This is a genomic window from Micromonospora sp. NBC_01638 (assembly GCF_045209745.1).
Lineage (GTDB): Bacteria > Actinomycetota > Actinomycetes > Mycobacteriales > Micromonosporaceae > Micromonospora.
Genome location: NZ_CP109273.1, coordinates 4,983,368 through 5,214,053, shown reverse-complemented (window position 1 = coordinate 5,214,053; position 230,686 = coordinate 4,983,368). Strand labels below are relative to the sequence as shown.

Genomic DNA, 230,686 nt, shown 5'->3' with positions numbered 1-230,686 from the left:
CGGAGGCTTCGGCGGCTTGCTTGAGGTGTGCGGGGGTGGCGGTGACGGTCCAGCTGCCGTCGCCGGGGCGGCCACGGCCGCCCTTGGTGGCCACCAGGACGCCGGAGGTGTCACCGCCGTAGCGGGCCAGGGCGCGGGCGATCAGGAGCTCGTTGTGGCCCACCTCGCCGGCGTGCCAGTGGTAGCTGTCGGCAGTGTCGATGAGCGTGACGCCGGCGTCGAGGGCGGCGTGGATGGTGGCGATCGCCCGCGTCTCGTCCGGGCGGTGCTCGATGGACAGCGGCATGGCACCGAGGCCGATGGCGCTGACGGCGGTATGGGCAATGGTGCGGTACTGCATGGTGGTTCAAGCTCCTTAGGCGGCGGTGGGTGACGGCTCGGTGGTGAGAGCTTCGGCAACGGCGCCGGGCAACCAGTCGGTGGTGTGAGAGAAGGGGAACCCCAGCTTCTTCGCGCGGGCGTTGCTCATGGCGTAGTGGCGGTCGAAGGAGAACGCCGAAGCTTTCTCGCCCGCCGGGACGATCCGGTAGACGGGCTCCCGGCCTACCTGCGTGGCGATGATCGCGGCGAGGTCGTGCACATCGAGCGGGCCGTCGGAGCTGGCGTTGACCGGGCCGGTGAAGTCGGCCGTGGTCGCCCACAGCAGCAGCTCTGCCAGCTCCTCGTAGTGGATGAAAACCGTGGGCAGCGCGTTCGCGTGCACAGTGAGCTCTTCACCCTGGGTGATGCGCTTGGCGTAGTGTGCCAGCCTGCCGGTGAACTCCTGCGCGCCACCGCCGAGCACATGGGCGCTGCGCACGCTGGCGAACTCGAAGCCGTCGGCGCGGGCGAAGACGGCCTCCGCCTGGCGCTTGCCCTCGGCGTAGTGCGCCTCCAGGTACGCGTCGTCGTGCCAGGGAAGGTCCATGGCCACCAGCCAGGTGGCCGGGTCGACGATCTCCTCCGGTACCGGCGTCCCTGCGGGCACGGCCGGCAGGGCGGCGGTCGCGGGGTCGTAGACCTCGATCGTGGAGGTCATGACGTAGCGCCGGGTGTCGCCGGCAAAGACGCGGGCGGCGATTGCGGCCTGCACCGGGGTGTAGCAAACCTGGTCCACCACAACATCGAAGGTGCGAGAGCCGAGCGCGGCCGTCAGGGCGGCCTCGTCGTTTCGGTCGACAACGAGGTGCTGGACGCCGGCGGGCGGCGAGGTGGAGCCACGATTGATCACAGTGACCTCGTGACCAGCGGCCTGCAGGTGCTTCACCAGGAGCTTTCCGAAGTACCGGCTTCCGCCGATGACGCAGATCTTTTGCATGCCCCCATCCTGGAGACCTATTGTCATCAGCGGAAGTGTCGACCTACTGGATAGGCATTAAGGAAAACTGTTGATCGATGTGCAGCGGCTCCGCGTCCTGCGGGCGGTGGCGGAACACGGCAGCTTCAACCAGGCGGCCACGGCTCTCCGCCTCACCCCCTCGGCCGTCTCCCAGCAGGTGGCCGCCCTGGAGCGCAGCCTCGGCACCCAGGTCGTCGCCCGCAGCACCCGCGGCGTCACCCTCACACAGGCCGGCCACATCATGGTCGGCGCCGCCGAATCCGTCGCCGCAGAGCTCGAACACGCCCAACAACAGGTCGCGCAGCTCAGCACCGGCCGCACTCAACTCACCGTCGCCACCTTCACCAGCGGCGGCAGACTGCTGCTGCCCGCCGCTCTCAGCCGACTCACGGCAGTCCACCCCCGCACCGTGCTCCACATCAGGGAGGGCGAACCCGAGGACACCCTGCCGCTCGTCCGCCAGGGCGCCGTGGACCTCGCCCTCGCCTACCACTTCGACGGCCCGTTACCCGTTGGGCCGGGCCCGAGCTCCAACCTGGAATGGACGCCGCTCCTGGAAGACCCCCTGCACGTCGTCCTGCCACAAGGGCACCGACTCGCCAACTGCGACGCGCTCGACCTCGCCGAGCTGGCATCCGAACCCTGGGTGCTCGGCTGCCTGAAGACCGAGGCATACCTGCGCCGCTACGCCGAACGCGCCGGCTTCGACCCGGAAGTGCGCGGGACCACGACCGACTACTTCTTCGCCCGCTCACTGGTCGCCGCAGGCATGGGAATCTCCCTGATCCCCTCCATCGCGCTCGCCCCGGAGATCCCTGGCCTCTGCACCGTCCCGATCACGTCGCCGTGGCCGATCCGGCACATCGGTGTCGCCGCGATCAGCCGCAGCGACCGACCCCACGTCACGACGCTCATCCACGCCCTTCGCGAACAGGCGATGCAGCACAACGGGCATTGATCCGCCACGGGTCCCCGGCCAAACGCCGACGGGCCCAGCTCAGGCCGGCGGACCAAGCTGGGCCAGGATCGTCGGGTCGGCAATCTTTTCGTCCTCATTGAGCAGAAGCACCCTGCTGAGGATGATGTTGGTCATCCGGTCCTCGTCGGCGAACGGCAGGAACAGGCTCGGATGGGCCGTGCCACCGAACGAGGCTGGGACCACGCACAGGTAGCCGCCGGGCTCGACGTGAACGCTACCGCTGTCCAGGTGCACGCGATAGGTGGCCCGCGAGCCACGGACCACGGCCGCCGTGCCGTCGATGGTCACTCGAGCCAGCCCGAGATCATCGATCAGGCTGGCCAGCAACTCGATCCGGCTCGCCACGTGTAGCGGAGAGGCGTACCCCGCCGGGTCAATCCCGGCCACCGACACGACGAGGTCCAGGTCCCGCATGACCTCGGAGAACGCTACCGGCGGCACGTCGGCCAGGGGGACTACCGATCCGGCGGTCAGGAAACGCAGCTCGCCGACGACCACCTCTCCCCCGCCGAAGTAGCCCTGCAGGTCGCAGACCAGCGCGGCCGTGATCTCGGTGGTAACCGGCCGTGTTGCCTGATGCTTGTCATATTGGCCATGGGTCGACCAGCCGCGCCCGGACAGCAGCTGACCCGACACCTTGCCGTCGACCGTGTGTCCAGCAAACCGTCGCGACACGTCAACAGCGTCGCGTTCCGCCGAAGTCAACCGGTACAGCTCGCGGAAAGCCTGCTTCACCGGTTGTCGGATCCGGTGCTGGACAACCTTCGCCTGCCAGCGGGCGAGCAGGCCCCGCTCGTACATCAGCATCGGATGCACCACCGTGACCGGACCGTCGAGGTCGACCTCGTCGAGCAAGCCGATCATGCCGGCCTGGTCCTGCCAGATCAACGCAGGGAGCATCACCGCGCCGGCTGGCAGGCTCCGCAGGCGGGCGAGCTCATCGGGGGCGAGGGTGCCGCCAGTGGCGACGAGTCGCTCGATCAACCCGGTACGCATGCGACGGGCCTGGTCCTGTAGCCGTTCCCGGTGTTCGCGGATCTCGATGTACAACGGGTCGGCGCGTACGGCGGCCGGCACCGACTTCAGCTGCTTGCCTGCCTTGCTGACCGTGATGAGCGGCTCGGCACCGGACAGCCGCAGCGCAACCGTGTAGTCGCCGAGGTGCCAGTCGCCGGGCGTCGGAGCGACGATACGAGCCTCGCAGTCCCACTCAAGGCGACCGGCGTCCGGGACAGCGGCCACCTGGGCGAGATGGTCGAGGGAGACAGCGACTGCGGCGGCGTGGCTGTGCCTGCGGTTCGGACCCAACTTCGGACCCCGCTTCGCCACCTCCCGCAGTGCCAGGTAGCGGTCGAGCACCGTCTCGTCGTCGGCGAGCGGCAACAGGCCGAAAGCGGCGATGCCCGCCAACGCGTTTTGTTTGACTCGCTTGGAGACGGCTGCGCGGTTCCAGCCCAGAGCGGCAGAGACGATCTCGCTCGGGCAGAGCTGCAGCAGCCGGCGCGCACCGTCGTCGCCGGCCTGTCGCACAGCGGCGAGGATGGCGCTCCGATCCTGCCGCATCGCCTCCGTTGTGGGGGCCGCCTGCACCAGCCGCAGCAACGGCGCCGCGTCGGGCAGCCCGAGCAGTGGCAGCAGCACCTCGGCGTCACCCGCCGGCAGTCGTAGCTCGAATGCGTACCGCCGCTGCTCAACTGGGCGGTTCCGCAGGTGTTCCACCAGCGCCGTCCGCTCACCATCGGTCAACTCGGCGGCGCCGAGGCGCGCGGCCATCTGGCGATCCGTTCGTCGCTCCAAGGCCCGGAGCACGAACCGCAGGCCTCGTGGCACCAGCACCTCGGGTAGCGCGGCCCACTCGGGCTCGGATGGCGAGGTCAGGCGCCAGGCCAACTCGTCAAAGTAGTCGCCCACGGCGGGCGCACAGGCTGCGGGGCTGTCCGCCGGGGAGCGTCCGACTATGGCGTGTCCCAGGTACTCGTCGTCGGTGAACGCCCGCTCGATGATCTCGACATCGAGCGCCTCCACCTCGTGCAGGGCGTCCAGGACCCGCACCACGGTCTCCCGACGCGCGCGGCCCAGCGGAGTGAGGACCAGCAGGCGCAGCAGGTGCACATCGGCGGCGGCGATTGCCCGGTCCGCCAGGGGCTCGAGCGGCGGCGTCGGCCAACCCGGATGGTCCACAATGGATGCGAGCAGGGCTCTGCGGCTGGCGGTCGGCCATGGGGCATCCAGGACGTCCGCCGGATCGTTGGGGCTCTGCACGGGAAGTGCGGCGTCGTAGATGTCATCCAGCGCCGCGTAGATGTCACCGGCGTTCGAGTCCAGATGCCCACCGGTGCGGTCAATGCTATTGCCGGCCTCCAGCGCACGCCGGATCTCGTTGGCGTGGGACCGCAGACCTGGCAGGTCACCGGCCCTCGCCAAGGCCGAAGCCTCGTCGACCATTCGCCACAGGGCGTCTCGCTGGTGACGGACCTCGTCGGCATACATCTCCGGAACATCCACCACGGGTCACCCACCAACCAGAGCAGTCAGCCGCAGGAACACGACAGGCTGGCCGGGCCGGAGCACGGTCTCCTCGGCGAGCCAGTCCACCTGGCGTCCTCCCACGAACAACACGTTGGTCTCCTCCACCGCCTGCAGTTCCCATGCCCACCGCTTGCCACCACCCCGCAAACGCAACGGTTCGAACGTGAGGATGCCGCATTTCCACTGTGACGATCGCCCGGGGCTGACCGGCGGTGGGGTGCGGGGCGGTCAACGCCGGGCACCCCACCCCACCGTTGTCAGCCGGTCGGCGTCAGCGGCATATCGCGTCCCGCGTGCGAGGAGTCGGCGTCTTCGATGCCGACGGTGGCGCCGTCCACCACGCCCATCGGGGCGACCACCGTGATGTCGTTGACCGCGTCGCCACCGATGATCGTCGGCAGGTAGAGCCGCCCGTCACGCTGGCAGCCGGTGACGTTCGCATAGACGTACGTGGCCACATCGGACTCGGGGACCTTGGTGAACCGGTACACCCCGTCCGCTGCGGTGGTCATCCGCACCGTCGGCAGCTTGCGGTGCGCGAGCCACACCTCGGCGCCCCGCACCGGCTGTCCGAGTGAGTCCCGGATGACGCCGCTGACCGTGCGCTCGTTGAGTGACAGCCGCACGTCGCGGCGTATCCGCGCGCCGCTGGTGCCGAGCACGATGGTGGAACCGGGCTCCGGTCGCCTCACGGCCGCGTGCACGGGCGGCGGTGCATGCTGTGGAGGCCTACTGCCGCAGGCGCAGTGGGCCGACCGCAACGCAGTAGGGAGCGGGCGAGATCAATCGATCTCGCCCGCTCCTTTTTGTGGCTCATCTCAGCACGCCTCGGGGTGCCTCCGAGTCCGCGTGCTTTTATGCTGGCTACCGCACCGTCAACTTCTGGTAGTTGGCGGCGTAGGGCTGGTAGGTCGGGTTGCCGGAGTAGGCAACGTGGACTGTGTAGTTTCCGCGCGGCAGATCGGCAGTCTGCAGTGTGACGATGGCCTTGCCGTCCGTCAGTGGCACGACCTGCACGGTGCCGCCGAAGGTGACGGTGACCTCGCCGGTCGGGGTCGGAGCTTTCTGCTTCTGCCCGCCCGCTGGCCCAACAGTGACGTTCAGCTTGAACGTGTCCCCGCGGACAACCGACGCCGGCGCGGTTTTCGCCTGGACCTTGACGGCGGCCGGGCCGGTGGGCACCTTGAACGACGCCGTGCCTTCCGACGCCTCCAGGTAGTCGAAGCCGAGGTACTCGGCCTTGACCGTCCGGGCACCCGCAGGCAGACCCGTCGGCAGCGTGACCGTGGCCGCGCCGTCGTTCAGGTGGGCGAGCTTCGACCACGAGCCGATACTGAACCGCACCTGACCGCCGGTCTCGAACCCGTCAGCTGCCTTGACCGTGGCGGTGGCCGTGGTCGTCTGGGCCCCGCTCGCGTACGGCTCGACAGCCACCTCAGTGGTGGTCGTGACGTCGCTGTTCGGGATCTTGCGGATGTCGTTCCACTCGCGGACGGTGAGCGGGATCACGGTGCCGTGACGCGGACGGACGACACCCGCGTTGGTCATCGTGATCGCCTTGGCGTTCCAGGTCGGGGCCTCGATGTTCTCGTGGCACGCGGCCTGGTATCCACCGCCGTTCGTGTACCGGTCACCCCAGAGGTAGAACTGGCCCGGGCAGGAGGTGTCACCAGGGTTGGCCTTGAAGACGACCGGCCCCTCGTAACCCTGGTTGGCGACCCACGTCGTGCGCCCCAGAGCCGGAGCGAGCAACGTCCAGTTGTCGACGTTGCTGTCCAGGAAGTCGGTGTGCTTCTCCGAGAAGATATCGGAGCCCTGGTTGCCAGCCTCGTTCTTGGTCACGCGGTAGTAGTAGTCACCGACCCGGATCGCGGTCGTGTCGATCCGCGACTTGGGGGTCGGGTTCTGCCAAACCTTGGGACCGGAGAACGTCTGGAAGTCGCGCGTCGTGGTGTACCACATCTGCGCGTTTCCCTGACCGGTGCGGTTCACGGGGTCGTTCCACAGCGACTGTGCCCAGAACACGACGTAGGCGCCGATCTCCTCGACCCACAGCGACTCGGGTGCGAAGGCGTTGCCCGCGTTGTCGGGCGCGACCTTCACGTGCCGCTGAGGAGTCCAGTGCACGAGGTCGTGCGACTCGAACACCTCGATGTACTGGGTGTCGTTGATGGCGTATCCGCCCTGGTCGTACCAGTTCAGGTCGGTGGCGATCATGTAGTACGTGTCGCCGTCGGGTGAGCGGACGATGTGCGGGTCACGAAGGCCCTGGTCGCCCAGCTGGGAGACGAGCGACGGCCAGCCTCCGGTCAGACCGGTCCAGTCCAGAGCGGTGTTTCCGTTGGACGTTGCGAACATGATCTGCTCGCCGTCGGCGATTCCCTCGCCCTTGAAGTACCCCATGAAGTACCGCTCGTACTCCTCGGAGCGCGGCATGGCGGTGATGGTCACCGGGAACGACTTCGTCTGCGAGGCCGAACCCTTGGTGATGGTCGCCGTCAGGGTGGCGGCAACATCCGCACGGCCGAAGGCCGGGCGGGTCACCTCACCGGTCGGGGTGACGAGGTCGGTGGTCGACTTCCAGGTGATCTTGGATCCGAACTCGCCGTTGGCCGGGAGGTCGATGTTTCCGCGCACGTCGTCGGTGGCGTACAGGGTCAGGTCGAACCTGTCACGGTCGACCGCCTGCGCGTCATCGAACCCGGCCTTCACCACAATGGGGATCTCCCGCGTGGTGACCTCATTGGCGCCCTTGCGGACAGTCGCCGTGAGCGTGGCTGTCGCGTCCGGCTGCCCCTGCGCGGGTCGGGTGATCCTGCCGGTCACCGCAACCTTGCGTGCGCTGGCGACGGCTGGCGGGGTGTAGACCTCGACGACCGACGGGTCCGAACTCGTCCACGTGATGGCCGAGCCCGCCACGGAGCCCACCTTGGGCAGAGTGATGTCGCGTACGATCGCACTGGTCAGGCCGAGGTCGATGGCGTCTGCATCGGCGTGAACGCCAGTGGAGACGGTCCTTTCCGCCAGGGCGAGTGTCTCGTCGAGGCTCACTGCCCGGTCGTAAACCCGGAAGTCCCGGATCGTTCCGCGGAATGAGTAGTGGCCCGACGTCTGCGAGCGAGCGAGGAAGTTGCAGTTGGTCCCCGCAGCGTTCACCGACGGCGGCGTGGTCAGGTTCGTCGACGTCGCGTGCAGCACGCCGTCGACGTAAAGCCTGCCGGTCCAGCTCGTACCGTTCGCGTTCAGTGACTGGGCGTAGGTGACGTGCGTCCACGCTCCCTCGGGCATGCGGACCCGGGTCTGTTGGAGGTTCGCCGAACCCACCGCTACGCGGAACCGCTGGGTGTTCGACGCGAAGATGGAGCCCTGGGCGCCGGTGTCGGCATCGCACGAGCCGGACTTCGCGCCGAAGCCCCACATCTGGTGCTCGCCGACGTTCGCCGGGTCAACCCACACGTCATAGTCGACGGTGAGGTTCGACATGCCGGCGGTGATGTCTTTCGGCAGCGCCACGTACGCACCGTCGAGGGCGCTCCCGTAGGAGTCGGGGTTGAACTTGACTCCCTTCCCGGTCAAGGTCGCCTTTTCCGGATGCACGAGCGTGGCGTTCGCCGCCGAGCCCGCGCTACCCGAGTTGACCAGCGTCGTCCCACTGGTCTCGTCGAGGGCGAAGTGGTGCACCAGACCCTCGTTGAGCTTCTCCTCGGCAGCGTGCGAGGGCGTCGCTGCGAACGAGACCGAGAGAAGCGCACCCAGTGCCAGGCCCGCGACACCTCTACTCGTCCGACTCAGCCTGGAATGTGACCTATGCTGTCGCAAACTCAATTGATTCTCCTTGATGGGTGCCAGACTCCATCTGAAGTGGATGAGCGTAGTTAACGCTAACAATTGCGCTATTACAAGGTCAACGAGACGCCTGGGCCCGTGCAGACTGGACCATCGAGAACAGCGTGCACTGGATCAGAGACGCGACTTTCGGCGAGGACGCCAGCCAGGTCCGCACCCCTGTCCACGCGTGGTGGGTGGGTTCACAGGCGAGCTGGAGCAGTTGGGCGCCCGCCACGGTCGAATTGTTCTTGATGCCGACGCACAGGGTGCTGTGCACTGGTCGCAACCGGTCACCTGGCACGGGGAGTTGATCGACGCGGCCCTGGAATTCATCACCGCCGACAACGCGAGCCTCGCTCAGGCTGGCGTCGAGAGCAGAAACGCGCAGACTGTGGGATGACGCCGGGCCGGTCGGGCTGACCCTGGTGAGGCAGGACGACCCGGTCGGGAATCACCCAGGGCCTCAGCCAAGTCGCAGCGACTGTCCGGCTTGGGCGGGTTGGTGCAGACGCAGGGCCCCGCCATTGCCGTGGGGGCCCGGCTTGATGGTTGGTGTAGACGCACCCTTGCTGGTGTCAGCAGACCCCGGACGTGGTGGACGCGGTTCTCGACATGCCACTCGCGGCGGGCCCGGTCCTGCAGTTCAGTTCCGGATGACCGCCTTGGTACGCATGAGGAACTCGCCGAGGTAGCTGTCGTGCGGCACGCCCGGCTCGATCCAGTAGGTCGGGTGGTCGCCCAGGTAAATGTTGCTGATCGTGGGTTCGTCCAGCAGCTCGTCGATCAGCGACTCGTTCCGGGTGATCGCGGTCAGCACCAGGGTGTTGCGTAGCGGTCCGGTGCCGGCCTCCGGTGTCCACGGAGCGACCCACACGCAGGGGAACGGCAGCTCGATGCCAGCCTGCCGAGCGTCCGGACGGTCGACCTGGTAGACGGCGGGGCGCAGAGCGGCGCTACCGTCGCCCAAATCGTCGACGATTCCGGTGCCGCCGAGCCACGGCACTGCGTCGCCGGCCTGTGCGTGCAGGTAGTGCTCCATGGCCCGGGCGGCTGCCAATGGCTGCACCGGCAGCGCCGCCTTGGGATCCTCCGGTGCCAGGGTGGGCAGGGCGGCCAGGCGCTCGGCGATCGCTCGGGCCAGCGGCGCGGGGTCCCCCTCGACGAAGACCGCGGTGGTGTTGATGCAGGCGACGCCGGCTTCGTGGCTGACCGAGTCCACGATCGTGTCGAGGTGCTCCCGCCAGTCCGCGTCGGCGGTGAGGAGGATCTTGGATCGGCCGGGGCCCTGCGGGAGGACCCGCGGATCGCCGGAGTACTTGCGCACCACGTCGTCCCCGCCGTAAACCAGGCCGAGGTCCGCGCTGGCGAGGATCTCGTCGGCCGCGTCGTACTCGGTGGGCAGCAGGACCACGTGATCAGCGCCGAATCCGGCGGAGCGCAGTGCGGTGACCAGCCGATGCGGCGTGAACGGCTCCCGGCGCGACGGGCGTACCGCGACCCGGTACCCGAGCGCCAACGCCTCAGGCCACAGCGAGTGCGGGCCCGGGTGGTTGCCGGCCGCGTGGACGGCGAAAACAGAGCCACGCCGGGTCCATACCGCGCAACCGGCCCGGGTGGCCGGGTCCCGCCAACCAGCCACCGCGCCCACCGGCTGCGCCTGGTGGGCGCTGGTGTGCGCCTTGGCGGTGGCGTCCACGATCGCCGCGGTCGCCGAACGCACCACCGTCAGCGGCACCCCGGAGACCCGGCTGACCATACGCTCGTACTCGGCAAACGTCAGCCCGTCGATGGTCTCTCCGGCGAAGATCTCCCCGGCCCGGGCGAGGGCCGCCGACCGTTCCGGGGGTGCCAGGCTCCGGGCACGGCGCAGCGCGGACATCGCACGGACGACGTACAGCTTCGGCACCATGCTGAGCTCGGCCACCGGCGTCCCGGCGACGTCCGGGACGGTGATGCGCCGGCGGGCCTGGTACGCCCCGCCCGGCCCTAGTGCGTCCAACACGATGAGGCGCGGTGGGGCGGCTGCGGCCGGGCCCATCAGTAAACACCTTCCACGACGGTCTGGTTGTCGAACGTGGCCACCGGGGCCACGTCCGCGACGGAGTCGCCGACCCGGCCGTCCAGTGGTGCGATCCGGGTAGCGTAGTCGCGCTCCAGATTGTTCGGCAGGAACAGGCTTTTGCTGACGTGGTTCATCACCACTTGGCCGCGCTCGCCGTAAGGTACGGTCCAGCCGGTCTCGGGATCGATGGTTCGGAACGTTATGTACGGCGAGAACGAGTCGTAGACGCACGGCTCGTCATCGGTCAGCCCGGGCCGTTCGCTGGCGTTGCCGAGGATCATCGTGTTGCCAAAGCCGCCGTAGAGCGTGACGCTCGGAAAGATCTCGGTGCGGTACAGGTGCCGGGTGTCCGGATCCATCTGGGTGCCGACCCAGTTGATCGCCCGGACCTTGTCGTTGACCAGCTTCACCAGGTCGTCGCGGCGGGCGAGTCGCTCCAAGACGGGGGGAGTGATCACCAACACCCCGACGTCTTGCGTCTGCAGGACACAGGCGAGCTGCTCGACCAGGTGCTCTCCGTACCCGCCGGCCTGGGCGGACTGGCCATCCGCGATCAGCTTTTTCACCCAGCGCGGGTCCAGGTCGATGTGGAACGCCAGCCCGCCCCGGTACGCAGTCTGCCGGGCGATGACCGTCCCGACCATGTGCGGCCCGGACGGAATGCCGCACAACCAGTTCACCCCTCGTGGTACTCCGTGCGTGTCCAGTTGGGCGCTGCTCCAGGCCACGAGCCGGTCCAGCCAGTCCCGCAGCAGCACCACGCGCTTGGGCGCTCCGGTGGTGCCGCCGCTCTCATACACCCCGACGACGTCGGGGCGCGTGCCGTAGCCGCGCGGGATCAGGTCCTCAACCCGGGCGAAGCGCAGCCTGCTGGCGACGTTGGGAAAGCGAGCGAGGTCGTCGAAAGTACGGACGTTGGTGAGCGGGTCAAAGTCGAGGCTGCGGGCGCACTCAAGCCAGAACGGGGACCCGGTCTCCGGCGAAAAGTGCCAGCGCATCGCGGCGCGGAGGAACTCGTCTGGGTCGAGCTGGGCGTCGAAGGGCAGATCAAGCAGCGGGTCGGCAGCGGACATGGTGGTCCTTCCGGTCGAAAAAGTGGTCCCGCGGCCGGCCCAGGCGACCAGCCCCACGACCGAGACCGCGAACGGCAGTTGGGACCAGAGGAACATCTGGGCGGCGGCCGACGCGCCCGCACGTGCGTCGGCGATCGTGGCGAGCTACTGTGCCCGGTCATCGGGCAGCTCAGGCTGCATCGTCAAGAAGCCGTTGCTGAGCGAAGCAAACGCGAGGAAGCAGACCGTTACGAGAAGTCAAAGGTGTCGTGTCATGTGCGACAGTCAAGTCTGGCCGGCCCGTCGCTGTAGTCGGCCGAAAGGGGTCAGCACATGTCATCTCCGGACTGATGTCTTCGACATCCCGTCGCCTACGGTTGACCCCCCATGGACGTGTGGTGGCGCCGGACCGTTCGCGGCTGGACCAGGTGGACCAACATCCGGCGCATCGAGTGACGTCGGCTTTACTCATCGGCCTGCGTCAGCCGGGATCGCGTGCGATGCGGGACGATCAAGAGGTTTCCGTGCGGTCAAGGCACCGAACGCCACCGTGAGCAGGGCGAACATCGGGATGCCACTGAGCTGTTCGGGCGTGACGAAGTCGAGGAACAGGGCGATCGCGATGACCGCGCCGATCCAGGCGGGGGCACGACCAGTTCGCCAGAGGACGATGCCGGTGCCGATCATCCCGATGACGGTGGCCAGCATCATCGGGATGAGCAGCCCCAGGAACACCGGACCCGCGAAGATCTGGTCTGCGAGCTCGGCCATCTCGGCACGCGCAGTGGACGAGGCGAGCTCGGACATCACGGCGTTGACCGCGATCACCGCCGTGTGGAGCAACCACCCGACGGAGCCGAGGAACAGCAGCACGCTTGCCCGACGATGGCCACCACGGGCCAGCTCGCCTCCCAGCAGCGCGAAGCCGACCGCGAGCAGGATCGCCGAGACAAACGTCAGCGCCGACGCTGTGAGGAACCGCCCCGAGTGCGCCTCGATCACCTCGAGGTTCTCGACCTGGGAGCCGACCAGCCGGGGCATGAGGACGACGCCGGCGAGCCCGAGGGCGGCACCGGCGGTGAGACAGATCGCCGGGCGAGACGTGGAGCTGGACATCGAGACCTCCGTGAGCGGGGTGGAACGGACCTTCCGACCGTAGGGACCTGCCCACGGCTCGCGCGTCGCCCTCACGGCGTCAGGAACGCGCCGACGGGAGCGGGCCGCATACCCCTCGCGACGTAGGCTCATCCACCGTGAGGGCGACGTGTTCCCCTACCCCTCTGTCCTAGCCTTGCGATCGTGAGAGCGGACCGGCACGCCGTCGGCCAGGACGTGGCACTGGCACTCGGCCTCCTTGCGCTCGGCGCCCTCCAGGTTGGCCTGCAGCGCAGCGGATGGGTCGCGCTGGTGGGAGTTGCGTGCGTGGCCCTTCCGGTGGCGGCGCGCCGGAGCCATCCGCTCCCGGCCGTGGCACTCGGTTGGGGTGTCCTGCTCGTGAGCGACGGCCTGGAGCACGACGTCACGAGTGAGGGCTATGCCGCGATCCTGGCCCTGGTCCTCACCGTCTACTCCGTCGCGAGGCACGGGCATCGATGGGAGCAACTCGCCGGCCTTGCCCTGGCGCTCGCCTTCACGTGGGTGGGCGTGCTCATCAACGATCCGACGGACGTGCCGAGCCTGCTGCTCACGACCGTTATCGTGGGGGCGCCATGGGCTGCGGGGTATACCGTCCGCGCCAGTCTCGAACGTCGCGACCATGTCGTTGCGGAAAACCTTCGGCTCATCAACGAACGCGAGCGGCACACCCGCGAGGCAATCGCCTCGAGCCGCACCGAGATCGCTCGGGATCTGCACGACGTGCTCGGTCACTCGCTCGCCGTCATGGTGATGCAGCTGGGCGCCGCGGACCACGCGTTCACCCGCGACCCGACTCGGGCACGTCTGGCCCTCCGGGCCGCGCGGTCGACGGGCAAGGAGGCCATGGACGAGTTGCGCACTCTCGTCACGCTGTTCCGCGAGGAACCCGGCACCCTCGGCACGGGACCGACACCACGCCTGGTGGACGTCGCCGGCCTCGTCGACGAGCTCACCTCGGCAGGACTGGACGTGCGTCTGGACGGAGACGACCAACTGCCAGCTCTCGGCCCCGCCGAGGATCTGGCCGCGTACCGCATCGTCCAGGAGTCCCTGACGAACGCCGTCCGTCACGGATCGGGAGACGTGCGGGTGCGGCTCGAGTCCAAGGCCGGCCTCGTGCACATCATCATCGACAACCGGGTGGACGACGCCGGGGCGAGTGACCGCCGCGAGCAGGGTTCGCGTGATCTAGGATTCGGCCTCATCGGGATGGAAGAGCGGGCACGTTCATGTGGTGGGTGGTTGCGGACGACGCGGCCGCCGGGTCGCTTCCGCCTCGAAGCCGCAGTGCCCATCAAGGTGACCGCATGAACCACGCAACTGGCGGGCATGCAGGATCGGGCTCTGGGAACGGCAGGCCCGTGCGGGTGGTGATTGCCGACGACCAGTCCCTCATCGTCACCGGGCTGCGGCTGATCCTCGACTCCGAGCCGGGCATCGAGGTCGTGGGCGAGGCAAGCAACGGACTTCAGGCGGTGACTGTCGTCGACCGCGAGCACCCCGACGTCATCCTCATGGACATCCGCATGCCCGAGGTCGATGGCATCGAGGGGACCCGACGCATCGTCGAGGGCGGGTCCGCGACCCGCGTGCTCGTGCTCACGACGTTCGGCGAGGACGAGCTGGTGTTCTCTGCGATGCGGGCAGGGGCGAGTGGCTTCCTGCTCAAGGACATCGACCCTCCCGACCTCATCCACGCGATCAGGGTCACCGCGAGGGGGGACTCCGTCCTCGCGCCGGAGCTCGTGCGACGCCTTGTCGAGCGCTTCACCGCCCCCTCGGCCGAGTCGCTGGCAGCGATCAGCTCGCTCACGGAACGCGAGCGGGAGATCTTCTGGCACTTGGCCCGTGGCCGCACCAACGACGAGATCGGGACCCATCTGTTCATCAGCCCGGCAACCGTGAAGACGCATGTGAGCAGGGTGCTCGCCAAGCTCGGACTCCGAGACCGGACGCAGGCCGTCGTGCTCGGGTACGAGTCCGGCGTCGTGGTTCCCGGGCGGAGGGACTGACTGCTCCTCGGTCCTGCGCCGCTGCACGACCCCGTCCCATCCCCCGGCGACTCGGGTCGCGGCTTGCAGGGCGATCAGCCGCAACTGTTCCATGACCCCCAACTCGATCCACTCGTCGCGGCGGCGGCGCAGTGTGGTCGCCGAGCACTGCGGGGTCGACAACATCGCCCTACCCCTCTGACGCCGGCCGCGCCAGGAGCTGGTGCCGGCGCGCGTCCGGCGACGGTCAGGGCGTCCATCGCACCCCCGGGTTCACCCGCCCGGACCAGTCGAAGACGGCCATGTTGTCCCACTGGTTTCCGGTGCCGTTGATGTTGGCCGGGTCCCAGCCGTTGCCACTGACGGCGTACCAGGTCGGTTCCCAGTAGAAGACACCGATGGCCCCCGCGTTGCGGGCCGTGTTCTGGACCCAGTCGAACTCCTGGGCCTGCCCGGACCAGGTCGCGCTGATGCCGTCACAGGTCGCGTCGCCGATGGCGTTCGGCTCGCCGTCCGCGTTGTTCCGGGTGAAGGGGTACGCGGTCTCCACGATCACCACCGGCTTGCCGTAGCGAGCGCGTAGGTCCACGATGTTGTTGTAGAGGTTCGACAGAGTGCCGTGCCACACGCAGTAGTACGACAGGGCCGTGATGTCCCACTGCACACCCTGGGCGCGGATGCCATCGTAGAACCATCGGGCGTTGGCGTTGCTGTCTGCGTCTGCGGTGTGGATCATCACTGGGATGCCGCTGCCGCACGCCTTGGTCGCGTTGTAGCCCTGCTTCAACAGGCCGGCCAGCGGGGCGAAGTCATTGTTGACGACCTTGCCCTCGTTCCACAGCATCCCGACGTTGATCTCGTTGCCGATCTGCACACTGTCCGGTGGGGTGCCCTGCCCCCTGAGGCTGGAGCACACGTCGTAGGTGAAGGTGTACACGTCGGTACGCAGTTGGCTCAGGCTGTGGCCGGCCCAGGCGGCCGGCTTGTACTGCTTGCCGGGGTCGGCCCAGGTGTCGGAGTAGTGGAAGTCGATGAGCACCTTGAGGCCCTTCGCCCTGGCCGCCCTCGCCTGGGCCAACACCCTGCTCTTATTGTTGTAGCCGCTGATCGGGTTGTTCCAGATGCGCAGTCGGACGTAGTTGACGCCGACGGACTTCAGGATGTCCAGTGGGCCGCGGACGACACCGCCGGCGTCGTAGTACTTGGCGCCCAGATCCAGGCTGCGCTGCAACGAGGAGACATCGGCGCCCCGCATACTGAGCGTGTTCGCGGCGGAGGCGGGCGCGGGCGTGCCGCCGAGCGTGGTGGAGACGGCGAGAATGCCGGCGGTGGCAGCCCCAATCAGGGCCCTGCGGCGGCGGTGGGGTGTTGCCCACATTGTGCTCACGAGACTCCTTCTCACAGGGGGACGGGTCGAGCCAGATCAAATCCCTCGCTGACCCCGCCCGCGGACTACCGGACCGTCGTCGCCCCCCGGGCGGCGGTCGCGACGAAGTCCCGCGCCGGGACGCGGCCGGCGCCCCTCAGACCGCGCTCAGCCCACCGTGCAGGGAGCACCGTTCAGCGAGAAGCCGGTCGGCGGCGCGTCGCTGGCGCTCCACCGCCCCTGGACGCCGAAGGTCGCAGAGCCGTTTGGGGCGAGGACGCGGTTCCAGTCGACGTTACGGGCGGTCACGCTGGCACCGGTCTGGCCGATCGTGGCGTTCCACCCCGAGATGACCTGCTGGTCTCCCGGGAAGCTGAAGGTGACGATCCAGCCGTCGATCGGTGCCGCCCCGACGTTCTGGACCGTCACTGTGGCCACAAAACCGCCCTGCCACTCGGACTGGTTCCGGTAGGTCACCCGGCAGGTCGAGGGCGGCGGGGTCGGCGGAGTGGACGTGGTGGGCAGGGCGACCGTGTTGGACGCGATCGACACGTTGCCCACCGCGTCCCGAGCCCGTACGTAGTACAAGTTCCGCAGCGGCAGCGACGGGGGCAGCGACGTCGTGTACGTCGTTCCCGGCACGGTGGCGATCAGCGTCGAGGTGAACAAGCCATCGAACTTGTAGACGTTGTACCCGAGCACGCCGACGTTGTCCGTCGACGGCGACCAGGACAGCGTGGCGGTCGAGGCGGTCACCTCGCCGACGGTCAGGTTCTGCGGGGCGCTCGGCGGGGTGGTGTCCGGGCCGGTGTCCGTCACCGGGGTGACCACGGTCAGTGTGTCCGCCGAGGACGAGCGGTGTCCGAGGCTGTCCCGGGCGGACATCCGGAACGAGTACTGCTTGCCCGGGCGGAGGTAGTCGGTGATCGTGGTGGTGGTGACGGTCCCGACGCTGGCGCTGTAGATGAGGTCGTCGAACGCCTGGTAGTACGCGATGTCGTAGCCGACGATGGCGCAACAGCCGGGCGTAGCGGCCGTCCAGGTGAGGGTGACCGACCCGGTCCTGACCTCGCTGGCGGTCAGGTTCGTGGGTGCACTCGGCGGAAAGGGCGAGGTGCTCGGCGTGCTGGGCGCCGTGGTCGGTGTCGGCGGCGCGGTTCCGGTCGGCGGCGCCGCGGCGGACACCGCAGCCCCACCGGGCGCCGGGGCGACCCCCGGATACGCGGCAGGCGCCGCGGTTCCGGCGTCGGCCGCCGGTGCGGCGCTCAAAGCGGTTCCGAGCACCGCCGTCAACAGCACGACGGCGGCCAGCAGACCCGGCCGCAGACGGCGGAACAGCGAGGATGAGGAGTCGCCTGCCATAAAACGACGATGCAGGAATAAATCGATGATCGCCAACGCATCTCACACGTCGGTCGGCGACCGGCCCGACTCACAATGGACCGTCACCGCGCTTCCCCTCCTGCGCCAGCAGCCACTCCCCTACCTACTACCGCCGAGACGACATCGACGGGACACGGTCCAGCGCCCACCTGTGGTGGGGGCCCGGCCAGGTCGTCGTACCGGGCGTTCGTGACCACGAGCGCCCGGCGCGGCCCGGTCGTGGGCCGGCCGGGTTGAGCCAGGGGCGAGGCCACGATCGGCGCGAAGTCGGTGTCGGCCCCGGCCCCCACGACGCGGGCCGGGCCCGATCAGGCTGTCCGCGCTGGCGACAGGGCTGCCGCGAGGGCCTCGGCGTTCTTCTTGTCCACCCGGGGAAAGGTCAGGGTGACGCCGTCCCCCGCACCGTCGAAGGCGATGCGCAGCAGGCTCACGACGCCGATCTTCGCCTCGGCGAGCGCGACGTGTTCCCGGGACACGTCGCCGAGAACACCTGTACCGGGCCCGCCGAAGAAGGTCTGCGGCAGAAAGATCAGTCGCCGGTCGGTGAGCACGAGGAACTGCTTCCTGGTCCGCGCCAGCGCGGCGCCCGTCGCTCCGGCAGCCGCCTGGATCAGCCCATGCGTGACGGCCGTTCCGAACCGACTGGCCGAGAAGCTCCCGACCAACGCCCGGGTCGCGGTGATCGGCTGCTCCCCCGGCTGAAGGGTCGGCGCCACCCGCTCGAACGCGCGGGCCTGGAGCTTCTGGTTCATGGTGTCCTCCGTCTTTGACCGTGATCGCCGCTGATGTTACGGAGCAGGCCACCGCGGGCTATCCGTCGATCAGACGCATGATCATGACGGTCGGCCATGATCGGCATCGGGCCATCCAGGACAAATGTCCTAGCCAACCGTGTGCCGGCACCGCCCCTCTACCTCAGTAATCACGGAACGCGCGTCTGCCGCAGGGATAATCGGGAGCGCCCCAGTCCGAGCAGGAGGTCCGCATGCGCGTCGTCCGCGTTCTCGCCAACCTTGCGGTGGCTGACATCAGCGCCGCAAAGGGTTTCTACACCGACTATCTCGGGCTGAGCACCGAGGAGTTCAACCTGGGCTGGGTGGCCCGCTACACCTCGCCCGACACCGGCGCGAACGTGCAGCTCGTCTCCGGCGACGCGTCCGCACCCGAGGATTCGGTCATCTCGGTGCAGGTGGACGATGTGGACGGCGCCTACGCGGAGGCACAGCGGCTCGACTACGAGATCGTGCACCCGCTAACCACGGAGCAATGGGGAGTGCGCCGGTTCTTCGTCCGCGCGCCGGACGGCAACGTCATCAACGTGGCAGCCCACCGATCCTGAATCACTCGGCGGCGGCCCGGCGACCCGGTGGGCGTGTCAGCGGTTGAGGTAGACAGCCAGCCGCTGGGAGCGATACCAGCCGGGGCAAAACTCAACCCTCCCGATCGCTACACTCGCCGCAACGCCGGCACCGCCCGCAGACCTCAGCCTGCGCTCAAGCCCAATCGAATGGAGACGCCTGTGACCCGCGACAAGGCGGCACCCCCCGGCATCGACCCCCGCATACCCAGCGTGGCCCGGGTCTATGACTTCTTCTTGGGGGGCAAGGACAACTTCGAGGCCGACCGAAAGGTCGCCGAGCAGGCCCTGCGGATCACACCGGACGGGCCGGCAGCCGGCCAGGCGAACCGGGCCTTTCTGCGTCGAGTGATTCGCTTCCTTGTCGCCGAGGCGGGCATCGACCAGTTCCTCGACATCGGATCAGGGCTGCCCACCCAGGGCAACGTGCACGAGGTCGCCACCGAGCAAAACCCGAAGGCTCAGGTGGTGTATGTGGACAATGATCCGATCGTTCTGGCACACGGACGGGCCCTGCTCGCCGCGGAGGGCACCGCGACGGTGATCCAGGCGGACGTTCGGGCACCGCAGGAAATCCTCAACCATCCGGACGTACGCCGGTTCCTCGATTTCGACCGGCCGATCGGATTGTTGCTCTTCGCGATCCTGCACCACCTTGGTGACGACGAGGATCCGCGAGCGGTGGCGGCGGCGTTGATCGACGCGCTGCCCTCCGGCAGCTACGTGGCGATCTCGCACTTCCGCGACCCGGCCGAGCGCGACCCAGAGGGCTCCCGCAAGGCCCGCGAGGTCGAGCGGGTCTTCAACGAGTCATTGGGCACCGGCCGCTGGCGTACCGACGAAGAGATCCTCTCGTTTGCCGATGGGCTGACGCTGCTGGATCCGGGGCTGGTGCCGCTGGCCGAGTGGCGTCCAGAGCCGGGTACGCCCGCTCCGAAGCAGACCGACACCTATCACACCTTTGTCGGGCTCCTCGCCCGCAAACCGTAGGCTCCGTCTTCCGGTGAGGTCCGTCGGCGAGAGCGCGCCCCGCCGACGGACCTCACCGGATGACCCGGGCGAGAACATGCCCCGCCGGTCCCCCGTACGCGGTGCTGCCAGACATATCCCGGCGGCTGCCTGACCGGGCACCCGGTTGGCGCATCGGATTGCGGCGTCGGTGTCTCAGATGACGTTGATTCGGATGATGCGCCGGATGCCCGACCCGCCGGCGGTGCTTGGGTTGGCTGCAGCCCGGTGAACAGGCAAATCCACTTCGTGTGGGCTGCGGTGATCACCTGCACTCAGAGGGCGTTTCAACCGGCCGAGCAAGCCGTACCACGACGTACCGCGGGTGCCGCCGGCCGAGGCCGAGGCCGAGCAGTTGTTCGGTGACTCCCCGGTTGGGACGCAACCGTTCCCTGCCTCCGGCATGACCCCCAGGAAGCCCGGTGCCATCGCCCGACGGCGCCGCAAATGCCGCGTCTGCCAGAGCGCTCCGGCAGCGATGGCCGCCGTCGAGTTCTGCTTCGCGCGCTCGCCCGCAGGGCAGGGACTCAAGTCGATCTGCTGGCTGCTCAAGGGCCGCAAGGTGTTGTTCACCGACCCCACCGCTCGCGTCAAGATCGCATTTCTCCGAGCCCCGACAGCTCGCGGAAACGCTCGGAGCCCTGACCCAGGTCCAGCTCCGCCGCGAAGAAACTCGCCGTGGTACGCGAACGCGCCGCGTCACGATCTGAGCCGCCGGAGCCGCGCTGGCGGGAGCCACTCCCGCCGGCGCGGCGCCTTTCGGACTCGCGGCGTTACCGGACCGGTTCGTCTCCGACGACAGTCAGCCCGATCAGGAAGAACGTCGGGTGGTATCCCGAACCGTTGTCCACGATGGCGTGTATTCAGTCTGTCGTCGTCGTCCGCATGCCGCGCGTCCAGTGACCGGCGCAGCGCGTGCAGGTTCTCACCCTTGTTGACTTACCGGGCGATGCGCTGCTGGTGGGTCTCGTCGGCCAGGTAGCGGGCCGCGTAGATGGTGCGAAGCGCCCAGTACTCCTTGGTCAGCGTGTCTGCTGTCGCTTGGACGAGCACACCTTTCCGACCACCAGGGCTGCCCGGCCTGCGACTGGGCAGCCACGTCCGGCTCGAAATATTTAGGTTCATCGAGGTGACGGACAAGTGGAGAGCACCTGCCAGGCGGCTACGCAATCACCCTGGGCCGGCCCAAACCCGCCCCGCGCTGTGGCCTGACTTTGGGTTCCGTACGACATTCAGATGATCCAACTTTCTCTCCTAACCGAGGAACTCGGTGATCCCTTGTGGCTGGTCAGTGGGGTGGGGCGTGCCCAGGCTGACTCGACACCGATGGTGTCCTGGCGCTCCTGGCTGGCGCCTGAGTAGCGAATACTCAGAGTTGTGTGGCGTGAGTCACATTCAGCTGGTGCGGGTGGTGGGCAGACGAACGGTCGAGCGGATCCGGGCTTAGGGCCCGCTCGGCAGCTCGTCGCTGTCAGATACGCTGGCCGCGCCCGCCCTGATGGCCGGCAACTACTTGCCTGAGCACGGCTGGAGGTCCGGTGGTCTGGGTCTTCGACGAAGCCATGAACGGCTGACGTCCTGATGGCCAATACAGCAGCACCGGGCCGATGGTCGCTCATCAACCAGCCGGCGCCACCGGGAAGCCAGACGCACCCTGATCGTGCTGCGACGATCGCCGCCCATCACGTTCGGCGACGCTGGCCGTTGACCGGTCGGGACACCGACGTGGAGGCGACAGTCCGGCAACTACTGGCGGATGGCCTGCATGGCGTGCTGCTCACCGGTGACGCCGGGGTGGGTAAGAGTCGCCTCGTCGAGGCGGTGCTCAACCGGTGCGCCGCCAGCTCATGCCATGCCGTGCGGATTATGAGCACGCCGGCGGATCGCGACGTCCCGTTCGGGGCGGTCCACCACCTCTTGCCGGAGACGAGCAGGTCACTCGCGGGCTCCACTGAGATCCCGCAGGCCGTCGCGCGGACGTTACTCAAGGTCGCGGAGGGACGGACGATCGTCCTCGGCGTCGATGACGCGAGCTGGCTGGATGAGCCGTCCGCCGCAGTGGTTCGACACCTGGTCATTCACGCCGGAGCCCGGGTGCTGTTCGCCACCCGGACGGAGGCGGTCGGAAAGCTACCAGTCGAGGTGCTACGCCGGTGGAGCCGGCTCGCTCGGATCGATCTCGCCCCGCTCGCCTGGTCGCAGACGAAGCAACTGGTCAAGGCCGCCCTGGGGGCGCCTCCAGACGGTCTCACCCTGGACGGATTGTGGCGGGCCACGGGCGGCAACCCGCTCTTCCTGCGCGAGGTGCTGTGCGGTGCGGTGGACAACGGCGCCCTGACGGTCCACGAGGGCATCGTGACCTGGCGCCACGAAATACCAAGCGACGCCTACCTCAGCGACACGGCGGCGGCGTCACTGGAAACGCTCTCGCCGGAGGAGTTGGACGCGCTGCGGTATGTCGCCCACGGCGATCCGGTTCCGGTCGAGGTGATCGAGCGACTGGTCCCGGTGCCCGTGCTCGAACGGCTGGAGGAGCACCGGTTCATCCAGCTCGACCAGCCGGCACGCTCCCCGCAGGTCACAGTGACCCACCCGTTGCACGCCCACGCGGTACGTGCCCGCACCGGAGCGCTGCGGGCACGACGGATCCGGACCGAACTAGCCACGGCGGTCATGGCCGCCCGGCCCGATGATCGGATCCGCGCGGTCCGGTGGCGTCTGGACGCCCAGTTGGACGTACCCGACGATGAGGTGCTGGCGGCGGCCGACGAGGCGCTGCTCCGCCAGGACATGGCCGTGGCGGAACAACTCGCCCGCCAGGTCCGTACGCCCGCCGGGGCCTGGCGGCTGGGCCGTGCACTGGTCGCCCGCGGCGAGTACGCCGAGGCGGAGCGATGGCTGGCCGACGTGTACCGGGACCTGACCGATCCGACGCAGCGGACGAACGTGGCCGCACTCCGCGCGGTCAACCTCTTCTGGGGTTTCCGGGAGCCGCAGAAAGCACTCGACGTCATCGCCGAGGCCAAGGCCACGTTACCGGTGGACACGTCCAGTGACCTGCTGGCCGCCGAGGCGCTGGTCGTGGTCTTTGACGGCCGGACGGATGAGGCGGTCGAGATGGTGGCCCGCCTGCTGCGCCACCCGCCCCATGATCCGCTCCTGGCCACCGCGATCGCGTCACTACGGCCGCAGCTCCTGCTCTTCATCGGTCGGCCGGCGCAGGCGATCGTGGAACTCACCGCGGATCAGGCCGGGCTGCCCGGGGCTTGGCCGACGATGCGGGCGATGACCCACGCCTGCCACGTACAGGCGCTGATCATGACCGGTGAGATCCGACAGGCGGCCGAGGCGGTGCAGCGCTACTACCGTGACGCTGTCGAGCACGGTTCACCGGCCGCAGTGGGCATCCTCGCCCTGGCGGGTGGGATCTGCGCCTACTACCAGGGCCGGACCGAACAGGCCGCGCAGTGGCTGCGGGAGGCCCGTGCGTTGACTGACGACCACCCCAGATTCCGGTTCCGGGAGATGACCCTGGCGATCGGCGCCGGCGTCGCGGCGCAGCTCGGCCTCGTCGATGAGGCCCGTGAGCTGCTGGGCCGGCTCGCTCAGGCCGACAACGCCCCGTCGGCGGCCGACTACGGTGCTTTCGGCGAGGTGTGGTCGCTGGTCATATCGGGTGACCGCAGCGGCGCCAGTGCGGTGCTGCGTCGACGGGCGGCAGAGGCGGCGGCGATCGGCAATCTCCTGATGGCGACGGAGTTCCTGCACGTCGACATGCGACTCAACCCATCTGCGGCGACAGCCGCCCGGCTGCAGCAGATCGCGGCGGGCACGGACGGGAAGCTTTATACGCTCCTCGCTGGTCACGCCACCGCGTTGGCCCGCCGGGACGTTCGCGAAATGAACCGGGTCAGCGCCGCGTTCGAGGAGTTGGGGTATCGCGGTTTCGCATTGGAGGCCGCCGCCACCGGGGCGATGTTCCGCGGCGGCCGGGAAACGAACGCGTTGGCCCGCCGCGCCCAACGGTTGTTCGGCGAGCATCAGGGCACGTGGCCGGAATGGCTGCCCGAGCCGAAGTCCGCGCCGGTGTTGACTCGCCGGGAGCAGCAGGTCAGCGAGCTGGCTGCGAACGGGATGGACACCGTGGCGATCGCGCAGGCGTTGACGGTGTCCACCCGGACGGTGGAAAACCATCTGCAGCGGGCGTACGGCAAGCTCGGCATCCACGGCCGCGCGGAGCTGGCGTCGGTGCTCGCCGAGGACGGTTTTTTCATACACCGGTAACCGCAGGGTTGCGCTGGTCCTGCTGTTCGCGTACGAGCGGATGGCTCCGGCGCGCCGCGACACTTCCCCAACGAACAAGCAGCCCTCAAGTGCGTATACATGGCTTTGATGTGCCTCGACCTGACCGGCGCGGGCCGCCGCCGATGGACCATGCGCTGGAAGGCACCGCTGAACGCCGTCCAGATCGCCTTCGAGGGCCGGCTCACCCCGGCCAACGACTGACCACCTCAACAACCAAGATCAGCCGTTAACTTGACCCCGCGAGACGCTGGGATGGGCCACCCCAACCCAACGCCTCGCGGAACTCATCGCGCCTTAACGATTGCACTCAAACCTTGACCCCAAGCCCCGAAGACCGGCGACATCGTCAAGATCACCAAGTTGAGCAGCTGGGCCGACAAGATCGCGGCGATCCGTCGTATCGGATTCGAGGCTCTCGTAATTTATGACCGCGGTCAGCGATGGAGGATCTCGACCTGGATCGCACCGCCGAGCACGCCGGCGGGACAGATCGCCACCAGGGCTGTTAACACGGCAAGGACGACCCTGGGCCCACGCTCCAGATGCGGGTTGAGCCGGTAGACCGCCGTCGCCATGAGCAGCAACCCGGGAAGCATCATCAGGAAGGAGCGTCCGCCTTCGGCAGCGCTGGTCGCCACGACCATAAGCACGAACGCGGTCGCAAGCAGCCACAGGTCGCCGGAGCGAGGCGGCGCGACCTTCAGGTCGGTGACTCTGATCTTGAGTGCGTCGGCGAGTTCGCCGCGAGTTCGGGCGGCCTGGACGGCGACCGTCACATCCGCCATCTCGTCCGGCGCCATCTGACCTGCCGCGACTTGCGCGGCAATCGTCGCCAAGACATGCTCCTTATCCCGTTCGGTGATCAACCTTTGAGCGATCGCAGCGGCACGCCTGGCGTCCTCGACGACTGTGGGTTCGCACGTGTTTCTGTCGAAATAGGACATCTGCTGCGCCCGCACGAAGACAAGGTCGCCCGCTCGCAGGGGCAACAGCTCCGAGACTGTCCACGAGGTCCTCGTCCAGCCCCGTTGAGCGGCTGGAGGGTGAACCGCGGCTGGCCGTCCTCGATCGTGATGTCCTTGACCGCGTAGGGCTTCCATCGACGATCGCGCAACTCGCCCGGCCTCTGCGCGATGCTGAAGTCACGGAGGCTCGGCGCCTGGCGACCGCCCACCGTGGTCACGTGCCGCGCGGGGTGGTCGGTGCACGGATGCTTGGGCCACGGCGGTCCCACATCATCAAAGAAGACGCGGCTGCCATGCTCATTGGCGTAGAAGTAGACCGACGCGCCGCAGAGGGGGCAGCGGGCGTTCGGGGCGATCCACCCCACCGCACTGCGGGGCGGCGTTGGAGGTGATGGCGATCTCGCATAGCTCCGCCGAGGCGGCGCGGAAGCCCTGGCAGAAGAACGACTCACGTTGTGGGTGACCACCCAGTGCCGCTTACCGCCCGAAGTTGTTCGCCAATGCCCGCGACGTCGGTACGTCGTCACCAGATCACCGCAAGGCGTTGCGTCAGCATCGCTGCAGGATAGCCACCGTCACCGACGAAGCCGCTAGCGGCAGGCGCATGGTGGTGCGTGGCTCGAAGGGTGGCTATGACAGACGAGACCGGCTCCACTGGGACGGCCATGACCGGCCCCACCACGGGCCGGTCTCGCCAATAGTCAAGTGACGCTGTGTAACGACTACGACTCCTGGTGCTGCCACCGACAGTGCGCGGATCTGTCGAAAGTAGCGCGCTCGGCCCGGCTAGCTGACCCGGCGCTGGATACGCCACAGGCCGAGGGCGGCGAGGAGCGCGCTGAGACCGAGATACAGGGCTAATTCGATCAATTGGAAGGGCCAGAAGCGACGGTTGGGCTGGTAGGCCATGTCGACGTAGAGGTCGAGTTTGCCGAGGCACACCGCGGTGTCACCGAACCTGCCGGTGGCGCCGGTCTTCGGGGCGTTGCTGAAACATTCGTTGAAGGCGGCGTCGGACAGTTGCCGGCCATCAGGTGTCAGGAGCTTGCTGGTGTTCGTGACCCAGGCGTCCGGTATCTCCAGCCCTCCGACGACCGGACTGCCGGTGATGCTTCCCAAGCTCCGAGCCTGGTTGATGGCGTCGGCACTCATCGGTACGGTGAACTGCTCGGCCGGCATGAAATGCGGTCGCAGGAGGTTCGGTACGGCGAACTGCACGGCGATCACGGCCAGGAACACCAACGCCATCGCCGGCAGGGTACGCCGTACCAGGAGCCCGGTGACGGCGCCGAAGGTGAAGCCGAAGGCGGCGTACCCGATGGGCGCGATACCGCGTGCGCCGAACAGGATCGCACTGAACCGGTCGCCGGCTGCCTGGTCGACCGGGGCCGCCGCCCAGGTCAGCAGCGCGCTGAGCGTACCGACGACGGCCATGCTGGCAAGGCCGAGAACCGCCAGCTCGACCGCGAGCCAGCGGCGGCGGGGCACGCTTTGGTTCCACACTAGTCGATGTGTGCCGGACTCCAGTTCCCGGGCGATGAGCGGCGCGCCCCAGAACGCCCCGATCAGCGCGGGTACCAGGCCGAAACCGGTGGCGAGAAACAGCATCGCCTGCCCGTACTGGCCCGGAAGCTGGGATGCGTCGCGCGCGGCACGGATGTCGCTGCCGAGATGAATCAGGCCCTGGCCGGGTGCGGTCAACAGGCAAATGTGGCACTGGCCGACGCGCGGCGCCTACGAGAAGTAGGCGCCGCGCCGGGCGGATCCGCCGTGGCACGTGCCTCCCGCCAGAGCGGATATCGACAGTGATTTTGGCAGGTCAGGTTCGGTGGAACGGGTCAGGAAAACGCCGCTGGCCAAGCGGGAACCGCCGGGTCCAGCTCACCGGCTTCATCACCCCCGGACCCAACGGACAACCCATCCTCGCCCGCATGATCCTGTCCTGCTGCGCCGCCGACGGCCGACCCGCCAAGCTCGGGATGGCCGGCAACGCGCCCACCGGTCTGGCCAACGACACCTGGATCCAGGTCACCGGCCGCTACACCGACCGCGTCACCCGTGACCCCAGCAACGACAAAGAGATCCCCTATATTGACGTCGATTCCTGGCGACAGGTGACCGCCCCCCCAAGGACCCGTACGAGTAGTCCTCCGCAGCGTCGAGCACAACCCGGGTCGAGTACGGCCTCCGGAGCGCCGCAGACACCGCGCGATCCGGTGAGAAACCCGACGAGCACATGCAAGCGGGTGCGTTTTCCTACCGGCGCTCAGAGAGCGGCCGAACCTTCGCTCGCCGGCAATCCCTGGTTGCGCAAACTTCAGACGAGCGCGCACATTCTCGCCACGACGCCGACTGTGCGCGCGGTGGAATCGTTGCCCGTCGAGCATGGTTGCAGCGTCAAGGCCCGGACCGGGCGATGGCGCAGCCACGCGGCCCGCTAGGTTGCAGGGCGCGGGCGATCCGTCACCCGCCCGAGCCTTCTGCCGCGCCGTCGGAGGTGAAGGCGCCGCCGCCGGGACTGGTGTCCAGGTAGACATGTTGATGGCCTTGGCCGGCATCAATGTTGACCTGATCGAGCTGGGTGGCCGCGACGGACCAGGAGGCCGCCGCTTGGACTGCCTGTCGCTTCGCCAGTTCCGTCAGAGCGGTTCGTTGGGTGGGCGGCCCGGTGACGGCGAGGAGATACGACTCGACCGCCAGGGACGCCTGCTCCACGGCGCTGCGCAGCCCACCGCGCGCGACGTTGGTCGCGGTAGTGCCCGACGGAGGATTGGCGAACGGCTCCGCCGCTCGCAGCATGGTCTGTTGCCACTGGCGGGCCTGTTCGGGGCCCGGTTGCCCACTGGTTGGCGTGTCCGCGCGCAGGGCGGTGAGAATGGGAGAGATCTCCTCACCAAGGCGGCGGGCCGTTGCCGTCAACTCGACTATCTGCTGGCTGTCGCGCTTCGCCTCGGCCTCGCGTATGTCAGCGACAGCCGACTCGACGCCGTCCGGTCGATTGGCCGTGTAACCGGCGGCGCCTCCCACCAGAACACCCGCGAGCCCAATCGTCGCGACGACGACAGCGACGCGTGCCTTACGGCGGCGGCGCGTGTCAGGCGCGGACAGCTGATAGGAGGGCTTACCGGTACGGCGCGACACGACATCCCCCTGCGTCGATGGAAGCCTGGACGCAGCCTAGCCGTTCCGCCCGAGCCAGTCGATACCCAGCATGGGTTGTGCAAGCGGTGCCCGCGGCACAAGGCGGCCGGAAGAGATGTCGGGGTGTCGGGCCCAGACGAAGGCGGCTGAACTCGAACTGGCGCTGACGCGCACCCCGCCGAGCGTGGAGGCGCAGCGCGAGGGCGCCGCCGCGCCGGCAGGCAGTCTCGGTGTGCAGGCGCAGCAGCAGGGCGTCGAGCACGATGTCGTTGCCGCCGCCGCGAGCGGCGGCGTTGATGTCGGATAGTTCGTCGGGGGTGAGGATTAGTCCTGTCGATTCGGCGAACGTCGGGTCCACGGGCGGGGCGGCTTCCGGAGCTCGCGTCCGCCCGTGGCGCTGCTCAGCCGATGGGCGGCGATAGGTAGGTGACGGCCGTGCCGCAGTAGCTGGGCGGCAGGGTGATGATCGGGCTGCGGCAGACCTGGATCACGACGCGGCTGATGCTGGCGGTGTGGGTCGAGTTGCCGAGGGTGAACTCGAAGCTGACGGTGCCGTTGTTGGCCGTGCGGGTCTGCCGGGCGACCTCGACGCTGCCGGAGTAGGCGACGAAGGTGGCGCTGCTGTTGTAGTGGTCGTCGAAGCAGACGATGGTCGAGTCGGCCGGCAGCGGCCGGTCGGTGAGCTTGCCCTTGACGGCGACGGCGGTGACGGGCAGGGGTGAGGTGGTGGGGCCGAACTGCCAGCCGAGCGTGCCGTCGGTGGCGCCGTAGCGGCAGGCGTCGCCGGAGTCGGCGTGGAACGGCGTGGTGATGGTGGCCGCTTGGGCGGCACCAGGCGATGCCACGATGGCGAGGGCGGCCACCGCGGCCACCGCAAAGCGTGTTGCTCTCATCGGTTTCCCTTTCGTCGGGAGGGGAGGTGTCGCGTCCGGAAAGACGACAGTGAGGGTCGCCAATATGTTAGGAGCCTTTCCCCTTACAACCAAGGGCGTCGATTCCTCGCTGCCCGGCGGCGCGCTTGGTCGCCCTATCGCTATGCCCTCGGCGGGTTCGGCTTGAGCCGGAACGAGTCGGCCATCTTCTGCCGGTAGATCTGCTGCGTCTGGGCGTCCCACGGGATGCACCACCGTCCGGCCCGTACCAGGGCGGGGCACCTGCTCGTGGCGCAGCCAGTTGTAGATCGCGTCCGCCGGGATGCCCAGCAGTCGCCCGGCCTGTGACGCTGATCTCCCCGTCCTGCACGGCCACGGCCCGCAGGGTGAAGATCTTGTAGACGCCGCGGACCCCGGCGACGTGCCGGGGTGTGAAGCGCAGGTTCTTGCCCGTCCGCAAGCCGACGTCGTTGAGCATCTTCGCGATCTGCATGTTGCTGTGGGTCGCGCCGTGCTCGCGCACGATCGCGAGGGCTTCGGGCGGTGTGCGGCCGGGGCCGCGCCGTTCGACGGTGAGCTCGTCGCTGGCTCCGGTGTGCCAGCGCACCCCGATGCGCACCGCCTCGACGTCGTGCTCCGGTAGCAGGGTTGCGGGGTCATGGTTCGCAGGAACAGGTCCGCGACCGCGTCGTCGATGGTGTCAGCGGTGACCGTCCGGCACCGCGCCGTGGGTTCGGCGCACTTGTAGGTCACCTTGCGGTCCTTGCGGCTGTAGCGGGTACCGATCCGCCCGCCGCAGGCCCCGGTCGCACCGGAAGCCCGCCAGCCCGCCCTGGACTACACGATCTTCGATCTCGCCTCGGTGACGAGGCTGTTCACCACGACCGTCCTGCTCACCCTGGTGGAGAAGGGTCGACTTGGCCTCGACGCGCCGGCGAGCGGCGCCGTATCACCCCACGCCACCTGCTCACCCACACCTCCGGGCTGCCGGCGTTGCTGCAGCTGTGGACTGACTGGCCGGACCGCGAATCCCGGGTACGGGCGTTGCTGCACGCCCCGCTGGTCGACCGACCCGCGGCATCACCTTTGAATACTCCTGCGTGGGATTCATGGTCGCCGGGCTGCTGGCCGAACGTGTCACCGGCCGACGGCTCCCCGATCTGGTGCAGGAGCGGATCTGTTGGCCCCTCATGTTGCGTGGCAGCGTCCACGACGAGAACTCGTGGTCCCTGGGCGGAACGGCGCCACGACCGATGTCGGGCTGGTGTTCGGTGGCCGCGGCCCGGGCCGCGCGGACGGGGTCGGGCCGGAAGCCGGTGCCGGTCAGGCCGGGCAACGCCGGCCTGTTCGGCACGGCCGCCGACGTCGCCCGGTTCGGCGAGATGCTGCGGCAGGGCGGAGCCGTCGACAGGGTCCGCGTCCTCCGGCCGGACACCGTGGCGGAGATGACCCGCGATCAGCTGCCCGCAGGCATCGACCCGGGCTTCCGCCACGGCCTCGGCGTTCGCATCGGTGACCCGCACTGGATGGGCCCGTTGGCGGCGGGCGGCGCCTTCGGCCACACCGGTTTCACCGGCACGTCGCTCCTGGTGGACCCCGGCCGGGATCTGGTGCTGGTCCTGCTCACCAACCGGGTACACCCCAGATCCGATTCACCGCCGCCGGCGCGCATTTTGCCTGGCGCGTCAAAAACGGCGCCAAGAGCCTGCCCCGCCTGCCCGACACCATCGCCCGCAGTAAATCGGCCGGCCGGCGTGGTGCCGGGGTCAGGCACCGCGCGTCGGCGCGCGGCGCAGCGAGCTGGTCGCGTTCACCCCGGCGTTGTCACTCACCCCGATGCCCAGCCGCTCGACCAGTTCCCCGCCCAGCCAGGCAGTCATCACGGCCAGGATGATGCCCGCGAAGCTCAGGACCAGCGCGGCGGCGTTCGGTTCCCAGTTCTTTCCGGACAGACGCACCAGCCAGCTCACCGCGAACAGGATCACGACAACCAAGTTGCCGGTGCCGTGCACCGCGCCGATCCGCTTGGCCCGGGTGCCGGATGGGATGGCCCTCCAGTCGATGAAGCCGAAGAGGGCGGCGACCACGCCGCCGATGACACCCCCCGCGATGGTGTACGCGGCGGAGATCTGGAATCCCACTCGGTCGGTGATCAAATAAAGGATGTCGAAGATGACCGACGTAGCAAGGAGCCCGAGCGGGAACACGATCAGCATGGGATGAATCGCGTGACCCATCGCCTTGGCTCGACTTTCCACCGTAACCTCCTGTCGGGGCGACAACCGCGCCCGTATACCCGGACCGGACGCCGATACACCCGGCGGACGGTCCGGTTCATGGTGAAGTCACGGTGCCGGGCCATCTCGACGCCTTGGTCCCAGGTCAGAGAGGCCCGTAACCGCTGCGGTAGCCAGTTCATCGCCGCGCTCAACTGGGACACGACGTGTTCGGAGACCTTGCCCTCGGGCAACCCGACCAGGATCACGAACCCGGGTGGCGCGTTCCACCAGGGTCGCGATCGCCGAATAACCGCGTGCACCCCGACGGACGCCCTCGAGCAGGTCACCTGCCCAATGCCCGGGCGCCGCCCGGTCAGCGACCTCGGCCGGCCGGTCAGCGATCCACGGTCGGGCCGAACGCACCGCCCCGGCTGGCACCGCCCTGGCACGACGAGCGGCCCGTCCCGACCGCAACGCCACCTGCCGAGTCAACTCGGCACGCAGGTTACCCCGCGCCTGCAGATAAATCGCCTGTAGATCGTCTCGTGCGACACCCACATCTCCGGCGTGTCCGGGAACTGCACCGGCAGCCGAGCACCGATCTGCTGCGGCGAGCGACGTCGTCGCAGCATATCCAGCACCGTCTCACGTTGATCGGCATTCACGTCGCCGTACACCCCTGGTACGCCGACCGTCCCGCCCGGTCCGGTCAACGACCGGCGGGCGGCGTGGCACGGCGGATCCGGGCGGCCGTCATTTGCCACGCGTGCGCCTCGTCGACCAGGCAGCCGGCGAGCAGCTCGCGGCCCCGGGCGAGGACCGCGAGGGCGTCGGGGTGGCCCGGCAGCCACTGCTCGGCGTCCCCGACGGTCAACTCGGCGCGCCGGCCGGGCAGCGGCGTCGCCCCGGGTGGCAGGCCGCCGAGCCGGTCGAGGTGCCCGGCGGAGAGGATCTGATACCACATGGCGTCGGGGATGAGCGCGTCGGCGAGCATCTCCACCCCGGGCCGCCGGGTCACCGGTTTTCCGTCGCTCGGGAGCCGCTGCGACCACTCTGGCGTGGTCACCCGACGGCTGTCCGGCTCGGCGTTCACTCCGGCCCAGGCCAGCAATCCGCTGTGCGCGTGCAGCTTGTCGCGCAGCCGGTGCATCGGCCCGGCCAGGTCGCCAGCGTCGGCTGGGTCGGCGCTCGGCGGCGCGACGGTGAACGCCGCCGCCGGTAGCACGTCGTGGTAGCCGCCGACGGTCGCGGCCACCAGCCGGTTGGTGAGGTCGCCGGCGAGCAGGGTCACCGCGATGGCTGTGGGCAGGGTGGACAGCACGGCGGCGGTGGCCGCGCCGGCCGCCTCGGCGGTGAGCGGAACCCGCACGCCGAGCACGACCGCGCTCAGCTCGTCCGCGGGTCCGCGCTCGGCGTGCAACCAGTCGAGCGCCACGTTCAGCAGGGGCGGGGGCAGTTGGCACGGGACGTCGCCGAACGGCGCGCCGAGTGGCCCGCGCAGGTAGGCCCGGGCGGATATGCCGAACTCCTCGATGTCGTGGCTCGGGCCGCGCCGGGCCACCGAGACCAGAGCGTCGCGCACACCGGCAGCGCGCAGTTGCCGGGCCAGCAGCTCCGGTATGGCGAGGACAAGCTCGGCGGGGAGCGGGCCGAAGTCGATCACGAGGAGCTGCGCGCCGGGCAAGGCGATCGGTGACGAGACGGCGGCCGGGCCCACCGGCTCCCCGCCGGCTCCCGTCGCTTCGAGCCGGAGCAGAGCCTGCCGGAGCGCGGCCACCGCGACGGGCACACCGGCGTCGTCCGAGCGGACTTCGATTGTCAGGCTGTGCTGCTCGCGCAGAGTTTCATCGATATCGAGCACTACGACGACGGCCATGTGTCCCCCAATAGTGGCGCATCCTCACTCTGCGGCAGCCCCATTCCTGAACTCCGCTTCGCACGCCGCCCGGAATGGAGGAGAAAATATTTGCGTATGTCTATTGACAGTGGAAGGGGGCTGTCGGGGAGCATATTGCCGTCGCCGTTTTCCGGGAGCCCCGCCAGGCGCGCAGCGCTCCAAACTGGCCAATCTGTCTCATTAGCGCGAATAAGCGCAGCATGAAATAGCGCGGCCCAGATCCCGCGATGTAACACAATCGAAGAGGTCAACGCTATTTGCGAATCCCAACGACTATCGCCGCACTTTCCAACCTTCCGGTAACGGCCGAGGCCCGTGATTCGATCGCCGTACGGGGTCCGGCCGTCTCGGTACCGTCACCCGCAGCCGCCCCGCAGCCGGGTGGCGGCCCGCCGGTCCGGTGCGAGGGGTGAGCGTCGTGGCCGGCTCGGGTGAATCTCGGGGCGTGGTGGTCGGCGTCGCCATCGGCACCACCAGCACCAAGGCTGTCGCCTACGACACACGGGGCCGCCTCAAGTGGCGCGTTCCGGGTCATGATTTACCGGCTTGTCACGGGCGGGAACCCAGGGGCAAAGCAAAGTCGGTTGATCATGTCCGGGATGCGGCGAGTAGGGGCAGGATCAGGAGTTTGTTGCCGTGGAGCCGTTCCAGGATTTCCTTGATTTTGGTGTGGCCTGCGAGGCGGATCAGTCCGATGGCGAGGTTGCGGAACAGGGCCATGGTGTGGGCGACGGTGCCGAGCCAGGCGTGATGGTGGTCTTCGGCGAAGAGGACGTCCCGGACCCAGTGGATCTTGTTTTCGATTCCCCAGTGTCGGCGGGTGTAGTCGGCGACGTCGGCGGGTGTGGCGGCCTGGGCGGTCAGGTTGGTGATGCCGTGGACGATGTCTTTGCGCAGGCGTTGGCCGGTCAGGTCGTAGGTGTCGCGGCGGATCCGGAAGACCTGCGCGGCGGCGGGGAAATCGATGCCGGCGGCGTCGGCGGTCCAGATCCTTCGTTCGATGATGAGTCCCGAGTGGTGTTCGCGGTGGGTGTGGGCGGCGGTGTCGCTGGTCGCGGCGGGTAGGCGCTGCCAGATCGCGGCGAGGAGGGTGGGTCTGTTGCCCTTGACGGTGAACACGTAACCGGCGCCGCGTTGGTGCAGGTAGTCGGCGGTCTCGGTCGAGGGGTGCGCGGCGTCGGCGGTGATCACCGTGCCGGCGATCTCGACCGGGTCGAGCAACGTCTGAACCTGGGTGACCTCGGTGGTGTCATCGGGCACCCGGAGTTGGGCGATCACGACGGCGGTGTCGTGATCGCATCGCGGAGAACAGTTTCACGTTGTCGGCGGGGTCGCCGTCGTGGGAGGCCCGTACGGTCTTGCCGTCCAGGGCCAGGCCGGGTCGCCCGCCGTCGGTGGGTGGAATGCGGGTGGCTATCCACTGACACAGCAGCGGGTCCGTGGCGGCAGCGTCGATCGACTCGGCCAGCCGGCGCAGGGTGTCACGGCTGGGCGGCATCCGCCTGCCGAGACGGGGGTCCAGGCGAGCACCCGCGGCGGCCAGCAGCAGCGTGGGCAGTTCAGCCACCCGGTCAGCGGCCTGACGGAAGTTGCGGGCCCCGCAGAGCACCGCCAACGCCAACATGGTCAACACCGCCGGGAGTCCGTGACGCACTCCCCGAGGCTTCCGTGGATCGCTGACCTGGCAGAACACCTCGTACAACGCGGTCACGTCCGAGACGTCGATGTCGGCGCCACCGTCGGCGACGGCGACGGTCAGGGCATGGGAGACTGCCACGAGCGGCCTTTCTTTGCAGACGATGCTGGCGTAGAGAACCTTCATCATCCACTTAGGAAGGCCGCGACCATGCGCCGGCCTCATACAGCGAACCCACCGCTGAACAGCACGTCTACATGATCACCTGACTTTGCTTTGCCCCTGGCCCCACCCCCGAGGAGCGGATGGCGGCGGCGTGCAACTGCGGCGGGTCCCGGCAACGGATTCCCGCGACCGTCTGATGGCGGCCCGAGCCGTCGTGATCCGGCGCGCGGTGGCGATCGTCATCCTGACGGTGGCCGTCGGCGTGCTGGCCGCTCCCCTGTTCCGTGCCCCCGCCCGCATCGACGTCGCCACCTGGCCGGCCGACGGCGCGTCGATGTCGGCCGGGCCGGCTGTGGTGCGGCTGAGCGCCCCCGCCCCGGTCCGGCCCGGCGAGGTCCACGTCACCGTGGTGAACGCCGACGGCCAGGTCATGTCCGTGGGCGCGCCGCGGGTCGCGGGGGCCGAGGTGTCGCAGCCGATAGGCATGTTGCCGACCGGCAGTTACCGCGTCGCGTACCACCTCGAGCTGGAGAATCTCACCCAGGTCTCCGGCAGCACCGCGTTCGGTGTCGGAATGGCGGCGCAGCCGGCCGGGTGGGACGAGGCGGAGGCCCGCGAACAGTCCGGGGCGCCTGAGGCGGGCGGTCACCAGCACGTCGCCGGCGGCCTCGACCCGCTCACCGCGGTGGCGCTCGGGGCGAACGTGATCGTCCTGGCGGGCATCGCGGTCCTCGAGGTCCGCCGCCGCCGCGCGCGGTGACCGCCGTCAGTACCGAACCGCGGGTAGGGCCACGTCAGGCCCAGCCCGCGTCGCCGGGCATCGGGCCGCGCGCCGATCGGCCGCCGGCCCGGAGCACGGCCGCCGCCACGGCCGGACGCAGCAGCCGGGCCGGCTCGTCGACCAGGTTCAGCACCCGGAGGAAAGCGTTTCCCAGCGCCGGATCGGTACGGGCAGCGGCGTGCAGCCGGGGCACGTACGCGTTCACAAACCGCACCTTGGCCGTCCGCCGCCCAGCACGCCGCTGAACCGGAGGTCGGTCCCCGCCGAGATCGACCACGGCCCGTCGATGATCCGGGCGGCCTTCCGGAAGAAGCGCCGCCAGTCCGGGTCGCCGCCAGAACGGAACAGGTCGCGCAGCATCAGGCCCTGCAGAACGGCCACCGTGATGCCCTGGCCGTAGACAGGATTGAAGCTGCACAACGCGTCGCCGGTCACCAGGAATCCCCGAGGGAACCGGCCGAGCCTCTCGTAGCGGCGGCGGACGCTCTCCGGATAGCGCATCCGCACCGGCTCGGTCACCGGGACCGCCGCCCGGATCATCTCGGTGAGCTCCGGCACGCCGAGCGACTCGGCGAACCGGGCGTAGCCCTCGTCGTCGCCGGGCGGCTGCTCACCGAGCACCCCGCTGAGCGCCACCGCGAAACGCCCGTTCTCCTGGACGGCGACGATCCCCGTACGCGGGCGACCGGGCACCGCGTTGATCAGCAGGCCGGACAGACCGCCGAGGTGGCCGGAGTTCCGTTCGTAGAAACGGCTGACGTAAGTGACGTCCACCGGCACCCGCTCCTCGCGCGCGATCGGACAGCCGAGCCCGGCGAGCCAGACCGGGGTCCGGGTCGCCCGCCCGCATGCGTCGACCACCAGGTCCGCCGGGAGATCCGACACCGTTTCCGAGCCGTACGGCGTCACCGTCACGCCCCGGACGCGGTTCCCGTCGGCCTCGGTCAGCAGGCCGGTCGCGACGATGCCCGGGCACAGCTCGACGTTGGGGAGCTGCCGCACCCGGGCGCGCATGGCGTGCTCGATCAACGGGCGGCTGGCGCCGACGCCGACCAGGTCGGAGGGCGCCCGGCGCATCCGGTAGCCGTCGTTGAACCAGTGCACCTCCTCGTTGAGGTCGACCAGCGGGGCGCCAGCGCCGGTGAGGTCGCCCGAGAACCCGGCGAAGATCTCGTCGAGCGCCAGGCGCCCGCGGGCCAACAGAACGTGCAGCTGCCGGGATTGCGGCACGCCGCGGCGGGGCAGCGCGGCGTCCGGCGGGGTGTCCCGGTCGATGACCGTCACGGTGTCGTAGCGGTCGCTGAGGACCTGGGCGGTGATCAGGCCGGCGACGCTGCCGCCCAGGACCACGGCGGTTCGGGCGTGCGCCATGGCCTGACCGTAACGGTGCGGTGACGCCTGATGTTCTCGCAACGTGCGGTGCCTGCGCCGGGCTCAGCCCACCGGTCGTACGTCACCCGAGCGCCTGTAGCCGAACTCGACGATCTGGTGGGCCATCGGGGTGTAGGCGTCCCGGTCCTCCGGCGCGAACGTGCCGAGCCCGTCGACGTAGCGGTTGAACATGCAGAACGCCGCGGCGATCAGCACCGTGTCGTGGATCTCCACTTCGGTGGCGCCCTCCGCGCGGGCGGCGGCGATCATGTCGGTGGTGACCTCCCGGCCGCTGATCTGCACCGCCCCCGCGATCCGCAGCAGGGCCCGCAGCTTGGCCGGGACCGGGGCGGTCTCGAGATCGGCCCGGACCTGGTCGACCAGGGTCATGCCGCCGTCGAGCTGGACGGCGGCGAACGCCGAGTGCGACGAGCAGCAGAAGGTGCACTCGTTGCGCCCGGACACGTACGCGGCGATCAGCTCCCGCTCACCCGGCGGCAGCGAGTGGGGCGCGCGCAGCAGCACCTCGGCCAGCTCGTTCAGCGGCGCCGCAGTCTCCGGGCGGTAGTGCATCGGTCCGGTGATGCCGGGAAACTCTTTCTCGTCGAGTCCGAGATCGATGTGCGCCATGGCGATCATCCCTCCACCTGAATACCCGCACGGGGCGGCGTGACAGACGCCGCACGGCCAACCTCCCACCCCCGCCGTCGTCCGCACGTCTCTTCCCGTGCGGTGCGGGGTTACGCCGATCGCGGCACACATCAAGCCGCCGCTCCTCCGCTGCGGAGAGAAGCGGCGCCCATGTGCTGCCCGGAGAGTGGACTTCGGTGATTCAGCGCGCGCGGCGGTAGTGCATGGACATCACGCCGTTGCTCAGCGGCTCGGCCGAGAGCAGCTCGAGCCGGCGGGTGGCCGGCAGCCCGCCCTGATACATCGTCGGGCCGTGGCCTGCGATCATGGGATGAACAAGCAGCTTGTACTCGTCGATCAGGTCCAGCCGGTCGAGCTCGGTCGCGAGCTTGCCGCTTCCGATCAGCACCCCGTCCGGGGTCGCGTCCTTGAGCTTCTGCACGCCCTCGCGCAGATCGCCGGTGATGTGGTGGCTGTTGGTCCACGGGAAGTCCGTGCGCGTCGACGACACCACGTACTTGGGTTGAGCCTCCAGCTTGGCCGCCCACTCACGCATGGCCGGCGGCGCCTCCACGTCACCGCGGGCGACTGCCGGCCAGTAGCCCTCCATCATCTCGTAGGTGACGCGGCCCCACAGCATCGCCCCGCTCTCGTCCAAGAGACGGGTGAAGAAGGCGTGCGTCTCGTCGTCGGCGATCCCTTCCTGGTGGTCGACGCAGCCGTCCACAGTGACGTTGATGTTGAAGGTGAGTAGTCCCATGGCCGGGGAGTCTAGCGCCACTACGACGTCGAGGCCTACCCTCCGTAGCCTCTCCGCTGCACTTGACAGAGCGACAAGACCGAACATCACACGGTGGGGTGACAAGCGTTTTTCGGCTACGGGCCGTCAGACCAGTTCCGGAATCACCTTGTTGGCGAACAGGTCGATGCTGGTCCGGTCGTAGGCCGCGTCGACGAATCGGACGATCAGATAACCGAGGCCGGACTGGCTGGCCTTCGCCAGCCGCTCGACGATCTGTTCGGGCGTGCCGACCAGGCCGTCCGCGAAGTAACGCATGAGGGGCTCGAGCTCCTCGGCCGGCAGCAGCGGCTCGTAGTGGGCCCGGGTCCAGGCCACCTTGTCGGCGACTTCCTTCTCGGTCTCACCGATTGTCACGTTGAGGGTGATTGACCGGACGATCGCGTCGAAGTCGGTGCCCACATCCTTGCAGTGCTCGGCCAGGACCTGGGACTTGTGTGCGAACTCGTCCAGCAACACGCCGAAGTGCGTGTACTGCGCGTACTTGGCCGCGATCCGCAGCGTCTTCTTCTCGCCGCCGCCCCCGATCCACAACGGGATCCCGCCCTCCTGCGCCGGCAGCGGCCGGCAGAACGCACCGTCGACCTGGTAGTGCTTTCCCATGAGGGTGGCCGTGCCGGTCGTCCACATCTGCCGCATGATCTGCACCCCCTCGTCGAGCATGCCGAGCCGATCGGCGACACTGGGGAAGTCGTAGCCGTAAGTACGCCATTCGTGCTCGAACCAGCCGGCGCCGCGCCTGCATCTCGCCTGCATCTCGACGCGGCCGTATCGAGCCGAACGCGTGCTCGCGGTACGGTCCCGAGCTCGTACTCGCCGAAGCCGTTGAGCAGCGCGCAACGCCGGGGCCGGCCCTTTGGGACCCGCTTCGGGAAAAGGCCGAGGAAGATCACCACGGAGGCGTCGCCGCGGGTCCACGCGTTGCCGTAGACACGGTGAAATAGAACTTGCTGAGCATCGCCGAACGGGCGAGATCGCCACAGTCAATGCCTCGCCAAGGTTGTCCAGAGAGCATCCGCCCCGGTCGGCGACGCGTGGCAAACTCGGAGAGGTCGCCCGTCGTGCTTATGGCGTAGACCTCATGCCGTGCGTGTTTTCGATCTGATCGTGCGAGAGCGGCGTCGCATGGCCGAGTTGCTTCGCGGCCTCGACTCGGACCAGTTGCGCCGCCCCAGTCTGTGCGGTGGGTGGACCGTCCGGGATGTGGCCGCCCACCTGACCACGTACCTCCGTTTCGGTCAGGCGAAGATCTACCTGGCGATTGTCGCCACCGGGGCCGACTTCGACCGCTGGAACGTGATGCTCACCCGCCGGGCGGCCCGGGCGTCGACCAGCGAGATCATCGCCGCGCTGGCCGAACGCGCGGAATCGCGGACCACGATTCCCCGCTCCGGCTACGACCCGGTGCTGACGGATGTCGTCCTGCACGATCTCGACATCCGCCTGCCGCTGGGAATCGGCCGGGACGTCGACGAGCCCCACCTGCGGGTCGCGTTCCGGCACCTCGCGGATCGGCCCTCACCCGGTTACGCGGTGGGTTCGCGGTTGCACGGGCTGCGACTCGTGGCGCCGGACGCCGACTGGGACCACGGCACGGGCCGGCTGGTGCGTGGCCCGGCCGAGCAACTGCTGCTGGCCATGGCCGGCCGACCGAGCGCCCTGAGCGCCCTCGACGGTGACGGTGTGCCGCTGCTGCGGCATCGGCTGCACAACACGCCGCGTCGTGGAGTGCTCGAGCGGTGCGCGGCCCCGCTCCAGGTCCTGCTGAACCCACCACCGCTCGAACGCCGCTCGCGCCAGGCACTCGTGCCCGACCGCTGAACTCCACCGGGAGATCCGTTCTGAGCTGCGCGTGGCCGGTCTGCTCGCGCAAACTCGGCATCACCTCGCGCCAACAGCTGTCCGAGACGCCACGCGCCCGTGGCGAGCCCAGCTCTCGCTGATCATCTTCCGGGCTCCCTCTGCCGGGCCACCTCGGGAGGTGGCGATGGGGGCCGAATGGACGTTCTGGCCTTGCCAGCCACGAGCCAGTTGCAACGCGGTCATCCCGTCGAGGCTGACGGGGTCGATCGCGGCGCCGGCCAGCAGCAGAGCCGCGATGACCCGTTGCACGTTGCGTTTCGATCGCGTGCATCAACGCCGTCCGCCCTTCCCCGTCGCGGGCGTCCACGTCGGCGCCCGCCTGCAGGAGCACATCGACTGCGGCATGATCCCCGCGTCGCGCTGCCAAACGGAATGGTGATGACCAGGACGAAGCAGATCAGCGCGGCGAAGCCATACCCGACAGCCAGCACGATGCCACCGCCGAAGATGAGCCACAGCACTTTCAGTACGAAACGAATCACCCCTCAGACATGAGCGACGCTCGCCACCGGCGACTCGATCGGGCGTGGCGCGGACCGCGGTCGGTGCGGTGACGATGCTCTGCTGATGTCTCGACTGCCCAAGCTGCATCTCGTCACCTTCCTTGCGGACGAAGAGGAGATGCCCGCCGATGAGGCTCATCGTCACGCGCCGGCCCCCACCCGCCCATCGGCGGCAGCCGGGCCTCGTCCTCGGTGAGGATGGCCTGGCGCAGGTCCCGCAGCCGCCGGCTCGGCTCCAGGCCGAGTTCACGGCGCAGCGACGAGCGCAGCCGGTCGAAGGAGGCCAGCGCGTCGGCACCCCGCCCGCTGCCGTAGAGCGCGACCATGAAGGCCGCCTGCAGGCGGTCACGGCCGGGATGAGTCCGGGCCAGCGCGGTGAGTTCCGGTACGGCCCGTGCGTGCCGGCCCAGACTCAGCTCGACCTCCAGCCGTTCCTCGATCACCTGCAGCCGCGACTCCTCCAGGCTCATGGCCTCCGGCTCCAGCATGCCATCGGCGAGACCGGCGATAGCGGGTCCGCGCCACAGGTTCTCGGCCCGCAGGAAGGACCCGACGGCCTCCGCCGCGCGACCCGCGGCCAGCGCCCGCCGAGCCCGGTGGGCCTCGTCGTCGAACCGGGTCCGGTCCAGCGCGCCGGGCTCCACCGTCAGCAGGTAACCGCCCGGCCGGCGTACCAGCGAGCGCTCGGGCAGGCCGCCGGCGATGAGCTGGCGGCGCAGGGCCGCGGCGCAGTTGCGGATCTGACTAGCCGCGGTGGCCGGCGGCCGCAGCGGCCACAGGCAGTCGACCAGTCTGTCGGCCGGGACCACCCGGCCGGCCCGCAGCAGCAGCACGGCCAGGATCCGCTGCTGCCGGCGTCCGCCGAGCGGCAGGGGCGTTCCTTCGACGGACGCTTCCAGCGGGCCGAGGATCCGGAACTCCATGCGATGACCTCCATGCCGACCGCACCCCGCGCACGGCCTGGTCATCAGGTTGCCCAGCACGGGTTGGCGTTTCCTTGGCAGCGCCGTACGCCGTGGCAACCAAACGAAGCGTCCCCGACTTCGCGGGGCTGAGAACACCCATCAGGAGGCACGGTGGAAATCACCAGACGGGCCCGCAGAGGCCTGGCCGCCGCGGCGGTCGCGGGAGCGGCGGCGTCGCTGCTGGTCGCGTCCCCGGCGCTGGCGACGAGCGACTACTGCTCGGTGAGCGGATTGTCGACCAGTTGCCGGACGTACTACATCCCGTCCAGCTACATCGGGCACTTCATCGACTACACGGTCTGCGGTGGCACGATCGGCGCCAGTTTCCGCGTCCGTGACTACCAGAACGGCGCGGTCGTCAAGAGCGGGAGCATCGGCCCGGCGAACTGCACCTCGGGCCGGGTGTCCGGCCTCTTTTCGAGCTACCGGTTGGAACTGCACGCGACGGCCCTGGGCGCCGATGGCTCGATCGACAACGTTTGACATCCTCGCCGTCCTAAAGGACGGAGATTCCCTCCACGCTGCGCGTGGAACACGCGGCGTCCGGGTGGGTTACCGCTTCGCCGCGCGGTGCCAGCACGGATGCTGGGATTGCTTGCCGGTTGTCCTTGCGGGACCGGAACCGCGGCGGTGCCACCTTGCGGCCCTTGCGCTTGCCGGTGACCGAGGAGAAAAAGTTACGGTACGCCACGTTCAGATCCGCGAGTGCCTGCTGCAAGACCACGGCGGACACCTGACCCAACCACGCCCGTTCCAGGGTGTCCTTGGCCTGGGTGATGACCCGCTTGGACAGGTCGGCGTCCGAGACGTACTCCTCGCCAGCCTCGCGTGCCTGCTGACGCAGACGCAGCCCGTCGTTGAACACCACCCGGGCACACCCGAACGCTCTCGCCAACGCGGTGCGCTGAACGGCGTCCGGATAGACCCGGAAGTTGTAACGAAGCTGCACGAGACCGAGTGTCCCATGTTGGTCTATGGCAGATCTTGAAGGCATCCGCACTGGTAGACGAGTCGGCGGACGCGCCAGGAATTCCCCGACCTCGCGCGTCACTACTACCGGGCCAACAAGCTCTGGTCAGGCGCGTACTCCGCGGGCTCCATGGGGGCGGAGCACCGCTGAGCACCGTGCGTCAGTACATCGAGCAGCAGAACCACCCGGTCTAAGGCACTACTCGGGCCTTGGCGGCCCTCCCAGCACGGACCTTCACCCCCGCCCTGAAAGGCGGAGCACCAGCCCGCGACCCGGTAGCACCCGCCTCGGTCCGGAGGGGTCGCGCGCTGCGACCCCTCCGGACCTCGGTGTGTGGTGCCCGTCCGGGCACCACACCCCCCGAAGTGGCGCAGGGCTCAGAGGTCAGCCCACGCGGTGCACGTCCAGCCCCCGCCGTCGACCGAGTAGCAGGCGTGATGCTGGTCCAGGTTGCCGGAGCTGGCCGGGTAGCCGTCCACCGTGGCGGTGTCGTAGTAGTCCGGGCGACCCCAGAGCATGGTCCTGGACCTGGAATCGGTGATCATCCAGCCGTACGAGGTGTAGACCTGACGCTCGATCTTGAAGCTCCAGGTGCCGCCCGCGCCGTAGTTCGGGTTGGCCGACGAGATGGTGAACCGCGCGTAGTAGGTGCAGGACGTGGTCCGCCGCACCTGGAGGCTGAACGCGCCCCACAGCGCGGCCGGACTACCTGACGAACACGAGCCGGATGCCTGTGCCGGCACCGCCGGGAGCCCGGTGAGCAGTGCCACACCGGCGGTCACGGCCACAGCCGCGCGCTTCAATCTGTTGGTGCCCATTCGCATGTCGTTGGTCCTCTCGCCGCCTGGACTGACATCTCAATGCTCGGCGTGCCGGACATCGCCGACGCATCGCGCGCCCATCGCGGCGGCGGCAACGCCCACGCGGTAGACGACACGGGTCCCGCCCCCGACGAACGGGGACGGGATCCGTGCGGGCGCGGTGTTACCAGGTGTAGCCGATCGGTAGGAGACGGTTGGACACCGCCCGTCCGTACGCCACGAAGCCGGCGACGTTGGGATGCCCGGAGTGCGGACTGTCCTTCGACGTCGGCGGCTCGCCGTCCTCGTCGTCCGCGCCCTGCTGGGTGTAGTACTCACTCACCGGAGACCCAGAGCGAGTTGAAGTAGGACTCGCTCAGCAGCGGCCCGCCGAGTTCGTGGTCGGCCCAGTCACCCCGTACGTCCACGTAGTTGGTCTTCACCGCCAGGTCGAACGTCGACCCGATCGTGATCACCAGCTTCCCGGCCATCTCGGTGAGGAAGGCGGCCTCGTCTGCGCTGAACCCGACGCCCCCGATGTCCGGCAGCGGCTGGTAGTTCGGCACCTGGTGCTGGCTGCCGGTGGTGAAGACCTGCGGATATCCGGCCAGCAGGATCACGGCGTTGGCCGCCTTCGAGCGGATCTCTTGGATCACCCGCGCCGTGTCCGTCTCCTCCGAGCCGTTGATCCGGTCCGTGATCATGTCACGGAGCGGCTTCGGATCACCCTGGCGGACAAACCCCGGCGAGGCGCAGTTGCTCGCCGCCGCGCAGGCGATCAGCGCGTCGGTCCACTTCAGGTCGCTGCCGCGGATGGTGAGCACGACAAGCGTGGTGTTCTCGTCGAGCCAACCCTGGTCGAGCTGGGTCAGCTCACCGAACTGCCATCACCCGGGCACCGGTCCCGCCCCCGAAGGAAGGTCGGCTATCCGGCCGCGACGCCGACCGGACGGCCGTCGTGCCGCTCCAGCAGGGCCCGGACGATGTCCGCCTCGGGAGTGCCGAGCGGATCCAGGATGCTCAGCGCCTCCTGCCAGGCCCGCGAGGAGTCCTCCAGGTGACCCAGGGTGATCAGCGCGCGGGCGCGTACCAGGGGTGCCCCGATCGCCTCCGCGCGATGTGCCGCCTCGCCGGCGAGCCGGGCCGCCTGCACGGGGTCGCCGTGCCTCCGGGCGACCTCGCCCAACGCCGCCAGCGCGTCGATCTCGATCACCGCGGCGCCGGACTGTCGGGCCAACGTGACCGCCCGCTCCAGGGAGGAGCTGGCCAACAGCGGCGTCCGCTCCGCGACGGATGCGGCGAGGCCGACCAGGGCCTCGGCCTCCGTCGCCAACGTGCGCGCCGACCTGGCCCACTCGGCGGCCCGGGTGTACCGGGCCGCCGCGCGGGTGGGGTCGCCGGTCAGCCGGAGCAGGCACCCCTCGGCGATGTCGATCGACGCCTTGCAGTGCCAGTCGTCAGTACGGTCGGCGAGACGCTGCGCGGCGGCGAGCGCCGACCTCGCCTCCGGCACGTCGCCGCGTAGCGTGTGAATCTGGCCGATCCCCGCCAGCGCATTCGCCTCGATCGACGCCATGTCGACCTCGCGGGCCGTCCGCACCGCTGCGTGGAGATCGCCCAGGGCGGCCGGGTACTCACCCCGGCTGATGCGCACGAGGCCGAGGTTGGTGAGGACGACCGCCTCGTTGGGTCGTCCGCCGTCCTCCCGGTGGATGACGATGGCGGCGGTGAGTCGCTCGACCGCCAGCCGCAGTCGACCCGCCATAGCGTAGATCGTCCCGAGGTTGCTCGACATCACCGCGATGCCGTAACGGTGGCGGATCCGCTCGTTGAGCCGCAACGCGTGCTCGAAGCAGGCCGCCGCCGTCGCCAGTTGCCCGAGGTCGCCGAAGACCGCGCCGAGCGAGCCGGCCGCGGCGGCCTGGCCCTGCGCGTGTCCGGCGCTGCGGAACAGGTGACCCGCCCGTCGTTGGTGCGCGATCGCGACCAGCTGGTTGCCCGTGAGGTGGTACACGTTGCCCAGACTCATGTGTGCCGACGCCCGCAGGGCCGGGTACGCGTCCCCACCCGACGCGTGCAGCGCCGCCTGCGCCACGAGCAGCCAGTTCAGTGAATTGCGGGTGACCCAGAAGTACGTTCGTAGCTGGTCGGCGAGCAGGGCGGCAGCGGCCCTCGACGTGCCGTCTGCGCCCGCCCTGATCAGCGCCACCATGTTCGACTCCTCGGCCTCGAGCCAGGCCAGTGCCGCGTCACGGTCCGGGAGGCCGGCGTCACCGGCCGCCAGGCCCGCCGGCAGCTCCAGGCGGACCCGCCCCGGCGCCAACAGGTCACCGGCAGCCTGCGCGCGGACCAGGTACCACGCGAACAGGCGGGCGAGGACGGTCTGCGCCTCCGGCCGGCCGGCCTGCCGCGCACTGTGCTGGCCCGCGTAGCGCCCCAGCAGGTCGTGCAGCGCGACGCGATCGTCGTCGAACTCCAGCAGGTGCGCCGAGAAGAGTCGGGCCAGCGTCCGACGGGCCGCGTCCAGGGTTGTCTGCGCCAGGTGCGCGACCGCGTCGACCGACAGCCTGAGCCCCGGAACGGTGCCGAGGAGGCGGAACATCCGCTGGGCCTCGCCGGGAAGCCGGGTGTAGGAGAGGTCGAACGCCGTCTGCACGGCGACGCTCGGGTCGTCGTCGATCGCCAGGGCGGCGATGCTCCGCTGCCGCAACTGCCGCACGTACGCCGATACCGCGAGGTCAGGCTCGTCGTGCAGCAGCGCCGCCGCGATCCGCAGGGCCAGCGGGAGCCGACCGCAGACCTGGGCGAGGTCCCGGATCGCGTCGCGTTCGGCGGCTCGCGGGTCGGCACCGAGCAGGACGGTGAGCAGCTCGATCGCGTCCGGTTCCGGGAGCAGTCCGATGGTCAGGCGGTGGGCGTCCTGCTGGGCCACGAGCCCGGTCAGGCGGTCACGGCTGGTGACCACCACCAGGCTGTCCGCGGACCCGGGCAGCAACGGCCGCACCTGCTCGGCGTCGAGGGCGTTGTCCAGCACGATCAGCAGCCGGCGATCGGCGACGACGGTGCGGTAGAGCGCCGATGCCTCCTCCGGATCGGCCGGAATGCGGGCCGCCGGCACGCCCAGACCCCGCAGCAGCGCGCCGAGCGCCTCCGCCGAGCGCATGGGCCGGCCGGCAGAGTAACCCCGCAGGTTGAGGAAGAGCTGCCCGTCCGGGAAGCGGTCCCGGACGCTGTGCGCCCACCGGATGGCGGTCGCCGTCTTTCCGACACCCGCCGTGCCGACGACCGCGGAGAGGATCAGGACCTGCGGCGCTGCCGCGTTGGCGAGCAGGCGGTCGAGCTGACGCGACTCGGCGCCGCGGCCGACGAAGTGCCCCGGCGGCAGCGGTAGCTGCGCCGGCCCGCCGGGAGAGGTCGGCGCGGCGTCCGAGGGTGCGGTGGCGCGTGACAGCGCCCGGTAGGTCGCCTGGATCTGCTCTCCGGGAGCGACACCGAGGTCGGTGGCGAGCCGATCGGTGAGGGTGGCGTAGGCCGCGATGGCCTCGGTGCGACGACCGATCCCGCTCAGGGCCAGCATCAGCAGCTCGACCGGGCGCTCGCGTGTCGGCGCCTCACTGATCAGCTCGTGCAGCGGTGCCAGCATCTCCCGGTGCTGGCCGGCGTCGAGGCGCGCGTCGAGCAGCTCTTCCCGCGCGGTCAGTCGTGCCTCGTCGAGATCCGGGAAGAGCCGGCCCCGCTGGGCGTCGTCGAAGACGTCGGCCAGGGCGGCGCCCCGCCACAGACCGAGCGCGGTGCTGAGCATCGCGATGCGCTGATCGGCGTCGGTGACGCCCCTGCTCTCGGCCACCAGGGCGGTGAACCGGTGCACGTCGACCCGCTCTGCCCGGATCTCTAGTGCGTAGCTGTTGGGTCGGGCGAGCAACGCGGGCTCCATCGATCGGCCCAGCTCCAGCGTGGACCGCAGGTGCGAGATCATGGCCTGCAGGCCCGCTCGTGCCTGGGCCGGAGGCCGATCTTCCCAGAGCAGGTCGATGAGTCGCTCCGCGGAGTGGAACTGGCCCGGTCGCATCGAGAGGATGGCGAGCAGCCGTCGCTCCTGACGGCGTCGGACGGGCACGACCCGTCCGTCGATGACAGCCTCGACGGGGCCAAGTAGGCGCAGCTCCACAGCCGCAGGCTAACAAGACAAACCGACGTCGATCGAGGGCCATACGTCTATGTGGGACGCACCCGGCGGCCGGCTTCCCGGTTGGCGCTCGGCATGACCGCCACGGCGGGGAATGATGACCGGATGCCTCTCGAGCCGCCCCGTCGCGACCTCGATTCCCGCGATGTCCAGGTGGTCGCTGTCGGCATCGACAGATGCGCAGCCGGGGCCGATTGGAGCCTCGTCGGGCCTGTCCACGACGCCATCCGGTTCGCCCGCTGGTTCGTCGCCGGTGGAGTGCCGCCGGAGCAGGTGACCCTGCTGCTCGCCCCCGACCCCGGTCCGGCCGCCGTGCCGCCGGGAGTCACTTGCGCAGCGTCTCGGCTGATCCGATCCCGAGCTTCGCCGCGATCGACCCGATCGCCTCCCACTCGGTGCCGCAATCGTCGCGATGCTCACGAACCAGACGCACTGCACGATCCCGAGGCCTCTACCAGCACCGGGGCGGTTCAGCTGCGAGGCGGGCGAGGCCGCAGTTCCCCCGGGTCGACATCCAGCTGGCCGGATGACGGATCTCAGGGCCCCCGCGCCGCCGGGGGACCCTGACGTCCGCCTGCTGTTCAGCTGATCCAGGGGGTGCAGGTCCAGGCGCCGCCCAGGAAGTTGAAGCAGGCCTGGTGCTCGTCCCAGGAGTCGAGATCCTCGAGCATGTTGGTCCACACCCCGCCGTTGGTGGAGGGGAACTGCTTGCTGAGGCTGCCCGCGTACCAGTAGCCGTAGGACGACCACACCCGGCGCTCGATGCGCACGGTGAACGTCCCACCGTTGTAGCGGAGGTACTGGTCGTTTTGCAGGCGTGCCCAGGCCGCTCTGCAGCCGGACGACTTCACGACGACGATGCCGAGTCCGCTGTCGTAGCCGCCGCCGGTCCAGCCGTACCGGGTGCCGCTGCACTGGCCGTCGGGATTGACGTTGTGACAGCCGGCGCCCGAACACGCGGCCAGCGCCGGCGACGCCGGTACCGCCGCGGTGACCACGCCGAGTCCCATGAACGCCACCAGGGCGATCAGCGTCCGCACCAGGCGATGCTTCCGGACCTTCTCTACCTTCATGCTGTCCTCCTCAGTCGGGCTGCATGTCGTGGGGGTGATCCTTCGGCGTCGCCGCACTGCGGCCGCATCGTCAGGTCATCCGCGCGGTGTCATGCCGCCATCGCCATCGCCATCGGCGTGGGCACCGCAGACCGCCAGGCGAGGAACGAGCGGACCGACTGGAGCTGCCGCGACTCGGTGAGGATCTGCTGGCGCAACAGCCGGAGTTCTCGGCTGAGTCCGAGTCCGAACTGCTCGACGAACATCCGGTGCGCCCGGTCGAGCGCCTCGAGGGCGGCGGCCACGCGCCCGTCGCGGTACAGCGCGAATGCCAGCTCGCCGTGCAGCCGGTCCCCCGGGGGGTACGCCTGCGCCAGCGCGGCCAGGTCGGGCAGGACAGCGACGTGGTTGCCGCGTTCGAGCTCGAGCGTCATCCGGCTCTCGACGCCGGTCACGCGCAGCTCCTCCAGCCGGGTCACCGAGATGCTGAGCGAGCCCTGCGCGATGCCGGCCAGCGCCGGGCCACGCCAGAGCCGCTCGGCGGCCTCGAGCGCGACGATCGCCGCGTCGATCGCGCGGCGCCGGCTCTCCTCGCGCGCGACCGTCAGGAGCCGCTCGAAGCACGTTTCGTGATGCCCCCTTGGCCGTGCCGTGACGCCGGCGCGGTACGCCCACGATGACATCGTGATGCGCCGACGGTGAGCGCGGTTCCGACACTGCATCGACCCCAAGCCATCCTGGAGGAACCGCAGTGTCAGCATCACCGCCCCGCCCCGCGCTGCCGCGCGGGCTCAGTCCCGGCGCCGCCCGTCGCAACGCCACCGTCGCGCTCGCCGCCGCCTCGATCGTCGCCAGCGGTCTCGTGGCGCTCCCCGCGCCGGCCGCCGCGGCGCCGGACCCGCCCCCGAAGGATGTGGCGTCCACCACGATACCGCCCGCTCAGCGGGACTCGACCCTCAAGCAGGGCTGGCGGACGTCGCAGGACCGGGCCTGGACCCTCTCCGGCGACATGACCGGCCTGCACGTGCTCGTGGCGTCGGCGGCCTCCGGTTACAGCTGGACGACCGCGGCCACGCTGAGCGAGCCGGGGCTGGAGACCGACCAGTGGATCGGCAACGGTTGCCTCACCGAGTCGGGCCGGCGGCTGGTCGTCACGTACGCGCCGCGCGCCTACACCAACAAGCCCGACCTGTTCGACCGCGGCGCCTTCGTGGCGGTCGTGGACCTCAAGGACCAGTCCGTCCGGAAGGTGGCCGCGCACGCGTCCCTCGCGTACTTCAGCCCCGGCTGCGGTACCGGTGAGAACGTCGTGCTGAGTACGTTCACCGGCGGCGACACCGGCTCGGGCAAGACCCGCCTGACGCAGCTCGACGCCGCGACCGGCACCGTGGCCGCGCCGATCCAGGTGGCGGGCCAGCTCACCTCGGCGCTACCGGTCAAGGACGAGATCATCGCCGCCGACAACGGCGCGCTGGTCAAGGTCGACGGCAAGGGTCGCCGGTCGGCCGTCGCGAGGACCACCGGGGTGCCGTTCCGGCTGGCGGCCAACGGCGACGCCGTCGTGTACATGGATGCCGACAGCAAGGCCGGCCGGGTCAAGCGGACCGTCGTGAAGTCCGGCGCGACGGCCACGCTGGCCGAGGGCGGCACGACCGACATGAACGTGGTCAAGGGCGCGGGCGGTCGGGTCGGCATCACCGGTACCCCCGGCAAGGTGCACAAGCTACCCACGGGTGTCACAAAGCTCGACGCGACCTTGCAGGCGGAGATGTCTAGCGAGGGTGACCTGCTGCTGGACGACATCAAGTGGACGACCGACCCGCGGGCGGCGCAGGCCGCGGACGGCCGCCGCCAACGGTCGCTCACCATGAAGGCCAAGGTGCCGGCGACCGGTCGCAGCGTAAACTTCGCGGTCGCGCCAACCATGCCGACGTCGGGCGACGCCGGCGCTCGGGCGAACCCGAAGACGCCGGGGCGGGCCCGGTCGGCACCGGGTGCCACGACGCTGGCGACACCGCTGCACGACCCGGTCGACACGGCCGCCTGGTGCGCGATCCCTCGCAACGACGTGCGGGTACAGGTGTACCAGCCGCGCGCCCGGGAGATCGAGTGGGTCGTCGACATGGCGGTGCAGGACGCGCTGATCCTCAACCGGGGCAACAACTTCAACCAGTCCGGCCTGCCCGGCTACAACGTCGAACAGTGGTTCCCGATGCGGCCGCTCAACGGCGGCGGCCACGTGCCCGCACAGATCATGCTCGGCATCCTCGCCCAGGAGTCGAACCTGTGGCAGGCCTCGCCGCACGTCCTGCCCGGCGAGTTCGGCAACCCGCTCATCGGCAACTACTACGGGCTGGACATCTACGACGCCGACACGAGCGACGACTGGACGATCCGCTGGGACAAGTCCGACTGCGGCTACGGCGTCGGGCAGGTCACCGACGGCATGCGCAAGCCCGGGTTTCAGAAGCCCAACGAGGTCCCGCTGCCGTACGACCATCAGCTGGCCATCACCGTGGACTTCGCCGCGAACATCTCCCAGTCGCTGCGGATCCTGCAGGACAAGTGGAACCAGGTCCACGCGTACAACATGAAGGTCAACGGCGGCGACCCGCAGTACATCGAGAGCTGGTTCTTCGCGGTGTGGGCCTACAACACCGGGTTCTACGCGCCGCAGGGCAGCACGGACGGGCCGTGGGGCGTCGGCTGGGCGAACAACCCGGCCAACCCGCGGTACCCGGCGAACCGCAAGGCGTTCCTGGAGTTCACCTACGACGACGCGCGGCACCCGAGCCACTGGCCGTACCCGGAGAAGATCATGGGTTGGGCCGGACACCCGCTCAACGCGATCGAGAAGCCGGACACCTACACCGACGGCTACCGGTACGCGTGGTGGAGCACGAACGACGGGCGCGCGCGGGTGAAGCCGCACCTCCAGACGTTCTGCGACCAGTCCAATGACTGCTACTACGGCAACAACCTCCCGCCGACGGCGCCCGATGTGATCGACGAGCCGGCCGGCCCGTGCCACCACGTGAACGTCATCGGCGAACGGGACCTCAAGTGCTGGTACAACAAATCCGCGGACTGGAAACCGGGCTGTCTGGACTGTGGTAACGCCGCCATCAGGTACGACCCCGGCTGGGCGTATCCGGCCGCCGGGGTGAGCTACTACCCGAAGTGCGGCACCGACCTGCCGGCGAACGCGCTCGTGGTCGACGACGTGATCAACGAGGTCGTCAGCCCACGCCGTGACGAGGCCGGTTGGTTCTGCACCCGACGAACGAACAGCGGCACGTTCACGCACGGGTTCGCCGGCGAGACGCAGAACGGCACGCTCCAGTACCCGGGCAAGATCGACCTGCACCAGGTCGGCGGCGGGTACGGCGCGCACTACTGGTTCACGCACACCCGCCAGCCGGGCAGCAACCTCTACGTCAGTGGGACGTGGACGCTGGACCGGACGGTGAACGGCTGGATGCGGGTCATGGTCCACATCCCCGATCACCTCGGTACCACGCAGCAGGCGGCGTACAAGATCACGACAAAGAACGGCGTGGTCAGGACCCGCATGGTCCAGCAGCGCGGGTACGCGAACCGCTGGGTGGCGCTCGGCGTGTTCGAGTTCAACAACGTCCCGAAGGTGGAGCTGACCAACATGGTGTCGGACCTGACACCGGAGGAGCTGGCGCAGCTGCGGGACGACGTGCCGACCAGCGGGCAGGGCGACCTGGCCCTGGGCCGGCCGCAGGAGAACGTGGCCTTCGACGCGGCGGCGTTCATCCCGCTGCCGGGCAAGCCGCAGCACCAGGTGGTGGCGCTCGGCGACTCGTTCTCGTCGGGCGAGGGCGCCTCGCCGGTGAACGGCTCGGACTACTACCGAGAGACGGACAACAACAGCAACAACGCCTTCCGCAACGGCTGCCACCGCTCGAAGAACGCGTGGTCGCGCAAGGCGGTGCTGCCCGGGTCGTCCACGCCGATCGGGCCGCGGGCGGACATCACGAGCCAGCAGCACGACGTCAACATGGACTACCACCTGATCGCCTGCTCGGGCGCGGAGACGGAGAACATCCTGCCGCTGCGTACCGTCAGCAACGAGCCCCGCAACGCCGACAATGAACGGGGCAAGGGCCAGTACCTGGAGGTGTCCCAGCTCGACAAGGGCTACCTGGACGAGAACACCACGCTCGTCACGATCTCGATCGGCGGCAACGACGCGAAGTTCGGCCCGGTGATCAGGGAGTGCGTCTTCATGGCCGGCCCGCTGGACTGCTTCAAGGCGAAGCTGTCGGGCGAGACGGACACCGTGGACGTGTCGACCAGGCGCCGCATCACCGACACGGTTCCCCGGTCGAACACGAAGGTGCTGGAGGAGATCCGCAAGAAGGCGCCGAACGCCAAGATCATGCTCATGGGGTACCCGAAGCTCGTCGAGATCGGCGGCGACCCGCTCTGCGCCCTCAAGCTCGTCCTCAGCGACGAGGAACGGGTGTGGCTCACCGAGATGAGCGTGCTGCTGCGTGACGAGCAGTTGGACGTCGTCCGCGACTTCAACAGCGCGCACGGCGCGACGATCGCGTACTACTCCGACCCGATCGACGAGTTCGCGGGCAAGGCGGCCTGCGGCTCGCCGGCGGGCATCCACGGCATCGTGACGGACAAGTCGCCGGGTGACACCCCGGACGGCCCGGCGTCGCAGCAGTCCTTCCACCCCAACAGCCCGACCGGTGTCAGCCTCTTTGCTCAATCGATGAATTTCACCGTCACGCAGATGTACCCGTGACGAACGCATCACGATCCGGGAGCCCGGGCGGCCGTCGGCTGCTCGGGCTCCCGGCCCCGCTCGTACACGTCGGCCGTGGCACGGCTCTGCGGCAGCCTCACCGGACGCAAGGGCCGCGACGCCACGGCCGAGCTCCGACAGCCCGCAGCAAGACGCCCGCGAACCCGACCCGGACTGGGACGGCACCAGCGTCAAGACCGTCTCACCGAACGACGAGAGCCCCGAGGTTTTTCGGCGTGATCGAATTCTGGCGGTGCGCCTCCGTCCGCCTCGGCGCACCCAACGACGAAGCCGGAAAATCGTTCCGACACCCGTTGCATCGCCGGCTCCTGGTAATGGGCGTACCACGGCGCCGACCGCGCGTGCTCGTCAAGCCGCACCACCAGCCCCGGTAGCCCAGCGACCAACGCCAACGCCGACCGCGCCACCACCTCATTGCCCACGGAATCGACCTCGATCAGCACCTCGACCAGACGGTTCAACGCCTCCCACCGGCCATCGCACGCCTCGTGGACCGCGACCCGCACCGCGCCGAGCAACCCACCCTCCCCCGCCACCGAGGTACCTACGCAGCCCATCACCGGCCACCCTGAACAATCCATCAAACCTCTGGGCCAGGGCAGCAGGTCGGTTGGCGATACCGGGTTGCCCGCGTCCACGCCCGCCGAATTGTTTCGGATCATGGATCCGGCGCGGGAGGCAGAGGCTGGCCGCCTCTTCGTGTCGGATAAGCAGCGCATAAACGCAGAGGGGATCCGAACAGGTTAACCTCCCGAAAGACCTGCAGGCACAGTCAGTTCTCGCTGCCGAGTCGAGACCGGAGGCCCGGCATGGCCGCCACCCATGGATCGCGCACCGCTGTCGCCGTCGGGCATGCCAGCGCAGCGCCGCGGGACCCCGCCGTGACGTTCGAACAGCGGCTCGGCTTCCGCCTCCGGCACGTTCCAGTCGTGGTGCTGCTCGGCATGCTGTTCCTGATCGCTACCCTGCCGGAGTTCTTCGTCGTGCTGGCCGGCATCGACACGCACTGGCAGCCGGGCGACCGTGCCCTGGACCACGTCGCCACTTTCGCCAACACGGTGGTGAAGCCACCGCTGGAAGGCCAGACCGTCAGCACGGTGGAGCGCTACCTGTCAATGGTCGCGTTCTACGCGGCGCCGGTGGTGCTGGCCGCCGCGCTGGTGTGCTGTATGAGGGTCGGGCGGTGGCGGCCGTTTACCGTGAGCGTGTCGGCGCTTGCGCTGGGGCTGCTGGCGATTCCTGGGCTTACCTGGGCGTTAGAGGCGCTGGTGGGGCTGGTCCGGCTCGGCGTCTGGCTGTACCGGCTCGTAGTCCGGGTCATCGACTGGCTAATCCCGTTCCTCGCCGCAATGCTCATGATCGGCGCCGGCATCGCAGTCCTCGTCGGACTGTACCTGCTCGTTGAGAAGCTGCGGGCTAGGCGTTGGCTCACTGCGAGTGCGTGGGTTGGTACCGTAATGCTGCTGGTGCTGGCCTATGTGTATGGCGTCTTTGCGTTCATCGGTGCGGTGATGGCGCGGTACGTCGCGCCGGTCCTCGGCGTCATCATCGTCGTGTTCGCGGTCGTCATGCTGGTCCTGCTGATAGCAGGCCTGGTGATTGGGTTCTTCGGCCACCTCGGCCGGCTGATCGTGGTGTCGGCGAAAGGCGCCGGCAGCGCCGGCCGGGACCAGGCCAGCTGCGCGGACGCCGCCGCTGGCCTGGGCGTGGCGCTTTCGACGGTCCTGACCGCAGCGGCAGTCGACGCGCCCTACGGCCACCAACTCACGCTGACCTGGAACGCAGCACCGTATCTGAGCACAGTGCCGGATCCGGTCGCGGCGTACGAGTTGCTGATGCGCGACTGGGGTGAGCGGTTCCTGGCGCCTGGCTTCGCCGGGTTCAACCCGACCGTGGACCTGACAATCGCCGCAGCCGTCGCTTTCGTGATGGTCCTCGCACTACTGTTCAACAATCGACGCTGGGTAACCGTCCGCACGCCCGGCATGGCAAGCCTGGTGATGATCCGGGTTGGCCTAACCGTCGCCTTCGCGATCCCCGCGTTGCTGGTCACGACGGCGGCGAAACACCTGACGGCAGACAGCGACAGCTGAGAGAGAGCCGGTCTCATACTGGTTGGACTCACTGCGCCGCCCTGATTTCGGTTACGCCGCCCCGCGTCGCCGTACGCACGGCGGTGGCTCAATGGCCGCGGAACGACTCCTCCAGCCACCATGAGCCGCGCGCGTCGCAGACCTTGGCGTCGACCACCAGCGGCCGGGTACGGGGACCAGCGAGCCAGCGGCGTACCGGTGTTACGCGACTATGAGGACCACTTCGACCGGCACCGGCCGCACCAGAGCCTGGACCAGCATCCACCCGACTACGACCCCGGCGTGGTCGTCGCGATCGACAAGCCGATCCGGCGACGCCGCATCCTGGGCGGCGTGATCAACGAGTACCACCGGGCAGCTTGAACTACTCGCAAATTCGCAGCTCACAAGCCTGAAACAGAGATTTGGCACCGTACAAGGGTTGTCCGACGCCGAAATGAAACCATCAGCAACTTCGGCCTCCGCGAGCATTCCGCCGAGCCACAAGTGCGTCTTGACGTACTCCGCCAACTGCTCGATCTCCGACGGCGTCGGCTCGTCCAGCCTGCGCTGTCCCCAGTGCTCCACCACACGATTCCAGTAGCTCCCTTGACCCGGACCGGGAGGGTGACCGGGGCCTGCACGATCGGGCCGTGGTCGCGCCACCGCGGCTCCGGGCCGTCCGGCTCCAGCCGCGGGCACCGAAGGCTCGGCCATTGCCGGCTCCGGCGCCTCCGTGCGACCATGCATTGATACATGTGGAACTCTTGCGTCGCAGCAGATCCCGCCTACTGCTGACCATGGCAGCGGCTGCCATGGTCATCGCATCCCTGGGCTTCGCCGCACCGGCGTCCGCCGCGGTTTCCGACGGTCACTACTGTGGGTGGATCACGCCGGACAACCCACCGGGCAAGGATGACTCTAAGACCGTTATCTACAGCGCAAAGGTCCAGTGCGACGGCCCAGTGCGTCGCGTCGACCTCACCGTGGAGTTGCTTTACCACGGGCTGGTCGGCGGCCCCGGCCAAACAGTGAACGGCCGTACAAAGGTTTGGCAGAACAACGGAACCCTGTTCACTCTTGGCGTCACCAACCCGGGCACGCTCTGCGAGTCGGGCTACTACTCGGGTCGAGCGACCGCCACCATCCAATACCTTTCGGGGACTCCGGAGTTCATCACCAGAACGACAGGGTCTCAGCCGGTATCGCTGACGTGCCCGCCACCGGATATTCCCATACCCCCGCCGAGCGGGGCGGTGACGGTCACCAACCCGGGCACCCAAAGCATGCTAAAACTGGACACCGTGGCGCTGCAGATGCAGGCCACCGGCGGGAGCGGGCCGTACACCTGGTCGGCGACCGGCTTGCCTCCTGGGCTGGCCATCAGCCCCTCGACCGGCCTGATCAGCGGCACACTCAGCACCATAGGCGGCTACACCGTCACGGTCACGGCCGTTGGAGGCGGACAGGGCAGTACCACCTTCAGCTGGAGCGTCAGAAAAGACTCCGCCTGCACGCGCTGCTGACCAGCTGCCCCCACGCGAAAGCTCTGGCGGAAAGAGACGGCGCGCATCGTCTGCGGTTCCGGCCCAGTCCTCCTCTCCAACCCGTTACCTAATGAGTCCCGAACGGCCCGCCGTGGTCCACGGGATGCCTGCCCGTTACCTGGCCTCTGAAGGTCTCCAAAAAGATCGGCAGCGTGGGCTCGGCGAGCCGTTCGTGTGGTGGTCCGGCTCGTCGAGGACATGCCCGCACACCTCTGGACCGCTTCAGGTCTCGTGCAAGACCGGCGGATCTCGGCAATGCCGGACCACCTCATGACCTTGGCAAGATGTTGATCGTGGTTGCAGCCCGCCCGCACGGCGAACACCTCGCATACCGGGAGCCGACGAGCTCTGACTGCGAAGACCGGGACCGTGCGGGTCGCTGGGATCGCGAACGGCTCATCGGAGGGTAGGCCACAGAGCCTCGTCATTAGGGCGCCGCGCGTTTCCGTCAGGGTTGTGCAACTGACCAGGCAGGTGGGGAGGAGTACGAGTTGACGGTGTACTGCGGCATCGATTGGGCGGAACGGCATCACGACATCGCTTTGATCGACGAGCGTGGCCAGCTGGTTGCCAAGGCGCGTATCGGTGACGACGTGGACGGATACACCACGCTGGTGGAGATGCTGGCTGCTGCCGGCGACAGCGCCGACCAGTCGATCCCGGTGGCGATCGAGACCCCACGCGGGCTGCTGGTCGCGGCGCTGCGTGCGAGCGGACGTCGGGTGTACTCGATCAACCCGATGGCGGTGGCGCGCTACCGGGAGCGGTATTCGGTGTCGCGCAAGAAGTCCGACCACGCCGACGCGGTGGTGCTGGCCAACATTTTGCGCACCGACGCGCACGCCCACCGGTCGCTGCCGAACGACAGCGAACTCGTTCAGGCGGTTGCCGTGCTGGCCCGGGCTCACCAGGATGCCACCTGGCGACGGACCCGGGCATCGAACGAACTGCGGTCGCTGCTGCGGGAGTACTTCCCGACGTTCCTTGCCGCGTTCAACGGCAGGAAGGGCAACCTGACCAGTGCAGGCGCCCGGGCTGTGCTGGCCATCGCACCCACGCCGGCAGCTGCTGCGAAATCGTCCATGACTCGGATCGCGGCCGCGCTGCGCCGCAGCGGCCGCCAACGCGGCGTCGAGGACCTGGCCGCCGAGCTGCAGCAGGCGCTGCGTCGTCCGCAATTGCGCCAGCCGACCGTCGTGGAGGAGGCGATGGGCACCCAGGCGCTGGCACTGCTGGCGACGTTGAACGTCGAGTGCGCCAGTGTCGACCAGCTTGCCGAGGCGGTCAGCGAAGCGTTCCGCCAGCACCCCGACCATGCGATCGTGACCAGTTTTCCCGGCCTGGCCGACCGGACCGGCGCCCGCGTTCTGGCCGAGATCGGCGACGACCGCGCCCGGTTCGCTGACGCCCGCGCCTTGAAGGCTTATGCCGGCGCGGCTCCGGTCACCCGCGCGTCTGGTCGCAGCATCTCCATCACCCACCGCAAGGTGAAGAATGACCGGCTCGCCGCTGCCGGATTTCTGTGGGCCTTCGTCGCCGCCAACCACGCCGAACCTGCCAAGCAGCACTACCAACGCCGACGCGACCACGGCGACCGGCACCCCGCCGCGTTACGCAACCTGTTCAACCGGCTCCTTGGCTGCCTGCATCACTGCCTGGTAACCGGCCAGCGATACGACCCTGCCAAGGCATTCGCAGCGCGGCAGGTCACCGCCGCCGCGTGAATCACGACCAGCCCTATGCCTTTTTCCAGGTCACGTACTCATCGAAGATCTTGGCCAGGCCGCCATGCTCTGTTCGTCGCTGCAGATACTCGTCAAGCAGCCGAAATAGCGCTTTGACAGCCACCCGGTTGAGCTCAGCATCCGCCTCAAGCTGCTCGCGTTGCGGCGGCCCGTCCGGGAACGCCTGGTGCAACACCAGCGCCTCCCAGATCAGGTTGTCGCCGTGCCCACAGCAGGTAACCAGCCACTCACGGAAGCCTGCGAGCAGCTGCCAGTCGTTGCCGGCCTCACAGCCCCGGACGAAGACCGTGAAGTCGTGAAACGAGCCGTCCAGCGTGAACATCCCCGGCCGTCGATGCACGTCCGCGAAGAGCTTTCGGTAGTCCATTCCGCCATCCAACCAACCCCGCCACTTGACCGTTGAGGAGATCGGAGGTCTTTTTGATCGTCCCCAGCCGGGGACCCCTCGGTCGCTCGGCCCGGTATGACTTTCTGCCCCTGTCGTGTGGATGATCCGGGGGTGTTGTCGCCGGGTCGGGTGGCGTCGGCGGACCGCTGATAGGGACACGGCTACCCGTGTTGGGGTAGGTCTCTTCGTAACGTGGCTGCCGGCAGTCCGACGCCTGGACCAGCGGCCGAGGCCACGGAACGATACGTGCAGGCGGGTGCGGTGCGCGACGGATACGGCGTTTTTCTCGGCTTGGACGTCGGCAAGGGCGATCATCATGCGGTCGGATTGGCTCCGGACGGCAAGCGGCTGCACGACGCGCCGCTGCCGAACACCGAGGCCCGACTGCGCACTGTTCGACGAACTCTCCCGCCACAGTCAGGTCCTGGTCGTGGTTGACCAGCCCGCCTCGATCGGCGCCCTGCCAGTCGTGGTCGCTCGGGCGTGTGGGCATCAGGTGGCCTACCTGCCCGGCCTGGCGATGCGCCGCATCGCCGACCTGCACCCCGGCAACGCGAAGACCGACGCCCGCGACGCCTACGTCATCGCTGACGCCGCCCGCACCCTGCCCCACACGCTGCGCCGGGTCGACACCGGCGACGATGCCTTGGCCGAGCTGGAAGTCCTGGTCGGCTTCGACGACGACCTCGCCGGCGAAACCACCCGGGTGTCCAACCGCATACGTGGCCTACTGACGCAGATCCGCCCTGGAACGCGTCCTCGGCCCCAAGGTGCACCACGATCACCGGCCGCATCGTTCACTGGATTAGCGGCCACCGAACCCTTCGCCGCATGTCCTTGACCTGAACGGTGCCCGCGTCCAATGACAACCGATCCGCAGCGGATTGATCAACGAGTATTCGCAGGCAGCGTAGCCGAACCGACTTCACGAGCCCTACCGGCAGCGCATATCGGATTTGATGGGCCTTTTTGATCTTGCAGTCTCGCTCAGACAGGCTGTCGTACGCGATGTGGCTGACTATGCGCCCCAGCCTCGGTCGCCGGCCTGGACGAGGCCTGACTCGTAGGCGAGGACTGCGAGTTGCACGCGGTCGCGGAGGTTCAGCTTGGTCAGCAGGCGGGAGACGTAGGTCTTGACCGTGGCCTCGCTGAGGAACAGTGCGCTGGCGATCTCGGTGTTCGATCGACCTCGTGCGACCTGTCGCAGCACGGCCGCTTCTCGTTCGGTCACGTTGGGCAGCGGAGCTGGCCTGGTGGAAGGCGCGGCGGCGAACCGGTCGAGTAACCGGCGGGTGAGTCCGGGAGCGAGCATCGCCTCGCCCCGGGCCACGACGCGCACCGCGTGCACCAGGTCATCGGGAGGGACGTCTTTGAGGAGGAAGCCGCTGGCGCCCGCCCGCACCGCGCCGTACACGTACTCGTCGAGATCGAAGGTGGTCAGCGCCATCACGCGGACGTCGGGCTGCTGCGCCACGATCCGCCGGGTCGCTTCGATGCCGTCCAGCCGGGGCATCCGTACGTCCATGAGGACGACGTCGGGTCGGTGCTCGGCGCAGGCGGTGACCGCCTCGATTCCGTCTCTGGCCTCGGCGACCACCTCCATGCCGCTTCGTTCGAGGATGAGGCGGAAACCCTCCCGCAGCAGCGCCTGGTCATCGACGATCATCACACGGGTCATGCCAGCTCCAGGGGAAGAACGGCGGCGACGGCGAACCCGCGGTCGGGTAGTGGCGCGGCTTGCAGCGTCCCGCCGTACAGCGCCGCACGTTCTCGCATTCCGATCAGGCCGTGTCCGGGCCCAGCGGTGCCCGGACGCCCGCAGCCGTCGTCACGTACGTCGATGCGCAGCTCGTCGATGCTGAATGTCACCCCCACGCTGACCTCGGTGGCGGCGTTGGCGTGACGGCGCGCGTTGGTCAGCGCCTCCTGCACGATCCGGAAGGCCGCGAGGTCGAGGCCGGCGGGCAGTGCCCGCGGCGCGCCGGTCACGGCGAACTCCACGGGGAGCCCGGATTTCCGAGCGTCGTCGACCAGTGTCTGCAGGCCCGACAGCCCCGGCTGGGGTGAGAGCAGGCCGACCTCGTCGGTGTCGCGAAGCATGGTGACCACCCGTCGCATTTCAGCGAGGGCGCCGTTGCCGGTGCGTCGGATAGTGGCGAGAGTACTGCGTACCCGGTCGGGGTCGTCGGTGACCACCTGTTCGGCCGCGCCTGCCTGTACCACCATCACGCTCATCGCGTGTGCGACGATATCGTGCAGTTCGCGGGCGATGCGGGTGCGTTCCTCGATGACGGCCTGTGCCGCCTGTTCGGCTGCGGCGACCTCGGCCGCCACCGCCCGCCGCTGCGACGACTGGGCGCGGCGGGCCATGATGGACTGCCAGCGCCCGAAGGCGAAGCAGACGCTCACAACACCCCAGTGGTACAGCATTTCGTTGAGCCCGCCGAGCAGCTCAATGAACAGGTCGGCGTAGATGAGGGCCGCGGCGACCATAGCCGCACCGATCCACGGTTCGCGTCCCTTGCCATAGCGCGCCACCGAGAAGACAGCGATCAGGACCGGCACGAACTGCCCGAAGAACAGCAGGAACCCAAACTGGCCCGAGACGCACAGCCCGGCGAGCGTCACGGCGGTCGTCGGGATCGGGTGGGAGCGCCGCCACCACAGCGAAGCCGCGACGATCAGCACCTGCACGCTCGTCGCGAGCGGATCCCCGTCGCCCTGCCGCGATTCGAGCGGAAGCCACACCTCGGCGATGCCCGTGACCAGCACGGCCAGACACAGGCCGGCATCGACTGTCCGGCGCCACCACACGTCCATGGGGGTCAACCGTAGGGGACGGCGATGTCGAAGACATCAGTCCGGAGTTGACATGTGCCGACCACTTTCGGCCGACTACAGCGACGGGTCGGTCAGACTTGACTGTCGCCCATGACACGACACCTTCGGCTTCTCGTAGCGGTCTGCCTCCTCGCGTTTGCCCTGCTCAGCGTCGGCTTCATGGCCTTGCAGCCCGAGCTGCCCGATGACCGGGCGCAGTGGCTCGCCACGATCGCTGACGCACGTGCGGGCGCGTCGGCCGCCGCCCAGATGTTCCTCTGGTCCCAACTGCCGTTCGCGGTCTCGATCGTGGGGCTGGTCGCCTGGCTGCGGCCGAGGTTCCCGCGGCTCACGATCATCGGTGGCGTGTTCGGGGTGCTCGGCGCGTTCGGCCACACCGTCGCCGGCAGTTGGACGATCACCCAGCTCGTGATGGCCGACGAGCCTGCCCATCGTGACGCCTACTCCCAACTGATCGCCGCACAGGAGCAGTCGGCCCTGATCGTCCCGTTCCTCGTGATCGGTGTGGTCGGCACCGTGGTGGGCATCCTGCTGCTGTCGATCGCCCACTTCCGTTCGCACGTGCATCCGCGATGGGTCGGCCCGGTGCTGTGGGTGTGGCTCGTGGTGGAGTTCGTCGGCAGCGGCATCAGCCCGTGGGCGACGTACCTGTCCGGCCTGCTGCTCCTTACCGGTTGCGGCGGGCTCGCGGCCGGCCTGCTCGCCGCACGCCAGGACGACCGCGCAGGGCTAGTCACCGCCGCCTGACGCACACCGCTACTGCAGATCAACAATCCGAAGTGGATAACGTGAACCCAATCTAAAGGCTACTCAAGGGCTACGTCATCCCCTTGCCCGTGCCGGACAGCAGCGGCCCGCACGATCCGCGCACCTGCGACCCGTGGTGCTGACCGCGACGACAGCGCAATCAGTGCGCCACTAGCGCCGCACATGCTTACGCAGTCGCTCGCGTCTACGGCGTACGACAACAACGACAAAGGCCACCCGCGATCGCGGTGGCCTTTGTCGTAAAGATCCCGCACATGCCGCTCGGCCCGCGTCCGATCCTGCACCGGCCCGACCCAATCAGCGGTACGCAACACCAGGAACGGCATCACCTCCGCACACAGGCGGCCAACCATCGCCGCAACCGCACGTTCCCGGATCCCGCCCGTCACCATGCATGCTCGCCAGCACCGTCGCCACCGGCCCCGACGACACGCCCGTGAACCGCGCCGCGACCTTGTGCCTGCCGGAAATGTCATCCGCTCTGGTCGGGGTCGGTCACGGCCGTAATGGCCGATCGCGACCCCTGCGAGCACCTCGCCCTCGACCATCCGTGTCGGTGACTACGCGATGATGCCGCTTCCTGCTGCTTCGGCTGGCCTACCTCGGTGTTACGAGCGCGTTCGCGCTGCTACGCATGCTGCTGCGCAGTGATCACGACAAGGACGTCGAGATCCTCACGCTGCGACACCAGATCGCCGTGCTGCAGCGCCAGCTCGGCGGCCAGAAAATCCGGTTCTCCCCGGTCGGGTTCTCCCCGGCCAGGCGCAGCGCCCGGGCGCGGATCTCCGCCCGTATCGGCGGGCGCCCGGGCATTGTTTCGGGTAGGTCCACTTCCGGGCGACCAGCTCACGGTGCCGGCGCAGGCGGCACAGGCCGACGCCGCAAGGCTACGAGGCCGCCCCCCGGGGTCAACGCGCCACACTATCGCGGTCTCGATGCATCTTCCTCGTTCCAGATCGAGATGACGTGCCCCTCTCCGTACTCCTCGATAACGCGAGACTCCGCCTCGTCGAGGGACCTGGCAAGAATGCGCAGGCGAACGCCCGGCTTGTCTTCGATCCAGATCATGCCTACATGTTCCCGCAGCGGCGGACCCTTGTCGTGTCCGACCGCCGGGCGGTTTCGCCCCGCGGACCGCAAGCCGGAAGGCGTGTGGGGCGCCAGGATCGTCAACGCCTCCTGTACGGTGCCATAACTCTGTTTCAGGCTGGCAGCTGCGGATTTGCAGGTGGATCAGGCGGCTCGGTGATACTCGTTGATGACCAATGGCGACCGGCTCCTTTCCGGTGTGACTCCATCCGCCACAGCGTGGACGACCCACGAGATCAACCACCAGGTGCGGAACTGGAGCCGGACGCTTCATGCTGACTAACCGGCAGCGGTCAGTGTCGGGCCGGTCGCGCTGCGCGTCGTGAGCGCCGCGAGGATGTCTTCGACGCGCTGCTTGGCATCCCCAAACAGCATTGATGTGTTGTCCCGGTAGAAGAGCGGGTTCGGGACACCGGCGTAGCCTGTGGCCATCGAGCGCTTGAACACCACGACCTGGCCTGCCGCCCAGACACTCAGGACGGGCATCCCGGCGATGGGGCTGCTGGGATCTTCGGCGGCAGCAGGGTTGACGGTGTCGTTGGCGCCGATGACCAGGACGACGGAGGTCTGCGCGAAGTCGTCGTTGATCTCGTCCATCTCTAGGACGATGTCGTAGGGGACCTTCGCCTCGGCCAGCAGGACGTTCATGTGGCCAGGAAGCCGCCCCGCTACCGGGTGGATGCCGAAGCGGACCTGGATGCCCCGCTCGCGGAGCTTGCGAGTGAGCTCGGCGACGCCGTGCTGCGCCTGGGCGACCGCCATGCCGTAGCCGGGGGTGATGATGACCGAGTCCGCCTCCGCGAGGATCTCGGCGACCTGCTCGGCGGTCACCTCTCGGTGCTCACCCTGGGCCACCTCCCCCGGGGCAGTGCTCTCAATACCGAAGCCGCCGGCGATGACGGACAGGAACGATCGGTTCATCGCGCGGCACATGATGTAGGAGAGGTAGGCACCGGAGGAGCCGACCAGCGCGCCGGTGACGATGAGCAGGTTGTTCTCCAGCAGGAATCCAGATGCGGCGGCAGCCCAGCCGGAGTAGCTGTTCAGCATGGACACCACTACCGGCATGTCACCGCCGCCGATGGAGGCGACCAGGTGCCAGCCCAGTGCCAGCGCGATCGCGGTGACCACGACGAGCAGCCAGAGCTGCGGGTCGAGGACGAACCAGACGGTGAGCAACGCGAACGCGGCCAGGGCGCCGACGTTGAGCGCGTTCTTGCCGGGCAGCAGCAGCGGGGCGGACTTCATCCGTGCCGACAGCTTCCCGAACGCGACAACCGATCCGGTGAAGGTGACCGCGCCGATGAAGACGCCGATGAAAACCTCCGCGTGGTGGATCCCCAGCATCTCCTGGGCCCGAAGCGCGTGAGCTTCGGCGCCGTCGAGGTCGCCTTCGACCTGGAGGTAACCGTTCCAGCCCACGAGCACGGCAGCGAGGCCGACAAAGGAGTGCAACAGCGCGATCAGCTCGGGCATGCCGGTCATCTCCACCCGCCTTGCCCGATCCAGGCCGATGACGGCACCGACCAGGGTGGCCGCGACGAGCAGGCTCGCGCCGACGCCGCCGATGCCGTGGTCGACGGCCAGCGCGATGGTGGCGACCAAGGCCAGCGCCATGCCGGCCATGCCCAAGGCATTGCCCGCCTTGGCGGTCTCGTGCTTGGACAGGCCGGCCAGCGCCAGGATGAACAACAGCGCGGCCACGATGTACGCGGACTGAGCCGCGGTCTCGATAGTCATGTCGTGAAAGCTCCAGGACTCGGGTGCGGCTTCAGCTGCGGGAGAACATCGTGAGCATGCGGCGGGTCACCGCGAAGCCGCCGAAGATGTTGATGCTGGCCAGCAGGATCGCGGCGCATGACAGCCCGGTGATCAGGGCTCGGTTCGACGTTTCGCCATGACCGATTTGCAGCAACGCGCCGACCACGATGATCCCGGAGATCGCGTTGGTCACCGACATCAGCGGTGTGTGCAGCGCGTGGTGCACGTGACCGATCACGTAGTAGCCGATCACGATCGCCAACGCGAACACCGTCAGGTGACCTAGCAGCGCCGGCGGGGCCAGAGCAACGACCAGGAACAGCACTGCCCCGATGGCCGTCACCATCGCGACGCGGCGCGACGTCGGCACGGGCTGCTTCGCCTGCGACTCCATTGACTTTTCCGCCGCAGCTGCCGCGGCCGGCGCCGCCGAGACCTGCACGGGCGGTGGCGGCCAGGTAAGTTCGCCGTCCCGGACCACGGTTATCGACCGTTGCACCACGTCGTCGAAGTCGAGCACGAGCTGGCCGTCCTTGCCGGGCGTGAGCAGCTTCATCAGGTTGACGAGGTTGGTGCCGTACAGCTGCGACGCCTGGGTGGGCAGGCGAGCGGGGAGGTCGGTGTAGCCCAGGATCGTCACGCCGTTCTCGGTGACGACCGCCTCGCCGGGGATCGTGCCCTCCGCGTTCCCGCCGTTCGACGCCGCCATGTCGACGATGACGCTTCCCGGCTTCATGCTCGCCACCATCTCCTTGGTGAGGAGCACCGGTGCCGGCTTCCCTGGGATCAACGCCGTGGTGATGATGATGTCCACGTCCTTGCACTGCTCTGCGTACAGGGCAGCCGCCCGGGCGTTGTAGTCCTCCGACATCTCCTTGGCGTAACCGGTGGCCGAGACCTCCACGTCCGGCGCCTTCACCGCGAGGTACTCCCCGCCCAGCGAACGCACCTGGTCGGCCACCTCTGGGCGGGGATCGGTGGCGCGGACGACGGCGCCCAAGCTGCCGGCGGCGCCGATCGCCGCCAGCCCCGCGACACCCGCACCCGCCACCAGCACCTTCGCCGGTGGCACCTTGCCGGCAGCGGTCACCTGACCGGTGAAGAACCGAGCGAAGACGTGTGCTGCCTCCACCACAGCTCGGTACCCCGCGATGTTCGCCATCGAGGACAGCACGTCCAGCGACTGCGCTCGGGAGATTCGCGGTACCGCATCCATCGCCAGCGCGGTGATCGGACGACGCGCCAGCTCCTCCACCAGCGCGGGGTTCAACGCCGGAGCCAGCAGGCTGACCCACGTCGCTCCCGGGCGGAGCGCGTCAAGCAGCTCCACCGACGGCGCGTTCACACCGAACACGACGTCCGCGGCGAGCGGATTCCCCAGTGACGCGCCGACGGAGACGTAGGCCTCGTCTGGGAAGCTCGACGACTCCCCAGCGGCAGGTTCCACCACCACCTGATAACCCAGCTTCAACAGCTGGGCCACGGTTGTGGGGGTTGCGGCCACCCGGGTCTCTCCACGCCTCGTCTCGTTGACAACGCCGACAAGCACATGCATCTCCTTCGTCGCCAGAACGCCGCCAGGCGTCGGACCCCTCCGTCTTGACGGTCAGGCGCTGCCGATTCTCCGGCGCCCTTGCAGGATGACCGCGACTCCCATGATCTCGATCATCGCTCCGGTCTGCCAGAGGGCAGTGCAATCGATCACGGCCATCGCGGTGACGCGCAGGGCAGGTCAGCCATGGCGATGGCCAGCCGTGCCCCGGGCTGGCCTGTGCCGCGCAGGTGAGGGCTTCGCCCACCTCGTGATTCAGACCGGTACCCGCCGTGCAGCCGGCCACCGCGGCGCCGCAGGCCAGCGCCGTGCTGACCACGTCAGGGTCCCGGCCTGCGACGATGACGGCCATGGCACGGTGGGCCCCATGCTGGTCGGCCGACCGTAGAGCTCGGAGCGGCCATGTCATATGTCGGTGATCCGGATCCCTGCGTGCGCCTTGTACCGGCGGTTCACGCTGATGAGATTGGCGGTGAGTGCCTCGACCTGGTTTGCGTTGCGCAGCCGGCCCCCGTACACGCCTCGTACGCCGGGGATGCAGCTGGCGAGATCCCGCACCATGTCGGCCGCCTCCCGCACGTCTGCCAGCACAGAACGTCGGTGTCGACCGAGGCGGTCTCGGGGTCGTCGAGCATGACTGCGCTCACGTTGTGGAACGCACCGACCACGGTGCTCTTCGGCAGCAGCGCCTGCGCCTGTTGGGCCGCCGATCCCGCCTCAACCACAAGCGCGTAGGCACCCTGCTTGTCGAAGCCGAGCGGGTTGACGCAGTCGACCACCACCTTGCCAGCCAGGCTGGTCGCCAGCCCTTTCAGCAGGTCCGCATGCTGTACCGCTCGGAAAATCGGTCAGAGCTACGCCACCTGGGAGTATTCGTTAATTAGCCCGTTGAGGGTCTTCCTACGGCGCACTCGTGCGGCCGTCAGGTCGGCGACCGGTCGTGGCGCTATGTCGGTGGGGTTGGGCGGTTGTTGGCCCCGGGCTTGGTGCGGCCGGTGGTCGTTGTAGTGAGCCACGTACTCCCCGAGGGTGGCGAGGAGGTGCCGCCTGTTGTAGATCAGCATCCGGTCGAGGCACTCACGGCGGACCGTACGCACCCACCGCTCCGCGTACGCGTTCGCCCGAGGCGCCCGGGGCGGAGTTCGCAGGATCCTCGGCCCGGTCCGCCGGTCGCAGAGCGTCGCCGTGGACGACTACTGACCAGCCGCCCAGATGTCCTTCCACTTCTTCTGACCGTTGCCGCCGCAGCTACGGCCCTCCGGCGCTCGCCAGGTTGTCCGGGTCGAGCGAGCCCGTGTACACCAGATCGGCGCCTGCCGCGATCGCGCCGGTGGCGCCTGCGCCGTCCGTGATGCCCCGCCCACCGGATTGCAACGCGACCTGGCCGCAGTAACCGCCGGACTCACCCTGCCCGGGAAGCTCCGGAGCCGTCGAAGGGCAGACCAACCGCATCAAAATGGTCAGACGCCAGATCGGTCGCGCCAAGTTCGACCTACTCCGCCGCCGTGTCCTGTCACCCGCCGTAGCCGTCACGCCGAGTCACTGGCTCACGGAATCCGAGCCAGAGCCACTTCGTTTTGGCCGCTGACATCGCTGGCGTCAACGCCGAGCCCCGGTGGGGCGACCTACGGGCAAGCCTTGACTCCGACCCCTCGATTGGCGTATATCGGCACCGAGCCGGGAAGCAGGAAAAACCGGTCACTATCAACCCTGCTTGAAGGGCTGACACGGCCCCACTCCTTCAGGGATGACCAGATGAATGGCTTGAATTTGCAGGATTTAACCACTACGGCGATTCGCCTGACGGGTTGCACAAGTCGGGTCTACCTACTATGAATAGCGTAGCCAGAACAAGACGCGGGTGGCTGGCGCCCCGGACGGACGGTGGGCATGAAGTCTTTGCAGATCGGCGATCTCGCCGTCAATCTGGCCGTCTCGGCGCTCGCGATCGCCTGCCTGATGGCGTGCTGTCTGGTGCTGTCGCTGTGGCGTCGCGACTGGTCGCTGATCGACGTCGTGTGGGGGACCGGGTTCGTCGTGGTGGCCGCGGTGTCGGTCGGGTTGTCCGGTTCGGCCGGTGACCCGACCCGCCGCTGGCTCATGCTCGCCGTGACGAGCGTCTGGGGCCTGCGGCTCGCGGCCCATCTGTTCCTGCGCAGCCGGGGGCATGGTGAGGACCCGCGCTACACCGCGCTGATGCGCCGCCGCGAGGGGGCGCTCATCCCATACGTCGTTCGAACCATCTTCTGGCCGCAGGGCCGCGTGATGTGGTTCGTGTCGATCCCGATCCAGCTCGCGATGTACCAAGGCTCCGGGATGAACATCGTGGGCTGGTGCGGCGTCGTGCTCGCGGTGTTCGGCATCGTCTTCGAGTCCGTTGGTGACCTGCAACTCACGCGGTTCAAGGGGGATCCCGACAACGCCGGCAGGGTCATGGATCGCGGGTTGTGGAGCTGGACCCGTCATCCGAACTACTTCGGTGACAGCTGTGTCATGTTCGGCTTGTGGGCCATCGCGTGCGGACACTGGATCGGCGTCTTGGCCGTCGTCTGCCCTGCCTACATGACGCACCGACTCATCAACCGCAACGGCAAGGCACTGTTGGAACGGCGGATGGCGCGCCGCCGCGGCGAGGAGTATGCCGCGTACGTCGCCCGCACCAGTGGCTTCTTCCCGCTGCCGCCTCGGCGCCGGCCGGCGGACCAGCAGATAGCTCGACAGGAAAGGTAGGAGCACGCATGGGTGCACAGATCCAGGGCTCAGTGGCGATCGTAACGGGAGCGAATCGCGGCATCGGCCTTGCCTTCGTCGAAGAGCTCCTCCGTCGTGGGGCGTCGAAGGTCTACGCCGGAGTCCGTGAAACCGAATCGGTCGGTCGCGTGCTGAACGACGCCGCCGTCGTCCCGGTACGGCTCGACGTGACCGACGCCGACGTCGTGGCGCAGTGCGCCGAGCAGTGCGGCGACGTCGACATCGTCGTCAACAACGCGGGGTTCCATGCGCGCGACCGGTTGGTCCTGTGCAGCGATCCCCAGGCCGCGCATCGCGAGATGATGGTCAACTACTTCGGCGTCCTCAACATGACTCGGGCCTTCGCGCCGGTGCTCGCGCGTCAGGGCGGCGGGGCGATCGTCAACGTCCTGTCGATCGCCGGCGCCGTTCCCACTGCGTTCATGGGCGGGTACTCGCCGGCGAAGGCTGCCGCGCTGTTCCTGAGCACGATCGCGCGTGCCGAGCTGGAGCCGCAGGGCACGAGCGTCACGGCGCTGATCGTGGGGTCCGTCGACACGCGGATGGCCGATCACGTCGAGGGGTCGAAGGAGGCGCCTGCCGACATCGCTGCGGCAGGACTGCGAGCGATGGAGCGCGGGGAACGGACGTTTGACACGGACGCTCGGGCGATCCGCGCACGCGCTCGCTACGCGCTCGACCCCGCACGGTACGAGCGCAGTCAGGCCAAGGCGTTGCAGGTCACGACCCTCCGCACGACCTGAGCGGAGGACCGAGCCCGTCCCGCAACCTTACGCTCGGGGGTGAGCACGGCGATCCACTCGACCGAGGTCGCCGCCAGCTACGTCTGGCAGGCGAACCGACCTGCTGCGCGTGACCTGCCCGTGATCGGCGGCTTCCGGCGAGTGGTCGTACTGAGCTCAGTGGCGGGCGCGACCCATGTGTCGGAGTCCGGTCGCTGAACGTGGATTGCTGCGTTGTCTCGACGACGGTCGGCACCCCCTTGGTCGTTGTGCTGAGCACGTCTCCGATGGCTATGGATCGGCGGCGGACGCCGGCGTTGACGGATTGGCTTGTGTGTCAGCGGGCGCTGGTAGCCACACTGGGCATCTCTCCCCGTTCGTCTTTATCTCAGCGGTGCGGGACTTCTTCGACGGGCTCGTGGGCGGGGGCATCACGGACGGCGCAGACGTCGCCGGCGCGATCGCGGCGGGCGCCGATCTGGTGTACATGGGCACGCGCTTCTGGCGGCCACAGAAAGCATGGCTCCCGACGCGTACAAGCAGATGGTCGTCGACCACGGTCCGGACGACCTCGCCGTCAGCTCCGGGATCACCGGCACGGATGCGTTCGGCTACGGCCGAGCCTGATCGCGAACGGGCTCGACCCGGGCAACCTGACCAGCGCCGGAGGGCCAAAGCTGCGGCGGCATCGGTCAGAAGAAGGGGAAGGACATCTGGGCGGCTGGTCAGGGCCTGCAGATGATCGTCTCGGTCGATCCGGTGGCCACGGTGGTCGATCGGCTCGACAGGGAGTAGTCAGCCGGCGGTCGAGCGTCGGACGTCGTTGTCGCGCTGATCGTCCCGCCGGATCAGGGCTGCGGGTCGACCACCGTCACCGGATTCAGCGCGAAGATCGAGGGCTCCACAACCCCGGGCGCGGCATCGACGACGGTCGGAATCGACTGCATGACGATCCCGGCGACGATGTACTGCGAGGCCGTCGTCCTGCGCGTGCTGTCGACGGGGTTGTGCAGGTCGATCGACATGCTGACCTCGGGGCGGCCCGTCATGCGCAGGCTCCAGTGCGGCCGACCGACGTAGCGGTCGATGCTGCTGTCCATCGCCCAGACAATCTCGAGGGTGATCCGGCGCTTGCCCTTGGCGACGACGTGCCACCGCCACTCGGTCGCAGCAATCGTTCCGGTCGGGATGATGCCGGCTCGGATCGCCAGGTCGTGGTCGGTGACCTCGAAGTGGTGGTCGTCTTCGATCGTGTAGTCGGCGATCCCGAGCCGGTCGGCCATGAAGGCGAGGGTCTCGGAGTACAGGGACCGGTACAGCGCCGGCAGCGGGCCGTCGCGAAGATCTGTGACCGTCGGATCGGTCCCCATCCCCATCACCGTGAAGACGAAGTCGGGGCTTGGCATGCCGCTGGCGTCGACGAACTCGCTCACCGAGATCGCGTCGAGGTCCAGGCTTGTGCTGGCCAGGGTCATCGCGATGCGCTCGCCGATGACGCCGGGACTCACGCCCACACCGAAGAGACTGCTCCGGCCGGCCTCGCAGGCTTCCTGGAACATCTGCACGCGTGCCTCGCCGTGCGTCCGTGGGTAGTGGTGACCCGCGGTCGTGATGACATTCTTGCCACTTCGCAGCAGCCGGCATATGTCGTCGTCGTGGAGTTCGTAGGGGACCTGGAGGCGCGGAGTGTGGATCACGACGTCGGCGTCGAGGTCGAGCACCTCCTCGATCTCTCGAGTAGCGACGACTCCGGTGGGCTCGCGGCGAGCGATGTCGCCGGCGTCCCTGCCAACCTTCTGGTCGCCGTACACGTAGAGGCCCACGAGCTCGTGGTCCGGCGAGTCGAGGACGGCGCGCAGGCAGGTCCTCCCAAGCGATCCGGTTGCCCACTGAACGACACGGTAAGCCATGGGATCATGCTACAGGTACCGAAGCCAGATGCGTCGGGTTGATGCTGAACGCCAGGACGCGGGTCGGCGAGCCGACCGGCCGCTGCGATGGCCAGTGCAGCGTGTGGTAGACAATCGCCATAGACTCTGTTTCGCGCGTCCGTCGTTGTCGACGACTGCTTCGCTTTGCGGAGTTCATCAGCTGCACGGTGCAGATCGCCGGTCGCCTCGGGGCGCGCCTGATCGTGAACGCCTCCGGCTTCACTCGATGCGACTTCCTGCGGAGGCTCGGCGCCGACGTGGTGCTGGACTGACAGGGAGATCTGGGGCGCAGCTGGCCGAGCCGGTTTCCGACGGCGTGCGCGTCCACCTGGTATTCCATCACCGACCATTCGAACTCCGAGAGGGACTTCAGCAGCTGGTCAGGACTGCGGACGGGGTCGATCCGCTGGTCTCGGAGACCACCGTGGCCGACGGGCTTGCGCGGCTGCCGAGGCCTTCTGCGGACTGTTCCGCGGTGGCTCGCTCGGTCGTGGGATCGTCGATGCTCGTTCGGATCGCAGCCGCCGGATCGTCGCCGCTGAGTATGCTCGCGCCGGCAAGCCCCCGACGACAGGATGTGCAGATGGACATCGCTAGGACCGAGGCGGGATCCGAGGAGTCGCCGCCCGTCGCCAGCCTGACGGCCCGCGCGCTGGCGCTCCTCGGTGATCACTGGACGCTGTACATCCTGCAGCGGGTCTTTCTCGGTGAGCGCCGGTACCAGGACATCCATGATTCCATCAACGCCTCCGACTCGATCCTGAGTAACCGGTTGAAGACGCTGACCGAGGGTGGGCTGCTGGCCAAGACGCCCTACAAGGACGGTCGGGTCCGGTACGAGTACCGCCTGACGACCACGGGCAAGGCGACGTGGCGGATCTTCGTCGCGGCGCACAGCTGGGAGAACAGCTGGCTCGACCCGATCGACGGTCTGCGGCCCGTCCTGATCCACTCGCAATGTGGGCACCTGGCCCACCCGCAGCTGATCTGCGGGAAGTGCGACCTGCCCGTGACGGCCCGGGACACGTCGGTGACGCGCTCGGGTGCCACGCTGAGCTACGCCTCGGCTCTGCCGCGCCGCCATCGCCAGAACCGAACGCTGGCGCTCGATGGGAGCGATCCCTACGCGTTTCGCACCGAGACGATGGAAATTCTCGGCGATCGGTGGAACACGGCCCTTGCGTCCGCCGCTCACATCGGTATCCGGCGGTTCAGTGACTTCGAGCGATTCCTGGGCATTCCGCCGACCGTGCTGTCCGCGCGCCTGTCGCGATTCGTCGAGCTCAACATCTTGCGCGTGCAGGAGCTGGCGGGCAGCAATCGCCGCAGCGACTACCGGCTCACAGACAAGGGACGCGACCTCGCCGCGATTCTGATCCAGATCGTCCGCTGGGCCGACGAGAACCTGCGGACCGGCGAGCCAGCCTCGATCGAGATCTCTCACGATGCGTGCGGCCGCAAGCTGTTGCCGGAGTACCGCTGTACCCATTGCGAGCAACGCCTGCGACGCCGCGAAGCGCGGTTCGAGCTCCGCGAGTGCCGGTCGTCCTAACTGCCCCGGCTTCGCAGCTCATGATGTTTTCAGGCGTGCATCCCAGCACGCTGGCGAGCGCCGCTCGTGGCGTGAACGCAGAAGCGCGCGGGAGGCTGGCCCACTTTCCTGACGTGAAGCGAATCCTGCGCATCCACGCCCGCGGAACCCCGCCATCCCTTGCGGACGGAACTGGGGCCGTGCTGCTGGCAACAGTCGCCGATCAGCTCGCGGTGCCCGCGCCCGCCCGGGTCGTGTCGGCTGCGACCCCCGGAGCCAGCCCGTTGCCGGACAGGGCTGGGAGTGGGATAACGACGCAGAACATGGCGGGGCGCTACCGGCATTGAAGACCAGACTTGCGCCGTCTGCTGCCATGGACCCCTCCCGGGCAGGGCAGAGGTTCGAGCTCGCCGGCGTCGACTTCGAGCTCGTGTCAGCCGGCAAGACCGAGCCGCCGGCGCATCGGGGGTGACGCGCAGACGTTCGAGGTGGTCGTCGACGCCCCCCTGGGCCGACCAGGACCAGCTGGGTCAGTGAAGCACACCTGGTGCCCGTCCGGCTGCCGGCCGAGGCGCTGATCCGCTGGAGGAAGCGCTGGCGGCGAGTCCGACCTTCGCCGATCCGCGAGTCGTCGTCTCGCTCGCGGTGAGCGTGCTCTACATACCGGTGCCCCGGTCACGATTCGCGTGCAGGTCGGTCGGATTCGCACGACCTCGCTCGCCCAGGCTACGCGGTTGAAGCAGCGAGGCCAGATCGCGGTCACCGCGAGGACCGCCCTGGTGAACCCTGGTTCGGACGGTTCGGCCCGCGTTCAGGGGTCCTGAACGGGACTATCTGTCCTGTTCGCGGCTGCCCTGAGGTCACGACTTCGCAACTTGTAGTATCAGAGCGGTTAACTAGGACTCGCTCCGTCAGGTCTGACTCGTATCAGAGGAATTACAGCGAGCTGCTTGAGCCTTTCCGGGCAGGGAAGCGACTTACTCACGGTGCAGCGACGTGGCCGATCTGAACTTCCCCGGTACGCCCGACAGGGCTCCGGCAAAGTCGTGAAGGGTGTCCGGCTTGATGTGGTTGGTGTAGACGCGCCCTTGCTGGTGGTAGCAGGGCGGGCATGACCGGTTCAGATGATCATCGAGGTTTCTACGCCTTAGTGATCGTCCGAAGTGAGCCATGCCCGCCCTGCTACCACACCACCGCCCTGCGCACCCACCCTGAACTCCTGCCCACCCTCACCACCATCAAAGATGATCTCCGGAAGTTGGCGGATCTGGGCTACGAAGGCGAGGCCGAGACCGTGATCGTGGCGTTCAAAAAACCCGCCGGCGACGGGCTCAACGACGTACGGAAGACCTTCAGTACTGCCAACTACGACCTGCGGGCTATCAGAAAACGCGCAAACTCCCTGCTCAAGACCGCTTCAAGGCCCTACGCAACATCGGCGCCTGTCCCTGGCAGATCACCACACCGAACACGAGCGCACCACCTGATCACTCAACGCTTACGAACCGTTACTCGGAAAGGCTCATTGACGCGGGCTAACTCTCTAACTCATAGTGCTTGGTACCGTGGTGAGCCTCGTCTCACTGGCACTCGACCCGTCGATGAAGGAGAACCATGATTCTGCGACGCCGCGCACGACGCGCGCCGCTCCTGGCTGCCGTCAGCGCGCTTCTCATCGTCCTTGCCGGTTGCGGTGGCGGCGGAAGCAGCGCCGAGGGCGGTGCCAACGACCCGGACGCCGTACTCCGGTACGTCTACGCCAACGCGCCCGGAACGCTCGATCCCCACGTGGTCAACTCCGGCTTCGCCAACGTGCCGCTGTTCCTCATCTTCGACCGACTCGTGCACGTCAACCCCGCGGGTGAAGCGATCCCTGGTCTGGCGACGTCGTGGTCGTTCTCCGCTGACGGCAAGGAGGTGACGTTCAAGCTGCGCGACAAGGTGAAGTTCCAGGACGGCGCCGACTTCGACGCCGAGGCGGTCAAGGCGAACATCGAGCACGGCAAGACGGTCGAGGGCTCATTCGTCAAAGCGGACCTCGCAAGCATCGACAACGTCGGAGTAGTCGACCGTCTCACGGCGAAGTTCGTGCTGAGCAAGCCGGACGTCGGTATCGTCCTCAAGCTCAGCGACCGGGCAGGCGCCATGATGAGCCCGAAGAGCATCGCGGCCGGCGACGCGGGGACCAAGCCGGTGGGTACGGGCATGTTCGAGCTCGACGGAGCGTACAAGGTCGGGGCCGAGCTCAAGGTCAAGAAGTTCAACGGCTACTGGGAACCGGACGCGCAGAAGCTCGCGGGAGTCGTCATGGTCTTCATGTCCGACACGAACGCTGCGCTCAACGCCATCAAGAGCGGAGGTGCCCACGCCGGGCAGATCCGCGAGGCCGAGATCGATCCGGCCAAGAGGGCCGGGCTAAACGTGCTCGAGGGCTACGACCTGGGCTTCCAGAACATCATCCTGAACCCAGACAACGTCCCGGCGCTCAGGGACGAGAAGGTCCGACTCGCACTGAACCTCGCGATCAACCGACAGGAGATCGTCGACGGTCTGCTGTTCGGCTACGGCAAGGCGACCAATCAGCCGTTCCCCGAAGGCTACTTCGCGCACAGCAACAACGCGCCCCAGTACCAGCACGACCCGGACAGGGCCAAGAAGCTGCTGGCGGAGGCCGGTTACCCCGACGGCTTCGAGATGGAGCTGACGAACGCGCCGGGGCCGTCGGCCCGGATCAGCGAGGTGCTCGCCGATCAGTTCAAAAAGGTCGGCGTGCGGACGAAGTTGAACCAGATCGAGTCGTCGGCTCTCGGTCAGCAGTTGTCCGTCGACAAGACGACCCAGGCGGTCAACGTCCGGTGGACCGGCCGCAACGACCCGACCGCAACGTTGGCGCTGCTCTACATGCCGAAGGGCCCTCAGAACCCGAGCAACATGGCCACGGACCGCGCGATCGAGCTGTTCGAGGCGCAAAAGGCCGAGAGCGACCCCGGCAAGCGGGCAAAGCTGCTTGCTGAGCTCGCCGACGAGTTCGTCGAGCACCCGCCGGCCAGCCAGATCGTCCTGTTCCAGTCGGTGAGTGCAATCGCGAGCAGCAAGAAGGTCGTTGGGCTGCAGGAGTGGAAGACCGGGAAGGTCGAGTTCCGCGGCGTGGGCATTACGAAGTAGCCCGCGAGGACGCCAACATGCGGCCGGGTCGGACCCACGCCACCGTGCGCGGGTCCGATCCGGCGTTCGTCGGACGAGGATTCGAGAGCATCAGGAGAACACCAGTGGACCCACGCATCACCGCCGCCGTCGACCGGATGGAAATCACCGAGGTCGTCAACCGTTTCATGCGGGCGTGCGATCGCGGCGACGTCGACGCCCTTCACGCCTGCTACCACCCGGACGCGGTCGAGGACCATCTCGGTAAGTTCCTGGGCAATGCGCACGAGTGGATCGACAGCATCGCCGACCGAATCACCGACCCGCGCACGCTGATGACGCACGCCGTCACGAACCACGTGATCGACCTGCGCGGTGACTCCGCCGTCTCCGAGGCCTACATCACGACGACCAACCGGCGCCTGTTGAACGGCGGCCTGTTCGACGTCCAGACCCAGTCGCGTTGCATCGATCTGTTCGAGCGCCGTGGAGGCGAGTGGCGCATCGCCCGTCGTCAGCTCGTGATGGAGTGGTGCAGAGAGTACCCCTCCAGCGAGACCTGGGGGCACGGCGCGGTCTACCCCGACGTAGCGGCGATCCCACGTGGTGCGAAGTACCCGGACGACGTGGTCTACAAGGTGCTGGCCGACCTCTGAGGGGCCTGCCGATCCGTGACCACCGCGCCGCACCGAGGTGCGGCGCGGTGGTGTCACCAGGTGGATCGCAGCCGAACCTTGTCGACTTTCTGGCTCGCGTTCAGGGGCAGTTCGTCCAGGAAGCGAACCTGAGTGGGCTTCTTGTACGACGCCAGGTGCTCCCGCGCCCAGCTGATGACCGAGTCCTCGGTCACGTGCCCATCCCGTCGCACGACGGCCGCGACGACGGTCTCGTCCCACCGGGGGTGCGGGACCCCGAAGACTGCGGCCGCGCGGACTCCTGGCATCTGGTTCAGGATCCGTTCGACCTCAGCAGGGAAGACGTTCATGCCACCGCTGACGATCATGTCCTTCGCGCGATCGGTCACGTACACGTAGCCCGCCCGGTCGACGTGTCCGACGTCGCCGGTGCGGAACCATCCGTCGCTGAGAGCCTGCTCAGTGAGCGAGTCGTCGTGGAAGTAGCCGGCGAACAAGGTGTCCGAACGAACCGCGAGCTCACCGGTGCTGCCGATGTCGAGATGTCGCCCGCTCGCGTCGAGCACGGCCACCTCCGCGATGTGGCTCGGACGGCCGGACGACGAGAAGACATCGTCCGCTCGGCAGGTGTCGCTCCAGTCCTCGGGCACGGTCCGGGTGACGGGGGCGCCCGTCTCGGTCATCCCGTACGCCTCGACGAAGCCAGGACCGACCAGCTCGACGAGCGCTCGTCGCCAGTGGGGTTCCATTCTCGACCCGGAGTGGATGACGGTCGACAGCGTGCGGAGCACCTCGGGGCGAGCACGCACTGCGTCGACGAATCCTTCCGACAGCGGTGAGGGGACCGACGTCATCTGGCTGCCCTCGCGGACCATCCGGTCGACCCAGGCGTCGGGTGCGGCGTGGTTCATGAACGAGAGCTCTCCGCCGAGGTACAGGTGGGGCAGCATCACCCCCCAGATGCCGGACACGAAAGAAAAGGTGCCGGTGACGGCGCAGCGGTTGCGCGGGCCGATTCCCCAGTGGACCGGCATGTGGCGGATGATCCGCAGCAGGTTCTGCTGCGTGTGCACGACACCCTTTGGCAAGCCGGTGGTGCCGCTGGTGAAACCAATGAACGCCACGTCGTCGGGCTGCCGCTCGACGAAGGGGGGAACGGTGGATCCCTGGGATACCAGGTCGTGGTAGCGGACAGCGCCTGGCAGCGGTTCGTCCCCGATCGTGACGATCAGTGGGCCGTCGTGCCCACCGAGGCCCGCCACGGCCGAGACCACGTCGAGTCGTCCGTCGGTGTGGACGAACGCACGCGGGGTGGCACGCTCGAGGATCGCTGTGACCTCGGGTGGTTGCAGGCGATCGTTAACGTGCACGGGAACGAAGCCGCCGAAGAACACCCCGACGTAGGCCTCGAGAGCCTCGACCCGGTCCTCGACCATCAGGCACACGCGCTCCCCGGGTGCGAGGCCGGCCGCGGTGAGCGCGTGCGCGAAGCGCGACGCGTTGTCGAGGAGCTCGCGGTGCGTCCGTACGTGGCCGTGACTGCGGATCGCGACGCGGTCTCCGGCGCGGGCTATGGACGCCGCCAGCAGTGATCCCACCGTCTCCGTGGACGCCATCGCTCTCGTGGTCATCGTGCCCCGCTCTCGGTGATGTCGCCGTGGATGAGGCGAACCTCAGTGCCACACAGGGTGAAGGCCCGCTCCGCGGCGGACGGGTCGGTCAGCCGAAGGTCGAACGCGCGGATGCCGGAGACCTCACCGCGGTGGAACCGCAGCTCGCGGTGATCGAACCGGAGAAGCTCTCCTCCGTCGTGACCGGCGATGCCCAACACCTCGGCCAGCAGGCCGGCCGAGCGTTGGGGATCGGGCACCACGCAGTCCACGGCGAGCAACTCGGCGGCGACCCCTTGACCCTCCGCCGGAGGCCAGTGCCAGGTGTTCAGGTCCGGCATTTGATCGATCTCGACGAGGATGCCGATGTCGCCGGCGTGCAGCTGCAGGACGCGGCTCTCGCCGAACCTCCCGTCGAACGTCACCCGCACGCCAGCGCGGGCGCAACGCGACACGATGCCTTCGGCGTCCTCCGTCTGGATCACGACCAGGTACCCGGCATCGCCGTCGTTGCGCTCGAGCCAGCGGTGGACCCTCGAGATCGGCATCAGGGGCTGGAGCAGTTGGACGGGCGTGTCGCCGATCGGCAGGATCTCGTCGATCAAGCCGAGATCGGCGATGTAAGGGTCGTGGAGATTGCTCCGCGATGCCAGGATCGCTTCGGCCCGGGCGGCTTCGGCGGCGATGTCACGGCCGGCCAGGACCACCATGCGGAGCACGGAACGGTGGGGGGGGCCGATAGGCTCGGTCACGGTGAACTCCTCGATGCAGACGCGTGTCATCAGGGTGGTGAACGGACGTCATTACAGATGCAATTACCACATGAGGTCCGGCGCCCTGCGCCTGAAATTTCATTGACAATAATTGGCGAGGGGGCCCGAGGATGTCCTCGGCGGCCCTGGTCTCCACGAACGGTTTCGGGTCCTGGTTCCAGGCCCGGATGTCGTTCTTCAGGGCGGCAACGCTTTTGGCGGCGCTGCGGATCATCTGATCGGCCAGGAATCCGAGCCGGCGTTCAACGTGATTGACCCACGAACTGCCGGTCGGGGTGACGTGCATGTGGAAGCGGGGATGGCGCGCCAGCACCGCAACGCCAACGTCTGAGCCGACTTTGCCCGCCGCGACCAACTCAGCAACGTCTCCCTCTCGATATTACTGAGCACCAACTCGGCCTTTGGCCGTCCTCGACCCGCCATCGCCGCATCCTACGTTTAGATAATGGATTTCAGGCGCACTGGTCGATTCTCCGCAGCATCTGTTTGGCGATGATGAGGCGCTGGATCTCGCTCGTCCCCTCGTAGATTCGCAGGAGCCGGGCGTCCCGGTAGAAGCGCTCGACCGGAACCGAACGCATGTAGCCCATCCCGCCATGGATCTGGACCGCGCGGTCGGCGATGCGGCCGAGCATCTCGGTGCAGAAAAGCTTGCACATCGAGGGGGCCAGCCGGCGGTCCGAGCCGTCGTCGTAGCGACGGGCGGCATCGAGGACCATGGCGCGACCGGCGAAGGCCTCCGTCTCGCTGTCCGCGAGCATGGCCTGAACGAGCTGGAAGTCCGCGATGCGTTGACCGCCCTGCCGGCTGGTGCTGGCGTGGGCGAGGCTCTCGTGGACGAGGCGCTGGGCCATGCCCACGGCCAGGCCGGCGATGTGGAGGCGGCCTCGGTGGAGCGACCGCATGGCCGCCCCGAAGCCCTGTCCCTCCACCTCTCCCACCAGGTGTTCCGCCGGCACCCGGGCGTTGTCGAAGAAAACTTCCGATGTGGGCGCGCCACGCCCGCCCATCTTCTGGTCCTTGAGACCGACCGTGACCCCCTCGGTGCCCGCCGGAACGACGAAGACCGAGATCCCGTCGGGTCCGGTGGTGTCACCGGTGCGGGCGAACACCATCAGCAGGTGCGCGTCGATCGCGTTGGTGATGAACCGCTTCTGCCCGGAGATGACGTAGTCGTCACCGTCCCGCACAGCCCGGGTCCGCAGGCCGCTCGGGTCGGATCCGGCCTCGGGCTCGGTCAGGGCGAAAGCCGCGACCCGTTCACCCGAGGCGAGACCAGGTAGATACATTTCCTTCTGCACCTGGGTGCCCGCGTTGACGAGGATCTGCCCGGCGATCCCGTTGTTGGTGCCGAACATGGAGCGGAGCGCCGGCGTGGTCCAGCCAAGCTCGAACGCGAGCTGCACGTCCTCGGACATGGTGAAGCCCATGCCGCCGAACTCCTCGGGCAGCGCATACCCGAACAGCCCCATGGCCGCGGCCTTCTGCCGGATGCGGTCGGGAACCCGATCGCCCTCCTCGATCTCATCCTCTGCGGCAACGACGTCGTTGCGGACGAAGGTTCGTACGGCGTCCAGCACCGCGGTGAAGTCTTCGGCGTCCACGGTTCACGCTCCGTTCAATCGTCAGGAATGGAGCCCGGTCTCGGCTTCTGCCCCTCGAGACCGGGCTGACACACGGCGAGGTGCCGTCGGACTCACCCGCCGGCACCTCGCCTGTGCTCTCGGTGCGGGTGGTGGTGGAAAGGGAACTCAGGCGGTGACCAGGGGGTAGTGGCACGCCACCTGGGTGCCTCCGACCTGCTGAAACTCCGGGGTTTCCGTGTGGCAGCGCTCGGTGGCCAGGGGGCACCTGGACGCGAAGGCACAGCCCACTGGGGGACGGGCGATGTCGGGGATCTCCCCAGTGAGGGGCGCCTTCACCCGGCTCCGCTGTACGACGGGGTTGGCCACCGGCACGGCAGCGAGCAGCGCGGCGGTGTACGGGTGCCTGGGTGACTGGAAAACCTCCGCGACGTCTCCCAGCTCGACGATCTCGCCGAAGTACATGACGGCCACGCGATCGGAGATGTGGCGGACGACCGCGAGATCGTGGGAGATGAACAGGTACGCCATGCCGAGCTGCTCCTGTAGGCGCTCGAGCAAGCGGATGATCTGGTTCTGCGTCGAGACGTCCAGGGCGCTCACCGCCTCGTCACAGACGACGATGGAGGGGTTGAGCGCGAGGGCGCGGGCGATCGCGATGCGCTGGCGCTGCCCGCCCGAGAACTCGTAAGGATAGCGCTCGGCGTGGTGGGCGGCCAGGCCCACGAGCTCCAGCAACTCGACGATGCGGGCATCCCGCTCTCTGCCGCGCAACCCGTGGTGGACCTCGAGCGGTTCGCCGATGCTGTCCGCCACGATGATGGAGGGGTCCAGGGAGGAGTAGGGGTCCTGGAAGACCATCTGCATGTTCTGGCGGGCGCGGCGCAGGGCCTTGCCCTTCAGCCGGGTGATCTCCTGCCCCTCGAGCACGACCCGGCCGGTGGTCGGTTCGATGAGCCGCATCAGGGCGCGGGCCACGGTGGACTTGCCAGAGCCGGACTCACCGACGAGCCCGAGGGTTTCTCCGCGGGCGATGGAGAAGTCGACGCCCTTCACCGCACGCAGCTCGACGGGCGAGCGGAACGGCTTGCGCTTTCCCCAGAAGCTCACCTTGAGGTCTTGCACTTCCAACACGGGTGCGGTCGTCACTTGATCCTCCCGAGGGTGAGCTCGTCGGCGCGCAGGCACCTGGTGAGACGGTCTTCGACGCGCCGCAGCTGGAGCGGCGCGGTCTCGCAGGCCTCGACGGCGTAGGGACACCGGGGCGAGAATCGGCAGCCCTGGGGCATGTCCCACGGAGCTGGGGTGGTCCCCGGGATGGAGATGAGCTCGTTGCGGTCGTAGACGTGGGGTACGGCGCGCAGCAGGCCCTCGGTGTAGGGGTGACGGGGCCGGTCGAAAAGCTCGGTGATCTCACCGCGCTCGACGATCTCCCCGGCATACATCACGGCAACGTCGTCGCAGATGTCGGCGACCACCCCCATGTTGTGGGTGATGAACATCATCGCCAGCCCGTGGTCCTCGCACATGGTCCGGAGCAGCTGCAGGATCTGGTCCTGGATCGTCACGTCGAGCGCGGTCGTGGGCTCGTCGGCGATCAGGACCTTGGGCTGGCAGGAGATGGCCATGGCGATCATGGCGCGCTGCCGCATTCCACCAGAGAACTCGTGCGGGTAGCGGTGCACGCGGTCCGAGGCACTGGGGATGCCAACCTCGTCGAGAGCCTCGATCGCGCGCTGCCACGCGGCCTTGCGCCCCACCTTCTTGTGCCGGCGGACGGTCTCGGCGATCTGCTCACCGATGGTGAAGGCCGGGTTGAGACTGGTCATCGGCTCCTGGAAGATCATCGCCATCCGCTCGCCACGGATCCGGCTGAGCTCACGCTCGCCCAGCGTTCTCATGTCGATGCCGTCGACGACGATGCTGCCGCTGGAGATGCGGGCACCCGTCCTCGGCAGCAGGCTCATGATGGCCAGGCTCGAGACGCTCTTGCCGGAGCCGGACTCGCCGACCACGCCCAGGACCTTGCCCGGCTTGATCTCCAGGCTCACGTCGTTGAGCACCCGCTGCCACCCGTGATCGGTGACGAACTCCACGGACAGGTTCTCCACCGAGACGATGGGCTGCTCACCTGGAATGGGCGCCGTGGTCGGAGCGAAACCCGTCTGGGTCTTGTCCATGGTCTTCATCAGTCCTTCCTCGTCTCGCGACCAAGTGAGTCACGCAGCGCATCTCCGGCTACGTTGAAGGCAAGGACGACCAGCGCGATGGCGATGCCGGGGAACACGATCAGGAACGGCGACCTGTCCACGTAGGGGAGGGCGCGGCCGAGCATCGCGCCCCAACTCGCTTCGGGGTACTCGGCACCCAGGCCCAGGAAGCTGAGGCTGGCCTCGTTGAGCATCGCCCGGCCGGTGAGCAGCGACACCCCGACGATCAGCGGCGAGCGCACGTTGCGGAGCACGTGCTGCCGGATGATCCTGCCCGTCGGGGTTCCGATGCTGCGCGAGGCCTCGATGTAGGTCTCTTCCTTGATCTCCATGACGCTGCCCCTGACGATACGGAGGACCCGCGGCACGAAGACGATGCCGATCGCGATCATCGCGTTGGTCAGTCCGCGACCGAGCATCCCGACGATCGCGATGGCCAGGAGCAGGCCCGGCATGGCCATGATCGCGTCGTTGACGAACATGATCGCCCGGTCCACCCGACCGCCGAAGAAGCCGGAGATCAGCCCGAGCGGCACACCGAGGGCGACCGCGATCAGAGTGGCCTGCGTCGCCGCCACGAGCGAGACCCGGGTCCCGGTCATCAGCCGGGAGAGCACGTCGCGACCGAGGTCGTCGGTGCCCAGCCAGTGCGCGCTGCTGGGGTACTGCAGGATCGCCTGCAGGTTCTGGACGTTCGGGTCGTGGGGGGTCACGTAGGGGCCCATGATCGCCACAACTGTGGCGAAGGCGAGGAACCCCACAGCCACGACGCCCGAGCGCTGCCGGCCGAAGCGGGTACGGAAGTGCCGCCACGGCGTCGTACGGCGCATCGAGCTCTCCTGGACGGCGGACGCGCCGCGCTCGATCTCCCGGGCCGTTGCCTCCGCCCAGACGTCGACGGGCGGTTCCACGGTTCCGTCAAGTGTGTTGCTCATCAGCGCACCCTGGGGTTGAAGATCCGGTATGACGAGTCGACCAAAAGGTTGACCACCAGCACCGCCACAGCGGCGACGAGCACGGCGCCCTGGATGACCGGAATATCCCGCTGCAGCACCGCGGTGATTGAGAGCGCGCCCAGGCCCGGGATCCCGAAGATCTGCTCGACGATCACCGAGCCGCCCAGCAGGAAGGTCAACTGGAGGCCGACCATCGTCATGGCGGGAACGCCCGCGTTCTTCAGGGCGTGCTTGAGCACGACCGTCCGCCAGGTGAGGCCCTTGGCAGTCGCGGTGCGCACGTAGTCCTGCTCGAGGGTGTCGATCATCGAGGCCCGCAGTTGCCGGGCGATCTCCGCGGCCGGCGCCGCCGCCAGCGTGAAGGCGGGCATCACCATGTGCTTGAGCCAGTCGGTGGGCGACTCGGTGAAGGGCACGTAGCCGGAGGACGGAAGCACCCGCAGGTAGAGAGCGAACGCGATCACCAGCATCAGTCCGAGCCAGAACGTCGGGACCGCGATGCCCACGCTTGCGACGAGGGTGATCAGCCGGTCCATCACGCTCCCCTGGCGGGTCGCGGCGATGACCGCCATCGGGACCGCGATGAGCAGCGAGAGCACGATGGAGACCAGGGCGAGCCCGAGGGTGACCGGGAAGCGGTCCACGATCAGGCCGGAGACGGAGGCTCCACCCTGCAGCGAGTTTCCAAGGTCACCGGTGAGCGCATCGCCGAGCCACCGTCCGAACTGGACGACGATGTGGTCGTTGAGCCCGAGCCGCTCTCGCGTCGCCGCGATCTGCTCGGCCGTCGCGTTCTCACCGGCTGCGGTGACCGCGGGATCGCCCGGAACAAGCAGGATCATCAGGTAGGTCAGGGCGCACACCATGAGCAGAAGGCCCAATGAGTGCGGCAGTCGCTTGAGTAGGTTCATCCGGAGGTCTTCCCGATCAGGTGTCGTGCCGGAGCACGGGGGGCATTTCGTGAAGTGAGACCCATGTCACTACTTATTTGAGAGCTAGCATGAGTGTCGCCGGACGCGGCGTCAAGTGAAGTCCGAAGAAAATCCCTGCACAGTTCGGCCACGGCCGTCAGCCTGCGCGGGCCGCCGGGGTCACCCGCGGTCGTGGGCACCACGCACACCTCGTCGACACCTACTGCAAAGCAGTCCTGGATGAGCGCCCGCTCCTCGCGACCGGCGGTAGAGCATGTGGCGGCAGCGGCAGGCCCTCGGTCTGCAGGGTCTCGTCGTCGCAGTCGACCTTCTCGCCCTTCACAAGGCGGGAGACGATCTGGATCACCACCTCCAACTGCCGGGCGGGCCGTTGCCGTAACGGCCACGGTTGCTGCGGTTTCGAAAGCCTCGCCCGCCGGCCGGTCCCGCCATGGGCGCAGGGTCGTGTTGATGGTCCCCATGCTCCAACTCTTCAACAGACGCGCTCGACGAGGGTGGCGACGCCGATGCCGGCCGCACCACTGATGGAGGCGACCCCATAGCGCCCGCCGGACCGCTCGATCTCATCGATGAGGTTGGCCACGAGGAACGGCCCGGTCGCCCCGAAGGCGTGGCCGACCGCGATCGTGCCGCCGTTGACGTTGAAGCGCTCGTCCTCGACGTCGAGGTCGCGCTGGAAACGCAGACACAGCGCACTGAACGCCTCAGCGAACTCGAAGCGGTCGATGTCGTTCAGCGACAGCCCGGCGCGCGCCACCACAGCTTCGGTCGCGACCTGACCAGCCGTGAGCATCTGGACGGGATTGACGGCCCGGACCGCGGTCGCCACCACACGGGCGCGCGGCTCGAGCCCGAGGCGGGCGCCTGCGGACTCGTCACCGACCAGGATCAGTCCGGCTCCGTCGGCCAGGGAGGGCGACGTGCCGCGCGTGTGGACGTGGCGGATCTGGCCGAGCTCGGGGAAGCGAGAGAGCGCGATCGCGTCCTGACCCTCGGCGCCCATCTCCACGAACGCCGGCTCAAGGTCTGCCAGCTGCTTGAGAGTAGTCTGCGGGCGCACCTGCTCGTCATGCGCGAGCGGTTCGCCGCCCACCTTCGAGGGCACCGGGACGAGGGATCGGGCGAATCGCCCTTCGGCCTGCGCCCGGGCGGCCAACTGCTGGGTGCGCAGCCCGAACTCGTCAAGCTCCTCCCGATCGAAGCCCTCCTGGGTGGCCACGACGTCCGCCGCGATGCCCATGTGTACCGCCCCGACCGTGTTGATGACTACGGGGTCGTTCCAGAGCGGGCTCTTCTCCGAGAACATCGGGACCCGCGAGAGGGACTCCACGCCACCGGACACGATCAACGAAGCGTCGCCCGCCTTGATCCGGGCAACTGCGGTGTTGAGCGCTTCGAGGCCGGACGCGCAGGCCCGGCTGATGGTGGTGCCGGGGACACTCTCCGGCCATCCCGCCATCAGCGGCGCCACCCGAGCGATGTTCGACCCCTGGTCGAAGTGCTGGCGCGCAGCACCGAGCACCACGTCGTCGACGTCGACGGGGTCGAGTCCCGCGCGCTGCGCCAGTTCGTGCAGCAGCAGGACCACCAGGTCGATCGACGAGTGCTGCGCCAGGCCGCCTGCGGGAGATGCCTTGCCCCGCGGCGTACGGATCGCGTCGTAGACGTATGCGTGAGCTGCCACACGCTCACTATGATTTACGAAGTGAGTCGAGTCAAGGGCTGCTCAGATGAGACCAGCCGGCCTGGCGCCGGTCCTAATTAAGAAGTTCGAAGCGGATCTCCGTGCGCTTCAGTCGCTCGCTGCAGGCCCCACAGACGAACTCGGGGAGCAGGAGCCGGCCACACGGGTCGTGGGTGATCTCGAGCGACTTGTGGGCCCGTGACCCGATGTGCTCGTCACTCCACCGGACGATCTGCATGAGTACGACGCCGAAGCCGGCGCCCTTGTCGGTCAATCGGTAGACACTGCGTCCACCGCCGGCGAGCGCCTCGGCTCGGAGCGCACCGAGCTCGACGAGGCGGGTAAGCCGCGCGGAGAGCACCGTCGGAGGGATGCCCAGGAATCGCTCGAGGTCGGTGAACCGGCGCAGCCCGATGATCGCGGACGACACGATCGCGGTGTTCCAGCGGTCTCCCAGCAGCTCCATCGTGTCGGGGAACAGGCCGTGTGAGGTCACCCGCTGCAGGGTCCGAGACTGCCGGTGCCGCCGCGGCGCCGATCCGACGTAGCCCAGCGTCTTGCTCGCGTTGACCGAGCTCAGGTCCCGGCCCTTCACCGGCAGGTCGCACTTGGCGCAGATGACCTGAGGATCGGCGAGTTCTCCGCACAGGGCGTGGCGGAGCTCCGGACGTGGGTCGCTGCCGCAGTCGAGCCACCGCCGTTCCCACGTGTAGGCCGCGACGTAGATGCGCCAGGTGGCCATGCCGGCCCGCGTCAGGCGGTACTCGTACCTGACCCGTCCGTCAATGTAGGGCGCCTTCACCAGGACTCCGCCGTCGGTCAGTCGCTTGAGCCGGTCGGCCAGGATCGAGTCCGAGACGCCGATCGACTCCCGGATGTCCTGGTAGCGCCGCTCGCCGAGGAAGATGCGCTGGATGATCAGGAGACTCCAGTGGTCACAGATGATCCCCAGCGCGGCCCCGGTCCGGCTGGCGCCCACACCCGTGTCGATTCCTCCCTCGACGATGCCCATCAAATGATCTCCTCATGGGGGTGATTGCCCTATCGTCACTCAATCGTCTGCGGCATCGTGACGCAGGTCGATGATCGCACGTCCCAGAATCCGGCCTCGCAACAGAGCCGCGAAGGCCTCGCCGAGGGCAGCCGCACCGTGCCAGACGGTGCACACCGCCCTCAACGCGGGATCAGCGCCATCGACCAGGTCGAGCAGGTCGGGCAGGGCGTCGGGGTGATCGGTCACTGACATCCCCAGCACTCCCAGCCTGCGGCGGATCATTGCCGGGTGGTCCAGGGTGATGGTGCTCGACGGGGTGGCCGCCGCTCGGCCCACCAGCACCACCCGCCCGCGCTCCCGTAGGCGCGGCAGCGCCAGATCGAGGTGGTCCCCGCCGACAAGGTCGAGGTAGAGATCGATGCCGTCGGGGGCCGCCTCGTCCAGCTGGGCGGCGAGGTTCTCCGTCCGATCCAGGGCGTGCTCGACGCCCAGCTCGTCCGCGAGAAACCGCACCCGCTCCGGCCCACCCGCACTGGCGAGCACCCTGCCGCCGAGCACCCGCGCAAGCTGTACGGCGCAGGCCCCGACTCCCCCGGCTGCGGCGGAGATCCAGACGGTCTCGCCCGGCTTCACCGCACCCGCCCGGGTGAGCGCGACGTAGGCGGTGAGCCCGACATGGCCACGGATCGTCAGCAGCTCCTCGGGGGAGAGCCTGGGGTCGACGCGCAGGAGCTCGCGGGCCGGCATCGTGGAGAGCTCGGCCCACGGCAGCAGGCCCACGACTCTGCTCCCCTCGGGGAGCGACAGGTCGTCCGACGCGACGACCGTGGCCACCCCGTCGCTGCGCGGCACGTCGTCCACCTCGAGGGCGGGGCCGAGAGTGGTGGACCTTCCGGTGCCGAGCCGGTGTCGCAGCCCTGCGTTGAGGCCGAGCGCATCGGTGCGTACGACGACCTCGCCAGGGGCCGGCACCCGCGCCTGCACCTCGTGCAGCGCGAAGTCCTCGGGCTCGACCCGCTCCCCAGGGATGCGGGCGAGCTGTACCGCCCAAGTGGTGCCCGCGACCATCTGCCACCCCCTCCTAACTCTTGAACTCATAGTATTCTGCCACCGATACCCACCCTATTACCGCGTCTTCCTTTCCGTCGAGCCTCCCGTAGATGCAGGAATTCGGCGCTCGCCGTGGGTCATGCGGCATCGCTCACAGTGTCAGGAGACGACATGCGCAAGTCGCGGGCCGCGGACGAGAGCAGGGGCTGGCTGCCGCTGCTATTCACGGCCCCCTTCGGGCCCTACTTCTGGGGCAAGATCCTGTGGTCGGTGGGCGTCTGGGTGCACAGCGTGGTCGCCGCGATCGTGTCCTACAAGGTGACCGGCTCGGCGCTCTTCGTCGGCGCAGTCACCGCGGTGCAGTTCCTTCCCCAACTGCTCTTCACCCCCCTTGCCGGAGCCAGGGCCGACCGGGGGAAGTTGAAGCAACAGATCGTCGCAGGCCGGCTGGTCAGCGCACTCGGCTCGGGAGCGCTGGCGATCACCGTGTTCGTGATGGGCAACGATGTCCCGCTGGCGGCGATCCTGGCGAGCTCGCTCTGCGTCGGCGTCGGCCTGGTCGTGGGTGGTCCGGCGATCCAATCGATCGTGCCCTCCCTGGTGCGCCCCGAGGAGTTGGGCGACGCCGTCGCCCTGAACGCCCTGCCCCTGCTGGTGGCACGTGCCGCTGCCCCGGCGATCGGTGCCTTCGTCTACTCGAGCCTGGGGCCCGGGGTCGCGCTCGTGATCGCGGCATCCGGCAGCCTCGGCTTCGCCGTGGCGATGGTGCCACTGCGCCTGCCGGATCCGGCGCCGCGAAACGGGGGCGAGGACACCTCCATCCGGTCCGGCTGGCAGTTCGTCCGCCGCAACCGGGCGGTCGCGGCCCTGCTGCTCGGGGTCACCGCGGTGGGATTCGGAGCCGATCCGTCGATGACGCTCACACCATCGATCGCTCACGAACTCGGGGGCGGAGCCGCGTTGGTGGGCTGGCTGGGCTCCGCCTTCGGCGCCGGCGCGGCCACGGGCTTCCTGGTCCTCAGACCCCTGCGGCGCCGGCTCGGCGACCAGGGCCTCGCCCCGCTGGGCCTGGCGACGATGGCCGCGAGCCTCGCGCTTCTCGCCCTGAGCTACACCGTCCCCGTCTCGATGGCCGGGTTCGCCCTCGGCGGCCTGGGGATGACGCTCGCGCTCACCAGCGTCACGACCCTGCTCCACGAGGCGTGCCCCGACCATCTGCGCGGGCGGGTGATGGCCTTCTGGCTGATGGGCTTCATCGGCTCACGACCGGTCGCCGGCGCCATGGACGGACTCGCCGCCGACCTCGTCTCGGTCGAGGCTGCTCTGCTCGCCGTCGCCGCCGTCACCGGGCTGGGCGCGGTGCTCTGCCGGCCCGCCGTGATCGGGAGCGCGGCCCCGGACGTCACGACGACAGCTCGCTCCGGCTCCCCGAGAATTGAGCCAGGTAGGCACGCTCGGCGGGGGTGACCTTCCTCGTCGAGCCGTCCCCCGCCGTCGGGACGAGGACGGTGGAGGCCCGGAACGCCGTCGTCCCGTCCTGGTGCCCGCGATAGGCGACGGTGTACGAGCCGCCGCCGACGCGGGACACGTGCATCGAGACGACCAGGGGCCGTCCGGCCGTCACCCCGCGGACGTACTCCACCTCGAGCTTGACGACGACCCGCGGGTGCCGGAAGTCAGGCACCCCTTCGGTCACCGCGTGGTGGCCCAGCCAGCGGGTGCGCGCCTCGGCGAGATAGCTGACGATCATCACGTGGTTGACGTGGTCGAGGAGGTCCTGGTCCCACCAGCGCACCTCCAACACGACGTCGTACGTCGCGTGGTCACGGTGCGCGGTCCCCGAGTCGCGGCTCATCGGTCGGCCACGAAGACGAGGCGGCCGATGTTCTTGCCCGCGCCCAACCGATCCAGGGCGGCGGGGATCTCCTCAAACGGCAGGCGCTCACCGACCAGCGGGCGGATCTTCCGCTCCGCCACCAGCCGTGTCAGCTCGTTGTTGCACTCCCGCACCAGTTCCGGGTAGGTCCGGCGGTACCGGCCCCACACGAAGCCGAGGATCGAGTAGTTCTTGATCAGGGGATGGTTGAGCCGGGCAGTCTGGATCTCGCCACCGGCGAATCCCACCACGACGATCCGGCCCTCGAAGGCGATGCACTTGGTCGAGCGGGTGTAGGTCTCGCCGCCGACCGGGTCGTAGACCACGTCGACACCCCTGCCGTCCGTGACCTGGTTGACGACCTTGACGAAGTCCTCGGTGTAGCGGTCGACGACGACGTCGGCACCCAGGTTTCCGGCAGCAGCCGCCTTCTCCCGGCCACCCACCACGGCGATCACCCGAGCGCCGGCGGCCTTGCCGAGCTCGACGGCCGCGCTCCCGACGCCACCGGCCGCGGCGTGGACGAGCAGCGTCTCCCCCGCTGCGAGCCGGGCCCTGCGATGCAGGGCGAACCAGCTGGTCTGGTAGCTCACGAAGAGGGAGGCGGCCTCGGCGTCATCGAGGTCGGACGGCACGGGGAACGTCACGGCCGCGTCGAGGAGCGCCGCCTCCGCGAACCCGCCGGCGGGGAGCTCGGTCAGCCCGAAGACGCGGTCGCCGGGGACGAAACCCGAGACGTCCTCGCCGTAGGCGAGCACCGTGCCGCAGGCCTCGATGCCGCTGGTGAAGGGCAGGTCGGGCTTGAGCTGGTAGTCGCCCCGCGACATCAGCACATCGGGGAAGTTCAGCGCGGTCGCCCCGACCCGGACGAGCACCTGCCCGGGCCCGGGCTCGGGCACCGGCACGTCCTCAAGCCTCATCACAGCCGTGGGTTCACCGAGGCTGGCGACCTGCCATGCCTTCATCGCGTTCTCTCCTCGCAGTCTTCGGAGGTGGATCGGACCGGTCAGACGAGCACGAAGTCGACGCCGCAGATCCGGTGGGTCTCCCCCACTCGCCCGCGGTCCCTGGCCACGCACTCCACGGTTTTCAGTCCCCGAGACCCGGGCAGGTCGGCGAAGTGGACGGTCCGGCCGGTGAGGTCGACGGAGGTCCCGTTGTCGTTGACCGTTCCGCCGGCCACGGTGGCCCAGCGATGAGCCATTGCGGCCGGATCCGGTACGGACAGCCGCACGGCGCTGATGTCCAGGACAACCGACGTGCTGCGCGCGTCGTACACGTCGGGGGCGAAGTGCCAGCTGGTCGCGGGCCTGATCTCGTCGAACTCCGCCAGGGTGCCGAAGTCGCGCGGGTGCCACTGGCTCAGCGGGTTGCCGTGATGTTCCTTGGCCACGATCGGGGAGAACCCGAGCTCGTCGGCCCGCTGCCGCATGCCGTCCGCGTGCGGCACCTGGACGACCACCATGAAACCCGAATCGCCCTTTTCGGCGGTCTTGCGGCCGAGGGGCGACTCCGGGTCCTTGGGCTCACAGACCTCGAGGTAGGTCCGGTCGAAGCCGACCACCTCGTGGTTGAAGCCGACGGCGCCCATGCCTTCCACGTCACGGAACCCGGCCGGGACGCCGAACGCCGAACGGATGGTCGAGAGGGTGCCCTCGAGGTCACCGGTGAGGAGGACGACCTGGCGCAGCTCGGGAAGGGACGGGGTACTCACGATGATGCTCCTTGGTGCGGGGTGGGGCGGCGACGCCGGGTCACACAGCGCTGGCCGTGTCGTTGATGAGGCTCCGCAGCTCGCGCTTGAGGACCTTGCCCGACGGGTTGCGCGGCAGCGCAGCGGTGAGCTCAAGGAACTCGGGCAGCTTGAACTTGGCGACTCCCATGGCATTGAGGTGAGCGATCAGCTCCGAGAGCTCGGGCGGGTCGTCGGCGTCGCGGGGCACCACGAAGACGCAGGTGCGCTCGCCCAGGCGCGCGTCCTTGCGCCCGACGGCGGCGACCTCTCCCACCTTGGGGTGCGAGATCAGGAGGGACTCGATCTCGGCCGCGGAGATGTTCACGCCCCCGCGGATGATCAGATCCTTCTTGCGGTCGACGTGGACCAGCATGTCCGGCTCCTCGGTGGACAGCTCGAACACGTCGCCGGAGCAGTAGTATCCGTCCTCGTCGAAGGGATCCTCGACCTGGTTGAGATATCCGGAGAACAGGTTGGGCGATCTGACCCGGAGCTCGCCCGGAATCCCCGGCTCGTTGATCTGCGCGCCGGTTTCGAGGTCAACGAGCTTGATCCGGGTGGCCCGGCCCAGCCGGGTGCGCCAGGCGAACCGAGCGCTGCCCGGCAGCGGGATGGAGCGCCCGCGCACGGCCGGGTCGGGCACCGTGTCCCGGTCAGATGTCAGCTGCATGCCCTCTGTTGCGCCGAAGAAGTTGATCACCTCGACGCCATGGTCCTTCTCCAGCCGCTCGATGACCCATCCGCTGATCGGGGCCGACCCCGAGCCCAGCGCACGCAACGAGGTCAGGTCGTACTTGGAGAACAGGTCGCTGGTGACCATGTCGTTGAGGGTGGTCGGCGCGACCACGCTGTAGACCACGCGCTCCTGCTCGATCTGCTCGGCGAACACCTGGAGATCGAACGGCTGATGCTGCACGAGGGTGCAGCCGGTGAGCAGCCAGGGAAGGAAGATCCCCGAGATGCTGCCGGCGTTCACCATCGGCATCGGATTGAGGATCGTGTCCTCGTAGGTGAGGTTGGGTGACTGCGCCAGGGAGAAGGCGGCCACCATCGAGTCGCCCGACGCCCGCGGCACCCCCTTGGGGACACCGGTAGTGCCGGAGGTGAAGATGATGAGGACGCAGTCGTTGGGGTGCTGCTCGAGTCCGTCGACGTAGTCTCGGTAGTCGGCAGCCGGCTCCTCGTCACCGAGCACCCGGTCCAAGTCCACGGGCACGCCGTCGCCGTCGCTCCCGGCGTGCCACACGAAGACGGCGGCGCCGCCGACCTCCCGGGCGACCTCGGTGATGTCGGGCTGGAGGTCCCGCCCCCCGAAGCCGGTGGTGGTGACCAGGGCGTTGACCTCGGCGATCTCCGCCAGCTGCCGGATCTCGTGCCGCCGGTAGGGCATCGGATAGGGCGACAGGATGCCGCCGAGCCGGTTGATGGCCAGGTAGGTGATGATCAGCTCGACGGAGTTGGGGAGTTGGACACCGACCCGGTCGCCTTCGCGGATGCCGTGCCGGAACATGACCTCGGCCGCGCGATCGACGGCCCGGTCGAGCTGGTGCCAGGTCAGCCGCCTGGGGTCCTGCCCCATGAACGCCCTCTTGTTGGAAGCGTCGACGACGGCCGTGCGCTCGCCGTGCTCCGCCACGTTGCGACGGAAGCGGTCGGCCCACGTGTCGCCGGTCCACCAGCCGTCGGCGAGGAACTGCTCGACGGCCTCCGTACTGAAGAGCCTCACCTCGGCGCCCCTCAGACCCGGACCGCGTGGAGCGGGTTGTCGGCGGTGTCCCATCCGGCGATGGCCGAGCCCGGCGCCCAGGTCGAGTGGGTGCCACTGCTGATTCGCTCAGGCAGCCTGATCCGCGCGACGGGACCGGCGGTGACGTCCTGGGCGTCGTAGACCAGGCACTCGGACCGGTCGTTGACCAGGTCGGTCGTGAGAGTGACGACGTAGGCGTCGTCCTCACTGGTCGAGCCGACCTTGGGGGCGACCGCGGTCTCGCTCGCGAACACGCCCTTGGGGAACTTCACCTTCTCGATGGACCCCGTGACGTCGTCCTGCTTCACGAAGCCGTTGAACAGGAACATGCCGGGCTCGCGGAGCGCCGAGTAGGAGTAGCGGTGGCGACGGCCCACGTGGCGGCCATTGATCATGCCGAACTCGCAGAGCACGTCGCTGACGTCGTACTCCTGCGTTTCGCCGGTGCGCAGGTTCAATCTCCACCGGTGCAGCCGGGGATCCTTTTGATCCATGCCCAGGAAGCGGAAGATTGCTTCGTAGCCGCTGGCGCCGGGGCGCGGGGTGGGCGCCGGATTCATCTGGTAGTAGCCCTCGAGCACGATCCAGTCGCCGTCCTCGTAGGCGTTGAGCCAGTGGAGGACGTAGGTGGGCTTGAATTCGAACCAGCGCAGGTCGGCGGTCTTGCCGTGCCGGGGCATGACCCCGATCCGAGTCGGGGTGTCCCGGAAGAACCGCACGGCGTGCTTGCCGTGCTTGAGCGCCTCAGGATCCCAGAAGAGTGGGCAGTCGTTGAGGATCGAGTAGTTCTCGGTGATCGCCATGTCGTGGCTCAGCCGCGGACCGGGCAGCGGGATGTCGCAGTAGTTGACGAGATTGTTGTTCTCGTCCACCACGCCGTAGTGCATGTACGGCGCCTCGACGCCGTAGTTGAAGAACATCATCTCGTTGGTGTGCTCGTCGACCTTCGGGTGCGCCGAGATGCCGTCCTTGGGGGGAAGTGCACCATGGAAGTCCTGCTTGCCGAGGGCCTCCAGGGTCGTGCCGCTGAGGCGGTAGAGGTCGCCACACTGGTAGAAGGTGGTGAGCACGTCGCCGTTGTGGACGACCACATCGGTGCTGGAGGAGTCCTTGAGCATCCCGCGGGCTCCCCAGCCGTAGTCGACCTTGGTCAGCGACGGGTGCTCGGCGAGACCGGCCCACAGCGCCTCCCCGGCCTTCATCTCGGCCAGCAGGCCGTCGGTGCGGACGAAGCGGTTGCGGTAGAACGCGCGCCCGTCACGGAAGCCGACGATGTGCAGCATCCCGTCGCCGTCGAACGGGTGGTACATCTTCATCGAGGCGTAGAGCGGGTTCTCGGTGTTACGGATGTAGGCACCGTCGAGGTCGGTGGGGATCTCTCCCTCGACCTCCATGTCGACGGCGTTCCACTCCGCGGTCTGCGGCGTCCACGCTCCCGTGCGGTAGGGGTGGTCGTCCTCCTCAGGTAGGTTGGTCACGTAGCGGTTGACCAGTTCGAGTTCCAAGGGGTTTCTCCTCAGATTCCTGCTGCGTCGCCACCGGAAACGACCCAGGCCACCGTGGTGGCGGTGCTGCCGCCGAAGTTGAGCGCCCCCACGCGGGAGGCGTTGTCGATCTGATAGTCACCGGCCTGGCCGGTCACCTGCTTGAAGCAGTCGAGCATCATGCGGACGCCGGTGGCCCCGACCGGGTGACCGCCGCCGATCAGTCCGCCGCTGGGGTTGAACGGGATGCGGCCGTCCTTCTCGAGGTCGCCGTTCTCGATCGCCTTCCAGCTCTCGCCGGGCTCGGTCACCCCGTAGTGGTCGATGGCCGCGTACTCGCTCATGGAGAAGCAGTCGTGCGTCTCCACGAGGTCGAGTTCTTCCACCCCCGCGATGCTGGCGCGCTTGAAGGAGCCCTGGATGGCGGTGTGTACATGCGGGAGCACATGGGGCGCGCCGGCGCTCCGCTCAAGCTTCTGCTTCAGGTCCAGGCTGACCGTGGTGTGGCCCCAGCCCGAGATCAGGGCGCGGGGGCGGGCCGCCACGTCCTGGTGTGCGCGCAAGAAGCGGTCGCTGACCAGGATCACCGCGGCGCCGCCGTCGGTCATGTTGCTGCAGTCGGTCCGCCGCAGCCGGCCCTCGACCACCGGGTTGGCCACGTCGTCCTCGGTGAAGCTCTTCGGCGTCAGGTCCCATCCGCGCGTCTGGGCGTTGGGGTTACTCCGGGCGTTACGCAGGTTGAGCTCGCCGATGGCCCGCAGGTGCGCGTTGTCGATCCCGTAACGCCGGTCGTACTCGTCGGCGACAGAGGAGAACATGTAGGGCCACATGTAGGTGGCGTCCTCGCCCTCGTGGCCGATCCAGGCTGCGGCGCCGAGGTGGCGCGCGCCGGTCGCGGTGTCCGTGGTCTTCTCGATCTCGATGCCCAGCACCAGGGCGACGTCGTAGCGGCCGGCCTCGAGCTCGGCGGTGGCCGAGAGCAGGGCCATCGACCCGGAGGCACACGCGGCCTCGTGGCGGGATGCGGGGATCCCCCACAGGCGCGGGTCCACGGTCGCCGGCATGGCTCCCAGCTGGCCCTGGCCGGTGAACAGCTGTCCGAAAGCGTTTCCCACGTGCAGCGACTGGACCAGCGCGGGGTCGAGCCGGGTGGCGTCGAAGACCCCGTCGAGCAGCTCGGCGGTGAGGGTGGACAGCTCACCGCCCTCCCGCGTCAGGTTGCGGGCAAAGTCTGACTGGTAACCACCAAGGACCCAGACGGACCCGGTCATCAGATCACCTCCTCGATTGATTATTCCTACGAATTATGAAGCAGCAGACGGAGTCGCCGGTCGCTGCTTGAACGAGGGCTCTTCCCACCACGGGTAGGCCGACGGCGCGTCATCCGGGAGCCGGCCCGGAAACTCGGGCGACCTCTTCTCGAGGAAGGCGGCGATGCCTTCGGCCACGTCCGCCGACTGCCCGAGGGCAAAGTTGATCTTGGAATCCACGCGGTGGGCGTCCATCGGGTGCTGCGAACCGGCAAAGCGCCACAGCATCTGCCGGATCATGCCGACCGCGACCGCAGCGGTGTTGTCGGCGATCTCGCGGGCCTTGGCGTACGCCGCGGGCAGCAGGTCCTCGGGTGCGTGAACGCTGCTGAGCAGACCTGCCTCCAGCGCCTCCTGCGCCGACACCAGCCGTCCGGTGAAGCACCAGTCGGCCGCCGTGGACAGGCCGACCCTCTTCGGCAGGAACCACGTGGCGCACGCCTCGGGCACCAGGCCTCGACGGGCGAACACGAACCCGATGCGCGCCGTCTCCGCAGCCATCAGGATGTCCATCGGGAGCAGCATGGTGGCGCCGAGACCGGCGGCGACACCGTTGATCGCCCCGATCACCGGCTTGGTGCTGGAGAAGATCTGGAGGGTGATCTGGCCACCCCCGTCGCGGAACTCCTCGACGTTGTCCGCCCAGCCACGAGCCTGGGGATCGAAGGTCTTGGTCCCGCCGGAGACATCCGCGCCCGCGCAGTAGGCCTTGCCGCTGCCGGTCACCACGATGACACGCACTTCGGGATCTCGATCAGCGCGGGCGAAGGCCTCGATGAGCTCCTCCCGCATTGGCGAGGTGATGGCATTCATCTTGTCGGGCCGATTCAGCGTGATGGTGAGGATCCCGTCCTCGACGCTGTAGCCGATCATCTCGAAGGTCATGAGTCTCCCCGGGGTCTGGCCGGCACGGCCGCGTTCGATCACTATGAGTTGCGAAGTCAGGGGTGTCAACCCCCGCTGGTCACGCAGGGCGTCGGAGGGCAAGCCGACCAGCCGCCGTACGCCGACAGGGAGCTCGAGGTAGACCTGATCGCCGTCGACAACAAGCAGCCTCGGGTCGGTCAGACCGGAAGGCCCGAGCTCAGTCGGACGAGGGCGGCCCGGTAGTCCTCGACTAGTTTGTCGACCACGTCGGCCACGGGCTCGACCGAGCGGATCACCGAGATCCCCTGTCCGGCCGCCCAGATGTCCTTCCAGCGCTTGTGGCCCTCGCCCGTGCCGTACCTGCGCCTCTCCGGCGGAACCAGGTTGTCCGGGTCCAGGCCGTTGGCGACCAGGCTGGGCCGCAGCCAGGACGCGTTCGTGCCGGTGATCCCGTTGCTGACGATGAGGTCGTCCGCGCCGTGGCCTACGACCATCTGCTTGTAGGCCTCCGGGGCCATGCTCTCCTTCGTGGCCAGGAAGCGGGTGCCGACGTAGACCAGGTCGGCACCGGAGGCGACAGCACCGGCAACGCCGTAGCCGTCAGCGATGCCGCCGCCGACCGCGACGATCCCGTCGAAGAACTCCCGCACCGCCGACACAAAGGCGAACGGCGACAGGTGACCCGTGTGGCCACCAGCGCCTGCCGACACGCAGGCCAGTCCGTCGGCCCCGGCCTGCACGGCTTTGTGCGCCAACTTGAGGTTGACCACGTCGGCGATCACCGTGCCGCCATACCCCTTGACCACCTCCATCACCGGACGCGGTGAGCCGAGCGCGGTGATGACGACAGGGGGCTTGTGCTCCGCCACCAGCTCCAGGTCGCCGACCAGCCGGGAGTTGCTGCTGTGGGTGACGAGGTTGACGGCCCATGGTTTCTGCGTCCCGCCGTCGGTCAGGGCGTCACTGATGGTCCCCAGCCAGCGATCCAGTTCCTCGGGGGTTCGGCAGTTCGGGGCCGGAAAGGATCCCAGCACACCTGCCTTGCTGGCCTCGATCACCAACTCCGGTCCGGAGATGAGGAACATGGGGGCGGCGACGACCGGCAACCGGAGGCCGTGGAGAACGGGATAAGTCATGAGGTCTACTCGTCTCTAAGGAGGGCTGAGTCAGGGGCGCGGAGTACACCGGCACCGCGTGTTCGGCGATCAGCGTCGCGGACAACTCGGCGTCCGCCACCGCCGCCCGCATGCCTGCGAACCAGTTCCGCAACGCGGCGAGGTCGAGGCCGGGCAGGTCCATCCCGCTCCGTTCACGGCGATGTCCCGCATCACAAGCCGCCGGTGAGGAGCGGGCCGCCGTCGACGACGAGCAACTGTGCGGCGACCCAGGCGGCCTCGCCGGAGAGCTGGAATGCGACCACGCTGCCGATGTCCTGCGGCGCGCCGAGTCGCTTGAGAAGGTACGCCTCGGCGACCTCGTCCTCACGGCCCTCGCAGCGGGCAGCCGCGAACCTGGTCTTGACGACTGCACCAGCAGGTCGGCGGCGCTGCCGAAGTTGTCGATCCCACGCTTGACCGTCTCGACCTGGTGGTCGACATCGTCGGCGTGGCCAGGCGACACCGACCGCGTGATCGATTCCGCCAAGCTCAGCGACCGCCCGGTCGATCGCCTTTTGGTTGCGGCCGGTGACGACGACCCGGGCGCCATCGAAGACGAGCTGACGCGCGATGGCCATGCCGATGCCCCGGCTGGTGCCAGTGGCGAGAGCGGTTCCGCCTTCGAACCTGCGGGTCACGGGATCTCCTCAAGTTCTGCTGCCGCTCTCGCGAGGCGGGGCTGAGGGCGGACGCTTCAGCGCCGCGAGCCCTTTGCCGGACGCCGTAACTTCGTAATACGAAGCGTGTCTTCAGCGCGCCACACCGGTCAAGGCCCGATGGTGTGGGCAAGGTCACAGCCACGGAGTCGCTGGAGCACCTCAGCCCTACGGCAGTTCCCGCTCCCGACAGCGTGACGACGGACGCATGGAGGGGGCGATCGCCCGGCCGGACCGCGACTGGCCCAGGCGGGCGGTGCGATCGGCCCGCGCCCGGCCGGGGAGGCGATGGCGATGCCGTTCGACCTGGATTCGCCGGTGCGGCACGTCAAGGCCCAGCACGGCACTCAAGCCTCGGCGCCCACCATCCGCAGGGCGAGCTCGCAGTAGTGGTCGGCCACATCGCCAGGGCTCCAGCGGCCGTCGTCGCGGTACCAGCGGGCCACGTCGATCCCGAGGGAGAGCAGCGCGAGCGCAGTCATCGGTGGATCGGGGGTGGTGAAGGCGCCGGTTCGCACGCCAGCCTCGATCACACGCCGCATCCCGGCGTCGATGTCCCTGCGGATCGCGCTGATCTCTCGCAGGTGTTCCGGGGTGAGCGCATGCAGCTCGTAGTTGACGATGCGCGCGCTCGTGTGACTGATCGCGTGGTGGCGTACGAAGTCTCGAACCAGGGTGATGAGCTGCTCCCTCGGATCGTCGGAGGCGGCGATGGCGTCCTGGACCAGCTGCAGTGTCTCCTCGTGCCCTGCGCGGGAGAGCAGGTAAAGCAGGTCCTCCTTGGACCTGTGGTGCACGTAGAGGGCGGCAGGGCTCATCCCGGCGGCTGCGGCGATGTCCCGGGTGGTGGTGCCATGGAAGCCCTTGGCCGCGAACGCCTCGATCGCGGCGGCCATGAGCCGGGCACGAGCAGTGTCCGCCCGTCCGCTCGGCGCGGTGCCATCGGCGGGGTGGGGGCCCTGTGTGATCCGACTCATAACCTTCCTTCTTGGTGCGGGGTGTTGACGGCGATGCCGTGACTGCGCCAGGGTAAGCAATCGCTTAGCTCCTAAGCAAACGCTTAGCCCGGTGCTGTCGAAGGAACACCCCATGCCAGAAGCAGTCATTGTCTCCACCGCCCGCTCGCCGATCGGCCGCGCCACCAAAGGCTCCCTGACCCAGATGCGGCCTGACGACCTCGCTATGCAGATGGTCCAGGCGGCGCTGGCGAAGGTGCCGCAACTGGATACCGCGGACATCGACGATCTGATCCTTGGCTGCGGCCAGCCCGGGGGCGAGTCCGGGTTCAACATGGGCCGGGTTGTGGCGGTGCTGGCCGGGATGGACCACGTGCCTGGCACCACCGTGAACCGATACTGCTCGTCGAGTCTGCAGACCACGCGGATGGCGATGCACGCGATCCGGGCCGGCGAGGGCGACGTGTTCATCTCCGCCGGTGTCGAGACGGTGAGCCGTTTCATCAAGGGCAGCGCCGACAATTTGCCTGACACCAGGAACCCGCTTTATGCCCAGGCGAAGACCCGTACCGAGAAGTTCGCCGGCGGCGGCCAGACCTGGGCGGACCCGCGGACCGGGGGTGAGCTGCCGGATATCTACATCACGATGGGGCAGACCGCAGAAAACGTCGCCCAGTTCAAGGGTGTGACCCGCGAGGAGCAGGACGCGTTCGGGGTCCGTAGCCAGAACCTGGCCGAGCAGGCGATCGCAAACGGTTTCTGGGCGCGCGACATCACCCCGGTGACGCTGCCGGATGGCTCGACCGTCTCGAAGGACGACGGCCCGCGGGCGGGTGTGACGCTGGAGAAGGTCGCCCAGCTCGAGCCGGTGTTCCGACCGGACGGCACGGTGACCGCCGGCAACTGCTGCCCGCTCAACGACGGGGCGGCCGCCGTGATCATCATGTCCGACACCAAGGCCGCCGAACTCGGGCTCACCCCACTGGCCCGGATCGTCTCCACCGGCGTCAGCGCCCTGTCGCCGGAAATTATGGGGCTGGGCCCGGTCGAGGCGTCGAAGCGGGCGCTGGCCCGCGCAGGGATGAGCATCGGCGACATCGACCTGGTCGAAATCAACGAGGCCTTCGCCGCGCAGGTGATCCCCTCCGCCCGAGACCTCGGCATCGACTTCGACAAGCTCAATGTCAACGGAGGCGCGATCGCGGTCGGCCACCCATTCGGGATGACCGGGGCCCGGATCACCAGCACGCTGATCAATTCGCTGCAGTTCCACGACAAGCAGTTCGGCCTGGAAACGATGTGTGTTGGCGGCGGCCAGGGCATGGCCATGGTGCTGGAGAGGCTGTCCTGATGGGCAACAGGTTCGAGGGCAAGGTCGCCATCATCACCGGAGCCAGCCGCGGCATCGGCCTCGGCGTCGCCGAACGGCTCGTCGCCGACGGTGCGAAGGTGTGCATCACGGCCCGCAGGCAGGAAGCGCTCGACGCGGCGGTGCAGTCGCTCGGCGGGCCGGAGAACGCCATCGCGGTCGCCGGCAAGGGCGACGACGTGGACCACCAGCGCGACGCGATCACCAGGACGATCGAGACGTTCGGCAGCGTCGACATGCTGGTGAACAACACCGGCATCAACCCGGTCTACGGGCCCATGGTCGACCTCGACCTCGACGCCGCGCGAAAGATCTTCGAGGTGAACTGCCTGGCCGCGCTGTCGTGGGTGCAGCAGGCCCACCGGGCCTGGATGGGTGAGCACGGCGGGTCGGTCGTGAACGTCTCCTCGGTCGCCGGATTGAAACCGGCCCCGGGAATCGGGTTCTACGGAGCCAGCAAGGCGATGCTCGCGCACATCACCGCCGAGCTTGCGGTGGAACTCGGGCCACGGATCCGGGTCAACGGTGTGGCTCCCGCGGTGGTGAAGACCAGGTTCGCGACCGCGTTGTACGAGGGCAAGGAGGACGAGGTCGCCTCCGCGTACCCCCTCAGGCGGCTCGGTGTTCCGGACGACGTCGGTGGTGCGATCGCCTTCCTGCTCTCCGACGACGCCGCCTGGGTCACCGGGCAGATCCTGGTCGTTGACGGTGGACTCACCCTGACCGGAGGAGTGTGACCGTGGCGGGCGCCGACGCCAGCGACAGGGGTGTGGCGGTAAGCCGGCCAAGGAGGAGCAGATGACGTACGACGAGCGTGTGAGCGCCGCTGCGGTGGTCTTCGACTACGGCGGCGTCCTCACCAACCCGGTGCGTGACTCGATCGCGGCCTGGCTGCAGCGGGACGGGATCGACCCGGCGTCGTTCTCCAGGGCGTTGAAGGCGTGGATGTCCCGCTCGGCGCCCGAGGGTACACCGATCCACCGTCTGGAGACCGGTGAGCTTGCCGCCGCGCAGTTCGATTCCTTGTTCGCCGCGGAGCTGGTCGCCACCAACGGTGGACCGGTCGCCCCCGACGGGCTGCTGCAGGCACTGTTCGCCGAGATGCGACCGGACCCGTTGATGTTCGACCTCGTCGAAGAGCTCAAGTCCGCCGGCGTGCGGGTCGCCCTGTTGTCCAACAGTTGGGGCAACACCTACCCGCGGGAGCGGATCGACGCGTTGTTCGACCCGGTGGTCATCTCCGGCGAGGTCGGGATGCGTAAACCGAACCCGGACATCTTCGCGCACACCCTGAAACTGCTCGATGTCGAACCCGGTGCGGCGGTGTTCATCGACGACGCCGTCGCGAACATTGAGGGCGCAGGGCGGGCAGGCCTGCGCACGATCCTGCACGTCGACGTCCACACCACACGAACGCAGCTTGCTCGGCACGTTCTGAGTCTGTGAACACACACCCATCCCCCCAATTTGAGGAGATTCCGTGACCGCGACCCGTCGTACCGCCATCGTCACCGGAGCCGCCCGCGGCATCGGCGCCGCCGTCGCCAGACGGCTGAGCCGGGACGGCTTCGCCGTGGCCGTGCTCGACCTGGACGAGTCGGCCGGCAAGCCGGTCGTCGAGACGATCGAGGCCGCCGGTGGCAAGGCCCTCGCGGTCGGTGTTGACGTCGCCGACGAGCAGGCCGTCAACCAGGCCGTCGCGCGGGTGGCCGAGGAACTCGGCGCGCCGACCGTGCTGGTGAACAACGCCGGCATCACCCGCGACAACCTGCTGTTCAAGATGACCGCCGCCGACTGGGACGCGGTGATGAACGTGCACCTGCGCGGTTCGTTCCTGATGAGCAGGGCAACCCAGCAGTACATGACCCAGGCCAGGTGGGGCCGGATCGTCAACCTGTCCAGCGTCTCCGCGCTCGGTAACCGCGGGCAGGCGAACTACTCCGCCGCCAAGGCCGGGCTGCAAGGTTTCACCAAGACGCTGGCGATCGAGCTCGGGAAGTTCGGGGTCACCGTGAACGCGATCGCGCCCGGCTTCATCGAGACCGAGATGACCGCAGGCACCGCGGCCCGGGTCGGTGTCCCGTTCGAGGACTTCAAGGCCGCTGCTGCCGCGCAGATCCCGGTTGGCCGCGTCGGTCAGCCCGACGACATCGCCGCCACTGTCTCCTTCTTCGCGCGCGAGGACGCGTCGTTCGTCTCCGGTCAGGTCATCTACGTCGCTGGCGGACCACGCGACTGAAATGCCGTGACCGCACGTTTGCGGCTCTTCGCGCTCATGACGGCACATGTACGGACATCACCCCTCTCGCAGGAGTAGGCAATGCAGAGATTCCACGGGCTCGACGAGTTCGAGCAGGCGGTCGGAGCCCATCTCGGCTACAGCGAATGGCACACCGTCACCCAGCAGCAGATCGACCTGTTCGCCGAGGCAACGGGTGACCACCAGTGGATCCACGTCGACCAGGACAGGGCCGCGTCCGGGCCGTTCGGGGCGACCATCGCCCACGGCTACCTGACCCTGTCGCTGGTACCGAAGCTGGTCGGGGAGATCTACAAGGTAGACGGGTTGAGAATGGGCGTGAACTACGGGTCGAACAAGGTCCGGTTCCCGTCGCCGGTTCCGGTGGGCTCCAAAATCCGCGCCGGCGCCGAGCTTGTCGCGCTCACCCAGGGCGCCAACGGGGCACAGGCAACAGTCCGGGTGACCATCGAGCGGGATGGCGGCGACAAGCCTGTGTGCGTGGCCGAGACCGTCTCAGTGCTGGCGCACTGACCGTGGGTGAAAAGGTGGATCCAGCCGGCCGCGAACTCGCCGGCGACGACCTCGCAGCGGGCAACCCTCCGGGACTCGACCTGGCCAAGCTCGAGGCGTTCCTCCAGCGCACCGGCACGGCTGCGAGTGGGAAGCCGTTGCGGGCACGGGTGATCGCGGGTGGCAAGTCCAACCTCACCTACGAGGTCACCGACGGCAGCAGCTGGTGGATCGTACGTCGGCCGCCGCTCGGTCACGTCCTCGCGACCGCCCACGACATGACCCGCGAGTACCGGGTGATCAGCGCGCTGCAGGGCACCGACGTGCCGGTACCGCAAACGTTCGCGCTGTGTGAGGACCCGGACGTGGTCGGCGCTCCGTTCTACGTGATGCAGCGGGTGGACGGTACGCCGTACCGCCACGCCGTACAGCTGCGACCACTAGGCGTGGAACGCGTCAACGCCATCTCCACCCGGATGGTCGACGCCCTCGCTGCGCTGCACCGCGTCGACCCCGCCGCCATCGGCCTCAGCGACTTCGGCCGCCCGGACGGCTTCCTCACCCGTCAGGTCCGACGCTGGCGCAAACAGCTCGACGCCTCCCGCAGCCGGGACCTCGCCGGCGCCGAACAGTTGCACGCGCTGCTGGAGGCCAACATGCCGACGGCCGGGTCGGCGCCCGCCATCGTGCACGGCGACTACCGGCTGGACAACCTGCTGGTCGACCGCGACGACCAGATTGCCGCGGTGATCGACTGGGAGATGGCCACCATCGGGGATCCGCTCACCGACGTCGCGCTGCTGCTTGTCTATCAACGGATGCCCGCGCTCGACGGCGGGTACGTCGTCACCGACGCCTGCACCGCCCCGGGCTTCATCACCGACACCGAGATCCTCCGTTGCTATGCCGCAGCCAGCGGACGGGACCTGTCGCGGCTGGGCTTTCATCTCGCACTCGCCTACTTCAAGATCGCCGTGATCCTCGAAGGCATCCACTACCGCCACACCCACGGGCAGACCGTCGGCCAGGGGTTCGAAACCATCGGCACCATCGTTGAGCCCCTGATCGCCGCCGGACTCACCTCGCTGAAGGAGCACAACTGATGGACTTCGCGTTCGATCCCAGAACCGAAGAGCTGCGCGAGAAGCTGCTCGCGTTCATGGATGAGAAGATCCACCCAGCCGAACCGGTGTTCGCCGAGCAACTCGCGGCCCTACACGATCCCTGGGCCTGGTCCACCGTCCCGGTCCTGAGGCAGTTGCGGGCCGAGGCCCGCGTCCGAGGCTTGTGGAACCTCTTCCTGCCCGGCGAGCACGGCGTCGGCCTGACCAACCTGCAGTACGCTCCCCTCGCCGAGATCACCGGGCGCAGCGGCCACCTCGCGCCGGCCGCCCTGAACTGCGCCGCCCCGGACACCGGCAACATGGAGGTTCTCTCCACGTTCGGCACCGACCAGCAAAAGAAGCAATGGCTGCAACCGCTGCTCGCCGGCGAGATCCGCTCGTCGTTCGCGATGACCGAACCCGACGTCGCATCCTCCGACGCCACCAACATCGCCACCCGCATCGATCGCGACGGCGACGACTACGTCATCAACGGCCGCAAATGGTGGATCACCGGGGCGATGAACCCCGAGGCGAAGATCTTCATCGTGATGGGCAAGACCGACCCGTCGGCCGAGCGACACCGCCAGCAGAGCCAGATCCTCGTCCCGCGCGACACCCCCGGCCTGACGATCAAACGCGGCATGCAGGTGTTCGGATACGACGACCGCGACCACGGAGGCCACGCGGAACTCGAGTTCACCGACGTACGAGTCCCCGCCTCGAACCTCATCGGTGGCGAGGGGGACGGGTTCGCCATCGCCCAGGCACGACTCGGCCCCGGCCGCATCCACCACTGCATGCGATCGATCGGCGTCGCCGAACGCGCCATCGAGCTGATGTGCGCCCGCGCCTCTGATCGGGTCGCGTTCGGGAAGCCGCTCGCCGAACAGGGTGTCGTCCGGGACTGGATCGCAGAGTCGCGGGTGCGGGTGGAGCAGCTGCGGCTACTCGTACTCAAGGCCGCCTGGTTGATGGACACCGTCGGGAACAAGGGCGCGCACACCGAGATCCAGGCAATCAAGATAGCGGCGCCGAAGACCGTCGAGTGGATCCTGGACAAGGCCATCCAGGTACACGGCGCCGGCGGACTGAGCCAGGACTTCCCGCTGGCCGCATCGTTCGCCGGGATCCGCACCCTGCGGTTCGCCGACGGCCCAGACGAAGTACACAAGAACGCGCTAGCTCGCAACGAGCTCAAGCGCCAAGCGAAGGCGAGAAGCGCATGAGTGCCGACGCGACCATCGATTCGAGGTCCGAGGCGACCTGAAGACCCGGGTCGAGGAACTGCTCGCGAAGAACAATCAGGCAAGCACCGACCGGCCGGACTTCCTGCGCGCCCGTTTCGACGCCGGCCTGGCCCGGGTGCACTTCCCCGACGGGCTCGGCGGGCTAGGCGTCCACGGCGATCGCCCGCCTGCCCGCAGATGGTGTGGCCACGGTCCGGCGGGCGAGCCAGCCGCTGATGACCGCGCTGAGCAGGTCCGGGTCCACGGCCTGCAACAACCGGCGGACCATCGCCTCCGACGGGCGCCGGTCCGGGGCGATACCCAGCGCGAGCGCGGTCGCAGCGGGCACGTCGGCAATCCACTCGGCAATCGCCGTGTAGGAGCGGTAACCAGCCACCACGGCACAGACGGCCGCCGTCACCACGACCACCAGCCGGTGCCGCACACCCCGACGGGCACGAGGATCCGGCAGACCCGCCAGAGCCGCGGGCAACCCAGCAACGGCTTCGGGCACGGTGACCGCCGGTGCATCGGACAAGGACGAGATCAGCGATGATGGCAGGGCGGGCATGACTCACTTCGGACGATCGACAAGGCGTAGGAACCTCGATGATCATCTGAACCGGTCATGCCCGCCCTGCTACCACCAGCGCAGGCGCGTCTACACCAACCCCATCAAGCCGGGCACCTCGCGACTTTGCCGGGGCCCTGCCCCACCCGCGGCGTCCGCCCTGGTCAGACAGCTAATGGCGGCTGCCGTACTACGCGGTATCTACACCGCCCCGGCGATCGACGCGGCGAGCATGCGCTTCGAGGAGTTCACCGAAACCTGGGGCACCAAGTATCCAGCGGTGATCCGCTTGTGGCGGACCAGTTGGGAACGGTTCACCCCGTTCCTCGCCTTCGACGTGGAGATCCGCAAGCTGATCAACACCACCAACATGATCGAGTCGTTGAACAGCCGATTCCGGCAAGCCACCCGCCTGCGAGGCCACTTCACCACCGAGCAAGCCGCGATGAAAGTCCTCTACCTCGTCGTCACCGAGAAACGACGAGCCGGCCAGAACATCGCCGCCCGAATCCCCGCCTGGGGACAAGTCCTCAACGCCCTCGCCGAGCAGTACAGCGACCGGATCAACGACAACTAAAAACATCGATCACATCAAGATCCACCCACAAAAGTCCGGACAGGCCCCAACTTAACAAAGCACTACTAAGCATGACGGGAAATCGTGGGGATTTTGGAAGTACCTTGTTCCACGGGCTCTCGTGACGCGACCTGGCGACGGATGACGTCGACCAGTTCGGCAACTGTGGCCACAGTGGATGCGCGGGGGTCGTTCAAGAGGTTGACGCTGAAGCGAGCCTCCAGCGCGATCAACAGTTCCAGCGCGGTCAGCGAATCGATGTCCAGGTCCTGTACCAAGTGGTCCTCCGGTCGCAGTTCCCGGCGGACCCGCTTGATCTCCAGGTAGATCGCATCGAGTGCCGACATGACGTCAGCCTCGGTCACCGGGACGGCATGTGTGGTCATGTCCTTCACCTTTCGGAGGTTGATGGCTGGGCGCGGAAGGCGTACGTCCTCATCCGAGGTCCACTAGTTCGTCGTAGCCAACGAAATCGGGAATCATGCCGCTGGCCACTAACTCCCACATCATTTCGTCGGTACCGGCACCGATTCGGCCCAGCCTGGTGTCCCGCCACATTCGGCCGAGCGGAGTTTCGTCCTCGAGGTAACCGGCACCGCCGAACAGGTGCATGCACTCGCTCATCGCCTCTTCCGCAAAACGCGTGGCGGTGACTTTGAGCGCGGCGGTCTCCCGAGGTCCACAGGCGCCGGTGACAGGTATGCCCTGCGCCGCCGAGTAGACGGCGAACCGCAACGACAGCAGCCGTGCGGACAGGTCGGCCAGCCGCAACCGGAGCGCCTGGTGCTGGAGCAACGGCCGGCCGAACTGTTCCCGCCTGTGCAGATGTGCGGTGGCGAGGCCGGTGGCCGCGGCAACCCCGCCGACGGTTTGCCCGGCGATGGACAGCCGCTCGTGGCTCAGCCCCCAGGTCGCCACGAGGAGACCCGCGCCGGGCCGACCGACGAGTGCCTCGTCCGGCACCCTGGCGTCGATCGTCATCCAGGTGGTGTCCAGTGCCGCGGTACCGACCTTGCGCAGCCGTTTGCGGATCGACAACGCCGAGGCGGGTACGGCGAACACGCCGAGGCCGCCGTTGGCTTCGCCACTATCATCCTCGATCCGGCACAGCAGCAGCGCGAAGTCGCATACCAGGCCCAGCGACAGGTACCTCTTCTCACCTGTCACCCGCCAGCCGCCGGGCACCCGCCGGGCGGCGGTGCGCATGCCGGTGAGGTCGGAACCGCCGGTCGGCTCGGAGGCCCCGAAGCAACCGACAAGCCTCCCGTCGAGGAGCCCGTCGAGATATTCCTGCAACAGCGGTGAGGCGCCATAGCGGACGAGGATCGAACCGACCGTCTCCAGGCAGAGACTCACTCCGACCGACAGGCCCGCATGACCGTACCGGCCGCTCTCCTCCGCAATGATCACACCGAGGCCGGCGTCACCGAAGGGGCCCGGGTGCCAGCGTTGCCGCAACAACCGACTGCGCCCGAGGTCAGCAAGCACCTCGCGCGGAAACACGCCGCGCTCGTCGGCCGCCGCGTGCGGGGCGAAAGCGGCGCCTATCGACTCCGCGGCTCGTGCCCGGGCGGCGTCCACGCGAGGGCCGAAGGGACCATCCGCGAACAGCGGCCGGTCCGGCGCCTCGCCGGTCAAGGAGATGGCGGCGGGGGCGCTAGCGTGCGACGGGCTCACGGCCTGCCTCCCGGTTCTGCATGTCGGTGTCGGTGTCGGCGCGGATCGGCGCCGGAGGGTCGCCGAGCCACTCTCCGGTCAACTGCCCGGCGAGGTGACGGCGCCACAGCAGACGCCGGCGGGGCTTGCCGCTGGAGGTCAAGGGGATGGTGCCGCGCCTGGCCCGCAGGATCAGCACCCGGACGGCGGACCCGGTGAAGGCACGGACCGCCTCGACGACCACGTCGAGCTGGTCACCCAGCTCCCGCTCCACCACCACAAGCAACGTCGGCCGGCCGTCGACGATGCCGCCGGCCACGGCGAGGTTGCGGGGCGCGATTCCGGTACGGACGCGCAGATCCAGCTCCACGTCCTCGACGAAGATGCTGCGCCCACGGAGTTTGACACTGTCCCCGAGGCGGCCGACGACGTACAGGTCACCGTCGTGGAAGAAGCCGGCGTCGCCCGTGCGCAGCCACCCCCCGACCAGTCGGGTGCCGTCCCGCGACGTGGCGTCGGCGTAGCCGACGGTTACCGAAGGGCCCTGTACGGAGATCTCCCCGAACACACCGTCCGGCTGGGGCTGCCCGTCCTCATCGACCACTTCCACCCGCAGGCCTTCGAGCGGGCGACCGCAGCTCACCTGCCAGGCCCACGGCTCAGACACCAGGTCGGTGGTGAGGACCGCCTTCCCGGTCACCTCGACCTTGTCATCCAGGCTCCGACCCGGAGCGTTGGTGCGGACCATCCGCACCGGTTCGTGTCGGGGTACGCCGGTGACCGCGAGGGTACCTTCGGCGAGCCCGTAGGCGGGGGTCAGCGCGCGGCTGTCGAAGCCGTGCGGTTGCAGCAGCGCGGCGAATCGCGCCAGCGCCGCCGGGTTGATCCGTTCGGCCCCGCTGACCACCGACGTGACGCCCGAGAAGTCGAGCCCGACCAGATCGTCCGGGGCGACCCGGTCGACGACACGCTCGAAGCCGAAGTTCGGCATGAAGATCTGGGCGTACCGGCCACCGCCGTACTCGGCGAGCCAGCCCCGCGTGTCGCGGACGAACTGCTCGGGCCGCATCATCGCGTGTTCCGTCTGCAGGGTCACCAGTGTCAGCAGCCCACCGATGAGACCCATGTCGTGATAGAGCGGCAGCCAGGAGACCCCGCCGCGGTCCGTGATGCCCTGCCAGCGCTGGATCATCCGGAGATTCGCGGCCAGGTTGTCGACGGTGATCCGCACGCCCTGCGGGCGTCCCAGCGAACCCGACGTGAACTGGAGGACGGCCAGTTCCCCGTGCGCACGCGGTACCGCCCCGGCGTCGCCGTAGCTCGGCGCCAGTACGGTGGTCTCCTGGCCGGCCTGGTGGACGCCGGCCAGCAACGCGTCGCGGTGGTCGTCCGACGCGATCGCGAACCGAGGTCGCACCGCAGCGGCGATCGCCCGCAGTTGCGTCCCGTAGCCCGCCGTGTCCTGCAGCGCGGCGGGCAGTGGCAGCACCGACGGGGTGGCGCCGATGGCGAGGAGTCCGAAGAAGCAGGCGACGAAGTCCGGGCCGGACGGCAGCACCAGCGGTACCACCTCGTCGCGGCGTACCCCGGCGTCGGCCAGGGCGGCGCCGGCGCGCAACGCGCGCTCCGCCAGATCCTCGTAGGTATGGCGCGACCAGTCCCGTCCATCCACGTGGAACCGCACGCCACGCTCTGTCGACGGAGCGTCAAGCCAACCGAGAAGCAGTTCCCGGCTGACGGCAAGGCTGCTCATCTAGGTTCGTCCTTTCAGGGTTCATGACCGGCGCGTCAAACGCATCGGCAGCCGTCGACCTGGGCGAAGGGTGGCGCTGGCCCTTGGGCGGGGCAGCCCGGCGGTCAGCTCCAGCCGGTAGCGTTGGGTCATCATCGCGAGCACCAGCACCGCCTCCAGCTGCGCGAAGCCGGCGCCGATGCAGGCACGCCTGCCGCTGCCGAACGGGATGTGGGCGTAGCGGTCGCGGTCGGCGACGGACAGGAAGCGGGTGGGGTCGTAGCGCTCGGGGTCGGGCCAGATGGCGGGGTTGCGGTGCACCAGGTATGCGGGCACCGCGACGGTGCTGCCCACGGGGATCGGTATCCCCTCGATCACGTCGGACCGCACGGCTTCCCGCTCGGTGGTCCACACCGGTGGGTACAACCGCCACGCCTCGTTCACGACGGCCGTGGTCCAACTGAGCTTCTCCACGTCGGCGGCCTGTGGCTCGCGGCCGGCGAGGACCGCGTCCACCTCATGTTCCAAACGGTCCCGAACGGCCGGGTGGGCCGACAGCAGCGCCAGGCACCAGCTGAGAGTCGTCGCCGTCGTCTCGTGCCCGGCCAGCATGAACGTGGTCACCTCATCGCGGATCTCCGCATCGGTCAGTCGCGCCTGGCCCTCGTCACGCGCGGTGAGCAGGTGGTCCAGCAGGTCGGCCGGTCCATCGACGGTGGGCGTCGCCCGCCGCTCGGCGATGAGCTGGCGCACCGGCCTGTCGATCGCGGCGAGCGGTCCGCCGAAGCGTCCGCTGGCCGCCTGGATCGCCCGGGTGCTGCGCGGCCCCCAGAGGAACGGCAGGTAGGTGCCGATCGCGACGGCGGGCAGCAGGAACGTGAGGGCGTGGGCGATCTCGCCGGTGCGGCCGGTCATGTCCGTGCTGAACAGAACTCGGCCGACGATGTCCAGGGCCAGCGCGTTGACCTCTCCGGACACCTCGATCTGCGTGCCGTCGCGATGTCGATCCCAGGAGTCCAGCATCCGCCGGGTCGCGTCGACGATCTGTGGTGCGAAGCCCGCGACATTGCGGCGGGTGAACACCGGTTGCAGCAGCCGGCGATGGCGGCGCCAGGTGTCGCCTTCACCGGACAGCAGCCCGGTGCCGAGCACTGCCCGCATCGACCGGTAGGTGAAGGCCTTGACGTAGTTGTCCTGATGGCGAGCCAGGACGTGTTCGGCGTGTCGGGGACTGCTCAGGATGAAGAGCCGGTGCCCCGAATAGAGGGGTAGCTCCACGGCATCGCCGTACCTGGCCAACGACCGCAACGTCGCCAGCGGCCGGAAGACGAGCCCGGCCACCGTCGCCGGCGTGGCGGCGGCACTCGGGCCGGGGGCGCCCACCGGGGCGCTCATCGCAGAGCCTTGGCGTAGCAGACGGTCTGCGGGTCATCGCGGTAGACCCCGTAGTTCGGGATCCGGGTGTATCCGGCCCGCTCGAAGAACCTCAACGCGGTGACCTGTTTGACGCCGGCGTCCAGTATCGCGCGCCGGCGTCCCGCGCGAACCGCCGCGCTCTCCACCGCCGTGAGGATGCTGTGGGCAGCGCCAAGCATCTGCAGGCCGGCCAGTTCCTCGACGACGTATGCGCGCTTGAGTTCGGCGTCGCCATCCTGGAAGCCCCATCTGCCGGCGTCCTTCGCGCGCCAACCACCACAGGCCACGGGACGGCCGTCGAGGTAGCCGACCAGGAAGAGACCGCGCGGTGGAAGGTACTCACCGGGATCCCCGTGCCGGGGGTCCTCCTCACCGTAAACCGCCAGGTAGTGGCGTTGCAGCAAGGACACCAGCGCGACGGCGTCCGGATGGTCGTAGGCTACGGCGCGCAGCTCCATGGCGGCCACGTCGCTCATCGATCGATGGGCGGTCATCGGATGATCCGGGAACGGGTGTCAGCGGTGGCGTAGATCCGGCGGAGATCCCGAATCAGATTCAGCCGCTTGAGCCAGCGGTCGGTTCCGTCATAACGGGCCCGGAACGGCGCCCGGCCGTGCACGACCTGGTAGTTGTCGATGAACAGCAGGTCGCCGGGGGCCAGCGCGATGGACTCGGTCGCAGCGCTCAGCTGCTCGTCCAGGTCCGCCATCGCTGCGGCTGCCTCGTCGTCGCCGTCCTCGACCGCGGTGAAGTCCGCGTCGAACCTCAGATACGGGTGCTCCGGGGGGCCGAAGATGATCGGGTCGAGCCCCGTACCGTCCGGGTCGGCGCGAAGACGTTCGGCGCAGGCGCCGCCCACGTGTGCGTCGTCCGGCAGGAACCGAAACCTGGAATCCTGAAGGATCTTCTGGAGTTTTTCGGGAAGACCGAGGGACCCGAGCCGGACGAACGTCGTCCGTACGGCGTCGGGGTTGCGCAGGCACAGCAGTGAGACATAGTCGCCGCGGCACGGATGGAACCCGTCCTCGGTGTGCAGCGACAGCGGTAACGCACTGGACGCGCTCGTCAGCGACTGTTCCATCGCCGGGGACGGACAGACATCGTGTACGAGCCGCCCGCCCTGCTGCGCCGCCCAGCCGAACGGCTCGCCGAGCGGCAGACCGCACAGCACCAGCAACAGCTCTTCCCGTCGACCGACGCCGGCCGCGGCCGTTGTCCAGTCGAGCGGCGTCGGCGGAAGGGCCTGGAGCGGAAGTCCGGATATCACGGACACGGGCGCCTCGTCCGCGCGAACCTGCCCCAGGAATTCCCGCACCCGCTCCGGCAGCCGTACGGCGTACGCGGGCGCCCGCTCGGCGAAGCTGAGCGGATCCGCTGACCGGTCGGTGGCGGTGAACGCGTCGACGAGCCGGCCGAGCGCGTCGCGCTCCACCTCCGTCAGCTGGAGCCGCCGTACCGGCGGGGCTTCGACTACCGATGAGGTATTCACCGCGCACCCGCCAGCGTCGCGTCCAGGCTGGCCCGCAGAGCCTTCTTGTCAGGCTTGCCAGCGGCGGTGAGCGGTATGTCGTCGACGAATGTGACCGCTGCCGGTGCACGTAGCACGCCGAGTTGGTCCGTGACGAGGGCTCGCAGTTGCTCCGCGTCGACGAGCTCCGCCTGGTTGCCTGGTCCCGTCGCGCCCATCGGACGGCCCGGTGCGCGTACGACGAACGCGTGGACCGCCTCACCCGTCTCGTCACTGGGCACGCCGACCACGGCCGCCTGCCGCACCTGCGGATGACCGGTCAGGACGGCCTCGATAGGCGCCGCGTGGCAGTTCCGGCCATTGATAATGATCATGTCCCGGAGCCGGCCGACCAGGTAGAGGTAACCGTCGTCGTCGAGGTAGCCGAGGTCCCCGGTGTGCAGTCGGCCATCCCGGATGACCTGGGCGGTCAGCTCCGGCTGGCGCCAGTACCCGGTCATCACCGACGCCGAGCGTACGCAGACCTCCCCCACCTCTCCCGGCGCCCGGTCGCGCCCCTTCGGGTCCACAATGGAGATCGTGCAGCCGGGCACCGGGCGGCCGACCGAAGCCAGCAGCTGTGGCCGGTCGGTCACCGCCGCCAGGTGATCCTCGGGCGTCAGGACGGTGACCGAGGTGACCTCGGTCTGCGCGTAACCCTGCAGGAAGATCGGGCCGAGCAGCTCGATCGCCTGGCGCAGTCGGCGGGGCGCGATGGGTGAGCTGCCATACACGACCAGGGCGAGGTCACTGCCTGGCCCGGTGGGCGCGGCGGGATGGTCGAGCAACTGGTAGAGCTGCGGCGGGTACAGGAAGGTGGCGACCGGACTCGAACGCCGTACGGCTGCCCAGAACGCGCCCGCGTCGAACACTTCGTGCAACTCCACCGCAATGCCGAGGACGAGCATCTGCACGGCGAGATCACCGACCGCGTAGGCGATGGAGGTGGCGGCGATGAACCGGAGTCCGTCCGGCAGCGGGAGGCCGGCCGCCATCCGGGCGCTGGCCTCGGACGCCGCCGCGAGGGCTGCGAAGGTGCACGCCACCCCCTTGGGGGTGCCGGTCGTTCCGCTGGTGTAGCAGATGCCGGCGACGTCGCCTTCCTCGGCCGCGACGGCGATCGGCGTTGCCGGCTGCGTCGCCGCCAGCGCCAGGAGGTCGGTCGTCGCCGCGGCCGGACCGAGCGCGAGAACGAGCCGCACGCCGGCGCGTTCCGCGACCAGCGGAACGGGCTGGTCCGGCGGGGTACCCCGGGGGTCGAACACGACGACGGCCGGGTCGGCGTCGGCGAGAATGTGTTCGAGATCCTCGGTCAGGGCATTGAGCTGTACGGCGACGTACCGGGCGCCCAGCACATGGCACGCGAACCGTAGGTACAGCGCCTCCGGGGTGTTGGTGACGAGGCAGACGACGCCGCTGCCGCGCTCTACTCCCTGTGTCCGCAGCGCCCGGGCCAGCCGGTAGGTGACGGCCAGCAGCTCGCGATATCCGATGCCCCGGTCCGCCGATACCAACGCGGTCCGGTCGCCGTACCGGTCGAACGCATCGATCATGCTCGTCACATAGCGCGCCGCGTTCATCGGTCACCTGCCGCGTCGCCGTCGCGGTCAAAATCCAGCGTCGGCACAAGCGGCGTACCGGCGTCGGCCCGGGTGTGGTCGCGTCCGTCCGCGATCATGGGGGATCTGTTTCGTCCGGCCGGTGCGTCCGGCACCCGCATCGGTGCCGATGCGGGCTCAATTGTGGACATTGAGCGTCCTCCCTACTAGTCGGTGGCAGAGCGCGCGGAACCCGGCCGGGGACATGGCGATGCGGCCGCCGTGGTACAGCCGCACGAGGCCGTGTATCAGGGCCCCGAAGGCCAGTGCCAGCTCCAGGAGATCGTCGCCGTCGCCGTCGCCGAAGCCCTGGTTCCGCAGCGCGTCGGTGACCAGGGACAGCGACGGCGAGCCGCCGTCGCGGAAGTCGTCGGGGAACCGACGTGCGCCCTCGCGCGGATCTGTGAAGACGAAGTCGTACAGCTTCGGCTGGCCGAGGGCGAAGTCGAGGTGATCGTCAAGATGGTCGGCAATGAGATTGCCGGGACCCGGTTGGCGGTCGGCCCACCGCTTCGAGATGTCGCCGAACGTCTCGTCGGCAACGCGCCGCAGCAGCGCCTCACGGTTGGCATAGTGGCGATAAATCGCCATCGGGGTGATTCCGGCCGCGGCAGCCACCCGGCGCATGGTCACCGCGGCGGGCCCCTCGGCGATGACGAGGTCGCGGGCAATGCCTACCAGGCGGTCGGCGGTCGTTCCCATGTCTACACCGTAGACATGGGAACGGTGTGGACAAGAGGCCAACCGGCCGCCCGAACGGCTACCCCATGCAGGCCGGGCCGGTCGGCGTTCCAACGAATTCGCTGGCTGAGAGCGTGTAGCGGCTCAGATGGTTTCCTGGTCACCGTCCCGGCGGCACAGGAGGCAACGCTGCGCTGTGCGTTCCTCGGCGTACGCGGCTGCGAGCTGCGGACGATCGCCGTGCCGGACCGGGTACCGGGCGGCGTGGACGATGGCCCGGCGTCGCGTCGAGGGCCACTCCGTCGTCGGACATCCGCAGCTTGTTGACGCTTACCGCCGCGCGGAGCTTCGGCCACGAGATCTTGCGGCCGCCGGGGATCAGTGCGAACAAGAAGCTTCCGTCGTGCCGCTTCACGACGAGCGACTTCACGATGTCGCCCGGCTCGACGCTGAGCAGATCGGCTACCTCTGCGAGACTCTGCGCCTCCGGATGCTCGACGATCTCAACGTCGAGATCCGCGCGCGACCGCGTCCGCCTCGAACCGCTCCGCGCCGTCCATCACACGATCTGCGTCGCTCATTCTCCACCTCTCGGGCTTGAGCACGCAGGTATGTGACCCTCCGCACGGCGGTCACAATAGCCCGCAGGCCTCCAGAGCACAAAGCAACCGGTCGAGTGAGGAACCTGATGTCAGCCGAGCTGCTCAACCGCGCTTTGAAGCGGCGTCGGTCACAATCTGCCACATCTCGTAGTTCCCGCATTCTGCAGTGATCTCAGCCGTCGCCTGAGCCGCGGCGAAGAAGTCGTCGGCCATCGGCGAGGTGCGTGACGCCGCCATCGCGATGAATACCTGGTCGGGCGCCAAGTCCGAGACGGGCACGTAGCTGATGTCCGGCCGTGAGTAGAACACGGTCTCCGAACGCCCCACGAACGAGATGCCGCGGCCGGCCGCGACGTGCTCGAGCTTCTCCTCCACCCCGCGCACCCGGAGCCCGGAGTCGGGGTGCGGGCGCCTGGTGGGCTGCGTGCTCGCGTCGGCATGCCAGATCAGCGGCTCACCGGCCAGGTCGGCCTCGGTGACCTCCTCCTTGCCGGCCAACCGGTGATCGGCGGGCAGCGCCACCATGAGCGGCTCGGTGTAGAGGGGAGTCAGGCGCAGGCCGGTCTCGTCGATGGGCAGCCGTACATAGCCGACGTCGACGCGGCCGTCGAGCAGCATCGGGACCTGGTCGTCCCATTCCATGCGCTGCACGTCCACGACCACGTCCGGATGGCGGCCACCGAACTCCCGCGCCGCGGGAATGACCGGGATGCCGGCCCGAAAACCGATCACCAGCCGCTGGCCGCCACGGGCGGTCGCGGACACCCGGCGCCGGACCGCGTGCGCGGAGGCGAGCAGCGGACCGGCGTCGTCCAGGAGTTGTCGGCCCGCGTCGGTCAGCGTGACGCCGTGGCTGTCCCTGGTGAACAGGGAGGCGCCGAGATCCTGTTCGAGCGCGCGGATCTGCCGGCTAAGCGCCGGCTGCGCGATGTGCAGATCGTCGGCGGCGCGGCCGAAGTGCAGCCTGTTGGCGACGGCGACGAAGTAGCGCAGCTTGCGCAGGTCCAGATCCATGGGGGCCCTCCAGGTCCGGCAATGCCTCGAGGGTATCACCACGGCTGAAACAGGTCTTGGACACCCGTTCCGGCCAATGGCATCGTTCATGACAGCCGAGGGAAATCGGTACAAGAATTCGGGATCGGCATTTGATGGCAGGCCTAAAACCAGGATGAGCACATCAATAATTGGGCCTCTTCCGTTCCCGTTTCGGAAACCCATCAATTCAAAGGAGTGACCGTGGGAAAGCTCGATGGCAAGGTCGCGGTGATCACCGGTGGATCCACCGGCCTGGCGCTGGCCGGGGCCAAGCTGTTCGTCGAGGAAGGAGCGTATGTCTTCATCCAGGCGCGGCGGCAGGAAGCGCTGGACGACGCCGTCAAGCTGATCGGCCGCAACGTGACCGCCGTCCAGGGTGACGCGTCCGACCTGGACGACCTGGAGCGCTTGTACGACACCGTCAAGCGGGAAAAGGGCTCGATCGACGTGCTGTGGGCCGGCGCCGGGTTCGGCGAACCTGGTGTCCTCGGCGAGATCACCGAGGAACAGTTCGAACGCTCCTTCTCGCTCAACGCACGCGGAACCCTGTTCACCGTGCAGAAGGCCCTGCCACTGATCAACGACCACGGCTCGATCCTCATGACCGGTTCCAACGCGTCCCTCGGCGCCTTCCCCGGCTGGAGCCTCTACGCGGGAAGCAAATCCGTCCAGCAGGCCTGGGCCCGTGTCTGGCTCAACGAGCTGCGCGACCGCAAGATCCGGGTGAACGTCCTGACCCCCGGCCAGGTCGGCACCGCCAAGCAGGAAGAGCTGTTCGACGAGGCGACGAGGGCCGCATTCGAGTCCCTCATCCCCCGCGGAACGATGGGCCGTCCCGAAGAGATAGCCAGCATCGCCCTGTTCCTCGCCTCCGACGACTCCAGCTACGTCAACGGTCTGGAACTGGTCGCCGACGGCGGCACCACCGCTATCTGAACCACGCACGAACAAGTCAGAGCGGCGCCTGGAGAACAGGCGCCTCGAGCACAGAGAAAGAGGCACACCTCATGAGCAGCATCACGTTCATCGGTGCGGGGAACATGGCCCGCACGATCGGCACGCTCACTGTAGCGGGCGGCAACTCCGTCGAGATCATGGCACGTGATCGCTCCAAGGCCGAGGGCCTGGCCAAGGCTCTGGGCGGCGGCACGACGACGGGCGAGTGGGGTGCCGTCCCGTCCGGGGACATCGTCATCACGGCCGTGTTGTACGCCGGTGTCGTTTCGACCGTCGCCCAGTACGGAGACGCCCTCGCGGGCAAGACCATCGTCGACATCAGCAATCCCTTCAACGCCGCGTTCGACGGCCTGGCCCACAGCGAGGCGACCTCGATCGCGCAGGAGGTCGCCAAGGTGGCCCCGGCCAGCGCCAGCGTGTTCAAGGCCTTCAACACCATCTTCCGTGGCGTTCTGGAGAACGGCCGGCCCGACGTCTTCTTCGCCGGTGACGACCCGCGGGCCAAGGCGGACGTGGCGGCATTCATCGAGAGCCTCGGCCTGCGCCCGCTGGACGTCGGCGGCCTGAAGATGGCGCACTGGCTCGAAGGAGCGGGAGTGCTCACGGTAGGCCTCGCCGGCAACGGGATCGGCCACGGGAACTTCGCCCTAGGCGTCAACGAGTTCACGGGCTGACCCAGCTGCCCCCGGGGGTCACCAAGCAGTCGGCGAACAGAATGCCGTGCGCTCTGGTTGGTCGATGGACCACCGGCTCGCCGCTGTCAGACATCAACAGTGGCGAAGGAATTCGCCCGAGGAGGCTCAACGCAATGCAGCTCGGTTTCGTGATTCCTGTTGTCGGGCCCGCCGTCAGCGACGCCCCCGCCCTGAGCGCTTTCGTCCGCGGACTCGAGGACCTTGGCTACGACACCCTGTGGATCGGTGATCGCCTGGTCACGCCGGTTGATCTGGGCAGCGGCTATCTGGACCGAGGGCCGCAGATGACCCGCTCCCTCGATCCGATGCTGCTGTTGACCGTCGCTGCGGCGGCGACCAGCCGGGTGCGCCTGAACACCAGCACGCTCAGCACGTTCTACTACGAGCCGCCGCACCTGGCCCGGCAGCTGACCACGCTCGACGTGCTCAGCGGCGGACGCCTTGGCGTCGGAGTCGGGGTGGGGTGGATGAAGCAGGAGTACGACGTGGCCCGCAACGCGGACTGGAGCCGGCGCGGCAGGATGCTCGATGACATGCTGGCGTTCCTGCAGGCGTGGTGGACGACCAGTCCCGTGTCCTGGGACAGCGAGTTCTTCACCATGGCGCCGGTCCACGCCGGCCTGCGTCCGGTCCAGGTGGGCGGGCCGCCCATCTGGATCGGTGGTGCCAGCGAGGCCGCGATGCGCCGGGTCGGCCGCAGCGGGGTGGGCTGGCTCGGGGTCGAAGGGCCGGCGCCCGCTGCGTCGATCAGTAGTCAGGACGAGGGTGCCGGCCGCCTGTGGTCGATCGCGCGTCGAGCGGCGGAGGACGCCGGTCGCGATCCCGACGCACTCAAGACGGCCATGCGGATCAACCTCGATCCGGGCAAGTCCGTGGACTCGGTCGCGGACCAGCTGAAGCGGTACGCCGAGTCCGGTGTTGACGAGGCGTACTTCGATGCCTTCGCGATGTTCACCAGCCTTGACCAGCTGCTCGACTTCGCCGGCGAGGTGATCGCGCGTACCGGCCGGTTGTGACCACCTAAGAAGCGACCAGCCAATAAACGACCACCTAAGAAACGACGGACGGGCAAGCCGTTCGATTCAGACCAGAGGAAAAGAGTACTCATCATGAGCAGCATCAGTTTCATCGGCCTGGGGGCATGGCCCACGCCATCGCCTCACGCGCGGTATCGGGCGGCCACTCCGTCCAACTCATCGGCCGCGACCCGGCCAAGGCCAAAGGCCTTGCCGCCGAGCTCGGCGTCGGGGCCACGGCGGGGAGCTTCGGCGCCGTCCCTGTGGGCGACATCGTCGTCCTCGCCGTGCCGTACGCCAGCGCCGTGCCGGTCATCGCCCAGTACGGGGATGCCTTGGCCGGCAAGGTCATCATCGACATCTCCAACACCTTCAACGCCGACGCCACCGGGCTTGTCACTCCTGAGGGCACGTCCGGTGCGCAGGAGATCGTCAAGGCGGCCCCGGCGAGCGCGCACGTCGTGAAGGCGTTCAACACGTCTTCGGCCACGTCCTGGTCCAGGAGCGTCCGTTGGACGTGTTCTTCGCTGGAGACGACGCACGGGCCAAGGCGAGCGTGTCGGCGTTCATCGAGAGCCTCGGGCTGCGTCCCCTCGATGTCGGCGGCCTGGAGATGGCCCGCTGGCTGGAAGGGGTCGGCCGCTGCTGATGGGCCTGGCCCGGAACGGCGCGGGGACCTTCGACGTCGCTCTCGGCGTCGACTTCCCCCGCTGAGCCCACCCCGGCTGAGCCCACCCCGCACCACCAACGCTTCCCCCGCATCACTCACAAGGAGTAGTACCGTGCGCGTCTTCGTCACTGGCGGGACCGGCCATTCCGGTTCGTACATCATCCCGGAGCTCGTCACCGCCGGGCACGAGGTCACCGGCCTGGCCCGCTCGGACACCGCAGCGGCGGCGCTATCCGCGCTCGGCGCGAAGGTACGCCGCGGCGACCTCCAGGACCTCGAGGGGCTCAAGGAGGCTGCTGCGGACTCCGACGGCGTCATCCACGTCGCGCACCGGCAGGACCTGCTCCCGTCCGGCGGGGTGGCCGCCGTGGCCGCCGCGGAGCTCCCGATCATGCTCGCGTACGGCGAGGCTCTCGCGGGGACCGGAAAGCCGCTGGTCGCGGCGGGGAGCATCGGCTCGCCCGGCAGCGGGAGGGACCTGGGCCGGCCGGGCACCGAGGACGACCCGGCCCTTCCCGTCGGCGACGAGCACAAGGGCACCCTGCGGGCCCGTAACGTCGTGGAGGCCGCCGTCATCGGGCTCGCCGAGCAGAACGTGCGGTCCTCGGTCGTGCGGATCGCCAACATCGCGCACAGCACGACCGACCAGGGGGGCTTCCTCCCCACCCTGATCGCGCTCGCGAAGGAGAGGGGCTTCGCCGGCTACCCCGGAGACGGCGAGAACCGGTGGAACGCCGTGCACGCCCGTGACGCTGCCTCCTTGTTCCGCCTGGCGCTGGAGAAGGGCCCGGCTGGCAGCTACTGGCACGCGGTCGAGGACGGAGGCATCCCGTTCCGCGAGATCGCCGAGGCCATCGGCAGCCGCCTGGGCGTGCCCGCCGTGAGCGTCCCCCTGGACGAGCTGATGCTGCCGGGATACTTCGGGTTCCTCACGAACGTCGCCACGCAGAGCTACCCGACGTCCAACCTCATCACCCGCCGCACCCTCGGCTGGGAACCCGCTCAGCCCCGCCTCCTCGCCGATCTGGACAACGGCCACTACTTCTCCGCTACCTGACAGCAGGAACCCCCATCGCAACGCGTCCGGCATGACAAGGAGAAGGCCCTACTGGAAGGACATCGAGAACATGACAACCGTGGGATTCATCGGAAGCGGATCCATCGGCAGCACCATCGCGCGGCTCGCCGTCGCGGCCGGCCACCAGGTCGTGCTCAGCAACTCACGCGGTCCCGAGACGCTCGCGAACACGGTCGCGGAACTGGGGCCGCGGGCCTCCGCGGCGACGCGCGAGGAAGCCGCGGCGGCCGGTGGCATCGTCGTGGTCACGGTGCCGGTCACGGCTTTCCCCGACGTCCCCGCCGCGCCGCTGGCGGGGAAGACGGTCATCGACACCTGCAACTACGGCCCCGATCGTGACGGGCACATCCCCGAGCTCGACGGCACGTCGCTCACCTCGAGCGAGCTGCTGCTGCGGTACGCCCCGGACGCCGAGCTCGTGAAGGCGTTCAACACCATCTATTTCAAGCACCTGCTCTCACTCGCCCGCCCGGCGGGGGCGGCCGACCGCTCATACCTGCCGATCGCCGGCGACTCCGCACCCGCGAAGGCAGCGGTGACCGAATTCATCGCCTCCATCGGGTACGGCGTGGTGGACGCGGGACCGCTGGCCGACAGCTGGCGGCAGGCGACGGGCACGCCTGTGTGGGGAACCCCGTACGGGCCGGCCTCGAACGAGAAGGGCCGGCCAGCCGGCGCGGACGCCATCCGCGCGGCACTGGCCACCGCAACGCGATAACCGCAAGCTGGCGCGGGCCGCAGTATGACCCTGGCCGTGTTGCGGCCCCGTCCGGAAGGCATCGGGCGGGGCCACGAGCGAGCCTGGTCACCGCGCACGAGCATGACCAGGAGAGGCACATGACCGACCACCAACCGCTGATCGCGGTGACCAAGACCGACCTCGAAGGCCTGCGCGCGCGGCTTCGCAGTACTCGATGGCCCGCACCGTGGCCGGTCGACGGCTGGGAGGCGGGCGCCGACACCACTGAGGTGCGCCGCCTGGCGGAGTACTGGGCCTCGGGCTACGACTGGCGCGCGCACGAGGCGCGGATCAACGCGCTGCCGCACCACATCGCCGACGTCGGCGCCACGCCCGTCCACTACCTCCGGTTCGACGGCGAGCGACCGGGTGCCCTGCCGATCGTGCTTACCCACGGCTGGCCCAGCACCTTCCTGGAGCTCGCCGAGCTCGCCCGGCGCCTCGCGGAACCGTCGAAGCACGGTCGTGACCCGGCCGACGCGTTCACGGTCATCGTTCCCTCGCTGCCCGGCTATGCGTTCTCACCGCAGCGTCCGACCCTCCCGCCCGCGCTCCAGACGCACGAGATCTGGCACCGGCTCATGAGCGTCGAGCTCGGCTTCGACCGGTACGCAGCCCACGGCGGCGACCTTGGCGCCGGAATCACCTCGCGCCTCGCAGAAGCCAATCAGGATGCACTGGTGGGTATCCATCTGCTCGCCGTCGCCGCACCCCAGGAGTACGACCCGGCGAGCCTCACCCCGGACGAACAGGCCTACCTCGATCAGGTCGCCACCTGGAGCGCCGAGGAGGGCGGCTACCAGCACCAGCAGAACACCCGGCCGCTCACCCTCGCCCACGCCCTGTCCGACTCCCCGACCGGCCTCCTGGCCTGGATCGTCGAGAAGTACCGCGCCTTCGCGGCGGTCCTGGCCATCGCCCTCCTCGCCGCGCTCCTCGCCTCGGTGCTACCGGCGCGGGCCGCGGCGCGCACCTCACCCGTGGCAGCGCTCGGGGCGGAGTGACGACCGCCCGTCGCTGACGCTGACGGCGACGCCCGTGCACAGCCTGTGCACGGGCGTCGCCGTGCGCCACCCTCAGGTCACCAGCCCGTTGCGGTAGGCGTAGACCACCGCCTGCACGCGGTCGCGGAGGCCGAGCTTGGCCAGGAGGCGCGACACGTACGTCTTGACCGTCTCCTGGCTGATCACCAGGGCCGCGGCGATCTCGCCGTTCGACAGGCCGTCGGCGATCAGACGCAGCACCTCCAGCTCGCGCCGGGTCAGCGCCGTGTCGCCGGGGGCGCCCTCGGTGGGCCGGATCCGCGTCGCGTACCTGCCGACGAGCTGCCTGGTCACCTCGGGCGCCAGCAGCGCCGCCCCGGAGGCGACCGTGCGGATGCCGTTCAGCAGCTGCGCCGCCGGGGCGTCCTTGAGCAGGAACCCGCTCGCCCCGGCGCGCAGCGCCTCGTAGACGTACTCGTCCAGGTTGAACGTGGTCACCACGAGCACCTTGACGGGACGCGCCACCCCGGCGCCGGCCAGCAGGCGGGTCGCCTCGATACCGTCGAGCACCGGCATCCGGACGTCCATCACCACGACGTCCGGGTTCAGTCGCCCAACGAGGTCGACGGCGGCCCGCCCGTCCTCGCACTCGCCGACCACCTCGAGGTCGGGCTGGGCGTCGATGATCGTCGCGAACCCGGTGCGGATCAGCGCCTGGTCGTCGCACACCAGGACCCGGATCGGCGCACTCACGACCGGCTCCCGGTGGGGATGCGCGCCAGGACGACGAATCCGCCGTCGGCCCCGCGGTCCGCGCTGAACTCGCCACCCAGGGCTTCCACCCTTCCCCGCAGCCCGACGAGCCCCCGACCGCTCCCGCCGGGAGACCGCGGGCGGGCGCCGACGAGGGCCTGCTCAGGTCCGGTCCCGGCAGTGCTGATTTGCACGGTGATCTCCCGTTCGTCGTAGCGCACGCCGACCGCCGTCGGGCTGCCGTGGGCATGCTTGAGGGCGTTGGTCAGGGACTCCTGCACCACCCGGTGGGCGACCAGCTCGGCGCTCCCGGCGGATTCCGACTGCGTGCCCTCCTCGGTGAGCTCTACCGGCTGCCCGGCCTGACGGGTCTGCTCGACGAGCATGTGCAGGTCCCGGAGGAACGGTGCCTGGGCCGCGCCGTCGTGGCCCGGGTCGAGCAGGTCCAGGAGGTTTCGGAGGTCGCCGATCGCCCGCCGGCCCGTGTCGGTGACCGCATTCAGTGTCTCGTCGAGACGATCGGGGGCGTCTGTCAGGTACCTGGCAGCCTCCGTCTGCACGACCATCGCCGTCACGTGGTGCGTCACGACGTCGTGCAGCTCGCGGGCGATCCGCGTGCGTTCCGCGGTGCGGGTCTCCTCGGCGACCCGGAGGCGCCGTTCGGTCTCGGCGACCCGGGTGGAGCGCAGCCAGGAGCCGACGGCCCACACGAGGACCAGCGCCAGGTAGAACGTCAGGTACCCGTCCGCCCGCTCGGTCCCGCCGACCAGGTCGATCGCGAGCGCCAGCACCACATAGGCACCCGAGAGGAGGATCGTGACCGTGCGGCGACGGCGTTCCAGGTAGGCACCCGCGCTCAGCAGCGCGATAGCGAGCCCGGCGCCCGCGAGCGTGTGGTAACCCCGGAGCTGGTCGAGGGCGAAGCCGAGGAACACCAGGACGAGGCAGGCGGCCGGCCACCGCCGGCGAACGGCGAGCGGGAAGCACTGAAGGACGATCGCCACGACGGCCAGCGCGTCGAAGGGACGGGTCGGCAGCGCGCCGACCTCCGTCCCCAGCCCGTGCAACGCCGGCACGAACGATGCGACCGCCGGCAGCAACGCGAGCGGCAGGTCCCGGACCGTGACATCGAGCTGCCGCCACCGGTCCAGGACCCGCCGGAGATCGATCACCGGGAGAGCCTAGCGGCCACGTCCGCCCGGGCCGAGCGACGGACGGGGACCACGTGACCACGCCGGTAGGCGAGCCACATGAACACGCCGGTAGCCAGCACGCCGAACACCACCGCGTAGACACTGGCCTCCGGTCCGAAGTCGCCGCCCGTGACCAGCGCGGGACCCGAGATCGTCGCGTCCAGCAGGCCCTGCGCGGTGTTGCTGCCGGACACCTCGGTGCTGAAGATGGCGCTCGCGGCGATGTTCCAGCCGAAGTGCAGACCGATCGGCACCCACAGCTTGCGGGTGGCGATGTACGCGGCGGTCAGCATCCCGCCTGCCTCGATGGCGATAGCGACGGCACCCAACAGGGTCGCGTTCGCGTTGGCCAGGTGGATCAGGCCGAACAGCGAGCCGGTCAGCGCGAGCGCGATCCAGGTTCCGGTCCAGCGCTCGATGTTGCGGAACAGGACACCGCGGAAGACCAGTTCCTCGGCCACAGCGGCACCCGCCATGATCCCGAGCAGGCTGACGGCGCTCGCCGGCGAGCCCAGGCCGTTGATCGTGTAGTCACCGAAGAAGGCGATGTTCGCGATGACTGCCCCGAACAGCGCAATGCCGAGCAGCGTGCCCCAGCTGATCCCGGCACCTGCTCCCTTCAGCGACACCTCGAGGGGTGCCCGGTGCTCGGTTCGCCGCACCACCCAGCCGTAGACCAGGACCCCGACGACGGCCGTCAGCAGGCCGGCGACGAGCGCCAGCCAGGGGGTGTCCTTCTCCGCCGCCGTGCCCAGATTGCCGAGGATCCAGACCGCCGCAACCGCCAAGAGCTGCCACATCAGACGCACGATGACTCCTTTGAGAAGCCGCGGCGGGAGCGTCGCGGGGTACCCCGAACGCTATGGATTTGCCCGCCCGAAGTAGTCACCGCACGGTGGACATTCGCAGGTAGCTCGCACGGGGGACAGACTGGGCCGCACCGGGCAGCCCCGCCCGAACGTCAGCAGACGTACTGGCTCGGCGTCGACGACGAGTAGTTCTACGACCCAAACGCAGGCCACTAGATGATCTATTCCAAGGGGTAGCTGACACGAAGCGAGGGTGTCCATGATCGACGTTGCGAAGCAACGATGACCATGGAGGCCACGTGCACGTCGACAGAGACACCCTCGCCACCGCACTGTACGTGAAGATCGATGACGAGCTGAAGGCGTCACCGCAGTAGCAACTGCTGGTGGTCGCCCGGAAGGGAACACCATGCGGGCTACTCGGGTGGGGCGCTGGACAGGCATCACCGTGGCCGGCGTCATGTGCGCCACGCTGGGCGCCGCGACGCGGCCCGCATCGAGGGACGAGACGCCCACCGCCGTGGCCACACCGGAGGGTGCCGCCCTCCGGGCCGACCCCCGGCTCGAGGATCCGCAGCCCTGCTCCGACAGTGTCGGCTTCACCTGCTCGTACCTGACCGTGCCGCTCGACCGCCACGGAGGCGCACCGGGATCGCTGCGGTTGCGGGTCGCGACCGCCGACAACGCGGCCGCACCTCGCGGGACGCTCCTGCTGCTCACCGGCGGGCCAGGCCAGGCGGGCGCCAGCCTGCTCCCGCGGCTGCGTGAGCGCTTCTCCTACCTCCTCGACGGCTACCGCCTCGTCATGATCGACCAGCGGGGCACCGGGGCGGGCGCGCTCACCTGCGAGGCGCTCCAGGCCGAGGTGGGCACGTCCGACGTCACCGCGCCGACGCCCGAGGCGGTACGCGAGTGTGCGCGTCTGCTCGGTGCGAACCGTGGCCTCTACACGACGGCAGACACCGTCGCCGATCTCGAGGACCTGCGTCAGGCCCTGAGCGTTTCGCAGTGGACGCTGGACGGGGTCTCCTACGGATCGTTCGTTGCCCAGCAGTACGGACTGACCTTTCCGGACCGGGTACATCGGATGGTGCTCGACTCGGTGGTTCCGCAGGATGGGCCCGACGCACTGTACGCCGCCAGCCTGCGCCGCACCGGGTGGATGCTGCGCCAGGCTTGCCAGGAACAGGGCTGCGGCTTCGACCCGGCGGCGGCACTGGCCGACGTCGTGCGCCGCTACGGCAACGACGTCGGCGTCTTCGATCTGATCGTGGCCGCGAGCATCGTCGATCCGAAGCTGACCGGTGCGGGTTTCTTCCCAGTGCTGAAGCTCCTGCGGAAGGCCGCCCAGGGCGATCCGGCACCCCTCAACGACGCCATCGCCGAACTGCAGGATGGCGATGGTGCGCGCCCTGACCGGTACAGCGCGGGCCTGCACCTGGCGACGCTCTGCGCGGACCTGATCCACACACCGTGGGGAGACTCGACGACGCCGTTGCGGCAACGGGACCCGGCCATCGACCAGACGGTGCGGAGGCTACGCACCGATCAGGTGTGGCCGTTCGAGCCGCGGACCACTACCGGACACGGTGTGGTTCGCGGTTGCCGGCACTGGCCGCCGGCACGCCCGAACCCGCGACCACCGCACCCGCACCTGGCCATGCCCGTGCTCCTGATCAACGGTGACCGGGACCTCTCCACACCACTTGAGTGGGCGGTCGAGCAGACCGCCCGCACGCCGCACGGCAGGCTGGTAACCATCCCGGGCATGGGGCACTCGATTCAGGGCCGCAACCCCGTCGGTGATCAAGCAGTGCGCGGCTTCCTGCTGTCCTGAGCTCCCCCCACGTCCATCGTCTTCAGACCGGAGCCGGTCAGCGGCACCACGACCTGGGCTCCGGCAATCTGGTCGCGCAACAGCGGCAGGGCGGCGACGGCCACGGCGCTCGTCGGCTCGACGGACAGACCGACCCCACGCAGATGCCGCTGTGCCGCGCGGACCTCGTCGTCGGCAACGCTGACCGCCGCCCCACCGGTGTGGCGCAGCACCCGGAGAATCTCGTCGCCGCGCACCGGCCGGCTGGTCAGAATGCCCTCGGCGATCGTCATCCCCTCGTCCACCGCGACGGGCTGCGGCCAACCCGCTCGCCAGGCCTGCGCCACGGGTGCGCAAGCCGTCGACTGCACGGCGTACATCCGCGGCACGGCGGCCACGAGCCCGGCCCGGCGCAGCGCCTCGAACCCGCGGGCCAATCCGAGGAAGAGGTTGCCCTGCCCGACGGGACAGACCACGGCGTCGGGCACCGAGCCGCCGAGCTGCTCCCAGATCTCCCACGCGCAGGTCGACTGACCGCTGAGGAAGAGCGGGTTCCAGCAGTGACTGGCGTACGCGGCGGCGCCGGTCTCCCGCAGGCAGGCCGCAGCGGCGGCACCCCGACCGCCCACGACCTCGACGACCTCGGCCCCCATCTCGGCGATCTGGCGCTTTTTTCCCGCGCCGACGTGCGCGGGTACGAAGACCCGGGCCCGTAGCCCGGCCGCTGCCGCATACGCCGCCAGCGACGCACCGGCGTTGCCCGACGAGTCCTCGACGGCCTCCTCGATGCCCAGCGCCCGCAGGTGGCTGACCAGCACGGCAGTCCCGCGGTCCTTGTACGAGCCGGTCGGTGACAGGAACTCCAGTTTCGCCAGGAACTCCCCCTCCGGCACGGCGACCGGCACGAGCGGCGTGCCGCCCTCGCCGAGGGTGGTCGGCGGTACGGCCGGCAACATGGCCGCGTAACGCCACAGCGACCACGTGCTGGTGTCGATCGCCTGCGGGTCGAACACCGGCGCGGTGGCCAACTCCCAGGGAGCCTCGCAGTCCGGACACCGCCACAGCGCCGGGTCGGACGTGACGTGTCCGGCGGCGCACCGCAGGCTCACCGCCTGCGTGTGCCGGTTTGCACCGCGCAGGTGGGCGGTCGGGGACGTCACCGAGCGGCCGATCCGACCGGCTGCCCGCTCGCCAACGCCCGCCGGTCGATCTTGCCGTTCGGTGTGCGCGGCAGCTCGTCGAGGACGGAGAACTGCTCAGGCACCAGGAAGTCGGGAAGCCGGGCACGCAGGTACGCCCGGACCTCGTCGAGGTCCACGTCGGTACCGCTGACGACGGCGATGAGTCGGACCGGCTCACCGCTGGGCAGAACCGCGGCGTCGCGGACCGCGGGGTGGCGACGCAGCAGCCCTTCGATTTCGCCGGGCTCCACGCGCTGGCCGCGGATCTTCACCTGATCATCGATACGGCCGTGGAACTCCAGCGCGCCATCGGCACGCACCCGGCCTCGGTCACCGGTCCGGTACATTCGGGCACCCGGCTCGTCACTGAACGGGTCGGGCAGGAACCGGGCGGCGGTCTCCTCCGGCCGGTGCAGGTAGCCCAGCGCCACTCCGACTCCTCCGATGTAGATCTCGCCGCCCTCACCGATCGGGACCGGCTGACGCGCGTCGTTCAGTACCCGGACCCACGCGCCGCCGATCGGGCGACCGAGCGGCACCGGGTCGGGCAGCGGAGCACCCGCCGGAATGACCAGGTACGTGGTGGTCATCGTGCACTCAGTCGGCCCGTACTGGTTCACCAGGCGCACCCGCGGCCCGAAGATGCGGCGTGCCGCAGCGCAGTCAGCGGTGTGCAGCCGCTCTCCGGCAAAGAGCACCAGACGCACCGAAGGTGCGGCACCGGTGGCCAGATCGGCCATGCCCCGCAGCAGGGTCGGCACCACGGCGAGCAGGCAGGTCACCCGGTGCCGGCGGATCAGCGCCAGCATCGCCGCGGGGTCCTTCGCCTGGTCGGGACTGAGCAGGACCACCCGGGCACCGACGCTCAACGGGCCGAAGAGGTCGCGTACCGAGGCGTCGAAGGCGAGCGAGGCGATCTGCAACACCGTGTCGGCCGCGGTAACGTTGTGCTCACGCATGATGTACCGCAGGTGGTTGACGACCCCCCGATGGTGGGCGACCACCCCCTTCGGGGTGCCGGTGGAGCCGGACGTGTAGACGACGTACGCCGGGCTCTCCTGCCCACCGTCGGGCGGCGCGAGCGGTGCGGACCCGCCAGACGACGCTGCCTCGGCGAGCAGGGTCACCTCGTCCACGACCGGGCACGACGGCGAGACGCCCGTCAGCTTCCCGTCGCCGAACAGCAGCGCGGGCCGGGCGCTGTCGAGGATCGACGCCAGCCGCCCCGGCGGCTGGGCGGGATCGAGCGCGACGTACGCGCCGCCAGCCTTGAGGACCGCGAGCGCCGCTACCACCATCGCCACCGACCGGTCGAGGGCGATGGCCACGAACCTCTCCGGGCCGACACCCCGAGACCGCAGGGCCACGGCGAGCCGCTCGGCTCGGGCGTCGAGCTCGCCGTACGTCACCCGCTCGGTGCCGCTGATCAGGGCGGTCGCGGATGGCGTTCGGGCCGCCTGGGCCGTGATCAGCTCATCGAGCCGGGTGACCGGCGGGTCGGAGACCGGCTCTGTCGATTCGGGCCGGCGTAGCTGCTCCACGCCGACGAGATCGTCCGGCGGCGCGTCGGGCACCTGTTGATCGAACCGGGCGAGCGACGGGACGAGCGTGGCCGCCGCGGTCAGCCCCAGCATGGCCACCGCCAGTGCCAGGTACAGCAGACCGATTCCGCGCCCGGGGCCCACTCCGATGACCGCGCCGACCGTCGACGCGAGTGCCCCGTCGGCCTCCATCAGGGGCTCGAGCAGTCGCCCACCCAGCGGGCCCACCACGGCGTACCCGATCGGCAGCGTGCCCCAGGAGATCATCTGGTTGAGGGCGAAGACCCGGCCGTGGAACCGCTGCGGAACCTTCACCTGGACGATCGTGGCGTAGATCCCCTGGGTGACCGAGAGGGCCAAACCGGCACCGAAGAGCCCGGCGGCGACCAGGAGAAGGGTCGGGCGGAGGCCGACGAGGATGTAGCAGGCGGACATCGCGGCCGTCGCGATGAGCACACCGGTCGCCCGCCGCCGGGTCGGCCCGCCCCAGACGATCACCACCAGCCCGCCGATCGCCGCGCCCACACCTTCGGCGAACGCGACCTGACCGACTTGGGTAAGGGAACCGAAACCCAGGACCAACGGCGGCACCATGATCAGTGCTGCGCCGAGGAAGACGTTGAGCGCGGCGAAGAACAGCAGCATGCTGCGCAGGCCACGAATGGCCCAGATGAAGCGCAACCCACCGAGAAGCGCGGCCCGCATCGACTCGTCGCGGATCCGGCCCATGGTCTGCGGGAAACGCACGACGAGGAGTACGACCACGGCGAGCACGTAGCTCGCTACACCGACGGCCACGATGCCGCCCAACCCGAGCAGCCCCAGCAGGCCGGCGCCGAGCAGCGGCGCCACCATGGTGGCGAAGCCGGTGGCGAGCTGGTTCACGCCGTTGGCGTGGCCGAGATACGCCTTCGGCACCAGCTGCGGGGTCGCGGCGAGGAAGGCGACCCGCTGGAACGACGCGGCCGTGGTCAGGCAGACAACCAGCGCGTAGAGGTGCCACACCTGTAGGTGCCCGCTCCAGAAGAGCAGGCCCATGGCCAGCTCGGCCAGCCCGGCCGCCGCCCCCGCCAGGAGCATCACCCGGCGCCGGTCGAGCCGGTCGACCAGCGCGCCGGCCAGCGGGGAGACCAACAGGGTGGGCACGATGCCAAGCGCCGCGAAGAGGGCGAACGAGACGTACGAGCCGGTCTCCAGGTAGACCCAGACCGGGATCGCCCACTGGGTCAGCGCCGAGCCGGTCAGCGAGGCGAGCTGCCCGACAGCAATGGCCAGGTACTTACGCATGTTGCGGGGTGCCGTCGGCATACCGGCGCTCGGGTCGACGGCGACCGTCGGCACACCGGCGCCGGGTTCGGCCGGAGCAGAGCCGGCCGGGTCAGCGGTGGTATCTGGGTGCACCGCGTGCGCCCGCCAGCCCGCCTGGGGGCCGCCCAGGCCGGTGAACTCACCCGCCGCGATCGCCCGGTGGGTGCTGGTCAGGATGTCGGCCAGCTCGTCGGCGCGATGGGCCAGGAAGTAGTGTCCCGCCTCGTCGATCACCGCCACGGCTGTCGTGTCGGAGACGGTCTGCCACTCGCGGAACCGTTCCTGGTAGAACTCGGTGACCCGGTCACGCTCCCCGACCACGGAGATCACCGGCGCGCGCAGGCGCGGACCGGGATCGGCAAGCAGGCTGGTGAAGTAGTCCTCCGCGGCCTGGCCGTCGCGGCGCATGTTCGCCACGATCCGGTCGGCCTGCGCCGGCTCCAGCTCCGACAGGTCGACGCCCATCCCGGTCAGCCAGTTGGCGAAGACCCGGTTGCTCGCCAGCCCGTCGAGCCGGCGCAACACCGAGCTCAGCACGCCCTTGGCCCGTGCGGCCGGGAACACGCCCCCGAGGTATAGCGCGTCGACCGGCCGTCCGGCCGCCTCCAGCCCGCGGGCCAGTGCCACGGCGAGCGCACCACCGACCCCGCAGTGTCCGTACAGGATGATCGGACCCGGCACCCGGTCCAAGATCTCCGCCAGGCAGGCGTCGATCAGCTCGTCAAAGGGCAGCGCCGCCTCGTCGAGCCCCACATCGTGACCGGGGATGGCGACGGCGTAGAGCGCATGGCCGGGTGGCAGGGCGTCGGCCAACGTCTGGTAGACGGCGGCACTGCCGCCGCCGTACGGCACACAGACGTAGGAGACGACACGTTCCCCGCCCGGGGTCAGCTCGTGCAGCAGCTGGCGGTCACCGTCCTGCGCACCGTCGACGAGCGCCGCCAACCGCCGAATCGTCCGGCCGGTGACCACGTCCATGACGCCGATCTGGCGGCTCCGGCCAGCGGTGAGCTGGCGCAGCCGGGCAACCAGTCGTACCGCGAGCATGGAGTGCCCACCGACGGCGTAGAAGTCGTCGTCGAGCTGCGCCGAGGAAACCCCGAGCACCTCCGCCCAGATCTCGGCGATCGCCTGTTCGGTGGCGGTGCTCGGCGCCCCCTGATCGGCCGGTGCCGGTTCGTCGACCGGGGTTGCGCCGTCGCGAGGCGGCGCGGCGGGCGGCGTGTCCGCAGCCGCCGGCGTCGTTGCGAGGGCGGCGTGGTCGATCTCGCCGTCCACGCCACGCGGCAGGGCCGACACGTGGACGAGGTCGGGCGTGAGATCGGCCGGCAGCACCTCGGCGAGCGCCGCCCGTACCTTGGCCAGGTCACCCACGGGCCGGGCGACGTATCCGACCAGCCGGGGGCCGGTGGGTGTCTCGTGTACCACCGTCGTGGCGTCAGCGACGCCGGGCGCGGCCCGCAGCGCCGCCTCGATCTGGTGCCGCCAGCGCAGCGCGTTCAGCAGCGGCCGGTGGGCGGGTGGACCCAACACCTCCACCGTTCCGTCCGGCCGTCGCAGGCCGAGTTCTCCGGTGGGCAACTCCCCCACCACTCCCACCGGCACCGGCTGCCCGGCCCGATCGACGACCGGCAGGCCGTCGGCCCGCTCCCACGCGTCCAGTTGGGTCCGTTCGGCTGGGTCGAGCAGCGGCAGTGACCCGAGCGGCGTGTCCGGCCCCCCGACCGCTGCGGACAGCAGCCGCAGATAGCGGTCGACGAGCGTACGGGCGGTGGCTTCGGTGAAGAGCGTCGCGTGGTACTCCAGCCGGACGTACCGGTCGGTCACGCCGAGCATCAGTTCGTCGCGGGCCACGCCGTTGCCCGTGCCGGTGCCGACATCCGGTAGATAGTTGAAGCCGAGCTGGTACAGCGGCGACACGCTGGGGTCACGGCGCGGCGCGACGGCCTCGACGACCTTCTGGAACGGAGTGTCCTGGAACTCCCACGCCTGCCCCAGCTGCCCACGCACCCGGTCGACCAGCACCGCGAAGCTGGGATCGCCGGACAGGTCGAGACGGAGCACCAGGGTGTTCACGAACATGCCGATCAGGGGCTGCACCTCGGGCAGCTCCCGTCCGCCGACCGGAACGCCGACCACGACCTCCCGGTCGCCGGACAGCCGGTGCACGAGGGTCGCGTACGCGGCGAGGAAGAGCATGAAGGGGGTGGCGCGCAGGCGCCGGGCCAGCCCGGCCACCTCGGCGGCGAGCCCGTCGGGGAGGTCGGCGGCGACGTCCGCGCCGGGGGCCGGCCCGCGCGCCGGCCGGGGCCGGTCGGTCGGCAGCGTGTGCACGAACGGCACGCCGTCCAGCACCGCCCGCCAGTGGCGCAGGTGCGCCGCCAACGTGTCGCCGCTGAGCTGGTCGCGCTGCCAGTTGGCGAAGTCGGGGTACTGGATCGTCAGCTCGGGTAGGCGCGCCGGGCTGCCGTTCACGAGCGACCGGCACAGCTCGGTCAACTCGGTCCGCAGGTTCGGAATCGAGGCCCCGTCGAAGATGGCGTGGTGGGCCACGAGGACGAACCGCCACTCGGCGTCGGCCAGCCGCACCAGCGTCGCCCGCCACAATGGCGGCGCGTCCAACGGAATCGGCCGTACGCTCTCCGCCTCGTAGCGGGCGGTCAACGCCTCCGGCGGCTGGCCCCGCAGGTCGACCTCGGCCACCTCGACCGCGACGCTGCCGTGGACGACCTGGCACGGCTCACCGTCCACCGCCCGCAGCGACGTCCGCAGCGCCTCATGCCGGGACACCACCTCCCGGAACGCACCGACGATTTCGCTGGCGGCCAGCGGATACGGCAGGTGCACCGAAGTGACGATGTTGAAGGCGGGTGAGTTCGGCTCGACCTGGTCGACGAGCCACAGCCGCTCCTGCCCGTACGAGGCGGGCACCACCCATTCGTCGTCCGACATCGGGTACTTCTGCTCCTCGCTCATCGGCCGGGCCTGGACAGGCGCGGAATCGTCGTGGGCGCGGCGGGCGTCTCCGGCCTGTCGTCCGTCTTGGACGCCAGCTCCGCCATCGCGGCCACGGTGGGCGCCGCGAAGAGGCTGCGCATCGGGAGCTTCACGCCGAGCGCGGTCCTGACCTGCCCGATGAGCTGCACCGCGACCAGGGAGTTGCCACCCAGTTCGAAGAAGTCGTCTTCCACGCCGACCTGGTCCACACCGAGCACTCGACCCCACACCTGTGCCAGGCCCTTCTCCAGTTCGTTGCGCGGAGCCACGTAGTCGATGCCGGCGGGACGCTCCTGCGGCCGGGCCTCGTCCGACTGCGCCTCGACGGCGTCCACGGTCAGCTCCCGAGCCGCGCGCAGCGCCTCGTCGAGTGACCGGGCCGAGACCACGACCTGTGGCCCGAGGTCCGCGGCGAGCAGCCGGTGCAGCGCCTCGACACCGTCCGCCGGCCGGATGCCCGACCCGTCGTCCGGCGCCCCCGCAGCGCGCGCCGGACCCGCCGCGCGGGCGGAGTCGGTCAACGCTGACGCGTCGACCCGTCGCAGCGTGAACTCGCTGATCTCGGCGATCACCCGGCCGGTCTCGTCGAGCAACGTCACGTCGGCGACCAGCTCGTCGTGGTCGTACGAGCGAGGCACGACATGGCTGAACAGCCGCTCCGGCAGCGGCCCCCACACCCGCACCCGCCCGTAGGCGAACGGCAGGTAGCCCACCGCGTCGCCGAGCCACCCGAAGGAGACTGCCTCGTCGAGGACGGCCGGGTGCAGCGGCCAGCGGGACAGCTCCACGCGGACCACCTCGGGCACCGTCAGCTCCAGCAGCGCTTCCACCGGTCCGGAGCCGGTGGCCGCTGCCAGGCCGACGCGGCGCAGGCAACGCCACCGGGATCCGTACCGCAGCACCGAAGCACCGCGCTCGATCTCCGGGTCGTACGCCCGTTCCTGCCCACACCGGGCACGCAGCGCGGCGAGATCCCGCACCGGCGCTGCGCCGGCCACCCACGCGGCCTGACCGCGGGCATGGATCAGCGCCCCGGAGGCGCCCTCGCTCGCCACCTCGACCTCGCCCCCGGTGTGCCCGCCGGAGACGGTGACCCGCACCGCGACCTGGTCGCCGTCGGGCACCGACAGCGGCTGCAACAGGGTGACGTCGCGCAGCTCGACGGCGCTACCCGGTCCGGGCGCGGAGACCGTGGCCGCGAACGCCGCCCGGACGAGTTCCAGGTGACCGGTGCCGGGCACCAGCGGTACGCCGCCGAGGCGGTGTTCGTCAAGCAGCCAGTGGGTGCGTGGCGAGACCGGACCGGACAGGATCACGTCGCCCTGCTCGCCGGCCTGCCGCCGGACCAGGACGGGGTGGTCCACGACGATGGCGCCGGCGCCGAGCACCCGCGCGAACGCCGCCGGCATGGTGGTCTCCACCGCCATGCCGACCTCGCGCCAGGCACCCCAGTTGACCGAGACCACCCGACCCCGCCAGCCGTGGTCGCTCTGCGCGTACGCGTCGAGGAAGCCGTTGGCGGCGCAGTAATCCACCTGTCCGAAGCCCCCGGTCAGCGCGGTGACCGAGGAGCACAGCACGACGAAGTCGAGGTCGAGGTCGCCGAAGACCCGCTGGAGCGCGAGCGTGCCGCGCAGCTTCGGGGCCAGCACCTCCTCCGCCACCGCGCGCTCCTTCACCTCGGCCATCCCGCCACCGGGCAGGCCTGCCGCATGGATCAGGCCGTCAACCCGGCCGAACCGGCTCAGCGCCTCGGCGCGGACCCGCCGCAGGTCGTCGACGCTCGTCACGTCCGCAGCGCAGACCAGAACCTCCGCCCCGACCGCCGCCATGCGTCGGATCGCCGCGACGGCACGACCCACCCGGCCGGGCACGCCGTCGTACGCGGCCCACTCGTCCTCAGGTGGCAGCCCGCTGCGGGACATCAGCACCAGACGGGCTCTGGTCCGCCGGGCGAAGTCCTCGGCGATCGTGATGCCGATCCCGCCCAGCCCGCCAGTGATCAGGTAGACGCCCTGCTCGACGAGGGTCGGTGTGGGGCCGGCCAGCACCTTCACCTGCTGGTGGTCGGGTACCCAGCGACGCCGTCCGCGCAGCGCCACCAGCTCCTCGTCCGCGTCGTGCAGCAGCTCCGTGACCGCCGCCGCGGGCTGGTCCGCGTCGATGTGCCGCACGGTGAGGGTGGGCAGTTCCTGGGGGACCACCTTGGCGATGCCGGCGACCGTGGCATGTTCGGGTCGGCTGAGGCCGGCGCCGGTCACGTCGACCGCACCCGAGGTCACGATGTCGAGCCGGATCGGTCCCGCCGCGGCGGCGAGCGCTTGGACCAGGTGCAGCAAGCTGAAGAACCCGAGATCCTGGGCCTGCCAGGCGGCCTCCGGATCACGCCCGGCCGGGACGGCGGCGGCAGTCCAGGCATGCACGACACGCTCGGGCGTCGCGCCGTCGGCTGTCAGCTCGCTGAACAGCCGACCGTAGTCGCCCGGGTGGCCGGGCCGAACCCGGAAACCGGAACCGTCACGGCCGTAGCCGGCGCCGGGACGGACCTCCACCACCGCGGCGCCGCGCTCACGCAACGTGTCGGCGACGCCCTCGCCGTCGGTGAACACGAGCCACGACCCGGTGGGTGCTCCGGCGGCCGGTATGGCGTCGAGCGGGCGGACTCGCCAGGACGGCACGGTGAACCATTCGTCGACCGGCAGCACCGCGCGCCGCGGCCGGGGTGGGACCGCGGCCGGCGTACCCCGCTCGACCCAGTGGCGACGCCGCTCGTACGGGTAGCCGGGCAGGGCCACCCGGCGGCGACCCGGTGCAGTGGGCGCCTGGGCGCCGGTAGTGCCCTCCACCGCGGCGAACCGCCTCCGGTCGAGCGGGACTCCCTGAGTCCACAGTCGGGCGGCGGTCGTGTACAGGGTCGCGCAGTCGCCCAGCCGCTCGCCCGGCGCGGGGAGGCACGTCAGCGGCGCTGCGTCGGTACGCGGCAGCTGCATCCGGACCAGCGACGCGAGCTGACGACCCGGTCCGCATTCGACGAACGTCCAGCCTTCCTCGGCGACCAGGCGCGCCACGGCGTCGCCGAACCGCACCGGCTCACGCAGGTGGCGCACCCAGTAGTCCGGATCGGTCGCCTGCTCCGCCGTGATCCAGTCGCCGGTGCGGTTGGACAGGAAAGGCACCGTCGGGGCCTGCCGCGGGGTGGCGGCGACCCGCTCGCGGAACGCGTCGAGAATCGGTTCCATCATCGCCGAGTGGAACGCGTGTGAGGTGCGCAGCGCCTTGGCGTTCACGCCGTCGGCGCGCAGCCGCCCGCCGAACTCCTCGACGAGGGTGGACGGGCCCGCCACCACACAGATCCCCGGGCCGTTGACCGTGGCGATTTCCAGCCCGGCCGGCAGCATCGCGGCGATCTCCTCCGCGCCGCGCGATACGGCGAGCATCGCTCCCGCCGGCACCGACGCCATCAGCCGGCCCCTGGCGGCCACCAGACTGAGCGCGTCCGGCAGTGTGAACACCCCGGCCAGGGTCGCGGCCACGTACTCGCCGATGGAGTGGCCCAGCATCGCCGCGGGACGTACGCCCCAGGACGCCCAGAGCGTGGCCAGCGCGTACTCCACGGTGAACAGGGCGGGCTGGGTGTATTCGGTGCGGCCGAGCAGCTCGGCGGCGTCCGGCGTCCGGCCGAGGATCACGTCGAGCAGGTCGCGGTCGAGGTGGCTCCGCAGCACCCGTACGCACTCGTCCACGGCGGCCCGGAAGACCGGCTCGGCGGTGTAGAGTTCCGCGCCCATGCCGGGGTGTTGCGCGCCCTGACCGGAGAAGAGGAACACCAACCGCTGCCCGTCTGCGGCCAGGCCGGTGTGGCGCCGCTTCGGGTCGGTGAGCGCGGCGGCGGCGCCGGCCAGGTCGGTGGCCACTACCGCGGCGCGGTGCGGGTGCGCGGTGCGACCGACCCACAGGGTGTACGCCACGTCGGCGAGGTCGAGATCGGGGCGTGTACGCAGGTCATCGGCGAGCCGGGCGACCGCGGTCGCCAGCCCCGTCTCCGTCTTCGCGGAGACGGTCAGCACCTGCGCCGGACGGGTCGGCTCCGGGGCTGGGGCGCGGACGATCGCCGGCGCCTGCTCGACCACGAGGTGGGCGTTGGTGCCGCCGAACCCGAACGAGCTCACCCCGGCCCGGCGTGGTCCGCCATCGGAGACCCATTTGGTCAGGGCGGTGGTCAGGTAGAACGGGCTCTCGGGCAGGTCCAGCGCGGGGTTCGGGGCCTGCACGTTGATCGTCGGCGGGATCACCCCGTGTTCCAGCGCGAGCAGTGTCTTGATCAGCCCGACGACGCCGGCACCCTGGCTGAGGTGGCCGATGTTCGACTTGACCGAGCCGATGCCACACCACTGCCGGTCGTCGCTGCTCCGCGCGTACACCTCGCGCAGCGCCGCCAGCTCGATTGGGTCGCCGACCTCGGTGCCGGTGCCGTGCGCCTCCACGTAGGTGATCGTGCGGGGATCGATGTCGGCCAGCTCGACGGCCTGCGCGACGACCTCCGCCTGCCCGTCGATGCTCGGCGCGCTGAAACTCACCTTGGCGGAGCCGTCGTTGTTGATGGCGTTGCCGCGGATCAGGCCATAGATGTGGTCGCCGTCGGCGAGCGCGTCGGTCAGCCGCTTGAGGACCACGACCCCACCGCCCGAGCCCCACATGGTGCCCGACGCGGCAGCGTCGAACGGCCGACAGTGCCCATCCCGGGCGATCACACCGCCGTCGAGGACCAGGTGTCCGCGCCCGTGCGGCAGCTCCACGCACACGCCGCCGGCGACGGCCGTGTCGCACTCGCCGCTGCGCAGCGCCTCACAGGCCAGGTGGGTGGCGACCAGCGACGTCGAACACGCGGTGTGCACGGTCAGGCTCGGCCCGCGCAGGTTCAACTTGTACGACGCCAGCGTCGCCACGTAGTCAGGGAAGTTCCACATCGACAGGTCCATGTGGAAGTCGCCGGCTCCGCTCGGGCGGAGGTGTTCGTAGGCGTACGTTTCGCCGCCGGTGCCCGCGTAGACACCAACGGACTGCCCGCCGGCGAACGGGTCGTAGCCCGCGTGCTCGAGCGCGCTGTGGGTCAGCTCCAGGAAGAGCCGGTGCTGCGGGTCGGCCACCTGGGCGTCGCGGGCGCTGAGACCGAACAGCGGCGCGTCGAATGCGTCGTAGTCGTCGAGAACCGGCGCCGCGGGCACGAAGTGGGGGTCGTCGACCTCGTCCTCCGGCACGCCGAGAGCGATCTGGTGGGCGCGGTCGAACCACGTGACCGACTCGACCCCGGCCACCAGGTTGTGCCAGAACTCGTTGACGTCCCTCGCTCCGGGTACCCGGCAGGCCATGCCGACCACGGCGATCGGCTCAACGCCGTAGGACTGCGGTTCCTCATTCGGCACTGGCTGTTCCCCTCGCTCGACTTGCTGCCCTGGCCTCGCTGCGGCCGCGGATTCGTTCCCGGCGGGTGGTCGCCCGCTGTACGGCCAGGTCGATCCCGTCCCCGCCGGCCACACCGTCCAGGTATGCGGCGAGGGCCCGCACGGTGGGATAGCGGAACAGGTCGACCAGGGGGATTTCCCGCCCGAGTGCCTCGGACAACCGGTGCTGTACCACGGCCATCGCGAGGCTGTGCCCGCCGATGTCGAAGAAGTTGTCGGTGCTCTGGACCTGCGACACATCCAGGGTGTCCCGCCACACCCCGGCGACCAGTTCCTCAGTGACTCCCGTCGGAGCGGCCGGAGCCGCGCCGGACAGCGGCGGGCGGGCGGGCCCGGCGGCGGAGTCCGGCTCCGGCGCCGCAGCCGTCGCCGGGACCGCATTCCGGGCCGCCCGCCACAGGGCGCCACCGGCACTGCCGTGGCCGGCTGCGGAAACCACGGTGGTGTCGTCGTCCGGCCCCTGGTGGCCGATCTCGCCGATCGGCGACTCCGGCACGACCGTGACCTGATCGAGGAGTTCCAGGTAGCCGTCGAGGAGCGCGGCGATCCGATCCGCCGCGAACAGATCCGGGTTGTAGACGGCGTCGAGCGCCAGTACGCCACCCCGCTCGACCAGGTAGACGGTGAGGTCGAAGGCGGATCCCGGCAAGCCGGCGGGCACCCGCTCCGTGCTGATCTCCGGCAGTTCGAGCGCCGGCTCGGCGAAGTTGAACACGTTGAAAAGCACCTGCACCAGGGGCGAGCGGGTCGTGTCGCGCGGAACCGCCAGCGCCTGGACGATCCGCTCCAGCGGTGCGTTCGGGTGGGCCAGCACGTCGAGCAGCTCCTGCCGGCAGGCGCGCACATGATCAGCGAAGGTGCCCGCCGAGTCCGTGCGCAGGCGTACCGGGACGATGTCGACGAAGAAGCCGACGAGGTCGGCGACGGCGGCCAGCCGACGGTCGGCGACGACCGCGCCGACGACATGGTCGACCCCGCCGGTCAGCCGCCGCAGCACCTCGCCGAACGCGGCGAGCAGCACCGTGGCCGGCGTCGTGCCGAGCGACGCGGCGAGCCCGCGTACCCGGCTGTCGACCTCGGGCGGGAACGAGGTGGTGGCGAACGCGCCGCGATACGTCTGGGTGGCCGGGCGGACCTGGTCCGCGGGCAGCTCCAGCACGGTCGGGGCGCCCACCAGGTGCTCCTTCCACCAGGCGAGATCCTGCTCGCCACGGGCGCGATCGCGGGCGGTACGCCACACCGCGTAGTCGGCATAGCTGGCGGTCAGCGGCCCGAGGCCGGTCGCGGAGTCGCCCGCCGGCTGGCTTGCCCGGGCCGCCGCGTATGCGGTGCCCAGCTGGTCGTAGAAGACCGCCTGGGACCAGCCGTCGAAGACCGCGTGGTGGAACGCCATCGCGAAGACGTGTTCGTCGTCGGCGAGCCGGTAGAGCTGTGCCCGCCACACCGGACCGGTCGACAGGTCGAACCGGGTCGCCGCACAGGCCTGAAGTCCCACCCGCAGTTCGGCTTCGCGCCGGTCTGCATCCAGAGTGGACAGATCTACGACCGGCAGCGAAGCGTCGCCCGGCCGCTCGCAGGTCACGTGCGGGGCGCCGGCCACCCGGGTGATCCGCCAGCGCAGCACGTCGTGCCGGCGGACGACCTCGGTCAACGCGGCGCGCAGCGCATCCACGTCGAGCGGGCCGCGCATCCGCTCCGCCATCGCGGTGTTATACGCGGCAGAGTCGGGCGCGAGCTGGTCGAGGAACCACAGCCGGCGTTGCGCCGGCGAGAGCGTCGGCGGATGGCCGATCGTCAACTCGGGCTCGGTGAGCGGCGTCGTGGCGGTCACCCGGGCGGTGAGAACGCCCAGCGTACGGGCGTCGAAGACGTCTTCCACGGCGACGTCCCGGGCCAGTTCGGCGCGGAGCGTGGCGACCAGCCGCATCGCGGTCAGTGAGTCACCGCCAGCCGCGAAGAAGTCGTCGTCCGGGCCTGCGGGGGCGCCGAGAGTCCGTCGCCACGCGTTGGCGACGGCGGCCTCCAGGTCGCCGGCCGCTCCGGCCTCGCCCGGGGTCACCCAGCGGTCCCCGGTACTGACGGTCGCGACCTCGCGCAGCCGGGCCGCGTCTCGCTTACCTGCGGTGTTCAGCGGCAGTGCGGGTACCCGGACGACGCGGCGCGGCACCATCACGTCGGGAAGGCGTTGCCGCAGGTACGCCAGCATGTCGTCGTCGGACGGCTCGCCGGCCGGTACGAGCACCGCGACGAGTTCCAGGTGGTTGTCGGGCCCCACCGCGACGAGCGCCGCCTCCCGCACCCCCGGGTGTCCGCACAGGACGTGCTCGATCTCGTCGAGCTCCACCCGCTGGCCTCGGATCTTGACCTGCCGGTCGGTCCTACCGAGGAACAGCAACTCGCCGTCGGGCAACTGGACGGCGCGGTCGCCGGTGCGGTACAGCCGTGCCCCGGGCTCGCCGGAGTACGGGTCGGGCACGAACCGTTCCGCGGTCAGGTCCGGCCGGCCGAGGTAGCCGCGGGCCACCCCGACGCCGCCGATCAGTATCTCGCCCGGTGTGCCGGGGGGCACCTGCGTACCGTCCTGGTCGACGAGGTAGATCCGGTGGTTGGGTAGCGGGCGGCCCATCGGCAACGGACGGTCCCAGCGGCCGGACGCGGTGAAACTGGTGACGCAGACGGTGGCCTCGGTCGGGCCGTAGCCGTTGGAGAACCGGCGTACCGGCCGGTCTGCCGGTCCGGCCCACCGCTGGACCTGTGCCGGATCGGGCGCCTCCACGCCGGTGAAGACGGTGCGCCAGTGCGGCAGCTTCGCCGGTTCCAGCAGCGGCAGCAGCGCGGCCGGCACGCATCCCCAGGTGACCTGGTGCGCCTCGGCGAAGCGTTGCAGCCGCGCGGGATCCACCCGGTCGGCGTCCGGGACCAGCGCGATCTCGCCGCCGGCCACCAACGGAATGAACAGGTCCTGGACGGACGCGTCGAAGCTTAGCGACGCGAAGCCGAAGGCACGGGTTCGTTCGTCCGCCCCCGTGTGGGCGCCGAACGCGGTGACATGGGCGACCACACTGCGGTGATTGACCACGACGCCTTTGGGGCGGCCGGTGGAGCCGGACGTGTAGAGCACGTATGCGGCGTTGTCCGGCGTCGCCGGGCAGGACGCGGTGTCCACCGGCGCCGAGGTGTCCGCGGCGGCCACCGGGAGGCCGACCAGCGTCACCGCGACGTCGGACAGGGCGTCCCTGCCAGCCTGGTCCACCACCGCCACCGTGATGCCCGCGTCGGCGGCGATCTCGGCACGCCGCCGCCACGGGTGCCCACGATCCAACGGCACGTAGCTGCCGCCGGCGAGGAGCACGCCGAGCACCGCGACCAGCAGGTACGGCCGACGCTCCGCGCAGATGCCCACCGGTGTCTCCGGGCCGACGCCGAGCCGACGCAGCTTCCCGGCGAGGACCGCCGCCCCTTCCGCGAGTTCGGCGTAGCTGAGCACCTCGTCCCACTGCCGCACGGCGACCGCGGCACCGCGCCGGGCAGCGGTCGACAGGATCAGCTCCGCCAGGGTCAGCTCCGGGTACGGGAGCCGCTCGCCGACGATGTCACTTCTCGTCACTGTTCTTCTCCCCAGGTGCGAGGCCGCGCCGGATCGACCACCTGAAACCGCAGCTCGGACTGGTATCGGCGGCCGTGTGCGTCGGGAACCCAGGACTGGTGCGGCCCGGGCAGCGCCTCGCTCACGACGAGCGTGGTTTCGCCACCGGCGCGCTGCCGCGCGCCACGCACCATCGCACACAGCGACGAGGCGAACAGCGGGCTGGACAGGTCCACGTAACAGGGCTTGATCTCGGTCGCGAGCTTCACGTAGACCTGTTCGGGCAGGCCGAGCGCGCGCCGCCAACGTCGGACCGCGAGATAGCGCCCGAGGCTGCCGGTGGCGTCGGCCAGCCCGGACTCATCGGCCGTCGTCCGCCAGGTCTCCCGGACCACCACCAGCCGATCGATCAGGATCCGGGGTGTGTGTGCCGCCGTGCTGACCAGCTTGAACGCCTCCGACGCGTGCATCGACAGCAGCTCGCTGAACATCTCCACCAGCGGTATGGGGGGCCGGTCAGGGCCGTGCACGAGCAGCTCGCCGGCCACGTCGCGGACCCGCAAGGCGGTGATCGGCACGAGCCGGGTGTCAGCCCCCGGCGCGGGAAGGAACCCGAGCCGGGTGTCGGTGTGGTGGTGCAGCCGGAAACCGACCCGGGCGGTGAGCCTCGGCGACGACGAGGGGAACAACAGCCGCACCCGGCCGGTGCCGAGGTCGGTGGCGAGCCAGTCGCGCAGCCGGTCGGGCGCCTCGTGACCGGAGACGAAGACCCCGCTGTCCAGGGTGGACCATGCTGCGTGCAGCTCGCCGAGGACGGCGAGGCAGTCGCCCCGGGTCAGCGCCGCCAAGCTGTCCGCACAGAATTGCAGGTCGGGGCTGTGAATCCGTCCCGCCGACCAGCCCGGACGGCTCGCCGGGAACACCTCGGCGACCCGCTCGGCCAGGTCCGCCGCGCGCAACCGCAACGCGCTGGTGCCCGGCGGAACGTCGTCGAGGCCGGCGAGGGCGGCGAAGCGTGCCGCCAGCTCCGTCGACACCGCGTCGACCGGCCGATCACCCTCACCGAACAGCAGGCCCTGGGCCAAATACCACAGCTCGGCGAAGGGCACCTCGGCCGTACCGAGCTCCGCCGCGAGCTCCTCGTGAAGGCCCCGGAAGGCGGCACCGTAGGCGCCGGCGAGTTCGACGGTCAGCCAGCGCGCCACCTGGAGAAGTACGCCGAGTGGGGCGGCGAAGCCATCGAGCACCGATGCGCCCAGTTCGACGTCGAGGTCACGGACGGTGTCCTCGTAACAGACCGCCCGGCCCGCGTACGTCTCGCCCTCACGGTGCAGAGCCGGCGCGCCGGTCACCGCGACGAACGTGGCGTGCAACACGTCCAGGGCGGCACGCAACCGATCGGGATCGGCCGCGGCGTCCGCGACCGCATCCCGAGCGGCGCGTAGTCGGGCGAAGTCGGCCGCGACCGCCGTCCGGATGTCCTGGTCGCCGATGCCGTCGATCAGTTCCGCCAGCCGCGCTTCCGCACCCCCGTCCATCGGCAGGTCGCAACCCCACCACACCAGGCCCCGCTCGACAAGTTGGTCGAGCACCAGGTAGACGTCGTCCATCTTGCGCAGTCCCGACCCGCGCTCCGGCTCCTGCGCCACGAGCTCCGCCGCCACCTGGATGACGGGACGTCGCCCGTCGAGCCGGTCGACGACGGCGGCTTCGGCCGGGGAGAGCTCCACCGGCGGCGCCGTCGGCCGCAGGACCCGCCCGTCGCCGTCGCGCCAGAGGTGCACGTGCAGACCTGCGGGCAGCCAGGGCCGTATCGCCGGATCGGCGGCGAGCCGGTCGCCGAAGGCGTTCAGCGCCCGCCACTCGAAGGTCACCATCCGCTCCCGAGTCAGGGCCGGGCCCGGGGTGACCGTGGTGGCGTCCGTGGCGGAGATGCCCACCCAGCAGATCGGCCCGAAGAACCCGATGGTGTCGTTCTTCGCGGCGTATCGCTGCCAGTAGCGCCCGATGACCTGCTCCCGGGCGCGACGCTTGTCGTGACTGCGTTCGTCCGGCCCACCCCGGCGCACCGCATCGAGCGCGACCAGGGCGTTGAGGTTCTGCCACGTCACCGCCTCGCGGAAGCGTGGATCACCAGCCAAGTCGTAGATCACCTTGCTGGTGCCGCCGACCGTGGTGGAAAGGGCAGCACGCAGCTGCTCCCCGGTCGCCGCGCCGTCGAGGTGGTCATCGGCGACGGCGGCCAGTTCCGGTGCGGACAGGCGCAGCACGTCCTCGGCGGGGAACCCCGCCGCGCGCAGGACCGCTTCGCGCCACACCGCCCATCCACCACTGCCGAGCGGCACGAGATGGTCCGCCGGCACGGGTTGACGGGCCGACACACTCGGCGCGACGGTACGACCGCTCTCGTCCCCGGAACCGTTCTCGGCACTCCTCAGCAGGTCGGTGGCGACGAGCGCGGCGACCTCGGGCGCCCGGTCCTGAAGGAACATGTGTCCGCTGTCGACGGATTGCAGAACGAACTCCTCCGTGGTGTGCCTCGCCCATTCGCGCATGTGACTCGGCCCCGCATCGACGTCGCCGCGGCCGGCGATGCAGACCAGCGGCACCGGCAACGGTTCCTCGTCGCGGTACACGTACCGGCTCAACCACCGCAGGTCGGCGCGGAGCACGGGGACGAAGATCTCGCGCAACTCTCGGTTCGCCCGGACGATCTCGGGCAGCCCACCCATGGCTTCGATGCGGGCCAGCAGCTCCCGCTCCGGCGCGTCGGCCAGCTCGGCCATGGTCTTGGGCAGGTGCGGTGGCCGGGTCGCCCCGAGGTAGAGCCGGCGAGGCATCGGGCCCCGACGCCGGCGCAGCTCGCGGACCACCTCGAAGGCGAGGAGGCCGCCGAGGCTGTGCCCGTACATCGTGAACGGCCGGTCGGCGCACTGCCATACCGCGTCGACCACCTGGTCGAGGGTGAACTCCGGCGGCTCGTCGATCCGCGCCTCACGGCCGGGAAGGGCCAACACCTGCATCTCGATCGCGGCGGGCAGGCACGCCGGCCAGTCGCGGAAGCTGCTCGGGCCCGCGCCGGCCGGTGGCAGGCACAGCAGCAGTTCGGCGCCGCCGGTGCGGCCCCCCAACCCGGTGAACCACCGTACGGTCCGGGCCGGCGACGTTGCGGCGCCCACTACCGCCCCCCGGCGAACTGCGGAGCGCCCACCCGGTCGATCCAGTGCCGCTGGCGCTGGAACGGGTAGCCCGGTAGCGGTACCCGCCGACCGGGCCCCACCGGAGGGTCTCCGCCGGCACGCCACCCGGTTGCCTGGTCACGGAACTCCCCCGGCACCTCCGCCGGCAGGGCCGGGGCCTGTCCGGCGGCGACGGCGCGCAGCGCCTCCACCGCCTGCGCGATGTCCCGCACGACGACCGCCTCGCGGCGAGCCAGCCGCCGTCGGCCGGCGGCGAGCGTGTACGCCACGTCGGTGAGGGACCATGCCGCGCCGGCGGGTACGTCGCCCGGTTCGCCGGCGAGGTGGTCCGCCAGTCGGGCGGCGAGAGCCCGCAGCGCCTCGTCGGTGGCGGCACTGAGCGGGAGCAGTGCCCAGTCGGCGTTGTCGTCGGACGCGAGCGGCGTCGGAGCCTGTTCGACGAGGACGTGCGCGTTGGTGCCGCCGAGCCCGAACGAGCTGACGCCGGCACGGCGGGTACCCGTCCACGGCCGCGCGTCGGTGCTGACGACGAACGGGCCGCTCTCGAGGTCCACGCCGCGATGCGCCCGGGTGAAGTGCGGGGTTCCCGGGAGAACGCCGTGGTGCACCGCCAGAACGGTCTTGATCAAGCCAGCCACACCGGCAGCCGCGTCGAGGTTGCCCACGTTCGATTTCAGCGAGCCGAGCACGCAGAAGCCACGGCGGGCCGTGCCGGTCCGGAACGCCCGGGTCAGCGCGTCGACCTCGATCGCGTCCCCGACCGCGGTGCCGCTGCCGTGACCTTCGATGAAGCTGAGGTCGTCCGGACGCCAGTCGGCCGCGGTGAGCGCCTCGGCGACCACCGCGCTCTGGCCGACGACCCCGGGTACGGTGAAGGCGCCGCGATCGGCACCGTCGTTGTTGACCGCCCAGCCGGCGAGTACGGCGTAGATGTGGTCGCCGTCGTCCACGGCGTCACCGAGCCGCTTGAGGACGACCGCCCCTGCCCCGTTGCCGAAAACCTGCCCGGTGGCGTCCGCGTCGTACGGCCGGCACACTCCGTCGGCCGCAAGCGTCCCACCCGTGCGGTGCCGGTAGCCGGCCTGATGCGTGGAGACCACCGACGCGCCGCCCGCCACCACCACGTCGCACCGAAAGTCGAGCAGGCTCTGCGCCGCCTGGCAGACCGCGACCAGTGAGGAGGAACAGGCGCTCTGGATGGCAACCGCCGGCCCGTTCAGCCCGAGCGCGTACGCCGCACGGGTCGGCAGGTAGTCGCTGGAGGCACCGGCCAGGATCTCGTCCCAGTCGTCGCAGAACCCATTCGCCGGTCCTACCGCTGGATTGCCGAGCAGGTGGTGACGAAGGTACCGGTTGACGCCGCAGCCACCGAACACACCGACCTGGGTGGTCGCTTCGGCCCGACCGTAGCCGGCGTCTTCCATGGCCCACCAGGCGACCTCGAGGAAGAGCCGGTGCTGTGGATCGAGCAGCGCTGCCTCGTCATCGCGGTAACCGAACAGTGCGGCGTCGAAATCGGTGAGCCCATCGAGGTGGCCGAACGCCGGCACGAAGCTCTCGTCGTCGACGACCTCGGCGGGCACACCGGCGGCGATTGCCTCGGCTCGAGAGAACCTCCGCACCGAGTCGACCCCGGTGCGGAGGTTACGCCACAGGGCGGTGGCGTCGGCGGCGCCCGGAACCCGGCAGGCCAGGCCGATCACCGCGATGCGGTCGTCGTCGGGACTGATCATCGCTTCTCCCCCATGCGAGCCTCGCGGCGACGGCGCATTCTGCTGGCGACCCGGGCCAAACCCGCGTCGTCGGCGAGCGCGGTGGCGGGCCAGTCGACCGCTCCGACGGCGTGGGCGGCGTTCGCTGGCGTGTCGACCGTCCGCAGGTACGCGGCGAGCGCGGCCACCGTCGAGAGCTCGAACAGCCGGGCCAGCGGCACCCGGTGGCCGAGGTCCGTTTCGAGCCGCTCCTGGACGAGTGCCAACAGCAGGGAATGCCCGCCCAGCTCGGTGAAGCTGGCGTCGCGGTCGACGTGGATCAGGCCCAGCGCCTCGGCCCAGATAGCGGCGACCGCGCGTTCGACCGGATCGGCAGCCACCCCCTCTGCCGGGGACACCGGGGGTGCGGGCAACGCGGCGACGTCGAGCTTGCCCGTCGTCCCCATCGGAAGCGCGTCGACCACCACCACGGCGCGGGGCACCATGAAGTCGGGCAGGGTCGCGGCCAGGGCCGTCCGGAGGGCAGCGGGGTCGAGACGTCGCTGAGGAGCAGGGTGTCGGTCGGCGGGCGGCTCGGTACGCGCGGGTACGACGTACCCGATGATCTCCTTCTCCGTGCCCTCGGCGCCCCCGGTGCGGGGCCGGGCCATGACGGCGGCCTGGCCGACCCCGGGCAGCGCCGCGAGCTGCACCTCGATCTCGCCCAGCTCGACGCGGTGGCCACGGATCTTCACCAGGCGGTCGGCACGGCCCAGGAATTCCAGCAGGCCGTCCGGCAGCCGCCGGACGATGTCGCCGGTCCGGTACGTGCGGACGCCGTCGCACTCACCGAAACGCTGCGCGGTCAGCTCGGGCTGCCGCCAGTAGCCGAGCGCCACGTGCGGGCAGCGGACCACCACCTCGCCGGTGTCGCCGGCCACGCCGTGCTCGTCGATCAACAGCACCTCGATGCCGTCCAACGGGTAGCCGATCGGCACGACCGCACGGTCGAGTGCCGCGTCGGCGGGCAGGTGGTACTGCGCCGCGAAACTGATCTCGGTGGTGCCGTAGCCGTTGACGAACACGGTGTCCGGCGTGAAGTGACGCCGTGCCAGTTCCACGTCGTGGCGAGTGACCTCCTCGCCGCCGAGGAGCACCGCGCGGATGTCGGGCAGCGTGCCGGTCCGGCCGAGGCTGGCGCACAGGTAGCGGTAGACGGTCGGAGTGGAGTGGTAGATGGTCACCCGGTGCTGGGCCAGGGAACGCGCCAGGTGGCCGAGCCCGTGCGTGCGGATGTCGACCGGGACCGCGGCGGCGCCCGACAGGATGGCGCCGAACGTGTCGGTGACCGCCATGTCGTAGCCGAACGACGTCAGCACGCTCGTCCGGTCAGCCGGCGTGATCGCGAAGTTGCGCACCTGGTTGGCGATCCCGAAGAGGACGTTGCGGTGGCTCTGCACCACGCCCTTCGGTGCGCCGGTCGAGCCCGAGGTGTACAGCACGTAGGCCGGATCATCCGGTGCGGCGGGGCCGGCGAGCGCGGCGAGCACCGCGTCGAGATCCGGGGCGTCGCCGGGGCCGGCGACCTCGACCACCCGCAGCCCGGGGCGGTCCACCAGCCTCACCAACTGCTGGGCCTGCTCGGCGTGGGCGGCGTCGACGAGCAGCACGTCGGCGGCGCTGTCGGCAAGGATGTGCGCCAGCCGGCGGGCCGGGAAGGTCGGCTCGAGCGGCACGTACGCCCGGCCGGCCACCAGCGCCGCCAGCAGTGCGGTGACGGTGGTGATGCCGTGCCGGCACAGCAACGCGGCCTGCCCTCCGCGGGCGGGCCCGATGGTGGCCGCGGTCGCCGCGACAGCTGCGGCAAGCTGGCGGTACGTCACCTCGGCATCCTCGGCCAGCACCGCAGGACGGTCCGGATGCTGACGTACCTGCGCGGCGAAGGCTGCCGGGATCGTGTCGCCCGTCATCGTCCGGCCCACACCGCAGCGGCGATGTCGTCGACGGTGGACACCTCCACGTCCGCCTCGGCCGGGACAAAGTCGCTCCCGCCGTAGCAGCCGCTGCCGTGCAGGACGATCTCGTGCCCCTCGGGGACCATCCCGCGGTCGATGGCGTTGAGCACGCCGGTCAGTCCCATGACGATGGACCATTCCCGCAACTCGGCCGGGTCCGCCGGGAGCCTCGGGCTGTCGCCGTCGAACCACTCCCGCAGCATCGGGTAGCGCTCCAGGCACTCGCGCCGCGACACGACGATCCCGTCGCCGCCGAATCGCCGGATGAGCTCGTTCATCGCCGGGGAGGTGGCTGGCTCGTGGGTGTAGAAGGTCGAGTCGAGCACCTCGGCCGGGTCGTCGGTCATGGCCGGGAACCGCGAATCGGCGTCCTGCACCGACACGCCGCTGGCCGGATCGAGCCGGTACGCCGGCATGTTCGCCCGCGAGAAACTGCCGTACCGCAGGCTGAGCACCATGTCGGGCGTGCCCAGGTGCTGTACGAGCAGGAAGCCTGGACGATCAGTGGGCCGGGCCCGGCCGGCCGCCTCGAGTACGTCCCGGCCCAGGTTGTAGCCGAGCAGCCCGTACGCGCTGGAGACCGAGTGGGCATGCCACCGCGGTCGCGCCGCCGACGCGGGTGAGACGTCCGCCTCGAAGGCTGCCCGGGCAGCGTCGGCGACGAGGTAGTTGCGCAGGTCCAGTGAGTACCAGAGATTCATCCCGAGCCGGTCGTACGCCTCCGCGGCGTACTTGTCGACGAAGGCACGCCCGAGTGTCTTGACGTCCGCAGGGGCGCCGCCGACGTAGCGCAGCAACGGGTTCGCCGCTCGCAACGCGGGGTCGCCGGCAAGCCTGTCGTGACGGAACTTGTGGCGGGTGGCGGCGGGAGCGAGCACGACGACGGAGAGCTGATCGGGTTCGACCAGCCCGACCTCGATGGCCCGGCCGACCGCGTCACGCAGCGCGATGCCCTTGTTCGCCGATGTGGGGGTGACGATCCGGATCGCCTCACCGGTACGCCGGATGTGCTCGACCGCCCGCGCCACCATCACCAGTGAGGCAAACGTCTTCGTCGTCTGGGTGCCCGGGTTGCCGGTGAGGTCGAGGAACTGGACCGGGTGGCCGCCGTACTCGCCCAGCCGACGCCAGCCAGCGGTCGCCGGCGCGAAGAAGTCCCGGACGTTGTCGGTCAGCGCCGGCAGGTCAAACCCCGGCGCGAAGGTCGGCGTGCCGGACGCGCCCGCTGGTGGCGGCGCGCACCGGGTGACGGCGGCGGCGATCAGGTCGTAGTAGTCAACGATGAGGTTACGACCGGTCGTCATTGACACTGTCGAATTCAACTTCGCTCATGCTCCTTAGGTCGTGCCCGGCCCGGCGACTACGAGCGGGGCCGAAGGGGCCAGTCGGAGCCGTCGTCGTAGCTCGGTCAGCCGCTCGATCACCTCGTCGAGGGCGGCGACGGGCCAGCCCGCCGCCAGTTCAGGCAGGTACGGCGCAAGTGCATCGGTCGCCTGCGGCGAGTGCTCGACCCGTCCACCGACCACCTCGACACCGTCGGCGCGGCCGACCCGCAGGTTCCACGCGACCGCGTCGGCACGGGTGACGTGCGGCGGGAGACGCAACGTAACGGATCCCTCGGCAACGGTGACCGGATATCCGCCGGGGAGCCCGAGCGGTCCGGGGAGATTGGTGTGGACCTCGGTACCGGTGACGAGGGCGAGCAGCAGGCGGGCGGCGGCGTGCCCTGCGATGGCGTTGAGCTCGCGTCGGTCCATCGCGCGCGCAGGGCCCAGGAGGCTGGTCACGTCGGGCAGTGGTTGCCCCGCGTACCAGGCCAGCACCTCGTCTTCCGGGCGCCCGGGCTGGAGAAGGTGGACGTGGTGGCCGAGCAGGGCCAGGTCATCCTGGTGGGGCAGGCCGATGGCGGCCTGTAGGCAGGCCGCGAGGGTCGACACGTTGCCGATGCCGCACGTGATCGGGGCTTGGAGGGCGGCCAGGAGCGGGTTCACCGCATCGGGAAAGCAGCCGTTGACGATGATCGTCTGCGGGCTGGCCTGCGCGGCGGCACGAGCGAGCCGGACGATTAGGGCGGCTTGCAGGGGCAAGGAGACTCCGAAACCCGCCCGCGCGATCAGGCTGGTCCACGCCGACGGCGCGGTGGTCTTCTCGTACGGGGACTGAGCCGACGCGCAGCAGAGCAGCACGCCGGGTTGAAGCCGCGCCATTGCATCGACCTCGTCGCGCAGCGCCTCGCCCACGAAGGTGACGCCGCTACCGGTCACCGCAGCGCGGATCTGGCAGATGCGAGCGATGTCGCTTGCGGCTCCACCCCGTGCGAGCACGGTGACCCGGATCGGTGTTGCCGGCACCGGTGAAGAGAGTGCCGCCAGCGAGAAGCACACGGAGCGGGCCAGTGAGCCGCTGCCGACGACTGTGATGTGCGGATCGATCATTGAGGCGCTGATGACCAGGCCGCCGCGTGCCGGGCGCCGATGATTGACGCGCGAAAGCTTGGCATTGCCAATTTGGTCTCCCCCGACCCCCCAGTCGGCGCACCTGCCAGACGCAGGCCACCAGGACGGCCACGCCAAGGAACACCGTCCCTAGTGGAGGCCGTCGAGTGGCGATGATGTCATGGATTCCCACATCCTGGTAGTCCGCCGTTCACATGTCATCAGAAGAATTGCCGAAGCCCGCCCAGGCGCCTATTTGCGGTAAATGTAGCCATATTTCAATCGGCTCATCCGTCCTCGTCCGACCCGTCAGACAATGGCCAATGATCCCTAGATTTAAATATTTTCATTGATGATACCTGCTGGTTCGGGCCTCGATCTGCCCTCATCCGACCGCGAACCCGGCTTGGACCGCGCCGGGCCCCGCTGGCATCACATCGACATCGCCCTCTGATAACAAAGATCGGGGAGGTAAGGTGCCGACACGGCCACGGCCGGCGCAACTCGTCCGCGTCCCACCCGGATGAAGGCTCCGCAACTCCCATAACCAGCCATCGGCCACGAGCCGGGCCCGGATTGGATCCCAGATGACGTTGGAAATGACAGCCCGCAGCGGTATCCAGGTGGCAGACGCGGTGGCGACGAGCCTGACGCAACGGGCTTCAGGACCCTTCTACTTCACGCCGGACGGCCTGCAGGCACCACTGCTCGAACGGCTCACCGAGCTCGTCCCCACACAGAATGTCGTTCGCGAGGACACCGCGGTGGCGATGGCCGCCGGCGCGTGCCTGGCCGGGCGTACGCCGGTGGTGCTGATGCAGAACTCCGGCCTCGGGCAGAGCGTCAACGCCCTCGCCTCTTTGGTGCTCCCGTACCGGCTCGCAATGTTGCTCGTGGTCGGGATGCGGGGAACGGATCTCGACACCACCGAGGAAAACCTTGTCATGGGAGCCGTTACCGAGGGGCTGCTGACGGCCATGGGAATTCCGGCACACCGATGTGGTGAGTCGGATCCGGAGGGTGATGTGACGGCGGCACTTGCCGACGTGAACGCCGGACGGACCGCCGCGCTGTTGATCAAGCCTGGCCTTTTCGGGTGGGGTGCCGCCAAGTGACATCCAAGCGGCAAGCGATCACGGCAATCCTCGACGCCGCCGGTTCCATCCCGGTGATCTGCACAACCGGATACACCTCACGCATCGCGCAGAGTCTGGGCCATCGTCCCCACAACCTCTACATGACCGGATCAATGGGGCTGGCGGCAGCGATCGGCGCCGGAATCGCGTCGGCCACCGGCGGCCCGGTCATCATCATCGATGGGGACGGCAGTGTTCTCATGAACACCTCGGTGCTGTGCACCATCGGCTCCATGCCGGAACTGCCCCTGACGCACATCGTCCTGGACGATGGCCAGTACGCCTCGACGGGCGGACAACCCACCTACTCCGAGCGCCACGACCTCGCCGGCATCGCATCAGCGGCGGGCTACCCGTACGTCATGTCGACCGCTGAGCCGGCCAAGCTCACGGCGACGGTCGCGCGACGAACAGCAGGTCAGCCGGGTCCGCTGTTCGTGCATTGCCGGATATCCGCGTCGGTCGATGACCCTGGACCGCGGATCGCGGAGGCGCTGCACGAGCATGCGGCTGCGTTCCGGCGGGCGGTGCTCGGCCAGACCGCTGCGGGGTGAGGTCACCTCACCGGCGCGGGCCGCCACCTCGTTGGTCTGCGCCGACCGCGCATCTCCGCTTGCCCGCCGGCTGCTGGGCAGCCGGCGCGGCTCGCCACTCTCACCGCCGAAACACTTGCCAAGGCCGCCTCCTGTTGACGTAAATGACAATCCTTGAAATCGCCGAGGCCACAAAGGGCGGACATCGAATGCCCGCCCTTTGCATCACTGGCTGAGCTCGGCGACCTCCTCGGCCGTCAGGCGGAGCTCTTCGGCAGGAGCTGCGCCCCGGGCGCCAGCGGTGGCGGGCGGGTCGGCCGGCCGCCGCAGATGCCAGTCCGTCACCGCCTGGTAGGCGGCCACCACCGACAACAGCCGGTCCTCGGCGTATGGGAGGCCACCCAGGATGGTGCCGATCGGCAGCCCCGCGGTGGTGAAGCCGATCGGGAAGGCGATCTCCGGCAGGCCCAGGATGTCGAAGGGCACCGCGTCGGTCTGCACCACCGCGTCGCAGCCGTCGAAGAGATCGTTCAGCACCCGGTCCATCAGCAGCAGCTTGGCCCGCTGACCGGTGATGAACTCGTTGCCACCCATCAGCGCTCCTTGCAGCCAGCTGGTCACCGACACCCCGAAGCCGCGCAGGTCCGTGCGCAGGTACGGCATGAACGGCTCGGCCCGCTCGGGCAGCCGGATGTTGTTGAAGGTGCTGCCGGTGAGCTGGCTCCACCCGTCCGGCAGCGGCACGTTCACCAGGGTGACGCCGGGGATCGCGGCGAGCTGCGCCAGGTACGCCGCACGGGCCAGCGCAGTGGGCGAGGTGCCGTTGGTGAAGCCCGGCAGGACCCCGATCCGGGTCTTCCAGCGGAGCTTGACGCGGCGCCCCTGATAGACCGGGCTGGCCGCATCGATCAGGTTGGGCACGTCAGGCAGGCCCTGGCTGCGCGGATCCATGGGGTCCTCGCCTGCCATCGCGGTCAGCATGATCGCGGCGTCCTTGGCATCGCGAGCCAACGGGCCCGGATGGTCGCGGGTGTACGTGAGCGGGATGATGCCGGCCGCCGAGACACGACCCATGGTCGGCTTGAGGCCGGTGAGGTTCTGCGCGTTGGACGGCGCGGTGATCGAGCCGCCGGTCTGCGTGCCGATGCCGGAGGTGGCCATCCGGCCGGCGACCGCGGTGGCGGTGCCGGTGGACGATCCGCCCGGGTCGATGCCGCGGTCGGTCGGCGTCCAGGCGTTCACCGTGGTGATCACCCCGGCCGGCGTGGTGGCACGGGTGGTCGCCAGCGGGCCCATCTGAGTCTTGCCGAGCACGATCGCGCCGCTTGCCTTCAACCGGGCCACGGCGGTCGCGTCGTAGGGAGGCACGAAGTCCTTGAACAGGAAGGAGTTCGCGGTGGTGGGGACCCCTTCCGTGTAGTAGTTGTCCTTGATGGCCAGCGGGATGCCGTGCAGCACGCCGTGCCGGGGCCCGCGTCCGGCAGCTCTCGCGGCCGCAATGGCCGCATCGGCGAGCACCTGGTTGAACGCCTGGTAGATGCCGTCGTACCGGGAGATGCGGGCCAGGTAGGCCTCGACCAGATGCTCGGGGGTGAGTTTGCCGGCACGGATGAGCCAGGCCGCCTCGGCGATGGTGAGTTCGGACGGCTCGGCGAGCGCCTCCGGCCGGGGCTGGGTGTAGGCGTTCGGCTGGTCCAGCGGCCGTCTCCCCGCGCCCGGCCTGGCGTTGGTGGCCAGCGCCACCGAGGGCAGTCCGACGTTGACGCCCACGGCGGAGACGGTGGCCAGCGCCGCAGCGCGGGTCAGAAACGCGCGGCGGTCGACCGTACGATCAAACGGTTCGGACGTCATGCCTTCCGCCATTCGGTGCTGTTGGAGGGGTAGAGGACCGGCACGTGCTGCTGCGACAGCGCCTTCGCGGCATCGGGAGTGGTGCCATCGGGAGCGGGCAACTGGTATGCGGCGAGCGTCGCCACGGTGCCCCGCACGAAGGAGCGCAGCGAGGCGAGCACGGAGTCCCGGCCGGGCGAGCCGGTCTCCGGGTCGGGGCTGGTCCCTGGCGGGAGTTGGTCGAGGTCGACGCCGAGTGCGGCGAGCCGGGCACGGATCAGAACGTTCAGCTCAGCATCCGTGGGCGGAGTAGGTGCCATGATGCTCCCAAGTCGTGCGACAGGGGGTGTCGCGGGTCCCGGTCGAAGTGACCTTGACCGTAGGCCGGTGGCAACTCCCGGCGGCGGGGCGCGGGTACAAGTTGAGCAATATTTGGGTTTGCCGATCACGCGGCACCCCGCAGCGGCTGGACCGGGGCGGGCGCCCGCCGACGACGGGTCGGCGGGGCGGTCGTGTGACGGTCACAATGAGCGCCGTGCAGAGATCAACGCAGCACCTGCTCGCCTTCGACATCTCGATGGAGGCAGTCTGACCGCCTCACCCGCCTGCCGTGCCTCATCGTCATGGACCGGTCAGGAACGGCGGTAGGCCTGAGGGCTGGTACCGGTGATGCGTTTGAAGCGGTCCCGGAAGGCGGTGGTGGAGCCGAATTCGACCTGGCCCGCGACGCGGTCGATGGGATGGGCCGTGGTCTCCAGGAGGTGCTGTGCTCGGTGGACGCGTACGCGGTGCAGCCACTGCAGAGGCGTGGTGCCGGTCTGGTCGCGGAAGCGGCGGTTCAGGGTGCGGGTGCTCAGGCCGGCGTGGTGAGCGATGTCGGCGAGGGTCAGTTCGTGCCGGGCGTTGTCACGCATCCATGACAGCAGTGGCTCCAGGGTGGCCCCGTCGGGGGTGGGCGGTTCGTGCACGATGAACTGGGCCTACCCGCCCGCGCGTTCCAGGGGCATGACGGACAGGCGGGCGGTGTCGGCTGCCACGGTGGCGCCGTAGTCGCATCGGATCATGTGCAGGCGCAGATCGAGTCCGGCGGCGGCGGAGGTCAGGAACTGGCCATTGTCGACGTAGAGAACGTTCGGGTCGACCTGGATCTGCGGGTACTGGGCCGGTCGTATGGGGGCTCTGGGTCGCAGCTCAGGGCCCCCAAGCAACACCTCCGGACTCCTCCAGCGGGTCAAGCGGGCTTGGCCCTGCAAAATCGCCGTCGGATGCGCGTCGGCGAGTTTACGGACCACGGCGCTGTGAGGTCCAGGGCTGCTCCGCTCGCCGGCGGATGGCAAGCTCATGCCTCATGATCCATGACTCCGCTAAGGACTATCTGCACCGCCAGCTCAGGTCGAGACGTCGGGCGCTGATCTGGAAGCTCGGTGGGGACGCCGTGAGAAATCTGGATCGCGTGGAGGTTCGCCCGTGAGGGCGGTCATCGTCGCGGCCGCGGTCGCGTTCATCATCTCCCTGTTCGGCACGCCGGTGGCGATTCGCGTCTTCACCGCGCTCAAGGCAGGCCAGCCGATCCGATCCATCGGGCTCGCCAGCAACCAGGGCAAGAAGGGCACGCCCACGATGGGCGGCGTCGTCTTCATCGTGGCGACCGTCCTCGCCTACGTCGCCGGGCACATCGCCCTGACCACCCTGCCCGAGCGGCAGATCGCGCAGGAGGGCCCGACAATGACGGCCCTGGTGCTGCTCGGCCTGTTCGTCTTCTGTGGCGCGGTTGGCTTCTTCGACGACTTTCTCAAGGTGCGCCGGCGCAACTCCGACGGCCTGTCCGCCAAAGGCAAGCTGCTCGGCCAGGCGATCGTCAGCGCAGGCTTCGGCATCGCCGCGCTCTACGTGCCGAGCACCAACGGCCAGACCGTGGCCAGCGAGCACATCTCGCTCATCCGCGACATCAGCTGGCTCGACGTCGGCAAGGTCGGCTCAGTCATGGTCATCGTCTTCGTGATTACGGCGATGTCGAACGGCGTGAACCTCACCGACGGCCTCGACGGCCTGGCCACCGGCGCGTCGATCCTGGTGCTCGGCGCGTACGCGCTGATCGGCTTCTGGCAGTACCGGCACTGGTGCGCCGACGACGCGTACGGCCGCGTGAACGACTACTGCTACCAGGTTCGGGATCCCCTGGAGATCGCCATAATCGCCGCGGCGGCCGCCGCCGCCTGCGTGGGCTTCCTGTGGTGGAACACGTCACCAGCGCGGATCTTCATGGGTGACGTGGGCGCGCTCGGACTCGGCGGCCTGATCGGCGGGCTCGCGGTGGTAACCCGCACCACGCTGCTTTCGATCATGATCGGCGGGCTCTTCGTCATCATCACGACGACCTGGGTGATCCAGATCGTCTCGTTCCGGACCACCGGTAGACGCGTCTTCCGGATGGTGCCGTTGCACCACCACTTCGAGCTCGCCGGATGGAGCGAGGTCAATATTGTGGTCCGGTTTTGGATCGTGGCCGGCGTCTGCGTGGCGGTCGGCCTGGGCCTGTTCTACTCGGATTTTCTGGCGGTCGTTGGATAAGAGCCACGCGACAAGCCTTTGTCGCGCCACCGACGGTGATCCACCTGGCAGCCTGGTTCCCCACCCGGGTGCCAGCTGATCACTCGAGCATGACAGCGGCCGTGAGCTGATCCGAAAATGACCTTGAGCGGACGTGGGGTATCGCTCGGTGGCGCGTAGCGTCGCCGGGCGTCGTGTGGACGGGAGTTTATGCGGCGGGCTGGAGGGTGACCTGGTAGCCGAGGGTTTGTAGGCCGCGGATGTGGTTGCGGACTGCCCGTTGAGTGCCTCCACGGTTGTCGTAGTAGTCCGATCCGAGATCGATGAAGGTGGCCTGCTCGGTGGATAGGAGCTGCCAGACGATGACCAGGATGGATCGGCCGACCGCGACGATCGCTTTCTTCTTCCCGCGCCGTCGGGCGATGCGGCGGTAGCGTTCGCCGAGGAACGTGTTCGTGCGTGCCGCGCCGACCGCGGCTTCGCCTAAGGTCCGGGCGAGGTAGCGGTTCCCGTGGCCGGTCGCACCGTTGCCTTTGTTCTTACCGGCGGATTCTTTGACGCCGGGGGCGAACTTCGCCCAGGAGGCCAGATGCCCGGCGGTCGGGAACCGTTTCATGTCCACCCCGATCTCGGCGATGATGGCTCGGGCTGCGGTGGGGCCGACACCGGGAATGTCATCCAGGGCCGCCACCGCGCGGGCGAAAGGGGTGACGAGCTCGTCGATCCGGTCCTCGACCGCGGCGATGTCCGCGTTGAGGGTGTCGATGTGGGCGAGCATCCGGGTCAGCAGGAACGCGTGATGGTCGGAGAACCGCCCGACGAACGCTTCTTCCAGTTCCCGAATCCGGTACGCATCCTGGTCCGGGCCAGCTGCGCGAGGACCTTCGGGTCACGCTGACCGGCGATCATCGCGTCCATCATCGCCCGCCCGGACACCCCGAAAATGTCGCTGGCCACGACCGACAGCTTGATCTGCGCGTCCTCCAGGAGCTTCTCCACCCGGTTCTTCTCCCGGTTGCGTTCACCGATCAGGTCTACCCGGTAACGGGTGACGTCGTGCAGCAGCCGGATCGGCGCCGGTGGCACGAAACTGGCTCGGACCATCCCCCGCTCCGCGATCTTGCACAGCCACACCGCGTCGAGTTTGTCGGTCTTCGGGCGACCCGGTAGATGCCTGACGTCACGGGCGTTGACCAGCCACACCTCGAACCCGTCTGGACCGCCACCACCGAATCGATCCTCACCAAGGTCCGACGTGGACGAGTCACCCTCCAGCAAGTGGCTAGTCAAAACTGAGACGGAACACTACATCGGTATCTGAGGGCTCACGTGACCCGGGGATCATCGGACCGGTCCTTTCCGGACGACGGCGCGGACTGTCACCATCGAGTCGTGCGAGCGCCCAACGGACGCGTCCTCCTGTCGCAGCGCCATCATGGCGATGACCCTAGCAACGGGCGTCACCGGCTCGCCGCCCTCAGTGATCACCGCAGATCGATGCGCCAGCGGGCGCCCGGCCCACCGACGGACAGGTTGATCACCGTGGCACCACCGTCGACCGCCATCCGGATGCCCTGGGCCTGCGCCTGGTCGCTAACCGGACCCTTACCCTTCTTGATCTTGATGGGCAGGATCCTGGCGTCTGGGGCGATCCCGTCCACGCCGTCGGTGGCGGCGTTCGTCGCTGCGATGATGCCGGCCATGTGGGTGCCGTGACCGTCCTCATCGGCGCGGCCGTCGCCGGACGCGCCATAGCTCCGACCACCGGGGAGAACCTGCCCCCGAAGGTCCGGGTGGGTGGCGTCGACGCCACTGTCCACCACCGCGACGGTCACCCCACGCCCGGTGGAAAGCTTGTGAGCCTGGCCGATGCGGAGCTCGTCCAGGTACCACTGCTCGGCCCGCTGCGGCGCGGCGACGGCAGGTTGGACGGCGGCACCCGTCAGGAGCACGGCCAGCAGGCCAGCCGCGACAGGCCGGAGCACGCCGACGTTCACACTCATCCGCCCGTCCTCATCGCAAGATGCCCGGGGAACCGGTGCCATCGGCACGCCGCGGGTCGTCGTCCTCAGTCAACCACGACGACCCGGGCCCGGATTCGTCGTGCTCGGCGCCACTACCCGCCCAGCGGCACCGGCGCCGCCGATCAAACCGCCGGCGCTGCCCCGTGAGCCACCCGCGCCAGCAGCATCGCGACCGACTCCGGTCGCGTTGCGCACCGCCCTGGCCGCACTGGTCACCGGCGGCACCCTGCCGTTGCCACCGCCGACCATGCCGGGGATGCCGCCCGTACTGATGCCGCCGGCGACGACAGGGCTACCCCCGCCCCCGGCACCGAAGCCGCCTCCGCCCGCCCCGCTTGGCGAGCCGAGCCCGCCTCCAATACCGAGAGGGCTCTGGCTACCGAGCCCAAGGCCGCCGAGGGTGCGTTGGTTCAGGTTCGAGGTCCCCGGCGGGAAATGACAGACGGTGATCACCAGACCGGTCTGCGCGGCCAGCCGGGCAAGCTCTGGCCTTCCAGAGCCGGTAGCGGTAGCCGTTGGAGCCGCCCCCGTCCGCGGTGATCAACAGGCGGGTGGCCTGCGGGTAATCGAGGCGGCCCCGGCGTCCCGCAGGGCGCTCACGAGGTCGCCGAGTCGATCGGCCCGGCGTACCCCTCGCTAACCAGGCATCACGGGAACGCAGCCAGAAGCCTCTTCACCGGTCCGAGGTCGCAGCCAGAGTCCGGCGAGCGCGGAACCGGGCGCGGTACGCCTGGGGCGAGATCCCGAGTTCTCGGCGGAAGGTGTGCCGAAGGTTGGCGGTCGACCCGATCCCGGTCCGCGTGGCGATCCGCCCGATCGGCTCGTCGCCGGCCTCCAGCATGCGCTGGGCGGCGAGCACCCGCTCCCGGGTGAGCCACTGATGCGCACTCATCCCGGTGAGGCGGTGGAAGTGCCGCGCCAGTGTCCGCGGACTCATGTGCACCCGTTCGCCCAGCGACCGCAGCGACCACCGCTGGTCCAGGTGCCCGCGCATCCAGTCCAGCAACTCAGGCAGGGGGTCGCCGGGGTCGGGGCTGAGCGGCGAATCGACGAACTGGGCCTGCCCGCCGCTGCGGTAGCCGGCGAGCACCAGCCTGCGGGCGAGCGCGGTGGCCGCGTCCGCGCCGTAGTCCCCGCGTACCACATGCAGGGCGAGGTCCATGCCGGCGGACATGCCGGCGGCGGTGAGGACGCCGCGGTCGTCGATGAACAGCGCCCGCGGGTCCACGGTCGCGGCGGGGAAGAGCGAGGCCAGCAGCGGTGCGGTCGCCCAGTGCGTGGTGACGTGCCGGTGGTCGAGGAGGCCGGCGTGGCCGAGGATGAATGCCCCCGTGCAGATCGACATGATGCGGGCCCCGCGCCGGTGCGCCCGCCGCAGGGTGGCCAGCAGCGGCCGGGGCGGCACCTCGTGTTCCCTCGTCCAGCCCGGTACGACGAGCAGGTCGGCGGCCTCCGCCTCGGCCAGCCCGTACGGGGCGGACACAGTGACCCCGCCGTCCAGCTCGATTTGCCCCGCTTCGATGGCGCAGGTCCTGGTCCGGTACCACGATCCGAATCGGTATGAATAGTCCACACCAAAGATCTCGTTGACCGTGATGTAGTCGAAGCTGCCCGCGCCCGCGTAGGCCAGCATCGCCACGCTCGGCCCCTCGACCGGCATCGCAGACCTCCCCGCCTCGTTCGCCGCGCAGCCCACCAGGTCGGCGCCCTGTGAATCGCCGGACCCGCGGCGGATCGCCGAACCAATTCTAGAAACGGGTCCGTCCGCTCCGGCGGCGCAATCTGGACAGCCGTCGACAGGATCAGGTCAGTGGTGTCCCGGGCGGGGCGCACCTGGCGGAAACCGGCTCTAGCGTCGTCGCCGACCCCGCCGGAACGGACCGGTCCGGTCTCCCGGCGACCCACGAGGAAGGGCAGCCAACGATGAGTGAGACATCCGCAGAGTTCGGGCGCAGAGGGTTCCTGCTCGCCGCGACGGCCGTGACGGTCGCCGGCTCGCTGAGCGTCGCCGGCCAGGCGAGCGCGGCGGACGCGGGCCGCGCGGCCCCCCGGGCCCGCGAGGTACGCCGGGCCGGCCGACCGACGGTCGGGTCCCGGTCGGTCGGCCCGTTCGAAGTGACGCCACTGCTCGACGCGTCGGGGCCGTTCTTCCTTGAACGGCAGCAGGCGTTTCCCGAGGCTACGCCGCATGACTGGGAGCTGGCCCGGGCCGTCGACCCCGGCGCGTTCGGCCCAGGGGAGACGTGGCACCTGGACTTCCGCTGCTTCGCCATCCGCGGACCGCGGGACCGGCTGACGCTGGTCGACGCCGGGGTCGGCCCCGCCGACAGCCCGGCCTCCGGCTGGGCACCGGTGCCGGGCCGGCTGCCCGCCGAACTCGACCTGGCGGGGATCGATCCGGAAGATGTCGACACCGTGGTCCTGACCCACCTGCACGAGGACCACTTCGGTTGGTCGGTCGCGCCGGACGGAACGCCCATGTTCCCCAACGCGCGCTACGTGGTGCAGCGGCGGGAGGTGGTGGCCCTGACCGCCGATCAGGCCGCGATGACGTACGTCGTCAACCCGCTGCGCGCCACCGGTCAGCTTGACGAGGCGGACGGCGCCGCCCGCCTGGCCACCGCGGGCCGGGGGGCCGGCGGCTGGATCGGTGTGGTGCCGACGCCGGGCCACACCCCCGGTCACCAGTCGGTGGTCGTGGACGGGGGCGGTGCGCAGCTCATCGTCACCGGCGACGTCCTGGTGCACGCGGTGCAGCTGGTCGACCCCGGCGTGGGCTACCGGTTCGAGGCGGATCCGCAGGCGGCCCGGCGGAGCCGTCAGTGGTTGCTGGCCCACGCGCGCGCCCGCGGCGCCGTGCTGGCGACCGCCCACCTGACCCGGCCCTGGACCAGCGTCGGCTGAGGCGGCTGTCCACATTTCTTGCGGTCGGTGTCCGGATCCCTACACCCCGGCCTCATATCGATGACACATTTCATGGATGGCGAGCGGGACGCCGGATATTGGGTCGGCGACGGCACCGTCGAGGGCTCCACCGTCCGGGTGCTCTACAACCACTACCGGCGGTCCGGCCCGAACCCCCTCGACCTGAAGCTGACCGGCACCGCCCTCGCGTCGTTCGACCTGCCCGGATTGACATTGCGCTCGCTCACCCCGCTGCCGGTGGCCGACCGGATCGCCTGGGGCTCGGCCATCCTGGAGGACGGCGACACCACCTACATCTACGGCACTCGGCTGGTCAACGACTCGCGTGGGGATCGTCTCGGCCAAGGACCGCACCGACGAGCAGTCGCAGAAGTCGATCCCTCTAGGGCAGGCCCATCGGCGCCCGGGTGGGTGACCCCCGGCGTCTGGTTGATCGCCTGGTAGTCGGCGCGGACCGGCTTCTGCTCCTCCCCGGTCAGCGGGGTCGCCTGGCCCGCCAGGGCCGTGCCCTGATAGATCAGCATGACGTACTTCATCGCCTGCCGCGCTCCGCCTGTCTGACGCGGCACCCCTGCGGTACGCCGACGCCAAACAGCGTGACCAGGTACGCCTTGTGGGCGCTTGTTATCGTCACCGCGACGCCGGTGAACCCGGCGGCGAGGGGAAGGGCGGCACCATGGGGCTGATGGACAAGCTCCGGGGCGAGTTCGTCGACATCGTGGAATGGCTGGACGACAGCCGGGACACGATCGTCTGGCGTTTTCCCCGGTACCAGAACGAGATCAAGATGGGTGCCCGGCTGGTCGTCCGCGAGTCCCAGACGGCGGTGTTCGTCAACGAGGGGCAGATCGCCGACGCGTTCGCGCCCGGCACGTACACGCTGGAGACCCGGAACCTGCCCATCCTGTCCACCCTCAAGGGCTGGAAGTACGGCTTCAATTCGCCGTTCAAGGCCGAGGTGTACTTCGTCAACACCCGGCAGTTCACCGACATGAAATGGGGCACCCAGAACCCGGTGATCCTGCGGGACGCCGAGTTCGGTGTGGTCCGGGTGCGGGCCTTCGGCGCCTACGCGGCGCGGGTGGTGGACGCGCAGAGGCTCCTGCGGGAACTCGTCGGCACCGATCCGCAGTTCCGCACCGAGGAGGTACAGGAATATCTGCGCCAGCTCATCGTGGGGCGGCTCGGCGGCGCGCTGGCCACCGCGGGGGTGCCGCTGCTGGACCTCGCGGCACACCAGGACGCGATCGGCCGGCGGCTGGCCGCCGTGCTGACCGAGGAACTGGCCGAGGTCGGCATCGCGATCCCCAAGTTCGTGATCGAGAACGTCTCCGTACCGCCGGAGGTGGAGCGGGCGCTGGACAAGCGGACCAGCATGGGCGCCGTCGGAGACCTGGACCGGTTCACCCGCTACCAGGCGGCCGCCGCCATCGAGGAGGCGGCGAAGAACCCGGGCGGGGGCGCCGGGACCGGCATCGGGTTGGGCATGGGCATGGCCGCGGGCCAGCAGGTGGCCCGGGGCATGGCGGGCGCCGGCACCCCGCCGGCCGTCGAGCCGCCGCCGCTGCCCAACCAGACGCAGTGGTACGTCGGCGTCGCCGGCCAGCGGCAGGGCCCGTTCGACCTCGGCGGGCTGGCCGAGCGGGCGGCCGCGGGCACGTTGGGCCCGGACACGCTGGTGTGGCGGTCCGGCCTGGCGCAGTGGCAGCCGGCCTCGCAGGTGCCGGAGCTGGCGTCGGTGCTGGCGAGCGTCCCACCACCGTTGCCGCCGCAATGACGCCGTACGCGAGCGGGCCGCGGCGCTCCAGGGGGAGGGCGCGCTGATGAGCGACACGGCTGTCTCCCCACCGTCCTACCAGTGCGGGGGCTGCGGTGCCCGGGTCGAGTACTCACCGGGAACGACCATGCTGCGCTGCCCGTACTGCGGGCACCAGCAGCAGATCGCCGGTGCTGGCCGGGAGGTGCGCGAGCACCCGTACGCCGGGCTGGTCGCGCTGCCGCGCAAGCCGGCGGCCAGCGTCGGCGCGTACTCCTACGTGTGCCCGGGCTGTGGCGCCCGGACCGAGAGTGACGCGCTCGCCCAGCGGTGCCAGTTCTGCGCCACTCCGCTGGTGGCGGACGCCGCGGCGATCGAGCTGATCGCGCCGGAGGCGGTGCTGCCGTTCAACCTGGATCAGGCGGGTGTGTGCACCGCCCTGGGTCGGTGGTGCCGCAGCCGCTGGTTCGCGCCGAACAGTCTGAAGAAGATCAGCGAGGCGGAGACCCTCAAGGGCACCTACCTGCCGCACTGGACGTTCGACGCGCGGACCCTCTCGGACTACCGGGGCCAGCGCGGCGAGTACTACTACGTCACCGAGACGTACACGGTGACGGTGGATGGTCGGCAGGAGACGCGCACCCGGCAGGTGCGGCACACCCGGTGGTATCCGGCGAGCGGCACCGTCCGTCGGGACTTCGACGACGTGCTGGTGCCCGCCACGACGGCCCTGCCGGAGAAGAGGCTGGACCAGTTGACCCCGTGGCCACTGGCCGAGGCGGTCGCGTACCACGGGGACTACCTGGCCGGGTATCACGCCCTGCGGTACGACACCGAGCCCGAGGCGGGGCTGGCCGAGGCGAAGGCCCGGATGGCGCCGGTGATCGAGCGGGACTGCCGGTCGGACATCGGCGGTGACGAGCAGCGGGTCAACTCCGTGGACACCACCTACGCGGACGTGACCTACAAGCTGCTCCTGCTGCCGGTGTGGATCGCCGCGTACCTGCACGCCGGCCGGTCGTACCAGGTGCTGGTCAACGCCCGGACCGGCGAGGTCATCGGCGAGCGCCCGTACAGCGCAGCCAAGATCACGGCGGCGGTGCTGGCCGCGCTGGCGCTGGTCACGGCGATCGTGGTGGCGTACCTGACGAGCCGTTGAGCCGGCGGGACACCTCCCGGACTCAGCGCAAATGGACACCCCAGCTGGCGGTCGTCGAGCCACCCGGTTGGAGCCGGACCAGGTGCTCGCCGGACTGAAACGCGTTTGGTGGGCAGGTCATCGGCTCAGCACCCTGTGGGGTTCCAAACCCCTGTCACTCGGCCTGAGCTGGGTTTCTATGCGGCTCGTTCGAGGAACACTTGCTCGCCCGCGATCGCGCCGCCCTGGTCTCGCTGGCACAAATGCGGTCCAAGATCCAGGTCACACCCTCGACGGGTACGGCGACCTGGATCCAAGAGTTCCCGCCCGAGGAGCAGGTCGAATCGGCTGCAGCCCGGGTGCGGCCGCTGATCCTCAACGACGACCCGACCCACTATGGGAAGGCCCTCAAGGCCCTCGGCTACCTCCTTCACATAACAGGCGCGCCGGAGCCGGTGATGCAGAACCTGCGGGGGCTCAAGGCCGAATGGACATCGATCCAACCAAAGGGACGGGATGTTCGAGGCTACTACCTCCAGGTGTCCAAAGCGGGCTCCGGCGAGTTCGAACAGCTGACCGACAACGTCCTCGGGTTCGCGTGGATTTACGGCGACATCGTTCACGCTGACGCCGAACGACTAGACGATCTATTCCAAGGGGTAGCTGACACGAAGCGAGGGTGTCCATGATCGACGTTGCGAAGCAACGATGACCATGGAGGCCACGTGCACGTCGACAGAGACACCCTCGCCACCGCACTGTACGTGAAGATCGATGACGAGCTGAAGGCGTCACCGCAGTACGCCCGGTATCGGCCGGTGGTCGGCCTGGCCCCGCAGATCACCGACGCCGAGTTGATCACCTTGGCGGTGCTGCAGGTCCTGCTCGGCTATCCGAACGAGGCCCGGTGGGTCCGCCACGCCCGCGCTCACCTGCGGCACCTGTTCCCGTTCATGCCCAAGCAGCCCGGCTACAACAAACGGCTCCGCGCGTTGACCAGCCAGATCACCCGGCTCATCCGCGTCCTGACGCTGGACACCGACCTGTGGCAGCACCCGGTCCGTATCGCCGACTCCACCCCGGTGGAGTGCGGCCGCTCCCGGGAGACCGTGAAACGCTCGCAGCTGGCCGGCTGGGCCGGGTACGGCTACTGCGCCTCACACTCGCGCCGGTTCTGGGGACTACGCCTGCACCTCATCACCACTGTGCATGGGCTGCCCGTCGCGTTCACGCTGGCCACCCCAAAAACCGACGAGCGGGAAATGCTACTCGACCTGTTCGACCTCGACCAGCAAGGTCTACTCACCCACCCCGACGGGCTCCTACTGATCGTGGACAAGGGCTACCGTGACGCCGCGACCGAAGCCCACCTCAACGCCCGCGACGTCACCGTCATCCGGCCCGCCTACAAAGGCGAGGCGCCCCGCCCCGGCCGGCCACTGCTACGCGCGCTTCGCCAAAGCATCGAATCGGTCAACCAAACCTTCAAGAGCCAGCTTGACCTGGAACGACACGGCGGACGCACCATCACCGGCGTCACCGCCCGCGTTCTGCAGCGTGTCCTGACCCTGACCGCGACGATCTGGCACAACTGGCACACCGGCCAGCCCGTCCTCAGATCCCTGGTCGCCTACGACCACTGAGCCCTTGGAATCAATCATCTAGGCGTAAACGTGCTCGGTCCGGCCAGTCGAGAACCAAAGCGAGAGGCAGCGAGGAGACAGCGAGACGACCTTGACGGCCGAGACCAGACCACACAAGGCGGCAGAGGGGCCATGCTCCGCAGTGCAAGACGACATCGAATGTCATCGAACGATGTCCCGTAACCGCGTTCGGGACGAAGGGGTCGAACCCCGCTGGCGAGACGACCAGCGGAGCCTACATCCACAGGAGCACCGCGATGGCAGCCAGGCTGGCGGCGTCAAGGTGAGTGTCTAGCTGAGTGACTACGGGTGCGAACAAGCCGCACAACCATGGACGTCGATGCACCGCTCGCGTAGGTCAGAGGCTCAGCAACGCCAGCTCAAGGAAGCGGAATCGTTGCCTGGGGCTCAAGCGCGAGGCTTCAAGCCCCCCTGGGCGCAATGGGGCGAACAGGGCTGAGCGGGCACTCGTTCGGGGGGCGCCGCCGTTATGGCAAGGAGGCTCATCGATAATCTTTGGTGGCCTTGAGGATCTGCGGGCTGACCACGATGGCGTACCCGACGAGAAGCGCCGAGGTGAGCCCGAGCAGCAGGCCAGGTTCGGTGACCACCAGCGTCACCACGATGGCCAGCGTGATTCCCACCAGGCCAACGATGAACCGGCGCCGCGGCAGGCGACCGAGAGCGAAGCGGTGCAGACCCAACCCGCACAGCATCCACGTGACGATCGATCCGCCCAGCACGAGTCGCGCGTTGAGCGGCATCTGACGCGACTGCCCGATCTCGTACACCACTACACCCAGCGCCCAGCCTAGGAAGAGCACGGCGGCGCCAGCGGGTGAGTGGAGATAGGCGTAGCCCTGACCGCTGCCCAACTGCGGCACGGCGAGCCTGCTGTTCACGTAGGTGGTGTAGATCCACCAGATGCTGGCTGGCAGGAGGAAGGCCGCCAAGGCGGCGGCCACCACGCGGGCGGGCGGGTGGGCGGTGGGTACCGCGTCACGCAGGTTGGTCAGCGTGGCGCCGAGCAGAATGATGGTGAACTGCCCCAGCCGTTCAGGCAGGTGGGTGCTGTGTACGGGATGGCGGCGGAGCCAGCGGCGGCCGAGCCATGGGGTGAGCAGCTCGATAGTCAGGGCGGTGATCCACACTGCCGGTCGGGCGGTCGGGGAGATGGCCAGTGACCCAGCCCAGAGCAACCAGCCGGTACCGAATCCGGTGAGGTAGACGGCGACCAGATCCCGGGCGGACCGGTCTGCTGTGAGGACTCGCAGGTACATCAGGAGCAGACAGCCACGCACGATCAGGTACCCGACCGGCAACAGCAGCCCAGACGGAGCCTCCGGCACACCGAGGGTAATGGCGCCCGCGCCGCCCGTCGCGGCCAGCACGAGCAGTCGGTGCAGAGTGTCGTCCGGGTCGTAGCGGGTGTCGTAGAAGGACTGGCCGATCCATGACCACTGGATGAGCACGTAGAGCACGACGGCAACGACGAGCTCTGCTGCACTCGGCGACGCACGGGTGTCCAACCGTGCGGTCACGCCCAACAGGGCCAGGACGAATACCAGGTCGAAGAAGAGTTCAAGCCAGGTGGCGTGCCGCTCCTCGTTCAGCTCCGGCCCGCCGGGATAGCGTAGCCCCAGCAGACCGACGGTACGGGACAGCCGGGTCAACCTGCCGCCTCCAGCCAATCGCCCGCCCCCTCCCCCACGCGGTCACTACTACTGGCAATCATCACCTAACGGGTCGTATCAGGTGCCAGGACCCACCCTGCTGCACCGGTTCCTGCCGCAGCTGAGCCACCCAGCTACGCAGCGTCTCGTGGGTTGACGCCCAACCCCCGGCCCACGTCCCGGGTCCTGCGGCCGGAATCCAGCACCAGCGCTGGCACAGGCCGACGAACTCGCTGGCCGCGCACAACTCCACGGCGGTGTCGTGGGCGGTATTGGGCAACCCGTCGAGGGCGTCTAGGGATGAGGGTCGGCGGGCCCAGACATGCAGCGGGGGTAGCGCCCGCCCGACGCGTAACCAAGGGGCAGTGGGGACGGTCGGAGAAATGATCGGACACTCCTGAGCCCAGGCGTTGGCCGACATGGTGCCCGCGCGCTTTGTTAACGTGGCCATGTTGGGCCTTTGTCGCCATGTTCTCCCCCACAGACGATCTCGTGGCATACGCAACCAACGATGAAGGGGGTCTGCCACGGCCCCGGCGTTGACTCTGTTGGTTAACTCGCTGTGATCCCCGGAACGTGCTCGCCTGGCGACGACGCAGCGACTCCGCCCGGCTTCTCGCCGAGCTGGCATCCACCGGGACCCCGGTCACCCACGCCGTCCTCGACCAACTACTGCAATCACCGAGGATGGCCGCGGTCGACTACCTCCGGAAACTGCTCATCGCCACCAATGTGCTGCCCGATCGGCTGGAACCTCTTGCCCGGCTCGGGCCATGGCTCGACGCCCAACTCGCCGACCAGCCCGCCGAGCACCAACGACTCGTGCGCCCCTTCGCCCAGTGGGTCGTCCTGCGCAAGGCCCGCCGAGCCGCCATCCGCGGTCGATACACCGGCAGCTCCGCCAACGCCGACCGCGAGGACATCCGCCAGGCGCTCGTCCTTCTGTCTTGGCTCACGGAGCGCCACCTGACGATCGATGACCTCACGCAAGCTCACCTGGACGAGTTCATGGCCCTCGTCAGATCCAAGCGACGTCGAGCGGTCCGAGCGTTCACGGCCGGGACCGCCGCCCGCCGGATCACTCCAGAGCTGATCATCGCCCGTCGTCGTGACGACACCCCTTCGCGGTTCATCGCCGAAGAACACCATCTCGATCTGCTGCGACGCTGCCTCACCACCGGCGGACCCGCGCCGCTCGACGTGAAGGTCGCCGGCAGCCTCATCCTGCTCTACGGCGTGCGCCTGTCGAAGATCCATAGCCTGACCATCGACCGGCTGAGCCGGGACAACCGAGGCACCTACCTAGCGATCGACTCCGTGGCGGTGCTGCTGCCACCGAACCTCGCGCAGCTCGTCGACCAACTCATCGCGGAACCACCACGTACGTTCGGTCTGCGGCCCACCACTCCGGCGCTGACGACCTACCTGTTTCCCGGCCGACCGCCGACTCGGCCCATCGGTCCAGCCACCCTCGGCGCCCGGCTCCGGCGGCACGGCATCCCCGTCGGTGCCGCCCGCAACACCGCTCTGATCGCCCTCGCGGCCGAACTGCCCGCAGCCGTGATCGCTGACCTCTTCGGGCTCACCTACAAGACCGCCAGCGCCTGGAGCAGCTACGCACAAGCCGACTGGACCGCCTACCTCAACAGCCGGACCGTCCCGTAAACCCTCGTTTCCGGGACACTTCTACCACGCTGCGAGACTTTGGCATCGCCCACGCCCAGCCCTCGACCGACTCGTGCGGGCGGTCCGGACTCACACGCCGTACGACGCTGCGGCCTATGCAGATCATCGTTATAGTGTCTGTCGTGCAGGAGCCCACGTTTCTCGTCCTCACCGTGCTCGCCGGTGCGCCGTTGCACGGGTACGGGATCATGCGCGCGATCGAGGAGGTCTCCGGCGGAACCGTCACCATCCGGCCGGGCACTCTTTATGCCGCGCTGGACCGACTGACACTGGAGGGCCTGGTCGAGGTGGCCTACGAAGACGAGTGGGCCCATGGCCGAATCCGCCGCCATTACCGGCTGACCTTGGACGGGGCGGGCGCGCTGCACGACGAGGCGCAGCGCCGTCGCGAACTCGCCGTCATCGCCATTCGCCGCCTCGATGCCGTTCCGGGCATCGCCGGCAGCGGCCTTCTCAACCCGCCCTGAACTGGAGGAACGCGGCGTTGTCTCAAGAAGAATCAGACCGGCTGGCGCGCCGCTACCGGCGCCTGTTGCTGGCCTACCCCCGCTGGCATCGGTCGTTGTATGGCGCCGACATGCTCACTGCGTTGCTCGACGGCGCCGCTCACGGGCGGGCGAACCCTCGGGAGGCCGCCGCCGTGGTCCTTGACGGTGTGTGGTGCCGGTTGCGCGTGCGCGGTGTCGCCGCACTCCTGCTCGCGGTGGCGTTGAGCCTGGTCGGCGGCAGCGCCGCGGCGGCCGCGGCGGGGTGGCTCGGCTGGCAGGCGAGGGCGGCGCCGCTGCCCAGCATCGATCAGGCGACCGTGCTCGCCGCGCCGGTCCTGCCGACCGGCCAGCCCGACGACGTCGTGCGGCACACCGGGTTGATCCGCCCCACGGAGTCGGCGATCGACGCCATCGCGGTCCCACTTCTCGGCAGCCCGGAAATCGAGGCGAGCGGCGTCTACCTGACCTACACCAGACCGGTACGCAATCGCGCGGCCGCGTTCACGACCGCGTCGAACCGCCTACACGATGGCGGATGGCGCACCAGGATTGACGACGGTCGCCTGATCGCTGAGCGGTCCGGCATGCGGATCACGGTCCTACACGCCGGCCGCGACGGCGTCACCGAAGACGTGGTCGTCTCCATCTATCCCACGCCACCCCGCGAGGCGTACCACCTCGCCTGGCTCGGCGCGGCCGCCGGCATCCTGCTCGGGTGGCTTGCCACGGCCGCGGCCATCGCCCGCAGCCGGCGGCGGCCACCCACCGTCCGACCGTTCGCCACCGTCCTGGCAGTGGCCGGCGTCATTACGGCCGTCCCCGCTGGCCTACTCAACATCACCGCGCTGGTCATCGCCGACACCGACGCGTACGCGGCACCCCCATGGCTCGGCTACCACTTCGCCCTCGCCCGCCCCGCCGCAGCGCTTTCGGCGCTACTGCTCACCGGCGCCTGGGCGCTGACCAGAAACGGCCACCGGCGGGCACAGGCTGCCGTCCTCGCTCCCGCAGCAGGCGCAGCCCACAACAACAGCTGAAGGTCCAGACCGACCAACCCGCGAACACACGCGCCCAGCAGCACCTCGCCCTTCGCGTTGTTCTCGGGCTGGGAGCTACAGCCGGCTCAGCCCAACCACCCCTCGACCAACCGCTCAGCGTTGCTTTTTCGCTGGAAGCTACAACCGCCGCGTATTCGATCTGATGCGAATACAAGACAGTCTGCGTGCGAGCCGTGGCCGAAGTTCGCGCTGCTGGTCGCGTTAGTAGCGGTTTCGGCGACTGTAGACCTCGTGAACGCTGACCTGCGCGTTGACAAGCGGGTCGCATTAGATGCGAAGATCTCGCATCTAATGCGAGTGGCGGGAGGTCATGGTCCGTGGACAGTGTTCCGGCGTACCGCCACGTCGGACACCGCCATCGCCGGGGTGCCGGTACGGGCCGGGGACAAGGTGGTGGTCTCGTTCACGTCCGCCAACCGCGACGAGCGCGTCTTCGCCGACCCCGAGCGGCTTGACCTCACCCGCAACCCCAACCCGCACCTCGTCTTCGGCCACGGACCGCACTTCTGCCTCGGCGCGCACCTGGCCCGGTGCCAGCTACGTGCGCTGTTCAAGGCGCTGCTCGCGCACCGCGAGCATCACGTACGCGGGCGCACCCGCTACCGGGTCGCGGGCTAGTGCTCCGCCTTTCAGGGCGGGGGTGAAGGTCCGTGCTGGGAGGGCCGCCAAGGCCCGAGTAGTGCCTTAGACCGGGCGGTTCTGCTGCTCGATGTACTGACGCACGGTGCTCAGCGGTGCTCCGCCCATGGAGCCCGCGGAGTACGCGCCTGACCAGAGCTTGTTGGCCCGGTAGTAGTGACGCGCGAGTTCGGGGAACTCCTGGCGCGTCCGCCGACTCGACACGCCCTTGAGGGAGTTGACCAGCTTCGCCAGGGCCGCCTTGGGCGGGAAGTTGACGGGTCTACCAGTGCGGATGCCTTCAAGATCTGCCATAGACCAACATGGGACACTCGGTCTCGTGCAGCTTCGTTACAACTTCCGGGTCTATCCGGACGCCGTTCAGCGCACCGCGTTGGCGAGAGCGTTCGGGTGTGCCCGGGTGGTGTTCAACGACGGGCTGCGTCTGCGTCAGCAGGCACGCGAGGCTGGCGAGGAGTACGTCTCGGACGCCGACCTGTCCAAGCGGGTCATCACCCAGGCCAAGGACACCCTGGAACGGGCGTGGTTGGGTCAGGTGTCCGCCGTGGTCTTGCAGCAGGCACTCGCGGATCTGAACGTGGCGTACCGTAACTTTTTCTCCTCGGTCACCGGCAAGCGCAAGGGCCGCAAGGTGGCACCGCCGCGGTTCCGGTCCCGCAAGGACAACCGGCAAGCAATCCGGTTCACCAGGAACAGCCGGTTCAAGGTCCTCGACAACGGTCGACTTCGGCTGCCAAAGATCGGCGATGTGCCGGTTCGGTGGTCGCGCGGCCTGCCGTCCGAGGCCAGCTCGGTCACGGTGATCCGGGACGCGGCCGGGCGGTACTTCGCCTCGTTCGTCGTCCACACCACCGACGCGCCGCTCCCGGAGACGGACTCCGAGATCGGTATCGACCTGGGCCTGACCCACTTCGCGGTCATGTCCGACGGCACGAAGGTGACCGCACCGAAGTTCCTGCGCCGCGCGGCCCGCAAGCTCAAGCGGTTGCAGCAAGACCTGTCCCGCAAGACCAAGGGCAGCAACCGCCGCAAGAAGGCCGTGGTCAAGGTCGCCCGCGCTCATGCGCGGGTGGCCGACACCCGACGGGACTGGCAGCACAAGCTCTCGACATCGATCATCCGCGACAACCAAGCGGTGTACGTCGAGGACCTGTGCGTGGTCGGTCTCGGCAGGACCCGGCTCGCGAAGTCCGTGCACGATGCGGGGTGGGCCAGTTTCACCGGCATGCTGGAGTACAAGGCTGCCCGGTACGGGCGCACGTTCGCCCGGGTGGACAGGTTCTTCCCGTCGACCCGGATGTGCTCCGACTGTGGCCGGGTCAACGACAAGTTAACGCTGAACGTCCGAGCGTGGGACTGCCCGTGCGGCGCAGCCCACGACCGGGACGTCAACGCCGCGAAGAATGTCAAGGCCGCCGGACAGGCGGACTTCAACGACCGTGGAGCGCAGGTAAGACCAGCATCCGTGCTGGCACCGCGCGGCGAAGCGGTAACCCACCCGGACGCCGCGTGTTCCACGCGCAGCGTGGAGGGAATCTCCGTCCTTTAGGACGGCGAGGATGTCAACTGCGCTCGAACTTCCAGCGCGGCGTGAAGCGCCTGCCGATCAGCTGGGTGGTGCCGGAGGGAATCGGCCATCCGTCGGCCCGTGGGTGATCGATGCGTAGCCGTCTGGGCCTGGTGACGGCGACGGACATGGGGCACGATGGCTATTCACTTCTGCGCAGCTCAAGCTGAATGGGTACGTGAATCATGGTCCTGTCTCGTCGCCTGATCATTATGGGTGTGGTAGCCACGGTCGTCGTCGGCTCGGGCGTGGCCGTCGCCCTGTGGCCCGACAGCGATCCGCCGTACCGTCCGCCGAGCGCGCACGCGGTCCAGCCGGGCGCGCCGGGCCAACCGGGCAAATCACTGTCAGGAAACGAGGTGTCTCAGCTCGCGCCGCCGGGGTTCACCGCGGCCGACACCCTGTTCATTCAGGGGATGATCCCGCATCATGCTCAGGCGCTGGAGATGACCGCACTCCTCAAGGGCCGTACCACCAACCCGGACCTGACGTTGCTCGCCAAGCGGATCGACGTGTCGCAACGTGACGAGATCGCGCTGATGCAACGGTGGCTCGAGGAGCGGAGCGTGCCGACCATGGGGCCGGGCGCGGGTCATGTTAGCCACGACAAGCTGATGCCCGGGATGCTGAGCGTCGAGCAGTTCGGCCAGCTCAAGCAGGCGCGCGCCGCGGAGTTCGACCGGCTCTTCCTCACGTTCATGATCGGTCACCATCAGGGCGCGCTGGCGATGGTGGAGGAGCTCTACGCGACGGGTGGTGGGCTCGAGCCGGCGAGCGATCAGTTCGCCCGTGAGGTCAACGCCGACCAGAGCATCGAGATCCAGCGGATGCAGGAGCTACTGGCCAAGATGCGCTGACACCCGGTTGACGGGAAAGTGAAGGGCACCTCGACTCGATGGCTTCGAGTCGAGGTGCCCTTCAATCAGGGATGGGTCAGAGCGATTCCGCCAGCTTCAGGACCGCCGTCTTCAGCGCCTGGTGCTCGGGAGCACCGAGCTTGTTGGAAAGTGCCCGCAACTGCGCCTCAGCAGCGGACCGCTTGCCGTCGGCCGCGAACTCCTCGGCCCGTGCCAGGAACTTGTCGACCTGAGAATTCAGCGGGTGGCCGATGGCCCCGGCACGCACCAGCTGGTCGTAGTGCGCACGCGCGACCGCGAAGCTCGGCGTCCAGGTGATCTTCGGCTGGCCCTGGGCGTTGAACTGGTCGAGCCGCACCTCCTCGGCAGCCTGGATCTCCGCCTTCGACAGGTACTGACTGGGCTTCAGCTTGAACACGTCGAAACCGCGGGCGATCTCGTTGCCGTAGAGGTTGCCGTTGTACCAGTACGCCGACCAGAACCCGGCGAGCACGAGCGCGTTCGGGTTGACCGGCCCGCGGTCAAAGAACGCGATTTCGCGCGGGTTGGCCGAGTCGGTGAAGTCGAACACCGAGATGCCGCCCTGGTACCAGGCCTGCATCATGATGTCGCGGCCGGGCACCGGGATCAGCGATCCGTTGTGCGCGACGCAGTTCTCCTGCAGCGACTGGGGGACCGGGAGCTTGTAGTAGCTGGCGAACTTCATCTTCCGGTTTGCGATGTCGAAGATCGCGTTGGCGCCCCACTCCGGCTGGTCGGTGTCACGGCAACGAGCGCCGCTACCACCGCCCCACTCGTCGGTGAAGATGACCTTGGTGCCGTCGTTGTTGAACGTCGCCGAGTGCCAGTACGCGAAGTTCGGGTCGGACACCTCGTCGATCCGGCGGGGGTTCGCCGGGTCCGAGATGTCGATCAGGATGCCGTTGCCCTGGCAGGCGCCGGCGGCCAGCCCGATCTCCGGGTACGCGGTGATGTCGTGGCAGGCGTTGGTGTTCGGCGTGGGCGACCAGGTCGCCCCCGACGGGTGCCGGGGCGTCTGCGGCCCGTTCTGCAGGCCGTCGATCCGGCCCGTCCCGGGGTCCGCGAAGAGCCTCGGCTGGTTCACGACGGCGGCCTGCTGAGGCGCCGCCACCGGCACCTTGATGACTTCGATCCGCCACCGCGACGGGTTCTCGCCGTCCGCGAGGTTGTTGTTGCAGCCTTCCATCGTCGTCGCCGGGCGCACCGAGGCCGTGCCCGAGACGTAGACGTAGACGTTGGCAGGGTCCTTCGGGTCGGCCACCACGGTGTGCGTGTGCGAGCCGCGGCAGAGCTGAACGGCCGCGACCTGCACCGGGTTGAGCACGTTGCTGATGTCGAAGACCCGGACGCCCTGGAACCGGGTGCCGACGTTGGGGTTGGTGCCGCAGTCGACCCGCCCGCGGGTCTCCTCCACGGACATGAAGAGGAGGTTGCCGTGGACCGACAGGTCACCCTGTCCACCCGGGCACACGACGCTGGTGACCAGCGTCGGGTCGGCGGGCTTGGAGACGTCGATGATGTTGAACCCGTTGTAGTTGCCCGTGAACGCGTACTTGCCGCCGAAGCCGAAGTCCGAGTTGTAGAAGCCGCCGTTGCCGGGGTTCGCCGGGTCGACCATACCCGCCGGCTTGTCGCGGTGCGCCAGGTGCTCCAGGTTGCTGATCGCGGACTGCGCGTCCAGCCAGCCGCCGCCGAGGCCGATCCGGGGATCGGGCTCCGCTGCTGACGCCGCGCCGGGCAGCACGCCGACCATGAGTAACCCTGCGGCGAGCACGCCGAGCGCCTGCCGCCCCCTACCCGACCTAAAACCCAATCGATGCTTCATTTGCCGCCTTCCGATCGAAAGACCCCGACGCGACGCCCGGATGGTGAGAGGCGCGTCGTGTGAGTTGAGTAAGGACCGTATCGGCGATCGGTCATTGGTCAAGGAGTCCGCGGGATATGCAGGCATTTGCGTAAGTGAACTGGTGCGCGACTGCCGCTTGGAATGCCGTCGGTTCGCCCCAAAACCATCGGCGCGGGAGATCCACCTCATCTCCGTCCTACCGGGACGGCACGATACAATACGGACCGACCCGGCCCGATCGTCGCATGACGACTCATCTGGGGCCCGCGATCGTCGTCCCCCTGCACCGCCGGCGACCGTGACTCACGGTACCGGGACCGGAGGCACTCCACCGTCACCGACCGCCGCCGGTCGCTCTCACTCCCGTAGCTCTGTTTCCGGCCAGGGCTCTCGCGGCCTCCGCCAGGAAAGGCGTCTGCACGTCAGGCGCGACCGGAGGGGCCGCAACAGGCGTAGGAGCTGCTGATCGAATTGTTCCGCCACTCGTCGGATGATCGGTCCACAAGCCGCACCGTAGCGTCGGTGCCATTCACCTCGCACCGGTTCGATTACTGAACGTAATCGCCGGGGTGAGCGCCGCGGATCCGCGCGGCGGGTCGCTGCGGCGGTCGCGAATCGGCGCTCCACGCTGTCCTGTCCAACCCCCGAAGGGAGCAGCGGTGCCCCTACATCCGCGTTTGTCCCGTGGTCGCCGCAACGCCGCGTTGCTGCTGTCCACAACGCTTGTTGCGTCCATGACCTCGTTGCCCGCGAGAGCGGCCTGGGCCGATCCTGGCAAGGCCGGCCCGGCGAACCCGATTTTCCTGACCGGCCCCAACGAAGGCGCGCCGAACGAGATCGCCGCCAACTACCTGCGGGCGCATCCGGCCGACTTCGGGGTCCGTGCCACGGATCTCGCCGACCTGGCGGTGGCATCCAGCTACACCAGCCGCCACAACGGAGTGACCCACGTCAACCTGGCCCAGCGCCACAAGGACCTCGAAGTCTTCGGCGCCACCGCCACCGTCAACATCGCCCGCGACGGCAGCGTCATCCTCGTCGGCGACACCCTGCTACCCGGACTGTCCGACAAGGCCACCGGCACCGCCACCCTCGACGCCGTCGACGCCGTCGAAGCCGCCGCCGACGCCCTCAACCTGGCCGACCCCGCCAACCCGAAGGTGATGAGCCGCACCGGCGGCACCGCCCAACGCACCATCGTCTCCGGCAGCGGCATCTCCGACCAGCCCATCCCCGCCAAACTCGGCTGGCAACAAACCGACAAGGGACTCCGCCTCGCCTGGCAACTGGTCATCGACGACTCCTCCGACACCCACCTCTGGAACGCCACCGTCGACGCCGAAACCGGCAAACTACTCAACGCCGACGACTGGACCACCCACGAGGAGGTCGAGGAGGTCGCGAGCAACCTAAACCGCAGCGCGCCGAACCGGTCGACGACGCTGAACAGCGCCGCCTTCGGCTCACGCAACCCGGTCCAGGACGGGTCGAGCTACCAGGTCTTCGCCGGGCCGGCCGAGAGCCCGAACGACGGGCCACGGACCCTGGTGACCAACCCGGCGGACGGAACCGCCTCGCCGCACGGCTGGCACGACACCGACGGCGCCCCCGGTGCCGAGCACACCACCACCCAGGGCAACAACGTCCACGCCTACCAGGACCAGGACAACAACAACGCGGTCGACTTCGGCAGCAGCCCGGACGGCGGGGCCAACCTGTCCTTCAACTTCCCGCTCGACCTGGCCGAGCACGCGCAGAGCTACCGGGACGCGGCGACCGCCAACCTCTTCTACTGGAACAACATCATCCACGACGTCACGTACCAGTACGGCTTTGACGAGGTGTCGGGGAACTTCCAGGCGAACAACTACGGGCGTGGCGGGAACGGCGGCGACTACGTCCGTGGCGAGGCGGCCGACGGTGCTGGCACCAACAACGCGAACTTCTCCACCCCGGCCCTCGACGGTGGCGCCCCGCGGATGCAGATGTACCTCTGGCCGGGTACCCAGTTCGGCAGCCCGAACCAGGTCGTCGTGGACGGCGTGGGCTCGTTCGACGCGTCCTGGTCGCGGTTCTCTCCGGCGCCCTCGGTGGCTGGCCTGGCCGGGCACCGGTTCGTGTACGCCGGCACGGGCTGCACCACGGCGGCGTACCCCGGCACGTTGCCGGCCGGCGCGTGGATCAGCGTGGTCGACGGCGGCACCACCGCCTGCACCTACCTTCAGCGGGCCCAGGTCGCCCAGTCCGTCGGCGCCAAGGCGGTGGTGGTCGCCCACAACGCCAGCGGTAGCGCGCCGGTGCTGACCGGGGCCATGACGACCGCGCCGGTCACCATCCCGGCGGTCGCCGTGACCCAGGCCGACGGGAACGCCATCAAGGCCGCCATCGCCGCGGGCGATGTCACCGGTTCGCTGCGCAAGCACCCGAACCACCCGGGCATCCGGGACGGTGACTTCGACGCCGGCGTGATCATCCACGAGTACACCCACGGCATCTCCAACCGGCTGACCGGTGGCCCGACGGTCAACTGCCTGACCGGCACCGAGCAGATGGGCGAGGGCTGGAGCGACTACGTCGCGCTCACCATGCTGCTCGACCCGAAGTTCGACACCGCCGACGGCCAGCGCGGCATGGGGCCGTACGTCCTGTTCCAGGACGACCGGCACGGCGGCGGCATCCGGCCGCGGCCGTACTCGCGGAACATGGAGACCCAGCCGTTCACCTACGACAGCATCAAGACCGGTGGCTGGCTGAACGGCACCTCCCTGGCCGCGCCGCACGGCATCGGCCACGGCTGGACCTCCGTGCTGTGGGACATGACCTGGAACCTGATCGACCGGCACGGGTTCAACCCGAACATCTACGAGCCGTGGAACACCGGCGGCAACAACCTCGCCATGCAACTGGTCATGGATGGGCTGAAGATGCAGGGCTGCGCTCCCGGCTTCGTCACCGCCCGCAACGCGATCATCGCCTCGGACGCCGCCCTCACCGGCGGTGAGAACGCCTGCATCATCTGGAGTTCGTTCGCCCGCCGCGGTGTCGGCTACAGCGCCGTGCAGGGCACGACCGCCCGCGACGACAACAGCGAGGCATTCGACACCCACCCGTCCTGCCGCGGCGACTTCGTCGGCCGGACCGCACAGCCGGCACTGAACACCGTCACCGCCGGTGCCGCCGCCCCGATGAAGTTCAAGCTGGCCACCAACCGCGGCCTGGACATCCTCGCCAGCGGCTCGCCGTACTCGCGGCTGGTCGACTGCAACACCCTCAAGACCGTCAACCCCGACGGCTCAATCACCCCCCGACCCACCCCGGTCGCCGCCCACAACCCCGGCGGATCACACATGTCCGCCAACGCCAACGGCCAGTACAACTACCCGTGGAAGACCGACCCCGCCTGGGCCGGCACCTGCCGCGAGTTCGTCCTCACCCTCGACAACGGATTCCAACACCGCGCCTACTTCAAGTTCACCCGCTGAGCCGTAACACCGGCACCAGCCAACGCCGGAGGGAGCGTCCCGACCACGGAACGCTCCCTCCGGTTCGTGCAGTTGGTGCTTGTCGCCGACATCGCGCACCGGTTATCGGCGATGCGACCTCGAGGCGATGACAGCGGCGACGTGGAGGCCCTCCTCGACAAGCAGTGCGAGCGCCTCAGGGACGAGGGCCTGCTCGACGTCGGCGCAGAGGGGAGGCGGGGGAAGAAGAAAGCCATCGTTGCTGTCGGCCGATCCATCCTGGTCATCGTGTGGCAGCTACTGGCCACCGAACAGGCCACCTTCACCGATCTTGGCCCGGACTACTACGACAGCCGCGGCGGCACCCAACGCGCCGTCCGCAACCACATCCGCAGCCTGCAAGCCCTCGGCTACCAGGTCACCCTTCAAGCCGCCGCCTAACCTGACCACCAAGATCTATCCCGGCTTCGCTGCGCTCCGCCGGGAGCTACCGCCCGCCCACTCACGATTCATTTTCGAGCTAGGAGGGCGGGCCGGTGCCGGTCACCGTGCAGATGTCGGCAGGTGGGCCGGCGACTTCCGACACCTGAAGGACCGGCGCCCACCGGCGGATCAGCCAGGGCGGGCCCCGGAAGCCGGTTCGGCCGTTGCCGCGAGGGCCCGCAGCACGTCCCGGCGCACCCGGTCGACGGCAGGCCCGGACAGGGGTCCGCGCGGTGGGCGGCACCGCCCGCCGAACCGCCCGGCGCACTCCATGGCGAGCTTGACGGCCTGCATGGCTTCCGGCCGGGAGGCCCAACCGAGGATCGGATGCAGCTCGGCGTAGAGCGGCAGCGCCCGGCCCAGGTCGCGGGCGACGCACAGCTCGTACAGGTGCACGGCCTGGTGGGGCAACGCGTTGGGCAGGGTAGCGACCCATCCCGTGGCACCACACAGCACCAGTTCAAGCACCACGTCGTCGGCGCCGACCAGCACGTCAACGTGCGGGCAGAGGTCCCGCAGGCGATGCAACCTGCGTACGTCGCCGGTGACCTCCTTGACCGCGACGATCCCGTCGATCTCGGCGACGGTCGCCAGCAGGTCCGGCGTAAGGTCCAGCCGGGTGTCGTACGGTTCGTTGTGGGCGACCACCGGCAGGCCGACCGCCGCCACGTCCCGGTAGTGGGCGACCACGTCGGCGGCGCGGGCGGCGGGCCCGTCAGGTGGCCGCGCGAGCACGCCGTGGGCACCGGCCTCGGCGGCCTGCTCCGCCCAGCGGCGGGCCTGCCTGCTGCCGTAGCCGCCGACGCCGGGCACCACCGCGCAGCCGGACGGCGCGGCCTGCACCACGGCGGCCCGCTCGTCGTCGGAGAGGGCCCGGTACTCCCCCATCGACGCACGGCGCGACCCCGTGGCACCCCTCGGCGGCGAGCCAACGGACGTGTTCCTGGAGCTGGTCGAAGTCGACCGACAGGTCGACGCGAAACGGCGTGGTGATGGCGACCAGCACGCCCCGCCAGGGCCTACCAGTTCCCACTCGGAAATCCCCTCTCCGCGCCGGCACCGCTCGTCACCCCACCCGCACTGTGCGCGGCGGCACTGGTGCAGTCCGTACCGGAACCTTAGGAACGTCTGTCGCCTCCGGTCTTCGGACAGATGCCGGAACAGTCGCGTTGCCGCCCGTTCTTTGTCGCGACTTCGACAGTGGACCTTGCGCGATGACCCACCGCACCGGAGGGTAAGGACTGGTGGTCGCGCGACCCCTGTCACGCAGCGCAACCAGGGGAGATACATGCACGGCGAGCTCCAGCGAATCGTCGACGCCGTCGCCGCCCGGGTGGGGCGACCCGCCCTCATCGAGGACCGACGGCAGCGGGTGGTCTCCTACAGCGAGCACGACGGCCCGATGGACGACGTCCGCCGGATGTCGATCCTGCGCCGGCAGACGACGCCGGAGGTGATCGCCTGGTTCCGGGGCATGGGCGTACTCACGGCGCGCGCGCCGGTCCGCACCCCCGCGTGCGCCGAGCTGGACCTGCTGGCGAGGGTCTGCGTGCCGATCCGGCACGACGACCTGCTGCTCGGGTTCGTCTGGTTCATCGACGCGGACGGTTCGATGACCGACGCCGACATCGCCACCGCGACCGGCGCCTTCACCGACCTGTCGCTGGCACTGTACCGGGAGAACCTGCTGGGTGAGCTCGCCTCGCAGCGGGAGACCGAGGCCACCCGCACCCTACTGGTGGAGAGCCAGCAGGCGCGCGAGCACGCGGCGCGGGCGCTGCTGGAGGAGGGCGTGGTGGCCGCCGACGGGTCGACCGTCGCGCTCGTCGCCCAGCTCGTGCCGGCCGGCGGGCGGCAGCCCGACGAGGTGGCCCGGATCGCCCTGGAACAGGCCCTGGTCACCACCCGCCGGTGGATCGGAGTGCGGGAGACGCTGCACCTCGTCTGGCACGACCACGGGGTGCTGCTGGTCTGCGGCGACCGGGTCGCCGGCCGCCCCTCGCCGGAGGCGTCCGCCGGGCACCTGGACGAGGCGCTGGGCACCACGACCCGGGGCCTGGCCTCGGTGGACCGGACCGTGACCGGGATCGGCCAGCCCCGCGCCGGGCTGTCCAGCGCGGTCGAGTCCTACCAGGAGGCCGCGCAGGCGGCCCGGGTCGGTACGCAACTGCCCGCGCTGGGCCGGGTGGTCTCCTGGGCCGGCCTGGGCATCTATCGGGTGCTGTCCCAACTGGACAGCCAGCACCTTGACGTCGCGGGCGTCCATCCCGGGCTGGAGCGGCTGCTGCGCGACGACGCCCACCAGGTGCTGCTGGAGACCCTGGAGGCCTACCTCGACCTAGCGGGCAACGCGCACGCGACCGCCGAAAAGCTCCGACTACACCGGACCACCCTCTACTACCGGCTGCAACGGGTCGAACAGCTCGCCGGGACCGACCTCAAGGACGGCAACGAACGGCTGTGCCTGCACCTGGCCATGAAGCTCGGTCGGCTCACCGGCCACTACCGCACGGCGTGACGCCCCCGGCCAGCCCGGCCGGCCGTTTCGCGGCGTGCTGGGGTAACGGGGGGGGCGATAGGACGTCGCCAGGCTTCCGCCGCGTCCCGCTCCCCCACCATTGGGGCAAGAGCCCGGCGACCGGATCATGGAAGCGGGTTATCGCGTCCACGCGCTCAGGCAGCCGGGCCGCATGTATTGCCAGCTCGCCCGTCCTTGGCTGCGGCGCCGAAGAAGACGACCAGCGCCTCGTAGCGGTCGGCAAGGACGAGCCGGATATTGCGCATCGCCTCATCTGACATACGGACGTCCGCAGGCGCCCTCGGGGGATAGCGGTTCCAGGTAGCGGGGGGACGCAGGGTCAAGTTCGACCAAGATTCCCTGCTCCTCCTCCAGTACCTGCCGTAGGTGGGGTTTGAGGACGTCGAACGGGGTCTGGCTCAGGTGCAGGAGCGGATCTGCCGGCCCCTGGGCCTGACCGGCACCGGCTTCCGGCCCGACCCCGCCCGCACGGCCCAGGCCGCGGCCACCGAACACCGACATCGGTCGTGGCATGTTGCGTGGCAGCGTCCACGACGAGAACTCGTGGTCCCTGGGCGGAACGGCGGGCAACGCCGGCCTGTTCGGCACGGCCGCCGACGTCGCCCGGTTCGGCGAGATGCTGCGGCAGGGCGGACGCTCGCCGGGGCGCCGTTCGTCCTCCTGGCGATGCAGAGCTACGGCGGCGAGATCTTCCTTCGGGTCTACGCCTTCGCCCTGCCGTTCATGGCGATCCTCCTGGCTGCGGTGCTGGTCCCCGTGTGGCCGGCGCGGCGGCGCGCCCTCGCGGCCCTGACGGCGGGCGTGCTGAGTACCGTCCTCATCGGCGCGTTCTTCGTCGCCCGGTACGGGAACGATGCGTTCGAGCAGGTACGGCCGGCCGATCACCGGGCCGTGGAGTGGCTCTACGCGCACGCCCCGGCGGGCGTCTCGTTCGTCTCGGTGACGTCCAACGTCCCCTGGCGGGCGCAGGGCATCGAACGGTACCGGTACCGACCCCTCGGGGAGGACCTCGGGCCGACGACGGTCACCGCCATCGAGGAAGAGATGCGGCGCAAGGTGCCGTTGCATTATCTGATCGGGAGGCGCGTTACGCCCGGGTCGGGTCCGCGTCAGATGACCCGGGCGAGTTCGCTGAACGCCGAAGCGACTCGGAGCTTGGGCTGACTGTCGAGCCCGAGTTCGTAGTGTCCGCGGCGGAGGTTCTGGATGAACGCGTGTCCGGCGATGATCACCTGTGCGGTTGGGTCGGTCCGGAGCCCGCGCATGGGTCGTAGCCGGTGCTTGAGCTGGCTGTGGTCGGCCTCGATCGGATTGTTCGCGTGCCGCTCGACGTGGTGCCAGGCTGAGGGGATCAGGTCGTCGAGCACGGCGGGGTAGACCGGAGCGGCGTCGGTGACCACTTCGCTGGGCGTCACCTTCAGCGTCCGCAGTGGGCGCTGGAAGAACCGCCGGGCCGCAGCGGCATCACGGCCAGCTGAGACGAGCACATCGATGACTTGTCCGTGCTGGTCGATCGCGCGGTAGACGTAGCGCCAAACCCCGTTGGCCTTGACGTAGGTCTCGTCGACGAACCACCGGTCACCCGGGGAGTGGCGAGCGAACCGGGCGGCGTCGGCCAGCAGCGGGGTGAACCGTTGCACCCACCGGAACACGGTGACGTGGTCGACCTCGACACCGCGCTCAGCCAGGAGTTCCTCCACGTCCCGGTAGGAGAGGTTGTAGCGCAGGTACCACCGGACCGCGACGATGATCACCTCTGCGGGAAACCGGAACCCGGTGAACGCCGACTTCGGCGGCGACCAGGGACGACGAGGACTCGACAGCTTCACCCATCAAGCCTGCCTCGATCCCTGGACACGAGCAACGCAACAAACCCGTCGTGCTCGCGTCTGCCGGTGGGAACACGGTGCCGGCGATCGCCCGCTTGGTGCAGGCCGACCGGGACACGATCCGGCTGGTCATCCACCGGTTCAACGAGATGGGGATGGCCAGCCTGGACCAAGGTCGAGCTCTGCTTCACCCCGACCTACGCCTCCTGGGCCAACCCGATCGAGGCCCAGTTCGGGCCGCTGCGCACCTTCGTCATCGCCGGCTCGAACCACCCCAACCACCCCGCGATGACCCGGAAACTGCAGGCCTACCTGCGCTGGCGCAACGCCAACGCCCGCCACCCCGACATCCTGGCCGCCCAACGCCGCGAACGCGCCCGCATCCGCATCCGCATCCGCATCCGCAGCGAACGACAACAACGCTGGGGCCAACCCGCCACCCGCGCAGCCTGACCCCAACACCGTCAACGTTCGTGGTCACGGCGCTAGCTGGGCCTCGGCCGGCACATCCTCAGGCTTCTGTCTCCGCGGCTGCGATCTCCGTGACACCTCCCATAAAGAGGAGTCTGAGATTCTCTTTATCGGTAGGGTTGCGATGTGCGGCTCAACAGATCCACAGACATCAGTCTTCGCATCCTCATGCTCGGTGCGACATGCGACGACCGGCTCACCATCGACGAGCTGGCCGAGGCACTCGTGGTCCCTCGGCATCACTTGGCCAAGGTGGTGCAGCGGCTGCAACACCTGGGCTTGCTGGAGACCGTCCGCGGCCGCAGCGGCGGCGTCCGCCTCGCCGCCACCGCGCACAGCACCTCCATCGGTGGCCTGGTGCGTGAGCTCGAGGGCGAGACCGAAGTCGCCGACTGTGAAGGCGAGCGGGCCTGCCCGCTGAGCCAGGCCTGCCGGCTGCGCGGAGCGCTGCGCCACGCCCAGGAGGCGTTCTACGCCACCCTCGACCCGATCACCGTCGCCGACCTGAGCGCACCGCCTGCCCGGCAGGTGCTGCTCAGCCTCGGCCGCCGGTAACCGTCCCACTCCTCGCCTGGAGGAACCATGCTGTCTACCACCAGTGTCCCGATCATCGAGGCCACCCTGCCGATCGTCGGCAGGCACCTCGACCAGATCTCCGGAATCTTCTACGACACGATGCTCGGCGAGAACCCGGAGCTGCTCAATCTGTTCAGCCGCAGCGCGCAGGCCACCGGTGAGCAGAAGAGCGCCTTGGCCGGCGCGGTGGCCGCGTTCGCCACGCACCTCGTCGGAGCGGGACCGGACGCCGTGGTCTTCGACCACCTCGTCGAACGCATCGCGCAGCGGCACTGTGCGCTGGGCATTCGCCCGGAGCAGTACACCACGGTCGGTCGCTACCTGATGGGCGCCGTCGGCGCCGTGCTCGGCGACGCGGTCACCCCGGCGGTCGCCGCCGCCTGGGACGAGGTCTACTGGCTTTTCGCCGCCCGGCTGATCGGTCGCGAGGCACGCCTCTACGCCGAGGCCGGAGTCGACGGCGCCAACCCGTGGCGCGAGTACGTGGTAGCGAAGAAGATCGCCGAAGCGCACGACACGGTGTCGTTCATCCTGACCCCCGCCGACGGGCGGCCGACTCCCGCCTTCCTGCCGGGCCAGTACGTGACGGTCGCCGCCGACCTGCCGGACGGCAGCCGCCAGCTGCGGCAGTACTCCCTCTCCCAGGCAGCCACCGGCGGCACCCTGCGGATCACCATCCGCCGGGTACGCGGCAGCGGCGGCACCCCGGACGGCGTGGTCTCCAGCTTCCTGCACGACGGGGTGAGCGCCGGCTCCCGGCTCCGGCTGAGCCACCCGTACGGCGACCTGACGCTGCGCGACAGCACTGCGCCGCTGGTCCTGGTAAGCGCTGGGGTGGGCATCACCCCGATGGCCGCGATCCTGGATCATGTGGCCCGCACCCAGCCGACCCGCAAAGTCACCATCGTGCACGCCGACCGCAATCCCGAACGACACCCGCTTCGACTGGACATGCACAGCCACGGCTCCCGGCTGACATCCTTCACCGCGGTCGTCTGGTATGAGGAAGCGAGCGACGCCCCGGGTGCGAACCAGGGCTTCATCGACACCGACAGCATCCCGCTCGACCCCGGCGCCGACGTCTACCTGTGCGGCCCGGTGCCATTCATGCAAGCGGTGCGCGCCGGGTTACACCGCCGTGGGGTGAACGACGAACAGATTCGCTACGAAGTCTTCGGCTCGGAACAGTGGCGGTCCACCCCGATCCCCGCAACCGTCTGATCAACACTTGCTGATAGACGCTGCCGCCGGAGCTGATCTGCATGGTTGACGCATCCGGGGCGGGACGAACGTCGTCGGAGGTTGTGTCCCACGCCGGAGCTGCCATGCTTGGCCTTGACCTGTCAATCCGCGTCGCGGTCCGAGGGGACCACCATCACCGGGCACGGCGCATGATCGATCAGGCTACGCGACGTTGATCCCATCACCAGTCCACGGAAGCCGCCCAGGCCGCGCGAACCGACAACGAGCAGACTGGCCGAAGTTCGACGGCTGAGAGTCATCAATGCTGCGGCAGCGGAATCCCCCGACAACACTTCGGTGCGGTACTCGACATCCGGGTACCGCACGCTGATCCCATGCGCGTCCGCCGCGGAGTCGCCCACTGCGCGCCAGAACGGTACGTCGCTGGTCGCGATGGCGCTGGCCGGGCTTGTGCCTGCCGATTGATAGGCGAGGATCAGTTCGGCGTCGCGGAGCCGAGCCTGGGTGAAGGCGGCGTCTGCCGCGGTGCGGGATCCGGATGAACCAAGCCCGGGGGTGGCAGCTCCGCCAGCGCAGCCAAAATCAGCTCCCGGCACCGCGGCATCCTCGTGGGCCAACGCGGCCCGGAGTCGGACCGCCGGGTCCGGGTCGGTGAGCCGGTCGCGGAGGTCGACACCGAGCTGGCCGAGGCAGCCCACCCACTGCGCCTGCGGCCCGGCGCCGCGTTCCGACCACTCCAGGACGACAACAGCCAGTTCCTCCCGCCGGCCCGCCAGGGACGGCATCTGCGCAATCGCCACGAGATTCTCCGCGCGCAACTCGGCCCGGTCCGGCGGGCTCCGTGACCATCGATGTCTAACGCACCGGGAGTCGGACACTCGTCAATGCGTCTTAGCTGAGGAGACCTCCGCGAAGCCGGACCTGTCAAGACCCGCAAGCCACGCCGAGCTCCTCGGCAGCTCCACGGCCACGCCGAACGAAGCCGATGCATGTCATCTCATCGGCGTGACCGGACGCCGGCGACCGGCGCCGACATCACCCTCGGTGACGAGCCGGGGTCGGCTCGGGGGCGGCGGATGCCGTCGGGTGGACGCTTCGCGGCATGGTCGCGCGGTCCGAGCGCGTCGCGGTTAGAACTGTGGCGATTCCACTTCCGATGGTCGGGGACGCGTCAACGGACGTGTCCGGCGCCAGAGCAGGAACGCGGTGCCGAGGACGACGACGCCGATGACCGCGTTCACGAGCATCGGCCGGGGGCCGCGCTGCGGGCGACCGGCGCTCCGGACGGTCAGGTCGGGCAGCAGACCGGTGGCTAGGTGCAGATCGTAGGTATGGCAGATTTGCATGCCGAACTCGCAGGTAGAACCGGTGTCGAAGCGGGACAGTGTCCGGCGGGTGCCGTCGCCGAGTTGCACTTCCGCCAGCGACGTGTGACCTTCGGCATTGATGGTCGCGACGATCACGCTGCCCACGGAACGCCAGCCGAGTAGTCGCCCGACGTCCTGGACCGGCGCCGGTGGTGTGCTGGCGTCCGTGACGGGCACGAAGTCGACGTTGCCCACTTTCCACAGGTACTCGTCGTGGCCGGTGTGGCCGCCGGTTGTGCCGGTGAATGGTCCCTCTGAGATCCATGGCACGGTGGCGAGGAACCTGCCGTCCGGCGACCAGCCGACGTTGGCGGCCAGCTCGCGTCCGGCCGTGATCTGGACGCTGCCGTATTCGCGGCCGTCGAGGTCGACGAGGTGGACCTTCTGGCCGACCTGCACGGCAAGGCGGCTACTGTCTGGGGCGAATGCCGCTGTCCACGCCGGTTTGATCGCCGGAACCTCGGTGCTGTGTCCGGTCGACAGGTCGAGCAGCCGCAGCGTACCGGTGCGGGCCACCTCGCCTTCGACGGTCCCGAACTCGTCGTAGCCGGTAAGGGGTGCGGCGCTGTACGCGACGTGCTGGCCGTCGGGGGACCAGGCCAGCAGCCGCACGCCGACCGGGTCGCCGAGCGGGATCGAACGGCGCCCGCCGCTGGTCAGGTCGACGAGAATCAGGTCGCGGGTCGCGCCGCGATCGTCGCCGAGCAGCACGCGGGTGCCGTCCGGGGCGAGCAGCGCCGACGGGCGGTTCCGCTCTTCCATGGCGTCTACCTGCCGGTACGTGTCCCCGTCGGCCCCGACGACCAGTGACTGGAACATGTTGAACGTCTCGCCGTTGCCGTAGCCATAGAGGGCGATCGCGCGGCCGGGCGGAGCCTTGGCGACGGTGCTGGTGAGCATCGAGTACCCGGCGAAGCGGTCCGGCAGGCTTGGCTTCGTCGACGGGGCCGCTGTCTGGACGGGAAGCTGGACGCCGGGCACGACCAGGACGACCAGGAGGAGCACGACGACCGCCCATACCGCGGCGGTGCCGAACCGCTGACGCCGAACCGAGCGGCGGCCCCGGGTGAGCACGGTGTCCAGGTAGCCGGGCGGCAGCGGCGGCGGATCGTCCGGCAGGGTGGCGAACAGTTCTCTCATGGCGTGTTCGACCCTCCTGGAACGTAGTTCGGCAGTAGGCGGCGCAGCGCCGCGATGGCGTGCGAGGTCTGGCTCTTGACGTTCCCGGTCGAGCAGCCCAACGCCGCCGCGGTCTGCGCGACGTCGAGGTCCTCCCAGTAACGCAGGACCAGCACCGCCCGCTGCCCGCGGGACAGCTTCGTGAGCGCAGCCAGCAGGTCTACGCGGTGTTCGGCGCCGGCCAGCGGCGCCGTCGAGGGCCCGATCACGTCGGCCAGGGGCCGGACCCGGCGGTTCCAGGACCGCTCCCGCTCCGCCAGGTAGGCGTGCACCAGCATCGTCCGGACGTAGGCGTCGAGCGAGTCCGCCGCCGACGCCTTCCGCCAATGCCGGTACAGCGCGACGAGGCACTCCTGCACCAGGTCGTCAGCGGCCGACCACTGCCCGCACAGTCGGTATGCCAGCCGTCGCAGCCACGACATGCGTGCCTGCACGTACTCGACGTACTCTCGTTCACTCCGCAACCCGGCCTCCCCACAAAACTATGAGTGGCCCGAGACCCGTTTCGGTTGTGGCGGGTTGTGATCGAAGTCGCGTGGTGGTCACATCCAGGCTGATCCAGCCAAGCCGATCCCAGGATCGCCGCCCTCATCTCGGCTCCGGTCGCCCCCGACGCGCTGTCAGCGGCCATGAGCGGATGTTCTGAGGTTCCACCCCGGGACCGGACACCAGGGTTTCATGCCGCGAGGGCGTGGGTTTGACGGTAGCAGGCGCGCGTCTCGTGGGGCGTGCGGTGGTTGAGTGTCGAGTGTAGACGGTTGTGGTTGTAGTAGGTGAGGTAGGCGAAGACGTCTCGTCGGGCGTCGGCTCGGGTGGCCCAGACGCGGGTGCCGATCTCGGCTTTGAGGGTGGCGAAGAACGATTCGGTGACGGCGTTGTCGTAGCAGGAGCCGACCCGTCCCATCGACGGCCGCATGTTCAGCCTGGTCAGGGTGGTGCGGAACTCGGTAGAGGTGTACTGCCCGCGGTCGGAGTGGAAGATCGCTGCCGGGGTCGACCAGGCCGCGTTGGTGGGCGAGGGTGACGGCGTCGGCGACGAGGTGCGCGCGCATGTGTGCGGCCATGGCGTGGCCGATGACTTCGCGGGTGTGCAGGTCGATGGTGGTGGCCAGGTAGAGCCAGCCCTCAGCGGTGGGTAGGTAGGTGATGTCCCCGACGAGGCGTTGCCCGGGGGCGTCGGCGGTGAAGTCCCGCCCGATCAGGTCCGGCGCCGGCGCTGCCGTCTGGTCCTGCCGGGTCAGCGAGCGGCGTCGACGGCGGGTGATCCCGACGATGCCCCGCTCGCGCATGATCCGCTCGACCCGTTTGCGGTTGACCCGCCGGCCCCGTCTGCGCAGCTCGACGGCCACTCGCGGGGAGCCGTAGGCGCCACGGTGCCCGCCGTGGATGGCGGCGATCTCGGCGGCGAGCTGGTCCTCGGCCGCGGCACGCTGCTCACGGGCCGGCTGCGCGGTCAGCCACTCGTAGAAGCCGGGACGTCGTACCGCCAGGACGCGGCACAGCCGCTGCACGCCGTAGTCGGCGCGGTGCTCGGAGATGAACCGGTAGCGGAGGGTCATCGACCCATCTCCTTGGCAAAATAGGCGGCCGCCTTGCGCAGGATCTCCTTCTCGACCTGCAACTCGGCGACCTGCTTACGCAGCCGACGCAGCTCCTCACGCTCGTCGGCGCTCACCGGCACCTCGCCGCGACCGCGACCGCCGGCCACGGCGGTCTTCGCGGCGTTCACCCAATTCCGCAGCGTCTCATGATTGACGCCGAGTTCCTGACCGACCTCACGCAGCGATCGACCCGACGAGCGGACCAGCTCAACAGCGTCCCTACGGAACTGCTCAGGGTACTTCGATGGACGTGGCACCAGGCCATCCTTCCCCAGACCACTGTCTGGGCTCAGGATGTCCGGTCCGCAGGGGGAACCTCAAACAGCAGTTGAAAATGACCCCACACGACGCGCGGCACCGCCACAGAGATCCTCCCGGCCCTCGTTGCGACCGAACGGATCCGGGAGGGATGCCGGCGGTGAAAGTTCTCTCCGCACGCTCGCCTGCTATGCAAGCCTGCGGCGCTGGCGCACACCCTCCAAGCTGCGCCGTCGTGGAAGACTCCCCTACAGGATTTGCCAGCGCAGTCGCTGCCGGCTGCCCTGTAGTGATGATCGGTGATCGAACACGATCAGGGCCGTCCAGGTGACGAGCCTCGGTCGACTCACCCTGCCCATTCTGCGTCAAGCGGTATCTCCAGCGACTCACCGGGCATCGATCCGTAGCCGCGACGCTACGAAGCCGCCCGCCGCCAAGACAACGACGGATTGCCGACATGCAACCCGTCGTTGTCCGGCTCGGGAAAGCCATCGTGAATCGGTCGTTACGTCGGAACGACCGTCAGACGGCGGTGCGGGACCACTGCTGGTTGGTGCCGGTGTTGCACGAATACTGCTTCAGGACCACCCCGTCCGCGGTCGACGCGGCCGGTACGTCGACGCATTTGCCGCTGTGGCGTGCCCGGAGCTGGAAGTAGCTGCCGTTGGCGACCATCTGGAACTGCTGGTTGCCGCCGGTGCCACAGGTGTACTGGATGAGTTCGGCGCCGTCGGCGGTCGACGCGCTGACCACGTCGAGGCACTTGCCGCTGTGCCGGCTGATGATGCGCCAGTAGCCGCTGCCGCCGTCCTGGAACTGCCACTGCTGCCACGCGTTGCCGCCGTACGTGTACTGGCCGACACGCGCACCGTTGTCGGTGTTCGGTGACTGGACGTCCATGGCCTTGCCGCTGTGCCGCACGGTGATCCGGTAGTACGTCCCCGTCGACGGCGGAGGTGTCGTGGGGCCGCCGCCGATGGTGTCGCCCCACGCGTACCGGATCTGGTCGGCGCCGGAGGTGTTGCGGACGGTCAGGTTGAGGTTGGTGCCGCTGCCGCTGAGGGCGAACATCGAGTACCAGTCGTATCCGATGGTGCCCGGCTTGCCGCCGAGGGCGGGCCAGTAGGTGCCGCCCATCTGGTTGTCGCGCATGACCTGCGCCATCGCGCGGATGTAGCGCACGAAGTTGTCGGTGCTGCCCGCGTCGGCGTAGTTGCGGCCGTCGTTCATGGGAGCGCCGAACTCGGTCGCGACCGCGCGGGAGGCGCAATTGCCCAGGCGGGTCTGGATGTGACTGCGGAAGGCGTCGTAGGTCATCGCACCGTAGAAGAACGCGTAGTAGTGGAAGGACAGCAGGGTCGAGTTGAAGCGGGTGTCGTTGCAGATGTCGCGCAGGTCCTGGCTGAAGCCGGTGCCACCGATGAGCACCCGGCCGGGCACCGCCGAGTAGTGGTAGCTCAGCCAGTTCGCCGCGACGTCGCGCCACTCCGCCGAGCTGTAGCCGTGCGGCTCGTTCATCGGCTCGAAGTAGACGTTGGTGTTCGAGCCGTACGTGTTGGTCACCGTGGACCACATCGCGTTCCATGCGGCGAGGTTCGTGATCCTGCCGCCGGAAGCGGCGCCGTCCTCCCAGTACGCCAGGATGACCTTGAATCCGCGGGCGGTGGCCGCGTCGATGGCACCTCGGTAGGCCTCCCACCAGGCCGTCCCCACCGTGTGCGTGTTGATGGGCAGCCGGACGGTGTTGACCCCCATGGTGGATGCCATGTCGTCGTAGAGGGCATTGGCCTTGGCCCGAACCGTCGCGTTGCTGTCGGACGAGCTCAGACCCTGCACGACAAGAGGGCCGGTCTTGAAGTTGTCACCCAACACGGCCCAGTTCATGCCTCGGAACTGGCTGGTCGCGGCAGTGGCCGGCGACGACGCGACGACGACGACGCCAACCATCGCCGTCATCGCGCTCACCAACGCGATCAGCAGACGGCGCAACCGGGTGCTCGGCAATACGTGTCCATGGAACGACTTCCTCTGTGTCATGACATGTCCAATCGGTGTAGGTCACAGTCGGGGTTCAGCTGGTCACGCGGAAGGTGGCGTCGGTACGGCTCCGCGTATCGGGGATCGGGTCGAGCCGGAGCAGGTAGCTGTAGTGCGGATGTAGCGGTCCGGGTGGCTGTAGGACTGAAACGACGTCCACGAGGAGTTGGCAAGGCCGGCGACCTGCCGGAAGGTGGCGTCTCGCATCGTGCGATTCGCTGTCCATCGGGAAACTCGCCGGGTGACCAGTGGTGTTCCTACGCCCAGGTCGACGACGACGTTGCGATGGGTTCCACCGACGTCACTACAGGCCCAGGCCCCGCAGGGTCGGTACGGTCTGGCCCACCCAGGCGAGGCCGGCGTCCTCGCGTGCGCCCTGGGTGCGTTGTGTGCCGGCCAGGAACCACAGGAAGTAGGTGGTGTAGCCGGGTGCGCTGACGACGGTGTGGTACCCCTCGGGCATCATCTGCATCACATGGTCACGGATGGTGACGTTCTCCTCGTACCCGTCGTCGGTGTAGACCCGGCTGATGCCGAAACCGTTCGCCGGGCTGACCCGGTAGTAGTACATCTCCTCGTGTGCGGCCTCGGCGGGCAGGTCGTCGACCTTGTGCCGGTGTGGCGGGTAGGTGCTCCAGTTGCCCGAGGGCGTGTAGGTCTCGCCGACGATGAGCCGGCGGGCGGGCAGCTCCGGCTGGGAGATCTCGGTGAGGATCTGATGGTAGGTACGGCCGAAGTTGGCCGCTCCCCAACGGCCGCCCGCGACCTGCTCCGGCGCGATGACATAGGGGTCGGTGGCCAGCTCACTGGGCGCGCTCGGTAGGGCGATCTCCACGGCGGTGACGGCTTCGACGGTCACCGAGGAGCCGGCCGGGAGGTAGACGGAGTGCGGCTTGCCGGAGAAGACGTCCGGACGTTGGCCGACCTGCGGGAAGTGGCGGCCGGCGACGGTGAAGTTGGCCGTTCCACCGAGGATGACGGCAAGGATCTCCCGGTCCCCGGACTCGCCGGTCCAGGACTCGCCGGCCGACAGCCGCAGCAGGGTGAAGTCGAGCAGCCGGCAGGGATTGACGGGCAGCGTGTTCCGGCCGTCGGCGGCGGGAATGGTGCAGTGGTAGCGGTAGTCCATGGTCACCTTTCGGGATGTGGGGCGGAGCGGGTGGGTCGCGGGGTCACCAGGGGCTGGCCCAGCCCGGAATGGTGGCGCGGGTGAGGGCTTCCAGGTAGAAGTAGTCGCCCCACAGGGTTCCCTCGTCGACGCCGACGCCCTTGGGCTTGTCGTAGACGCCGTGCAGGATCAGCGCGTTCGAGACCGGATGGCCGTCGGTGGAGTAGTGGTCGATGAGCGAGCGCAGGATCTCGGCGGCGGCCCTGCGGTACCGGTCGGCGCTGGCCGTGTCGGTGAGGCCGTCTGCCAGTTCGACCAGGCCACAGGCGGCGATGGCCGCGGCCGAGCTGTCCCGCTCCTGACCGCTGCCGTCGCCGAACTCCAGATCCCAGTACGCGACGCGGTCGTCGGGCAGGCAGGCGAGGAAGTGGTCGGCGCAGGTCCTGGCGGCGGCGAGCAGCGCGGGGTCGCCGAGGTGCCGGTGGTTGAGGCTGAAGCCGTAGATACCCCAGGCCTGCCCCCGGGCCCAGCAGGAGTGGTCGGCGTGGCCCTGTTCGGTCTCCCCACGCAGTGGGGCACCGCTGACCGTGTCCCAGTAGAAGGTGTGGAAGGTGGTGCCGTCCGGACGCAGGATGTGCTGGCGCAGTTGAGCGGTGTGCCGGCGGGCCGCGGCGGCGTAGCGGTCGTCGCCGGTGGTCTGGCTGGCCCAGAAGAGCAGCGGCGTGTTCATGAGGCTGTCGATGATCGTGCGGCCGCGTTGGCGGGGGTCGTTCAGGTCGCCCCAGGCCTGAATGATCCCGGCGGGTTCGAGGACACGCGTCATCAGGTGGTCGGCGGCGGCGAGAGCCGCGTCTCGGGCCCGCGGGTCGCCGGTACGACGAGCCGGGGTGACGCAGGAGAGGGTGTAGAGGAACCCGAGATCGTGGGTGTCCAGGTCGATGCCGCCGGTCATCCGGGCCGCGAAGCTGTCCACGTGTGACACCGCGGCCCGCAGGTAGCGATCGTCACCGGTCAGGTCGTGTGCCAGCCAGAGCATGCCCGGCCAGAAGCTGGTGGTCCAGCCGACGTTGGCGCCCTCGGGCTGGCCAGCACTCGGTGGCCGGAGCAGGTAGCGGTTGGCGTCGGTGGTGTCCCCGGGGTACCGGTCGCCGAAGGTGACGATGTTCGCGTCGACGATACGTATCGCGGCGGCCACCGCGGCGGCCGTGGCTTCTGCGTCGGAGCTGGGACGGACGTCGGTCGCCGTCATGGATGCTGTTCTCCCTCGTGTGTCCGGTCGGTGCCGGGCAGGTGTGTCATCGGCGTCCCGGCTCGGTGGCCGGCACGTGGTGTTCCGGGGCTCGGGGTGCGGTCGCCGGCCGGTCGAGGGCGGCGCGCATGGTGAATCGGCTGTTGGCCCAAACGACGTAGAGCAGTGGCGCGGCGGCGAGACCGAGCGCGATCGCGGGGCGGGCCGCCAGAATCTGGGCGAGCAGCGCGAGCACGAGCAGCGACGCGGCGGTGAGGTACCACCGGCGCACCGCCAGATACACGCAGGCGCGAGCCACCTCGCGCAGCGGCGCGGTGGGCCGCTCGGCGACGGTCACCAACCCGAGCAGCGTGGTCGCGACGGTGAGGACGATCAGGGCCGCCAGCACCGGCAGGGCGAGTGCCCCGACCCGGTGGCCCCACGCGGCGCGGGCGTCGACGGCGAGCACGACCAGGGCGGCCATGGCCGCCGCCGTCCAGAGCATCGCCGGCCGGGCAGTGGCTCGCCAGGCGCGGCCGTAGGTGCGCAGCACCCCGCCGGAGTCGCCGGCGGAGTAGGCGGACATGACCGCGAAGACCGCACAGAGCCCCGGCGCGCAGAGCGGGGCGGTGAGCGCGTACAGCGGCCAGGAGCGCGCCGCCTCGGTGGTGAACGCGAGCGTCACCAGTGGCAGGCAACCGAGCACCAGCAGCAGGTTGCTGACGAGCGCGACGTAGAACCCGTCGAAGACGGCGGTGATGGTGTCGTGGCGCGAACGCATGGGCCTCAGCCCTTCAGTCCGGTCGAGGCGATGCCCTCGATGAAGTAGCGCTGGCCGAGCAGGAAGATGACCGCGACCGGCAGCACGGACAGCACCGAGCCCGTCATGATCAGCGCGTACTCGGCGTTGTACTGGGAGATGAAGGTGTTCAACCCCAACTGGATGGTGCGCAGCTCCGGACTGCGCAGGTAGATCAGTGGGCCGAGGTAGTCGTTCCAGGTGGTCACGAACGTCAGCAGGCCCAGGCTGGCCAGCGCCGGTCGGGACAGCGGCAGCATGATCCGTCGGTAGATGCCGAACTCGCTGAGCCCGTCCACCCGCGCCGCTTCGCTGAGTTCCTCGGGGATCGTCTCGTAGAACTGCTTCATCAGGAACACGCCGAACGCGCCGAACGCCTGCAGCGCGACGATCGACCACAGCGTGTTCGACAACTGCAGCTTCGACATCAGGATGAACTGCGGGATCATGTACGACTGCCAGGGCACCGCGATCGTCCCGACGTACGCCAGGAAGAGCGCATTGCGGCCGGGAAAGCGGACCCGGGCGAAGCCGTAGGCGGCGAAGCTGCCGGTCACCACCTGTAGGAGGGTGACGACCCCCGACAGCAGCAGCGTGTTCCCCAGCCACGTCGTCATGTCCGAGCGCTGCCAGATGTCGAGGTAGTTTCGCCACACCACGGGATCGGGGAGCCAGGTGATCGGGATGGTGAAGACGTCGCTGTTGGTCTTCAACGACGCCACCACCATCCAGTAGAACGGCAGCAGCAGCCCGGCCGCCGCGAGCACGAGGGCGGCGTACCCGACGAGCCGCCAGCCCCGGGACCGGACCGGTCGGCCGGGCGCGCTGCGGTTGTCGGGCGCGGCGACGGCCGGGGCAGGCAGGGAGAGGTCGGTCGCGGTCATCAGCTGTTCCTCCGCTTGTTGACCATGAACTGGATGACCGTGATGCTGAAGCAGATGGCGAACAGGACGATGGAGACCGCCGAGGCGTAGCCGAACTGGTTCTCCTCGAAGCCCTTCTGGTAGATGTACTGCGAGAGCACCAGTGTCGACTGGCCGGGTCCGCCGCCGGTCATCACGAGGATGAGGTCGAAGACCTTGAAACTTTCGATGGTGAGCAGCACGGTGACGAAGAAGGTGGTGTGTCGTAAGCCGGGGAGGGTCACGTGCACGAACCGCTGCCACGGTGTGGCGCCGTCGGTCTCCGCCGCCTCGTAGAGCTGGGCCGGGATGGTCTGCAGGCCAGCCAGGAACAGCAGCATGTAATAGCCCATGTAGCGCCAGGTGCCGACGATGATGACCGCCGGCATCGACCAGGTCGACGATGCGGTCCAGCCCGGCGCATTGTCCACCCCGACGGCACCGAGGAGAGCGTTGATCGGGCCGTACTCCGGACTGAAGAGCTGGTTCCACACGACCGCGATCGCCACGATCGAGGTGATGTAGGGGAAGAAGGCGACGGTGCGGAAGAACCGCACGCCGCGCAGTTTGCGGTTGAGCAGCAGCGCCAGCCCGAGTGACGCGACGAGGGTCAGCGGGATGTGGAAGACGGTGTAGTAGACGGTGTTGCGCAGTGCGGTCCAGAAGCTCGCGTCATCCCACATTCGCCGGAAGTTGGCGGTGCCGGTCCACTCGGCCACCCCGAAGACGTTCCAGTTGGTGAAGGCCACGTAGAACAGCACGGCGACGGGTAGCAGGGTGAGCACGGCGAAGCCGACGAAGTTGGGAAGGATGAACGACCAGCCGGCGACCGTGTTGCGCGACACCAGCCGCCGGTTCCTGGGTCTCGTGTGCGGCAATGTTGCCATAGGGAGTCTCCGGAAGCGTTCGGCCTGGTGGCGGGACCGGCGTGCGGCTCAGGCGCGCCGGGCCCGCCATCAGCTCACTGGTTGAGGACTTCGTTCTTGGCGCGGGTCTGCGCCTTGCTCAGCTCCGCGTCGACGCCCTTGCTGTCGGAGAGGATCGCCGAATGCGTCTCGTTGAGGAGGTTTTGCAGGCCGGCGGTGTGCTTCGACACCGGGTTCTCCGGCTTGATGGTGTGCTTGGCGTAGGCGAACTTCGACAGGTCGTCCTGCGGTACGCCGTCCAGCCCGAACAGCGTCGCGGTGACCGCGTCGGTGACCTGGGCCGGGGTGATGCCGATCCCGGCCAGGGCCTTGCCGGCATCCGGGCCGGCCGCGTACTGGAGGAACGCCTTGGCCGCGGCGGTCTTGGACTTGCTGATCTTCGGGTTGATCCCCAACCCGGTTGGGTCACCGAAGGTGACAGGTGTGGCGGAGGTGCCGGTGGTGGACTTGTCGAACTGCGGTGCCGGTGCGATTCCCCACTGGAACGTGTCGGCGTCACCGCTCTTTCGCTGGTTGAGCAGCGTAGCCACGTACCAGGTGCCCATCAGCAGCATCGCCGACTGCTGCTTGCCGAACTGCGCCTGGTAGGTGAGTTTGTTGGTCTTCGCGGTGCCGAAGGTCGGCTGCGCGCCGGTCGCCTGCAGGTCCAGTGACCGCTCGTAGTACGGCTTCAGGTAGCCGAAGTCCCCGGAGAGCAGGTCCGCGTTGGGGGTCTGGGCGAGCGCGAATCCCTGCACTGTCGACTGGAAGGTGTGCTGGTACGCGCCTGTCGCGTTCGAGCCGGCCGCCTTCAGCCCGGTGTGCAGTCGCTTCGTCGCGTCGGTGTAGTCGTCCCAGGTCCAACTGCCGTCCGGCGGCGCCACCTTCGCCTTCGCGAACAGATCCTTGTTGTAGAACAACACCCACGAATCCTGCCGGTACGGCACCGCGTACGCCTTGCCATCCACCTGGTACGACGCGAGCGCCGGGCCCGAGCCGAGACCGGAGGTGGCGTCGGAGACGTCGAGCAGCTGACCACCGCTCTGGTACGTGTAGAAGTTCTTGAGGTTCTTCATGACGTAGACGTCCGGGGCGGTGCCGGCGGCCAGGTCCGTGATCATCTGGGTGTCGTAGTCGTTGCCTGCGGCGTACTCCTTGAGCTCCACTGTCACGTTCGGGTGGGTCGCCTTGAAGCCGTCGGCGAGCGTCTTGAACTCTGGCGTGGACGACAGGCTCCAGCCGGCCAGGGTGATCGTCACCGGGGCGTTGGGGTCGACTGGCTCGTCTCCGCCGCCGCAACCGGCGAGAACAAGCGTCAGGGCCGTCGCAGCGCTGATGACGGCCGGTATCGCACGCTTCATCCCTTCCTCCTCAGGTCAAGGGCCCGGACGGGCCCGCACTGCTACCAGGCCGCTTGGGTGGGCCGGGCATGCTCCGTGTCCAGACGGGTCGACGTGCTGATCCCGTCGGGCCAGTCGACCGCCAGGTGAAGGCCGTGGCCGTCCTCGTCGACCACGGCCTGGCATGCCCGCCCGGCGGTGGCTACCGGCATCCTGGACAACTCGGTGAAGGTGGCGACCCATGCGCCCGGCCGGACAGGGTGGTCCAGCCAGGGCACGACCAGCCCGCCGGCCAGGGGCCCGCCGTGCGGGACGGCGGTGGCGCCGGCCGTTCCGCCGCCGTGCACGCTCTCCAGCACGCTGGTCAGGCCGGCGCCGGTCACGGCCGCCACACCGCCGTGGAGGTCAGCCGTCGCGTCTCCGGCAACGGCCCAGCCGCCGATTCGCAGCCGCAGCGCAGCCGCCTCGACGCCGTCGGCGAGGCCGTCGACGCGGGTCAGACGCAGCTCCCAGGGGCCGCGGACCAGCGAGTACACCGTGAGGTGCCCGGCCGGTCGGGACTGGCCCAGGAGGCCGCCGCCGTGATCGCGCTGACCCGGATTCGGGTCGACCCAGTGGGCGAGGGCACGTGACCCGGCCACACCCACGCCGTCGGTGTCGACGCGCACGGTCAGCAGGCGCATGCCGGCGCGGTGCGTGACCCGGCCCGCGTCGTCGACGAGAGTGACGGACTGGTCGAGCGGGCTGGCCCAGCCGCTGTCGTCGAGGACGGGGCTGGTGGCGGTGGAGTAGCCCAGTCGGGCGTAGAGCGGGGAATCTGAGACGGTGGCACCCTCGACGGCGTGGTCGGTGCCGTGGTTGACGACGCGAACGATGCCGTCGGCACGGGTGCCGCAGACCAGCCAGCCGGGCGCGGGTATCGCCCGCAGCGTGTCCCGCTCCTGCACCGGCAGGGGCTCCTCGGGGTTCGTCCAGACAGGATGGTCGGCGGGTAGCGCGATGCCGAGTAGGCCCTTGCTGGCCCAGTACGGCGAGCCCGGCCCGGAGTACGACTGCGCGAGTCGCGGCCACGGCCCGTGCCACCCGAGGGTGAGCAGGCCCCGTTCATCCAGGGCGCCGTTGGCGACGAAGTGGCGCACGATGCGGGTGGCCGCGCCGCGCAACCGGCCGAGGCTGACCGAGGGCACGCCGGCGATGGCGCCGACCCAGAACGGCGCCGCCGCGGCGAAGCGGTAGGTCAGGCTTCGCCCCTGGATCAACGGCGATCCGTCGGCGCCCACGAGCGCGACCGCGTCGGCGAGGAAGCGGTCGAGGCCGGCAAGGTCCCGTTCGCGGCGCTGCTCGGCGAGGTCGGCGGCGCCGGCCATCCGGGCCCACAGCGTCGGGTAGAGGTGCAGGGCCCAACCCACATAGTGGTCGTAGGCGCGGTCCGGCCCGTCGGACATCCAGCCGTCCCCGCGGACGAAGCCGTCGTGCGTGGTGAGGTCCTCGTTCATCTCGTCGAGCGAGTGCGGCCCGCCTACCGACCGCAGGAACGTCTGGACGACCAGCCGGAACCAGACCCAGTTGATCCGCGGGTAGGTGTCGTCGCCGACCGTAGGGCGCAGATAGTCCACCACCCGCTCTCGCACCGCCGACGGCAAACGGTCCCAGATCCACGGGCGGGTCAGGTCCAGGACCAGCGCGATGGAGGCAGCCTCCACCTTGGCCTGTGGGTGCTCGTCCAGACGCACCCAGCGGTCCGGAGAGCTCGGGTCGGTGCCAGCGGCGATGCCGGCCGCGTACCTGTCGACGAGTTCGTCCACGCCCACCCCCTGGGCACCCGCGATGCGGAAGCCGGCCAGCAGGAAGGTGCGCGCGAACCCCTCCAGGCCGTCGACGGCCCGCCCGTAACCGCCCTCCGGCCCGGGAAACGTGACGAGGGCGTGCCCGGGCGACGCGAACGGCCGGGCGGCGGCGAGCATCCGATCGGCGAGGGTCAACCAGTCATCCCGGTGCCAGGTCGCGGCGGCGGGGGCACAGGGGTTCGTCCCCGGTGCCAGCCGGCCGGCCGGCCCGAACGTCATCCGAGGTCCTGTCGCATCGAGCCGTCTCCGTGGAATGTGGCGAGCGGGGCGTTGCCCATGAATGTGACGTACAGACATCTGCCGGGTTTCCGAAGTAAAACGCTCACAACAGAGCAAGTCAATGCTGTTCTCAAACCTATATGGACACAACCGATCATGGGAGCGCATAGCGCAGTTTCAACGCGCCAAGTGCTCTGATACGATCACAATCGTTCATAGCCGCTCTACCGTCCGAGGAGTCATGACCGTCGCAGACCGCCTCGCGGACCTGCTGGCCGCGGTGTGGCGCGGTCACCGGACGGAACCGCCGGCACGGGTGCTCACGTCGCCGGACGACGCCGAGGACCTCGACCCGGACCAGGCGACCTCGCCGCCCCACATCCACCTGCTCGTCGCCGGCCAGGCGCAGCTCGGCGACGGCCACGCCGAGACCTCCGCGTTGGACGGCGTCAGCCGGCAGCCGGGTTCGGCGCCGTGCGCCGCGACGACCCGGCGGAGCACGACTTCTATGCTCTTCGACGGATGGGTGGATCAGCCGATCCGGCTCGCGATCAACGTCACCGCGTTCGACCCGGCCGGCGAGTTCGTCCGCACCCTGCAAGAGCTCTCGCCGCACGAAGCGTTCCCCGGAGGTCCCCCATGACCAAGGACAGTCCTGTCGTCGCCACGGCGGAGGGCTCCCGAGGGCCGCTTCAGGTCGCCCGCCGCCAGCAACTGTTGGCAGCCCTGCAACGGGACGGCTCGATGCGCATCTCTGACCTGTCCCACGTGCTGGGCGCCGCGCCGGTCACCATCCGGCGCGACATTGCGGAGCTGGCCGCCGAGGGGTTGGTTCGCCGCGTCCACGGTGGGGTCGCCCTGATCCTGCCGGACGACGCCCCGGCAGCAGACGAGGCACCTGTCGCCGGCCTGGACCCGCTGGTCGGGCGCGCCCTCGGCATGCTCGTGCCCTCGTTGGACTACTACTGGCCGGACGTGGCTCGCGGCGTCGAGGGGGCAGCCCGCGAGCTCGACATGCGCGTGGTTCTGCGCGGCTCCTCCTACGACACCGAGGACGACCAGCCGCAACTGGCCCGCCTCGTGGAGCGGATGGGCGTCGACGCGCTCATCATCGCGCCGAGCATGGACGCCCCGAGCGCCGAGCGCACCATCGAGTGGCTCGACCAGGTCGGCCTCCCGGTCGTCCTGCTGGAACGCACCGCTTCGGTAGGCAGCCACCACGCGGTCATGGAGTCGGTGGTCACCGACCACGCACTCGGTGCAGCCATGGCGGTACGCCACCTCACCTCGCTCGGACACCGCAAGGTCGGCCTGGTGCTCGACGCCAACAGCCCCACCAGCCAGCACGTACGGCGCGGCTGGCTCGACGCCACGACCGAGTGCGGCCTCGATTCGGACGCGACGGTGGTGGCCGTGGTGCCCGACGCACGGTCACCGGAGCGGGACACCGTACTCAACGACGTCCTCGACCGGTGCCAGGCGACCGGGACGACGGCACTGCTGGTGCACGCCGACGCCGAGGCCATCGCGCTGGTGCAGCACTGCGAGGAGCGGCACCTTTCCGTTCCCGGCGACCTCTCCATCGTGGCGTACGACGACGAGGTCGCCGGGCTCTTCAGCCCGCCGCTGACCGCGGTCCGACCGCCGCGACGCTCGATCGGACGGGCCGCCGTGCGTCTCGTCGCCGACCGGCTCGTCGACCCCGACCGCCCCACTCACCGGATCGTCATCAGCCCGTCACTGCGGATCCGGGAGTCGACCGCGCCGCCACCCGCGTAGGCGGTATGCCCCGGTCCGGAACGTTCGGACAGGGCAAGCCAGGGTGATCCGGACCGTTCACCTGGCGCGGGCGGGTCGGCCGTGACCCCGTGCCGGGGATACGCCACGAGTTGCAGTTGCAGGTGCACGCGCACGCATACCAGCTACGGGGTCCGGCCGTGCCCGTCACAACATCACGGACCAATGCTCCACCGCATCCTGCCGACGAGCACACACATCACCGGAGGCGACTAAATGAGCGCATCGCTACTATGGGCAGCTCGGCGGACCGAGGCGATTTGAACCCACGAGAACCTCATGTCGAGCCTCGTTCAGGACTCTCCTGGAGTGCGGCAACGACGACTGCAGCATGAACGCGAGGCCCACCCCCGGCGGCGGCGAGTTGATCACGTATCCCGACGGCACCACCGAAAGGCACGACAGGAACGGCAACAAGGTCGGGGGGTGCGACAAGAAGTGCAAGGACGACAAGAAAAACAAGGACAAGGACAAGGCTAGGGACAAGGACAAGAAGAAGGAAGATAGCAAGTTCAAGAAGCGGGTTGCCTTTACGGCGGGAGTGTTGGACAATATAACCGAGGTCCTTGGATACATTCCCGGCTGGATCTGCAATATCTGTGCGGCCGGGGTACTGATTCTCGGTGCAGTCTCCGCCATCCTCTACCTAGTTGCCGGCAAGATCGGAAAAGCGATCGCGACGATCATTGGTGTTGGGCTGGGGGCCCTTGCTGGCGGGGGTGCGAAGAAGCTGATGGATACTCTTGTGAGCCGCTACTGGGTGAAGGCGCTGCAACTCACCAGCCATCTGAGGGGTAAGCAGGGGCGGCGTTTGCTCGCAAGAGCCCTGACAACGACGTATGCGACAAAGGTTGACAGCATGCTGGCTTCGGCTCAGGGGATCATGGCATCGGTGTATTCTAGCCTGTCGAGCGCGGTCGTAGAGGAATGATGAGGAGGGGGGACTCGGAGGCCCTTGATCGAGTGCGAAGGGTAGGTTACTGCAGGTGAGGAACCCTCGGTCCAGGTACTACCAGTCCCCCCGCAATAGGCTTACCTGGCGTCAATTCGCGTGGATCGTTGCTGTCGCCGCGGTTTTATTGATGATGGCCGGCTTGCTCTGGTGGCAGATCTCTGCCTCGGCGCGTCATATCAGAGCGACAGGCAATCCGGTGAGTGGGACTGTCGTTGGTGTGCACCATAAGAAGAGCATAGATCTCGTTGATATTGAGTACACGGGGGGCGGCGGCCTTGATAATAAGGTGGAATTAGCGGTATGGGCCTATGGTTATGATGTAGGTGATGATGTGGCGCTATACGTCGACCCTAAAGGTGGCGGCGCCGTCATAGCCGATGCCTTTTCAAGCGGCTCATACTGGTCTGCGCATCTCGCAATCGATCTCGCTATCGGCGGGGTTCTGCTTCTCCTGATTGCCGTCGGACGTGTTACTTGGGGCCGAATAAGAAAGGCTTAGTACTCCAACGTCACTTGGCTTCGGCGTTGGGCGTGGCGCAGGCATGAGGACGGCCACCGCGTTGATCATCGATGGTTTGTGGGGACAACCGAAGATCGTGCGGTGGCCGCGGGCCACAGCCTAGACCTTGACCCAATGCCGTTAAGTTCGTGCGTTTGGGCAGGCCAGTAGCGGTGTGGGTGGGCCGGGGTGGCGGATGTTCTGGTCGGTGGGTCGTTTGACGCGGTAGGAGTTGTGTCGGGCGCGTTTGAGTACGCGGGGGCAGGTGCGGTGCCGGCGTGGCGGGTTGGGCCGGCGGCGGATCTCGCCGATGGCGTCGGTGAGGGCCTCGTCCAGGTGCTCAGGGGGTAATGGCCGCCTGGTCGGTGACCTGGCGGCGCACGACGCGGAGGCCTTTGATGAAGGACATGCGGTCGGGGTCGTAGCCGGCGGGGTCGGCGGCGTCCAGCAGGAGCGCGCGGATGGCGTAGTGGGCCAGCAGCAGTCCCCACATTTGTTGTTCGACCAGGTCGGGTGTCTTCGAGCGTAGGACTTCGCCTCGGCCGCGCAGATCAGTCTTGATTTCGTCCAGGGCGGATTCCTCCTCCCAGCGCTGGTGGTAGGCCTCGGCCAGGTCGAGTGCCGGCACCTCGTCGGGGTCGAGCACGGTGGTGACCACCGCGATCAGTTCGCCGTCGGGGTTGCGGTCCGGCACGGTGTACTCCACGACCCGCACCAGGCGGGCCAGGTCGGTGGGGATGTTCCGGCCGGTCTTGACGTCGGCGACCAGCCGGGCACGCCGGTCGGCGTCCAGCCCGGGCCGGTAGATCAACGCCAGGTAGGAGCCGTCCGGCAGCCACCGCAGATGCCCGACCGATATCGAGGCTCCGATCCGCCAGGCCAGATCGGCGCCGGTCGCGGCGAAAGCGTTGAACAGCTCGAAGGAGAACAAGCCGGCGTCGGCCAGCACGAGCATGCCCGGGCCGACCCGGTCGACCAGGTCGGCGACCAGGGTGCGTTCCCCGGTGCGGCACGAGCCCAACACCGCGCCCACGATCGCGTGGCTGGCGCATTCCGCGAGGGCCGCGACGTGCAGTTTCGGGTACGCCGACGCCTTCGGCCCTGATCCCATCTTCCCGAACCGCTCGACGTTGTCGGCGGTGTCGGCCACGTCGAAGCTGGTCGCGTCGATGGCCATCAACCGTCGGCGGGCCAACCAGGCGCTCTTCGTTCCCGACGTGGCCAACGGCACCGCCGCCCGGTCGAACAACGCGGCCATCGGCTCCGGTCCCAACCGCTGGCGGGCCTGCGTGATCGCCGACGCCGTCGGCACCTGCCAGTCATCAGTCCACGACCCGAGCTTGCGCAGGTTCCCCACGAGCAGGCGCATCACCTCGTCGTAGGACTCGGAGAAGAACAACCCCATCGCGATCACGTAGCGGATCATCACGTGAGCCGACAGCCGCCGGCTGCGTTTCTCCCGCCGTCCAGTGCGGTTAAGGACCTCTTCCAGCAGGTCACGGTCATACCGGGCCGCCAACACGCCCAATCCAATATGGTCGGTCAACCGACCCTGCGGCCGCGGTGCGGACTCCAACCCCGACGAGATCACGGCCGGCCACCCTACCCGCCGCCACCCCCACGATCAGCTCACCACGCTGACCTCGACAGACGGCTTATCTGAACGGCATTGGTTCAGGACTTGTCATTACTTGTCAAAACCTCTCGTTACCGAACGTAGCCATCCCGACCTTGTCATTAACTGCCAGGAATCGGCATTGAGCTGCACAGACACGATCAAGCGATGATCGCTACTTATCACTGGTTGTCAATCACAGGCGGGGGTTTTCGGGGGGTAAACGGGGGCGACAGGGCGTCTGCGTTGGTGATGACGTCGCGTCTCAAGCCTGGCTCGCGGCGGTGACCGGCTCTCCCGGCCACAGACCGCACAAACAACAGCCCCCTAAGCCCTCCGGTGCAGCCATCCCTCCTACAGCTTGGAGCCTGATATAAAGTTCCCTCGCGGCAACTGATGGAGGCAGCACTCAATGGCCGAGAAGCCGGTTTCACACGGATTGGGTTTCGGTAACGGCAGCATCCTCGAGTACCCGGATGGCAGCGTCGAGTACCGGCCGACGGGGAAGCTGCTCTCCGCCTTCAGAGTCTGATGCGCGACATCTCTGGATTCTCGGTTCGCAAGGTGACCCGGGACGACAAGAAGCGACTCAAGGCATCGTCGATGCAGCAGGTTCTGACTGTCCAAGGTTCCGGCACGACCCTCGCTGAAGTCCCAGTGAACTACGGAACGGCCGAGAAGATTGAGCAGTGGTTCCGCAGCCATCCAGACTTCGGCAAGTCGTCTCAGGCGGCAGTAGCACCGCCTCAACCGGGAGTTTCGGTCGCCGACGAGCTCGCCAAGTTGGCGCAGCTCCGGGACGCTGGCGTCCTGACGCCAGAGGAGTTTCTCGCCCAGAAGAAGAAGCTCTTGGGCTGATTCACAGGACCAAGCATCAAGCGAACGGGCACAGCCAACGACCCCTCACCGGTGCTGCGCTCGCTGGTGACGGCAGCGGGACCGGACCGGCGGGCCGCCGTCCACCCCGCGAATCGCGGTGTCCAGGGCCCACGCGTCGGTATCCGTGCAGACCCGCCAGATCGTCGACCGCGACGGCCGGCCCACCGGCAACGCACCAGCCCGCAGGTACAGATCGGTCAACACTGCGGGCGGCACGTTGGCCACCCAGCCCGCCATCGCCGTGTACCCGCTGGGTAGGCCAGCGCCGTTAGGAGAGCTCTGACCAGCGCGTATCGGTATGGCTGGGTGAAGGCGGCGGCGTTACGCGCGGCCTCGCGCTCCTGGGGTGAGCGGTGGTGCCAGTCGGCGTATGTCCTCCGTTCGTGACCCAACGGGCGCTCGACGCGTGGAGAACACTCCCGCTTCTTCGCCAGGCCTCATCGATCGCCTGGTCCTCGGGGCGCTGCGGCAGGTCGCCGCTACCTGACCGAAGACGAAGTCCAGCAGCGCGTCTGCCGGCGCGTGCGCGACGCGCTGACCGTGGATACCGAGGTGGTGGTGGCCCACTCGCTCGGCTCGGTGGTGGCGTACGAGGCGCTTCACGCAGTAGAGGCTTCGTCCCCCGGGCGCTGGCCACGCTCGGCATCCGTGGGATGATCTTCGATCGGTTTGAGCCGTCGCCGCAGGCTGGCGCCGAACGGTGGCCGCCGCAGCTGAGGAACTGGAGTCTCCAGGACCGTCTTGGTCAACTGCCGGAGCAGCCCCTCCGGACCAGTCAACGACAGGCCCTGCTCCTTCGCCGCCCGGACCAACTCGACGGCGGCCTTCGCTTCCGCCGACGGCTCCGCCCGCTTCTTACGTCCGGTCTGGTCGTTCTGTGTCGCGGTCATCACGGCACCCTCCTCACCAGGCACAACGCCTGGCAGGTCAGGCCGGAAACACCCTTAGATCCACAGACCCCCGGTCAGACCCGCCCGGCTGAATAGCCAGCGGCACACCGCAGCATCGAGGGCGTCCGCGTCGATACCGGTCAGTACCCGGGACAGGGTGCTGTCGTCAGGCACCCGCCGGACACCGGTGAACGCGTCGCGGGTTGCACCGAGACGCTCCCACGCCGCTCCGGCAGGTCGGCGGCCCAGTCAACGATCTCCATGACGCGGCTCGATTCCCGAAACCACCGCCGCGATCGCGAGCAGTCCCGGCAGCGGATGGATCCGGCCGCCAGCGTCCCGTGGGTCCGGGACCCGGGCGAGGGCCTGCAGCAACCCTGGCGTGTCCTGTTCCGACAGCGGCAAAATTCGCCGCTGCACCGATCGCGACTCCTGCGTGACAAGACGCCTTTGATAAACAGCGTAAGGCCCGGCTACCTGAACGGCATTGATCGAGGTCTTGACTCTATGCGCCGCCCTGCTCATGATTTACTGCAGCGGTTCAAAAGTGAGGGTAAATGTGATGACGCAGGTAGAGCCACCGGCAGGAGGCCCCACATCAACCGTCACTCTCAGCGAGCTTGGACAAAATGGCCGACTCGCGCGTGCCAGTCCAGGCACGAGGGACTGGCTGACACGTAGGGCCCATCGGCGGGAACTGAGTATCGCGAGCCTCGGTTCGGTGCTCCTCGCTGTCGCGATGATCTGGCTGATTCCGCCGTACGCGGTTCGCGTGGTGACTGCCGGCGCCAAGACTGTGCCGATCGCCGACCCGGCCCACACCATCGTCGGTGACGTGGGTGACCCGACGGCCCAAGCATGGCTGGTGGGATGGGGTGGCCACGCTCTCACCCACGGTCTGCGTGGCCTGTGGGATACCAACGCTTTCTATCCCGACACGTACGGCCTAGCCCTGAGCGACAGCCTGCTCGGCTATGCCCCGGCAGGGCTGATAGGCAACGGTGTAGTCGGCGCCGTGCTGCGCTACAACATCCTGTTCGTGCTGGCTTTCGCGCTCGCCTTCCTCGGCGGCTACGCGCTCCTGCGCCAACTTGGCGCGAATAAGGTCGCCGCCGCGGTAGCCGGGGCCGCCCTCGCCTACGCGCCCTGGCGCTACGGCCACGACGGCCATTTGAATATTCTCTCCACCGGTGGTATCACTCTGGCCCTGGCGATGCTGGCGCGCGGCCACGGACTCTCGTTCACCCGCGGCTACCTTGCCGAACGAGTCCGGCCGGGCTGGGCGTTCGCTGGCTGGCTGGTCGCGGCCTGGCAGGTCAGCCTAGGCTTCGGCGTGGGGCTGGGATTCGTATACGTCCTCGCCGCCCTCTGCCTGATCACACTGATAGCCTGGCTGATCCACCGCCCACGCCTTAGCCTCCGGCTGATCGTCGGTGATCTGATCGGCGGGCTGGTCTTCACCGCGGTGACCGGATACTTCGCGTACGCGTACCAACACGTGCGCGAGCTCAACCCAGATGTCACCCGGGACTGGGACTACGTCGCGTTTTTCTCCCCGACACTGCGCGGACTTCTCGTGGCGCCGCAGTCCTCGCTGCCCTGGGGCACCCTGCACAACGACGCCCGCACCGCTCTTGGTGACGTATCGACTGAGAAAGTGCTGCTATGCGGGTATGCACTGTATCTACTGGCCTTCGCCGGCCTGTTCCTATCCCGCTGGTCACCGGTGCAACGGCTTCTGCTGCTGTTTGGGGCGGTCGTCGGAGTGTTGTTCGCGCTGGGCACGAACGGGCCGATCTACCGCCTGCTCTATCTTCACGTGCCCGGGTTCGATGGATCCCGTACACCAGGCCGGTTGATCTTGTGGCCCACTCTCTGCCTGGCCATCCTCGCGGCCGGCCTGGTTACCCACCTGGCCGAGGTGGCTCGCAGCGGCGCCAAGCCGAAATGGTCGGTGAGATCGGCACGGCTACTGACCGTTCCGTTGCTGGTCCTCGTGCTAGCTGAGGGCCTGCCTGACCTGGACCACCCCCAAACCCCAGCCGAACCGGCCGCGATGGCGCTAGCCTCCGCGCACGCTCCGATCATGGTATTGCCGTCCAACGACGGCATCGACCTCAACGTCCTACTTTGGTCGACCAACGGTTTTCCCACCATGGTCAACGGTGCGGCCAGCTACACCACACCCAACCGTCAGGCGATCCGCGACGTTATAGCGACCTTCCCCAGCAAGCCGGCCTTGGATCGGTTGCACCAGCTCGGCATCCGCAGCATCGTCCTGCTGCGCAACCGGGTCGAAGGTACCCCATATGAACCACTGCTTGACATCCCCGACGTACCCGGCATCACCCGCCACGACGTCGAGTCAGACGTGGTTTACACCATCGACACCAACACGAAATGATGTTGGGCGTGTCCTCGGGATACGAGGATCGTTCTGTCTGAACGTGAGGAGGGGTGAGCAGCCGCCGTGGATCGTCTCGGACGAACTCTGGGCCGAGGTCAAACCGCTGCTGCCACCCCGACCACCACGCCGGCACCGGTTCCCCGGGCGTAAGCGCCTCGACGACCGCAGAGTGTTGTGCGGAATCCTGTTCATGCTTCACACCGCGATTCCGTGAAGGTTCCTGCCCCAGGAGTTGGGGTTCGGCTTTGGGAAGACCTGCTGGCGCAGGTTGCGGGACTGGAACGACGCCGGCCCACCGCCGGAACACGCCGACAGGCCGAGTGCCAGGACCCCGGCGCTGGCGACGCTCAGTAGCCAGCGAAATCGCTTGGTGCTTACCATCTGGTCTCCTCCTCAAGATCCGCCCGACGCACACCTGAGTCGAGTGGAGGTTATGTCCTTTAGGTCACGCTCGGATGCGCTGACAACCGACGCGGATGTTATCGTTAACACTCCGAAGGGCGCAAGACATTGAGTTGGCGGATCTTGCGGGCGGCGGCGTCGACGGTGAAGCTCAGCCGCAGGTCGGCGGGCTTGTCGCCGGTGAGCGTGACGATCACGACCTTGCTCACCCAGCGGGGTTCTCAGAGGGACCTGCCTGCCGCGCACGTCCGCGTGCCACTGGTTCTCCCGTTCGGTTGGCTCGCCAGGCGGCCCGGCTTGGCCGCCAGAGAGGACGAGTGATCACAGGCCCAGGGTGACGGCTGCCAGGTTGGTGGTAGGCGGTGGCCCGGGACGGGAAATGATGCCCTTGCCCTTTGTGCTCGATGCCGCGAAGTCACCGCACAACGACTCCGCGAGACTCGCCACGACGGAGTTGTGGAACTGTTTCGGACGCGGTGTATCTGTGTCCACGCTCCCGCCGTCCGCCAACGGCGGATCACCCCAGGCTCTGGGCCACCTGTCCCCGTAACCCAGAGACCCGTGTCGCGGTCAGCGAGCCGGCCCAGCCACGCTCTGGCGCGCGACCAGGGTGGGTGCGATGGTCTCGCGCAGCGCGCCGCCGCTGTCCGTCTCAATCTGGGTCAGCAGCATCTCCAGGCTCGCCTGGGCAGACCTGGCTACCCCAAACCAGCTGAACAGTTACAACCCGGGCTGCCGTATTAGGCTACGTGCATTGGCGTCCTTGACACACTCCAGATGGTAGCGCTAACATCGGCCAGAATTGTTAACGCTAACAATGCGCGCCCATGTTAGCGCTCACGCAGCCCAGACGGAAGGTTAGGAACCTAATGGCTATCAAGAGGACTGTTGGAATGGGACGTCGAGGTTTAGCGGCTATTGGCCTTGCTCTCGCGGTCGGAGTAGGGGTGGGCCAACTGGCACCGATTGTGCCGGCCTCGGCGGAGAAGCCCGCGCAGGGCCTCGGACCCCAGACCCCGTCCGCCAAGGTGCCGCTGACTGGTGTCGACATGTCGCAGACCTATGTGAACCCGGTCAATCTGCCCGGGATGGCGGTGCGCAACATCGTAGGTACGATGCCGCCCACGGATGCGAACGTTGCCAACACATCGCAAATTCCAGCCAGCTTGAACCTGGAGACGTGGACGGCAGCGTCCGGGCGGACTCTCGCGAGCCGATCCACCGTCGGTTTCACCAGGATTTCGGAGAACTCGGCACGGACCGGGGCGGACTGGTCCGCGCTGAACGTCGACGGGACCATCTATCTCTACGCATCCGGCGCCATGCAGAACGCACCGAACAACAACCGCACTGTCTGGTCCACTACCGACTACCTCACGTGGACGCCCCATGAAATGAACCTGGGCCTGGTCGCACCAACCGTCGTGCAGATCGGCGGCAAGTTCTACATGGCCGGCAACAACACGCCGGTCTATCAAGCGGACTCGCCCATTGGACCGTGGACCAGCATGGGGAATTTCCTTCGCCCAACCGGCCAGACCCTGAGCGTCGGCGACGTGCAGTTCTTCCTTGACACGGACGGTCGGCTGTACTTGACGTACAACATCGGCTCGCCGATCATGGGCGCCGAACTCGACCCGAACAATCCTCGGCAACTCATCAGCGACCCGGTCGCGCTCTGGACTTTTGACCCGCTCCAGGAGTGGCAGCACATCGGTGACAACAAGGCGACCTACACGCATGGGTACGTGGAGGGTTCGCAGCTGTTCAAGGTTGGGGACACGTATTACCTCTCGGTCGCGTCCGGTGGCACCGAGTACACCACGTACGCGACGGGGGTCATGTCTTCGCGCAAACCGCTTTCAGGGTTCAAAGAGACGCAGCAGAACCCGATCGGCTACGGAAACAACCACCCCAGTTCGGTGTATCCAAACGCCGGGCACGGCAGCTTCGTACTCGACAAGTCCGGTAACCTGGTCTTCTTCTACACCTATGTCATCGCATACGAGGAGTTCTTCGAGCGACGACTGGGAATGGACATCTGCAACGTGATTGCCACTGGTCCGCAAAAGGGAGCAATCGATTGCGAATTGTCCAACACGCCGCAACTGGCCCCCGGGAAGAAGATCTCGGACAGGGACGACGTCGGGCTCTACAATGTGGCTACCAACAGCCAGGCGTACTGGGCAAGCAGCTATGCCCCCGGGCGCAATCCGTACTACGGAGGGGACCGATCCCTGTCCACCTGGTGGGAGCCGGCTGACAGCGATACTGCGCCCACGTATATCAGGGGCTTCGGGACTGTTTTCCACATCTCTGCTGCGCAGATCCAGTGGAAGGAGCTCGGGCGCGCGTTCACAAAGGACAACGCCGTGCAGTACACGCTGGAGTACAAGGACATCGCTACGAACACGTGGAAGCCGCTGGTCGACAGGAGCACGAACACCACTGCGTACACGGCTGACTACGTCACCTTCGATCGGGTGCTGACGAACGCAGTCAGGCTGAAGACCCTGGGTACGACCGAGAACGTCAAGGTCGGAGTCCACGAGCTCAACGTGTTTGGGGAGAACTACAACCTGGTTGCCTCAAAGGGCATGATCGTGACAGTCGTCGATGCCAAGCCGTCGGCGGTGGTGAAGAAGCTGAAGGGCAACACGAACGAGTTGACCATCACGGTGAAGCAGACCCACATCGACGGCAGCGAGTCTACTGTGACGGCCACGTTCACCATCGACAACAACGCTGCCGGCACCTACACCGTCGGCGATTACAAGGTATACGTCGAAACCAAGGGCAACACCCAGGTGCGGTCGATCTTCATCGTGTGACGCGTGTGAACCGGAAGTTCAGCGCGCGCACGAGAGGGCATGCGCTGTGGCAGGATGCCTCGACTCGGGGTCAGCGGCCGCCGGGGTGTGAGGCACATTGACAACGGAGTGGAGCCATTGCCGTCGGTAGTGGTTCCACTCCGTTGTGCGCCATTGGGCGTGGCTTTTCCTGTGGGTTGCTGTCACGGTTGCTAACGACCGACAAGCAGGGCGGCCACGGACCACGGAATCAGCGAACCCGCTGGTCATGGCCATGATCGTCGTCGAGGTGTAGCCATACCGACCCTCGCGCTCCCACACGTACTATGTGCTTGCCGGCGACACGCCGCTCTTGGTGCATAACACGTCGGGTTGGTGTATTCCTGAAGCTGAGCGTGTTGGGGAAGCGGATCTGATCGCCGAAGGGCACGCAGCAGGGCTATTGCGTAGTGGGGTTGCCCCTGGTCAAGGCAGGATTGCTGGTGGTCACGGCGTCGATCAGGTCGTGTGGGCGGTGGTTGGCGCGTCGGGTGGCTTCGGCGATGTTCGTGGCGCCGTTTGTGCGGTGGTAACCGATCGAGGTGTTACGGAGTGTCGCGAAGACGGCGGGGCCGTTGCCCGTCCGGGCTTGGTGAGCGTCTTCACGTAGTGTCACATCTCTGACGTAATGCAGGCGGTTCTCGATGTGCCATTCAGACCGCGCCCAGGTGCCGAGGTCGGCGGGTTGAGCCTGCTCGGCGGGCAGGGACACGGTCAGGTATGCCGCTTCGCGGCTGGTGTTGCCCTTGATCGTGCGGGTCCGGGTGATTCGGACGGCCTGCTGCGCGTGGGGAAACGCCATCTCGCCGGGAGTGGCCACGGTGACGGTTTTGACGGTGCGGGTTTCCTTGCGGCCGTGGCCGGTCTCGCGGGTCTGGGAACCGATCGGGATCTGCGCCCACGGAAGGGATTTGAGCTGGTTGTGCAGGGTCGGCTGGTTCCCCTTGACCGTGACCATCAGGTGCCCGCCGTCGGCTGCGAGGAGTTCCGCGTGCCCGGTCTGGGCGTGCAGCGCGTCCGCGACGACCAGGACGTCTTGCAACGATCCCAACTGGGCGGCGACCAGACGCATCAGCGGAGTGAACGCCGGGATCTCATTGGACTTCGCGTCGATCCGCACCTGGGCGAGCACGACACCAGTGGAGGTGTCGTACGCCGACAGCAGATGAACTTGCCGCCCGTCAGCGAGCCGGGCGCCCCGTTCGACCTTGCCGTCGACGGCGATCACGAGCCGCCACCGCCGCCCGGCCATGGTGACCGGCGCTGTTCGGGCCAACAGCCACCGGGCCAGCACCCGTGAGAGCACATCGGCGTCGATGCGGATCAGCAGCCGCCACACCGTCGTGGCCGCCGGTACCCGGTCGCTGAAACCGAGCCGATCCCAGACCTCCTGGTCCTGATTACGCACCCAATCGGTCACCGACGCGAACGTGCACGCCCCGGCCAGCACCGCGCAGACCGCCACCGCCAGGATGCTCACCAGCGAGTAACGGCAGCCACGCGGATCACGCGGGTCAGGGATCGTGGACAACACCTCGAACAAGCCCTGACGATCACCTTCAGTGACCACGGCGGGGAGTGTGCCGGTGGGTCGGTGCGGGAGCAGGATCTCGGTGGGTGATGATGACATCGGCGGGTGCGGTCCTTCTTCTGGGTCATGTGGTCTTCGCAAACACCATGATCACCAACAGGCCGTACCCGTCCTACATGAACCCACCCTCGACCGGTCCCACATCAAACCCCAGCTCAAACACCCTTCAACCGACTACGCAATAGCCCTGGGGCACGCAGGTTCAAAGCATGCGGGGACTTCCCTGAAATGCCTGTCGGAGACATCGAGAAACTTGTGCGCCAAACGATGCAGGACCCGGCCCGTGTCAAAAAGGCGCTCGACCCGGCCGACCTGGCCGTGCTGCGGCGGCTCATCGAGATCAAGCTTCCCCACAACCGTGCCCCTGCCGAAAATCTCATCCGCCCTGGTAGGAGCCGGTGCGCGGGGGGCGTCCGGGATGTCGACCCGGATTGCTTTCGCTGGGGCTCTCGCGCGGCTGGCGATCGCTGCGGCATGATGGTCGGCCGTGCTGCTGCGACTGGCCTACCTGGGTGTGACGAACGCGTTCGCCATGCTGCGTCTGCTGCCGATGAGCGATCGAGACAAGGACGTGGAGATCCTGGCGCTGCGCCATCAGATCATGGTGCTGGAAAGGCAGCTGGGCACGGAGAGGGTGCGGTTCGACGCGAGTGATCGGGCGTTGCTGGCAGCGCTGCTGCACCGGGTGCCGCGCGACGTGCTATGCAAGGTGCGGCTGCTGGTGCGCCCGGACACGGTGCTGCGCTGGCATCGCAACCTGGTCGCCCGTCGTCACGCAGACGCGTCTCGGTCTAAGCGCCCGGGCCGGCCGCGGACCGTGCACTCGATTCGCGCCCTGGTGCTGCGCCTGGCGGGGGAGAATCCCGGCTGGGGGTACCGGCGGCTGCACGGCGAACTGCTCGTCCTCGGCGTGAAGTGGCCGCCTCGACCGTGTGGGAGATCTTGAAGGAGGCTGGGATCGACCCGGCGCCCGAGCGGACCTCCAGCACCTGGGCCGACTTCCTCCGTTCCCAGGCCGACGCCCTGCTGGCGTGCGACTTCCTGGAGACGGTCACCCTGACCGGAGCGCGGCTGTACGTGTTCGCGGTAATCGACCACGCCAGCCGCCGGATCCGGGTCCTGGGCGCCACCGCGCACCCGACCGCCGCATGGACCGTGCAGGCGGCGAAGAACCTCGTGATGGACCTCGAGGACACCGGTTGCCGGGCGCGGTTCCTGATCCGGGACCGGGACGGAAAGTTCCCCGAGTTGTTCGACACCGTCCTCGCCGACGCGGGCATCGACGTCGTGCTCAGCGGCGTCCGGATACCCCGCATGAACTCGATCATGGAACGGTGGGTACAGACCTGCCGCCATGAACTGTTGGATCGGACCATGATCTGGAACCAACGGCACCTGCTCCACGCGCTGCGCGAGTTCGAACAGTTCTACAACGGCCACCGTCCACATCAGGGCATCGCGAACGCGTGCCCGTTGCACCCGTTGCCCGCACCGATCGCCGATCCGGACAGACTCACCCGCCTCGACATCCGAAGACGCGATCGCCTCGGCGGCGTCCTCCACGAGTACGAGAACGCCGCGTGACCTGCGCGGACGAGGTTGTCGGCAAGGGCAAGGTCGATCGGGAACGCGGCCGGCAGGTCGCTGCCGACATAGGCCGGATTCTGGAGCGTGTTAATGAGTTGCAGGCCCGTGCGGCGGCTGCCGGTGCGGTCGAGCCTGTGGACGGGGTGGTGGTGCCGCGGTGGGAGGGTTGCCCGTACCGGGGTCTGTTGCCGTTCGAGGAGGCTGACGCAGCGGTGTTCTATGGTCGTCGTTCGGCGACGGCTAGGCTGCTCGAGCGGTTGGCGGAGCAGTCGGCGGTCGGGCCTGCTACTGGGTGATGGCAACCCAGCCCGCAGCAGCGAGGACTTCCCCGCCCCGGAAGGACCGTCGTCTTCGTTGTCTGGCCAGTCGACAACCGGGAGCTGAGGTAGGCCAAGCCGTGGTGCGAGCACCTCGTTTGCCTCGGCCATCCAGGTCGTAGCCCAGGCGAGATCACAAGACAACGCGGCAAGCCGGCGGCCGTGTTCGGCGTCGAGAGCTGCCAGCAGAGGGTTGGCGTCATTGCCTATCGGGCCCGCGGCGCGGCCGAAGGGCAGAAGCGTCCCGTCCACGTCGAGAAACAGCAGCGGACGATCCGTCACCGCGCGGTGCCGATCCCGTGATCGGCGAGGCAGCGTGCGCCCGCGTTTCCGAAGTCCACATCCGGCCAGAGTTGGTGCGCGGCCGAGTCCAGCCACTCGCGCGGCGGCTCATCGGCCCGGAAGTAGGCAATCATGCGTGGTTCGGTCAGCGTGGAGCCGTATGCACCTATCACTCGTTTCACCGATAGCGCCGGCGCAGCTCCGCACGTTGGATCTTCCCGCCCGACGTCCGCGGGAACCCCTCCGCCGGTACCGCGAGGATCTGGGCCGGCGTGACCTGCCAGCTCCGGGCGACCACGGCGCTGACGGCCCGGGCCACCCGCACGACGGGTACGTCACCGTCGGAGACGTAGAAGATAACCAGCGATTCCGTGCCGGTCCGAGAGTTCGGTACGCCGACCGCGGCGACCAGCCCGTCGCGCACCCCGTTCATCCCGCCGACCACCCGCTCAACCTCATGGCAGGGGAGGTTCTGCCCGTTGAGGATGATCAGGTCCTTGGCCCGTCCGGTGATCGCGATCTCCCCATCGCGCATGAACGCGAGGTCACCCGTGTCCAGCCAGTCGTCTCCGTCCGGGAAGGCGAGCTGGGACGCCTCCGGATCATCGAGGTATCCGCGAATGACCCGGGCCGACGAGAGCTGGAGGCGACCGATGCGACCCTCGGGAAGTACCGCCCCGCTGTGGTCGACGATCCGCGCGGTCGCCCCCGGGGCCGGCCGTCCGACGGAGAGGAACTCGGTGACGTTTCCGAGGGGTCCTCCCCGGTTGCCCATTCCAGGTCCCCGTCCAGACTGGCCGTACGGAGGCGGTGCTGGGAACCGGCGCCCCGTAGGAGGCGTACGTGATCCCCGTGGTGGTTTCGGACATGCCCCAGGCCGGGCGCACAGCGGCCGCCGGCAGCCCGCTGGCGGCCAGGAAAGCCTCGATCGTCTCGGGCAGGCACTGCTCCCCACCGCTGACCATGCATCGCACTCCGCGAAGGTCCCACTGCCGCTCGGGCGTACGGGCGGCCGCTTCGGCCACCAGCCGCAGTCCGAAGTTCGGCGCCCAGCTGTGCGTCACCCGGTGCCGCCGCATCAGCTCCAGCCAGCGCAGTGGGTCGGCGAGCACCAGCTCGGTGGCGACGTTGACAGAGGTGACGCCGAGGAAGACTCCGGCGACGTGGTAGAGCAGCAGGCCCGCGGAGTGGTCCAACGGCAGCCAGTTGAGCAGGACGTCGCTCGGGCCGATGTCGAGCATCTCCCGTGCGCCGATGGCATTCTCGGCGAGCGCCCGGTGCGTCAGTGGCATGATCTTGGGCGTGCCGGTGCTGCCGGAGGACAGCTGCAGGAGTGCCACCGCCGCGGGATCGGGGTCGTCCTGTCCCGCCTCGTCGGGGATCCGCCCTGGCCGGCGATCTTCCCCGACGGTGGTCAGCTCCGACACCGCCACCACCCGGTCGCGCACCGCCAGGCCAGCGAGCACCTCGAGGTCATCCGAGCCACCCACGACGACCGGCTCGCCGAGCTTGCGCCACGCGTGCAGGAGAGCACCGACGCCCGGTGCGTCCGAGTCGTACCCGCTGAGCGCTCCCACGGTTAGCGGGACCATGCCGCCCAGCACGCAGCCGACGAAGACGGGCCAGAACTCGCTGCCGGCCGCGATCCGCAGGATGACGTACGAGCCGGACTGCAGCCCGCGTGCCCGTAGACCGGCCACTGTGGCCTCTCCCCTGGCCAGCAGGCTCGGATAGTCGAGGAACTGCTCGCGTCCGTCTGCGTCCACCACCCGGATACCGCACTCGGGGAAGTCCCGGGCCGCCCGGATGAGCGCGGCCCGGAGAGTGCGGGGGTGGGCGGCATCGATCGGCACGCCGCCGCCGTAGCTGATGGCGGGACGCCGGTCGGGCGATGCTGGATTCACGAAGCAACCTCGACTTTCTGCACAACGGGTCGGTGCGGCCGGCTCTGCCGGGAGCGGACGTGGGTGATGACGAACACCACGGCGGCGGCGAGCGCCAGCCCGTGCGCCGCAGCGACCACCGGTAGGGGAGAAAACTGTCCGAGGGCGAATGCGCCGACGATCATGCCGAGACCGAATCCGGCGTTCTGGACCGCCGCGGCCAGGCCGAACAACTGGGCCCGCCGGGACGGCTCGACGTTCTGCAGGCGCATCGTGTAACTGATCTCGGCATAGCCGTCCGCCATCCCGGCCATAACCACCACCACGGCCAGGAGCCACAGCGGCGGACCAGTGAAGGCGATGACGAACAGCACCGACATCGCACAGGTGGCGACCCCGAAAGCAACCGGGGAGGAGGCTTTGGCGTTCCGTCGCCCGGCCCGCCACGCGAACCAGCGGCCGACTACCAGGCTGCCGACCGCCCACGCCGTGGTGAACAGAGCGGCAAGCGTGGCGGGTGCGTCGGGTCGGGTCAGACTCGCGTACACCGGCAACCCCACGTTGTGCGACGCGGAGCCGAAAGCGTCGGCTGCCCGTACCGCGATCATCGCCAGCACCACGGGGGCGATCCCGGACAGCGCCTGCGAGAGACGCGGGCCACGCGGGCGGCCCGCCGGCCGCCCCCGAGCCGGCGCGATCGCCGGACGCCAGCTACCTACCCTGGTCAGCAGCAGCGCGGAGACGACGTAGGACGCTGCGTCGACCAGGAACGCGGCGTGGTAGCCGAGCAGAGTGACCAGCAGGCCCGAGGTTCCGAAACCGAGCAACATGGCCGTCGAACGGACCGTGACGAGATGCGCGTTGGCCCGGGCGAGCCCTTCGGGCTCGACCAGTTCCGGAAGCCCGCTGCGCAGCGCGACCCCCCACTGGGCCTGACCGGCGCCGAGCACGACGGCGAGCCCGTAGAGCACCGCCGGCTTGGCTTCCATCGGAACCAGGACCAACAGCACGAGGACGGAGGCCGAGAGCAGGTCGGCGGTGACCATCAGGCCGGTCCGGGTGTAACGGCCCACGAGCACTCCGGCAATCGGCGCCATGAGGACGCCGGCAGCCAGGCGGACGGCCATGAAGAGCCCCGTCTGCACCGTGGAACCTGTGACGTCCAGGGTGAACAGCCCCAGCGCCACCATGTTGAGGAAGCTGCCGTAGGTGGACGATGCCTGTGCGGCCAGGACTAGGCGGAGGGGTCGTGCCGTGCGGACCCCCGTCGTTGGCAGGCGCAAGCTATGCCGCCCTCGTGCCGCTCGTCGCAACCGCCCGGATCATCCGTCGCATGACTGCTTCAGGTCCCGGAGATGGCGCAGCCCTTCCATGACCGTCGAGTCGGGCAGTCCGAAGTCGATGAGGCACGCGATCTCGTCGACGCCGGCCGCGCGCAACTCCTCGACCCGCTTCCATCCGTCCTGCACGGTGCCGAACAGACCGGTGTCGGCGAAGTAGCGTTCGAAGGCCTGTTCGAGCAACTCGTTCACCACCGCCTCGACCATGACGGGATCGAGGTCGTCGTCGTCGGCTGGCGTGTGCGACATGAGATCCAACGAACTCCGTAGGTATTCCTTCATCGGAGCCTGAACCAGCGAGCGCACCTCCTCACGGGAGGTCCCGAGCAGGGTGTGCAGCATGACGACCACGTTCGGCTGGGCGGACGTGGCCTCCGCGGCCTGTCGGTAGACCTCGATCTTCTGCGCCAGCTCCTCGATGTCCTGACCGAACAGGTGGGTCAGGACACCCGCGCCGAGGTGTCCGGCGACCTCGAAGGTCTGTGGGCTGCCACCGCTCGTGATCCAGATCGGCAGTTCGTCCTGCACCGGCCGCGGGTACAGCTGCACCTGCCGGGTCTGCCCCTTGCCGTCCACCACATTTGCCGGCTCGCCGGCCCAGAACGAGCGGACCTGACCCACGGTTTCTGCCACCACCCGCGCGCGCTCCGCGAACGCCTCCGGGCGGAAGGCGAAGTCGACCGGGTTCCACCCGGGAGCGAAGGCGACGCCGGCCCGTCCGCCCGACAGGTTGTCGACCATCGACCACTCTTCTGCTATCCGCAGCGGATGGTGCAACGGTGCCACCACGCTGCCGGCGCGGACCTTCACACGCTTGGTGACCGCAGCGACGGCGGCACCGGTCACCGACGGGTTCGCATACGGGCCACCGAAAGCGTGGAAGTGCCGCTCCGGCGTCCACACCGCCTCGAACCCGTGCTCATCGGCGAACCGTGCGCCGTCGATGAGGAGACGGTAGAGACCCGCGTCCCGTCTCGGGGCCGCATCCGCGAAGTAGAAGATACTGAACTTCATGCTGTGGTAACTCCTGGCTCGGAGCAGTCATCTGCATGAGTGCTGGTCGGTTGACTATTCCGTTCGAGTTGCGGGTCGACGCTCCCAATGCCGGAACCAATTGGCATCCATCCACCTTCCGCGGTCGACACCGACGGGTCCATCGTGGCGTGCGACGGGTGGGCGCGCTTACTCTCGTTTGCTGTCCGTCACCCGATCCTCGTGCTGCTCACAGGACCTGACCCACCTCGGTACGCGGGAGCAGGCCCGCACGAATGACCGGCTCATCGACCGACCCGGTCGACGGGTGCGGAAAGCGCCGCAGCAACCCCAGGGCGGACACGCCGACCGGCGGTATTCGCCGCTGCGGCAATTGGCGAGAGGCTGTGCTTTCGAGAAATCAGCAACATTTCTCAGGCCGGCGTCGGACACGACGGACCGGACGCACCGAGGGTGCGGACGAGGCCGGCCGAGACCTCACACCAGCGACGCCACCTCACGCGCTCGCACGCGCTTTCAACGGACGGAGTACTACCGATGGCGGACCGCCCGCATGGATCGCCCGGCAGCGTGTCGCTCGACGACCTCTGGTGGGAGGCAGCCGGGCCACCGGAGAGCGAGGAGGACGAGGCCGAGGGTTTCCTCACCCTGGGTGGGCAGTCCCTCGCCGCCCTCCGGTTCGTGGCTGCGGCGCGGGAGCGGTTGGGCCAGGAGATTCCGCTGGCCCTGTTGATGCGTGACAACGCGTCTCTGGCTGAGGTGCGAGCACGGGCCGTTCCCGCGCCGGCGCCGGCCCCGGCGGAGCAGCGCCGCGCCCACGACCGCTCGCCGCTGGCCCCCAGCCAGCGCCGGCTGTGGGTGCTGAGCCGGCTGCACCCCGAGTCGGCCGCCTACAACGTGGTGACAGCGCTGCGCCTGCGCGGCCATCTTCAGGTCGACGCGCTGCGCGCCGCTCTTCGTGACGTCGGAGGGCGCCACGACGCGCTGCGCGCGTGGGTCACCGACGCGCCGGAGTTGCGGTACGACGACAGTGCGCGGCCGGAGTTGGCGGTCGAGGAGGCCGACGGTGTGCTCACCGACCCGGCGGTCGGGGAGTTCGTACGCCGGCTCGCGGCGGTCACGATCCCGATGGACGAAGCGCCCATGCTGCGGGCGGGGTTGCTGCGCTCGGCCGACACCACGGACGCGTGCCTGGTGCTCTCGATGCATCACATCATCTCCGACCAGGCCACGGCGGACATCGTCGTGGCCGATCTTGCCACCGCGTACGCGGCCCGCTCGGCCGGGAAGGCACCCACCTTCGATCCCGCCCCCAGCTTCGCCGAGTACGCCGAGGCCGAGAACCGGCTGGTGGGCGGCACCGCCTGGCGAGCCGACCTGCGTTACTGGCAGGACCTGCTGGCCGAGGTGCGGGACACGCCAAAGTTGCCGGTCGCTCAGCCGATGGCCCCCTCGTTACGCGGCGCGAAGCAGGAGGTGGCGCTGGGTGCCGAGCGGACGAGCCGGGTGGATCGGTTCCTGCGTACACACGGTTTCACTCCGGCGGTGCTCCTGCTGGGTTGCCTGGCCGTGGTCCTGACGCGCTGGAGCGCGACGGAGCAGGTGGTGATCGGTATGCCGGCCAGTCGGCGTCGCACGGAGACGGAGCACCAGGTGGTCGGCTTCCTGATCGAGACCGTCCCGCTGGTGTTGGAGACCGGTGGTCGCTCCGATCTGCTCGACGTCCTGCGTCATGTCCGCGACCGCCACGTCGGCGCCATCACTCACGCCACCCCGACCTTCGACGCCCTGCTCGCCGAGCTGAACCTGCCCGTACGTCCTTTCGGCAATCCGTTGTTCCAGGTCTGGTTCAACGACCTCACGCAGAGCGCTGAGCTGCCCCGGCTTCCGGATGTCGAGGTGCGGGCGCAGCCGGCGCCGGGAACGGGTGCGCTGTTCGACCTCAACCTCTACCTGCACCGCGACACCGACGGGTTTCGCCTCGAGCTGGTCCGCGCCGAGGACCGGGTCCGGCCGGGTGTGGCCCGGGAGCTGCTCGATCAGTGCCTACTCGTCCTCGACCAGATGCTGATCGACGCCCACGTGTCGCCGCGGGCGGTCTCCCTGGTCAGCGCGGACCGGCGGGCGCACTCGCCGTTGGCCGACCCGGCACCGGCCATCGCAGGTGCCGACGCCTGGTCGCCGGCACGGGCCCTGCGCGGCAGCGGTGACGACACCGCGCTGCACACGGTCGAGGGTCCACTGAGCTACGGCGTGCTCGACGCCGCCGTCGAGGACCTTCGTGCCCGGCTGAGCGCCGCCGGTGTCACGCCGGGGCAGGTGGTGGAGATCCGGGGCCGCCGCAGCGCTGGTCTGGCGACGGCGCTGCTCGCCGGCTGGCGCGCGGGGGCGGTGCTCGCGTTGGTCGACGCGGCCCTACCCGAAGCTCGCCTGGCCGAACAGCAGCAACAGCTCCAGCCTGCGGCCGTGATCGACGTACCGTCGGAACCGCTCGCGGCGCCCGCGCTCCGCAGCGGCGTGCCGGAGCCGCGGACGCTGCCCGGCGCGAGTCACATCCTCTTCACCTCGGGCAGTGGCGGACGCCCGGCCGGCGTGGTGGTCGGTCCGAAGCCGTTGAGCGCGGCGCTTGCCTGGTACGGGGCGACGTTCCGGCCGACCGCCGCGGACCGGTTCGCGCTCGTCGGCGGGATCGGTCACGACCCGGTGCTGCGCGATCTGCTCGTCGCATTGCACGCCGGGGCGAGCGTCGCGGTGCCCCCGGAGGCGGTGCTCGCCGACCCGGCCGCACTGCTGCGCTTCCTCGCCGATCAGCGGGTCACCGTGCTGCACGCCACCCCCGGGCTGTTGGAGATGCTCGTCGCGGCGCATCACTCCGCGCCCCAGGTCCGGTTGGACATGCTGCGGCTCGTGCTCAGTGGGGGCGCACCACTGACCGCCGGGCTGGTCCGGCGGCTGCGGAAGCTGACCCCGGCCGCCGTGGTCAACGGCTACGGCACCACCGAGACGCCGCAGCTGGCCGCCTGCCGTCAGGTGATCGGTCACGGCGAGTCAGCCGAGGAGGCGCTGGCACAGTGGGCCGACGACGAGGTGCTGCCGCACGGACGCGGCGTGGCGGGCAACGAATTGCTGGTCCTGGCAGACGACGACCGGGACGTCGGAACAGGTGAGCCCGGCGAGATCGTGGTGACGGGTCCCCTGCTCGCCGAGGGATACCTGGACGACGGTCGACCGGCGGACCGCTTCGTCACCGGCCCGGACGGTCGACCGGCCTCCCGGACCGGCGATGTCGGCCGCGTCGACCCGGACGGCGGGGTCCAGTTCGTCGGCCGGCGGGACCGCCAGGTCGACGTCGACGGTCACCGCCTGGACCTGGCCGAGGTGGAGAGCGCCGCGCTGCGCGCGGGTCCGGTGGCACAGGCCGTCGCCGGGACCATCGCCACCGCGGCCGGACCTGTCCTGGCCCTGCAGGTTGTCCCCCGGCCCGAAGCCACGATCGACCCGCAGGCGCTGCGATCGCACCTGCTGTCGCTGCTGCCGAGGCACGCCGTGCCTGCCCGGATCGACATCCGGCACCGCCTCGCCACCAGCGCCAATCACAAGGTGGTGTTCCACCCCACCGAACTCTCACCCACGGGCACCGGCGACACGGCGGTGCGGCAGCGTGGCCGGGACGTCCCGGCCACCGACACCCAACGCTGGCTGGGCGATCTCATCGCCGGGGTCATCGGCCG

The 230,686-nt window shown here is 69.0% G+C and carries 199 protein-coding genes and 14 pseudogenes (2 of these 213 cut by a window edge); 82 read left to right on the top strand and 131 right to left on the bottom strand.

The window, feature by feature from the left end:
* Together OG811_RS24390 and OG811_RS24385 are read right to left on the bottom strand one after the other, a co-directional pair.
* On the bottom strand, positions 1-340 hold the beginning of the coding sequence (locus OG811_RS24390) for an aldo/keto reductase (RefSeq protein ID WP_406068966.1). It extends 545 nt beyond the left edge of the window; only the first 340 of its 885 coding nucleotides appear in the window; the start codon lies at positions 338-340; its stop codon lies beyond the left edge, outside the window.
* 15 nt (positions 341-355) lie between these two features.
* Positions 356-1,297, bottom strand: coding sequence for an NAD-dependent epimerase/dehydratase family protein (locus OG811_RS24385; RefSeq protein WP_406068965.1), 942 nt, complete (start codon positions 1,295-1,297; stop codon positions 356-358).
* A 79-nt stretch (positions 1,298-1,376) separates the two neighbouring features.
* Here OG811_RS24385 and OG811_RS24380 point away from each other — a divergent pair, with 79 nt between their 5' ends.
* Positions 1,377-2,276, top strand: coding sequence for a LysR family transcriptional regulator (locus OG811_RS24380; RefSeq protein ID WP_406075894.1), 900 nt, complete (start codon positions 1,377-1,379; stop codon positions 2,274-2,276).
* Positions 2,277-2,315: 39 nt separating this feature from the next.
* On the opposite strand, the gene OG811_RS24375 is transcribed toward OG811_RS24380, so the two are convergent.
* The 3 genes from OG811_RS24375 to OG811_RS24365 all read right to left on the bottom strand — a co-directional run bounded on the left by OG811_RS24375 (position 2,316) and on the right by OG811_RS24365 (position 8,507).
* A complete protein-coding gene (locus OG811_RS24375; RefSeq protein ID WP_406068963.1) occupies positions 2,316-4,802 on the bottom strand; it encodes a DUF4132 domain-containing protein in 2,487 nt (828 codons plus the stop codon).
* Positions 4,803-5,083: 281 nt separating this feature from the next.
* A complete protein-coding gene (locus OG811_RS24370; protein WP_406068962.1) occupies positions 5,084-5,518 on the bottom strand; it encodes a carboxypeptidase-like regulatory domain-containing protein in 435 nt (144 codons plus the stop codon).
* Positions 5,519-5,690: 172 nt separating this feature from the next.
* Positions 5,691-8,507: an immunoglobulin-like domain-containing protein gene (locus tag OG811_RS24365; protein WP_406068960.1), complete on the bottom strand. Its 2,817-nt coding sequence runs from the start codon at positions 8,505-8,507 to the stop codon at positions 5,691-5,693.
* A 334-nt stretch (positions 8,508-8,841) separates the two neighbouring features.
* Here OG811_RS24365 and OG811_RS24360 point away from each other — a divergent pair, with 334 nt between their 5' ends.
* The gene (locus OG811_RS24360) at positions 8,842-9,054 is read left to right on the top strand and encodes a hypothetical protein (protein ID WP_406068958.1); all 213 of its coding nucleotides are present in this window, start codon (positions 8,842-8,844) and stop codon (positions 9,052-9,054) included.
* Positions 9,055-9,297: 243 nt separating this feature from the next.
* Here OG811_RS24360 and OG811_RS24355 read toward each other — a convergent pair whose 3' ends face one another.
* From OG811_RS24355 to OG811_RS24345, 3 genes are all read right to left on the bottom strand, one after another.
* Entirely contained in the window at positions 9,298-10,692 is a 1,395-nt protein-coding gene (locus OG811_RS24355; protein WP_406068956.1) for an aldehyde dehydrogenase family protein, read from the bottom strand.
* Positions 10,692-11,789, bottom strand: coding sequence for a hypothetical protein (locus OG811_RS24350; RefSeq protein WP_406068954.1), 1,098 nt, complete (start codon positions 11,787-11,789; stop codon positions 10,692-10,694). Before OG811_RS24350 ends, OG811_RS24355 begins: the two co-directional genes overlap by 1 nt.
* A 447-nt stretch (positions 11,790-12,236) precedes the next feature.
* Positions 12,237-12,884 (bottom strand): hypothetical protein, encoded by a 648-nt coding sequence (locus OG811_RS24345; RefSeq protein ID WP_406068952.1) that lies wholly within the window; start codon positions 12,882-12,884, stop codon positions 12,237-12,239.
* 378 nt (positions 12,885-13,262) lie between these two features.
* On the opposite strand from OG811_RS24345, the gene OG811_RS24340 reads away from it, so the two are divergent.
* Positions 13,263-14,216: a sensor histidine kinase gene (locus OG811_RS24340; protein ID WP_406068950.1), complete on the top strand. Its 954-nt coding sequence runs from the start codon at positions 13,263-13,265 to the stop codon at positions 14,214-14,216.
* Positions 14,213-14,917 carry a response regulator gene (locus tag OG811_RS24335; RefSeq protein ID WP_406068949.1) on the top strand — a complete coding sequence of 235 codons (705 nt, stop codon included), beginning with the start codon at positions 14,213-14,215 and terminating at the stop codon, positions 14,915-14,917. Before OG811_RS24340 ends, OG811_RS24335 begins: the two co-directional genes overlap by 4 nt.
* 42 nt (positions 14,918-14,959) lie before the next feature.
* Here the strand turns inward: OG811_RS24335 and OG811_RS24330 are convergent.
* The 4 genes and pseudogenes from OG811_RS24330 to OG811_RS24315 all read right to left on the bottom strand — a co-directional run.
* Positions 14,960-15,064, bottom strand: a pseudogene (locus OG811_RS24330) (IS5/IS1182 family transposase); the annotation flags it as partial.
* A gap of 79 nt (positions 15,065-15,143) precedes the next feature.
* Positions 15,144-16,274: an arabinogalactan endo-beta-1,4-galactanase gene (locus OG811_RS24325; protein WP_406075892.1), complete on the bottom strand. Its 1,131-nt coding sequence runs from the start codon at positions 16,272-16,274 to the stop codon at positions 15,144-15,146.
* Between the two features lie 156 nt (positions 16,275-16,430).
* A complete protein-coding gene (locus OG811_RS24320) occupies positions 16,431-17,624 on the bottom strand; it encodes a cellulose binding domain-containing protein (protein ID WP_406068947.1) in 1,194 nt (397 codons plus the stop codon).
* A 329-nt stretch (positions 17,625-17,953) separates the two neighbouring features.
* Positions 17,954-18,397 carry a hypothetical protein gene (locus OG811_RS24315; protein ID WP_406068946.1) on the bottom strand — a complete coding sequence of 148 codons (444 nt, stop codon included), beginning with the start codon at positions 18,395-18,397 and terminating at the stop codon, positions 17,954-17,956.
* Between the two features lie 233 nt (positions 18,398-18,630).
* On the opposite strand from OG811_RS24315, the gene OG811_RS24310 reads away from it, so the two are divergent.
* Positions 18,631-18,984, top strand: coding sequence for a VOC family protein (locus OG811_RS24310; RefSeq protein ID WP_355170730.1), 354 nt, complete (start codon positions 18,631-18,633; stop codon positions 18,982-18,984).
* A gap of 180 nt (positions 18,985-19,164) precedes the next feature.
* Entirely contained in the window at positions 19,165-19,992 is an 828-nt protein-coding gene (locus OG811_RS24305; protein WP_406068944.1) for an SAM-dependent methyltransferase, read from the top strand.
* 174 nt (positions 19,993-20,166) lie between these two features.
* Here OG811_RS24305 and OG811_RS24300 read toward each other — a convergent pair whose 3' ends face one another.
* Complete coding sequence (locus tag OG811_RS24300; RefSeq protein WP_406068943.1) at positions 20,167-20,583, bottom strand: hypothetical protein; 417 nt, start codon at positions 20,581-20,583, stop codon at positions 20,167-20,169.
* Between the two features lie 1,008 nt (positions 20,584-21,591).
* Between OG811_RS24300 and OG811_RS24295 the strand changes: the two genes are divergently transcribed.
* Both OG811_RS24295 and OG811_RS24290 read left to right on the top strand, forming a co-directional pair.
* Positions 21,592-24,294, top strand: coding sequence for a LuxR C-terminal-related transcriptional regulator (locus OG811_RS24295; RefSeq protein WP_406068941.1), 2,703 nt, complete (start codon positions 21,592-21,594; stop codon positions 24,292-24,294).
* Between the two features lie 99 nt (positions 24,295-24,393).
* On the top strand, positions 24,394-24,516 hold the full coding sequence (locus tag OG811_RS24290; protein ID WP_406068939.1) for a hypothetical protein: 123 nt from the start codon (positions 24,394-24,396) through the stop codon (positions 24,514-24,516).
* Between the two features lie 233 nt (positions 24,517-24,749).
* Here the strand turns inward: OG811_RS24290 and OG811_RS24285 are convergent, their stop codons facing one another.
* Both OG811_RS24285 and OG811_RS24280 read right to left on the bottom strand, forming a co-directional pair.
* Complete coding sequence (locus tag OG811_RS24285; protein WP_406068937.1) at positions 24,750-25,274, bottom strand: DUF1707 domain-containing protein; 525 nt, start codon at positions 25,272-25,274, stop codon at positions 24,750-24,752.
* A 792-nt stretch (positions 25,275-26,066) separates the two neighbouring features.
* Entirely contained in the window at positions 26,067-26,981 is a 915-nt protein-coding gene (locus OG811_RS24280) for an ABC transporter permease subunit (protein ID WP_406068936.1), read from the bottom strand.
* Between OG811_RS24280 and OG811_RS24275 the strand changes: the two genes are divergently transcribed.
* On the top strand, positions 26,918-27,721 hold the full coding sequence (locus OG811_RS24275) for a hypothetical protein (RefSeq protein WP_406068934.1): 804 nt from the start codon (positions 26,918-26,920) through the stop codon (positions 27,719-27,721). The two genes, OG811_RS24280 and OG811_RS24275, sit on opposite strands and share 64 nt — an antisense overlap.
* Before the next feature lie 22 nt (positions 27,722-27,743).
* On the opposite strand, the gene OG811_RS24270 is transcribed toward OG811_RS24275, so the two are convergent.
* The gene (locus OG811_RS24270) at positions 27,744-28,421 is read right to left on the bottom strand and encodes a hypothetical protein (RefSeq protein WP_406068932.1); all 678 of its coding nucleotides are present in this window, start codon (positions 28,419-28,421) and stop codon (positions 27,744-27,746) included.
* A gap of 184 nt (positions 28,422-28,605) precedes the next feature.
* Here OG811_RS24270 and OG811_RS24265 point away from each other — a divergent pair, with 184 nt between their 5' ends.
* Positions 28,606-28,728: a hypothetical protein gene (locus tag OG811_RS24265; RefSeq protein ID WP_406068930.1), complete on the top strand. Its 123-nt coding sequence runs from the start codon at positions 28,606-28,608 to the stop codon at positions 28,726-28,728.
* A gap of 94 nt (positions 28,729-28,822) precedes the next feature.
* Here OG811_RS24265 and OG811_RS24260 read toward each other — a convergent pair whose 3' ends face one another.
* Positions 28,823-29,314 (bottom strand): hypothetical protein, encoded by a 492-nt coding sequence (locus OG811_RS24260; RefSeq protein WP_406068928.1) that lies wholly within the window; start codon positions 29,312-29,314, stop codon positions 28,823-28,825.
* 763 nt (positions 29,315-30,077) lie between these two features.
* Between OG811_RS24260 and OG811_RS24255 the strand changes: the two are divergent.
* Positions 30,078-30,355: pseudogene (locus OG811_RS24255) on the top strand (serine hydrolase); the annotation flags it as partial.
* Positions 30,307-30,936 (top strand): annotated as a pseudogene (locus OG811_RS24250) (serine hydrolase domain-containing protein); the annotation flags it as partial. The pseudogenes OG811_RS24255 and OG811_RS24250, both read left to right, overlap by 49 nt.
* Positions 30,937-31,059: 123 nt before the next feature.
* Here OG811_RS24250 and OG811_RS24245 read toward each other — a convergent pair.
* From OG811_RS24245 to OG811_RS24230, 4 genes are all read right to left on the bottom strand, one after another.
* Positions 31,060-31,551 (bottom strand): DUF2231 domain-containing protein, encoded by a 492-nt coding sequence (locus OG811_RS24245; protein WP_406068926.1) that lies wholly within the window; start codon positions 31,549-31,551, stop codon positions 31,060-31,062.
* A 670-nt stretch (positions 31,552-32,221) separates the two neighbouring features.
* On the bottom strand, positions 32,222-33,388 hold the full coding sequence (locus tag OG811_RS24240; protein ID WP_406068924.1) for a hypothetical protein: 1,167 nt from the start codon (positions 33,386-33,388) through the stop codon (positions 32,222-32,224).
* A gap of 609 nt (positions 33,389-33,997) precedes the next feature.
* Positions 33,998-34,687 carry an ISAs1 family transposase gene (locus tag OG811_RS24235; protein WP_406068923.1) on the bottom strand — a complete coding sequence of 230 codons (690 nt, stop codon included), beginning with the start codon at positions 34,685-34,687 and terminating at the stop codon, positions 33,998-34,000.
* Entirely contained in the window at positions 34,659-35,186 is a 528-nt protein-coding gene (locus tag OG811_RS24230) for a transposase family protein (protein ID WP_406068921.1), read from the bottom strand. The genes OG811_RS24235 and OG811_RS24230 overlap by 29 nt, the downstream gene beginning before the upstream one ends.
* 220 nt (positions 35,187-35,406) lie before the next feature.
* On the opposite strand from OG811_RS24230, the gene OG811_RS24225 reads away from it, so the two are divergent.
* Positions 35,407-35,970, top strand: a complete 564-nt coding sequence (locus OG811_RS24225; RefSeq protein ID WP_406068920.1) for a copper resistance protein CopC — start codon at positions 35,407-35,409, stop codon at positions 35,968-35,970.
* Between the two features lie 34 nt (positions 35,971-36,004).
* Here the strand turns inward: OG811_RS24225 and OG811_RS24220 are convergent, their stop codons facing one another.
* From OG811_RS24220 to OG811_RS24200, 5 genes are all read right to left on the bottom strand, one after another.
* Positions 36,005-36,196 carry a hypothetical protein gene (locus OG811_RS24220; RefSeq protein WP_406068918.1) on the bottom strand — a complete coding sequence of 64 codons (192 nt, stop codon included), beginning with the start codon at positions 36,194-36,196 and terminating at the stop codon, positions 36,005-36,007.
* A complete protein-coding gene (locus OG811_RS24215) occupies positions 36,193-37,362 on the bottom strand; it encodes an FAD-dependent oxidoreductase (RefSeq protein ID WP_406068916.1) in 1,170 nt (389 codons plus the stop codon). The genes OG811_RS24220 and OG811_RS24215 overlap by 4 nt, the downstream gene beginning before the upstream one ends.
* Positions 37,363-37,425: 63 nt before the next feature.
* Positions 37,426-37,992, bottom strand: coding sequence for a carboxymuconolactone decarboxylase family protein (locus tag OG811_RS24210; RefSeq protein WP_406068914.1), 567 nt, complete (start codon positions 37,990-37,992; stop codon positions 37,426-37,428).
* A gap of 202 nt (positions 37,993-38,194) precedes the next feature.
* On the bottom strand, positions 38,195-38,752 hold the full coding sequence (locus tag OG811_RS24205; protein ID WP_406068912.1) for a dihydrofolate reductase family protein: 558 nt from the start codon (positions 38,750-38,752) through the stop codon (positions 38,195-38,197).
* A gap of 126 nt (positions 38,753-38,878) precedes the next feature.
* Positions 38,879-39,547 (bottom strand): LLM class flavin-dependent oxidoreductase, encoded by a 669-nt coding sequence (locus tag OG811_RS24200; RefSeq protein ID WP_406068910.1) that lies wholly within the window; start codon positions 39,545-39,547, stop codon positions 38,879-38,881.
* Positions 39,548-39,877: 330 nt separating this feature from the next.
* Between OG811_RS24200 and OG811_RS24195 the strand changes: the two genes are divergently transcribed.
* Positions 39,878-40,612, top strand: coding sequence for a maleylpyruvate isomerase family mycothiol-dependent enzyme (locus OG811_RS24195; RefSeq protein ID WP_406068908.1), 735 nt, complete (start codon positions 39,878-39,880; stop codon positions 40,610-40,612).
* Positions 40,613-41,009: 397 nt separating this feature from the next.
* Here OG811_RS24195 and OG811_RS24190 read toward each other — a convergent pair.
* Together OG811_RS24190 and OG811_RS24185 are read right to left on the bottom strand one after the other, a co-directional pair.
* Positions 41,010-41,136, bottom strand: a pseudogene (locus OG811_RS24190) (YccF domain-containing protein); the annotation flags it as partial.
* 113 nt (positions 41,137-41,249) lie between these two features.
* Positions 41,250-42,080 (bottom strand): BTAD domain-containing putative transcriptional regulator, encoded by an 831-nt coding sequence (locus OG811_RS24185; protein WP_406068906.1) that lies wholly within the window; start codon positions 42,078-42,080, stop codon positions 41,250-41,252.
* Between the two features lie 153 nt (positions 42,081-42,233).
* Here OG811_RS24185 and OG811_RS24180 point away from each other — a divergent pair, with 153 nt between their 5' ends.
* Complete coding sequence (locus OG811_RS24180) at positions 42,234-42,605, top strand: hypothetical protein (RefSeq protein WP_406068904.1); 372 nt, start codon at positions 42,234-42,236, stop codon at positions 42,603-42,605.
* A gap of 13 nt (positions 42,606-42,618) precedes the next feature.
* Here the strand turns inward: OG811_RS24180 and OG811_RS24175 are convergent, their stop codons facing one another.
* The 7 genes from OG811_RS24175 to OG811_RS24145 form a co-directional block, all read right to left on the bottom strand.
* Positions 42,619-43,071, bottom strand: a complete 453-nt coding sequence (locus tag OG811_RS24175) for a helix-turn-helix domain-containing protein (RefSeq protein ID WP_406068903.1) — start codon at positions 43,069-43,071, stop codon at positions 42,619-42,621.
* 398 nt (positions 43,072-43,469) lie between these two features.
* On the bottom strand, positions 43,470-43,910 hold the full coding sequence (locus OG811_RS24170; protein ID WP_406068902.1) for a hypothetical protein: 441 nt from the start codon (positions 43,908-43,910) through the stop codon (positions 43,470-43,472).
* Positions 43,911-44,076: 166 nt separating this feature from the next.
* The gene (locus OG811_RS24165) at positions 44,077-44,235 is read right to left on the bottom strand and encodes a hypothetical protein (RefSeq protein ID WP_406068901.1); all 159 of its coding nucleotides are present in this window, start codon (positions 44,233-44,235) and stop codon (positions 44,077-44,079) included.
* Positions 44,228-44,716 (bottom strand): hypothetical protein, encoded by a 489-nt coding sequence (locus OG811_RS24160; protein WP_406068900.1) that lies wholly within the window; start codon positions 44,714-44,716, stop codon positions 44,228-44,230. The genes OG811_RS24165 and OG811_RS24160 overlap by 8 nt, the downstream gene beginning before the upstream one ends.
* Before the next feature lie 101 nt (positions 44,717-44,817).
* On the bottom strand, positions 44,818-48,060 hold the full coding sequence (locus OG811_RS24155; RefSeq protein ID WP_406068899.1) for a BTAD domain-containing putative transcriptional regulator: 3,243 nt from the start codon (positions 48,058-48,060) through the stop codon (positions 44,818-44,820).
* Positions 48,061-48,659: 599 nt separating this feature from the next.
* Positions 48,660-49,151, bottom strand: a complete 492-nt coding sequence (locus OG811_RS24150) for a hypothetical protein (protein ID WP_406068897.1) — start codon at positions 49,149-49,151, stop codon at positions 48,660-48,662.
* 89 nt (positions 49,152-49,240) lie between these two features.
* Positions 49,241-49,813: an AfsR/SARP family transcriptional regulator gene (locus OG811_RS24145; protein WP_406068895.1), complete on the bottom strand. Its 573-nt coding sequence runs from the start codon at positions 49,811-49,813 to the stop codon at positions 49,241-49,243.
* A 68-nt stretch (positions 49,814-49,881) separates the two neighbouring features.
* Between OG811_RS24145 and OG811_RS24140 the strand changes: the two genes are divergently transcribed.
* Positions 49,882-53,916 (top strand): hypothetical protein, encoded by a 4,035-nt coding sequence (locus tag OG811_RS24140; RefSeq protein WP_406068893.1) that lies wholly within the window; start codon positions 49,882-49,884, stop codon positions 53,914-53,916.
* Positions 53,917-54,107: 191 nt separating this feature from the next.
* Here OG811_RS24140 and OG811_RS24135 read toward each other — a convergent pair whose 3' ends face one another.
* Complete coding sequence (locus OG811_RS24135; protein WP_406068892.1) at positions 54,108-54,455, bottom strand: hypothetical protein; 348 nt, start codon at positions 54,453-54,455, stop codon at positions 54,108-54,110.
* A 291-nt stretch (positions 54,456-54,746) separates the two neighbouring features.
* Here OG811_RS24135 and OG811_RS24130 point away from each other — a divergent pair, with 291 nt between their 5' ends.
* The 4 genes from OG811_RS24130 to OG811_RS24115 all read left to right on the top strand — a co-directional run bounded on the left by OG811_RS24130 (position 54,747) and on the right by OG811_RS24115 (position 59,280).
* Positions 54,747-56,030, top strand: coding sequence for a hypothetical protein (locus tag OG811_RS24130; RefSeq protein WP_406068890.1), 1,284 nt, complete (start codon positions 54,747-54,749; stop codon positions 56,028-56,030).
* 198 nt (positions 56,031-56,228) lie between these two features.
* On the top strand, positions 56,229-56,393 hold the full coding sequence (locus tag OG811_RS24125; RefSeq protein WP_406068889.1) for a transposase: 165 nt from the start codon (positions 56,229-56,231) through the stop codon (positions 56,391-56,393).
* Between the two features lie 416 nt (positions 56,394-56,809).
* A complete protein-coding gene (locus OG811_RS24120) occupies positions 56,810-57,535 on the top strand; it encodes an Ig domain-containing protein (protein WP_406068887.1) in 726 nt (241 codons plus the stop codon).
* 512 nt (positions 57,536-58,047) lie between these two features.
* On the top strand, positions 58,048-59,280 hold the full coding sequence (locus OG811_RS24115) for an IS110 family transposase (RefSeq protein WP_406068886.1): 1,233 nt from the start codon (positions 58,048-58,050) through the stop codon (positions 59,278-59,280).
* A 13-nt stretch (positions 59,281-59,293) separates the two neighbouring features.
* On the opposite strand, the gene OG811_RS24110 is transcribed toward OG811_RS24115, so the two are convergent.
* Positions 59,294-59,668, bottom strand: a complete 375-nt coding sequence (locus OG811_RS24110) for a hypothetical protein (protein ID WP_406068884.1) — start codon at positions 59,666-59,668, stop codon at positions 59,294-59,296.
* Between the two features lie 282 nt (positions 59,669-59,950).
* On the opposite strand from OG811_RS24110, the pseudogene OG811_RS24105 reads away from it, so the two are divergent.
* Positions 59,951-60,468: pseudogene (locus OG811_RS24105) on the top strand (IS110 family transposase); the annotation flags it as partial.
* Positions 60,469-60,707: 239 nt separating this feature from the next.
* Here OG811_RS24105 and OG811_RS24100 read toward each other — a convergent pair.
* A complete protein-coding gene (locus OG811_RS24100; protein ID WP_406068883.1) occupies positions 60,708-61,367 on the bottom strand; it encodes a response regulator in 660 nt (219 codons plus the stop codon).
* Entirely contained in the window at positions 61,364-62,509 is a 1,146-nt protein-coding gene (locus OG811_RS24095) for a sensor histidine kinase (RefSeq protein ID WP_406068881.1), read from the bottom strand. The genes OG811_RS24100 and OG811_RS24095 overlap by 4 nt, the downstream gene beginning before the upstream one ends.
* Before the next feature lie 111 nt (positions 62,510-62,620).
* Between OG811_RS24095 and OG811_RS24090 the strand changes: the two genes are divergently transcribed.
* The gene (locus tag OG811_RS24090) at positions 62,621-63,277 is read left to right on the top strand and encodes a hypothetical protein (protein ID WP_406068880.1); all 657 of its coding nucleotides are present in this window, start codon (positions 62,621-62,623) and stop codon (positions 63,275-63,277) included.
* 1,389 nt (positions 63,278-64,666) lie between these two features.
* Here the strand turns inward: OG811_RS24090 and pntB are convergent.
* The 5 genes and pseudogenes from pntB to OG811_RS24065 form a co-directional block, all read right to left on the bottom strand.
* Positions 64,667-66,127: a Re/Si-specific NAD(P)(+) transhydrogenase subunit beta gene (gene pntB / locus OG811_RS24085; protein ID WP_406068878.1), complete on the bottom strand. Its 1,461-nt coding sequence runs from the start codon at positions 66,125-66,127 to the stop codon at positions 64,667-64,669.
* Between the two features lie 31 nt (positions 66,128-66,158).
* Positions 66,159-67,703 (bottom strand): Re/Si-specific NAD(P)(+) transhydrogenase subunit alpha, encoded by a 1,545-nt coding sequence (locus tag OG811_RS24080; RefSeq protein ID WP_406068876.1) that lies wholly within the window; start codon positions 67,701-67,703, stop codon positions 66,159-66,161.
* Positions 67,704-68,105: 402 nt separating this feature from the next.
* Positions 68,106-68,527 (bottom strand): annotated as a pseudogene (locus OG811_RS24075) (NADPH-dependent F420 reductase); the annotation flags it as partial.
* Between the two features lie 27 nt (positions 68,528-68,554).
* Positions 68,555-68,848 carry an integrase core domain-containing protein gene (locus tag OG811_RS24070; protein ID WP_406075890.1) on the bottom strand — a complete coding sequence of 98 codons (294 nt, stop codon included), beginning with the start codon at positions 68,846-68,848 and terminating at the stop codon, positions 68,555-68,557.
* 100 nt (positions 68,849-68,948) lie between these two features.
* A complete protein-coding gene (locus OG811_RS24065) occupies positions 68,949-69,185 on the bottom strand; it encodes a hypothetical protein (protein WP_406068875.1) in 237 nt (78 codons plus the stop codon).
* A 405-nt stretch (positions 69,186-69,590) separates the two neighbouring features.
* Here OG811_RS24065 and OG811_RS24060 point away from each other — a divergent pair, with 405 nt between their 5' ends.
* From OG811_RS24060 to OG811_RS24050, 3 genes are read left to right on the top strand one after another with little or no spacing between them, the layout of a single operon-like run.
* Positions 69,591-70,430, top strand: coding sequence for a DUF1295 domain-containing protein (locus OG811_RS24060; RefSeq protein ID WP_406068873.1), 840 nt, complete (start codon positions 69,591-69,593; stop codon positions 70,428-70,430).
* An 8-nt stretch (positions 70,431-70,438) separates the two neighbouring features.
* On the top strand, positions 70,439-71,194 hold the full coding sequence (locus tag OG811_RS24055) for an SDR family oxidoreductase (RefSeq protein WP_406068872.1): 756 nt from the start codon (positions 70,439-70,441) through the stop codon (positions 71,192-71,194).
* Positions 71,195-71,233: 39 nt separating this feature from the next.
* Positions 71,234-71,392 carry a hypothetical protein gene (locus OG811_RS24050; RefSeq protein WP_406068870.1) on the top strand — a complete coding sequence of 53 codons (159 nt, stop codon included), beginning with the start codon at positions 71,234-71,236 and terminating at the stop codon, positions 71,390-71,392.
* Between the two features lie 629 nt (positions 71,393-72,021).
* On the opposite strand, the gene OG811_RS24045 is transcribed toward OG811_RS24050, so the two are convergent.
* Complete coding sequence (locus OG811_RS24045) at positions 72,022-73,083, bottom strand: hypothetical protein (protein WP_406068869.1); 1,062 nt, start codon at positions 73,081-73,083, stop codon at positions 72,022-72,024.
* A 523-nt stretch (positions 73,084-73,606) separates the two neighbouring features.
* On the opposite strand from OG811_RS24045, the gene OG811_RS24040 reads away from it, so the two are divergent.
* The 3 genes from OG811_RS24040 (at position 73,607) to OG811_RS24030 (ending at position 78,435) form a co-directional block, all read left to right on the top strand.
* Entirely contained in the window at positions 73,607-74,656 is a 1,050-nt protein-coding gene (locus OG811_RS24040; RefSeq protein WP_406068867.1) for a winged helix-turn-helix transcriptional regulator, read from the top strand.
* A gap of 1,593 nt (positions 74,657-76,249) precedes the next feature.
* A complete protein-coding gene (locus OG811_RS24035; RefSeq protein WP_406068866.1) occupies positions 76,250-77,800 on the top strand; it encodes an ABC transporter substrate-binding protein in 1,551 nt (516 codons plus the stop codon).
* Positions 77,801-77,937: 137 nt separating this feature from the next.
* Complete coding sequence (locus OG811_RS24030) at positions 77,938-78,435, top strand: nuclear transport factor 2 family protein (protein ID WP_406068865.1); 498 nt, start codon at positions 77,938-77,940, stop codon at positions 78,433-78,435.
* A gap of 53 nt (positions 78,436-78,488) precedes the next feature.
* Here the strand turns inward: OG811_RS24030 and OG811_RS24025 are convergent, their stop codons facing one another.
* The 10 genes from OG811_RS24025 to OG811_RS23980 all read right to left on the bottom strand — a co-directional run bounded on the left by OG811_RS24025 (position 78,489) and on the right by OG811_RS23980 (position 90,224).
* Positions 78,489-80,045, bottom strand: a complete 1,557-nt coding sequence (locus OG811_RS24025; RefSeq protein WP_406068863.1) for a class I adenylate-forming enzyme family protein — start codon at positions 80,043-80,045, stop codon at positions 78,489-78,491.
* Positions 80,042-80,776 (bottom strand): hypothetical protein, encoded by a 735-nt coding sequence (locus tag OG811_RS24020; RefSeq protein WP_406068861.1) that lies wholly within the window; start codon positions 80,774-80,776, stop codon positions 80,042-80,044. The genes OG811_RS24025 and OG811_RS24020 overlap by 4 nt, the downstream gene beginning before the upstream one ends.
* Before the next feature lie 473 nt (positions 80,777-81,249).
* Entirely contained in the window at positions 81,250-82,401 is a 1,152-nt protein-coding gene (locus OG811_RS24015; RefSeq protein ID WP_406068860.1) for an acyl-CoA dehydrogenase family protein, read from the bottom strand.
* Between the two features lie 147 nt (positions 82,402-82,548).
* Complete coding sequence (locus OG811_RS24010) at positions 82,549-83,529, bottom strand: ABC transporter ATP-binding protein (protein WP_406068859.1); 981 nt, start codon at positions 83,527-83,529, stop codon at positions 82,549-82,551.
* A complete protein-coding gene (locus tag OG811_RS24005) occupies positions 83,526-84,569 on the bottom strand; it encodes an ABC transporter ATP-binding protein (protein ID WP_406068857.1) in 1,044 nt (347 codons plus the stop codon). The genes OG811_RS24010 and OG811_RS24005 overlap by 4 nt, the downstream gene beginning before the upstream one ends.
* Positions 84,569-85,525: an ABC transporter permease gene (locus OG811_RS24000; protein WP_406068855.1), complete on the bottom strand. Its 957-nt coding sequence runs from the start codon at positions 85,523-85,525 to the stop codon at positions 84,569-84,571. Before OG811_RS24000 ends, OG811_RS24005 begins: the two co-directional genes overlap by 1 nt.
* Complete coding sequence (locus tag OG811_RS23995) at positions 85,525-86,457, bottom strand: ABC transporter permease (protein WP_406068854.1); 933 nt, start codon at positions 86,455-86,457, stop codon at positions 85,525-85,527. The genes OG811_RS24000 and OG811_RS23995 overlap by 1 nt, the downstream gene beginning before the upstream one ends.
* A gap of 493 nt (positions 86,458-86,950) precedes the next feature.
* Complete coding sequence (locus tag OG811_RS23990; protein WP_406068852.1) at positions 86,951-88,162, bottom strand: acetyl-CoA C-acyltransferase; 1,212 nt, start codon at positions 88,160-88,162, stop codon at positions 86,951-86,953.
* A 73-nt stretch (positions 88,163-88,235) separates the two neighbouring features.
* Positions 88,236-89,174 (bottom strand): winged helix-turn-helix transcriptional regulator, encoded by a 939-nt coding sequence (locus tag OG811_RS23985; RefSeq protein WP_406068851.1) that lies wholly within the window; start codon positions 89,172-89,174, stop codon positions 88,236-88,238.
* 39 nt (positions 89,175-89,213) lie between these two features.
* A complete protein-coding gene (locus tag OG811_RS23980; protein ID WP_406068850.1) occupies positions 89,214-90,224 on the bottom strand; it encodes a zinc-binding dehydrogenase in 1,011 nt (336 codons plus the stop codon).
* A 153-nt stretch (positions 90,225-90,377) separates the two neighbouring features.
* On the opposite strand from OG811_RS23980, the gene OG811_RS23975 reads away from it, so the two are divergent.
* Positions 90,378-91,673: an MFS transporter gene (locus tag OG811_RS23975; protein WP_406068848.1), complete on the top strand. Its 1,296-nt coding sequence runs from the start codon at positions 90,378-90,380 to the stop codon at positions 91,671-91,673.
* Here the strand turns inward: OG811_RS23975 and OG811_RS23970 are convergent.
* The 9 genes from OG811_RS23970 to OG811_RS23930 all read right to left on the bottom strand — a co-directional run bounded on the left by OG811_RS23970 (position 91,609) and on the right by OG811_RS23930 (position 101,020).
* Positions 91,609-92,061 carry an acyl-CoA thioesterase gene (locus tag OG811_RS23970; protein WP_406068847.1) on the bottom strand — a complete coding sequence of 151 codons (453 nt, stop codon included), beginning with the start codon at positions 92,059-92,061 and terminating at the stop codon, positions 91,609-91,611. The genes OG811_RS23975 and OG811_RS23970 overlap by 65 nt on opposite strands.
* Entirely contained in the window at positions 92,058-93,047 is a 990-nt protein-coding gene (locus tag OG811_RS23965) for an NADPH:quinone oxidoreductase family protein (protein WP_406068846.1), read from the bottom strand. Before OG811_RS23965 ends, OG811_RS23970 begins: the two co-directional genes overlap by 4 nt.
* 41 nt (positions 93,048-93,088) lie before the next feature.
* Complete coding sequence (locus tag OG811_RS23960; RefSeq protein ID WP_406068845.1) at positions 93,089-93,796, bottom strand: VOC family protein; 708 nt, start codon at positions 93,794-93,796, stop codon at positions 93,089-93,091.
* 40 nt (positions 93,797-93,836) lie between these two features.
* Entirely contained in the window at positions 93,837-95,543 is a 1,707-nt protein-coding gene (locus tag OG811_RS23955) for a class I adenylate-forming enzyme family protein (RefSeq protein WP_406068844.1), read from the bottom strand.
* 11 nt (positions 95,544-95,554) lie between these two features.
* Positions 95,555-97,069 carry a carotenoid oxygenase family protein gene (locus tag OG811_RS23950; RefSeq protein ID WP_406068842.1) on the bottom strand — a complete coding sequence of 505 codons (1,515 nt, stop codon included), beginning with the start codon at positions 97,067-97,069 and terminating at the stop codon, positions 95,555-95,557.
* Positions 97,070-97,080: 11 nt separating this feature from the next.
* A complete protein-coding gene (locus OG811_RS23945; RefSeq protein WP_406068840.1) occupies positions 97,081-98,319 on the bottom strand; it encodes an acetyl-CoA acetyltransferase in 1,239 nt (412 codons plus the stop codon).
* Positions 98,320-98,352: 33 nt separating this feature from the next.
* The gene (locus tag OG811_RS23940; protein ID WP_406068838.1) at positions 98,353-99,345 is read right to left on the bottom strand and encodes a crotonase/enoyl-CoA hydratase family protein; all 993 of its coding nucleotides are present in this window, start codon (positions 99,343-99,345) and stop codon (positions 98,353-98,355) included.
* A 77-nt stretch (positions 99,346-99,422) separates the two neighbouring features.
* Positions 99,423-100,361 (bottom strand): NAD(P)H-dependent flavin oxidoreductase, encoded by a 939-nt coding sequence (locus OG811_RS23935; protein WP_406068837.1) that lies wholly within the window; start codon positions 100,359-100,361, stop codon positions 99,423-99,425.
* Positions 100,362-100,552: 191 nt separating this feature from the next.
* Positions 100,553-101,020, bottom strand: a complete 468-nt coding sequence (locus OG811_RS23930; RefSeq protein WP_406068835.1) for an SDR family oxidoreductase — start codon at positions 101,018-101,020, stop codon at positions 100,553-100,555.
* Between the two features lie 228 nt (positions 101,021-101,248).
* On the opposite strand from OG811_RS23930, the pseudogene OG811_RS23925 reads away from it, so the two are divergent.
* A pseudogene (locus OG811_RS23925) lies at positions 101,249-101,368 on the top strand (RNase III inhibitor); the annotation flags it as partial.
* Between the two features lie 17 nt (positions 101,369-101,385).
* Here OG811_RS23925 and OG811_RS23920 read toward each other — a convergent pair.
* Positions 101,386-102,015 (bottom strand): TetR family transcriptional regulator, encoded by a 630-nt coding sequence (locus tag OG811_RS23920; RefSeq protein ID WP_406068834.1) that lies wholly within the window; start codon positions 102,013-102,015, stop codon positions 101,386-101,388.
* A 112-nt stretch (positions 102,016-102,127) separates the two neighbouring features.
* Between OG811_RS23920 and OG811_RS23915 the strand changes: the two genes are divergently transcribed.
* From OG811_RS23915 to OG811_RS23885, 7 genes are all read left to right on the top strand, one after another.
* Entirely contained in the window at positions 102,128-103,345 is a 1,218-nt protein-coding gene (locus OG811_RS23915; protein WP_406075889.1) for an acetyl-CoA C-acetyltransferase, read from the top strand.
* Positions 103,345-104,100: an SDR family oxidoreductase gene (locus OG811_RS23910; RefSeq protein WP_406068833.1), complete on the top strand. Its 756-nt coding sequence runs from the start codon at positions 103,345-103,347 to the stop codon at positions 104,098-104,100. Before OG811_RS23915 ends, OG811_RS23910 begins: the two co-directional genes overlap by 1 nt.
* A gap of 61 nt (positions 104,101-104,161) precedes the next feature.
* Positions 104,162-104,809, top strand: coding sequence for an HAD family hydrolase (locus OG811_RS23905; RefSeq protein ID WP_406068831.1), 648 nt, complete (start codon positions 104,162-104,164; stop codon positions 104,807-104,809).
* A gap of 34 nt (positions 104,810-104,843) precedes the next feature.
* Entirely contained in the window at positions 104,844-105,602 is a 759-nt protein-coding gene (gene fabG / locus OG811_RS23900; protein WP_406068830.1) for a 3-oxoacyl-ACP reductase FabG, read from the top strand.
* Between the two features lie 81 nt (positions 105,603-105,683).
* Positions 105,684-106,136 (top strand): MaoC family dehydratase, encoded by a 453-nt coding sequence (locus tag OG811_RS23895; RefSeq protein ID WP_406068828.1) that lies wholly within the window; start codon positions 105,684-105,686, stop codon positions 106,134-106,136.
* Between the two features lie 14 nt (positions 106,137-106,150).
* Positions 106,151-107,218: a phosphotransferase family protein gene (locus tag OG811_RS23890; protein WP_406068826.1), complete on the top strand. Its 1,068-nt coding sequence runs from the start codon at positions 106,151-106,153 to the stop codon at positions 107,216-107,218.
* The gene (locus OG811_RS23885) at positions 107,218-108,447 is read left to right on the top strand and encodes an acyl-CoA dehydrogenase family protein (RefSeq protein ID WP_406068825.1); all 1,230 of its coding nucleotides are present in this window, start codon (positions 107,218-107,220) and stop codon (positions 108,445-108,447) included. Before OG811_RS23890 ends, OG811_RS23885 begins: the two co-directional genes overlap by 1 nt.
* Positions 108,448-108,610: 163 nt before the next feature.
* Here OG811_RS23885 and OG811_RS23880 read toward each other — a convergent pair whose 3' ends face one another.
* Complete coding sequence (locus OG811_RS23880) at positions 108,611-108,985, bottom strand: transposase family protein (RefSeq protein WP_406068823.1); 375 nt, start codon at positions 108,983-108,985, stop codon at positions 108,611-108,613.
* Positions 108,986-109,193: 208 nt separating this feature from the next.
* On the opposite strand from OG811_RS23880, the gene OG811_RS23875 reads away from it, so the two are divergent.
* Positions 109,194-109,595 (top strand): transposase, encoded by a 402-nt coding sequence (locus OG811_RS23875; protein WP_406068821.1) that lies wholly within the window; start codon positions 109,194-109,196, stop codon positions 109,593-109,595.
* 65 nt (positions 109,596-109,660) lie between these two features.
* Here OG811_RS23875 and OG811_RS23870 read toward each other — a convergent pair whose 3' ends face one another.
* The 10 genes from OG811_RS23870 to OG811_RS23825 all read right to left on the bottom strand — a co-directional run bounded on the left by OG811_RS23870 (position 109,661) and on the right by OG811_RS23825 (position 119,891).
* Entirely contained in the window at positions 109,661-109,981 is a 321-nt protein-coding gene (locus OG811_RS23870) for an acyl carrier protein (RefSeq protein ID WP_406075887.1), read from the bottom strand.
* Between the two features lie 49 nt (positions 109,982-110,030).
* On the bottom strand, positions 110,031-111,272 hold the full coding sequence (locus tag OG811_RS23865; protein WP_406068819.1) for an acyl-CoA dehydrogenase family protein: 1,242 nt from the start codon (positions 111,270-111,272) through the stop codon (positions 110,031-110,033).
* On the bottom strand, positions 111,253-113,004 hold the full coding sequence (locus OG811_RS23860; RefSeq protein ID WP_406068818.1) for an AMP-binding protein: 1,752 nt from the start codon (positions 113,002-113,004) through the stop codon (positions 111,253-111,255). Before OG811_RS23860 ends, OG811_RS23865 begins: the two co-directional genes overlap by 20 nt.
* A gap of 21 nt (positions 113,005-113,025) precedes the next feature.
* Positions 113,026-114,378 carry a cytochrome P450 gene (locus OG811_RS23855; protein ID WP_406068817.1) on the bottom strand — a complete coding sequence of 451 codons (1,353 nt, stop codon included), beginning with the start codon at positions 114,376-114,378 and terminating at the stop codon, positions 113,026-113,028.
* Positions 114,375-114,893 carry a GNAT family N-acetyltransferase gene (locus OG811_RS23850; protein WP_406068815.1) on the bottom strand — a complete coding sequence of 173 codons (519 nt, stop codon included), beginning with the start codon at positions 114,891-114,893 and terminating at the stop codon, positions 114,375-114,377. The genes OG811_RS23855 and OG811_RS23850 overlap by 4 nt, the downstream gene beginning before the upstream one ends.
* Positions 114,890-115,831 (bottom strand): TauD/TfdA family dioxygenase, encoded by a 942-nt coding sequence (locus OG811_RS23845; RefSeq protein ID WP_406068814.1) that lies wholly within the window; start codon positions 115,829-115,831, stop codon positions 114,890-114,892. Before OG811_RS23845 ends, OG811_RS23850 begins: the two co-directional genes overlap by 4 nt.
* Positions 115,832-115,884: 53 nt before the next feature.
* Positions 115,885-117,486: an AMP-binding protein gene (locus OG811_RS23840; RefSeq protein WP_406068812.1), complete on the bottom strand. Its 1,602-nt coding sequence runs from the start codon at positions 117,484-117,486 to the stop codon at positions 115,885-115,887.
* A 156-nt stretch (positions 117,487-117,642) separates the two neighbouring features.
* The gene (locus OG811_RS23835; protein ID WP_406068810.1) at positions 117,643-118,206 is read right to left on the bottom strand and encodes a TetR/AcrR family transcriptional regulator; all 564 of its coding nucleotides are present in this window, start codon (positions 118,204-118,206) and stop codon (positions 117,643-117,645) included.
* A gap of 139 nt (positions 118,207-118,345) precedes the next feature.
* A complete protein-coding gene (locus OG811_RS23830) occupies positions 118,346-118,687 on the bottom strand; it encodes a YbaK/EbsC family protein (RefSeq protein WP_406075885.1) in 342 nt (113 codons plus the stop codon).
* A 202-nt stretch (positions 118,688-118,889) separates the two neighbouring features.
* Positions 118,890-119,891 carry a LysR substrate-binding domain-containing protein gene (locus OG811_RS23825; RefSeq protein WP_406068808.1) on the bottom strand — a complete coding sequence of 334 codons (1,002 nt, stop codon included), beginning with the start codon at positions 119,889-119,891 and terminating at the stop codon, positions 118,890-118,892.
* 132 nt (positions 119,892-120,023) lie between these two features.
* On the opposite strand from OG811_RS23825, the gene OG811_RS23820 reads away from it, so the two are divergent.
* The 8 genes and pseudogenes from OG811_RS23820 (at position 120,024) to OG811_RS23785 (ending at position 125,981) form a co-directional block, all read left to right on the top strand.
* On the top strand, positions 120,024-120,758 hold the full coding sequence (locus OG811_RS23820; RefSeq protein ID WP_406068806.1) for an SDR family NAD(P)-dependent oxidoreductase: 735 nt from the start codon (positions 120,024-120,026) through the stop codon (positions 120,756-120,758).
* A 71-nt stretch (positions 120,759-120,829) separates the two neighbouring features.
* Positions 120,830-121,453 (top strand): NADPH-dependent F420 reductase, encoded by a 624-nt coding sequence (locus OG811_RS23815; protein WP_406068804.1) that lies wholly within the window; start codon positions 120,830-120,832, stop codon positions 121,451-121,453.
* A 134-nt stretch (positions 121,454-121,587) separates the two neighbouring features.
* Positions 121,588-122,490 (top strand): TIGR03619 family F420-dependent LLM class oxidoreductase, encoded by a 903-nt coding sequence (locus OG811_RS23810; protein ID WP_406068802.1) that lies wholly within the window; start codon positions 121,588-121,590, stop codon positions 122,488-122,490.
* A 125-nt stretch (positions 122,491-122,615) separates the two neighbouring features.
* A pseudogene (locus OG811_RS23805) lies at positions 122,616-122,798 on the top strand (NAD(P)-binding domain-containing protein); the annotation flags it as partial.
* A 203-nt stretch (positions 122,799-123,001) separates the two neighbouring features.
* A complete protein-coding gene (locus OG811_RS23800) occupies positions 123,002-123,139 on the top strand; it encodes a hypothetical protein (RefSeq protein ID WP_406076018.1) in 138 nt (45 codons plus the stop codon).
* Positions 123,140-123,272: 133 nt separating this feature from the next.
* Positions 123,273-124,217 (top strand): SDR family oxidoreductase, encoded by a 945-nt coding sequence (locus tag OG811_RS23795; RefSeq protein WP_406075883.1) that lies wholly within the window; start codon positions 123,273-123,275, stop codon positions 124,215-124,217.
* A gap of 31 nt (positions 124,218-124,248) precedes the next feature.
* Positions 124,249-124,956, top strand: coding sequence for an NADPH-dependent F420 reductase (locus OG811_RS23790; RefSeq protein WP_406068800.1), 708 nt, complete (start codon positions 124,249-124,251; stop codon positions 124,954-124,956).
* A gap of 119 nt (positions 124,957-125,075) precedes the next feature.
* Complete coding sequence (locus tag OG811_RS23785; protein ID WP_406068798.1) at positions 125,076-125,981, top strand: epoxide hydrolase family protein; 906 nt, start codon at positions 125,076-125,078, stop codon at positions 125,979-125,981.
* A 72-nt stretch (positions 125,982-126,053) separates the two neighbouring features.
* Here OG811_RS23785 and OG811_RS23780 read toward each other — a convergent pair whose 3' ends face one another.
* The 3 genes from OG811_RS23780 to OG811_RS23770 are packed head-to-tail and all read right to left on the bottom strand — an operon-like array spanning position 126,054 to position 128,715.
* Positions 126,054-126,713 (bottom strand): response regulator, encoded by a 660-nt coding sequence (locus tag OG811_RS23780; RefSeq protein ID WP_406068796.1) that lies wholly within the window; start codon positions 126,711-126,713, stop codon positions 126,054-126,056.
* A complete protein-coding gene (locus tag OG811_RS23775; protein WP_406068794.1) occupies positions 126,710-127,885 on the bottom strand; it encodes a histidine kinase in 1,176 nt (391 codons plus the stop codon). The genes OG811_RS23780 and OG811_RS23775 overlap by 4 nt, the downstream gene beginning before the upstream one ends.
* Entirely contained in the window at positions 127,882-128,715 is an 834-nt protein-coding gene (locus OG811_RS23770; protein WP_406068793.1) for a CPBP family intramembrane glutamic endopeptidase, read from the bottom strand. Before OG811_RS23770 ends, OG811_RS23775 begins: the two co-directional genes overlap by 4 nt.
* Before the next feature lie 409 nt (positions 128,716-129,124).
* Between OG811_RS23770 and OG811_RS23765 the strand changes: the two genes are divergently transcribed.
* Positions 129,125-130,552: an alpha/beta fold hydrolase gene (locus tag OG811_RS23765; RefSeq protein ID WP_406068791.1), complete on the top strand. Its 1,428-nt coding sequence runs from the start codon at positions 129,125-129,127 to the stop codon at positions 130,550-130,552.
* Here the strand turns inward: OG811_RS23765 and OG811_RS23760 are convergent.
* Genes OG811_RS23760 through OG811_RS23720 form a run of 9 tightly spaced genes read right to left on the bottom strand, consistent with a single transcriptional unit; the run spans position 130,522 to position 156,085 of the window.
* Positions 130,522-131,640 (bottom strand): pyridoxal-phosphate dependent enzyme, encoded by a 1,119-nt coding sequence (locus OG811_RS23760; protein ID WP_406068790.1) that lies wholly within the window; start codon positions 131,638-131,640, stop codon positions 130,522-130,524. The genes OG811_RS23765 and OG811_RS23760 overlap by 31 nt on opposite strands.
* 47 nt (positions 131,641-131,687) lie before the next feature.
* Complete coding sequence (locus OG811_RS23755) at positions 131,688-137,537, bottom strand: amino acid adenylation domain-containing protein (protein WP_406068788.1); 5,850 nt, start codon at positions 137,535-137,537, stop codon at positions 131,688-131,690.
* Complete coding sequence (locus tag OG811_RS23750; RefSeq protein WP_406068787.1) at positions 137,534-142,981, bottom strand: SDR family NAD(P)-dependent oxidoreductase; 5,448 nt, start codon at positions 142,979-142,981, stop codon at positions 137,534-137,536. Before OG811_RS23750 ends, OG811_RS23755 begins: the two co-directional genes overlap by 4 nt.
* Positions 142,971-146,627 carry an amino acid adenylation domain-containing protein gene (locus tag OG811_RS23745; protein ID WP_406068786.1) on the bottom strand — a complete coding sequence of 1,219 codons (3,657 nt, stop codon included), beginning with the start codon at positions 146,625-146,627 and terminating at the stop codon, positions 142,971-142,973. The genes OG811_RS23750 and OG811_RS23745 overlap by 11 nt, the downstream gene beginning before the upstream one ends.
* Entirely contained in the window at positions 146,624-149,785 is a 3,162-nt protein-coding gene (locus OG811_RS23740) for a thioesterase domain-containing protein (RefSeq protein ID WP_406068785.1), read from the bottom strand. The genes OG811_RS23745 and OG811_RS23740 overlap by 4 nt, the downstream gene beginning before the upstream one ends.
* A complete protein-coding gene (locus OG811_RS23735; protein WP_406068784.1) occupies positions 149,785-151,539 on the bottom strand; it encodes a beta-ketoacyl synthase N-terminal-like domain-containing protein in 1,755 nt (584 codons plus the stop codon). Before OG811_RS23735 ends, OG811_RS23740 begins: the two co-directional genes overlap by 1 nt.
* Positions 151,536-153,467, bottom strand: a complete 1,932-nt coding sequence (locus OG811_RS23730) for a non-ribosomal peptide synthetase (RefSeq protein ID WP_406068783.1) — start codon at positions 153,465-153,467, stop codon at positions 151,536-151,538. Before OG811_RS23730 ends, OG811_RS23735 begins: the two co-directional genes overlap by 4 nt.
* On the bottom strand, positions 153,464-154,816 hold the full coding sequence (locus OG811_RS23725) for a DUF6002 family protein (RefSeq protein ID WP_406075882.1): 1,353 nt from the start codon (positions 154,814-154,816) through the stop codon (positions 153,464-153,466). Before OG811_RS23725 ends, OG811_RS23730 begins: the two co-directional genes overlap by 4 nt.
* A gap of 33 nt (positions 154,817-154,849) precedes the next feature.
* Complete coding sequence (locus tag OG811_RS23720; RefSeq protein WP_406068782.1) at positions 154,850-156,085, bottom strand: potassium transporter TrkA; 1,236 nt, start codon at positions 156,083-156,085, stop codon at positions 154,850-154,852.
* Between the two features lie 449 nt (positions 156,086-156,534).
* Here OG811_RS23720 and OG811_RS23715 point away from each other — a divergent pair, with 449 nt between their 5' ends.
* Positions 156,535-157,062 carry a hypothetical protein gene (locus OG811_RS23715; RefSeq protein WP_406068781.1) on the top strand — a complete coding sequence of 176 codons (528 nt, stop codon included), beginning with the start codon at positions 156,535-156,537 and terminating at the stop codon, positions 157,060-157,062.
* A 122-nt stretch (positions 157,063-157,184) separates the two neighbouring features.
* A complete protein-coding gene (locus OG811_RS23710) occupies positions 157,185-157,637 on the top strand; it encodes a thiamine pyrophosphate-dependent enzyme (protein WP_406068779.1) in 453 nt (150 codons plus the stop codon).
* Between the two features lie 204 nt (positions 157,638-157,841).
* On the opposite strand, the gene OG811_RS23705 is transcribed toward OG811_RS23710, so the two are convergent.
* From OG811_RS23705 to OG811_RS23690, 4 genes are all read right to left on the bottom strand, one after another.
* Complete coding sequence (locus OG811_RS23705) at positions 157,842-159,467, bottom strand: amidase (RefSeq protein ID WP_406068778.1); 1,626 nt, start codon at positions 159,465-159,467, stop codon at positions 157,842-157,844.
* The gene (locus OG811_RS23700) at positions 159,464-159,766 is read right to left on the bottom strand and encodes a hypothetical protein (RefSeq protein ID WP_406068777.1); all 303 of its coding nucleotides are present in this window, start codon (positions 159,764-159,766) and stop codon (positions 159,464-159,466) included. Before OG811_RS23700 ends, OG811_RS23705 begins: the two co-directional genes overlap by 4 nt.
* A 312-nt stretch (positions 159,767-160,078) precedes the next feature.
* Positions 160,079-160,414: a helix-turn-helix domain-containing protein gene (locus tag OG811_RS23695; protein WP_406068775.1), complete on the bottom strand. Its 336-nt coding sequence runs from the start codon at positions 160,412-160,414 to the stop codon at positions 160,079-160,081.
* Positions 160,415-160,426: 12 nt separating this feature from the next.
* A complete protein-coding gene (locus OG811_RS23690; protein ID WP_406068772.1) occupies positions 160,427-160,657 on the bottom strand; it encodes a hypothetical protein in 231 nt (76 codons plus the stop codon).
* A gap of 256 nt (positions 160,658-160,913) precedes the next feature.
* Here OG811_RS23690 and mraY point away from each other — a divergent pair, with 256 nt between their 5' ends.
* Positions 160,914-162,017 carry a phospho-N-acetylmuramoyl-pentapeptide-transferase gene (mraY, locus tag OG811_RS23685; protein WP_406068771.1) on the top strand — a complete coding sequence of 368 codons (1,104 nt, stop codon included), beginning with the start codon at positions 160,914-160,916 and terminating at the stop codon, positions 162,015-162,017.
* A gap of 187 nt (positions 162,018-162,204) precedes the next feature.
* On the opposite strand, the gene OG811_RS23680 is transcribed toward mraY, so the two are convergent.
* The 5 genes and pseudogenes from OG811_RS23680 to OG811_RS23660 all read right to left on the bottom strand — a co-directional run bounded on the left by OG811_RS23680 (position 162,205) and on the right by OG811_RS23660 (position 165,680).
* The gene (locus tag OG811_RS23680) at positions 162,205-162,774 is read right to left on the bottom strand and encodes a transposase (RefSeq protein ID WP_406068770.1); all 570 of its coding nucleotides are present in this window, start codon (positions 162,772-162,774) and stop codon (positions 162,205-162,207) included.
* A gap of 5 nt (positions 162,775-162,779) precedes the next feature.
* Positions 162,780-163,286 carry a transposase gene (locus tag OG811_RS23675; RefSeq protein WP_406068768.1) on the bottom strand — a complete coding sequence of 169 codons (507 nt, stop codon included), beginning with the start codon at positions 163,284-163,286 and terminating at the stop codon, positions 162,780-162,782.
* A gap of 194 nt (positions 163,287-163,480) precedes the next feature.
* A complete protein-coding gene (locus OG811_RS23670; protein WP_406068766.1) occupies positions 163,481-163,999 on the bottom strand; it encodes a S8 family serine peptidase in 519 nt (172 codons plus the stop codon).
* A gap of 426 nt (positions 164,000-164,425) precedes the next feature.
* Positions 164,426-164,597, bottom strand: a pseudogene (locus tag OG811_RS23665) (ISAzo13-like element transposase-related protein); the annotation flags it as partial.
* Positions 164,598-164,693: 96 nt separating this feature from the next.
* Positions 164,694-165,680, bottom strand: coding sequence for a helix-turn-helix domain-containing protein (locus OG811_RS23660; RefSeq protein ID WP_406068765.1), 987 nt, complete (start codon positions 165,678-165,680; stop codon positions 164,694-164,696).
* A gap of 263 nt (positions 165,681-165,943) precedes the next feature.
* Between OG811_RS23660 and OG811_RS23655 the strand changes: the two genes are divergently transcribed.
* The 6 genes from OG811_RS23655 (at position 165,944) to OG811_RS23630 (ending at position 171,482) form a co-directional block, all read left to right on the top strand.
* Entirely contained in the window at positions 165,944-166,924 is a 981-nt protein-coding gene (locus tag OG811_RS23655) for an MBL fold metallo-hydrolase (protein ID WP_406068763.1), read from the top strand.
* A gap of 60 nt (positions 166,925-166,984) precedes the next feature.
* Positions 166,985-167,389, top strand: a complete 405-nt coding sequence (locus tag OG811_RS23650) for a hypothetical protein (RefSeq protein WP_406068761.1) — start codon at positions 166,985-166,987, stop codon at positions 167,387-167,389.
* A gap of 232 nt (positions 167,390-167,621) precedes the next feature.
* Entirely contained in the window at positions 167,622-168,722 is a 1,101-nt protein-coding gene (locus OG811_RS23645) for an SPFH domain-containing protein (RefSeq protein WP_406068760.1), read from the top strand.
* Positions 168,723-168,768: 46 nt separating this feature from the next.
* Positions 168,769-169,860 carry a hypothetical protein gene (locus OG811_RS23640; RefSeq protein ID WP_406068759.1) on the top strand — a complete coding sequence of 364 codons (1,092 nt, stop codon included), beginning with the start codon at positions 168,769-168,771 and terminating at the stop codon, positions 169,858-169,860.
* A 242-nt stretch (positions 169,861-170,102) separates the two neighbouring features.
* Positions 170,103-170,528 carry a hypothetical protein gene (locus OG811_RS23635; RefSeq protein WP_406068757.1) on the top strand — a complete coding sequence of 142 codons (426 nt, stop codon included), beginning with the start codon at positions 170,103-170,105 and terminating at the stop codon, positions 170,526-170,528.
* Between the two features lie 36 nt (positions 170,529-170,564).
* On the top strand, positions 170,565-171,482 hold the full coding sequence (locus OG811_RS23630; RefSeq protein WP_406068756.1) for an IS982 family transposase: 918 nt from the start codon (positions 170,565-170,567) through the stop codon (positions 171,480-171,482).
* Between the two features lie 503 nt (positions 171,483-171,985).
* Here OG811_RS23630 and OG811_RS23625 read toward each other — a convergent pair.
* A complete protein-coding gene (locus tag OG811_RS23625) occupies positions 171,986-173,155 on the bottom strand; it encodes a low temperature requirement protein A (protein ID WP_406068755.1) in 1,170 nt (389 codons plus the stop codon).
* Between the two features lie 576 nt (positions 173,156-173,731).
* Between OG811_RS23625 and OG811_RS23620 the strand changes: the two genes are divergently transcribed.
* From OG811_RS23620 to OG811_RS23605, 4 genes are all read left to right on the top strand, one after another.
* The gene (locus tag OG811_RS23620) at positions 173,732-174,820 is read left to right on the top strand and encodes a hypothetical protein (protein WP_406068753.1); all 1,089 of its coding nucleotides are present in this window, start codon (positions 173,732-173,734) and stop codon (positions 174,818-174,820) included.
* A 143-nt stretch (positions 174,821-174,963) separates the two neighbouring features.
* A complete protein-coding gene (locus OG811_RS23615; RefSeq protein ID WP_406068751.1) occupies positions 174,964-175,308 on the top strand; it encodes a PadR family transcriptional regulator in 345 nt (114 codons plus the stop codon).
* Positions 175,309-175,418: 110 nt separating this feature from the next.
* Positions 175,419-176,366: a hypothetical protein gene (locus OG811_RS23610; RefSeq protein WP_406068750.1), complete on the top strand. Its 948-nt coding sequence runs from the start codon at positions 175,419-175,421 to the stop codon at positions 176,364-176,366.
* 345 nt (positions 176,367-176,711) lie between these two features.
* Complete coding sequence (locus tag OG811_RS23605; RefSeq protein WP_406068749.1) at positions 176,712-177,005, top strand: cytochrome P450; 294 nt, start codon at positions 176,712-176,714, stop codon at positions 177,003-177,005.
* A gap of 66 nt (positions 177,006-177,071) precedes the next feature.
* On the opposite strand, the gene tnpA is transcribed toward OG811_RS23605, so the two are convergent.
* On the bottom strand, positions 177,072-177,320 hold the full coding sequence (gene tnpA, locus OG811_RS23600; protein WP_406068748.1) for an IS200/IS605 family transposase: 249 nt from the start codon (positions 177,318-177,320) through the stop codon (positions 177,072-177,074).
* A gap of 25 nt (positions 177,321-177,345) precedes the next feature.
* On the opposite strand from tnpA, the gene OG811_RS23595 reads away from it, so the two are divergent.
* Positions 177,346-178,575 carry an RNA-guided endonuclease InsQ/TnpB family protein gene (locus OG811_RS23595; RefSeq protein WP_406067995.1) on the top strand — a complete coding sequence of 410 codons (1,230 nt, stop codon included), beginning with the start codon at positions 177,346-177,348 and terminating at the stop codon, positions 178,573-178,575.
* A gap of 203 nt (positions 178,576-178,778) precedes the next feature.
* Positions 178,779-179,450 (top strand): DUF305 domain-containing protein, encoded by a 672-nt coding sequence (locus OG811_RS23590; RefSeq protein WP_406068747.1) that lies wholly within the window; start codon positions 178,779-178,781, stop codon positions 179,448-179,450.
* A gap of 76 nt (positions 179,451-179,526) precedes the next feature.
* On the opposite strand, the gene OG811_RS23585 is transcribed toward OG811_RS23590, so the two are convergent.
* Positions 179,527-181,296 (bottom strand): LVIVD repeat-containing protein, encoded by a 1,770-nt coding sequence (locus OG811_RS23585; protein WP_406068746.1) that lies wholly within the window; start codon positions 181,294-181,296, stop codon positions 179,527-179,529.
* 755 nt (positions 181,297-182,051) lie between these two features.
* Between OG811_RS23585 and OG811_RS23580 the strand changes: the two genes are divergently transcribed.
* Together OG811_RS23580 and OG811_RS23575 are read left to right on the top strand one after the other, a co-directional pair.
* Positions 182,052-184,799 (top strand): M36 family metallopeptidase, encoded by a 2,748-nt coding sequence (locus OG811_RS23580; protein ID WP_406068744.1) that lies wholly within the window; start codon positions 182,052-182,054, stop codon positions 184,797-184,799.
* A gap of 75 nt (positions 184,800-184,874) precedes the next feature.
* Positions 184,875-185,219 (top strand): hypothetical protein, encoded by a 345-nt coding sequence (locus tag OG811_RS23575; protein ID WP_406068742.1) that lies wholly within the window; start codon positions 184,875-184,877, stop codon positions 185,217-185,219.
* 171 nt (positions 185,220-185,390) lie between these two features.
* Here OG811_RS23575 and OG811_RS23570 read toward each other — a convergent pair whose 3' ends face one another.
* On the bottom strand, positions 185,391-186,149 hold the full coding sequence (locus OG811_RS23570; RefSeq protein ID WP_406068741.1) for a dihydrodipicolinate synthase family protein: 759 nt from the start codon (positions 186,147-186,149) through the stop codon (positions 185,391-185,393).
* Between the two features lie 400 nt (positions 186,150-186,549).
* Between OG811_RS23570 and OG811_RS23565 the strand changes: the two genes are divergently transcribed.
* The gene (locus OG811_RS23565; protein ID WP_406068739.1) at positions 186,550-187,779 is read left to right on the top strand and encodes a PucR family transcriptional regulator; all 1,230 of its coding nucleotides are present in this window, start codon (positions 186,550-186,552) and stop codon (positions 187,777-187,779) included.
* A 155-nt stretch (positions 187,780-187,934) separates the two neighbouring features.
* Here the strand turns inward: OG811_RS23565 and OG811_RS23560 are convergent, their stop codons facing one another.
* Positions 187,935-188,060 carry a hypothetical protein gene (locus tag OG811_RS23560; protein WP_406068737.1) on the bottom strand — a complete coding sequence of 42 codons (126 nt, stop codon included), beginning with the start codon at positions 188,058-188,060 and terminating at the stop codon, positions 187,935-187,937.
* Between the two features lie 406 nt (positions 188,061-188,466).
* On the opposite strand from OG811_RS23560, the gene OG811_RS23555 reads away from it, so the two are divergent.
* Positions 188,467-188,964: a hypothetical protein gene (locus tag OG811_RS23555; protein ID WP_406068736.1), complete on the top strand. Its 498-nt coding sequence runs from the start codon at positions 188,467-188,469 to the stop codon at positions 188,962-188,964.
* Here the strand turns inward: OG811_RS23555 and OG811_RS23550 are convergent.
* Positions 188,910-189,623, bottom strand: a complete 714-nt coding sequence (locus OG811_RS23550) for an IS6 family transposase (RefSeq protein WP_406075880.1) — start codon at positions 189,621-189,623, stop codon at positions 188,910-188,912. The genes OG811_RS23555 and OG811_RS23550 overlap by 55 nt on opposite strands.
* 56 nt (positions 189,624-189,679) lie before the next feature.
* On the opposite strand from OG811_RS23550, the pseudogene OG811_RS23545 reads away from it, so the two are divergent.
* The 4 genes and pseudogenes from OG811_RS23545 to OG811_RS23530 form a co-directional block, all read left to right on the top strand.
* Positions 189,680-189,742 (top strand): annotated as a pseudogene (locus OG811_RS23545) (hypothetical protein); the annotation flags it as partial.
* Positions 189,743-189,785: 43 nt separating this feature from the next.
* A pseudogene (locus OG811_RS23540) lies at positions 189,786-190,082 on the top strand (hypothetical protein); the annotation flags it as partial.
* A 144-nt stretch (positions 190,083-190,226) separates the two neighbouring features.
* Entirely contained in the window at positions 190,227-190,655 is a 429-nt protein-coding gene (locus OG811_RS23535; RefSeq protein ID WP_406068734.1) for an RrF2 family transcriptional regulator, read from the top strand.
* A 27-nt stretch (positions 190,656-190,682) separates the two neighbouring features.
* Positions 190,683-191,897 (top strand): globin domain-containing protein, encoded by a 1,215-nt coding sequence (locus tag OG811_RS23530; protein WP_406068732.1) that lies wholly within the window; start codon positions 190,683-190,685, stop codon positions 191,895-191,897.
* Between the two features lie 122 nt (positions 191,898-192,019).
* Here OG811_RS23530 and OG811_RS23525 read toward each other — a convergent pair whose 3' ends face one another.
* The 15 genes and pseudogenes from OG811_RS23525 to OG811_RS23455 form a co-directional block, all read right to left on the bottom strand.
* Positions 192,020-192,697, bottom strand: a complete 678-nt coding sequence (locus OG811_RS23525) for a universal stress protein (RefSeq protein ID WP_406068730.1) — start codon at positions 192,695-192,697, stop codon at positions 192,020-192,022.
* 312 nt (positions 192,698-193,009) lie between these two features.
* Positions 193,010-194,386 (bottom strand): hypothetical protein, encoded by a 1,377-nt coding sequence (locus OG811_RS23520; protein ID WP_406068728.1) that lies wholly within the window; start codon positions 194,384-194,386, stop codon positions 193,010-193,012.
* Positions 194,383-194,889 (bottom strand): SigE family RNA polymerase sigma factor, encoded by a 507-nt coding sequence (locus OG811_RS23515; protein WP_406068726.1) that lies wholly within the window; start codon positions 194,887-194,889, stop codon positions 194,383-194,385. Before OG811_RS23515 ends, OG811_RS23520 begins: the two co-directional genes overlap by 4 nt.
* Before the next feature lie 212 nt (positions 194,890-195,101).
* Positions 195,102-195,329 (bottom strand): integrase core domain-containing protein, encoded by a 228-nt coding sequence (locus tag OG811_RS23510; protein WP_406075879.1) that lies wholly within the window; start codon positions 195,327-195,329, stop codon positions 195,102-195,104.
* 109 nt (positions 195,330-195,438) lie between these two features.
* A pseudogene (locus OG811_RS23505) lies at positions 195,439-195,984 on the bottom strand (IS3 family transposase); the annotation flags it as partial.
* Positions 195,981-196,283: a transposase gene (locus OG811_RS23500; RefSeq protein WP_406068724.1), complete on the bottom strand. Its 303-nt coding sequence runs from the start codon at positions 196,281-196,283 to the stop codon at positions 195,981-195,983. The gene OG811_RS23500 and the pseudogene OG811_RS23505, both read right to left, overlap by 4 nt.
* 523 nt (positions 196,284-196,806) lie before the next feature.
* Positions 196,807-198,321, bottom strand: coding sequence for an RICIN domain-containing protein (locus tag OG811_RS23495; protein WP_406068722.1), 1,515 nt, complete (start codon positions 198,319-198,321; stop codon positions 196,807-196,809).
* A gap of 42 nt (positions 198,322-198,363) precedes the next feature.
* Positions 198,364-198,528, bottom strand: a complete 165-nt coding sequence (locus OG811_RS23490) for an AbfB domain-containing protein (RefSeq protein WP_406068720.1) — start codon at positions 198,526-198,528, stop codon at positions 198,364-198,366.
* Positions 198,529-198,625: 97 nt separating this feature from the next.
* Complete coding sequence (gene iolB / locus OG811_RS23485; RefSeq protein WP_406075877.1) at positions 198,626-199,450, bottom strand: 5-deoxy-glucuronate isomerase; 825 nt, start codon at positions 199,448-199,450, stop codon at positions 198,626-198,628.
* Between the two features lie 43 nt (positions 199,451-199,493).
* Entirely contained in the window at positions 199,494-200,678 is a 1,185-nt protein-coding gene (locus OG811_RS23480) for a glycoside hydrolase family 88 protein (RefSeq protein ID WP_406068719.1), read from the bottom strand.
* A 46-nt stretch (positions 200,679-200,724) separates the two neighbouring features.
* Positions 200,725-201,438 carry a hypothetical protein gene (locus OG811_RS23475; RefSeq protein WP_406068718.1) on the bottom strand — a complete coding sequence of 238 codons (714 nt, stop codon included), beginning with the start codon at positions 201,436-201,438 and terminating at the stop codon, positions 200,725-200,727.
* A 5-nt stretch (positions 201,439-201,443) separates the two neighbouring features.
* Positions 201,444-202,340, bottom strand: a complete 897-nt coding sequence (locus OG811_RS23470) for a carbohydrate ABC transporter permease (protein ID WP_406068716.1) — start codon at positions 202,338-202,340, stop codon at positions 201,444-201,446.
* Positions 202,340-203,203: a carbohydrate ABC transporter permease gene (locus OG811_RS23465; RefSeq protein WP_406068714.1), complete on the bottom strand. Its 864-nt coding sequence runs from the start codon at positions 203,201-203,203 to the stop codon at positions 202,340-202,342. Before OG811_RS23465 ends, OG811_RS23470 begins: the two co-directional genes overlap by 1 nt.
* A gap of 116 nt (positions 203,204-203,319) precedes the next feature.
* Entirely contained in the window at positions 203,320-204,624 is a 1,305-nt protein-coding gene (locus OG811_RS23460; RefSeq protein WP_406068712.1) for an ABC transporter substrate-binding protein, read from the bottom strand.
* Positions 204,625-204,665: 41 nt separating this feature from the next.
* Positions 204,666-206,669, bottom strand: coding sequence for a DUF2264 domain-containing protein (locus tag OG811_RS23455; RefSeq protein WP_406068710.1), 2,004 nt, complete (start codon positions 206,667-206,669; stop codon positions 204,666-204,668).
* Between the two features lie 241 nt (positions 206,670-206,910).
* Here OG811_RS23455 and OG811_RS23450 point away from each other — a divergent pair, with 241 nt between their 5' ends.
* The 4 genes from OG811_RS23450 (at position 206,911) to OG811_RS23435 (ending at position 209,920) form a co-directional block, all read left to right on the top strand.
* The gene (locus tag OG811_RS23450; protein ID WP_406068708.1) at positions 206,911-207,312 is read left to right on the top strand and encodes a hypothetical protein; all 402 of its coding nucleotides are present in this window, start codon (positions 206,911-206,913) and stop codon (positions 207,310-207,312) included.
* Positions 207,309-208,448, top strand: a complete 1,140-nt coding sequence (locus OG811_RS23445; RefSeq protein ID WP_406068707.1) for a substrate-binding domain-containing protein — start codon at positions 207,309-207,311, stop codon at positions 208,446-208,448. The genes OG811_RS23450 and OG811_RS23445 overlap by 4 nt, the downstream gene beginning before the upstream one ends.
* Before the next feature lie 349 nt (positions 208,449-208,797).
* The gene (locus OG811_RS23440; RefSeq protein ID WP_406068705.1) at positions 208,798-209,397 is read left to right on the top strand and encodes a hypothetical protein; all 600 of its coding nucleotides are present in this window, start codon (positions 208,798-208,800) and stop codon (positions 209,395-209,397) included.
* Between the two features lie 163 nt (positions 209,398-209,560).
* Positions 209,561-209,920 (top strand): hypothetical protein, encoded by a 360-nt coding sequence (locus OG811_RS23435; RefSeq protein ID WP_406068703.1) that lies wholly within the window; start codon positions 209,561-209,563, stop codon positions 209,918-209,920.
* Between the two features lie 340 nt (positions 209,921-210,260).
* On the opposite strand, the gene OG811_RS23430 is transcribed toward OG811_RS23435, so the two are convergent.
* Positions 210,261-211,511 carry an IS4 family transposase gene (locus tag OG811_RS23430; protein ID WP_406068701.1) on the bottom strand — a complete coding sequence of 417 codons (1,251 nt, stop codon included), beginning with the start codon at positions 211,509-211,511 and terminating at the stop codon, positions 210,261-210,263.
* Positions 211,512-212,066: 555 nt separating this feature from the next.
* Between OG811_RS23430 and OG811_RS23425 the strand changes: the two genes are divergently transcribed.
* Positions 212,067-212,393, top strand: a complete 327-nt coding sequence (locus OG811_RS23425) for an SHOCT domain-containing protein (RefSeq protein ID WP_406068699.1) — start codon at positions 212,067-212,069, stop codon at positions 212,391-212,393.
* A 734-nt stretch (positions 212,394-213,127) separates the two neighbouring features.
* Here the strand turns inward: OG811_RS23425 and OG811_RS23420 are convergent.
* Positions 213,128-213,304 (bottom strand): annotated as a pseudogene (locus OG811_RS23420) (IS256 family transposase); the annotation flags it as partial.
* A 249-nt stretch (positions 213,305-213,553) separates the two neighbouring features.
* On the bottom strand, positions 213,554-213,829 hold the full coding sequence (locus tag OG811_RS23415; protein WP_406068697.1) for a transposase family protein: 276 nt from the start codon (positions 213,827-213,829) through the stop codon (positions 213,554-213,556).
* A 196-nt stretch (positions 213,830-214,025) separates the two neighbouring features.
* Between OG811_RS23415 and OG811_RS23410 the strand changes: the two genes are divergently transcribed.
* Both OG811_RS23410 and OG811_RS23405 read left to right on the top strand, forming a co-directional pair.
* The gene (locus OG811_RS23410) at positions 214,026-215,708 is read left to right on the top strand and encodes a hypothetical protein (RefSeq protein WP_406068695.1); all 1,683 of its coding nucleotides are present in this window, start codon (positions 214,026-214,028) and stop codon (positions 215,706-215,708) included.
* Positions 215,614-215,925: a transposase gene (locus OG811_RS23405; protein WP_406068693.1), complete on the top strand. Its 312-nt coding sequence runs from the start codon at positions 215,614-215,616 to the stop codon at positions 215,923-215,925. Before OG811_RS23410 ends, OG811_RS23405 begins: the two co-directional genes overlap by 95 nt.
* Here OG811_RS23405 and OG811_RS23400 read toward each other — a convergent pair.
* From OG811_RS23400 to OG811_RS23390, 3 genes are all read right to left on the bottom strand, one after another.
* Complete coding sequence (locus tag OG811_RS23400) at positions 215,907-216,092, bottom strand: hypothetical protein (protein ID WP_406068692.1); 186 nt, start codon at positions 216,090-216,092, stop codon at positions 215,907-215,909. The genes OG811_RS23405 and OG811_RS23400 overlap by 19 nt on opposite strands.
* Before the next feature lie 104 nt (positions 216,093-216,196).
* On the bottom strand, positions 216,197-216,322 hold the full coding sequence (locus tag OG811_RS23395; RefSeq protein ID WP_406068690.1) for a hypothetical protein: 126 nt from the start codon (positions 216,320-216,322) through the stop codon (positions 216,197-216,199).
* Between the two features lie 112 nt (positions 216,323-216,434).
* A complete protein-coding gene (locus OG811_RS23390) occupies positions 216,435-216,560 on the bottom strand; it encodes a hypothetical protein (RefSeq protein WP_406068688.1) in 126 nt (41 codons plus the stop codon).
* 500 nt (positions 216,561-217,060) lie between these two features.
* On the opposite strand from OG811_RS23390, the gene OG811_RS23385 reads away from it, so the two are divergent.
* Positions 217,061-218,944 (top strand): family 43 glycosylhydrolase, encoded by a 1,884-nt coding sequence (locus tag OG811_RS23385; protein ID WP_406068687.1) that lies wholly within the window; start codon positions 217,061-217,063, stop codon positions 218,942-218,944.
* Positions 218,945-219,362: 418 nt separating this feature from the next.
* On the opposite strand, the gene OG811_RS23380 is transcribed toward OG811_RS23385, so the two are convergent.
* Positions 219,363-220,592 carry an ISAs1 family transposase gene (locus OG811_RS23380; RefSeq protein WP_406068686.1) on the bottom strand — a complete coding sequence of 410 codons (1,230 nt, stop codon included), beginning with the start codon at positions 220,590-220,592 and terminating at the stop codon, positions 219,363-219,365.
* Positions 220,593-221,040: 448 nt separating this feature from the next.
* Between OG811_RS23380 and OG811_RS23375 the strand changes: the two genes are divergently transcribed.
* From OG811_RS23375 to OG811_RS23365, 3 genes are read left to right on the top strand one after another with little or no spacing between them, the layout of a single operon-like run.
* Complete coding sequence (locus tag OG811_RS23375) at positions 221,041-221,499, top strand: helix-turn-helix domain-containing protein (RefSeq protein WP_406068684.1); 459 nt, start codon at positions 221,041-221,043, stop codon at positions 221,497-221,499.
* Positions 221,484-222,137, top strand: coding sequence for an integrase core domain-containing protein (locus OG811_RS23370; RefSeq protein ID WP_406068683.1), 654 nt, complete (start codon positions 221,484-221,486; stop codon positions 222,135-222,137). The genes OG811_RS23375 and OG811_RS23370 overlap by 16 nt, the downstream gene beginning before the upstream one ends.
* Positions 222,134-222,436 carry a hypothetical protein gene (locus tag OG811_RS23365; protein ID WP_406068681.1) on the top strand — a complete coding sequence of 101 codons (303 nt, stop codon included), beginning with the start codon at positions 222,134-222,136 and terminating at the stop codon, positions 222,434-222,436. The genes OG811_RS23370 and OG811_RS23365 overlap by 4 nt, the downstream gene beginning before the upstream one ends.
* Before the next feature lie 51 nt (positions 222,437-222,487).
* On the opposite strand, the pseudogene OG811_RS23360 reads toward OG811_RS23365, so the two are convergent.
* The 6 genes and pseudogenes from OG811_RS23360 to OG811_RS23335 all read right to left on the bottom strand — a co-directional run.
* A pseudogene (locus tag OG811_RS23360) lies at positions 222,488-222,709 on the bottom strand (hypothetical protein); the annotation flags it as partial.
* A 26-nt stretch (positions 222,710-222,735) separates the two neighbouring features.
* Positions 222,736-222,873 (bottom strand): hypothetical protein, encoded by a 138-nt coding sequence (locus OG811_RS23355; RefSeq protein WP_406068680.1) that lies wholly within the window; start codon positions 222,871-222,873, stop codon positions 222,736-222,738.
* Between the two features lie 44 nt (positions 222,874-222,917).
* A complete protein-coding gene (locus tag OG811_RS23350; RefSeq protein ID WP_406068679.1) occupies positions 222,918-223,274 on the bottom strand; it encodes a hypothetical protein in 357 nt (118 codons plus the stop codon).
* Between the two features lie 67 nt (positions 223,275-223,341).
* Positions 223,342-224,643 carry an AMP-binding protein gene (locus OG811_RS23345; protein WP_406068677.1) on the bottom strand — a complete coding sequence of 434 codons (1,302 nt, stop codon included), beginning with the start codon at positions 224,641-224,643 and terminating at the stop codon, positions 223,342-223,344.
* Positions 224,640-225,905 carry an MFS transporter gene (locus OG811_RS23340; RefSeq protein WP_406068675.1) on the bottom strand — a complete coding sequence of 422 codons (1,266 nt, stop codon included), beginning with the start codon at positions 225,903-225,905 and terminating at the stop codon, positions 224,640-224,642. Before OG811_RS23340 ends, OG811_RS23345 begins: the two co-directional genes overlap by 4 nt.
* Before the next feature lie 39 nt (positions 225,906-225,944).
* Positions 225,945-226,976: a MupA/Atu3671 family FMN-dependent luciferase-like monooxygenase gene (locus OG811_RS23335; protein WP_406068673.1), complete on the bottom strand. Its 1,032-nt coding sequence runs from the start codon at positions 226,974-226,976 to the stop codon at positions 225,945-225,947.
* A 516-nt stretch (positions 226,977-227,492) separates the two neighbouring features.
* Between OG811_RS23335 and OG811_RS23330 the strand changes: the two genes are divergently transcribed.
* Positions 227,493-230,686, top strand: partial view of a condensation domain-containing protein gene (locus tag OG811_RS23330; protein WP_406068672.1) — the 5' portion only. The gene runs 292 nt beyond the window's last position; 3,194 of the gene's 3,486 nt are visible here — the first part of the coding sequence; the start codon lies at positions 227,493-227,495; its stop codon lies off the right edge, out of view.

Excerpts from the sequence above, each read along its gene's own strand:
- OG811_RS24385 (WP_406068965.1), bottom strand. The coding sequence starts at position 1,297 with ATGCAAAAGATCTGCGTCATCGGCGGAAGCCGGTACTTCGGAAAGCTC.
- OG811_RS24355 (WP_406068956.1), bottom strand. The coding sequence starts at position 10,692 with ATGGGCCCGGCCGCAGCCGCCCCACCGCGCCTCATCGTGTTGGACGCA.
- OG811_RS24350 (WP_406068954.1), bottom strand. The coding sequence starts at position 11,789 with ATGTCCGCTGCCGACCCGCTGCTTGATCTGCCCTTCGACGCCCAGCTC.
- OG811_RS24345 (WP_406068952.1), bottom strand. The coding sequence starts at position 12,884 with ATGTCCAGCTCCACGTCTCGCCCGGCGATCTGTCTCACCGCCGGTGCC.
- OG811_RS24335 (WP_406068949.1), top strand. The coding sequence starts at position 14,213 with ATGAACCACGCAACTGGCGGGCATGCAGGATCGGGCTCTGGGAACGGC.
- OG811_RS24325 (WP_406075892.1), bottom strand. The coding sequence starts at position 16,274 with ATGTGGGCAACACCCCACCGCCGCCGCAGGGCCCTGATTGGGGCTGCC.
- OG811_RS24320 (WP_406068947.1), bottom strand. The coding sequence starts at position 17,624 with ATGGCAGGCGACTCCTCATCCTCGCTGTTCCGCCGTCTGCGGCCGGGT.
- OG811_RS24315 (WP_406068946.1), bottom strand. The coding sequence starts at position 18,397 with ATGAACCAGAAGCTCCAGGCCCGCGCGTTCGAGCGGGTGGCGCCGACC.
- OG811_RS24310 (WP_355170730.1), top strand. The coding sequence starts at position 18,631 with ATGCGCGTCGTCCGCGTTCTCGCCAACCTTGCGGTGGCTGACATCAGC.
- OG811_RS24295 (WP_406068941.1), top strand. The coding sequence starts at position 21,592 with ATGGCCAATACAGCAGCACCGGGCCGATGGTCGCTCATCAACCAGCCG.
- OG811_RS24290 (WP_406068939.1), top strand. The coding sequence starts at position 24,394 with ATGGCTTTGATGTGCCTCGACCTGACCGGCGCGGGCCGCCGCCGATGG.
- OG811_RS24275 (WP_406068934.1), top strand. The coding sequence starts at position 26,918 with ATGCGTCGCGCGCGGCACGGATGTCGCTGCCGAGATGAATCAGGCCCT.
- OG811_RS24260 (WP_406068928.1), bottom strand. The coding sequence starts at position 29,314 with ATGAGAGCAACACGCTTTGCGGTGGCCGCGGTGGCCGCCCTCGCCATC.
- OG811_RS24240 (WP_406068924.1), bottom strand. The coding sequence starts at position 33,388 with ATGGCCGTCGTCGTAGTGCTCGATATCGATGAAACTCTGCGCGAGCAG.
- OG811_RS24225 (WP_406068920.1), top strand. The coding sequence starts at position 35,407 with ATGGCGGCCCGAGCCGTCGTGATCCGGCGCGCGGTGGCGATCGTCATC.
- OG811_RS24215 (WP_406068916.1), bottom strand. The coding sequence starts at position 37,362 with ATGGCGCACGCCCGAACCGCCGTGGTCCTGGGCGGCAGCGTCGCCGGC.
- OG811_RS24210 (WP_406068914.1), bottom strand. The coding sequence starts at position 37,992 with ATGGCGCACATCGATCTCGGACTCGACGAGAAAGAGTTTCCCGGCATC.
- OG811_RS24205 (WP_406068912.1), bottom strand. The coding sequence starts at position 38,752 with ATGGGACTACTCACCTTCAACATCAACGTCACTGTGGACGGCTGCGTC.
- OG811_RS24200 (WP_406068910.1), bottom strand. The coding sequence starts at position 39,547 with ATGCAGGCGAGATGCAGGCGCGGCGCCGGCTGGTTCGAGCACGAATGG.
- OG811_RS24185 (WP_406068906.1), bottom strand. The coding sequence starts at position 42,080 with ATGGAGTTCCGGATCCTCGGCCCGCTGGAAGCGTCCGTCGAAGGAACG.
- OG811_RS24170 (WP_406068902.1), bottom strand. The coding sequence starts at position 43,910 with ATGGGCACCAACAGATTGAAGCGCGCGGCTGTGGCCGTGACCGCCGGT.
- OG811_RS24150 (WP_406068897.1), bottom strand. The coding sequence starts at position 49,151 with ATGAAGGTAGAGAAGGTCCGGAAGCATCGCCTGGTGCGGACGCTGATC.
- OG811_RS24145 (WP_406068895.1), bottom strand. The coding sequence starts at position 49,813 with ATGTCATCGTGGGCGTACCGCGCCGGCGTCACGGCACGGCCAAGGGGG.
- OG811_RS24130 (WP_406068890.1), top strand. The coding sequence starts at position 54,747 with ATGGCCGCCACCCATGGATCGCGCACCGCTGTCGCCGTCGGGCATGCC.
- OG811_RS24120 (WP_406068887.1), top strand. The coding sequence starts at position 56,810 with ATGGCAGCGGCTGCCATGGTCATCGCATCCCTGGGCTTCGCCGCACCG.
- OG811_RS24110 (WP_406068884.1), bottom strand. The coding sequence starts at position 59,668 with ATGGACTACCGAAAGCTCTTCGCGGACGTGCATCGACGGCCGGGGATG.
- OG811_RS24100 (WP_406068883.1), bottom strand. The coding sequence starts at position 61,367 with ATGACCCGTGTGATGATCGTCGATGACCAGGCGCTGCTGCGGGAGGGT.
- OG811_RS24095 (WP_406068881.1), bottom strand. The coding sequence starts at position 62,509 with ATGGACGTGTGGTGGCGCCGGACAGTCGATGCCGGCCTGTGTCTGGCC.
- OG811_RS24090 (WP_406068880.1), top strand. The coding sequence starts at position 62,621 with ATGACACGACACCTTCGGCTTCTCGTAGCGGTCTGCCTCCTCGCGTTT.
- pntB (WP_406068878.1), bottom strand. The coding sequence starts at position 66,127 with ATGACTATCGAGACCGCGGCTCAGTCCGCGTACATCGTGGCCGCGCTG.
- OG811_RS24080 (WP_406068876.1), bottom strand. The coding sequence starts at position 67,703 with ATGCATGTGCTTGTCGGCGTTGTCAACGAGACGAGGCGTGGAGAGACC.
- OG811_RS24060 (WP_406068873.1), top strand. The coding sequence starts at position 69,591 with ATGAAGTCTTTGCAGATCGGCGATCTCGCCGTCAATCTGGCCGTCTCG.
- OG811_RS24055 (WP_406068872.1), top strand. The coding sequence starts at position 70,439 with ATGGGTGCACAGATCCAGGGCTCAGTGGCGATCGTAACGGGAGCGAAT.
- OG811_RS24045 (WP_406068869.1), bottom strand. The coding sequence starts at position 73,083 with ATGGCTTACCGTGTCGTTCAGTGGGCAACCGGATCGCTTGGGAGGACC.
- OG811_RS24040 (WP_406068867.1), top strand. The coding sequence starts at position 73,607 with ATGCTCGTTCGGATCGCAGCCGCCGGATCGTCGCCGCTGAGTATGCTC.
- OG811_RS24035 (WP_406068866.1), top strand. The coding sequence starts at position 76,250 with ATGATTCTGCGACGCCGCGCACGACGCGCGCCGCTCCTGGCTGCCGTC.
- OG811_RS24030 (WP_406068865.1), top strand. The coding sequence starts at position 77,938 with ATGGAAATCACCGAGGTCGTCAACCGTTTCATGCGGGCGTGCGATCGC.
- OG811_RS24025 (WP_406068863.1), bottom strand. The coding sequence starts at position 80,045 with ATGACCACGAGAGCGATGGCGTCCACGGAGACGGTGGGATCACTGCTG.
- OG811_RS24005 (WP_406068857.1), bottom strand. The coding sequence starts at position 84,569 with ATGAAGACCATGGACAAGACCCAGACGGGTTTCGCTCCGACCACGGCG.
- OG811_RS24000 (WP_406068855.1), bottom strand. The coding sequence starts at position 85,525 with ATGAGCAACACACTTGACGGAACCGTGGAACCGCCCGTCGACGTCTGG.
- OG811_RS23995 (WP_406068854.1), bottom strand. The coding sequence starts at position 86,457 with ATGAACCTACTCAAGCGACTGCCGCACTCATTGGGCCTTCTGCTCATG.
- OG811_RS23985 (WP_406068851.1), bottom strand. The coding sequence starts at position 89,174 with ATGGGCATCGTCGAGGGAGGAATCGACACGGGTGTGGGCGCCAGCCGG.
- OG811_RS23980 (WP_406068850.1), bottom strand. The coding sequence starts at position 90,224 with ATGGTCGCGGGCACCACTTGGGCGGTACAGCTCGCCCGCATCCCTGGG.
- OG811_RS23975 (WP_406068848.1), top strand. The coding sequence starts at position 90,378 with ATGCGCAAGTCGCGGGCCGCGGACGAGAGCAGGGGCTGGCTGCCGCTG.
- OG811_RS23970 (WP_406068847.1), bottom strand. The coding sequence starts at position 92,061 with ATGAGCCGCGACTCGGGGACCGCGCACCGTGACCACGCGACGTACGAC.
- OG811_RS23965 (WP_406068846.1), bottom strand. The coding sequence starts at position 93,047 with ATGAAGGCATGGCAGGTCGCCAGCCTCGGTGAACCCACGGCTGTGATG.
- OG811_RS23945 (WP_406068840.1), bottom strand. The coding sequence starts at position 98,319 with ATGACCGGGTCCGTCTGGGTCCTTGGTGGTTACCAGTCAGACTTTGCC.
- OG811_RS23935 (WP_406068837.1), bottom strand. The coding sequence starts at position 100,361 with ATGACTTATCCCGTTCTCCACGGCCTCCGGTTGCCGGTCGTCGCCGCC.
- OG811_RS23920 (WP_406068834.1), bottom strand. The coding sequence starts at position 102,015 with ATGAGTCGGATCACACAGGGCCCCCACCCCGCCGATGGCACCGCGCCG.
- OG811_RS23915 (WP_406075889.1), top strand. The coding sequence starts at position 102,128 with ATGCCAGAAGCAGTCATTGTCTCCACCGCCCGCTCGCCGATCGGCCGC.
- OG811_RS23910 (WP_406068833.1), top strand. The coding sequence starts at position 103,345 with ATGGGCAACAGGTTCGAGGGCAAGGTCGCCATCATCACCGGAGCCAGC.
- OG811_RS23905 (WP_406068831.1), top strand. The coding sequence starts at position 104,162 with ATGACGTACGACGAGCGTGTGAGCGCCGCTGCGGTGGTCTTCGACTAC.
- OG811_RS23895 (WP_406068828.1), top strand. The coding sequence starts at position 105,684 with ATGCAGAGATTCCACGGGCTCGACGAGTTCGAGCAGGCGGTCGGAGCC.
- OG811_RS23885 (WP_406068825.1), top strand. The coding sequence starts at position 107,218 with ATGGACTTCGCGTTCGATCCCAGAACCGAAGAGCTGCGCGAGAAGCTG.
- OG811_RS23875 (WP_406068821.1), top strand. The coding sequence starts at position 109,194 with ATGGCGGCTGCCGTACTACGCGGTATCTACACCGCCCCGGCGATCGAC.
- OG811_RS23870 (WP_406075887.1), bottom strand. The coding sequence starts at position 109,981 with ATGACCACACATGCCGTCCCGGTGACCGAGGCTGACGTCATGTCGGCA.
- OG811_RS23860 (WP_406068818.1), bottom strand. The coding sequence starts at position 113,004 with ATGAGCAGCCTTGCCGTCAGCCGGGAACTGCTTCTCGGTTGGCTTGAC.
- OG811_RS23855 (WP_406068817.1), bottom strand. The coding sequence starts at position 114,378 with ATGAGCGCCCCGGTGGGCGCCCCCGGCCCGAGTGCCGCCGCCACGCCG.
- OG811_RS23850 (WP_406068815.1), bottom strand. The coding sequence starts at position 114,893 with ATGACCGCCCATCGATCGATGAGCGACGTGGCCGCCATGGAGCTGCGC.
- OG811_RS23840 (WP_406068812.1), bottom strand. The coding sequence starts at position 117,486 with ATGAACGCGGCGCGCTATGTGACGAGCATGATCGATGCGTTCGACCGG.
- OG811_RS23835 (WP_406068810.1), bottom strand. The coding sequence starts at position 118,206 with ATGGGAACGACCGCCGACCGCCTGGTAGGCATTGCCCGCGACCTCGTC.
- OG811_RS23825 (WP_406068808.1), bottom strand. The coding sequence starts at position 119,891 with ATGAACGATGCCATTGGCCGGAACGGGTGTCCAAGACCTGTTTCAGCC.
- OG811_RS23815 (WP_406068804.1), top strand. The coding sequence starts at position 120,830 with ATGAGCAGCATCACGTTCATCGGTGCGGGGAACATGGCCCGCACGATC.
- OG811_RS23810 (WP_406068802.1), top strand. The coding sequence starts at position 121,588 with ATGCAGCTCGGTTTCGTGATTCCTGTTGTCGGGCCCGCCGTCAGCGAC.
- OG811_RS23790 (WP_406068800.1), top strand. The coding sequence starts at position 124,249 with ATGACAAGGAGAAGGCCCTACTGGAAGGACATCGAGAACATGACAACC.
- OG811_RS23785 (WP_406068798.1), top strand. The coding sequence starts at position 125,076 with ATGACCGACCACCAACCGCTGATCGCGGTGACCAAGACCGACCTCGAA.
- OG811_RS23765 (WP_406068791.1), top strand. The coding sequence starts at position 129,125 with ATGCGGGCTACTCGGGTGGGGCGCTGGACAGGCATCACCGTGGCCGGC.
- OG811_RS23755 (WP_406068788.1), bottom strand. The coding sequence starts at position 137,537 with ATGAGCGAGGAGCAGAAGTACCCGATGTCGGACGACGAATGGGTGGTG.
- OG811_RS23735 (WP_406068784.1), bottom strand. The coding sequence starts at position 151,539 with ATGATCAGTCCCGACGACGACCGCATCGCGGTGATCGGCCTGGCCTGC.
- OG811_RS23730 (WP_406068783.1), bottom strand. The coding sequence starts at position 153,467 with ATGACGGGCGACACGATCCCGGCAGCCTTCGCCGCGCAGGTACGTCAG.
- OG811_RS23725 (WP_406075882.1), bottom strand. The coding sequence starts at position 154,816 with ATGACGACCGGTCGTAACCTCATCGTTGACTACTACGACCTGATCGCC.
- OG811_RS23715 (WP_406068781.1), top strand. The coding sequence starts at position 156,535 with ATGACGTTGGAAATGACAGCCCGCAGCGGTATCCAGGTGGCAGACGCG.
- OG811_RS23710 (WP_406068779.1), top strand. The coding sequence starts at position 157,185 with ATGACCGGATCAATGGGGCTGGCGGCAGCGATCGGCGCCGGAATCGCG.
- OG811_RS23705 (WP_406068778.1), bottom strand. The coding sequence starts at position 159,467 with ATGACGTCCGAACCGTTTGATCGTACGGTCGACCGCCGCGCGTTTCTG.
- OG811_RS23700 (WP_406068777.1), bottom strand. The coding sequence starts at position 159,766 with ATGGCACCTACTCCGCCCACGGATGCTGAGCTGAACGTTCTGATCCGT.
- OG811_RS23680 (WP_406068770.1), bottom strand. The coding sequence starts at position 162,774 with ATGCTCGCCCACATCGACACCCTCAACGCGGACATCGCCGCGGTCGAG.
- OG811_RS23670 (WP_406068766.1), bottom strand. The coding sequence starts at position 163,999 with ATGAGTGTGAACGTCGGCGTGCTCCGGCCTGTCGCGGCTGGCCTGCTG.
- OG811_RS23660 (WP_406068765.1), bottom strand. The coding sequence starts at position 165,680 with ATGCCGGTCGAGGGGCCGAGCGTGGCGATGCTGGCCTACGCGGGCGCG.
- OG811_RS23655 (WP_406068763.1), top strand. The coding sequence starts at position 165,944 with ATGAGTGAGACATCCGCAGAGTTCGGGCGCAGAGGGTTCCTGCTCGCC.
- OG811_RS23650 (WP_406068761.1), top strand. The coding sequence starts at position 166,985 with ATGACACATTTCATGGATGGCGAGCGGGACGCCGGATATTGGGTCGGC.
- OG811_RS23645 (WP_406068760.1), top strand. The coding sequence starts at position 167,622 with ATGGGGCTGATGGACAAGCTCCGGGGCGAGTTCGTCGACATCGTGGAA.
- OG811_RS23640 (WP_406068759.1), top strand. The coding sequence starts at position 168,769 with ATGAGCGACACGGCTGTCTCCCCACCGTCCTACCAGTGCGGGGGCTGC.
- OG811_RS23635 (WP_406068757.1), top strand. The coding sequence starts at position 170,103 with ATGCGGTCCAAGATCCAGGTCACACCCTCGACGGGTACGGCGACCTGG.
- OG811_RS23610 (WP_406068750.1), top strand. The coding sequence starts at position 175,419 with ATGCTCACTGCGTTGCTCGACGGCGCCGCTCACGGGCGGGCGAACCCT.
- tnpA (WP_406068748.1), bottom strand. The coding sequence starts at position 177,320 with ATGGCAGATCTTGAAGGCATCCGCACTGGTAGACCCGTCAACTTCCCG.
- OG811_RS23590 (WP_406068747.1), top strand. The coding sequence starts at position 178,779 with ATGGTCCTGTCTCGTCGCCTGATCATTATGGGTGTGGTAGCCACGGTC.
- OG811_RS23585 (WP_406068746.1), bottom strand. The coding sequence starts at position 181,296 with ATGAAGCATCGATTGGGTTTTAGGTCGGGTAGGGGGCGGCAGGCGCTC.
- OG811_RS23580 (WP_406068744.1), top strand. The coding sequence starts at position 182,052 with ATGACCTCGTTGCCCGCGAGAGCGGCCTGGGCCGATCCTGGCAAGGCC.
- OG811_RS23570 (WP_406068741.1), bottom strand. The coding sequence starts at position 186,149 with ATGGGGGAGTACCGGGCCCTCTCCGACGACGAGCGGGCCGCCGTGGTG.
- OG811_RS23565 (WP_406068739.1), top strand. The coding sequence starts at position 186,550 with ATGCACGGCGAGCTCCAGCGAATCGTCGACGCCGTCGCCGCCCGGGTG.
- OG811_RS23560 (WP_406068737.1), bottom strand. The coding sequence starts at position 188,060 with ATGTCAGATGAGGCGATGCGCAATATCCGGCTCGTCCTTGCCGACCGC.
- OG811_RS23555 (WP_406068736.1), top strand. The coding sequence starts at position 188,467 with ATGCAGAGCTACGGCGGCGAGATCTTCCTTCGGGTCTACGCCTTCGCC.
- OG811_RS23530 (WP_406068732.1), top strand. The coding sequence starts at position 190,683 with ATGCTGTCTACCACCAGTGTCCCGATCATCGAGGCCACCCTGCCGATC.
- OG811_RS23520 (WP_406068728.1), bottom strand. The coding sequence starts at position 194,386 with ATGAGAGAACTGTTCGCCACCCTGCCGGACGATCCGCCGCCGCTGCCG.
- OG811_RS23510 (WP_406075879.1), bottom strand. The coding sequence starts at position 195,329 with ATGGGACGGGTCGGCTCCTGCTACGACAACGCCGTCACCGAATCGTTC.
- OG811_RS23495 (WP_406068722.1), bottom strand. The coding sequence starts at position 198,321 with ATGACACAGAGGAAGTCGTTCCATGGACACGTATTGCCGAGCACCCGG.
- OG811_RS23490 (WP_406068720.1), bottom strand. The coding sequence starts at position 198,528 with ATGCGAGACGCCACCTTCCGGCAGGTCGCCGGCCTTGCCAACTCCTCG.
- iolB (WP_406075877.1), bottom strand. The coding sequence starts at position 199,450 with ATGGACTACCGCTACCACTGCACCATTCCCGCCGCCGACGGCCGGAAC.
- OG811_RS23480 (WP_406068719.1), bottom strand. The coding sequence starts at position 200,678 with ATGACGGCGACCGACGTCCGTCCCAGCTCCGACGCAGAAGCCACGGCC.
- OG811_RS23475 (WP_406068718.1), bottom strand. The coding sequence starts at position 201,438 with ATGCGTTCGCGCCACGACACCATCACCGCCGTCTTCGACGGGTTCTAC.
- OG811_RS23470 (WP_406068716.1), bottom strand. The coding sequence starts at position 202,340 with ATGACCGCGACCGACCTCTCCCTGCCTGCCCCGGCCGTCGCCGCGCCC.
- OG811_RS23460 (WP_406068712.1), bottom strand. The coding sequence starts at position 204,624 with ATGAAGCGTGCGATACCGGCCGTCATCAGCGCTGCGACGGCCCTGACG.
- OG811_RS23455 (WP_406068710.1), bottom strand. The coding sequence starts at position 206,669 with ATGACGTTCGGGCCGGCCGGCCGGCTGGCACCGGGGACGAACCCCTGT.
- OG811_RS23450 (WP_406068708.1), top strand. The coding sequence starts at position 206,911 with ATGACCGTCGCAGACCGCCTCGCGGACCTGCTGGCCGCGGTGTGGCGC.
- OG811_RS23445 (WP_406068707.1), top strand. The coding sequence starts at position 207,309 with ATGACCAAGGACAGTCCTGTCGTCGCCACGGCGGAGGGCTCCCGAGGG.
- OG811_RS23440 (WP_406068705.1), top strand. The coding sequence starts at position 208,798 with ATGAACGCGAGGCCCACCCCCGGCGGCGGCGAGTTGATCACGTATCCC.
- OG811_RS23425 (WP_406068699.1), top strand. The coding sequence starts at position 212,067 with ATGCGCGACATCTCTGGATTCTCGGTTCGCAAGGTGACCCGGGACGAC.
- OG811_RS23415 (WP_406068697.1), bottom strand. The coding sequence starts at position 213,829 with ATGAGCAGGGCGGCGCATAGAGTCAAGACCTCGATCAATGCCGTTCAG.
- OG811_RS23405 (WP_406068693.1), top strand. The coding sequence starts at position 215,614 with ATGAACCACTGCTTGACATCCCCGACGTACCCGGCATCACCCGCCACG.
- OG811_RS23400 (WP_406068692.1), bottom strand. The coding sequence starts at position 216,092 with ATGGTAAGCACCAAGCGATTTCGCTGGCTACTGAGCGTCGCCAGCGCC.
- OG811_RS23380 (WP_406068686.1), bottom strand. The coding sequence starts at position 220,592 with ATGTCATCATCACCCACCGAGATCCTGCTCCCGCACCGACCCACCGGC.
- OG811_RS23355 (WP_406068680.1), bottom strand. The coding sequence starts at position 222,873 with ATGATTGCCTACTTCCGGGCCGATGAGCCGCCGCGCGAGTGGCTGGAC.
- OG811_RS23350 (WP_406068679.1), bottom strand. The coding sequence starts at position 223,274 with ATGCGCGATGGGGAGATCGCGATCACCGGACGGGCCAAGGACCTGATC.
- OG811_RS23335 (WP_406068673.1), bottom strand. The coding sequence starts at position 226,976 with ATGAAGTTCAGTATCTTCTACTTCGCGGATGCGGCCCCGAGACGGGAC.